A 204421-nucleotide genomic window follows, 5' to 3' on the forward strand; every position below is an offset into this window, starting at 1 on the left:
CGTCTCCCGCGACCTCCGGTTCAAGACGGTGCCCCTCTACTTCTCACGCCCCATCGAGCGCGTCGACTACGTCCTGGCCAAGTACGGAGCGATGGCCTCCGCCCTCTTCGTCCTGACCGCGTCCCCGCTCGTCATCCTCTACGCGGGTTCCCTGCTCGCGAAGATGGACTTCGCCGACCAGACCAAGGGATTCGGACAGGGGTTGGTATCGGTGGCACTGCTCTCCCTCCTCTTCGGCGGACTCGGCCTGGTCATGGCCGCGTTCACCCCGCGCCGCGGGTTCGGCGTCGCCGCCGTGATCGCCACCCTGACCATCACGTACGGGGCCGTCAGCGCGGTCCAGGGCATCGCCCACGGGACGGGTTCGGACGACGCGGGCAACTGGTTCGGGCTCTTCTCGCCCATCACGCTCATCGACGGCGTCCAGACCGCCTTCCTGGGAGCCTCCTCCAGCTTCCCCAGCGGAGTGGGCCCCTCCGCCGGCCTCGGCGTGCTCTACCTGCTGGTCGTCCTCGCGCTCATCGGCGGCTCGTACGCCGTCCTCATGCGCCGTTACCGGAAGGTCGGGCTGTGACCACCATCAATATCGAGCACGCCTCCCGCTGGTTCGGGAACGTGGTCGCCGTCAACGACGTGACCATGACGGTGGGCCCGGGCGTGACCGGACTGCTCGGCCCCAACGGCGCCGGGAAGTCCACCCTCATCAACATGATGGGTGGTTTCCTCGCCCCCTCGACGGGAACGGTCACGCTCGACGGGGCGCCGATCTGGCGCAACGAGTCCGTGTACCGGCAGATCGGGATCGTCCCCGAGCGCGAGGCGATGTACGACTTCCTCACCGGCCTGGAGTTCGTCGTCGCCAACGCCGAACTGCACGGCCTGAGCGCCAAGGCCGCCCACGCCGCGCTGGCCACGGTCGAGATGGAGTACGCGCAGGACCGCAAGATCGCGACGTACAGCAAGGGCATGCGCCAGCGCGTGAAGATGGCGTCCGCGCTGGTCCACGAACCGTCGGTGCTGCTGCTCGACGAGCCGTTCAACGGCATGGACCCGCGCCAGCGCATGCAGCTGATGGACCTGCTGCGGCGCATGGGCGACGCGGGCCGCACCGTCCTCTTCTCCTCGCACATCCTCGAAGAGGTCGAGCAACTGGCCTCGCACATCGAGGTGATCGTGGCGGGACGGCACGCGGCGAGCGGCGACTTCCGCAAGATCCGCAGGCTGATGACCGACCGGCCGCACCGCTATCTCGTACGGTCCAGCGACGACCGCGCGCTCGCCGCCGCGCTGATCGCCGACCCGTCGACGGCCGGCATCGAGGTGGACCTCGCCGAGGGCGCGCTCCGGATCCAGGCGGTCGACTTCAGCCGCTTCACCGCCCTGTTGCCGCGGGTCGCCCGTGACCACTCCATCCGACTGCTGACCGTCTCGCCCTCGGACGAGTCCCTCGAATCGGTCTTCTCGTACCTCGTAACGGCCTGAGCGCCCAGAAAGGAGCTGTGACGTCATGTACGACCCCACAGTCGCCCGGCTCACCTACCGGGCCCTGCTCGGCCGGCGCCGGGCCGCGATCCTCTTCGTACTGCCCGCCCTGCTGATCGTCATCGCCATCGCCGTCCGCACCTTCAGCGGCGCGGACGACCAGGTCGCGTCGGACGTTTTGGGAGGCTTCGCCATCGCCACGATCGTGCCGTTGATCGGCGTGATCGCGGGTACGGGCGCGATCGGCCCGGAGATCGACGACGGCTCGATCGTCTACCTGCTCGCCAAGCCCCTCAAGCGGCCCACGATCATCTTCACCAAGCTGATCGTCGCGGTCGCCGTGACCATGGCCTTCTCCGCGATCCCGACCCTCATCGCGGGCTACATCCTGAACGGCAACGGCCAGCAGATCGCCGTCGCCTACACCATCGCCGCGCTCGTCGCCTCCATCGCGTACAGCGCGCTGTTCCTGCTGCTCGGTACGGTCAGCCGGCACGCGGTGGTCATCGGCCTCGTCTACGCGCTGGTCTGGGAGACCCTCTTCGGCAGCCTGGTGCCGGGCGCCCGGACCCTCAGCGTCCAGCAGTGGGCGCTCGCGCTGGCGCAGAAGGTCGGCGGCGACGGCATCATCACCTCGGACGTGAAGCTGCCGACGGCCGTGGCGCTGCTGGCGGCCGTCACCGTGGCCGCGACCTGGTACGCGGGCCAGAAGCTCCGGACGCTGACGATCGCGGGCGACGAGTAGGCGCGCGCCCCCTGGGACCTGAACCGCCGCGTGTGACGCGACCTCGTGTGACGCAACCCCTGCCCGATGGGCGGGGGTTGCGGCGTAACTGTACGCTTATCGGTTCGTTGTCCAGGTTGCGTGGAGGCAACTGGAGTGAGTGACGTCGAGCGTTCGTGAATCTGGGGATTGCCGGTGGCGGCGCAGTGCCGTACCGGTCATTGAGTGAGTAGCACCGTGAGCCGACCTCCGCCCCTGAAGCCCGGGGACAGGGCCGACCATCATCGGTTTCACGAACGGAAGGCATCTCCATGCCATCGGAAGTCGCCTTGCTCGAATCGCGCACCATGCGCGCCGAGCACCTGGGGCGGGTCGACGCACTCGACAAGGTCAAGGCCCTTGTCATGCTCCCGGACGGAATTCACATTCGCACAGAGGATGCGTCCCGGTACTTCGAAGTATCCACAGACGTCATCAGGCAGTTGACGGCGCGGCATCGGGCGGAGCTCGCGGAGAACGGGATGAGGGTCCTGAGGGGCTCTGACCTGCGCAGCTATCATAGTGACATGTTGTCACTATGGGGCGAGGGCAAGGGGGAAAGTTATCCACAGGCGGTCACTCAACTGACCCTCCACACCCGCCGTTCCGTCCTCAACATCGCGATGCTCCTTCGCGACAGCGACATCGCCCGGTGCGTCCGTACGTACCTCCTCGACGCCGAGGAGGGCTGGCGCGAGGGGTACGCCTCCCTGGACCGGCGCCTGACCGATGTCGAGGTCTGCCTCGGCGGAGTCGGCGCCGCCCTCCAGGAACTGGGTCCGGTCCTCAACCGGATGTCCATCCGGCTCGACAACCTGGACCGGCGCCTGGACGCCACCAACAAGGTGGTGGCGGCCATCAGCCATCGGCTGTGCGACCTGTCCGACGACATCAAGCGCATCGACGGCAGGGTGGACGACGTCGTGCACGAGTTGAGGGATCTGCGCCGCAGCCGTAGGCGCCGCTGATCCGGTAGGAGGCCCGTGCCCGTCCGTCCGTCCCACGCGGACAGCCGCCCGCGGGGCGGCGGGCACGGGTCGTACGGGTAGGGGTACGGGTACGCGCCGGGCGCCCGCGCCCAATAATTCGGTGGCGCCCAACCGGCCCGACGGGCAGAGTAGTCGATGTGGGGAAACCACCACAGAACCGGGAGAGGAGCGCGACGATGACGGGGATTGACAGTCCGTCGAGTTCCCACCAGGGCAGCACCGCGCAGGCTCCGGAGTAGCCATCACTCACTCCGTGAGGCCGCCGGCGCGCTGCCCGGGGCGGCCGCTTCGAGCGCGCATGCGCGCGGGCCGCCCTTCCCGGAGGATTGGCCGAGTGGTAAGGCAGCGGCTTGCTAAGCCGTCGTCGGGGTACACACCCCCCGCGCGCGTTCGATCCGCGCATCCTCCGCACAGAGGCTCAACAGTCCGTACGCCCACGCGGCCCGGTCCCTCGGAGCCTCAGCCCTGAAGCAGCAGCTTCTCCAGCACCACCGCGATGCCGTCGTCCTCGTTCGACGCCGTGACCTCGTCGGCCACGGCCTTCAACTCCTCGTGCGCGTTGGCCATCGCCACGCCGTGCCGCGCCCAGCCGAACATCGGGATGTCGTTCGGCATGTCGCCGAACGCGATCGTGTCCGCCGCCTTCACGCCCAGCCGCCGCGCCGCCAGCGACAGCCCCGTCGCCTTGCTCAGCCCCAGCGGCAGGATCTCGACCACACCGGCGCCCGCCATCACCACCGCGACCATGTCGCCGACCGCCGCCCGCGCGACCCGCGTCAACTCGTCGTCGTCCAGCTCGGGATGCTGGATGTACACCTTGTTCAGCGGAGCCGCGAACATCTTCACGGGATCGTCCTCGGGCACCGAGGCGAGCGGACCCTCGTGCACCCGGTAACCGGGGCCGAACAGCACCTCACCGTCGAGACCGTCCTGGCTCACGGCCAGCGCCAGCGGGCCGACCTCCGCCTCGATCTTGGCCAGCGCCGCCCCGGCCAGCTGCCGGTCCAGCGTCACCGACGTCAACAGCCTGTGCTCGCCCGCGTGGTAGACCTGCGCCCCCTGGCCGCACACCGCCAGACCGTCGTACCCGAGGTCGTCCAGGATGTGCCGTGTCCACGGCACCGCTCGACCCGTGACGATGATGTGAGCGGCGCCCGCCGCGGTCACGGCGGCGAGCGCTTCACGGGTGCGCGGGGAGACCGTGGAGTCCCCCCGCAGCAGCGTGCCGTCCAGGTCGGTCGCCACCAGCTTGTACGGGAACGACGCCTCCGTACCGGCCGAGGCGGCGGTCACTTGGCGATCGGCTCCAGAACCTCGCGCCCGCCCAGGTACGGACGCAGCACCTCGGGCACCCACACCGAACCGTCCGCCTGCTGGTGGTTCTCCAGCAGCGCCACGATCGTGCGCGGTACGGCGCACAGCGTGCCGTTCAGCGTCGACAGCGGCTTCACCTGCTTGCCGTCCCGCATCCGGACGGAGAGCCGACGCGCCTGGAAGCCGTCACAGTTGGACGCCGACGTCAACTCGCGGTACTTGCCCTGCGTCGGGATCCACGCCTCGCAGTCGAACTTGCGCGACGCGGAGGCACCCAGGTCCCCCGACGCCACGTCGATCACCTGGAAGGGCAGCCCGAGAGCGCTCAGCCACTGCTTCTCCCAGTCCAGCAGGCGCTGGTGCTCGGCCTCCGCCTCGGCCGGGTCGACGTACGAGAACATCTCGACCTTGTCGAACTGGTGGACACGGAAGATGCCCCGGGTGTCCTTGCCGTACGTCCCCGCCTCGCGGCGGAAGCACGGCGAGAACCCGGCGTAGCGCAGCGGCAGCTTGCCGGCCTCGATGATCTCGTCCATGTGGTACGCGGCGAGGGGGACCTCCGACGTACCGACCAGGTAGTAGTCGTCCTTCTCCAGGTGGTACACGTTCTCCGCGGCCTGGCCGAGGAAGCCCGTGCCCTCCATGGCGCGCGGGCGGACCAGCGCGGGCGTGAGCATCGGGACGAACCCGGCCTCGGTGGCCTGCGCGATCGACGCGTTCACCAGAGCGAGCTCCAGCAGCGCGCCGACGCCCGTCAGGTAGTAGAAGCGCGAGCCGGACACCTTGGCGCCCCGCTCGACGTCGATGGCGCCCAGCGACTCGCCCAGCTCCAGGTGGTCCTTGGGCTCGAAGCCCTCCGCGGCGAAGTCCCGGATCGTGCCGTGCGTCTCCAGGACGACGAAGTCCTCCTCGCCGCCGACCGGGACGTCGGGGTGCACGACGTTGCCCAGCTGGAGCAGGAGCCGCTTGGCCTCGTCGTCGGCCTCGTGCTGCGTGACATCGGCGGCCTTGACGTCGGACTTGAGCTGCTCGGCCTTCCTGAGCAGGTCCGCCTTCTCCTCGGCCGAGGCCTTGGGGATCAGCTTGCCGAGCGACTTCTGCTCGGAACGCAGCTCGTCGAAGCGGAGGCCGGACGACCTGCGCCGCTCATCGGCGGAGAGCAGGGCGTCGACGAGCGCGACGTCCTCTCCACGGGCGCGCTGGGAGGCGCGAACACGGTCGGGGTCCTCACGGAGCAGGCGAAGGTCAATCACCCCACAAGGCTACCGGTGCGCGCCGACACCACCCCACTCGATATCGATACCCGTGTCTCTTTGTCCCACTTGCCGGAATTGTGCAAATTGGGAGAAGTGTGGGGTGGGGCGCGAAGCGGTGACGCGCGAGGCGCACCGGAACGGTATTCGCCTCACGTCAATGAAAGTGATCCAATTCCCCGGAACGAGGCACTCTGCCGTCGTCGCCTTGACTCACCATCCTTGCGGCGGAGGGGACTTGGGGCGGCGAACTCGTTGAGTTGTCCACAGCGAGCTGTGTGTCACCAATAAAGTTATCCACAGGCTGTGCGGGAGTTCTGTGGATGGCGGAAGTGATCGTTCCGGCGTCTGTGTGCAGGGCGGAGAATTCCCCGCTTAAACGCACTTCACACACTCATTCGGGTGGGAATGGCTCGCTCTAACGAGTTGGTCGCTGGAATTGGGGTGACACGGGCGACCTGGCGCCCTGTGGACGGGAGTGGGGCGAGTGGGGGGATTTGTCGACTGTGTCGGGTTGAGTTATCGACTTGTCCCCAGGTCGAGGCGCAAGCCTGTGGATAACTTTCCCCTGCATCCACAGGCGAAGAAGGATGCGCAGGCCGGAGACGTACAGCCCGAGCCAACCGGGCGGTACACGGGGCGGCGCGGAAGGGCGTGTGCCGACCGGGTCCTCGGCGCTCAGGTCCGGCCGTCCTGGCTGCGGGCCAGCCAGTCCGCCGCCTCGATGAACTCCGCGTCCGAGGTACCGGCCCGCAGCTTCCCCGTGTCGGCCGCCGACACCCCCGCACGCGGGTACGACCCGAGGAACCGAACCTTGGGGCAGATCCGCTTGAGCCCCATCAGCGCCTCCCCCACCCGCCGGTCCGTGATGTGCCCCTCGGCGTCCACGGCGAAGCAGTAGTTGCCGATGCCCGCGCCCGTCGGCCGCGACTGGATCAGCATCAGGTTGACCCCGCGCACCGCGAACTCCTGGAGCAGTTCGAGCAGCGCGCCGGGGTGGTCGTCGCCCAGCCAGATGACCACCGAGGTCTTGTCGGCGCCCGTCGGCGACGCGGGCCGCGCGGGCCGGCCCACCAGCACGAACCGGGTCTCGGCGTTCTCCGCGTCGTGGATGTCGGTGACCAGCGGCTCCAGCCCGTACGTCGCCGCCGCGAACTCACCCGCGAACGCCGCGTCGTACCGCCCCTCCTGCACCAGCCGCGCGCCGTCCGCGTTCGACGCCGCCGACTCCCACAGCGCGTCCGGCAGACGGTTCCGCAACCAGTTGCGCACCTGCGGCTGGGCGACCGGGTGACCGGTCACGGTCTTGACGTCGGCCAGCGCGGTGCCGGGCCGTGCGAGCAATGCGAAGGCGATCGGGAGCAGCACCTCGCGGTAGATCATCAGCGGTTCGCCGGAGGCGAGTTCGTCGAGCGTGGCCGTGACACCGCCTTCGACCGAGTTCTCGATCGGTACGAGCGCGGCGGCGGCATCCCCGTTCCGTACGGCGTCGAGAGCCGCCGGGACGGACACCATCGGGATCAGCTCGCGCGTGGCGGCTTCCGGAAGCGTACGGAGGGCGGCCTCGGTGAAGGTGCCCTCGGGGCCGAGATACGTGTAACGCGTGGCCGACATACGGTCACCCTAGTGGTCCTACAGAGGTGCCGAGGTGCCCGATCCGGGACGCCCGCCTCCGGATCATGTCCCCAGGCGGGACAGGGCACTTGACCGGAGCAGGGACCTTGACCGAGTGGGAGGCGTGGTCAGGCCTCCAGGAGGCGCTGGCCCACGTACTCGCCCTCACGCGCCCCGCCCGGAACCGCGAACAGTCCGCTCGCCTCGTGGCGAATGTACGCCGATAGCGCGTCCCCGCGGTCGAGCTTGCGTTGCACGGGTACGAATCCCTTGAGCGGATCGGCCTGCCAGCAGACGAAGAGCAGCCCCGCGTCCGGCGTCCCGTCCGGGCCGATCCCGTCGTGGAAGGAGAAGGGGCGACGCAGCATCGCGGCCCCGCCGTTCGCCTCCGGGGCGGAGATGCGAGCGTGTGCGTTGCCGGGGATGACCAGTTTGCCGTCCGGTCCGACGGTGTCGAGGCCGAGTGCGGTGCCTTCCGTGCCTCCGGTGAGGGGCGCGCCGTCGGCCTTGCGCCGGCCGATGACCTGTTCCTGATGGTGGAGGGAGAGCTGTTCCCAGCTGTCGAGGAGCATGCGGATGCGTCGTACGACGGCGTAGGAGCCGCCCGCCATCCAGGCGGTGTCCTCGGAAGCCGTGCTGTCGGCCGCGGGGCCGGCCGTGGGGGTGGGCGGTACGAAGAGGCGCCGGTCGAAGTCGGGCTCGGACGGCTTGGGGTTGGCGGTCCCGTCGAGTTGGCCCATGAGGTTGCGGGCCGTCATCGGGTGCGCGGTCGCGCCGGGGGTGCGGTTGAAGCCGTTCATCTGCCACCGGACCCGGGCCGCCGCGCCCGCGTCCTTCTGGAGGGTGCGCAGGGCGTGGAAGGCGACGAGCGCGTCGTTCGCGCCGACCTGGATCCACAGGTCGCCGTCGCTGCGCCGGGCGTCGAGGTGGTCGGAGGAGAACGGGGGGAGCGGGTCGAGCGCGGAGGGCCGGCGGCCGGTGAGGCCCGTCCGGTCGAAGAAGGTGCGGCCGAAGCCGAAGGTGACGGTGAGGGAGGACGGGCCGGCGTCCAGGGCGACGCCGGTGTCGTGACCGGCGGCCGGTTCCCCGGCCATCAGGGCCCGGGCCGACGCGGACCAGCGGCGCAGCAGCGCGCTGGCCTCCTTGCGTCCGGCTCCCGGCGCCAGGTCGAAGGCGACGAGGTGGCCGCGCGCCTGTAGGGGTGTGGTGATGCCCGGCTGGTGCGCGCCGTGGAAGGCGACGGTGTCCGTGCCGACGGTGGTCAGCGCGGTGACGGAGGCGGGTTCGTGCCGGCCGGCCGCGGAGGCGGCGGCTCCGCCCGCCGCGCCGACGGCCAGGCCGGCGGCTCCGACGGCGCTCGCGGTGCCGAGGAGGCGGCGGCGCGAGACGCCGGCGGGCGCGGCTCCGGTGCCGTGGTCGGTGCCGTGGTCGGCCTCGCTGTCCTTGCCGTCTTTCCGGGCGAGGTCGTTCTGCTGGGTGTCGCTCACGGGGTCAGCCGATCTTTACGTTCTTGTCGACGGTGATCTGGTCGATGTCGGAGGTCCGTACGGTCACCTGGAGCTTCCAGACTCCCGGCATCGGGAGCTGTACCCCGTCCGCGCTCCAGTGTCCGGCGGCGAACCGCTCCGGGACGATCGGCAGGGGGCCGATCTTCTGCGAGGTCAGGGTGAAGGCCACCTTCACCTCGGGTACGTCGAGGGGCTGGCCGTCCGGCCCGTCTATGTACAGGTGCATGAGGTTGGCGCCGGACGTGCCGGGGTCGAGGGTGACCTGCACCGTGCCCTTGCCCTTCACGCCGCCGGTGTCGAAGGGCAGGGTGACGTCGAGGGGCCCGGCGGTCGCGGGCGCGCTGGCGGAGGCGCCGGTCCGGTTCGCCTCCTCCTCGGCGGTACGGCCGGGCTCGGTCGACGTCAACACTGTCGTGACGGCGAGGAGTACGACGGCGACGCCTGCCTCCGCGAGGACGGAACGGCGGAGTCCGGAACGTTCGGTGTCGGCGTCGCGCAGTCGCTTTTGGCGAGCTGTCGCCATCGCGGCTTGCTGGCGGGCGAGCTGGGCAATCCTATGAGTATCGCCCACCGCGGGGGTGCTCGCGGTGACGGTCTCGGACCGGGTCCCCTGTCCGGTCGTGGTCTCCGACCCCGACTCGCTCTCCGCTCCGGTTCTGCCCGCCGCTTCGGCGCCGGCCAGGACCGCGGCCCCAGACCCGTTCCCAGCCGCGGCCTTCGCATCCACCTCGACATCCGCCCGCGCGTCGGTCTCCGCTCCGGTCCCTGCACCGGGCTTTGCCCCGACCTCCGCCCCGACCCCTGTTCCGGCGTCAGCTCCGGACTCCGTTCCGGCCTCCGCAGGGACCTCGGCCGGCTCTCCCAGGCGCGCTGTCCACCTGCGGGAGAAGAAGGCGATGGCGACCATGACGGCGACCAGCCCGACCTTGACCAGAAGGAGTTGCCCGTATGACGTACCCCCGAGCGCCGACCACGACCCGACCTGCCGCCAGGACTGGTAGAGCCCGGTCGAGGCGAGGACGACGACGCTGACGAAGGCGGTGCGGGAGAAGCGCCGTACGGCGGCGCCCGCGATGGAGGGCCCTCGGTACAGCGCGACGAGCAGCGCCGTCAGGCCGCCCAGCCAGATCGCCACCGCCAGCAGGTGCAGGACGTCCACCGGCATGGCGAGACCGGTCTGGATCCCGGTCGACGCGTGCTCGGAGAGCGCCCAGGTGGCGGCGATGCCGGCCGCGACCACCACGCCGCCGACGGCGAGTCCGAAGGTGAGGTCCTTCTTCTCCTTCGCCTCTTCCTCGGTCGCGGGTGTTCCCCGCCGGGCGTACGCACCGAAGAGGACGGCCACGAAGAGCGCGGCGGCGCCGAGGAGGAGCAGCCGGGAGACGAGGGCGGTGCCGGCCTTGGTGGTGAGGACGTCCCGGAGTCCGCCCAGGTCGAAGGCGTCGGCCAGTTTGCCGGAGCCGGTATAGGGGGTGCGGAGCAGGAGGAGGACAAGCGTGGCGGCGGTGAGGGCGATCCAGCCCTGGACGACGAGCCGTTGCAGCGGCCGGACGGACGCGCCGCGCGGCCAGCTGCCGAGGACGAAGGCCGAACCACCGACGAGGAGGATGAAACCGGCGTACGAGACGTAGCGCGCGACGTCGTAGAGGAAGCCGACCAGTCCGCCGCCGACCTTCTCGGTGGGCAGGGTGGCCTCGGTCTTCGACGGGGCGCCGATGGAGAAGGTGAAGGCGCCCGAGACGGGGTGGCTGTCGGCCGAGACGGCCTGCCAGGCGACGGTGTAGGTGCCGTCGGGCAGACCGGCGTGCAGGTCCACGGCGTAGGTGACGGTGCTGCCGCGGCTCAGGTTCCGGATCTTCTGGGTGTCGACCCGTTTGTTGCTCGGGTCCAGGACGCGGATCGAGTTGTCGCTCAGGGCGACCTGCTCGGAGAAGGTGAGGGCGACGTCCTTGGGGGCGGTGGCGACCACCGCCCCGTCCTCGGGGGTGCTGCCGGTGAGCGCGGCGTGTGCCGACGCCGTGCCGGACAGCACGGTGAAGACGGTGCCGAGCAGCACGGTGGCGACGAGCAGCAGTCGCACGAGTGGTGCGGCCGGTGCGGCTCCGAAGCGCGGGGCGGTGGTCGTCATGGTGTTCAGTCCCTCAGTTCTGCGCCGGGTTGTACGTGGTCTCCTTCACGGGAAGCTCGACCTTGATCGGGTCGGCCTTCTCGAAGTGCAGCTCGATGCCGATCTGCTGGCCTTGCTTCGGCTGCTGCTTGAGCTTGGCGAACATGATGTGGCTCCCGCCGCGGGCGAGATCCAGGGTGCCGCCCGCCGGGATGGCGAAGGACGTCACCTCCACCATCTTCTGGTCCTCGGTCTTGTGGATGGTGATGTCGTTGGAGAGAGAGCTGGTGACGGAGGTGAGTTTGTCGGCGGCGCCGCCGCTGTTGGTGACGACCAGGAAGGCGGCCGCGAGGTCACTGACCGGGCGGGGCATGTAGGCCCCGCTGACCTTCAGTTCGGGCGACTTCGAGGAGGTGGACGATCCGGACGAGCAGCCGACGAGTATCAGCGCGAGTGCCAGGGCGGAGGTGAGGCCGCCGGCGATCACGAGGCGCGGCGACGTCCGCTGGGCCGGCGCCGGTGCCGCTGCCGAAGCCCCTGCCGACGCGGGCGCCGGTGCCGGGTCGGCGTCCCCCGTCACGGGTTCTCTCCCTTGATGATCTTCGGGAGGTCCTTCGCGTAGTCGTCCGAGGACGCGTCGTCGCCGTACAGGAGGTACCCGTCGTTGGTCTTCGGCGAGAACGCGATGACCTGTGCGCCGTGCATGGAGACGACGGTGCCGTCCTTGTTCGTCGTCGCCGGGTCGATGCCGATGCCGATGCTGCGCGCGCCGGCCTGGATGGTCTTGAAGTCTCCGGTGAGCCCGACGAAGGACGGATCGCCCGCGGCGGGCAGCCACTTGGCGAGCGACGCGGGGGTGTCCCTGGCCGGGTCGGTGGTGACGAACACGACCTGGAGCTTGTCCTGGTCGGCCTTGGGGAGGGACTTCTTGGCGATGGCGATGTTGCTCATCGTGGTCGGGCAGACGTCCGGGCAGTTGGTGTAGCCGAAGTAGATGAGCGTGGCCTTGCCCTTGGTCCGCTCGCGGAAGTCGTAGGGCTTGCCCTTGGTGTCCGTGAGGACGAAGTCGGGCTTGGCGAAGGGCTGGTCGAGGACGGTCGCGGCCTTGGTCTTCGGCTGCATGGAGATGTCGGCGATCGGTTTGGCGGCGTCGCTGCCGCCGTCGCCGCACGCGGTGAGGGTGAGTGCCGTCAGGACCGCGAGGGCGGCGGCGGTGGACACGGTCTTCTTACGCATGGGAGGTGTTTCCTGGTCGAGGGGTGCGGGAGGCCGGCACCGGGCACGCGGGTCCGTGAGGGCCTGGGGCGGTGGATCGCCGGGACGCGGCGTGTGTCCGTACGCGGAGACGTCGCCGTCTCGCGGCGGCGTGACGGCGCGATGTGGCCGTCGCGCCGTCACGCCACCACGGCGTCACAGCCCCGCGTGCCGAGGGTCGGTGGCGGGCGGGTCAGGTGGTGGTGCGGCGGCGGCCGGCGAGGACGCCGAAGGCGACACCCGCGATGCCGACGACGATGCCGACGACCCCGAGGACACGGGCGGTGGAGTCGCTGGTGTCGCCGGAGGCCGTCTCGGTCTTCGCGGTGGTGTGGGCCTCACTGCCCCCGGCGGCGGACTTGGCGGTGGCGTTCGTGGCCGGCGCGCCGTGCTCGTCCTCGGTGGCGGCGGTCAGCTTGAGGACGGGCGCCGGGTTCTCGGGCTCGGCCGCGCCTTCCTTCTGCTCCTCGATCCACCGGACGACCTCCTTGTTGGAGTACGTCTGGATGGCCTTGAACACCAACTGGTCGGTGTCCTCGGGCAGCTGGCTGAGGGAGACGGGGAAGAGCTGGAACTGGCCGGCCGGGGTCCCGCCGCCGGGGTTCGCCGTCCAGGTGACCTTGGAGACCGCCTCGGTGATCTGGCTGCCGTGCAGCTCCAGCGGCTTGGCCAGCTTGGCCTTGGTGACGACGATCTTCCAGCCCGGGATGGGCTCCGGCATCACGGAGGCCAGCGGGTGGTCGGCGGGGATGTTCACCTCCAGCTGGGTGGTGTTGGCGTCGTCACGCTCGTTGGGGACCTTGAAGTTGACGATGGCCGAACCGCCCTTGGCGGCCACGCCTAGCGGCTGCACGCTCACGTGCGCGGACGCAGGCCCCGCCAGCAGCAGGACGGCCGAGGCGGCGACGCCGCCGGCGACGGTGACACGGACGAGGTTCGAACCGGAGAACTTCTTGGCTGGGAACACGGAACACTCCACGGTGTGATGAGAAGCCAGTGATCATGAGAGCGAGCGGATGCGGTCGCGTGGGGAGGACACGCGACGGCATGGCGACCACACCCCCGTGCCGAGCGGAGTGCGTCGCGTCAGGCGGCGAGAGCGAGGCCGGCCGGCGGCCCGCGCCTGATCACTGTGTGCTGGAGTGTCTCCCCGGCCGGTACCGGCGGGGGGCCGTACGAGGCACGCGGCGGACGCGGCCCCCGGGCGGGCGCGCTTGGCAGTCCGGCGCGCAGGGCCCGTACGAGAGAGAGCGCGGCGCGCAGGGAGCGCAGTTGGGCGTTCTCCCTGACCTCGCCAATGCCCTGCGCCGAGAGCCGGACGAGCCGGAGCAGGGCGAGGTCGCCGTGGCGCAGGAGCCAGCCGGTCGCGAGCGCGGCCAGCAGGTGTCCGACCACCATCGGGAGGGAGGGCAGCAGCCCGTCCGCGGAGGCCATGGGGCCGACGCCCATCACCATGACGTGGGCGCCGTGCCCGGCGGCCATGCCGGTCCCGGTGCCGTGGCCGGTGAGGCTGATCCCGGCGTCGGAGACGATCCGTTGCGCGTCCACCGGACTCAGCGAGGCGGGGCCCGCGCCGCAGACCAGCTTCGCGGCCATCCTGATGAGCGCGTCGTTGGTGCCCGAGCCCATGGGCATCGTCATGGTCTGTTGCCCGAAGCCGAAGAGGGTGTGCAGCGCGAGCTGTCCACCCGTCAGGGCCGCGACGATGGTGGGGGTCGAGCGCGCGCGTCCGGCGAGCGGCGCGATGACCGCGAAGACTCCCAGGAAGCCGAGGACCAGGGTCCACCAGGGGACCGGGGCGCAGGCGGCCAGGACGTGACCCGTCGCGGACAGCACGACGCAGACCGCGGTGAACACCGCGGTCCTCAGCAGCCGCGGGGCGGCTACGGCGCGAGCGACGTGATCGGACGACATGGCCGGGTCATCATCGCACTGCGCCCCCGCGCGCCGCAGGGCAGGTCCGGAAGGTCGCTCTCTGTCCGGGTTCCCCGTCAGGGTTCGCCGTCCCGGCTCCGCGCGCCGCATACACCGCCGCATACACCGCCGCATACACCGCCGTCCCCCGTCCACGCGTCCGCCGAACGGGGGGCATTGGGGCCCATCGGGGCCATCCGATCGTCCAGGTGCTTACGGCACGGCGCGAAGGGCAATACGTATCGGTATGTCGAGCCGTGGCCTGGAGGCTGGAGCATGAGCATCTGGTGGTCTCTGCACCTGCGGCGCGAAGCCGCGAGCGTTCCGCTGGCCCGGCGCCTGCTCCTCGGCACCATGGAGACCGCGGGCGTCGACCCGGACGTCTCGTTCGACCTGTCCGTCGCGCTCACCGAGGCCTGCGCCAACGCCGTCGAGCACGGCGGCGACGGACGGCCCGGGGAGGCGCCGGGGGCGTACCAGGTGACGGCCTATCTGGACGGCGAGAAGTGCCGTATCGAGGTGGCGGATTCCGGGCCGGGCTTTCCCGCGCGGCGCATGACGCGGCGTACCACGCAGGTCGGCGCGGCCACGCCGTCCCCGGCCCCCGTCGCCGCGCCGGTCGCGGCCGGTACGACGGTGACCGCGCCCGTGACCCCGGCACCCGCGCCGACCGCCGAGAGCGGCCGGGGGCTGTGCCTGATCGAGCAGCTCGCCGACCACGTGTACTTCCGCAACCGGCCGGGCCGCGGGGCCGTGGTCAGCTTCGACAAGATCCTCAAGTGGCGGGAGGGCGCCCTGCTCCGCGCCATGTGAGCGCGGGGCGGGACGCCCTCCGCGTACCTCTCCGGGTACCTACTTCTTCAGATCCGCCATCCACGCCTCGACCTCGTCGGCCCGGCGCGGCAGTGCGGCGGACAGGTTCCGGTTCCCGTCCTCGGTCACGACGAGGTCGTCCTCGATCCGGACCCCGATGCCGCGGTACTCCTCCGGGACCGTCGTGTCGTCCGCCTGGAAGTACAGCCCCGGCTCGACGGTGAGGCACATCCCGGGCTCCAGCGTCCCGTCGGCGTACGCCTCCCGGCGCGCGGCGGCGCAGTCGTGGACGTCCAGGCCGAGCATGTGGCCGGTGCCGTGCAGGGTCCAGCGCCGCTGGAGTCCCAGCTCCAGGACCTGCTCCACCGGCCCCTCCAGCAGGCCCCACTCGACGAGCTTCTCGGCGAGCACGCGCTGCGAGGCGAGGTGGAAGTCGTGGTACTTGGCGCCGGGTCTGACCGCCGCGATCCCGGCCTCCTGCGCCTCGTACACCGCGTCGTAGACCTTCCGCTGGATCGCGCTGTAGCGGCCGCCGATCGGGAGGGTACGGGTGACGTCGGCGGTGTAGAGGGTGTGCGTCTCCACGCCGGCGTCGAGGAGGAGCAGGTCGCCGGAGCGCACGTCGCCGTCGTTGCGTACCCAGTGCAGGGTCGTGGCGTGCGGTCCGGCGGCGCAGATCGAGCCGTAGCCGATGTCGTTGCCCTCGACGCGGGCCCGCAGGAAGAACGTTCCCTCGATGTAGCGCTCGCTGGTGGCCTCGGCCTTGTCGAGGACCTTCACGACGTCCTCGAAGCCCCGCACGGTCGAGTCGACGGCCTTCTGGAGCTCGCCGATCTCGAACTCGTCCTTCACCGCGCGCGCCTCGGACAGGTAGACCCGCAACTCCTCGTCGCGCTCGGCCGTGACCTTGTCGGTCAGCGCGGCCTCCACCGACGCGTCGTGCCCGCGCACGACCCGCACGGGCCCGGTGGCCTCGGCGAGGGTCGCGGCCACCTCGCGTACGTCCTTGGCGGGAAGGCCCAACAGCTGCTCGGCCTCCGTCAGGGAGTGCCGGCGGCCGACCCACAACTCGCCGTGGCCGTCGAGCCAGAACTCGCCGTTCTCCCGGTTCGACCGCGGGAGCAGGTAGAGAGCCGCGTCGTGGCCGTCGTCGAGGGCGCCGTTCTTCCGCGGTTCGAGGACGAGGACGCCGTCGTGGGTCTGGTCACCGGTGAGGTACGTGTACTCGGTGCCGGCCCGGAAGGGGTACTCGGTGTCGTTCGACCGGGTCCTGAGGTTGCCCGCGGGGACCACCAGGCGCTCGCCGGGGAAGCGCGCGGACAGCGCGGCGCGGCGCGCGGCCGTGTGGGAGGCCTGCGCGATCGGCTCCAGGCCGTGCAGTTCGGTGTCGGCCCAGCCGGACTTCATGTTGTTCGCGAGCTCGTCGGACACGCCGGAGTACAGACCGTTCTTCCGCTGTTTGATCGGCTTCTCTTCCGCTTCCGGGGTCTCCGGGGGGAGCTCCTCAGCCACGTCTTCTCCTCGACTCGATACGACTCTGGACCATCGTTCCATCGTATGTGCGAAGGAAAGAGGGTCCAGGTCGATGTGACGGGCTTGTGAGCAATCAGTCGAAACGGACGGCGAGCATGACCACGTCGTCGGCCGAGCCGCCCCGGCCGGTCACCCCCGCCGGTGCCTCGCCCTCCGCCGGCAGCACGGCCCGCAGCACGTGGTCCACGACCGCGCCCGGGTCGTCCCGTACCGCCTCCGGCACACTCGCGGCCGCCGCGTGCAGGCGGGCGAAGGCCAGGTCCATGGGCTCGCCGGTCCGCCGCAGCAGCCCGTCGGTGTACAGCAGCACCGTTTCTCCTGGCTCAGGAGAAAGCTCCACGCTCGGCGCCTCCCAGCACGACAGCATCCCCAGCGGCGCCGAGAGCGACGTCTCGACGAACTCGGTGCGCCCGGCCCCCACGATCAGCGGCGGGGCGTGCCCGGCCCCGGCCAGCACGACCGAGCCCCGCGCGGGTTCGGCGTACGCGAAGAGCGCGGTCGCCGTGCGGGCCGGCTCGGTGAGCCGCAACAGCAGTTCCAGATCGGACAGTACGGCGACGGGGTCCTCGCCCTCCATCACCGCGTACGCCCGCAGCGAGGCCCGCAGCCGCCCCATCGCGGCGACCGCGCTCGGCCCGGAGCCGCTCACCGACCCGACGGACAGCCCCACCGCGCCCTCGGGCAGCGGCAGCGCGTCGTACCAGTCACCTCCGCCGTGCGGCCCCGTGCGGTGGCGCGCCGCGAGCCGGACGCCGTGGACACGGGGGAGCCGGCCGGGGAGCAGCTCGTCGGTGAGGGTGGCGGTACGGGCGCGGGTGCGTTCCAGCTCCAGGAGGAGGGCGAGGTGCTCGCTCGCGTAGCGCGCGTAGAGGGCGACGAGGTGGCGTTGCCGTTCTGCCGGTTCGGCGGGCTCGTCGTAGAACCAGACGGCGGCGCCGAGCCGCGTCCCGCAGGCAGTCCCGGCCGTCGCCTTGGCCGCCGTCCCGCCCGCCGTCCCCAGCGGTACGGCGTAACTCGCCGCGTACCCCAGCCGCGCCGCCACCTCGCGCTGCCGGGGATCCAGCTCCGTGTCGCCGAGCAGGTCGGGGGCGGCGACGGGTTCGGCGGGGCCCGCGCCACGGTCGAGGAGCCGGCCGTACGACGTGGCGCAGCGCGGCACCGTCTCCAGGTGCCCCAGTTCGGCGTGCGCCAGCCCCAGGCCGCGCGTGCTCGCCGGGCCGAGGCCGTCGGCCGGTTCGAACACGGCCAGGCCGCGGCGGGCGCCGACGAGGGCGGCGCCCGCGCGCAGGATCTCGCTCAGCGCGTCGTCCAGCGATCCGGTGCCCGCCAAGCGCTCGATCAGCTCGTGCAGGGTGGTGAGATCGGACACCCAGCCGGCCAGCCGGTCCTGGAGCAGCAGCCCCGGCGGCGGCGTGAGGTCGTCGAGCGGTGCGGCAGTCTGCGCGGGGGCGGAAGTCGATGGATCGATTCCGGCCACTTTCGGCAGGTTCGGAGCGCTCATGGCAACCGGCTTACCCGCCGGTACGCGTCGCGCGTTCCGTGCAATAGCATCGCAAACCCCCATGTCATTCTGCGCAGCTATCCATGCGTCCACATCTACACGCAGAACTGCGGCAATGTCCAGCATTGCCCTGGTGGGGCGGCCGCTAACTCGCCCGCGTCGAACTTGGCGAAAAAATGACCCCCCTGATCAGGTTTTGCGATCGACTGGGCGAGTTCAACCTGGGGGATCTGCCGGGGCTGAGTTCACCTACGGTCCAGGTGGAGCGTCATTCCGAACGTGATGGGTACGTAAACGGTGACGGGCAGGGGCAGTTGGGACCGCCCCGGAACCTGCCAGCGGGCCCCGGCGTCTTGTCCGCCGTAGGCCGCGCACCCCATCCCCTCGGAGTGGCGAGGAAAGTACGGAGTACAGCGGGAGAGCAAGCGCGATGCGCACGCCACCCCTCGCCACACGTTCAATGAGGACAGTCCGACAGCCCGACGGCCCGACAGGTCGTGCCCGGCCCGGAGACGCAGTCACGCGCCGCAGGCCAGGAACGTCCGTCCGTGCCCCCGGGTACGGCGCGGCACAGCGCGGCGAAGCGTCGAACGCACAGCGACAGCTACAGCGAATGCACGCACAGCGGATACGCACAGCGAAGTGATGCACACACATGGTGTCAGTGTCATGTGGACCTCGGCGTTCAACGGAAAGGAACGAGCGCTCATGCGCGAGATCCTCGGAAGGCGACGCAGGCTCCGGTTCCGGCGCAAGGGGAGGCCTGCCCAGCTCGACGCGGCCCTCACCTACGCCTCCGCGTGGAGATGGCCCGTCCTGCCGGGCGCCGGGCTGACGGCGGCCGGCGCGAGCGGGACACGCGGTTACGGCTGCGCCTGCCCCGACCCGGACTGCGCCGTACCAGGCGCACACCCCTTCGACCCAGGACTCCTGGCGGCCACCACCGACGCGCGCATGGTGCGCTGGTGGTGGGGCAACCGCCCGACGGCCCCGATCGTGCTGGCCACCGGCGACAGCGCCCCGTGCGCGGTGAGCCTGCCGGCCGTGGCGGGCGCGCGCGCCCTGGTGGAGCTCGACCGGATGGGCATGCGGCTCGGCCCGGTCGTGGCGACGCCCACGCGGTGGTCGCTGCTGGTGTCCCCGTACACCCTCGAACAGCTCGGGGAGCTGCTCTACGCGAAGGACTGGGTGCCCAGTTCGCTGCGGTTCCACGGCTCGGGCGGCTATCTCGTGCTGCCCCCGTCCGAGGCGGCCGGCGGGCAGGTCCGCTGGGAGCGGGCACCCCTGCCCGGCTCGGCGGCGCCATGGCTGCCGGACGTGGAGGCGGTCGTGGACGCGCTGGTCGAGGCGAGCACGAGCGCACCGGACGGCGGGAGCCGGCTCGCGTACTGAACGGCGAGCGGTGTACGGCGAGCGGTTCAGCGGGTGACCGGTCGACCGGTTGATGAGCGGTACGGCGGTGGCGCGCCCCTCACATGGGGGCGCGCCACCGCCGTTTCCCGTACGTCCGCACTCCACTCCTTGTCGCTTGTCACTCGTACGGGTGTGAGGCGGCCCGAGAAGTGGGGAATTGGGCGCGCGGTGCCGCCGAGTGGCCCATTTCGCCGATATCTTTCGGCGGTCCGTCAGGAATTTCCCCACATCGGCAGGTGGCCCCCATGAATCTGCGTGTCATCGGGCTCACGGCCGTTGTGGTGTGTACGGCGCTGCTGCCGTTCGCCGCCTCCGCGGGGCCCGGTTCGGGTCCTTCCGGCTCCTCCGACCCGGGGCCGCTCGGGCTTCCCGTACCCCTCCCGCTCCCGCCCCCGGGCCGTGCCCCGGCTCAGGCTCCGGCCCCGCTTTCCGCCCCGGAGGCGTCACATCTGACCGGAATCGATGGGTCGGCGGCGGTCGACGAGCGGCCGGCCGCGGCGGGCGGCGCCCCGGTGCGTACGGCCGAGCGGTGCGGCCCCGAAGTCGCCTCCCCGGAGGGGATCGAGGCCCAGTCGTGCGTCCTCACCGGGGGGCGCGACACGTGGGCGCGCACCTACTACCGCAACGCGACGGGGCGCGAACTGAGCGCCGTACTGAGCCTGATGGGCCCCCGCGGGCGGACCGTACAGACGCACTGCGCGGTGGCGGCGGAGGACGAGCCGGCCACCTGTGAAACCCCTCGTGAACCGTCCGCGGGAGGGGCCTCGCGGTACCTGGCGATGGCGGAGTTCGCGGCTGCCGCCGAGGACGGCGCGGAGGGTGCGAAGAGCGCGGGCGGGGCGGCGCTGTTGTTGCGGTCGGGGAGCAACTCCCCCAGCCCCGGGGGCCGTTGAGCGACAGGCCCGGTCCGGTCACGCGAACGCCCGGCCGCTGGCGACGGGGGATGCACCAGCGACCGGGCTTCTAGAACCGTAACAAGAGATCGGCGGTTAGCAAATTCGATCCGGTGTATTCGGACAATGAAATACCTGCCGGTAGGGGCGATGTGACAGGAGTCACCGCCTCCGCCCAAAACACCGCGTCAGTACGTCGTCAGTGGTACGGGGAGATCGCGTCAGCGGTACGGAGAGGGTGCGGAGAGGGCGCCCGTCGGCGGCCCGCCCCGCCCCGTCCGTCAGCTCAGCGTCACCTGGCGGTTGGTGAGCCCGCCGCGCGCCCGGCGCTCGTCCCCGGTCAGCGGCGCGTCGACGGCGAGCGCCGCGGTCAGCCGCTCGGCGAACGCGGTGGCGGGCTTCTCGCACGCCTCCGCGCCCATCTCGCTCGGCAGGTCCCAGACCGGCACGGTCAGCCCGTGCGCCCGGAACGAACCGACCAGCCGGGTGCCCTCACCGAGGTCCGACGTCCCGGCCGCGTGCAGCCGGGCGAGCGCGTCGAGGAGCTTCTCCTCGGGGTACGGCATGACCCAGCGCAGGTGGTTCTTGGTGGGCGTCTCGCACCAGTACGCGGCGTCCGAGTGCGCGAGCAGGACGGTCGGGATCGCGGCCTCGTTGGCGCGCTCCAAGGAGGCGGTCACCTCGGCGGTGGCGTTCTCCGCGTCCGGCACCCAGAACTCGAAGCCGGAGTGCACCACCGGGTTGAAGTCCGCCGCGGGGTCCAGGAGGTCTTGGAGCCGCGGGCCGTCGGCGGGCGCCCGCTCGGAGGCGACGGGCGAACCGGGCTCGGCGGTCAGCGCACGCCGGAGCGTGTCGGCGAGGTCGCGGCTGAGGTCGCCGGACGAGGTGTCGTTCTGGAGCGCGAGCAGGACGGAGCCGTCGTCGCGGCGCAGGGCCGGCCAGGCCATCGGCAGGACGGTGGTGAGCGTCACGGACGGTACGCCGTCGGGCAGGCCGTCCCTCAGGGTCAGTTCGACGGTCGCGGCGGGCACCAGCTCGCGCAGCGCGACCCAGTCGCACTCACCGGCGAGGCCCTCGAAGGGGCGCTGCACCAGCTCGGTCACGGCGTGGGCGGCGGAGCGGCCGTGGCAGGCCTTGTAGCGGCGGCCGGACGCGCACGGGCAGGGCTCGCGGGGCCCCACCACCGGAACCGGTCCGTCCTTGAGCTGCGCCGTGCTGGCCTTGGTCTGGGGGCGCTTCTTGGCCATGGTGTGGCTTTCTCCCGGTAGCGGCGGTGCGGTGTCGGCGCGAGCCTAGTCGTACGGGCCGGGGGCGTGGGGCCGCCGTACAGGTGTACGTACGGTTCCGGCGCCCGCCGAGAGGTCTCCGCGCCCCTGGGACTCAGCCTCCCCCCCCGGGCGCTCAGCCCAGTTCGTCGAACGCGTCCACGAAGCCGTCCGCGAAGCCCAGGTCCCCGACGTCGAGCGCCGGCCCGGTGACGCGCGTAGCGAAATCGTCGCGGCGGTGGCCTTCGGTGACGAGCACCCACACCGTCACCTCGCCGGACGCGCTGTCCCGTACCCCCCAGTCCTGGGCCAGCGCGCTGATGATGTTGAGCCCGCGCCCCCCGCGTGCCGTCACCGACGGCGTGGACGGAACGGGCCGCGTTGGACCGCCGCCGTCCGTCACCTCGACCGTCAGCCGGCCCGCCTTGTCGACGCGCCAGGCCGCGCGGACGTCCCCGTCGCCTATGTCCGAGCGCCCCAGCGGCCTGCCGTGCCGGCAGGCGTTGCTGAGCAGCTCCGAAAGAATGAGGATCGCGTCGTCCACGACGGTGTCCGACAGCCCGTTGTGCCTCAACTGCTCGCGCATCCGGCGCCGTGCCGCCCCCACGCCCGCAGGACCGTGGGGTACGGCCATGCTCGACGACGTGGGCGCCTGTTGTGCCACCAAAACCGTCACCCCCGAGACCTCCTTAGCCCCACGCCACGATGTGAATGCCCCATTGGCCTGGACCGGAAACCGGCCACAGGAGAGCCTTTGACGCACTCATGACGCTCGAGCACAGTTCGAGCGCGCCGGTGCACTCCCCGTGAGGTTCCCGAGCCCTCTCGCTCCGTGGGCGCACCCTCGGTGAGGGAGGTGCCGGGAGATCCCGGAAGATCTCAGACAGGGCGGCCCAACTGGGACAGGACCTGTTTGGGCCGGTTGGTGATGATGGCCTCGACTCCGAGGCGTACGCACAGGTCGACGTCTTCCGGCTCATTCACCGTCCATACGTGGACACGGTGGCCCGCCCTGTGCAGGCGGGCGATGTAGCCGGGGTGGTTGCGGACGATACGGATGCCGGGCCCCGCGATCCGCGAGCCGGCCGGCAGCCGTCCGTCGCGGAGCAGGGGGGAGACGAACTGCATCAGGTAGACGGTCGGCAGTTGGGGGGCGGCGGAGGCGATGCGGTGGAGCGAGCGGGCGGAGAAGCTCATGATCCGTACGGCGGACTCGTGGAGCTCCACCCCGCCCCGCACCACCCCGCCAGGCCCGACCCTGCCCGCGCCCGGTGCCCCTGCGCCTACTCCCGACCCCCCTGCGCCCGCCCCCGGCCCCGGGGTCGGACGGTCCAGGCCGAAGCGCCGCAGCAGTTCGAGCAGGCGCTCCTCCACCTGACCGGCCCAGCGGGTGGGGTGCTTCGTCTCGATGGCCAGCTGGATGGGACGCCCGGCGTCCGCGACCAGTTCGAGCAGCCGCTCCAGCGTCAGTACGGAGGTGAGGTCGCGGTCCCGCCAGTCCGGGCTCTCCTCGCTGTCCCGCCACGAGCCGAAGTCGAGCGTGGCGAGGTCGGCGAGCTCCAGGGCGGAGACGGCGCCGCGTCCGTTGGACGTACGGTTCACGCGGCGGTCGTGGACACAGACCAGATGGCCGTCGGCCGTGAGCCGTACGTCGCACTCCAGGGCGTCGGCGCCGTCCTCGATGGCCTTGGTGTACGCGGCGAGGGTGTGCTCGGGGGCGTCCTCCGAGGCTCCGCGGTGTGCGACGACCTGAATACTGTGTTGGCGAGCTTGAGTCACCGCGTCATGGTGCCATCGCCCCGGGGTAGGCGGGTGAACGGCGGGGGCACCCCGGCCGGTCGGCCAGAGGTGCAGGCGTTTTGTCCGTAATAAAGAATGCTGGTACGACGCACAGCTCCTGCTTACAGTGGCCTGACGTGCCGTGGGAAAAGCTGTGCGCAGAAACTTGTGTGCGAACCGTACGGAACTCATGCCGACGACTGACGTGGAACCGAGGAGAAAGAGCTGTGAGCACCGAGAACGAGGGCACTGGGGCCTCAGGCGCCCCGTCCGTACCTCCCGTGCCGGATGCCGCTCCTGAGGGCACACCCGCGTCCACACCCCCGGCCCCCGAACCCCAGCAGCCCGCGCACCAGCCGTCGGCCGGCGACTACCCGCCGCCGGGCCAGGCTCCCGCCCCGGGCGGTTACCCGGCCCCGGGCCAGACTCCCCCGGGGGCTGTCCCGCCCGGCCCGTCGGGCCCGTCCGGCCATCCGGCGGACGCCCCGACCTCGGCGCAGCCCGTGGTGGGCGCTTCCTGGCCGCCGCCCCCGCCGGTGCTGCCCTCCTACGGAAGCGAAGGTTCTTACGGAGGCGACGCTTCGTACGGAAGCGGTGGCTCGTACGGAAGCGGCGGCGGCCCCGAGTGGGGCAGCCCGGAGCCGGCGCGGTCCAGGCCCGGCGGCAAGCGCCTGGGTCTGTTCGTCGCGGCGATGGCCGTGGTCGCCCTGGTCGCGGGCGGGCTCGGTGGCGGCCTCGGCTACCAGATCGCGAAGGGCGACGACGACGGCGGCAGCTCGACGACGGTCTCGGCGGCGGAGGCCCCGAAGGACTTCGCCCGCGCGGCCGACACGGTCGCGGCGGTGGCCGGCAAGTCGCTGCCGAGCGTGGTGACCATCGAGGCCAAGGGCGGCGACGGCGAGGGCGGTACGGGCACCGGCTTCGTCTACGACAAGCAGGGCCACATCCTCACCAACAACCACGTGGTGGCGTCCGCGGCCGAGGGCGGCGACCTCACGGCGACGTTCTCGAACGGCAAGAAGTACACGGCCGAGGTCGTCGGCCGCGCCGAGGGCTACGACGTGGCCGTGGTGAAGCTGAAGAACGCGCCCTCGGGTCTCAACCCGCTGCCGCTCGCCGACTCGGACGCGGTCGCCGTCGGCGACTCGACGATCGCGATCGGCGCCCCCTTCGGCCTCTCGAACACCGTCACCACCGGCATCATCAGCGCCAAGAACCGCCCGGTCGCGTCCGGCGACGGCACGGGCAGCAGCAACTCGTACATGAGCGCCCTCCAGACCGACGCGTCCATCAACCCCGGCAACTCCGGCGGCCCCCTGCTGGACGCCGGCGGCGCGGTCATCGGCATGAACTCCGCCATCCAGCCCTCGGGCAGCGGCGGTACGGGCCAGGGCCAGGCGGGCTCCATCGGCCTCGGCTTCGCCATCCCGATCAACCAGGCGAAGAACGTGGCCGAGCAGCTCATCAAGACCGGCACCCCGGTCTACCCGGTCATCGGCGCCACGGTCACGATGACGGAGGGCGGCACCGGCGCCACCATCTCGGCGGACGGCGAGGGCGGCACCCCGGCGGTCACCCCGGACGGCCCGGCGGCGAAGGCCGGCCTGAAGGCGGGCGACGTCATCACCAAGTTCAACGACACGGCGATCGACAGCGGCCCGACCCTGATCAGCGAGATCTGGACCCACAAGCCGGGCGACAAGGTCACGCTGACGTACAAGCGCGCCGGCAAGGAGTCCACGGTCCAGGTGACCCTGGGCGAACGCAAGGGCGAAAGCTGACCCCCCTCCCCACCCCACTCGGTCCCCCCACCGGACCCCCCGCCCGGTAAGCTGTCCCCGCTCCCGAGCAACGATCCCGGAGCAAAGGTGGGTTGCCCGAGCGGCCTAAGGGAACGGTCTTGAAAACCGTCGTGGCAGCGATGTCACCGTGGGTTCAAATCCCACACCCACCGCGCAGGTCAGCGCAGACGCTGGTCAGTAGGGGTGCCTCTCGTCGAGGGGCACCCCTACTGCGTTCAACGCGTCTCACCCCGCCTCGCCGGTTTCCCACTCTTGACAGGTTTCGGGGAGCGCGGTCTACCCCGAGAACATGAGGTAGTCACAGGCAAGTTAGCCAAACCGGCACTCCAACCCCACCTATTGCGAGACTATCGTGGGATGAATCGCTATGACCTGACCCGGATGGGCCCCCACGAGTTTCAGCGTCTCGCACAAGCACTGCTCCTCGCAGAGTTCGGCTCTCAGATCCAGATCCATGGGATGGGCCCTGATGGAGGCCGGGATGCAAGCACAAGAAGCGACTTGCACGTCTCGCCGACCAACCCGCCCTGGTCTGGCTTTACAGTATTTCAAGTAAAGCACAAGGAAGAGCTTACCAGGCGTACGGCTGATGCTCAGTGGCTACTTAAAGAGCTAAAGGCGGAAGTTGCCTCCTGGTTAAAGCGGACAGAAAAGCCCAGACAGCTTCTCGTGATAACGAATGTAGTACTTACGCCCGCCCAAGGGGGTGGCGAGGAATTGATCACCCAGTATATCGAATCGATCGCCCCATCCTTGAATCTTCATGATTCGGACATATGGCACGCGGAAAAGATCTGTCGACTACTGGATTTGCACACCTCGGTTAGGCAAAGGTTTCTGGGATCAGTAATGGGTGACCTGCTGACCACCCTAACCGAATCTATTTCGGAAACCGAGACAGAAATTAGCGACGCCGTATCTGGCCACCTAGCAAAAGTGTTTAAGGCAGAAAGATACGCGGAGCTAGACCAGGGTGGTGGAGTAGATGACCGAAAGGTACCCCTGGCACGTGTCTTTGTGGATGTTCCCTATGTAGGGAACAGTGAAGAGGACCTTCTCCTGTTTGATGAGAGAACGGGAGAAAAGTCGGCCAGCGCGGCGACGATCATCCAACTACTTGATCAGCATGCTACTCCGATTGACAGATCTCAGCAGCCTTCGCGTGGTCGCATTCTGGTTATCGGTGGGCCGGGACAGGGGAAAAGCACTTTGGGTCGCTTCATCTGTCAGATCTATCGCTCCGAACTATTGGATAGGCACAAGTACCTCAGTGTGCAGCCCGAAATAGCTTCAGAGGTGAGTCGCACCCGCGCGATTTGCGCGGAGGAGGAAATCACCCTACCCACCTCCTTGCGATTCCCAGTGTTTGTATCGTTGCCCAAATTTGCGAACTATCTAGCTGCTCACCCGACTGCATCTTTGATGTCTTTCATTGCTGAAAGAGTGGGCGATGGGGCAACGGTTGCAACGATGAGGCGTTGGTTGCGAAAATACCCCTGGCTACTAGTTCTTGACGGCCTCGACGAAGTACCAAGTACGGCAAATCGTGAACCAGTTATGGACGCCGTAAGTTCGTTTAATGATTCAGCAGATGCTTGCGGGGCGGATCTGGCGATACTTGCAACTAGCAGACCGCAGGGTTACAAGGGGGAGTTCGCATCCTTCGCCACGATGTTCCTATCTCAATTGCATAATGAGCAGGTGCTTCGTTATTCACGTAGACTGACTTCCATCCGCCACGGCGAAGGCAGCGATAAGGCTATAGAGATTATGCAGCGCGTGGAAAGAGCCGCCCGACTGTCGGAAACGGCACGTTTGATGACAACGCCGCTGCAAGTGACAATCTTGGTTCTGCTTTTGTCGCGATCTAGTGTTGCCCCAAGCCAGAGATATGTATTGTTTTCCAATTACTACCAAGTCATATACGCACGCGAGCTGGAAAAGGATACACCGCATGTAGCCACACTGGACCGGTACAGAGGATTCATCGATCTACTGCACTGGCGTATCGGATTTCGCCTGCAGTGCGAGGCGGCGATAGCTTCTCACACAGAGTCCTCGCTTACACGAGAGGATATGCAGCTAGAGCTGGAGGACATCCTCGACGGAGAAGGGTACGAGGATAGTGAAAGAACCCTTCTTGTTTCGCAGATAATGAATGCAGCAACGGAACGCCTAGTATTTCTCGTCGCCAGCACCTCGGAGCGGATGGGCTTCGAATTGCGTAGCCTCCAAGAATTTTGCGCCGCAAACGGCGCACTCGAAGGCAATGACGAGATGGTCTACGAAAGGCTCACGTCGATCGTCTGCAGTGATCATTGGCGAAACACACTTCTACTCGCGAGTGGTGCGATTTTCTCTACGAATGGCGCCCGCCGTGACATGGTAACGGCCATATGCAATGAGCTTAACGCTGGGGATGTTCCAGAATTCGCTGGTTCCGACGGCACGCTGATGGGTTCACGCCTGGCTATCGACATTCTGGCGGATAGGGTTGCCGACACGGCGCCACGCCATCAAAGGATGCTAACTGAAACCGCCATTGCCTTCATCGGGGCGGCTGGAGCCGATTCTTTGTCGAAGCTCTCGGCAGTAGATTTCACTGATGCAGCCGCGAGAAAAAAATTCACAGAAGCGGTTAATCGCGCATCCACGTCCGGGAACTTTTTCGATCGGCTAGGAGCTATTCTCTCAATCTCGGCTGAAGGCCATGCAAATAGCAGAGATGCGTACCGACGAGTGCGCGAAATACTGGATAGAGATGAGGGGGATGCCCGAGTTCGGTTGATGCAATTGGGACTCGGTATCGATCCTGGGCGCAGTGCCATGACTCGAATCTTTCTAGAGGATCTGCCATCTTTGACTCCTGCTACGGCAAAGCCTCTGCTCATTCGGGCGCACCATCCATCTTTTATGGTAACTGAGGAATGGCACGAGAGCGCTCCCCCAGTCACACGTTTGGCCATGAGCCTCACGAACTATGTGCGAAATCTTCCGGTTAGGAAGAGCACAGGAAATAAGTGCAGGCTGGCTGTATTTTATATCAGGACACCTAATATACCGTCTGACTGGCTGGCAGAAACGGCTGAAATTGCCGCGAGCCTTGACGATGCCGGCAAGTGGGATTTTCTTCGCCTAGCAGTTTTGTTCGCCCATGAGCCTAGCCATGAAAGCTGGAGCCGTGCTATCGCCGCACTGGCATCCGCAAATACAGAAGATGTCAGTGCTTGGTGGCAGGCGCTTCCCTGGCCCCTCGCTCTTTGGTGGGAGCAAGGCCGGCCACCTCTGTCGATTACTGGCAAAACCATCGAGGAGTGGCAAGATGCACAAGAGAGATGGGGTGATGGCGTCGATACCAACGAACTTCTATGCGTCCATCCTGGACTGACTCCGGGAGTCGTAGGCGTACCTACGACTCGCCTGTACTCAATGCCTGAAGAATTCCACTTCAACCAGATGAGGGACATATTCTCGGCTCTGCTGACTCTCCCTGAGGGGCGCTTTAAGGAAGCCCGAATATCCTGGTTCTGGTCAATCCTTGATGATAGCACTCATGGCTACGCACTCCTGAGTTCCCTCCCTGCGTCAGTTGTCGAAAAGATTGCCGCATCCAAAGTTCCTGTGCGTCTCGCCATCAAATTGGCTCTGACTGGAGATGACGAGTACATCGAGCTGGCAAACATTATCGGTAAACGTGCCAAGGTTTTGACCGTGAAGGCGGCAGCTGCTACTACTCCACGCTTCGTAAACCGTATCTACGATGCATGGCTCAGCCAGCCCCAACGTTGGGGCCTCGCAAGACTCCTGCTTCGACTTCCCTCTTTCGGATTCGGCGAGTCGTGGAGCGAGGTCGGGAGCCTTGATTCGAGTACAGTAAACGACTATAGAAAGCGGCTCGCCATCTGGGGCGGAAACTGGGAAGAAAGTGACTTGCGTTCAGTCGCCGACTGTCTAGTCAACTTGGCGACAGGGCACGATACCGCACCGATTGGGTTCTTTAAAAACTTCGTCCAGAGTCGCGGAGGAGCGACTTTGGCAGAGATATTTAAGCGTCGCGAAGACGTGAGATATTTGTCTGTCGTGAACCAACTCCACCATTACTACTCAACGAAGATCGTTCCCATGCAAGGCGCCAATGGGTCCGTGTACGGGTCACAAGAGAAAGATACCCGCGCGCCGGGGACATGATTGTCAGCGACAACTTTCGCCAAAGCGATGGGTGGCCTTCCGATTCGATTGGCAGACAAGGGGCGTGTTCCCATCACGGGAGTGTGGTCGCGGAATCGCCGTGGGCCACCTTGCGCTTCGACTGAATCAAGAGGCAGCGCGGTTCAGTAGTTGTGATGCGGCAGTGGACCAGATGCGGACCGCCGGACGCGGCCACGGGCTCGGAGGGCGTAGAACGAGCACCGCAGGCCAACCATGTCCGGCGGGTGGTGTGGCCTTGGTCGGCCTTCGTTGGCGGGTGGGGGTGTCATTGGAAGAGGTGCGGTTCGGGGGCAGGTTTTCCAGTCGGCGTTCGGTCGGTCTGCCCACCTCCACCAGAGGTGGCCGGCGCCGCACCTCCATAGTGATCGGCAGGAACGGTCGTCGTCGTCCCGGCGGACGAAGACCGACCCGCCCGACTTCAGGGGCTGAGTGCACCGTGGACAGGACAGGGCGTCGCTCACGTGGCGTACTCCGCGTCGGGACTAGCGGTTGATGGGGATCTCATCATCGCGCAGTGCGCGGGCCGGGTCTGGGCGGGTGGGGGTGGTGGTTCAGGAGGTGGTGGTGGGTTTGAGGGTGTTCAGGGGGACGTCGAAGACGAAGCGGGTGTCTTCGGGGCCGCCTGACAGCCACCAGGTGCTCACCGTGGCTACGTCGTCGGTGATTTCTTCGATCGTGCACTCGGTGCTGGTCGGGCACGGGTAGGTCGAGGTCGGCTGTAGGTTTCCGCCGAAGTAGGCCGTCTTGCCGACCAGTTGGTGGGGGCGGTCGTAGATGTCGGCGAACTCGACCAGGATCAGGCCCGGTTGGGGGTCGTCGGTGAGCCAGCAGACCGCGGTGGCGGGGAGTTCGCAGCCGTCGCCCTCGTTCAGAGGTGTTCCCATGGCGGGATTCTAGGCAGCGGGGGTCAGGACTTCTGGGCCTTGTCGTAGACCTTCTTGGCTGTGGCGCCGAAGATCTCGCCGTACATCTTCGTCGGGGTCAGGGAGTCCAGGGACGCGTTGACCGAGATCAGGGTGCCCTTGCCGGTGGTGGTGTTGAAGTTGGCCAGCCAGGGGCCGCCGCTGGAGCCGCCGGTCATGTCGCAGGGGATGGCCTGGGTGCCGTCGGCCTTCTTGGCGACGCCGACGCACTGGAGGAGTTCCTCACCGCGTTGGGGGCGGGTGGCGGAGTAGCCGAGGGCGGAGATGGTGCCGCCGACGGGGCGGTTGAAGGCGATGTCCTGGCCGCCCACGACGTCGGTGAGCTTGCGGCCGTTCTTGTCGGGGTCGACGGCCAGGGTGGACAGGTCGTCCGTGGAGTCGTACACCCAGGTGCGTGGGGTCGCGGCGCTGCGGACCGCGAACGTGCCGTACGGCTTCTTGCCCTTGTGGTAGCCGGGGACGAAGACCATCGCGGTGTTGGTGTTGCCGGGTGAGGACCCCCGGCGTACGCAGTGGGCGGCGGTCATCACGGCCGAGCGGTTGGCGCTCTTCACGGCCGTGGCCGTGCACCAGGTGTCGGCGCCGTTCGCGTTGACGAAGAAGAGCCGGCCGACCGTTTTCAGCGCGACGCCCTTGTAGGGCTTGGCCTTCGGGCCCGTCGGGCCCAGGTCCACCGACTTCCCGACCGCCTTGATGCGGGCCGCCGTCCAGTAGGCGAGGGCCGCCTTGCGTTCCTTGGCGGTGTACGTCAGTACGGACACCGGGTCCGGTGCCGCGGCGGTGGCGGCCGTCGCGGACGCGGGGGCGGGGGCGGACGCGGACGCCGGGGTGGTGAGGGCGGTGACGGTGGTGAGGGTGGCGAGGGCGAGAGCCGTACCCGCTGTGGCGAGACCCCTGGAACGGTCACGAAGATGCCTGGCCAGGGACGTTGTCGTCTGGGGCATGGTGGGGTCTCCTCGGTGATCGGCAGGTTTGAGTGTGGTCCGTAGGAGGGGTGACGCTCTTTGTTCGGTTGCGCTGTTGGTGTGCTGTGACACAAGTGGTGCGGCCTCAGCCCCGGTTCAGTGCCGCGCCGCCCGCGAAGCGGGCCGCGTGACCCAACTCCTCCTCGATGCGGATCAGTTGGTTGTACTTTGCCGTGCGGTCGGAGCGGGAGAGTGAGCCGGTCTTGATCTGGCCGCAGCCCGTCGCCACCGCCAGGTCCGCGATGGTCGTGTCCTCCGTCTCGCCCGAGCGGTGCGACATGACGGCCGTCCAGCCCGCCTCATGGGCCGTGGTCACCGCGGTCAGTGCTTCGGTCAGGGTGCCGATCTGGTTGACCTTGACCAGGACGGAGTTGCCGACGCCGGTACGGATCCCCTCGCGCAGCAGGGTCTCGTTCGTGCAGAACACGTCGTCGCCGGTGAGCTGGCAGCGGTCGCCGACGCGCGCGGTCAGCTCGCGCCAGCCTTCGAGGTCGTTCTCCGCCATGGGGTCCTCGATGGAGATGATCGGGTAGGCGTCGACGAGGGCGGTGAGGTACTCGGCGTGTTCGGCGGGGGTACGGCGGACTCCCTCGCCCGCGTAGTCGTACACCCCGTCCCGGAAGAACTCCGACGACGCCGGGTCCATGAGCAGGCCGATGTCGGTGCCGGGGCGGTATCCGGTGCGTTCGACGGCCGTCATCACGAAGTCGAGCGCCTCTTCGGCGGTACGGAGGGCGGGCGCGAAGCCTCCCTCGTCGCCGACGCCCGTGGAGTGGCCGGCGGCCAGCAGGTCGCGGCGCAGGGTGTGGAAGACCTCGCTGCCCATGCGGACCGCTTCGGCGAAGGAGTCCGCGCCCACCGGCGCGATCATGAACTCCTGGAAGTCCAGCGGATTGTCGGCGTGGGCGCCGCCGTTGACGATGTTCATCATCGGCAGCGGCAGGAGGTGGGCGCCGGGGCCGCCCAGGTAGCGGTACAGCGGCAGGCGGTGGGCCGCCGCGGCGGCCTTGGCGGTGGCGAGCGAGACGCCGAGGATCGCGTTCGCGCCGAGCCGGGACTTCGTGGCGGTGCCGTCGAGGGCGATCAGCGTGGCGTCGAGGCCGGCTTGGTCCGTCGCGTCCCGGCCGCGCACGGCGGCCGCGATCCCCCCGTTGACGTGGGCGACCGCGCGGTCGACGCCCTTGCCGTGCCAGCGCGCGGGGTCGCCGTCGCGCAGTTCGACGGCCTCCCGGGCGCCGGTGGAGGCGCCGGACGGGACAGCCGCCCGCCCCAGGGACCCGTCCGCCAGGACGACGTCGACCTCGACCGTGGGGTTGCCCCGGCTGTCGATGATCCGGCGGGCGGTGACGGTCTGGATGAGGGTGGGGATGGGGGTGTGGGCGGGGGTGGCTGCGTTGGTGGACATGCGAGGTCCTTCGCGTTGTCGTGTGTCGTGGCCCCGGCTGCGACAACGCTGGCGCTGGGCCCGACCAACGCAAACCCTACAGCAATGCTGCACAGCTGTGCTGTTTAGCTCTGCTGTGCAGTTGTGCTGTGTAGTTTCCCGTGCAGGTCAGCACGTGCGCGGGGCCGGGGTCCCGCTGGGTAAAGTGCCCTATGCCCACCCCGGATGCCGCCGCCATCGCCGCCGAACTGCGTACCGCGATGGGCAAGCTCACCCGACGCGTCAAGCACGAGGACCACATCCCGCTGGGGCAGGTCGCGGTGCTGGGCGCGCTCGACCGCAGCGGTGCGATGACCACCAGCGATCTCGCCGCCGACCAGCGCGTGCGCCCGCAGTCGATGGCCCGGGCGGTGGGGCTGCTCATGGAGCAGAACCTGATCACCCGCCGCGCCCACCCCACGGACGGCCGCAAGTCGCTGGTCGAGCTGTCGGACGCGGGCCGCGCCGCCCTCGAAGCGGAGCGCGGCCGCAGGGCCGGCTGGCTCGCGCAGGCCATCGAGGCCGAACTCAGCCCCGAGGAGAGGGAGTTGCTCGCGCGGAGCGCCACCCTCCTGGAGCGGCTCGCCACCCGCTAGCCGGGGCTAACCCCCACACCTCGCCATCGCTGGCCTATTCATTAGGTGGCTAGTAAGCTGAATGTGGTCGGGCGGGGTCACCGCCTGCTCGGACACGGCGACAGGCAGGGGCGCATCGGATGAACGCCGACGAACTGGCACACGGGCTCTTCCGCGTCCTGGAGACCGGGGACCGGTCCCTGGCCGCCTCCGTCGTCGCGGACGACAACCACAACCGCGAGGCCGCCGTCTCGCCCTCCGCCTGCGCGATCCCCGGCCCCGCAGGCGTCCTGGCGTCCGGCGCCTGGATGCGCTTCGCCTTCGACGAGCTGCGCTTCCCGGTCCTCGGGGTCGCCGAGAGCGAGGGGCAGGTGTGGGTCAGGCTGCGGATGCAGGGGCGTCACACGGGCGCGTTCGTACGGTTCCGGGACGGCGCGCTCGACCAGGCCATCCCTCCCACCGGGCAGCGAATCGACTTCGAGCAGGTGCACGTCCTCGGCGTTCGCGACGGCAAGGTCGTCAGCCACGAGGCGGTACGGGACGACGTCACCATGCTCGGCCAGCTCGGGGTGTTCCCCCCGAGCCCGGCCGTGGGGCTGCGCATGGTCGCCTGGCGCCTGTCCGGCCGCGCGGCCCGCGCCGCCGCCGAGGTCTCCGGACAGGCGGACCGGGCGGCGGAGGCCTACCGTTCAGGGGTCGTGGCGAATCAGGCGTGAGTCGTTCGCCCGGCTTCCGTGAGTCATTGGCCCGGCTTCCGTGAGTCGTTCGCCCGGCTTCCGTGATGCGGGCGGCCCCGGACTCGTGAAGTGACCGAGCGGCCCTCGTCGAACGCCCGCGCGCCACACCCTTGAAGGATGCGGCGCCGGTTCGTGTGGCTCGGCCTTCCAGTGGCTCGGCCTTCCGGTGGTCCGGCCGGCGGGCGGTGCCCGGTGCGGTCAGCCTCGCGTCCGGCTGTCGCCGTACGGCGCCCCCGCGGCGGCCCGGTCCGGTCGGGCGTCCGGCAGGCCCGCCCCTACCGACCGGTTCACCTGGACCTCGTCCGACCGGCTCGCCCGTACCGACCGGTCCGCCCCCCGCTCGCGGCTTGTCGCCAGCAGTACCGTCGCGACGACTATCTGTACGCCCAGGACGCCCGCCTGCGTCACCGGTGACTCCACCGTCAGTACGGCCATCGTGGCGTTGAACCCGAGGTGGACCGCGACGGACGCCACGACCCCGGCGCGTTCGTAGGCGTACCCGGTGAGCAGCGCCACCGGGACGACACTCAGCGAGAACATCAGGCCGCTCCAGCTGAACAGCCCCAACTCGGCCTGGACGGTCCCCTCGATGAAGAACAGCGGCAGGTGCCACACCGCCCAGACCGCGCCCAGCAGCCCGCCCGCCCCGACGCGGCCCATGGACGCCCGCAGGCGGGGGTACGCCGTGCCGCGCCAGCCCGGCTCCTCGGCCAGCGGGCCCGCGATCAGCATGCTCACGAAGAACGGCACCGCCCCGCCCATCGTCGCGATCAGCTCCCTGCCCTCCGTGAGGTTCACCCCGGGACCGCCCAGCAGGTTCGCGAGCAGCGCGCCGCCCACGACGGTCGCCGACGCCAGGACCAGCAGGGGCAGGGCCAGGAACGTCCGTACGCCCTGCCGGAACGGCACCGCGCGGGCCGGTACGGGCCCACGCCGGCGGGCACGGCGCGCTCGGACCGCGAGCGCGCCGAACACCGGGCCGAAGCCGCCGAGCAGGTACGGAACGGCCGTGGGCGAGCTGGTCGCTGACCCGCCGAGGGCGATCGCGGTCAGCCAGAAGGCCCAGGTGGTGGCGAAGGTGACCGTGAAGAAGAGCCGAAGCCCGCTCCCGCTCTTTTGCTCGAACATGTCCGTCGCCCCTTCTCCTGCGGCGCTCCCTGCGCCATGTCCATGACGCTACGGAAGGTGACAGCGGCGCACACGGGGCGTACGGCCCGGCCGTGGGGTGGTGCTGGATGTACCCCGGCCGGGCGGGTCGGACCCTGAAGTAGGGCCGGTGGACCGGGCGGTGGACGGGGAGTTGGTGGTCGCCGGGGGAATGGCGCGGCGCGTGACGGCGTGCGCCGAATTCCCGCGTTCTCCGCGCGAGTTCCCGTGCCAGTTCCCGTGCCAGTTCCCGAGCGAGTTCGCGTGCGAGTTCCCGTGACGAGTTGCCGGGGCGTTCCGGTGGCGTGAGCATGGTGGGTGGGGGTGTGTGCCGTGGGGAGAGCGGTGCTTGATCTTTTTCGGCTTGGCCTTGAGGGAAACTCGATGGATTTGATGGATTCGATGGATTCGGCGACAGATTACGTGCGCATCGCGCAGTCCATAACGATCGACGCCTCGCGGGAACGCGTCTTCGACTTCGTGAGCGACTTCCGGAACGACCGGCAGTGGCGCCCCGAGATCAGGCGGGTGGAGCTGCGGGGACCGTTGGTGATCGGTACCCAACTGGTCCAGGACGCCAAGGTGTTCGGCTTCTTTTCGCTCTCGGTGTCGAGCGAGGTGGTCGAATTTGAACCGGGCCGGCGACTGGTCACCCGTACCCCCGCCGATTATGGCGCGCACATCTTCAACGTGCGTGCCGTGGAGGAGCTTTCGGTCGACGTCGTCAGGTTCGTGTACGAGCTCAGCTTCGACAAGGCCGCGGTGAAGAAGGCGCTCAGGGTCGCCTTGCCGGCGGGAGTGGTCTCGACGTTCTACGGTGCGGCTGTTCGGCGATATCTCGGGACCGTCAAGCGCCTGGTCGAGGAAGCCTGAGAGCACCTGAGAGCAGGGGGGACGCGCGTCAGCGGTTGGTGGTGAGGCGGGCGGCCGAGGCGATCGTGGCCCGTGCTTCGTGTGCGGTGAGGCCGGTACGTACCGCCGCCTCGACCAGCGTCTCCGCCAGCGCCTCGCCGAAGCCGTGCTCGTACGCCCGGCACGCCGCCCAGAACAGCCGGGTGTTGCGCTGGCCCTCGTGCGCCGCCAGGACGAACTGCACCAGGCCGTGGCCCTGTGCCGGTCGATTCGTGGCAGGGGACGTGGAGGCGGAGGTGGCGGCGGAGCTGGCGTCGGGGGCGCCCCTGAGCCGCGGGTCAGGGGCGCCCCCGTGGCGCCCCTCCCCCCGGTGCGGGCGGCCCGGCGGCGTCAGCAGTCGCAGCAGCGCGCGCGGGCACGGCGCGGGGGCGAGGCCGGCCGAGCCCGGCGCCAGCCGGTACGCGCCCCGCGCGCTGACCGAGCCGGGACCCATGAGGTAGCCGCCCGCTCCCCGCACGTCGATGCCCGGTGCGAGGCGCCCGGCGGAGTTGGGGACGGTGACGTCCGGCGGGCCCGTCAGCCAGATGTGGCGGCCGCCGCTGGGGGTCAGCACCGTGACGGTCTCCGGGAGCGTGAACAGGTGCTGGAAGGCGATCTGCTGGAGCGCGGTCACCGAGGCCGGGGTGGCTCCGGGGTACGGGTGGTCCGCCCCGCCCGCCGCCCCGCCCCTCGCCCCGCCCGTCGGCGTGACGTCCAGGTCGATGCCGATCAGGTGGTGCGGGGCCCGCCCGCACGCGATGCCGTACCCCGTGGCCCAGGGGGCCGCCGCGAACAGGGCCCTTACGGCCGCGGGGTCGGTCGTCGCGTCGTACACGCCGTGGCCCGGGCGTCCGCACTCGCCGCGGCAGGGGTTCGGCTCCGGCTCGCCCCGGTGCGGTGAGGGCAGGGCCGGGAGCTTGGTGGGGGACAGGGGGATGACGGGGAGCCCGCGCTCGGCGGCGGACAGCGCGTGCGCGAGAGCGGGTGAGGCGGCGTGCCGGGGGGTCGGCCGGGTGGGGCGGTGGGTGGGGCGGGCGGTGGTGGCCATGGGTCTATGTTCGTACAGTTGTTCGAAGAAGGGAAGAGGGAGCCTCGCCGGCCGTGTCGGCGGTGTGAAGGTTCGGGTGCCTGCCGGAACGCTTCGCCTCATGGGGCGCCTGGACTCAGGGGTCGGGTGTCAGGTGATCTGCGGCTTTGGGGGCGCAAAGAGGGTTTATCGACATGTCCTCACGCTTGCGAGGGAATAAGGCGCTCCGGGCTGGTTCGCAGGGGATTCGGTGGGCAATCCTGATCTCGCGACGTCGTCACCACGACCCGGGCGGTCGGCCAACCGACCTGGGACAAGCCGCACTTATCGTTCCTGGAGGAACTGACATGGCAAGCTTCCGTACCGCTCGCGTCTTCGCCGCTGTTGCCGCTCTGCCCCTCGCCGCCGCGCTCTTCACCGGGGTGGCCGAGGCCGACAACGGTGGATTCGCGAACGACGGATCCAACGCGACCGTGGCCACGATCAGCGGCAGTGGCGTGGGTGGCAACAACTACGGCAATTCGACCACCACCCAGCAGGTGGCGACCGGCGCCGGCGCGTCCAACCAGAACAACACGGCCAGCGTGGTCGGCTCCGCCTTCACGGCGATCGACCAGTCCAACGAGAACATCTCGGTGTCCTTCACGAACCTCTGGTGACATGCGGCCCGACGGGGGGTGTGTGACCAAGGGGTGAAACGAAGTCCTGCGCGGCGGAGGTCCGGTGTTCCGGCCCCGTCGCGCAGGACTTTGCGCCGCCGACCCTGACGGGGCACGTCACCTGTCCTCCACCTTCAGGAGGTGGAGGCACCACCACCCCTACACCCTGAGGCGGACACAGCTCCGGGACCTGGGGCCGATCCCCTGGCGGGGCCCCGCTCCTAGCGTGGAGCCATGACCACGCCTGTCTGCACCAGCGCCTCCACGGCCGTAAGGACGACCGCTTCCGCGACCGTGAGGACGACCGCCTCCACGGCCTTCCAGGCCCGCCCGCCGCGCCCCGCGCACCTGCCCCGGCCGGCCCACGCCCCCTACGCCTCGTTCTCGTCGTACGTACGGGCCCGGGGCCCCGTCCTGCTCCGTACCGCCCGCTCGCTCACCGCCAACCCGAGCGACGCGGAGGACCTGCTCCAGACGGCGCTCACCAAGACGTACGTCGCCTGGGACCGGATCGAGGACCACCGCGCCCTCGACGGATACGTCCGCCGCGCCCTCCTCAACACCCGTACGTCGCAGTGGCGCAAGCGCAAGGTCGACGAGTTCGCGTGCGACGAGCTGCCCGAGCCGGCGGGGCTGCCCGCGCCCGACCCGGCCGAACAGCAGGTGCTGCACGACGCGATGTGGCGGGCCGTGATGAAACTGCCCGACCGCCAGCGGGCGATGGTGGTGCTGCGGTACTACGAGGACCTCAGCGAGGTGCAGACCGCCGAGGTGCTGGGCGTCTCGGTCGGCACGGTCAAGAGCGCGGTCTCGCGGGCGTTGGGCAAGCTCCGGGAGGATCCTGAGCTGTCACCGGTACGTTGACGGGGCAGTCACCGGTGCGTTGACGGCGTTCGCTCGCCCCCGGGTAGTGACATACCGCGCGGTATGTGCGCAGAATCCTCGCAGCATCAGCGCCACGCCGCAGAGTCAGCGCCGACCGGGAGGACGCCCGTGCTCAGCACCATGCAGGACGTACCGCTTACTGTGACCCGCATCCTGCGCCACGGGATGACCATCCATGGAAAGTCGCAGGTCACGACCTGGACAGGGGAGGACGAGCCGCAGCGCCGCAGCTTCGCCGAGATCGGCGTACGGGCGACCCAGCTCGCCAACGCCCTGCGCGACGGCCTCGGAGTCACCGACGACGAGCGCATCGCGACGCTGATGTGGAACAACGCCGAGCACGTCGAGGCGTACCTCGCCGTCCCGTCGATGGGCGCGATACTCCACACCCTCAACCTCCGCCTTCCTCCTGAGCAGTTGGTGTGGATCGTCAACCACGCCGCCGACCGCGTCGTCATCGCCAACGGCTCCCTGCTGCCGCTCCTGGCCCCGCTCCTCCCGCACCTGCCGACCGTCGAGCACGTCATCGTCTCCGGTCCCGGCGACCGCGCCCTCCTCGCCGGCGTCACGGCCCGCGTCCACGAGTACGAGGAGCTGATCGCCGGCCGTCCCGCCACCTATGACTGGCCCGAGCTGGACGAACGCAGCGCCGCCGCCATGTGCTACACCTCCGGCACCACCGGCGAGCCCAAGGGCGTCGTCTACTCCCACCGCTCCATCTACCTGCACTCGATGCAGGTCAACATGACCGAGTCGATGGGCCTGACGGACCGGGACACGACCCTGGTGGTCGTCCCGCAATTCCACGTGACGGCTTGGGGGTTGCCGCACGCCACGTTCATGGCGGGCGTCAGCATGCTGATGCCGGACCGCTTCCTCCAGCCCGCGCCCCTCGCCGACATGATCGAGCGTGAGCGGCCCACCCACGCGGCCGCCGTCCCGACCATCTGGCAGGGCCTTCTCGCCGAGGTCACCGCCCGGCCGCGCGACCTGACCTCCATGGCCCGCGTCACCATCGGCGGCGCGGCCTGCCCGCCGTCGCTGATGGAGGCGTACGACAAGCTGGGGGTACGGCTCTGTCACGCGTGGGGCATGACCGAGACCTCGCCGCTCGGCACGACGTCCGACCCGCCCGCCGGCCTGACCGCCGAGCAGGAGTGGCCGTACCGCATCACGCAGGGCCGCTTCCCGGCCGGCGTCGAGGCGCGCCTCGCGGGTCCGGGCGGCGACATCCTGCCGTGGGACGGGGAGTCGGCCGGTGAGCTGGAGGTACGGGGCCCGTGGATCGCGGCCGCGTACTACGGCGGCGCGGGCGCCGAACCGATCAGGCCCGAGGACAAGTTCAGCGAGGACGGCTGGCTGCGGACCGGTGACGTCGGGGTCATCAGCCCCGACGGGTATCTCACGCTCACCGACCGCGCGAAGGACGTCATCAAGTCCGGGGGCGAGTGGATCTCCAGCGTCGAGTTGGAGAACGCGCTGATGGGCCACCCGGACGTGGCGGAGGCCGCGGTGGTGGCCGTACCGGACGAGAGGTGGGGCGAACGCCCGCTCGCGACCGTCGTCCTCAAGGAGGGCGCGGGCGCCGACTACGCGGCGCTCAAGGAGTTCCTCGCCGGGCGGATCGCCAAGTGGCAACTGCCCGAGCGGTGGGCGCTGGTGGAGTCGGTGCCGAAGACGAGCGTGGGGAAGTTCGACAAGAAGGTGATCAGGGCGCGGTACGCGGCGGGGGAGTTGGACGTCACGACGCTGTAGGGCGCGGGAGGGCCGGGGCGCGCGCGGGCCGGGGACGCGGGAGCGCCCGGGCCGCCGCGCCGGAGATCGGGACGGGCCCTCAGTTCGTCCCGATCTTCGCGAGCAGTTCCACGATCCGGGCCTGCACCTCGTCGCTCGTGGACCGTTCCGCCAGGAACAGCACGGTCTCGCCCGACGACAGCCGCGGCAGCTCCGCCGGGTCGATGCCGGTGGAGGTGTAGACGACCAGCGGCGTACGGTTCAACTGCCCGTTCGCCCGCAGCCAGTCGATGATCCCGGCGCGCTGGCGCCGTACCCGCATCAGGTCCATGACCACCAGGTTCGGCCGCATCTGCCCGGCCAGGGCCACCGCCTGGTCATCGGTGGCGGCCCGCGCGACCTGCATGCCGCGCCGCTCCAGCGTGTCCGTCAGCGCGAGGGCGATCTCGTCGTGCTCCTCGACCAACAGGACGCGCGGCGGGTGCTGTTCGCTGTCGCGCGGGGCCAGGGCCTTGAGGAGTACGGCGGGGTCCGCGCCGTACGCCGCCTCCCGCGTCGCCTGTCCCAGACCGGCCGTGACCAGCACGGGGACCTCGGCGGCGACGGCGGCCTGGCGGAGGGACTGGAGCGCGGTACGGGTGATGGGGCCGGTCAGCGGGTCCACGAAGAGCGCGGCGGGGAACGCGGCGATCTGCGCGTCGACCTCCTCGCGCGAGTGCACGACCACCGGGCGGTAGCCGCGGTCGCTCAGCGCCTGCGAGGTGGAGACGTCCGGGGCGGGCCAGACGAGCAGCCGGCGCGGGTTGTCGAGGGGCTCCGGGGGGAGTTCGTCGTCGACGGGCCGCGGCTGGGGGCGGTTGGCCACCTCGACCGCGCCGCCGGGACCGTCCAGCGGCTGGGGTCCCTCGGCGCCCTCGTCGGGTGCGCCTATCGCGTACGAACGTCCCTCGGGGTGCGCGGTGGCGAGGCGGGACGAACCCTGCGGGTGGGACCGCTGGTTCGCCTCGGAGTGGTCGCTGTCGGGCGGGGTGCCGAGCTTGCGGCGGCGGCCGGAACCGAGGGTGCCGCCGGTCTGGCCTCCCTGGCCGCCTTGGGTGTCTCCGGGGGCTTGGCCCTGGTGTTGGCCCTGGCCCTGGCCCTGCGTGTGGGCCTGGGGCTGCGGTTGTGCCTGCGGCTGAGCGAGGCCCGGGGCCTGCCCCTGCCCCTGCCCCTGCTGCGGTCCCGGGGTCTGCCCTTGCTGCTGTCGGTGTGCCTGGGCGAGGCCTTGACCCTGTCCCTGGCTCTGGCTCTGGAGGGCCTGGCCCTGCCCCTGGCTCTGGTGCTGGGCGTGCGCCTGGGCCTGAGCGTGCGCCTGGGCCTGGGCTGCGGAGGGAGCCGGCGGCCGGGCCACCTGCCCCTGCCGGCCGACCGGGCCCGGTACGAGACTCTGCCCGCGGCCCTGCGTGGCCGGGCCGGGCGGCTGCGGTTGTTGTTGCTGCTGCGGCGAGAACGGCACGCCCTGGCCGAGCGTCCGCACGCTGAACGCCCGCCCCTGGGTGGAGTCCGGCGACGGCGACTCTTCGGGCAGCGGCTGGGCGGGCGGGAGCGGCTGATGCGCGCCGCGCCGCGCGGGCGGCGCGGCGGCCGACTCGGTGGCGGTGGGGTGGTCGGCCGCGGGATCGGTGGCGGGCGGCCCGGCCGGTACGCCGCCGGTGTCGGCGTCCGTACCGTTCGGGTCCGTACCGTGCGCGGCCATGAGGCCTTGGCCCCCCGCCGTGTCCTGAACGGGTCGCGGGTCGTCCGGCCAGCCGGGCGGGCCGACCATCGGGCCGAAGCCGGAAGGCGTCGCGGGGCTGTCCTGCCCGTGGGGGACCGGCCCGTTCCCGAGCCCCTGGCCCAGGCCGCCTTGTCCCGCTCCCGCTCCCGCTGCCGTTCCGGTGCCCGGGCTGTGGTCGGCTTCCGGCGGCGCCCCCCACTGGTTGCCGTTCGGGTCGAAGGACATCGCGCCGGTGTCCAGCTGGACGGGCATCTCCATCGAGTCGTCCGCGCCGCTCCCGACCTCCCTGCGCGCCCGCCGCCGCCCGGACGGTCCGGCGGTCTGCTGTACGGCGTCCTGCTGTACGGCGTCCTGCTGTACGGCGCCGGGGTGGCGGCCGGGCAGCGAGTCGTCCGGCGCGGCCGCGGCCGGCAGGCCGCGCGCGGGAGCCGGGGGCCCGGCCGGGGCCGGGGCGCGGTCGGCGTCGGCCGGCGGCAGCGCGAACTGGCTGCGCCCGCCCTCCGGCTCCGGCGGTACGGGCGTGTGCCGCTCCTGCGCCGGGGCGAGCGCCCGGCGCGCACGGCGCCCGGCGTTCGGCGCGGCGGCCGCCGGCGCGGCGGGCGGTGCCTGGTGCGGTACGGGCAGGGGCGCCGGCATCCCGCCGGGAACCGCCGCGTGAGGTACGGGACCGGTCGGCCCGGCAGCGGAAGGCGCGGAGGGCGCGGGAGGCGCCAGCGGTGCCGAAGGCCCACTCGGTGCGGGTCCGTTCGGCGTGGGGCCGGTCGGCGTCGGACCGGCGGGGAGCGCCGGCATCGCGTTCTGCCCGCCGTGCCGCGCCCGGCGACCCGTTCCCGCCGCCGAGGCGGCGTCCACGGGCACACCCTGCGGCGGTACGGCCTGGCCGAGCGCCGCCCGCCCGGTCGGGTGCGACCCCTCGGCGGACGTGACGACGGCTCCCTCGGAGGGCACACCGGAAGGCGTACCCGCCGGGCCGCCCTGGCCGCCCGAACCGCCCGAGAGGGCGATCGCCGCCCCAGGAGCCACCTCGGATCCGGCGGAGGCCGGCGGAGAGGCCCCAGCGGGACCCCCGGGAACACCAGCCGGACCAGCGGGCCCAGCCGTACCCCCCGTAACCACTCCCGGTCCGCCCACGACCCCGGCGTCCTCGCCGGGACTCGGCCGCCCGCGCCGACGCCCCGTACCGCCGTTCCCGCTTCCGCCTACCGGCCCGTTCCCGCCCCCGGTCCCGTCCTCGGCGCCCGGCGCACCGTCTCCCGCATGCCCCCCATGAACTCCATGCCCCCCGTGCGCGGCGGAATCCTGCGCCTGCGCCGGGATGCGCTCCTGCTGTGCGTCGTTACGCGCCCGGCGCCGCCCTGTCGGCTCCCCGGCATCCGGCACCTCCGGCACCGCGGCCTCCAGGAACGCGTCCGTGGACGCCCGCCGTGCCCGCCGCCTGCCGCCGCCCGCGGTCCCGGACCCCTGCTGAGCCGGCACCGCGGCCTGCCCCGGAGGCAGCCCGACCGAACCCGCCGAACCCGCCTGATCCGCCGACCCGCCCGGTCCCACCGGGTCCGTCGACCCCGGAGCCCCGTGCACGGACAGCTCCGCCGACATCGCCGGCACCGCGGCCGGCGCGGGCACGGTCGGGATGGTCCCGGCGCCCTCGCCCAGCGGCAGTTCCAGCACGTACGCGCTGCCGCCCATGCCCGGCATCTCGTGCGTCTGGAGCACCCCGCCGTGCGCCCGCACGATCCCGCGCACGAGCGGCTCGTGCACCGGATCGCCCCCGGCGAACGGGCCGCGCACCTCGATCCGTACGACGTCACCGCGCTGCGCGGCGGCCACCACGATCGTCGAGTCGACGTACCCGCCGCCCCCGGCCACCAGCCGGGCCCGCCCCGTGGAGTCGACCCCGGCGACGTCGGCGATCAGGTGCGCGAGGGCCTGCGCCAGCCGGCCCGGGTCCACCTCGGCCTCGATCGGCGGGGCGTGCACGGCGAACTGCGCCCGGCCGGGGCCGATCAGCTCGACCGCGCCCTCGACGCCGGCCGCCACGACCCCGTCGAGCAGGACGTTCGCCTTGGCGAGCCCTTCCGTACCGTCGTCCAGCCGCTGGTAGCCGAGCACGTTGTCGACCAGCGTCGTCATCCGCGCGTACCCGGCGGCCAGGTGGTGCAGGATCTGGTTGGCCTCGGGCCAGAGCTGTCCCGCCGGGTCGGCCGCGAGCGTGGCGAGTTCGCCGCGCAGCTCCTCCAGCGGGCCGCGCAGGGCCTCGCCGAGGACGGCGGTGAGCTGGGCGTGCCGGGCCGCGACCTCGCCGTACCGCTCCGTCAGCTCCTCGATCTCGGCCGCGTAGCGGTCGCTGCGGTCCGCCAGCTCGGCCGTGTGGCGCTCGGTCGCCTCGTTCAGCTCGGTGGTGAGGCGCTCGGTCGTCTCGGCCAGTTCGCCCGTGAGCCGCTTCTTCACCTTCGCCAGCTCGGCGGTGAGCCGCTCCGTGGCCTCCGCGAGCTCGGCCTCGTGCTTCTTCTTCGCCTCGGCCAGCTCGGCGTCGTGCTGGTCGACGAGCTCCTCGTGCGCGCGGCGGTCGGTGAAGGTCATCACGGCGCCGACGAGCTGGTCGCCGTCCCGTACCGGCGCGGTCGTCAGGTCGACCGGCACCTGCTTGCCGTTCTTCGCCCACAGCACCTGCCCGCGCACCCGGTGCTTGCGGCCGGACCTGAGGGTGTCGGCGAGCGGGGAGTCCGCGTACGGGAACGGCTCGCCGTCCGCCCGTGAGTGCAGGATCAGGGTGTGCAGCTCGCGCCCGCCGAGGTCGGTGGCGCGGAAGCCGAGGATCTGGGCGGCGGCGGGGTTGACGAGGACGACCCGGCCGTCCGTGTCCGTACCGACCACGCCTTCCGACGCGGCCCGCAGGATCATCTCGGTCTGGCGCTGGGAACGGGCCAGTTCGGCCTCGGTGTCGACCGTGCCGGACAGGTCGCGTACGACCAGCATGAGCAGCTCGTCGCCGGTGTAGCTGTGGGAGTCGGTGTACGCGTCCCGGCCGTCCTCCAGGCTCGCGCTGGTCACCTCGGCGGGGAACTCGCCGCCGTCGGTGCGCCGCGCAACCATCCTGGTCGGTTTGGTACGGCCCCGGGAGTCGGCGGAGTCGGGCCGGCGCATGGAGCCGGGGATGAGCTTGGAGTCGAACTCGGGGAGGAGGTCGAGGAGGCCGCGCCCGACGAGGGCGGTGCCGGGGGTCTCGAACATCTCCAGGGCGATGGTGTTGGCGTTGACCACGGTGCCGTTGGCGTTGACGAGCACCAAGCCGTCGGGGAGTGCGTCGAGTATCGCCGCGAGACGAGCAGCGCCCCGGGATGGCCTGCTACTCACGACGACGCTTCCTCCCTGACCTGCTGCACCTTGCGGACGGCCGAGCCCATCTTGCCTCTCGGGTCTCGGCCTGTCACGGGAGGGAGTCTAAAGGCTGGGGAGGGGGCCGTGGCGGCGGATGAGGGGGAGCGCACCCGAAGTGGGCGCGCGGGTGGAGCGCGCACCGACCCCCACCCCGCGCCCCCGCGCCCGCCGATGTCGGCATATGGCGGTGCGCGGGGAGGACTTGGGGGTGAGGGTGGGGGCCGGGAGGGGGCCGCGATCGCGCGGCAAAGCGTCTCCGACTCGGGACTCCGGACTCGGAACTCGGGACTCCGGATTCCCGGTCTCGGATGTCCGACTGCTACGAACCGGCGGGGGCGGGCAGGATCGGCTCCATCATCTTCCAGCGGGCGATCTCGCAGCCGTTCTTGCGGTTGAACGTCGCGTCCACGTTCCTGCCCTGCCAGATGCCGGTGACGCGGGCGGTGGCGTCACCGCCGTACTGCATGGTGCACATCTGGTCCTTGGCCACCGGCGCGAACGGGTCCTGGTCGCTGTCGGCCAGCTCGGTCAGCCGGTCGCACGCGGCCTTCGCCCGGGGGTGGGTGCCGCCGACCGGGCCGCACTCCAGTTTGAACGAACCATCCGCGCGGGTGACGCCCGAACCGGCGACGGTGACCGTGAACGAGTCGGGCGACTCCTCCAGGAGCGGCAGCGGGAGCGGCGCGAGCCGGGTGAGCGGCGAGGCGACGGAACCGGCGGCGACCGGCCCGGCGATCGGCCCGGCGGGCGCGCCGGCGGCGCCTGAGGCGGCGGGCGCGAGGGCGGTGAGCGCGGCGACGGACGCGGCGGCGGTGAGGACGAGGCGGCGCAGCATGAAAGCTCCTGACGGGTTACGGATCCGGGGGCGGCCCCCGACACGTCTAACGCTCGTCGGGCCCCGGCGTTGCGCAACCGGACACGCGTGGCAAGGATGCGCCACCTGCCGCACCCGTCCCACCGGAGATGCTTTGCCCTCCGGCCCGGACGCCTAGTACCGTGAGCGGCGATTGGTGAGAGCCCACCCGGCTGTGTCATCATCTGCACGCACCGTCCGCGCCCGCGCGGTGGTGTGCTGGAGGCGTCGCCTAGTCCGGTCTATGGCGCCGCACTGCTAATGCGGTTTGGGCCTTAAAGCCCATCGAGGGTTCAAATCCCTCCGCCTCCGCGCAAGATCACCGAAGCCCCGGCCACCAGGCCGGGGCTTCGCCCGTTCCGGCCCTCCGGGACACCTGGCTTCTCGGACATCTCCGCAGGTCAGCCCCGGTGTGACTAATGGATTTCACCTGGCGCCACAGGTCATGTAATGTTGTTCTCGCAACGCCGCCCGGGGAGAAAAGCCCGGAACGCCAAGCACTCGTAGCTTAACGGATAGAGCATCTGACTACGGATCAGAAGGTTGCAGGTTCGAATCCTGCCGAGTGCACAGCAGCTCAGAGGCCCCCAGGAGAAATCCTGGGGGCCTCTTGCTTTGCCCCGGCTGTACCGCCGACATCGCCCGAAACGAGGCCGCTCCGCCGCCGGGCCCACGCTTCTTCCATGCGTCACGGACTCACTCACGGCAGGATCAGCTCAGGGCTTCACGCACCTCGCGGATGGTCGGCCGATCTTCGGGAGCTCGGCTGAGCATCGCTTCGATCAGGTCGCCCAGCTCACCGGGCACCCTCACGGGGCGGCGCCGGCCGTTCGCCACAGCCTCTCTCTGCACCGGGCGCGGAGCGTCGTCCGGGTACTCGACCGCCCGCCAGCCGGTCGCGGAAATGAGCAGAGACACGCCGAGCGCGTAGATATCGGCTTCTTGTGTCGGCTCGGCTTCGCCGGTGGCAAGTACGCTGCGTGCGATCTCCGGCGCCTCGTAGTGCACCAGGCAACCGCGGAACGGGAAGTCGTAGCTCTCGGGCACCAGCCCCCCGCGCGCCAGAGCCAGGTCGATGAGGTGCGTTCGCTCCGGCCCGACGATGAAGTGGGCAGGCTGCACATCACCGTGGGCCCAGCCCTTCGCATGGAGTTCCGCCAGCGCCTCGACACAACCGAGCGCCACGCTGGTGTGCGGTGCGCTGGAGGAGCCGGGCTCGCGGCAGGGTTTCCAGAGCCCGTACAGGTCCGGTCCTTCGTGCCACGGCTGGAAGTTCCACGTCCCGCGCTCCCACTCGCCGTAGGCGAAGTCGTCGAAGCCGAGACGATCCAGCACAGCACCCTCGCGCCCGGGTGCGAGCGCGGTCCAAGGCTGCGCGGGCCAGGCGGCTGTGGCCTCGATCGGACAGCCGACCTTCACGGCGTAACGGCCTCGATGGCTTTCGACCTCCCAGACCGTGGAGCCACGGCGGTTCACGACCAGGCGGTGAGCCCTGGGCACCAGCGCGTCGAGCACCGCGATCGGCAGTTCGGAGGGTGGCCCGGACAACGTCTCTTCTCCCATCGGACGAGCGCGGCCAACCTCGGGTCGGGGCCGGCCGCGCGGTGGTTGCCGTCTGTCAGGCCTGACCGTACGGCCGGCCGCAGTCGGAGTCGCACTGTGCGAGGTTCGTGCCGTTCACGGTCCACAGGTCATCGAAGACCATGAACCCGGCCGCCTTCATGGCGAGCGCGGAGGCGGCCACCCTCTCCGGGTCGCGGGCGCCTCCTCCCGGCGCAGGGTTGTGGTGCAGGAAGCGTCCCGCGTGCCGCACGCACAGCTCGGCGTACTCCTTGGTGTGCAGGATGAGCGCATGCAGGCCGAGATCCACTTCGTCCGACGGGACCATGGGCACCGTGGCGGTGGACGCGGTGACGACGAAGGCGACGGCCTGGTCGGCGATCCGCTCGGCACGTTCCGGCGTCCGGCCGTTGTGCGCGACCACGAAGTGGGTGAGGCTTTCGAACAACTCCTCACCAGCCGCCGTGCGACCGGTCTTCTGATCGTTTGCCGTTGCGGTCATGCGAAAGCTCCTCGCGAGTGGGGTACTGGGACTTGGTGCCTGCACCGGCTGTGGAGCCGGGACCTGTAGCACTCAGCAGGTCGACCGGGATGCCGACCCGAACGGGGACGGGCCGACGGCGTGCGCGTCACAGCCGGTTCCAGCTTCAGTCGTTCCTGGATCGCCGGACGCGCGCTGAGTTCCTCCCGCGCACTCGGCACCACGGCCAGTTCGCCGAGGCCTGGTCGGGTCTGCTGGTTGCTCACCATACGGATGAGCATCCTGCCGGGCAGCGGGACGTTGGGATGCCGAACGAGAGGCTAGGTGCTGCCATGGCGGCCGGTGGCTGGACGTACAACGGCCTTGCGGACAAGGTCGAGGTCGACCCCAAGTCCGTTGAACGATGGGTCAATCTGGGGCGTACGCCGCGCCGTGCCACGGCCACGCTGGCAGCGGAAACGCTAGGAGAAGACGTGCACGCCCTATGGCCGGCGCTGCGGCAGGCCCGCCCCGCCCGCGCTGTCAGTCCGGAACTGGTGGCTCTGTACGGCCAGCGGGCCGACGTCCCCGTGTCCGCCTTCGCGGACATGCTGGCCCAGGCCAATGAGCACATTGACGTGCTGGTGTACGCCGCCGTCTTCTTGCACGAGTCGTACCCGCGGCTCAACGACGTGTTGCGAGAACGAGCTGCCGCGGGGTGCGCGGTCCGTATCGCGGTTGGGGATCCGGACAGTACGAATGTGCAACAGCGTGGCGCGGAGGAGAGGTTCGGCCATGGGATCGAGTCCCGTTGCCGACTCGCCCTGATGCACTTCCGTCCCCTTGCCGAGGTATCCGGCATCGAGGTGCGCACCCATGCCACCACCCTCTACAACTCGATCTACCGGGCGGACGACCAGGTGATGATCAATGCCCACGTCTGGGGCGTGAACGCCTACGGCGCCCCCGTGTGGCACCTTCGGCGCAGTGGAGAAGGCGGCATGTTCGACACGTACACCCGCAGCTTCGACGCTGTGTGGGAGATCGCTACGCCGGTAAGTGAAGGGTGACCGTGGCGCGGACCGAGTACTACGACGATCCCTCGGCACCCGAGCCGAACAGCTTGGTGGTGGCCGCGTCCGCCGTCGTCACCGACGACGACGGGCGCGTCCTCCTTCAGCGCCGGCGGGACAACGACCTCTGGGCGCTGCCCGGCGGCGGCATGGAGCTGGGCGACTCGCTCCCAGGGACGGCTGTTCGCGAGGTGAAGGAGGAAACGGGCCTGGACGTGGAGATCACCGGGCTCGTGGGCACGTACACCGATCCGCGGCACATCATCGCCTACTCGGACGGCGAGGTCCGCCGGCAGTTCAACGTCTGCTTCACCGCCCGCGTCCTCGGCGGCCAACTCGCGATCTCGGGCGAATCCACCGAGCTGCGGTTCGTCCGGCCGGAGGAGATCGATCAGCTGCCGATGCACCACACGCAGCGTCTCCGGATCCGTCACTTCCTGGAACACCGTGGGCGGCCATACCTCGGTTGACCCCTCAGGCGCGATGACAGCGACATCATGGCAACCGGCGGCACGCAGCGGTCGTGGATCTTGAGGCCGCTAGTGGCCCATGGCACGCTCGGTCCGCATGATCGATGAATTCGCGAAGAGCAGCCTGCACGGGAGGCTGCGGCGGGACCGTGAGGCGCTGCTCTGGAAACTCGACGGGCTGTCCGAGTACGACGTCCGTCGGCCTTTGACCGTGACCGGGACCAACCTTCTCGGGCTGGTCAAGCACGTGGCCGGCGTCGAGGCCAGGTACTTCGGGGAGGTCTTCGGCCGGCCGTCCCCGGAGCCGCTGCCGCGGTGGCAGGACCATGACGGGAGCGATCTGTGGGTGGCCGAGGGCGAGGCGCGCCAGCAGATCGTCGAGTCCTACCGGCGCACCTGGGAGCACTCCGACGCGACGATCGACGAGCTTGGCCTCGATACCCCCGGCCACGTGCCGTGGTGGCCGGAGGCTGGTGCCCGCACCAACCTGTTCGCCGTCCTGGTCCACGTCCTCGGCGAGACCAACCGGCACGCCGGGCACGCCGACATCCTGCGCGAGGGCGTCGACGGGCGGACCGGGATGCGCCCCGGACACGAGACGCAGATCGACGAGGAGGCCCGTACCGCTTACCGCGCCAAGATCGAGCGGGCCGCCAGAGCGGCCTCATCGGCAGAGGCGTAGAAGCTGTCCCGTGGATACGGGGTGGGGGACAGTGGTGGGGTGAGTTCTGGGTGGTGGTGTGGCGGGGTGGGGTGGGGGACGGGGGTGCCTGTGCTTCGGTGGGGGCGGGGTGGGGGTGGCCCCTTGGGTGTGCGGGAGAGTGGGCTTTTGGGTGGGGGGTTTGTGGGGTTTCGGGTGGTGGGGGAGCGGGTCTGTGGTGGGGCCCGGGGGAATCCTTGTCCGGTTCGGGCGGTGCTCGGGGGGCGGGGGACCGGGGGGTTGTGCGGGGAGTGCGCCCGGCTGGACCGGATGCATTCCGTGGCCGCCGACGCGCTCGCCGATGATCCGCGGGTCTATCGCGTGTACCTGGCCTGGTTCGGACCCGGGATGGTGAAGGTGGGGATCACCCGGGAGGAGCGGGGCGCCGCGCGGTTGTTGGAGCAGGGGGCCGTGGTCTTCAGCTGGTTGGGGCGGGGGCCGCTGATGGCCGCGCGGCGGGCCGAGGAGTCGGTGCGGGTCGCGCTCGGGGTGCCGGACCGGATTCCGTACGCCGAGAAGCGGCGCGTACGGGCCGGGCTGCCCGGGGTGGTGGAGCGCGGCGACGAGGTGCGGCGCATGCATGCCCGGGTGGTGGCGTTGGACGGGTGGCCGGAGTCCTTGGAGCGCCTGGAGTTCGCGGCGGTCGACCACGGGGGTGTCTTCGGGTTGGACGGGCTTCCGCCTGCGGGCGCCGTGGTGCGGGAGCTGGTGGAGGGCGGGTGCGTCGCGGGGCGGATCCTCGCCGTCGCCGGGCCCGATCTGCATCTCGCCACGGGGCGGGGAGAGGGGCCGGGTGGCGTGGTCGTTCTGGATACCCGGTTGATGGTGGGGTGGGAGTTGGTGGGGGTTCGCCGGGAGGGCGAGAGGGAGGGGGATGAGGAGGGGGAGGGTGTGGAGGGGAGTGGTGGGGGGATTAGCGTTCCTTTGGTGGATGTGCGGGGCGGGGGCGTTCAAGGTGGTCTCTTCTAGGAGACCGGGGAGTGGTTGTCGTGGGTGATGTCGGTGACGTGGCTCGCTTTCGGGAGCGGGTCGGGGTGCCCTCGTTGGTCGATGTCCACACCCACTTCATGCCCGACCGCGTGCTCCGGAAGGTGTGGGCCTACTTCGACTCCGCCGGGCCCCTGGTCGGCCGGGAGTGGCCCATCACGTACCGGCACGAGGAAGCCGAACGTCTCGCCCTGCTGAGGGCGTTCGGGGTACGGGCCTTCACCTCGATGCTCTACCCGCACAAGCCCGGCATGGCCGAGTGGCTGAACGGATGGGCCGAGGACTTCGCCGCTCGTACCCCTGACTGCCTGCGCACCGCCACGCTCTTCCCCGAGGAGGGCGTCGAGGCGTACGTGCGCGCGGCCGTCGAGGGCGGGGCGCGGGTCTTCAAGTCCCATCTCCAGGTGGGGGCCTACGACCCGAACGACCCGCTGCTCGACGCCGCCTGGGGGCTGCTCGCCGAGGCCGGGGTGCCCGTCGTGATGCATTGCGGGTCGGGTCCCGCCCCCGGCAAGTTCACCGGGCCCGAGCCCGTGGGCCGGCTGCTCGCGCGGCACCCCCGGCTGCGGCTGGTGGTCGCGCACATGGGGATGCCGGAGTACGCGGACTTCCTGGACCTGGCCGGGCGGTACGGGGAGGTGCGGCTCGACACGACGATGGCGTTCACGGACTTCAGCGAGGTCACCGCCCCGTTCCCGCGCGAGGCCAGGGGGCGGCTGGCGGATCTGGGGGACCGGATCCTGCTGGGGAGCGACTTCCCCAACATTCCGTATCCGTACGTCCACCAGCTGGAGGCCCTGGAGGGGCTCGGGTTGGGGGAGGAATGGCTGCGGGCCGTGTGCCACGGGAACGGGGCGCGGCTCTTCGGGCTCGCCTAGCGGTTTCTCAGGAATTTCACAGAGAGCGGCAAGAACACTCTCACAGGCCGTCCTCAGGGTGATGACCATGACCGTGATCTCGCCCAGGGGGCGCGCCGAAATGCTCAGGTCGGACGGGAACCCCGTCCGCGTCCTCGTCGTCGACGACGAGGCCTCGCTCACCGAGCTGCTGTCCATGGCCCTGCGGTACGAGGGGTGGGAGGTGCGCAGCGCCGGCGACGGGGCGGGCGCGGTGCGGTCGGCGCGGGAGTTCCGGCCCGACGCGGTGGTGCTGGACGTCATGCTCCCCGACATGGACGGGCTCGCGGTGCTCGGCCGGCTGCGGCGTGAGCTGCCCCAGGTGCCGGTGCTCTTCGTCACGGCGAAGGACGCCGCCGAGGAGCGGATCGCGGGGCTGACGGCGGGCGGCGACGACTACGTCACCAAGCCGTTCAGCCTGGAGGAGGTCGTGGCGCGGCTGCGCGGGTTGATCCGGCGGTCGGGGGCGGCCGCCACCCGGAGCGAGTCGCAGTTGACCGTCGGGGACCTCACCCTGGACGAGGACAGCCACGACGTCGTACGGGCGGGCCGGTCCATCCACCTGACGGCGACCGAGTTCGAGCTGCTGCGCTACCTCATGCGCAACCCGCGCCGCGTGCTGAGCAAGGCGCAGATACTCGACCGGGTGTGGTCGTACGACTTCGGCGGCCAGGCCAACGTGGTCGAGCTCTACATCTCGTACCTCCGCAGGAAGATCGACGCGGGGCACTCGCCGATGATCCACACCCGGCGCGGCGCCGGGTACCTGATCAAGCCGGCGGATCCGGCCGCCGCCCCGCGCTGACCCCACTCCTCCTGGATCCTCCCTCCCCCCTCCTCCCTCCTCCCTCCTCCCTCCTCCCTCCTCCCTCCTCCATCCGATGCGGTGACGGCAGGCCGTGAACTATGCCTCCGGCACGGGCCGGTGTCCGGTACGCAGGGCAGACTCTTCGCCCACGGCGGCATAGCATCGCCCTCGGCGGACATTCCGGGTGCCGGTGGGCGGTATCCGGCAGTCGGCACCGGCAAGCGGGCCGCGCGGGCGCCCGCCCGGACGGAACCGAGGAGGCTCAGCCATGGCGTCGGAAGCCGACAGCCCGAAGCGTCCCCCCAGGACCAGCGTCTGGCTGGAAGGGAAACCGGCGACCAGGCCCCGCAGGACGGACCGCGGCGAACGCGGGGAGCGCGGCGGCCTCGCGGACCCGACCCCGACCCCGACCTCGGCCTCGACCCCAGCCCCGGCCCTCACCACCGGTGAAGCGGCCAAGGGCGCCACCCCCAAGGCCGGCGCCGAGCAGCCCCCGCTCCTCGACCGCGACCGCATCACCACCGTCTCCGTACGCCTGCTCGACGCCGAGGGCTCCGCGAAGTTCTCCATGCGGCGCCTGGCGGCGGAGTTGGGCGTCACCGCGATGTCCCTCTACTGGTACGTGGACACCAAGGACGACCTCCTCGAACTCGCCCTGGACGCCGTCTTCGGCGAGGTCCGGGTCCCCGAACTGACGGACGAGACCGCAGACTGGCGCGACCAGCTGCGCGAACTGGCCGTCAGCTACCGCTCCTTGCTCGTACGCCACCCCTGGGTCTCGCCGCTCATCGGCAAGTACCTGAACATCGGCCCGAGTTCGCGGGCCTTCTCGTCGGCGGTCCTCGCGGTCATGGGCCGTACGGGCCTGGCCCCGCACGGCCGGATGGGCGCCGTCTCCGCGGTCTTCCAGTTCGTGTACGGATTCGGCACGATCGAGGGCCACTTCGTCCAGCGGTGCGTCGAGGCGGGGCTGACGCAGGACGAGTACCACCGGCACGCCATGGGGAGCATCCACGAACAGCCCGACGTGAAGCGGGCGTTCGAGAACGCCGAGGAGCTGATGGAGGCCCGCGGCGGCGAGACGGTGGAGGAGATGCGCGAGCGCGACTTCACCTTCGCCCTCGACCTCATGATCGCCGGCATCGAGGCGATGCGGGAGCGTGGTTGACCGGGGACGACGGGTGGCGCGCGCCCGCTACGACATCAGCCTCGCCGGGAAGCCGCCCGTGGCGATGGGGCTCCACCGGTTTGGGGTGACGCGGATGATCGACTTGCCCTGCTTCACCATCGCCGCGCGGTACTCGTCCCAGTCCGGGTGCTCCCCCGCGATGTTCCGGTAGTACTCCACCAGCGGCTCCACGGACTCCGGGGAGTCGATCACCTCGGCCGTGCCGTCCACCTGCACCCAGGGGCCGCTCCAGTCGTCGGACAGGACGAGCACGCTCACCCGCTCGTCCCGCTTCGCGTTCCGGGTCTTCGCGCGCTCCGGGTACGTGGACACCACGATCCGGCCCGAGTCGTCGACGCCGCACGCGAGCGGCGAGCCCTGCGGGCGTCCGTCCGCGCGGGTGGTGAGGAGGATCGCGCGGTGCCTGGGCCGTACGAACTCCAGTAGTCCGGCCAGGTCCACGGTCGTGTTCGTTGCGATGTTCGGTGCCATGGGTCCGAGCCTACGACTCCGCGCCGGGCACGCTCTCGCCCCGTACCGCCTGGACGTCCAGCTCGACCCGCAGCGTGGTCCCGATCATCGAGATGCCCGCCCGCACGACCTGGTTGTAGTTCATCGCGAAGTCCTCGCGCCGCAGCTCCGCCGTCGCCCGGAAGGCCGCCCGCTCGCCGCCCCACGGGTCGGGGCCCGTGCCGAGGTAGCTCAGGTCGAGGCCGACCTCCCGTACGACCCCGTGCAGCGACAGTTCGCCGTGCACGGTCCACCGGTCCGGGCCCGCCGGGGTCAGGGACGTACCGCGGTACGTGATCTCCGGGAAGCGCTCCACGTCCAGGAAGTCCGGCGACCTGAGGTGCTTGTCCCGCAGGGTGTTGCCGGTGTCGATGCTCGCCGCGGCGATGACCGCGTCGACCCGGGAGCCCGCGTACGAGCCGCCGGCCTCGACGATCTCGATCCGGCCGCCGAACTCCTTGAACCGCCCGTGCACGCTGGAGATCCCGAGGTGCTGGGCCACCGCGCCCACCGAGGTGTGCGCCGGGTCGAGGCTCCAGACGCCCGGTGCGGGCAGCTCCGTGCCGTTCTGCCGCGCCAGGACCACCGTGCCGACCTCCGCCCGGCCGCTCGCCGTCACGAGCGCCGTGGCGGCGACGGGGGCGTACCCGAGGGCCGTCACGATCACGGTGTACGGACCGGGCGCGAGCGGGACCTCGGTCCGTACCGATCCCTCCTCGTCCCCCGCCACCCGCGCCACCTGGGCGCCGGTCGAGTCGGTCAGGGTCACGACCGCGTGGGGGAGCGCCCAGCCGTCCCGGGTCCGTACCTGTCCGCGAAGTCCCATAGCGCCTCTCGCCTTTCCGCTTTCCCCGCGCCCGGGTGGGCCGGTTCACGCGCCCGGGTGGGCCAGTTCGATGTCGTGTCCCTCGACGCCGCGGCCCGTCACCGTCAACGAGCCCGCCACCGGGGCGTATCCGGTCGCGATGACCGTGTACTCGCCCGCGTCCAGGTCGCCGAAGGCGTACGCGCCGTCGTCGCCGGTCGTCGCGGTGGCGACCACGTTCCCCGCCGCGTCGACGAGCGTCACGCGCGCGTCGGGCAGCGGGCGGCGGGCGTTGCCCGCCCGTACCGTGCCGCGCACGAGGGCGCCGGACCGGAGGACTGCCTCGATACGGGTGGTCCCGTGGCCGCCGATCTCCACGGGCAGGGCCAGCGGCCGGAAGCCGGGGGCGTTCACGGCGACGGTCACCGGGCCCGGGACCAGCTCGGCGAAGGCGAACTCGCCCCGCTCGGTGGACCTCCCGGTGGTCAGCACGTCCCCGCGCACGTCGGCGACGATCACCATCGCGCCCTCGACGGGCAGCCCGCCGTCCGCCGCGGTCACGATCCCGGTCAGGCCGCTCGTACCGGACAGGAGGATGTCGTACCCGACCGGCTCGTCACCGACGACGACCGTGGAGGCCTGCGGCTGGAAGCCGTCGGCGGAGGCGATCAGGACGTACGAGCCGGCGCCGGGCGCGTGCACGGCGTACGCGCCGTCGGGGCCGGCGACCGCGCGGGCCAACTGGGTGCCGCCCAGGGAGATCAGGGTGACGGCGGAGGCGGGGACGGAGGCGCCGTCCGCGCCCCGGACCACACCGCGGACGGCGACGCCGACGGCGGGCACCGCGCCCGCGAGCGCGGGCTCACCCTGCGCGGGTATGCGCCCGGGGGCGTGGGCGGGGGCCGACGCGGGGGCCAACGCCGGCTCCTGCGCCCGGTCCTGACCGGGAACCCGCCCGGCGTTCTCCTCCGAAGCCGCCGCGACCGCCCCGACCGCCCCCGCGACCGCCCCCGGCGAGCCCTCCCCGCCCGACCGAGTCCTCAGCGCGACCTCCTTGATGAACAGCGTCGCCAGGAACGCCAGCAGCGCCGCCGGTGCCGCGTACAGGAAGACGTCGCCCACGCCGTGGCCGTACGCGCTCTCCATGACGTTCCGCAGCGGCGCGGGCAGCGCGGACAGGTCCGGGATCTCCCCGCCCCCCGTACCGGCGTGGCCCAGCGCCGCGCCCTGCGGCCCGAGGTCGGCCAGCCCGTCCTTCACGTAGTGCGTGATGCGCGTACCGAGCACCGCGCCCAGCGCCGAGACGCCGACCGCACCGCCGAGGGAGCGGAAGAAGGTGACGGTGGAGCTGGCGGCGCCGAGGTCCTTGGTGGAGACCTGGTTCTGCGTCGAGAGGACCAGGTTCTGCATCATCATGCCGATGCCGAGGCCCATCAGCGCCATGTAGATCGCGATGTGCCAGTACGGGGTGTCCACCCGGATCGTGCCGAGCAGTCCGAGCCCCGCAGTCAGGAGCGCCCCGCCGCTGACGAGCCACGCCTTCCAGCGCCCGGTACGGGTGATGACCTGGCCGGACACGGTGGACGAGAGGGCGAGTCCGCCGATCATCGGGATCGTCATGAGGCCCGACATCGTGGGGGACTTGTCGCGGGCGAGCTGGAAGTACTGGCTGAAGAAGACCGTGCCCGTGAACATCCCGATGCCGACGAAGAGCGACGCGAACGAGGCCAGCGCGATGGTGCGGTTGCGGAACAGGCGCAGCGGGATGATCGGCTCGCTCGCCCGGGACTCGACGAGGACGAAGAGCGCGCCGAGCACGACCGAACCGCCGACCATGGCGTACGACTGCCAGGAGACCCAGTCGAACTTGCTGCCCGCGAAGGTGACCCAGATCAGCAGCAGCGAGACGGCCGCCGTGATGAAGAAGGCACCGGACCAGTCGACCTTCACCTTGCGCTTGACGACCGGCAGCTTGAGCGTCTTCTGGAGCACGACCAGCGCGACGACGGCGAACGGGACGCCGACGTAGAAGCACCAGCGCCAGCCCAGCCAGCTGGTGTCGGTGATGACGCCGCCGAGCAGCGGTCCTCCGACGGTCGCGACGGCGAAGGTGGCGCCGATGTAGCCGCTGTAACGGCCGCGCTGGCGCGGGGCGATCATCGCGGCCATGACGATCTGGGAGAGGGCGGAGAGCCCGCCGACGCCGATGCCCTGGAAGACGCGGCAGACGATCAGCATCTCGGCGCTCTGCGAGAGGCCGGCGACCATCGAGCCCGTCACGTAGATGACCAGGGCTATCTGGACCAGCAGCTTCTTGCTGAAGAGGTCGGAGAGCTTGCCCCACAGCGGGGTGGTGGCCGTCATCGCCAGCAGCGAGGCGGTGACCACCCAGCTGTACGCGCTCTGGCCGCCGCCGAGGTCGGAGACGATCTCGGGGAGCGCGTTGGTGACGATCGTCGAGGAGAGGATCGCGACGAAGAGACCCAGGAGGAGCCCGGAGAGCGCCTCCATGATCTGGCGGTGTGTCATGGGAGCGCCGGTCACGGGGGCGGGGTCGCCGCCACGCTTGGCGTGGCCGCCCCGCACACCGGTCGGTGTGGTCGTAGCCATGGGATTCCTTGTCCTGTGTCGTCTTCCGCTCCTGCCGGAGCCTCTGCTTTCCGCGGGAGCCCCTACGGGCGCTCCCGCGCCGCCCCGGCCCGTTCGCGGCGGTCGCCGAAGCTCTCGCGCAGCCGGTCGAGCAGGGCGTTGAGCCGGCCGACGTCGTCGTCGGTCCAGTCGGCGAGGGTCCGCGCGAACATCGCGCTCGTCCGCCCCGTCAGCTCGTCCAGCAGAGCGGCCCCGGCCGGGGTCAGCCGCAGGATCCGCGAACGCCGGTCCGCGGGGTCGGGGGACCGGGCGAGCCAGCCCCGCCGGGTGGCGTGGGTCACGTGTCTGCTGGTCACCGACACGTCGACGGCCAGCAGTTCGGCGAGGCGGCCCAGCCGCATCTCGCCGTACCGCTCGACCATGGCCAGTACGGCGGCGCAGCCGGCCGGGCAGTCGGCGGGCAGCGCCCGCGCCAGGCCTCGTTTGACGGTCCCGAGGGCACCGAGCTGCCGGGCCAGTTCCGCGTACCGACTCCGTGCGGCCATCGACCCCGCCCTCCCCGCCTGCCGAAGAGCTGCCCCGCATCTTGTTGCTTGGGGCAACCATGGAACTGTAGAAGCAGATGGTTGCTACAGGCAAATGAAAGCGGGCCGAGAGGGGGTAAAGGAATCGAAAAGGAGGGCTGCGGGGCCGTCGCGGCGCCATCGCCGGGGCGTGGTCACGGCGATCGGCGGAGGGCCCGGGGTTGGGCGGGGTGCGCGCGTTCGCTAGGGTCCTGCCCCATGGCACACAACCCCCATGCCCCGCAGGGACCCGAGGGAAATCCCGACCCCGCGGGCAGCACTCAGATGTTCCGCGCGTTCGTCGACGACGGTGAGCCGCAGCGCCGGCAGGCACCCCAGCAGCAGAGCGGGCCGAAGGTCGGACTGATCGTCGGCGTCGTCGCGGTGGTCGTCGTCCTGGCCGTGGTGGCCTGGCTGGCCTTCGCCTGACCCCATCCGGCCGCCCCATGAGGGCGGCGACGCCTCGTCATCACGGAACCCCGCCCGGACGTTCGGACATGAGGGCGGGGTCCGTCGGCGTCAGTCCGAGATCAGTCCTTCGCGCAGCTGCGCGAGCGTGCGGGTCAGCAGGCGCGAGACGTGCATCTGCGAGATGCCCACCTCCTCGCCGATCTGCGACTGGGTCATGTTCGCGAAGAACCGCAGCATGATGATCTGCCGCTCGCGGGGCGGGAGTTTGGCGAGGAGCGGCTTGAGCGACTCGCGGTACTCCACCCCCTCCAGCGCCATGTCCTCGTAGCCGAGACGGTCCGCGAGCGAGCCCTCTCCGCCGTCGTCCTCCGGGGAGGGCGAGTCCAGCGAGGACGCGGTGTACGCGTTGCCGACCGCGAGGCCGTCGACGACGTCCTCCTCCGACACCCCGAGCACCACGGCCAGTTCGGGCACGGTCGGGGAGCGGTCCAGCTTCTGCGCGAGCTCGTCGCTGGCCTTCGTCAGCGCGAGGCGCAGCTCCTGGAGCCGGCGCGGGACGCGCACCGACCACGAGGTGTCGCGGAAGAAGCGCTTGATCTCGCCCACGACCGTCGGCATCGCGAACGTCGGGAATTCCACGCCCCGTTCGCAGTCGAACCGGTCGATCGCCTTGATCAGGCCGATCGTGCCGACCTGGACGATGTCCTCCATCGGCTCGTTGCGGCTGCGGAACCTCGCCGCGGCGTAGCGCACCAGCGGCAGGTTGAGCTCGATGAGGGTGTCGCGTACGTAGGTGCGCTCCGGGCTGTCCTGGTCGAGCACGGCGAGCCGCAGGAAGAGGGAGCGGGACAGAGTGCGGGTGTCGATGGCTTCCGGCTGGGACACCCGCGGCTGGATCACGGCCACGCTGTCGAGCACGGTGTCGAGAGCCTCGGGCGCGGGAGCGCTCTTTGCGAGCGTGAGCACCTTCGAGCTGCCCTGTTCTACGGACATGCCACCCCCTTGAGGTCGCGGACGGTCGCGGCGGCCGCTCCCGTCGGAGGAACGCAGCCTCCACCTGAATACCGGCGGTGGGGCTGCGGCAAACGCGGTTCCAGCAGAATGTCACATGTCGGCAACACGCTGTAGTGACATGTCGACAAGTAGGGGTGACGTCTGCGCAGGAAAGAGGGGGTGTGGGGCTTTTCGGGGAGGGGCGCGGAACAAAAGGGGAGGGAGCGCGAAAGTACCCCTGGGAGCTACGCCTCGATCCGATTTGCGGATCTGAGCCGGGCAAAGCTTCGTGCGAGAAGCCTTGACACGTGCATCTGGGAGACTCCCAATTCCTGACTGATCTGCGACTGCGTCAGATTGTTGTAATAGCGCAGCATCAGGATCCGCTGTTCGCGTTCGGGCAGTTGTACGAGGAGGTGGCGTACGAGGTCGCGGTGCTCGACGCCCGCGAGCGCCGGGTCCTCGTACCCGAGCCGGTCCAGCAGGCCGGGCAGTCCGTCGCCCTCCTGGGCGGCCTCCAGCGAGGTCGCGTGGTACGAGCGGCCCGCCTCGATGCAGGCGAGCACCTCGTCCTCGGAGATCTTGAGCCGCTCCGCGATCTCGGCGGTGGTGGGGGTGCGGCCGTGAGCCGTCGTCAGGTCCTCGGTGGCGCCGGTGACCTGGACCCACAGCTCGTGGAGCCGGCGCGGTACGTGGACGGTCCGTACGTTGTCGCGGAAGTAGCGTTTGATCTCGCCGACGACGGTCGGCATCGCGAAGGTCGGGAACTGCACCCCGCGCTCGGGGTCGAACCGGTCGATGGCGTTGATCAGGCCGATCGTGCCGACCTGGACGACGTCCTCCATCGGCTCGTTACGGCTCCGGAAGCGGGCGGCCGCGTACCGCACCAGCGGCAGGTTGGCCTCGATGAGCGCTCCGCGGACGCGGCTGTGCTCCCGGGTGCCCGGTTCGAGGTCCTTGAGCTGGGCGAAGAGGAGCTGCGTCAGGGCCCTGGTGTCGGCGCCGCGGCTCTGGGCGGTGGTGGGGCGCGCGTCGGGGTCGACGCGCGGTTCCAGGCGGGGTTCGGACACCTGTTCCGGTCGGGGCTCGCTCCCGACCCGTGGTCCGGTCTCGTTCTGGGGCGGCACTTGAGGCGTAGTACTGGCCGGCACGGTCACGCCACCCCTTTGCGGTCGACTAGGTCAACTCATCCGTCAAAAGCGGTCATAGCATCACAAGACATGTGCACTGTGTGCAAGCACCCGATAACACCGTGTTGACGGCAAGTTGGGGTAATAAACCCAAAAGCCCCACACCGGAGAGGTGTGGGGCAGGGGGAGCGGAGGCTCAGAACTCGTAGTCGGCGATCACCCAGGTGGCGAATTCGCGCCACTGCGCGACGACCGCCTGGTGGGCCGGGTGCTCGGCGTACCGCTGGAGCGCATCCCGGTCCGCCACGGCCGAGTTGATGGCGAAGTCGTAGGCGATGGGGCGGTCGCTGAAGTTCCAGGCGCACTCCCAGAACGTCACGTCGGAGACCAGCCCGCCGAGCTCCTCGAAGGCCTTCGCCCCGGCGGCGACGCGGGGCTCGTCACGCGAGACACCCTCGTTGAGCTTGAAGAGGACCAGGTGGCGGATCAAGGGGCACTCCTAGGGGCTATTCGGCGGCGTTACTGGACGAGCTCCGTCATGAAGGTGCCGACGCTCTGCGCGGCGCTCGAAATGCCCTCGAACCCTACCTGGACGAGATCAGCGGCCCGTTCGGGGGATTTGACGATGGTGAAGAGCACGAAGACGGTGACCGCGTAGAACACGAACTTCCTCGTTTGCGCCATCCCCACTGCCTCCCCAGCCGTCCACGACCCGCCCCCTGAGCGGTCGCGAGAGTCTAACCGTACGAACGCCGATGTTCGGAGGCCCGTTCGACTCTTACCCCCCACCGCCCCGCGGCGGTGACGGCGCCGGGTCCGGGGCGGCCGGGGAAACGCAGAACTGCCCCCGACCCGGGTCCCGGGTCGGGGGCAGTTCGCAAGAGCGGTAGCGGAGGGATTTGAACCCTCGGTGAGTTTCCCCACACTCGCTTTCGAGGCGAGCTCCTTCGGCCGCTCGGACACGCTACCGGGAGAAAGCTTAGCCCACGGAGGGCCGTGCTCCGAAATCGGTATCCGTGAGGGGGCGTCAGCGGTCCCTGAAGAAGGCGGTGAGCTGGGCGGAGCAGGCGTCGGCGAGCACGCCGTGGATGACTTCGGGGCGGTGGTTGAGGCGCCGGTCCCGTACGACGTCCCAGAGCGAACCCGCCGCCCCGGCCTTCTCGTCGAGCGCGCCGAACACCACGCGGTCCACGCGGGACTGGACGACGGCGCCCGCGCACATGGTGCACGGTTCCAGGGTCACGACCAGCGTGCAGCCCGTCAGGCGCCACGCGCCGAGTGCCCCGGCCGCCCTGCGGATCGCCACGATCTCCGCATGGGCCGTCGGGTCACCCGTCGCCTCGCGTTCGTTGTGGCCGACCGCCAGCACCGCCCCGGTCGGTGACAGCACGACGGCACCGACCGGCACGTCGCCGTGCGCGGCCGCCGACGCCGCCTCGTCCAGGGCGCGCCGCATGGCCGTACGCCACGGGTCGCGCACCGGATCCGGTCCGGAGTCCGGTACGGGGTCGGGCGGCACAGGGTCGTGCCGGGGCACTAGCGGACGGTCTCCAGGACCTCGGCGGCTCCCAGAGCCTCCGCGATCTCGGCCATGGCGTCGGTCTCCAGGGCCAGCAGATCCCCTTCGGACAGACCGAGATCAACGAGGATCTCCTGGTCGCCGGCGGGTCCCGCGGGCACGATCTCCCCGCTCGCCACCGGGCTCTCTTCGTCCTCCTCGTCGTTCTCGTCCGGTTCGCCGTCCTCCGTACCGTCGAGGTCCAGCGTGTCCAGGTCGTCGGCGGGGTCGTCGTCGTCCCCGCCGATCAGCTCATCGATGAGAATCTCCCCGTACGAGGAGCGTGCGGCCGCGGCCGCGTCCGAGACGTAGATACGAGGGTCTTCCTCGCCCTCCACCCGGACGATGCCGAACCAGGCGTCTTCCTGCTCGATGAAGACGAGGACCGTGTCCTCGTCCACCGAGACTTCGCGGGCCAGGTCGGTCAGATCCGACAGGGTCTCCACGTCGTCGAGCTCTGTGTCGCTCGCTTGCCACCCGTCTTCGGTGCGCGCGAGCAGTGCGGCGAAGTACACCGTGACTCTCCCACTGGTCAGAGGTGACGATCCGGCGGTGCGCTGCTCTGCCCCGCCCACTCGGAATCGTGGCAGAAACGAACGCGTCGCGAGAGGTCTTCCACCGTTGCGTCGTAAGGCCATTTTATTAGCCTCGCCTCCGGCCCGGGGCGCGGGATACCCCTCGGGCGGGGTGGAAGTGTCCCAGGAGGGCGCGGGAGCGCCCGAGATGTGCGCCCGCAGGGCGTCCGGCGGCCGGGCGTGGCTCGGCGCGGCTACCGGCGGCTACCAGCGGAACGTGCGCATCCGCATCTGCTGGCGCATGCGCGCCGCGCGGGCCCGGCGCGGCTTCACGCGCTCGCGCAGGGCCTTCGCCTCGTTGAGCTCCCGCAGGAACTGCGCGCGGCGGCGGCTGCGGGCGGCGTCGGAAGGAACGCCGGGGTCGGGAGCCGGGTCGCCGTCGGGCTGTATGCCCAGGTCCGCGGCCTGCTCGTGGTCCGCTTGTCGCTGGTCCCTGTTCGGCACGGTCGCCTCACCATCCCACCGATGGATGTGTCTGCCGACACTTCATGACCTCCATCCACCTTCCCTCCACACCCCGGGTTGATGCCACCTCCCCGGCGGCGGAGGACCGGCGGCCGGGGAGGGGCGCCGGGGACGGGGGTCGGGGACGGGCGCCGGTGGCAGGCCGTAGTGCCTTGGCCTCCGGTTACTGTGGTCGCCATGCGGATTCATGTTGTCGACCACCCCTTGGTGGCGCACAAACTCACCACGTTGCGCGACCTGCGCACCGACTCCCCGACCTTTCGGCGTCTCGCCGACGAGCTGGTCACCCTGCTCGCGTACGAGGCCACCCGGGATGTGCGCACCGAACAGGTCGACATCGAGACCCCGGTGACCGCCACGACGGGCGTGCGGCTGTCCCACCCCCGCCCGCTGGTCGTCCCGATCCTGCGGGCCGGTCTGGGCATGCTCGACGGCATGGTGCGGCTGCTGCCCACCGCCGAGGTGGGCTTCCTCGGGATGATCCGCAACGAGGAGACGCTCCAGGCGTCGACGTACGCGAGCCGGATGCCCGAGGACCTCTCGGGCCGCCAGGTGTACGTACTGGACCCGATGCTGGCCACCGGCGGCACGCTCGTCGCGGCGATCCGTGAGCTGATCAAGCGGGGCGCGGACGACGTGACGGCCGTCGTGCTCCTCGCGGCGCCCGAGGGCGTCGAGGTCATGGAACGCGAGCTGGCGGGCGCGCCGGTCACCGTCGTCACCGCGGCCGTCGACGAGCGCCTCAACGAGAGCGGCTACATCGTCCCCGGCCTCGGCGACGCGGGCGACCGGATGTACGGGCTGGCCGGCTAGGGCCGACAGCGGGCGTTCCGGTGGCCGGGCGGGCCCGAGGGCCTGCCCGGCCACCGGGGCGGAGAACCGGTGGAGCGTTGGTACGGCGGTACGGCGGGGGTCAGCCCTTGCGCGGTGCGCCCAGCTCGCCGCAGCCGGGCTTGGGCACGGGCTTGGCCAGGGTGGCCAGCGCCAGGTCCGCCTCGCGCTGGACGTTCAGGGTCTTGAAGGCCGTACCGAGGATCAGATCGACGTCCCCGGTCCTGCGGGTGTCGGTCTTCGGCGTGGCCCCCCTCAGCTGGGTGCCGAGGACGGTGAGGGGCCCGTCCATGGCGGTGGGGGCGCCCAGCAGTATCCCGGCGCCCCGGACCTTCTTGTCGTAGGAAGCGGGCGCGTTGCCCACCTTGCCGATGACGAAGCCCCGTTTCTTGAGCTCGTCGGCGGTGGTCTTGGCGAGACCGCCCCGCGGGGTCGCGTTGTAGACGTTGACCTTGATCTGGCCGGGCTTGGGCAGCACCTTGGCGGGTGCCGCGGAGGGCTTGCAGGCGGGCGTCTTCGCGGCGGCGGTGGTCTTCTTGCCGTCGCCCGTGAAGACGTCGATGAGCTGCAAGGTCCCCCAGCCGGCCAGGCCGAGGGCAACAACGGATGCGACGGCCGCGAGCACGATCCTGTGGCGGCGCCGAGGGCGGTGCATGCGCGGGTACTTGTTACCCGTGATGCGGTACTTTCCGCCCATGCCGGGGGGAGTGAGCATGCTCATGGGCGCAGCGTAGTAGGAGCCGGTGGTGATTCCTACTAAATGATCAACGGGTTGGGCGGTCAGGGTGAGGAATGGCCCCGAAAGGCTCAGTCCGTCACTCTCCTGCGCTCGCCTCAGCCCAGATCGAGCTCCAGGACGCGGGCGTGCAGCACCTGTCGTTGCTGGAGCGCGGCGCGGACGGCGCGGTGCAGTCCGTCCTCCAGGTAGAGATCGCCCTGCCACTTCACGACATGCGCGAACAGGTCCCCGTAGAAGGTGGAGTCCTCGGCGAGCAACGTCTCCAGGTCCAGCTGACCCTTCGTGGTCACGAGCTGATCGAGGCGGACCGGGCGCGGCGCGACATCCGCCCACTGCCGGGTGCTTTCCCGGCCGTGGTCGGGATACGGCCGCCCGTTACCGATGCGCTTGAAGATCACACGGAAAGCCTACCGGTCAAGAGGCTCCGGGCGCAGCCATGGCGGCCGAGTTCAAAAGTGGCATTAGATGGCAAAGCGGGAGCGAAGCGTGAGCGGAGGCGTCGCCTCCGGTGGTCCCGGTGCCGGGATCGCCCCGCCGGGAGGTCGTGGACGGGCGGCGGACGGAGCGCGAACGGGCCGCGGACGGACCACGAACGGCCCCCATACGAACCGGCGGACGGGCTGGCGGACGGGCCGTGGACGGGGGAGTTCACCGCCGTCCACGGCCCGCCGCCGTCGCCGTTACGAGGTGGCGGTGTGCCCGTCGGCGGTGCGGGCGGTGTCGGTGCCGGCGAGGCGCGCGGCCCCGGCGGCGGCCGGCCGCTGCGGGATCGAGCGCAGGTCGTGGGCGTACGTGCCCACGGCGTCGGCGATGATGTCGACGTTGACGTCGAGGGCCTTCTTGTTGATGTTGGAGAGGTCGTCGCAGGCGGAGTGGTAGCAGGCGTCGTACGCGACGCCGGCCTGGCCGCCGTACTTCTGGGCCTGGGCCGCGGTCTTGATGCCCTCGGCGCCGGTGAAGGTGCCGCCGGACGGGATGCCCGCGTCGATGAAGGGCCCGTAGTCGGAGCGGCCGTCGAAGTCGGTGCCCTCGTGCGGGAGGCCCCGGCGGTCGAGGAAGCCGGTGATGCCCTTCTCCAGCTGCGCGGAGCCGTCGGGGCCCGGGCCCGCGCCGGTGGCGTCCGAGTCGTCCCCGTCGTAGACGAACTGGGCGAAGTTCTTCGAGCCGATCATGTCGAAGTTCAGGTAGAGGGCGACGTCGGCCTTCTGCTCGGGGGTGAGCGCGGCGACGTACGCCTCGGCGCCGAGCAGGCCCAGCTCCTCCGCGGACCACCAGGCGAAGCGGACCTTGTTGGCGGGCTTGTCGTGCGTCTTGGCGAGGTCGAGGGCGACGTCGAGCAGGCCGGCAGAGCCGGAACCGTTGTCGTTGATGCCCGGGCCCGCGTTGACCGAGTCGAGGTGGGCACCGAGCATGACCGTACGGTCGGCCTTGCCCGCCTTGGTCTCCGCGATCACGTTGCGGGTGTTCCGCTGCTCCTGGAGCTGGCGTATCTCGGCCGTGACCGTCACGGGACCCTGGGCCACCTCGGCGGCGAGGGCCTGGCCGTCGGCCTGGGTGATGCCCCCGGTGGGGATCACGCCCGCGTTCGGGTCGCCGAGCGTGCCGCTGATGACGCCCGTCGTGTTGTTGTAGATGATCGCCGCGACCGCGCCCGCGGCGGCCGCCTCCTGCTGCTTGACGGCGAAGGTGCAGCCGCCGCGCTGGATCAGCGCGATCTTGCCGGTGAAGGCTCCCGCCGCGTAGTCCCCCGCCTCGCAGCCCGTGGTCGCGTCGACCGGGACGGCGGCCAGCGCGGCCGTGACGCCGCCGACCGGGGTGGACTTCGTGTACGAGAGGGCGGAGATGTCGACGTCGCGCGGGGTGGGCGAGGTGACCCGCAGCGTCTCGGCGAGCGTCTCGATGTAGGCGATCTGGAAGGTCTGGTACGAGACCTTGTAGCCGGCCTTCTTCAGCTCGTTGTACACATACGCGGCCGACGCGTCGTGGCCCGGCGTGCCGGCGGCTCTGTTGCCGTCGTTGGCGTCCGCGAGGGACTGGAACTTCTTGAGGTGCCGGAGCACGTCCTGCGCGGAGGCTTCCCTGACGAGCTTCCGGGACAGCTTCGCCGCGTCCTGGGCCGTGTGGGAGCCGTGCCGGTGCGACGGCGCCTTGCCGGCCGGGGCGGCCGCCATCAGCAGCGGCGCGGCGAGGGCCGTGGCCGTCGCGATGGCCAGAACTCGGCGGGAGACACGGGGAGTTGCGTTCACAAGGGATCCTTCCGGTGCGAACAAATGTCAGGGAAACCTAGCGACCGGCGGGGCTTCTGGGAACCGCGCCTGTGCCGTTCGGTCCTTTTCCTCCGCCTTCTACCTTTTTTCCTCCGCCTTCTGCTTCGCGGCCCGCTTCGCCTCCTGTTTGAAGGCCCTGACCTTGGCCAGGCTCTCGGGCCCCGTGATGTCGGCGGCGGAGCGGAACGAGCCCTCGTCCCCGTAGGCCCCCGCGGCCTCGCGCCAGCCCTGCGGGCGGACGCCGAACTGTTTGCCCAGCAGGGCCAGGAAGATCTGGGACTTCTGCCGGCCGAAGCCCGGCAGCGCGTTCAGCCGCGTCAGCACCTCGGCGCCCGTGTCGACATCGCGCCACAGGGCGCCCGGATCCCCGTCGTAGTGCTCCACCAGGAACTGGCAGAGCTGCCGCACCCGCGTGGCCATGGATCCGGGATACCGGTGCACGGCGGGCTTCTCGGAGAGGAGGGCGGCGAAGGCCTCGGGGTCGTACGCGGCGATCTCGCGGGCGTCGAGGTCGTCGCGTCCCATGCGGACGGCGATCGTGTACGGGCCCGAGAAGGCCCATTCCATCGGGATCTGCTGGTCGAGCAGCATGCCGACCAGGGCGGCCAGGGGGCTGCGGCCGAGCAGGTCGTCGGCTTCCGGCTGCTGTGCCAGTTGGATCTTGGTGCTCATTTCCTCATGATCGCGCGGTATCCCGCGGCCCGCACGCAGGCTGTCCACAGACCGCCCGATCAGTACGTTCATATGACTACTTTGTGGTGCGGATGGGGGTACCGGGCGAGGGGTAGGGCTGAGCCGACCGGGTGACAGGGAACGCTCCCGGAACCGTCGGGAAAGGCCACGCGTCAGTGACACAACCCTTTGAACTGCCGGATTTCTACATGTCCTATCCGGCCCGGCTCAATCCGCACCTGGAGGAGGCGAGAGCGCACACCAAGCAATGGGCCAGGGACATGGGGATGCTGGAGGGGTCCGGCGTCTGGGACGAGCACGACCTCGATTCCCACGACTACGCCCTGCTCTGCTCGTACACCCACCCGGACTGCACGGCCCCGCAGCTGTCGCTGGTCACCGACTGGTACGTGTGGGTCTTCTTCTTCGACGACCACTTCCTGGAGGTCTTCAAGAAGCCCCAGGACCGCGAGGGCGGCAAGGCGTACCTGGAGCGGCTGGCGGCCTTCATGCCGATGGACCTCTCCGAGGGCTTCCCCGAGCCGACCAATCCCGTCGAGGCGGGCCTGGCCGACCTCTGGGCCCGTACGGTCCCCAGCATGTCGATGTCCTGGCGGGAGCGGTTCGCCGAGAGCACCGAGAACCTCCTCAACGAGTCGGACTGGGAGCTCTCGAACATCAACGCGGACCGGATCTCGAACCCGGTCGAGTACATCGAGATGCGCCGCAAGGTCGGCGGCGCGCCCTGGTCGGCGGGCCTCATCGAGTACGTGAGCGCCGAGATCCCGGCGGAGGTCGCCGCGTCCCGGCCGCTGCGGGTCCTCAAGGAGACGTTCTCGGACGCGGTCCACCTGCGCAACGACCTGTTCTCGTACCAGCGGGAGATCGAGGAGGAGGGCGAGCTCAGCAACGGCGTCCTCGTCCTGGAGACGTTCCTCGGCTGTACGACGCAGGAGGCGGCCGACGCGGTCAACGACCTGCTGACCTCCCGCCTCCAGCAGTTCGAGAACACCACGCTGACCGAGCTGGGCCCCCTCTTCGCCGAGAAGGGCCTCGACCCGGCGGCCTGTGCCGACGTCCTCGCGTACGTGAAGGGCCTCCAGGACTGGCAGTCGGGCGGCCACGAGTGGCACATGCGCTCCAGCCGGTACATGAACGGCGCCGAGGAGGGCGCCGCCGGCGCGGTCGGCGTGGGAGCGGGCGGCATCGGTACGGGCGCGGGGCCCGGGCTCGGGCCCGGCTTCTCCATGACCCCGGTCGGGCTGGGCACCGCCGCGTCGGCGTACCTCAAGACGCTCACCGCCGGGTCCACCGCGCGGGTCCGCAGCTTCAGCCACGTCCCGTTCCAGCGGGTGGGGCCCTCGGTCCTGCCGGACTTCCAGATCCCGTTCGAGCCGAAGCTCAGCCCGCACCTCGACCACTCCCGCGAACACGTGGTCGAGTGGTGCCACCGCATGGGCATCCTGGAGGCGCAGCCGGGCAGGCCGGGCTCCGACGTCTGGGACGAGAAGCGCCTGCGCCGCATCGACCTCCCGCTGTGCGCGGCCGGCATCCACCCGGACGCCACGCCGGAGGGCCTGGACCTGTCGTCGGACTGGCTGGCCTGGGGGACGTACGGCGACGACCTGTACCCGGTCGTCTACGGCAGCGTCCGCGACCTGGCGGGCGCGAAGGCGTGCAACGAGCGGCTGGTGCAGTTCATGCCGGTCGAGACCGACGAGACGCCGGAGCCGTACACCGGCCTGGAGCGGGGCCTCGCCGACCTGTGGGTCCGTACGGCGGGACCGATGGACCTGGACGGCCGCCGCGCCTTCCGCAAGGCGGTCGAGGACATGATCGACAGCTGGGTGTGGGAGATGAACAACCAGCTCCTGAACCGCATCCCCGACCCGGTCGACTACATCGAGATGCGGCGGCACACGTTCGGCTCGGACCTGACGATGAGCCTGTGCCGGATCGGCCTGGGCGACGCCGTGCCGCCCGAGATCTACCGGACCGGTCCCATGCAGTCCCTCCAGAACGCCGCCCAGGACTACGCGATGCTCCTGAACGACGTGTTCTCGTACCAGAAGGAGATCGAGTTCGAGGGCGAGATCCACAACGGCATCCTGGTGGTGCAGAACTTCTTCGACTGCGACTACGCGACCGGCCTCGCGATCATCGACGACCTGATGAACTCCCGCATGCGCCAGTTCCAGCATGTCGTCGCGCACGAACTCCCGGCCCTGTACGACGACTTCGACCTGGACGACACCGCGCGCAAGGCACTCGACGGCTATGTGGAGGAGCTGGAGAACTGGCTCTCGGGCATCCTCGTCTGGCACCGCGACTGCTTCCGCTACAAGGAGGCGGACCTGATCGAGGACCGCGCGGGCATCACCCGCCACGTCCCCCCGCCCGCCTCGGGCCTCGCCTCGGGCCTGGGCACCGCGGCGACCCGCGTCACGTTCCCACGCGCCGGAGCCGTCCCCGGAGCCGTTCCCGGCGCGGCGACCTGACGGGGCCGCTAAGGTTCCACTCCTTCACACCGTGAATGTGCGGTGCGTCACACAACATGACGTGGCGGGCCACCCCTGGGGAGGTGGTGGCCCGCCACCTGGGGGTGGGTGGAATGTACGAGATCGTCAAGGGCGCCAATGTCGGACTGGCGGCCCTGAGCGAGGACGCGGGCTCGGTGCGCGTGGGCCTGAGCTGGAGCAGCGAGGAGGGGGACGGGGACGCGGACGTCTCCGTGCTGCTGCTGGGGGACGGCGGGAAGGTCCGCGGCGACGCCGACTTCTTCTTCTACAACAACCCGGCGGCCGCCGACGGGAGCGTGCACCTGCTGGGCAAGACCCCGACGGACAGCGGCAGCGAGGACCGCATCAGCCTCGGCCTCACGGAGATGGAGGCGAGCGTCGAGCGGATCGTCGTGGCGGCGAGCCGCTACGAGGGCGCGCGGTTCGGGGACCTCAACGGCTTACGGCTGACGGTCTGCGACCGTACGGGGGAGGAGATGCTCGGGTTCTCCATCGACGACGCGGGCGCCGAGAGCGCCTTCGTGTTCGGGGAGTTCTACCGGCGCGGGGGCGAGTGGAAGTTCCGTGCCATCGGGCAGGGGTACGAAACGGGCCTGGCCGGCCTCGCCACGGACTTCGGGATCGACGTGGACGACGCGGCGGAGGACCCGGCGGACGACCCGGGGGAGGACGGGGCGGAGGATCTGGGCGAGGACGTGGCCGGGGGCGTGGCGTCCGATGCCGTGGCCTCTGTTGCCGTGGGGGACGTGACGCCGGGTGGGGTGCCGGACCTCGGTCCAAGTGCTGGTGCGGAGGTGCGGGCGGCCGGTGACGTCGGCGGGCCCGCCGTGGTCATTCCCGCTCAGGTGGCCGTCGAGCGGGCTCCGGCGGCGCCGCGCCGGCCCCGTACCGTCCGGAAGAAGGTGACGCTGCCCAAGGTCGCCAAGAAGTCCCTGGCCGACAACGACACCTGGCGGTCGGCGAGGCTCTTCCCCGTACCGTCGCTCAAGAGCGACCGGGAGCGCGAGACGCGGGCGACGTCCGTCCTGCTCTCCGTGATGGCGCAGGTGCCCGAGTTCGGCCGGCGGCTCACCGCCGGATTCGGGGCGCCCGCCGGGCGGACGGAGACCTTCACCGAGGTCTCCCTGCCGCACGGGGACAGCCCCAAGCGCCCCGACGGCGTGATCCGCGTGGAGCGGGCGGGCAAGCTGTGGACCGCGCTGGTGGAGACCAAGACCAACGGGAATCCGCTCAAGGAGCAGCAGGTCCAGGACTACATGGACATCGCGGCCCGGCGCGGCTACGACGCGGTGATCACCTTGTGCAACGACGTGGCGCTGGAGGGGAGTCCGCTGGTCGACGTGAAGATCGACGGGCGCCGCAAGCACAAGGTCGTCCTGTGGCACCTGTCCTGGGCGGAGGTCGCCCACCAGGCGCAGATGCTGATCCGCCACGAGGGCGTCGGGAACGCGGCGCACGCCTGGCTCCTCCAGGAGTTGCTGCACTACCTCCAGCACGAGAACTCGGGCTGCCAGGGCTTCCAGAACATGGGCCCGGCCTGGGTGCCGGTGCGCAAGGGCATCGACGACGAGACGCTCTGCCAGGGGGACCCGCGGGCCGTCGACGTCGTGGAGAGCTGGGAGCGCCTGGTGCGGCAGGTCTGTCTGCGGCTCGGCGGCGAGCTGGGGCAGAAGGTGCTGCCCGTCCAGCGGGTGCGGCGCGCCACCGACGCGAAGGCGCGCCGGGGCGCGCAGGCCGATCTGCTCTGCCAGGAAGGGCGCCTGGAGGCGGAGTTGCGGATCGAGGGTACGCAGGGCCTCCTCGCGCTCACCGCGGATCTGCGGACCGGCAAGCTCCGTACGTCGGTCGACCTCCCCGCGCCCGATCAGGGCTACCCGCTGACCTGGGCGAAGCGCCTGGTCCGGCAGCTCGCCGACGCGCCCGCGGACCTCCATGTCCGGACGCTGGTGGCGGGCGGCGGCGAGGGACCGCGCGGCACGCTGGAGCGGCTGCGCCCCGAGCCGGGCGACCTGCTGCCCAAGGGGGACGTGGAGATCACCGGATTCCGGCTGTCGCTGTTCAAGGGGATGGGTAACACGCGGGGCACCGCGGAGACCGGCTTCATCCGGAGCGTCGACGACGCGGTGGACCGGTTCTGCGCCGCGGTGGTCATGCCGCTGGAGCGGCGTACGGTACGGCGTCCGCAGCGCGCGGAGGCCGCCGAGGCGGGGTGAGGATCCGCGGGTCGAGTCGGGTCGGCCTCAGGTCGGCTCGGGGCCCGCTACGGCTCGTTCCGACCGGGTGCGGTGGTCTGCTGGTAGGTGGCGGCGCTCTTCACGAAGATCTCGTGGAGGGCGCGGGCCGCCCTGGGGGTGGGTCCCGACAGGGGGCGCTGGATGACCAGGAGGACGGCGGTGTCCGGGACGGCCAGCGGGCGGTACGTGATCAGCCCGGAGCGCTCCAGGGGATCGCCGGTCACGCTGAAGTCCGGCAGGATCGTCGTGCCCAGGCCCTCGGCGACCATCAGCTTGCCCATCTCCGCGCCGTCCGTGGAGTACGAGAACGTCGGGCTGCGGCCCTCCAGCAGGCGGTGTACGTACCGGTGCATCACGTACCCCGAGCGCATCACGATCAGCGGCTGGGCCAGCAGGTCGGCGACCGAGACCGTGCGCCGGGCGGCCAGGGGGCTGTCGGCGCGGACGCAGGCCACCGGGCGGCCGCGGAGGAGTTCGGTGCTGTGGAGGCCCGGGGGCTTGTCGTCGCCCTGGAGGTAGTTGACGAGGCCCAGGTCGAGCCCGCCCTCCAGCAGCTCGCGGTGGATGTCGGCCTGCTGGGCGCCGATGACCTCGATCTGGGTCTCCGGGTGGGCGGCGCGGAACTCGCGGATGGTGGGGACGAGCAGCGGGACCGTGGCCGCGTTCACCGTGCCGAGGCGCAGCATCCGGCTGGTGCGGTGCTGGTCGTCGGCCGCGCGGCGGAGCCGGTCGACGGCGTCGAGGACGCCGACGATGTGCGGCAGCAGTTCGCGGCCCTCGGCGCTGATCCTGGCACCGGAGCGGCGGCGGTCCAGGAGGTCGACGCCCAGTTCCCGTTCGAGATTGCGGACGGTCTCGCTCAGGGCCGGCTGGGAGATGTGCAGGGCTTCCGCGGCGCGGCGCAGGGAACCCAGCCGGGTCACCGCCTCGATGTATTCGAGCTGCTCTATTCGCATCGGCGGTTTCGCCTTTCAGGCCCCACTGGAAGGTAAACCCTATCACCACGTCGTGGATACCGAATCGACCCGTACGGACCCCGCGAGTAGGCTCTTGGCCCATGGGTCTGTCGAATGTGCTGCGAGGCGGTGACGTGCTGATGAGGGATCTGCGAGAGCTGACCCGGCGCCGTCACGTCGATCTCGTACGCGTCTCCAGCGCCCTCTGTCTGCGCACGGGCTGAACGCCGGGAATTTCCCTCCCCCCGTACCGTTCCGATCGGTACGGCTCCGCGATCATTGACGCCGTGTCCGTCGACGGCTTTCTTTTGCGGGCGCCCGCGGGGCGGGAATTGTCCTCCTTCTTTTGTCGCCCGCCCATGGTCGGCCCTTTTGTTTAACGAGATATTCATGAATCTCGTCCTCGCACCCCCTTCCCGAGGTGAATCCCGTGGCCACGATCCTCTCCGTGTCCGGCAGTCCGTCCCCCACGTCCCGTACCGCCCGGCTGCTCCGGCACCTGGACGGCCGTCTCACCGGCCAGGGGCACGACGTCGTGCCGCTCGACGTCCGGACGCTGCCCGCCGAGGCCCTGCTCGGGGCCGACTTCGGGCATCCGGCGATCGTCGGGGCCCGGCGGTTGTTCGAGGAGGCCGACGGGGTGGTGATAGGCACGCCCGTCTACAAGGCCGCGTACTCGGGGCTGCTGAAGACCCTGCTGGACCTGCTGCCGCAGTACGCGCTGGCCGGCAAGACCGTCCTGCCGCTGGCGACCGGCGGCACCACCGCGCACGTGCTCGCCATCGACTACGCGCTGCGGCCGGTGCTGTCCTCGATGGGGGCCGCGCACATCGTCCAGGGCTGGTTCGTCCTCGACCGGCACATCACCGTGCTGGACGAGGGGGGAGTGGTGGTGGACCCGGCGTCGCGGGAGGCGCTGGACCAGGTCGTGGACCAGTTCTCGCTGGCGCTGCGGGCGGGCCGGCGGCCGGTGGACGCGGAAGCGGAAGCGGAGGCGGAGGTGGAAGCCGCGCCGGCCGAGGCCGTCGCCGCCTGATGCCTCCCCGTTCTCCCCGTCCCGGCAGCCGCCGCTCGTACCGTTCCCGCCGCCGTACCGATTCCTGTTCCGATTCCCGTTCCGTCCGCTGACCCGTTTCTCCCCCGGAGGCCGTACCGTGACCGCACCCCAACCCCCCTCGCCGGCGCATGTGATCACCGGTGAGGCCGAGGCCCTCGCCGTGGCCGCCGAGCTGGCCGACGCCTTCCGGGCCGGTGCCGGGCGGCGGGACGCGGAGCGGGAGCTGCCGTACGCCGAGCTCGACCGGCTCTCGGCCTCCGGGCTCCTCGGCATCACCGTCCCCCGCTCCCACGGCGGCGCGGACGTCTCCGCCCGTACGCTCGCCGAGGTCTTCCGGCTGCTCGCCACCGGCGACGCGAGCCTCTCCCAGATCCCGCAGAACCACTTCGTGTACGTGAACGTGCTGCGCAGGCAGGGCAGTCCGGAGCAGCGGAAGTTCTTCTTCGGCGAGGTACTGGCGGGGCGGCGGTTCGGCAACGCGCAGTCCGAGCGCGGGACGAAGCACGTCCAGGACATCCGTACGCGACTGGTCCCCGAGGCCGACGGCTCGTACCGGCTGACGGGCGAGAAGCACTACTCCACCGGCGCGCTGTTCGCCGACTGGATCCCCGTCCTGGCCCGCGCCGAGGAGGACGCGCTGCACGTCGCGTACGTACCGAGGGACGCGCCCGGCGTGACCGTCGTCGACGACTGGGACGGGATGGGGCAGCGCACGACCGCGAGCGGGACGGTCCGGCTGGACGGCGTGGTCGTGCCGGCCGACCGGGTCGTACCGCACCACCTCACCTTCCAGGGGCCCCAACTGCACGGCGCGGTCGCGCAGTTGCTGCACGCGGCCATCGACGCGGGGATCGCGTCCGCCGCGCTCACGGAGTCGGCCGACTTCGTCCGTACGAAGAGCAGGCCGTGGTTCGAGAGCGGCTTCGAGAGCGCGGCGGAGGACCCCCTGCTGATCCAGCGGTTCGGCGAACTGTCGCTCCAGGTACGGGCCGCGGACGCCCTGCTCGTGGCGGCGGCCGGCGCGGTGGACACGGCCGCCGCCGACCTCACCGACGACACCGCCGCCGAGGCCTCCATCGCGGTGGCCGCGGCGAAGGTGCAGGCGGCGACGGCGGCGGTGGAGACGAGCAGCGCGCTGTTCGAGGTGGCGGGGACGCGGGCGGCGCTGGACAGCCTGAACCTGCACCGGTTCTGGCGCGACGCGCGCACGCACACGCTGCACGACCCGGTCCGCTGGAAGGTGCAGCACCTCGGCCGTTACGTCCTGAGCGGGACGCGGCCACCGCGCCACGGTCTGCTCTGAGGCCCGCCGGGCCCGGCCGAGGCCGCCGAGCGCGCCTCTCCCCCCTCCCCCTCCCCCCCCGTACTGCCCCTCCCGCTTGGGTACTTCGTCTTCTGGAGAGTTCCGTGAGTCTGACCTTCCACTGGTTCCTGCCCACCTACGGCGACAGCCGCCACGTCGTCGGCGGAGGCCACGGCCTGCCCGCGGGCGCGGCGGGCGGCCAGCGTCCCGCCGACCTCGGCTACCTCACCCAGATCGGCCGCGCGGCCGAGCAGTTGGGCTTCGTCGGGGCGCTCACCCCCACCGGCGCGTGGTGCGAGGACGCCTGGCTCACCACGGCGATGCTGGCGCGCGAGACGGAGCGGCTGAAGTTCCTGGTGGCCTTCCGGCCGGGGTTCGTGTCACCGACGCTGGCCGCGCAGATGGCCGCGACCTTCCAACGCCACGCGCCCGGGCGGCTGTTGCTCAACATCGTCACCGGCGGGGAGAGCCACGAGCAGCGCGCGTACGGGGACTTCCTCGACAAGGACGCCCGCTACGCGCGTACGGGCGAGTTCCTGTCGATCGTCCGCGACCTGTGGCGCGGCGAGACGGTGACGCTCAAGGGCGAGCATCTCCAGGTGGAGGAGGCGAAGTTGGCGCGCGTGCCGGACCCGGTGCCGCCGGTGTACTTCGGCGGCTCCTCCCCGGCCGCCGGGGTGGTCGCCGCGCGCCACAGCGACGTCTACCTGACCTGGGGCGAGCCGCCCGCGCAGGTGGCCGAGAAGATCGAGTGGATCCGGGGGCTGGCCGCGAAGGAGGGCCGTACCGTGCGGTTCGGCATCCGGCTGCACGTGATCACACGCGACACGGCGGACCAGGCGTGGGCCGAGGCGCGGCGGCTGCTGGAGGGGTTCTCGCCGGACGCGATCAAGGCCGTACAGGCGGGGCTGGCGCGCAGCGAGTCGGAGGGGCAGCGGCGGATGCTGGCCCTGCACGGCGGCAGCACGGACGGGCTGGAGATCTCGCCGAACCTGTGGGCGGGGATCGGTCTGGTACGGGGCGGGGCGGGGACGGCGCTGGTCGGCAGCCACACCGAGGTGGCCGAACGCATCGAGGAGTACAGCCGGTTGGGCATCGAGGAGTTCATCATGTCCGGCCATCCGCACGTGGAGGAGGCGTACTGGTTCGGCGAGGGCGTGCTGCCCCGGCTGGCCGAGGCGGGGCTGTGGACCCACCCGTCGGCGGCGGGCACGAGCGGCGCGGCGTCGGTGCCGTTCGCGGCGGAGGTGGGTCGCTGAGAGCGGGAAGCCCGGGCCGTGCCGGCCGCGGCCACGGGCGCCACCGTGGCCGCGGGCCGGCCCGTCGCGGATCACACCCAGCCACGCTCGCGGGCGCGCAGTGCGACCTGAAAGCGGTTGGAGGCGTCGAGTCGCCGCATGAGCGTCGCCACGTGCTTGCGATAGGTGCGTACGGAGATGCCGAGGTCGCGCGCGCCGATCTCGTCCTTGTCCGCCGAGTAGAGGGACTGGAGGACCTTGCGTTCGAGGGAGTTGACCAGATCGGTGCCCTCGTACGACGTCTCCTCGGACGAGGGCAGTTCCTGGGCGGCGTCCCACATGCGTTCGAAGAGGGAGACCAGGGCGACGACCAGGCCCTGGTTGCGGATGAGGATGGCCCCCTTGGCCGTGTGGCTGGGGTCGGTGGGCGCGAGCGCGGCGGACCGGTCGCAGATGAGTAACCGCTCGATGGGATTGCGGGAGACGCGGATCTGCGCTCCCTTGTCGATCAGTTCACGCGCGTAGCCGAGGGTCGTGTCGTCCTTGAGCGCGGCTTCGCCCAACAGCGTGCGCATGTGGACGCCGCGTCGCAGCACCCGTTCGTCGAGCGGCCGCGCCTGGGCTATGTGCGCCTCGCTCAGCACACCGCGTGGAACCGTTGCCAGCCTTTCGGTCCAGGTGAAGAAGGAGAGCTCGTCGATGGCGCTGCGTACGGCCTCCGTTCCTTCCAGGTGCTGGATCAGGTCACCCTGCTTGGAGGGTGTGCCGACCGGAGTGTCGCGTTCGGCCAGGAGGGAGTCGATGACCCCGCTCTCCGCCACGGTCTCCTCCAAGGTCTTGCGTCGCCGGTCCAACTCCGACATGACCAGGCTCTCCACGGCCTTGACGGGGGAGACCGGGTGCAGGGCGCCTCCCGTACCCGCCCTGACCAGGCCCAGTTCCGTCAGGTGATCGCAGACGGACGCCACACTCTCGGCGTCACGGTCCAGGAGGCAGGCCAAGCTCTCCTGCCGGTCGGCGCCTCGGCGCAGGAGGACTCGGTAGAGTCCCTCCTCCTCGGGGTCGACCCCCAGAAACCTCATGCTCGGCTCGTGCATCAGAGGATGCGGGTCGCGCGTCGGTGACAGCGGGCGGCATCGGGAACCTTCACAGTGCTCCATTCGTCATTATCGAACGTGAGTTCGAGTCCTGCGGGCGTGCAGTGCCTGCACCCCCCGGTAGCCGGAGGGTGCCGTTCCGTGATCTATCCAAGGCGATCGGAGGGCCGGCCGTCAAATGATCTGTGGTTTCGCCCTGGGGTGATCCAACGATCTGTGGTGGTGGTTAGGATGGGCCTCTCACCATCGGCCGAGAGGGACCATCCCCAAGTGACCGCAGACTCCCCGGACCAGTCCCCACCCTCGGTCCCATCGTTCAGCGACGTCCTCAACCTCCTGTTGAGGGCCCAGGCCAGGGCGCACCCCAACAGGCCCGGCGAGTTCATCGAACCCACGAACACCGAGATCGCCGACGCCATCAACGCGAAGCACGGCACCGGCACCATCACGAACGAGCACATCCGCAGGCTCCGCAACGGCCAGGTCAAGAGCCCGAGCGTCCAGATGGCGTCCGTACTCGCCGGCTTCTTCCAGCTCCCCCTCGACGTCTTCAACGCCACCGGCAGCGAGACGTCCAGGAAGGTGATGGAGGAGGTCCAGCGTTTCGTGGACGCCAGGCGGCAGAGCGAGAGCTCGGAGCCGCCGACCGTCGCCGTCCTGGCACGGACGACCCGCAGACTGTCTCCCCGCGGACAGGCCCGCGTCGTCCAGTACGCGGAACGGCTCCGTGAGCTGGAGGCGATGGAGAACGAGACCGGCCCCGCATAGCCCCCACACAAGGTATTCAGCTCCGTGATTCAATCCGCCCGGGACCGCAAGATCCGACAAGCGCTGGCCGGACTGTCCGTGCCGAACCCACTGACGGTCGATACCTTGTTCGCGGTGATGCGGGAGCGCTACCCGCGCCCGCTGGAGCTGTGGCGGGGTACGTCGCCCTTCCCCAGCCTTCACGCGAATGCCCTCTGGCTCACGCGCCCTGACCACGAGAGTGACGTTGTCTGGCTCGACCCGGCGCTCACCGGCGCCGCCGCCACCCACAGCCTGAGCCACGAGTTCGGGCATCAACTCATGGGCCACAAGCCCCTCGTGCTCCACCCGCCCGCGGGGACCGACGAGCCGGAGGCGTACCAGTTCCTCAGCTCCGACTTCCTCAGCGGCTGCCTCTTCGGCCGGGCCCGCTCGCACAGCGGGCCCCAGGACCCGGAGTACGTACGGATCGAGGACGAAGCCGAGGGCTTCGCCTACCTGTTGCGCCGCACCGCCGCGGAACGTGCCAGCGACACCCGGCATCACGATCCCCTGGTGGACCGGCTTCACCACAGCCTCTGACCTCCCCCCTCCCCCCCCCACTCCTGCCACGGGAAGCACGTGTCCACCAACGACTTGATCGACCTGTGCACCACCATCCCCCTGTGGTTGGTGGTCGCCGTCCGCTCCTACCAAGAATGGCGCGACCGCAAGAAGTCCCTCGATCCGGCCAAGACCAGTGGCAAGCGCGCGATCCTCGCGACCTTCGCGGCCCTGACGGTCGCCGCGACCCTGCGCCTGGCCTCCATCGAGGACGCCCTGATCAACGCGACGGGCATCAAAGACGCCGCGGTCCTGCCGAAGCACCTCGCCGTGATGGTCGCCTGCATCCTTCTGGTGGGCTGGGTCGAATCCGTCGTCCCGCCGCGCGAGAAGGAACCGGTCTGGCGCCGGTGGGTCGCCCTCAAGCCCCGCCTGGTCATCCTCATCACGGCCTGCGTCTGCGCGTCCGTGGTCTTCCCCTACGCGTCCCCCTCCGTCATCTCCCCCGACGGATCACGCGACTTCGCCTCCGCCCAGTACGGAGACGTCGCGGGCACGGTGCACCTGGCCCTCTACCTGCTGACCATGGGCGCCGCTCTCGCCCCCTCGGCCATCCTGTGTCTCACCGTCGCCCGCCGCACCGACGACCGGCTCCTGCGCCTCTGCATGCGGCTCATGGCCGCGGGTGCCGGAATCGGAGCCTTCTACCCCGTCTATCGCCTGTCGTTCCTCCTCTGCGGGTTCACCGGCTGGGAGTTCCCCCTCGACGAGGCGGAGTTCCAACGCGGTGGCGCCCTCATCCAGTTGGTGACGATCCTCCTGGTCATCGTCGGCAGCTCCGTGCGGGGGGCCGAACTCCTGCTGCGCGCGGTGCGCCAGCGCCGCGGGCTGATCGCCCTGCGCCCCCTGTGGGTGGAACTCGTCTCCGTACTCCCGCCGGACGTCATCCTCCGCCACCTCAAGAGGGGCACCTCCGACCGTGACGACCGATACCGGTTCCGCGACCTGTACGGCAGGCTCGACGAGCGGGTCGTCGACATCTCGGACGCCTGGTTCACGCTCCTGCCGTGGATCAGCGAGGACACCCGCGACCGGGCGCTCGAAATCGCCCATGACAGGGGCCTTCAGGGCGACGACGCGGACGCGGCCCGCGAAGCCATCACCCTGCGGGTCGCCCGGATGAAGTGCGTCGAGGGCGAGGACTACACCACCCAACCGGCCGGATTCCAGATGCCCATGTACAACGACCTGCTCGCCAACGCCTCATGGCTGGCCCGGGTCGCCCACCACTACACCTCGCCCCACCTGGTCGAAGCAGCCAACGCGCTCACCGACCCGCGGATCCCCAGGGAAGTCAGCGCATGAACGGCACCACCGAAGCCCCCGCCGGCTCGGAGAACCGAGCGGCACGCCTCGTCACCGAAGGCATGGAGCCACGCAACGTCATCATCCTGGTGAGCCTCGGCGTCGGGCTGGCCCAGCACGACGCGCTCGCCGGGGTCCTCTGGGCCGTCGAGGCCATCGTGTTCGCGGCCGTCATCCCCATGGCGTACATCAAGTACGGGATGCGCACGGGCAAGTGGGCCGACCGCCACGTCGGGCAGGTCCAGCGCCGGAAGCTGCTGATCCCCGTCATCATGGCGTCGGTCGCCACCGGCATCGCCGGCATGCTGGTCTTCCACGCCCCGCGCGCCATGGTCGCCCTGGTCTTCGCGATGCTCGCCACCCTCGCCGTCCTCCAGGTCCCCACCGCGGTCTGGACGTGGAAGATCAGCGTGCACACCGCCGTCGCCGGCGGCGCCCTCGCGATACTCGCGCTCACCTGGAACCCGTACGTCTGGTTCGCCTCCCCGCTCGTCGCCGTCATCGCCTGGTCCCGGATCTCCCTCCGTGACCACACCCTCGCCCAGACCCTCGCGGGAGCGGCCGCGGGCATCATCAGCGCCGGACTGGTCTTCGCCGCGCTCACCAGGTGACCGCGGACGACCCGCTTCCCGCCCCAGCGCGCCCGGTGACCTGAGGGGAACCGGGCGCTTCGCTGTTCTCCCATCCCCGGGTGCAGCTTTCTGCAGTCCCGCCTGCATCATGTTGCACCGATAATCCTTGTGCCCCCGACGATCTCTCTGGAAATATTGAAGACGTCAAGAAGCCGCGGACCGGGGGGAAAAGTGGAGTACTCAATACTGGTGCCATTCCTGCCGCGCCGGACGGAACAAGTACTTCCTTTTGCGGCGCTGGTCGAATGGACGGGGGCGGCCAGGCTCTGGCAGGGACAAAGCCTGCTGATGGAACCCTTCCAGACCTTTTCCGCGGTGGCGGGAGCGGGCTTTCGGGTTCCGACGGGGCTCGGGGTGACCCTGATGCCGCTGCGGCATCCGTTCGAGGCGGCCCACAAGGTCAAGACCCTGGCGATGGCGACCGGCAAGGACGTGGTGGCCGGCTTCGGACCGGGCGCGAAGACCTTCCAGCAGAGCCTGCTCGGCGCCCCGTACCGCAGCCAGCTCACGGCGGTCCGTGAGTACATGACGGTGGTACGGGGGCTGCTCGGCGGCGACCCGGTCGACTTCGACGGGACGTACTACTCCTGCCACGCGGGGATGGGGCCGGTCATGTCGCCTCCCGTGCGCCTCGGGCTCGGAGTGCTGCGCCCCGGCATGGCCCGCCTGGCGGGCGAGGTCGCCGACGTGGCGGTCACCTGGCTCACGCCGGCGGCCTACCTCGACGGCGTCGTCCGCCCCGCGATGCGGGAGGGGGCGGAGAGCGCCGGCCGGTCCGTGCCCCGGATCACCGCGATGGTGCCCGTGGCTCTCGAACGCGCCGACCGGGACGTCTCCGATTTCGTACTGGCCAGCAATTCCGCGCATATGCAGGCGCCGCACTACCTCGACATGCTCGGAAAGGCAGGCGTTGACCTGTCCGAGCTCGATCAGCGGGCGGCCGCACGGCGCATGGCGGAATCCGGCGCATTCCTTTTCGGGAACATCGACCAGATCGTCAAGGGCCTCGACGAATACCGAGATGCCGGGGTCGACGAAATCGTGCTGAATCTTACGGGCGTGTGCCGGCTCCACGGCGCGAATGCCGCAATGGACGACTTGAAGAAGATTCTCGCCGCGGTCGGCGCGGATCGGAGGGACTCCGGTGAATGAGGAACTGATCGCCCGCGTGGGGATCCATCTGCGCTCCTGGGTCACCGGCCGCCCGCTCGCCGGTGACACGCCGGGACCGGGGACCGCCACGGTGGTGCTGGAGGACGCGGCCTGCCTGGACGCGGTGCTCGGGTCCGACGTCGTGGGGCCGCGGACGCTCGTCCTCGCCCCGGGGGTACGGGACGGCATGGACGAGAGGTCCGGTGCCACCCTCGTGGGGTACGAGGGATCGCTGAGCGGTGCGGAGGGCGACGCGTCGATCGGTGACGTCCTGTTCCTCCAGATCCAGGATTACGGCGTCAGCCCGTACATGTCGCTGCTCGGCACGACGCTCGTGCGGATCGTGGGCGACACGGACTTCGAGACGTTCCTCGCGGACGCCGACGCCGCCCGGGAGGAGGGCAGGTTCGCCTCCTTCGCGGTCAGCCCCGCCGTACAGATCGCCGATCTTTCCGCACTCGGAGCCCATGTTCCCGGCGACGGACCGGGCACCAGGCTCTACATGGACCGGGACGGAGGAGTCTTCGTCTCGCCACAGGGGCTGCGGCTGGGTACCACGGGGGATCCAGCCGCAGCTCTCCGGTCGGCATGGCAACGCCTGGGCGCGGCAAGCGAGGTGAGCGGCGCGGTGCCGCTCGGCGCGGCGGTGTCGGAGGAGGTGCGCGGCCCCGCCGTGCGCCGAAGGCCCTGGCTCGCCCGCTACCTGGCCGCGCTGGACCTGCTGCGCGACCTCCAGACGCGCGGGATCACCGAGCCCAGGGTCTCCGGTTTCGGCCGTCGGCTCGTACCGGGGCTCGACGCGGTCGACAGCGTGCCGGAGGCCGACGACCCGGAGGCTCCGTTCCTCTGCTGGACGCCGGACAAGGCGTACGTCAGGGTCGCGGGTGTCGACCGGACCTTCCAACTCGGCCGGCGCGCGGCGGAGATCACGGAGATGCTGCTCGTGCTCGGCAGCGCCGAAGCCGTGGGTGACTACCTGGAGCGGAACGCCGCGCACGGGGAGAGCGGTCCGGTGGACCGCGCCGCGGTCGAGCGGGTCCTCGCGTTCTTCGCCGACAAGGGAGTCCTCCTGGTCGCGGACGCCCCCGTACTGGAGGCGACCGCATGACGACGACGACCACACGGACCGCGACCGTTCCGGGCCTGGCCGGCCAAGTCCTGGCCGGGTACGGAGACCGCGTCACGCTGCACGATCTGTACGACGAGGCGGGCGCCTCCGTCTATCACGACCTGGCGGCCGTCGACACGACCGAGATCAGGGAACTGCTGCGGTCCGCCCGCGCCGTACCCGGCCCGGTGCTGGAACTCGCCGCCGGCTCCGGCCGGCTGACGCTGCCCCTGCTCGCGCTGGGCCGGGAGGTCACCGCCCTGGAGCTCAAGGAGAGCATGGTGGCGCTGCTCCGGGAGCGGCTCACCGAGGCCCCGGCGGGCATCGGGAGACGCTGCACGGTGGTACGGGGAGACATGTCCGCGTTCGACCTCGGCGGCACCTACGCCGTGGTGGTGCTCGGCACCACGTCCGTCTCCCTGCTCGACGCCGGGGGCCGCGCCGGACTCTACGCGTCCGTACGGTCCCACCTCATGCCCGGCGGACGGTTCCTGCTCTCCACCGTCGACCTGACCGGCGGCGGCCCGGACGACCTGGACGTGGAGGCCATGGGGGCGAGCGGGCGGCGCTACCGGATGATCGAGAACTGGCCGGCCGGCCACGAGGTCCGCAAGGTCACCATCCTGCCGCCCGAACGCGAAGTGCCCGAGGACGGACCGGTCCTGGCACTCACCACGTCCATCCGGGTCCTTCCTCCCGACGACCTCACACGCGAACTGGCCGCTGCCGGACTGCGCGTCGTGGCCCGTCACGCGCTGCCCGCCGCCTCTCCCCGCCATACCGGTGTGCTGCTCGAAGCGGAGGCCGTCTGATGCCCACCGAACTCTGGCCCTCCCTGCTCGAACCGGCCCTGCACGGAGCCGACGACCTGTGCGCCGTGTCGGCGGACGGTGTCAGGATCCGCTTCCTGGACGGCCGTGAACTGCTCTGCGGTGTCAGCGGCCTGTGGAACGCGAATCTCGGCTACGGCAACGAGGCGATCGCCCAGGCCTGCGCGGACGCCCTGCGTGACGCCTCCTACCTGTCGGTCTTCCGCTACGAGAACGTCTACGCCCGGCGTGCCGCCAGGGCGCTGATCGAGGCGGCGGGCGCGGAGCACTACGGCAAGGTGGTCTTCTCGACCTCCGGCGGCGCCGCCAACGACCTGGTGATGAAGCTGGCCAGGCACTACCACGCACTGCGCGGCGACACCACGCGCAAGCTCGTGGTGGGCCTGCGCGACAGCTATCACGGCCTGACCTTCGGCGGGTTCGCGCTCACCGGCGAGCAGCTCGGCCAGTCCGTCTACGGCGTCGACCAGCGGCTCGTCCGCCATGTGACCCCCAACGTGGGCGAGGAGATCGACCGCCTGGCCGCCCAGCAGGGCGACCGGATCGCCGCGATGGTCGTGGAGCCCGTGCTCGGCAGCGGCGCGGTGCCCCTCACCCCCGACTACGTACGGACGCTGCTGGAACTCCGGGACCGGCACGGCTTCCTCCTCGTCGCCGACGAGGTCGCCACCGGCTTCGGCCGTACCGGTGACTTCTTCGCCTCGCAGCGGTGGCCGGCGCCACCGGATCTGCTGATCACATCGAAGGGGCTGACCAACGGCACCCAGGCCGCGGCGGCCGTGCTGATGCCCCAGGCGCTCGCCGAACCCTTCGAGACGGCCGGTGACGTGTTCGTCCACGGGGAGACCCAGGCCGGAACGCCCGTCACCTGCGCGGCGATCATCGCCACGCTGGAGGAGATGCGGCGGCTCGACGCGGTCGCCTCGGCACGACGCCTGTCGGCCCTGCTGGACACGGCACTGGAGCACCTGGTCGCCACCGAACCGCTGGTCTCGGCGACCACGGGTCTCGGCTGCTTCCGGTCGATCCGGCTGCGCACGCCGGAGGGGGACCCCCTGCCGCAGCACGAGGTGCCGCGGGTCGTCGCCGCGATCCGCGGGGCCGGCGCGGTGGTCCACCCCAGCGTCAACGGGGTGCAGATCCTCCCGGCGCTGACCTACACCGACGACGAACTCACCGAGCTTCTGGACCGCATACGCCGCGGGGTGCGGGCGCACGCCCAGGGCAGGACCGCCGCCGACCGTGAGACCGAGGCCGTCTGAATGGACGCCGTCTGGAATCTCAGCAACCGGCGCCTCACCCAGGTCGCCTACGGGATCGGCGGGCTGGCCCAGTGGCTGCCCCGCCACGAGGGACGGACCCTGACCCTGCTCGCGGACCCGGCCGTCGCCGACTCGGAGGCCGTGGACCAGGTGTCCGCGTGCGCGGCATGGGCGGGACGGTCGGTGGAGCGGCTGGTCCTGGACGGGCCCGGCACGCTGGAGAGCGTGACGGCACTGGGCGAACGGCTCAGGGGCGGCGACGTCGTCCTGGCGGTCGGCGGGGGAACGCTGCTCGACCAGGCCAAGCTGGCCGTCCTGATGAGCGCGGCCCCGGTGGTGCGCGAGCGGCTGGCCGTGCGGCAACGCGGTGGTCTGGTGCTGCTCCCGAGCGAGGCCGAGCCCCGCATCCCCTTGATCACCGTGCCGACCACGGTGGGGACCGGCAGTGAGCTGAGCGGCGGCGTCTGCCTCGCGGGACCGCACGGCAAACGCCTGGTGCTCGGCAACGGACTCCAGCCGGACCTGGCGGTGCTCGACCCCGTCTCCACCCGGACCCTGCCCGTGGAACTCCTCGCGGAGGGCGTCCTCGAAGTGTTCTTCCGGGTCGCCGGCATGTACGTGGGGGATCCGCAGGACCTCCCCTCGGAGGACGCCTTCGCCCTGACGCTCGTCGAGCGGCTGGTCGTCCTGGGAGCCGAACTGGCCTCCGTCCGGGGGGCCGGCGAAGCCCCGGGGGACCCGCTGCGCCTGGAGATCGCCAAGCTCAGCGGGGTGAGCCACAGCCAGTGGTTCAACCTCGGCCGCGATCCCTGCGCCTGCAAGGGCTGGTACCTGGCCAACGAGCTGTCCACCGGCCTCGGCCTGCGCAAGATGACGGCGGCCGCCGCGGTGCTGCCGCCCCTGTGGCGGCGGATCGCCGAGGGCGACACCCACTGGGGCAGCGCCCGACGGCTGCGACGCCTCTGGCGGTCCGTCACCTCGGTCCACCCGGCCCTGGCCGAGGACCCGGTCGAGGGGGTCACGCAACTGCTGGACGCCTGGCGGATCGGGCGCCGCGTCAGCGCGACCGAGGAGCGTACGGACCACATCGCCCGCGCCACGACGCGCGCGTGGGGTGACGGACTGCCCACCCTGGGCGCTCTCACCCTCGCCGACATCCGGCGGGTGCTGGCCGAGTCGGTCGAGCCGGCCGATTTGACCGAGCAAGCACGCCACACACCACAGACTTCCGCCGACATCCGTCGGCGGGTGGCCCACAACATCACAGAAGGGGGGGAACACCATGCAGACCACGACCAACAGCGCCGTGTCCGCACCGCTTGAGCTGGCTCTCCAGGAGCTGGACCAGCAGCTGGACATGCAGGAGCTGGAGGCGCTCGACGCCCCGGACTTCAGCTGGAGCGCGGCGCTCAGCGCCATCGGCGGCCTGAGCGCGGGAGGAGTCATCTCCTACGTCTCCATCGTCACCCTGGCGACCTGATCCACCCCCGGTAGCCACTACCGCGGACCCTCGGAGGAGGTGAAAAGAATGAAGGACAACACCAACCCCGCTCTGGAGCTGGCCATGCAGGAACTGGCCATGGAGGAGCTCGAGGGCATGGAGGCGCCCGACTGGTGGGACAGCTTCCTCGCCAGCGCCGCCATCTCGGCCGGCGTCAGCGCCGCCTACAGCACCATCGCCGTCACCTCTGTCATCGCGACCTGACCGGTCGGACGACTGACGGCAAACGCCCTGTCCCGGATGCTCGCCAATAGCATCCGGGGCAGGGCCGCACCGACGAATATACGTGCGGCCCCGAGGCCGCGGAGGAGAGATACCCGATGCCTCAAGCACCTTCTCGCGGCCTTGTCTGGTTCCTCTTGACATTCGGTCTCGTCGTCGCCGTGGCCGCCCCCGGCGTGGTCTACGCCCTCACGCAGGGCCCGGCACGCACCAGAGGGCTGCTCATCTGCCTCGGGGTGGAGTTGGCGCTCGTCGTAGGTGCCGGCCTGTACTTCCGTGCTCGGGGGCGGGCGTGACCGACGTCGTCGAGATCGAGGGACTCACGAAGCGGTACGGCGAACTGACGGCGGTCGAGGACGTGTTCTTCACGGTCCGGGCGGGCCGGGTGGTGGGACTCCTCGGACGCAACGGGGCCGGGAAGACGACAACCCTGCGGATGCTGCTGGGTCTCGCGCGCCCCACCTCGGGCCGCGCCACGCTCTTCGGCCACCCGTACGCGCAACTGCCGCGCGCGGCGCACCGGGTCGGGGTCAGCATCGACGGAATCGGTCCCTCCGGCGCGGGCTCCGGACGGACCGACCTGCGGATCTGGGCCAAGATCCTCGGCCTTTCCCGGGCGAGGGTGGACGACATCCTCGAACAGGTCGGGCTCGCCGGGGACGCCCACCGCAAACTCAAGGACTACTCGCAGGGCATGCGGCAGCGGCACGCCCTGGCGACCGCACTGCTCGCCGACCCCGAACTCCTCATCCTGGACGAACCCGCCAACGGACTCGACCCGGACGGCATCCGCTGGCTCCGGGAACTCCTGCGGTCCCTCGCGGACGAAGGACGCACCGTGCTGGTCTCCAGTCACATCCTGGCCGAGATCGAGCAGTTGGCCGACGACATCGTCATCCTCCAGAAGACGCTGCGCTACAGCGGCACGGCCGCCGAGCTGACGAACCACGGCACCGTCAGCCTGGAGAGCCGCTTCTTCGACCTCGCGGGAACCGCGGCCAAGGGGAGCACCCATGCGTGACCTGGTCCGAGCCGAGTGGCACAAGATCTGGACCGGGCGTGCCTGGTGGGGGGTGACCGCCGCCGCCGTACTGCTCTGCGTGACGGCGGAGGCCGGCCTCCTTCAGCAGGAGCTCGCCAAGACCCCCGGAGGCGGCGACGCCCGCGCGCTCACGTCCACCCTGGTACAGGGCTGGTTCATGGTCGAACTCGCCGCCGCCGTGGTCGCCATGCTCGCGGTGACCAGGGAGTTCACCAACGGCGCCATCAGCCGGTCGGTCCTGTTGAGCGGGGGGAGGGGCCGGCTGCTGGCGGCCAAGCTGATCGCCGTCACCTGCTGCGGCGCCGTGTTCGCCCTGGGGGCGGGCGTGTTGGCCGCCGTCAGCCCGTGGGTGTTCCTGGCCGGGCGCACGCAGCGGCCCGAGTGGACGGCGACCGCCACCTGGACGCTGCTCGGCGTGATGCTGGTCATCGTGGTCGGCGCGCTGTGGGGCGCGCTGCTCGGACTGCTCATCCGCCAGCAGGTCGCCGCCATCCTCGTCCTGCTGATCAGCACCTGGCTGGTCGGGGAGGGCCTGCTCCGACTGGTCCCGGCGATCGGCAAGTTCACCATCGACGAGGCCATGGCGTCCGTCTACCGGGGCGGCAACGACCATCTGCTGCCGATCCCGTGGGCCCTGGTCGTACTCGCGGTGTGGATCGCCGTGAGCACGGTCGCCGCCCGGGCACTGTTCCTGCGCAGGGACCTGCCGTGAGACTGACCCTGAACCGGCTGCCGGCCGAAGCGGCTCCGGCCCCCCTGCCCGAGTGCCCGCGTCTGGCGCCGGACGTGCGGGTCCACGAGCCGATCGAGGACGGCGCCCCCTGGCTCGTCCAGTCCGGCGTCCAGCGCTACCTGCGGGTGTCCGCCGGCATGGCGCGGCTGCTCAGCCTCGCCGACGGCACGCGCAACTCGGCGGACATGGCGAAGGAACTCGGCGATCCCTGGACCGCCGAGCTGGTGGGCGAGGGCCTGTTGCGCGCCCAGCGCACCCAGCTCCTCGAGGACCCGGACCAGAAGCCGCGTGGGGACCGGCGGCTCACCTTCGTCCCGCCGCTCACGGTCCAGCTCACGCTGGTGCGCCCGGAACGGATGCTGAACAGGTTCCGTCCGCTCACCGCCCGGGTCGCGAACCGTGGCTGGGCGGTCTTCGCCGCGGCCCTCGCGGTCTCCGGAGTGCTGTGCCTCGTCGGCCAGGCAGACGCGACCTGGTCCGTCCTGTCCGAGCCGATCTCCGCCCCGATGCTGATCGCGCTGCTGGTCGTCACGTACTGCGGCACCATGCTGCACGAGCTCGCGCACGGGCTGGTGCTGAGCCACTACGGTGGCCGGCCCAGCCGCATGGGCTTCATGCTGTTCTACCTGACGCCCGCGTTCTTCTGCGACGTGACCGACGGGTGGCGGCTGCCGAAGAACCGCCAGCGCGTACGGGTCGCGCTGGCCGGCATCGCCACGCAGACCCTCATCGCGGGCCTCGCCGGGGTCGGTTCCGTCGTGGTGGCGGCTTCGGGCGGCAGCCACGCGCTGCGCGACTTCCTGCTGCTCCTCACCGTGACCAACTACGTCTCCGGGCTCTTCAACGCGATCCCGTTCATCAAGCTGGACGGCTACCTGGCGCTCATGAGCCACCTGGACACCTCCCACCTGCGGGACCGGTCCATGACGGACGCGCGCCGGCTCGTCGCGAAGGTGCTGTTCGGCGGGCGCTACGAGCGTGCGCTGCCCGGGGTCGACTGGGCACCCCTGTTCGGTCTCGCGTGCATCCTGTTCCCGCTGTACGTCGTGAGCATGGCCTTCACGCTCTGGGGCTCGGTCCTGGAGAACACGGGCCTGGTGGGCGCCGTCGCCGTCTCCGTCGCCGTCGGGTACCTGATGCTGCGCGTCTACGCCGGCGCCCGCAGGCTGGGCGCGGAGGCCCGTACCGCCGGAGCACCCCGCTGGCGTCGCGTCACCGTCTCCGTGCTGGTGACCGCGGGCCTGGCGGCGGTCCTGTGGGGGGTCACCGTTCCGTACACCGTCACCGGCGGCTTCGTCGCCGAGCGGGGGCGGACGGTGTTCGTGGCGACCGGGACCACCGACCGGAGCGCCCTCGAACCCGGCGCCGAGGTACGTCTGCTGAGCGGCGGCGTCGTGCTCCAGAAGCAGCTGGGCACCGCCACGGTCACCTCCCCCGACTTCGCCGACCTCTCGGCGCCGCTCTCCGCGCTCGTCCCCGTCAAGGGACTCGACTCGGTGCGCGTGCCGGCCTCCGGGATCACCCTCGACGGCGCACGACCGGCCCCGGGAACCACCGGCCAGGCCGTGGTGGACGCGGGCGACCGGCGCCTGGGCGACTGGCTCTACCTCAAGTACCTGGCGCCCTTCTGGCGCTGATGCCACCCGCCACCCCTGAACTCCCCGTACCCCGAAGGCGGTTGAACCTGTCATGGATGCTTACCGGCGTGTGATGTTCCTGGCGCCCGGCACGCCCTTCTTCGACCGGATCGAGGCCGGCGAGACCGACGACGACTTCGGTTCCGTGACGGCCGGGACGCCCGACGACTGGTCGTGCCACACGGGGCCCGAATGGACCATGCTGACCCCGCACGGGTTCCGGCTGCCACCGCAGGGCTGGAAGATCCATGTGTCGGCCACCGGGGAGAACGCGCGCAGTGTCCTCGCCCGGTCGTGGGAGTGGCTGGTGGCCCACCGCATGGCGTTCAAGTTCATCCGCAGCGGGCAGGTGTTGCAGCGCCGCAACGGCAAGTACGGCGACCGCGGGGCCAGCGGCAAGTTCATCACCGTCTATCCCGAGGACGACACCCGCCTGGCCCTCGTGCTGCACGAGCTGGGGGCCATCCTCGACGGGGAGCAGGGCCCCTACATCCTCAGTGACCTCAGATGGCGTTCCGGTCCCCTCTACGTGCGGTACGGCGGGTTCGTCGCCCGCATGATGACGTCGGAGCGGGGGGAGAAGGTCCCCTGCATCGAGGACCCCGACGGCAACCTCGTACCGGACCGGCGCGGCCCGTCCTTCCGGCCCCCGGAGTGGGTGACCCTCCCCGACTGCCTGACGGAGGCGGTGGAGGCGCGCAACGCGGGCACCCTGCGCGACTTCCCGTACCGCGCCGAACAGGCCCTGCACTTCTCCAACGGCGGGGGCGTCTACCGCGGGACCGACACCCGTACGGGCACGCCGGTCCTGCTCCGCGAGGCGAGGCCGTACGCGGGGATCGACACCCACGGCGAGGACGCGGTCGCCCGGCTCCTGCGGGAGCGCGACTGCCTGCGCAAGCTCGCCGGACTCCCGTGGGTGCCGGAGCTCATCGAGGCCCGCGTCGGGCACGAACACCACTTCCTGGTCCGGGAGTACGTCGAGGGCGAGACGCTCGCCGTGCGGACCACCCGGGACAACCCGTCCTCCCCGAAAGCCGATCCCGACCGGACCGCCACGTACACCCGCTGGGCCGTCGAGGTGCTCGACCGGATCGAGGCGGGAGTACGGGCCATGCACGAGCGGGGCGTCGTCTTCGGCGACCTGCACCCGGGCAACGTCATGGTCCGCCCGGACGACTCCATCGCGTTCATCGACCTGGAGACGGCGTCGACCGACCTCACCGCCCGCCAGATCCACGCCGCGCCCGGCTTCGCCGCACCCCCCACCCACCGGGGCAAGGACATCGACACGTACGCCCTGGGCTGCCTGCGCCTCGCCCTGTTCACCCCGCTGACCAACCTCCTGTCGTGGGACCCCGACAAGCTGGACCGGCTCATCGCGCTCGTGGAGGCCCGGTACCCGGTCCCGGCGGACTACGGTGCCAAGGTCCGCGCCGACCTCGCGCCCCCCGGCACCGGCGGCATCGAGGAGGCCGGGTCCGGCGACCAGGACGCCGGGTCCGCCGACCAGGACGCCGCGTCCGGCGACCGGCAGACCGCGTCCGCCGACCGGGCCGCCGCCGTGGCGCGGGGCATCCTCGCGACGGCCACCCCCGCACGCGAGGACCGCCTCTTCCCCGGCGACACCGCCCAGTTCATCCTGCCCGAGGGCGGATCCTGCCTCGCCTACGGAGCCGCGGGCGTCCTGTGGGCCCTCGGCGAAGCCGGTACGGAGATCCCCGCCGCCCACATCGACTGGCTGGAGGAGTCCGCGCGCCGGTCCACCGCCCCGTCCCCCGGGCTCTACACCGGCATGTCGGGCGTCGCGTGCGCGCTCCAGCGCCTCGGCCGTACCGACGCCGCCGAGGCCCTGCTGACGGCCGCGTCCGGGGTGGAACTCGCGAACGACAGCCTCATGGACGGCCGGGCCGGGCTCGGACTCGCCCATCTGTACCGGGCACGCGCCACCGGCGACGACGCCGCCCTGAAGCACGCCACGGTCCTGGCCGAGCAGGTGATCGAGAACGCGGCGGCACGGCCGCCCCGCCGGGGCGAGAGCGGCCTGCTGCGCGGCAGGTCCGGCGGCGCGCTGCTCCTGCTGCGCCTGCACGCCCACACGCCGGACACCGGCCTGCTCGACGGGGCCCGTGAGCTGCTCGACGCCGATCTGCGCGCCCTCGGGTGGGCGGTGGACGGGGCCGAAGGCTGGACGGAGGGAGCCTTCGGCGCGCGTCCCACGTTCGCCGCCGGCAGCGGCGGCACCGCCCTGGTGCTGCGGGAGTACCTCGACCTGCGCGACGAGCAGCGCTACGCCCTGGCCTGCGAAACCGTCCTGCGGACCGCCCTGGACTGCGTCCCCCACACGGCGGGCCTCTTCCACGGCTTCGCCGGCGTGCTGCTGGCGGCCACCCGCCTGGCCGGCCCGGCGGACGTCGCCGAGGTCGAGCGCTGCGCCGCGACGGTCGGCCTGTACCAGGTCGCCCACGAGGGCAGGCCGGCGTTCCTGGGGCTGGAGAACGTGCGCCTCACGACGGACGTGGCGACCGGAGCCGCGGGCGTGCTGCTCGCCCGTACCGCCGCGAACACCGCCCCGGGGACCCTGGCGTTCCTGTGAACCGTCCGACGGCGCCCGGAAGGGGTGAAGAGCGATGAACGGCGGTGGCGGCACCGTGGCGGTGTCCGTGATCTGTCCGACGTACAACAGGTCATCGAAGATCACGGAGACCATCGAGTCCGTCCGCGCGCAGACCTTCCAGGACTGGGAACTGCTCGTGGTCTCGGACGGCTGCGACGACGACACCGAGGACTGGGTACGCCGCGCGGCGCGGCAGGACCCCCGCGTCGCACTCCACCGCATCGAGCGCAGCGGCCACCCCAGCGGGCCGCGCAACGCGGGACTGGCGCTCGCCCGCGGCGAGTTCGTCGCCTACCTGGACCACGACGACGTCTGGCGGCCCGACCACCTGCGCGTCCTGCTCTCCCTGCTGCGGGCGGGCGCGGACCTCGCGGTGACGGGCTGCACGTACCACGACGCCGACGGGGCGGAGGCCGTCGAGTTCGCGCCGTTGTCGGCCTTCTGGCACCCCGAACTCCAGGTGCTCGGGCCCATGTTCGAGCCGTCGAGAGTGGGGCACCGCCGCGGTGTCGTGGAGGGGGTCGGGGGCTGGCGCGGCGGCGCCGGCCTGGAGGACTGGGATCTGTGGCTGCGGCTGGCCGACGCGGGCCGCACGGTGCGCACGGTCGTGGAGCCGACCGCGGCCCTGCTGATGGACGGCGGCACCCGCAGGAACCGGATGCCGCGCCCCCACCGGCTGCCCCTGGTCGTCCTCGACGACGCGAGAACGGCCCACGCGCTGCTGGGCGAACTGAGGTCCGGCGTGCACGACGAGGCGTTCCGCGCCGCCGTCCTGGCCGACATGAGGGACTGGTACCGGCGGATGGACAACTCCGGCGCGCTGGTACGGCCCCTCGACTGGGACGGGGACCTCGACGAGGAGATCGAACGGGTGGTCTCGGGCGAGGTCAAGCTCTTCGAGGAGCTCGTCCTCGTGCCGGAGCAGGGGCGGTACGCCCTCGCGCGCAACCTGCTCTGCTCCCGCGTCGAGCACGCCCGCCGCGCATCCCGGCTGGTGCCCTCGGTCCAGCCGCGTGTGCTGCGGCTGGTGAGGGACCTGGCCGGGGCGGGGGCCGGATGAGGCCCAACTCCCCAGCCTGGAAGGCTGTGGGAGGACCGAGAGATCGCGTGGGCGGGGAACCTCAGATTCCGCCGGCGCGTCTCCTTCTCGAAAGGGGGATCCCATGACCGAGGATCTGACGATCGGCGAGCGGATTGTGCTGCTCGCACTGGACGAGGAGACCGGCGTGCTGCGCGAGGCCCCGCTGCGGGTGTCGCTGGCGGTCTCGGCGGCGGCGTTGCTGGAGTTGAGCGTCTCCGGTCACCTGACGGAGCGGGACGGCGCGCTGGTGGTCGCCGGAGAGCCGACGCCGCCGGACGCGGACCTGGGTCCCGCGGCCGCGGCGATGGCCGGGCACGTACGGAGTCATCCCGACGAGACGCCGCGCGAATGGCTGCTGGCCGTACGGGAGCCGGCGATGGACGCCGCGTACCAGGGACTGCTGGAGAAGGAACTGGTACGGGCGCAGGGCCGGCGGGTCCTGGGGGCCTTCGGATCGGTGAAGCACCCGGTCACGGGCCTGACGGAGCTCGCGGCGCTGCGAGGACGGCTGTCGGCGGTCCTCGCGGAGGGCCGGGCTCCCGACGAGGCCACGGCGGTACTGATCACCCTGCTGCACCACGCGGGCCTCCAGGCCGTCCTGCCGAACGGGTCCGGCGCGGAGTCGCACGACGACGTTCTGGCCGCGATCGCCGAGGGGCAGGGTCAGGCCGCGGGACTCGGGGACACGATCCGCACCACGTTCGCCGCTCTTACGGCGGTCATCGCCTCGTCCGCCCTGTAGGGACGCCCGTCGGGCCGGACCTGCCGATCGATCCGGCCCGACGGTGTACGGCGCCCCGCCCCGTTCGCGGTCAGCGCCGCGCCGCCGCCAGGGTCGCGGTCACCTCGGCGGCCTGCGCGGGGGCGGCCTTGCGCTCGAAGAAGTTCGCGGCGCGGTCCTCCCCGTACAACTTGCCGTACGCCTCCGTGCCCGGCTGGTAGCGCCACCCCTCCGCGAGCGGCCCCGCGTCCACGGCGTCGAAGCCCAGGAGGCCGAGCAGCTCCACCGCCCGCGCCTTCCCCTCGGCGTCGTCCCCGGCGATCGGCAGCGCGCTGCGGTCGGGCGCGCCGGCCGGCCGGGGCAGGACGGCGAGGTGCTCGAAGTAGATGTTGTTGAAGGCCTTCACGACGTGCGCGCCCGTCAGGTGCGCCTGGAGCAGCTCGCTGCTCGTCGTGCCGCCCGCCAGCTCGGGCAGCTCCCCGTCGCGGTCCGCGTAGTAGTTGTTCGTGTCGACGACGGTCTTCCCGGCCAGCGGCTCGACCGGAACCTGCCGGTACGCCTTGAGCGGGATCGTCACCACGACCCAGTCCCCGGCGGCGGCCGCCTCCGCCGGGGTGCCGGCGCTGGCGCGCGGGCCCAGCTCCGCGACCAGGCCGGCGAGGGTTTCGGGCCCGCGCGAGTTGCTGAGCACGACGTCGAGCCCGTTCGCGACCGCGATCCGCGCGAGGGTGCTGCCGATGTGTCCGCTGCCGATGAGTCCAAGAGTTGCCATGACTACGGCAACGGGGCGCTCAGCCTTTCTGTTCCTGCCGCGTGGGGGCGTGTTCCCGGCGTTGGCGGGGGATGGCGGCGGCGTCCTCCGCGAGGGCGGCGGTGTCCTCCGCGAGGGCCGCCGTGTCCTCCGCCCGGCGTATGACGACGGTGCGTCCCGGTACGGGGATCTCGATGCCGTCGGCGCGGTAGCGCCCGTACAGGGCCTTGATGAACTCGTGCTTGATCAGGTACTGGTCGCCGAACTCCAGCGCCCGCAGGATCACGGTGAAGCCGATCCCGGCCTCCGTGAACGTGTGGAAGCGGACGAGCGGCTCGTGGTCGGGGACCCCGCCGGCCACCTCGGACATGATCTTCCCGGCGACCTCCTTGGTCACCCGCTCGACCTGGTCGAGATCGCTGCCGTACCCGACCGCCACCTGGATGAGCAGGGACATCTGCTGCTCGGGGCGGTGGTAGTTGGTCATGATCGTGCTGGCGAGCTTGGAGTTGGGGATGATCACGAGGTTGTCCGACAGCTGCCGTACGACCGTGTTGCGCCAGTTGATGTCGACGACGTAGCCGTCCTCGCCGCTGCTGAGCCGTATGTAGTCGCCGGGCTGCACGGTCTTCGAGACCAGGATGTGCACCCCCGCGAACAGGTTGGCCAGCGTGTCCTGCATCGCCAGGGCGACGGCCAGGCCGCCCACGCCGAGGGCGGTGAGCAGGGGCGCTATCGAGATGCCCAGGGTCTGGAGCAGGACCAGGACGCCGATCGCCAGCACCGTGACCCGGGTGATGTTGACGAAGATGGTCGCCGAGCCGGCCACCGCGGACCGGGACAGGGTCACGGACTGGACGAGGTCGGCTATGACGCGGGCCGCGGCGAACGTGGCCGCGAGGATGAGCAGCGCCACCAGCGTCTGGTTGACGTTGTGGCCGACGGTCGGGGTGAGCGGGAGGGCGGCGGCCCCGGCGGAGGCGGCGAGGGCGAACGCGCCCCACGGGGCGATCAGGCGCAGGGCGCCCACGATGATGTCGTCGCCGCCCCAGCGGGTCCTGGTCGCGCGTTCGCCGAGCCAGCGCAGGGCGAGGCGCAGGAGCAGGCCGGCGCCGAGCCCCACCACGACGGCGGCGCCGGCGATCAGCAGGTCGTGCCAGGTGAGCGCGCGATTCACCGGTGGTCTCCTCGCGCCGGGCGGTGCTGGGGGCGGGGGGACGGGGGCATGCCGAAGTCGGGCATGACTGCATCACCTGTTCGTTGGGTGGGGGTGAGGGGTGGGGGCGGGCGTGAGGAGTGAAGGGGGAACGCGGAGGGTGACGGGCGCGGGGGAGGGCAGGAGGGAGTGGGCACGTCGGCGGGTGGAGCGCGGCGCTTCGGCGTGCGCTGCCATCCTGCCGTATGCGCCGCGCACGCCGGGACGGAGTCCGGGGCGGGGACCGCGACGCGCACCGCGACGACGGACAGGCCCCGGCTCACGGGGCCCTACCTACCGCCGAGGCGGCTCTCCAGGCCGTCCAGGACACACGCCAGCCCGCGGTCGAAGTTCGTGTCGCGCGTGCCGCCCGTGTCCTGGTCCCGCTGCGCGGCGTACAGCCTGCGCAGCCGCGGGTGGTCCTGTACGGCGCGTTCGGCGGCCGGCAACAGCCGTTCCGCCCACTCCTGTTCGCTCTGACCGCTGCGGGCGAGCGTCGTGAGCCAGGCGGCCTCGGTCGTGGCCACCCCGACGACGTACGCGGTCAGGGTGTTCACGGCCAGGTCGGCCCCCTCCAGCGAGAAGCCCGCCTCCTCGAAGACGGTGAGCAGGCCCTCGGAGAGCCGCATCATGTTCGGCCCGAGGTGGGCCACCCCGACCTCGCCGAGCACGGAGACGATCCAGGGGTGGCGGAGGAACGCCGAGCGCAGGCTGTGCGCGCAACCGCCCGCCGCCGCCCGCCAGTCGGCCGCGTGGCCGGCGGGCACCTCGATCTCGCCGTAGACCTCGTCCACGACCAGTTCGACCAGCTCGTCCTTGTTGGCGACGTGCGAGTACATCGACGTCGCCCCGGCGCTCAGGCGCGTACCGAGCTTGCGCATGCTCAGCGCGTCGATCCCGTCGGCGTCGAGCAACTCCATGGCCGCCGCGACGATCTGACCCCGGCTCAGGGCGGGCTGCTCGCGCCGTGCGCGCGGCGGACGTGTCCAGACCGAGGGGAATTCCTGTTTCTCCGGTGGCATCCGGGGCCTCCTTCTTCGGTACGGATCCCGCGCGAGCGTTCCGCCGGATCCGTACGTACGGGGATCGGTGCGTACGGGCGGTGTCCGCGCGCACAGCGTACGACGTGGCGCACGGTGTGCGGCGCCGAGGTGGCCGCGCCGCCGCCGTACCGTGGGGTTACCGGCCGGAGGAAGGTGCGCGCGATGGCCTCGCAACGCAACAGCAAGCTGCCCGTGGTGACGGAGGCGGAGCACGCCGTCCGCTCCGCGGGCGGGCAGCGAGCCATGTTCAACCAGCGGCACGTCCGGCGGGGGAACTGGTTCGCCGACTGGGCCGGCAGGCTCGGCGGCTCCGACGTGTACATCGGCATCACGGGCAAGGAGCCGACCGCGCGGAAGGTGCGGCTGCTCCTCGACGACTGGATCTTCGAGGACGTGTCCACCAAGGATCTCGGCGGGGTGCTCACGGAGATCTTCTCGAGACGTGGATCGTCGTCCCGTGACTCGTCGACCAGTGGATCGTCGCCTTCGGGCGCGACGATCCGTACCAAGCGCCTCTACCTGCTCTTCCCCGCACAGGTCCTGAAGGTCCCGGTCGGCCGTTCCCGCTACTCCGCCACCAGGAAGCCGCCCCCGGACGCGGAGCTGTCCCCCTGGGAGCGGGCCCTGTTGGTGCAGGGCGACGGCCCGGCGGGCGGGTCGGCGGACGAGGGCGCCTGACGGCCCCGGGCCCGCTCCCCGCGCGGGCGGCGCGTGGACTGACTACCGTAAAAGAACCGGCAAATTTCTCCTCTCCCACTCCATGAGGGGGTAAAGATCATGACCGAGTTCCCGGAAGGGGCGCCGTGCTGGGTGGACGCGATGTTCACCGATCTCGAAGGCGCCAAACAGTTCTACGGTGACGTGCTGGGCTGGACCTTCGGCGAGAGCGCGTCCGAGTACGGCAACTACACGCAGGCCTACTCGGACGGGAAGGCCGTCGCGGCCGTCGTCCCGCCGATGCCGGGCTCCGACGAGCAGTCGGCCTGGTGCCTCTACCTGGCCTCGCCCGACGCCGCGGCGACGGCGGAGAAGGTACGGGCGGCGGGCGGCGAGATCCTGGTGGAGCCGATGCGGGTCGGCGACTTCGGGTCGATGGCGCTGGCGAAGGAGCCGACCGGCGCGGTCTTCGGCGCCTGGGAGTCGGGCGAGCACAAGGGCTTCGACAAGCAGGGCGAGCCGGGCGCGTACGCGTGGGCGGAGTTCTTCACGCGGGACCCGGCCGGGACGGACGCGTTCCTGCCGAAGGTCTTCCCGTACGAGACGCAGACCATGGTCGACGACCAGATCGACTTCAAGGTCTACAGCATCGGCGACAAGAAGCGGCCGGTCCTCGGCCGGATGAAGATGGGCGAGGACTTCCCGCCGGACATGACGTCGTACGTGAACGTGTACTTCGCGGTCACCGACTGCGACGGCGCGGTCAAGAAGGCGGTGGACCACGGGGGGAAGCTCCAGTTCGGCCCGATGGACACCCCCTTCGGCCGCTTCGCTGCGCTCACGGACCCGCAGGGCGCGAACTTCTCGGTGATCGACATGGCGAGGACGGAAGGAGAGATGCCCAAGCTGACCGACGGCTGACGGCCGATGGCCGGCGCGTGTCCGACGTACGCTCGACCGGGAACAGAGCCAGGTGGCCTGGATCAAGGCCGGGATCGGGATCGGACGGTGTGCGGTGCGTCGGACGTACGTGCTGTGGGCGACGGCGGCCGCCGGGCTCGCGGTGGACCAGAGCACGAAGGCGATCGCGGCGGTCCTGGTCGAGGGCCACGAACCGACCCACACCCTCGGCGGCAAGGTGACCTTCACGGCGTTCCGCAACTCGGGCGCGGCCGGCTCCTTCGCCCCCGACGCGACGATCGTCTTCACGCTCCTGGCGATCGCGACGGTCGTCTTCATAGCCCGCGTGGCACCCTCCGTACGCTCGACCGGCTGGGCGGTGGGCCTGGGCCTGGTCCTCGCGGGCGCCGGCGGCAATCTCACGGACCGCCTCTTCCGCACCCCCGGCTTCGGCCGCGGCGCGGTCCTGGACTTCATCCAGATCGGCGACTCGGGCATCTTCAACCTGGCCGACCAGTGCGTGACGGCGGGCGCGGCCCTGATCCTGATCCAGACGTTCAGAGGAATCCCGATGCGCGCGGCAAAACCGGCACACAGCGTCCCCGAGGGATGACCTGGGCCGATGACCTGGACCCTGGAAGGCCGGCACCCGTCGACTCGCCACCCCCCCCGGGCCTCGGGGCGGGGGCGAGTGCCTACACGTACTCCAGGACGGTAGTTCCTGTCTCCTCGCCGATGTCGCCGGCGGGCGCCTCCTCGGACTTCCAGGTTTCGAGCGTCTTCAGCATGCTCTCCGAAGGCGGCGCCCAATCGAATGCGGCGGAGAGGACGTGCATGGCCAGGCGTGGGGGGACGGCGTTCCCGATCTGTTGGCCCACGTCGCGTCCCGACCACGGGTAGTCGGTCGGAAAGGTCTGCAGGCGTCCGGCTTCCGAGAAGGAGAATCGCTCCAACTCGGCACCGTCGGGAGAGACCACACGGTTGCGCGAGATCTTCCCCGTGACGGTGGCCGAGGGCTCGGAGGAGTGCCGCCGGCCGCGAGCCTTGGGGTCTCCGCCCGTTCCGTAGTTCGAGATCACAAGAAAAGGGGACTTCCGGTCGAGCACGTCGTCCATCGCCCGCCAAGGCAGCAAATCGGTGTCGCCCGAATCGCGGGAGACCCCCTTGCGGTACGTGCGATGCGTGGGCGAGGGAAGTTTCACCGACTCGCGATCCTTCTCCTTGCGAGCGATGAGAACGGCCCTCTTGCGTGTTTGCGGAACTCCGTACGCTTCTGTGTGCAGGAGTCCGTAGTCGACCGCATATCCTTCGGGCCGCAGAGCCTCGGCGTACGCCTCCCACACCGGTAGTACTGCCGGAACCTGCTCGAGGACGATCGCGTTGTAAGGCCTGTCGTGATCGTCGATCGCTTCCAACACCCAACGAAGGGGCTCCAGTACCAGTCCGGTGCGCATGTCCTCCATCTTGGAGAGGTCTCTCGCGATGGCCTCGCGATCCTCCCGGGCGACCATGCGCTCGACGAAAGTCAATACGTCGTCCAGTGCCCTGCGTCCCGCGCCGTTGCCCGCCACGGTGAAGGTCTGACACGGAGGGCCACCGGCAAGTACGTCCGCGTCCGGGAAGTCGGCCGGTCCGAAGCGACGTACATCGCCTTCGTACGTGGTCAGGCCCGCGGCACGCCGTGTGGTGCAGGCGGACGGATCCCATTCCACGCCCGACGTGGCCACGCCGAGTTTCTCGGCGGCCACGTCGAGCCCGCCAGGGCCGGCGAACAGGTCCACGATCTGGACGGGATGCACTTGATCTCCAGAGGTGTTGTCGCGCGGGACCGTTGGCGGCGCGATCGGCCGGGCCGCGTCTGCCGGTCCCGACAGCGCCCCAGACTATCGCGGGCCACCGAGCAGGGCTGCCGCGCGTGGAAGGGAAGTGGGTCGACGGTCGATCAGTCGGAGGAGGTGATCACGGGAGCCTCGATGTGGGCGTCCCCTTCTCTCCAGAGGGTGTAGCTGATGCCGTTGACGACGGTCGACCTGCGGCTGTCGTCGTCGGTCGCAAGGGCGAGCTTGGCCGACACCCAGGAGCCGTTTCTCGGTATCGGCAGTCCGAGGTCCTCCGCGATCCGCGGTCCGGGCTGCTGATGCCCCAGAACGACGAACCCCGCCGGGCGAAGATCGTTTCGCGCGTCGCGAATCCGTTTCGGGCCGTCGTGCTGAGTGGCCACGGTCATGGCCGCGTTTCGATCGATCAGCTTCCCCGGAACCTGCCGGAAAAGCTCGTTGACACGAAGCTGGCCGCCGGTCCCGGGTCCACGGTGCTTGTCGGAGGCGTGGAATATCGCGTGAATCTTTTCCGGATGCTTCTTCTTCAGCTCCAGCAGGAAGTTGCGCGGCATTTCTCCGTTCTTCACGATCCAGCGGATCCTAAGTCGACCCGCTGCCGAGACCGTACGCTTACCGTCGCGGTTGGTCCCGGCGTTGAGAACGTCGTCGGACATGCGTAGCAGTCCTACCTGGAAGAGGCTCTCCCGGTCGTCGGCGTGCAACAGCAGGCAGATGTGCCCCACCGCTTCCTCGGGGATGGTCCACGCGTTGTTCATGGTGAACTTGGCGTCGACATCGACGCCTTGGATCGAATAGTCCATGGGATGCCCGTATCCCAGGCCGAATTCGGCTCGCGTGACGATTTCCACCTTGGTGCCGAGGTAGGTCTTCTCCGTTTTTTCGACACGACCTTCGCCCTTCTTGACGTACAGGTCGTACCGCTGCGTACGCTGCCCGTCCAGGACCTCGTCGATCGACTTGCGGAACACCTGGGCGAACCGGGCGGCGTAGTTCTTCTGGTCGAGGAACCACGAGCGGACGGATTCCAACTCCGGATCGCTCGATGGTCCGGGAAGACCGGACTGCAGTGATTCCACAGTGAACAGTGAAGTGTTCTGGCTCACTTGCGCACCTCCCGGAATGCGTGCGTGCCTGTGCCGCCGGCGACTCGAACAGGCACGACCTGTGCTCTTCCTTCGGCCACCTTGCAAAAGAAGATCATCTGTGGATCGAAGCGTAGCCGCACCCACTGACAGTCAGGGCTCGGGCAGGCTCGTGCCGGCCGCCAGGTCATGAAATCGGACTGGCGTCCTACGGATGAATGTGCCGGGATCACGTCGCGGGCCGGGACAGGTACCGGCAGTCTGCTGCATGGCCGACCAGCCGATCCGGGTGCCGATTCGAGCGTGGTCCGATTCGCGGGCGGACGGGACCGTCGTTCGCCCTTCGTCGCCCGCTCGGACGACAAGCACCGGCGGACCCGACGGGTGAGGGCGGCGCACAGTGGCGACAGGCGGGGGAGCGCGTGTGACGGGTGAGAGACCCGGTCGTGTCGGGGAGTCCCCACCGGGCGACACCTCGCGGGCCCTGCGAGAGCCTGTGCCGAGGCCCAGGTCGGCGCCCGCACCAAGACCCGTTCCCCGGCACGTTGCCTGTGTGATGGACGGGAACGGGCGGTGGGCCGAGCGGCGGTCCCTGCCGCGTACGTCCGGGCATCGGGCCGCCGAGTCGACGGTGATCGACGTCATCGAGGCCGCGCGGTCGGCGGGGGTCGAGTGGCTGAGCCTGTACGCGTTCTCCACCGAGAACTGGCGGCGCCCGCACAGCGAGATCGACTACCTCATGCGCCTGGTACGCCGGGTGGTACGGAAACACGCCCCGCTCCTGCACGCGCGCGGCATCCGCTGCCGCTTCCTCGGCGTGGCCGATCCGAGGATCCCCGCCCCCCTCGCCCGGGACTTCGCCGACCTGATGACGCTGACGGACGCGAACCGGGGCATGACGCTGACCGTGGCGTTCGACCACGGCGGGCGCCGGGACATCGTGGAGGCGGCGCGGTCGCTCATCCGCAGCGGGGTGGCCGCCGACGCGGTGGACGAGCGGTACTTCGCCACCCATCTGCCCTTTCCCGACACACCGGACGTCGACCTGGTCATCCGGACCTCCGGCGAACAGCGCATCTCCAACTTCATGCTCTGGCAGGTCGCCTACGCCGAGTGGATCTTCCCGCCGGCGCTCTGGCCCGACTTCCACGCGCCGCACTTCCTGGAGTGCCTGCGCTCCTACCAGCAACGCGAGCGCCGTTTCGGCGGCGTGACACCGTACGCGAACGGAGACCCCACCCCGTGACGGACACAGGCAACAGCGGCCCGCAGAGCCCCGGTTCGGACCGCTACGACGACCAGGACAACGTGCCGCCCCCCGGATTGCTCTTCGGCCCCGGCTCCCAGTTCCACCGCTTCTTCAACGACCCCCGCTGGGCCCTCGCCATGGTCAGGGCCACCGTCCTGGAGGCCGCGCACCCGCAGATCGGGGCCGCCCTCATCGACAACTCGACCTTCGTGGCGCACCCGTGGCGGCGGCTGCGCAACACCCTGGTCAGCCTCCAGCGCATGTTCGGCGCCGACGAGGACGTACGGCAGAGGGAGGCGGCGCGGCTCAACCGCCTGCACGGCCGGCTGAGCGGTACGGACCACCAGAACCGGCCGTACGACGCGATGGACCCGGAGGTCCGCGCCTGGGTGGTCGCCACGCTGTTCGAGAGCTCCGTCACCATGTGCCGACTGAGCGGGCAGCCGCTCGACCAGGCCACGATGGAGCAGCTCTACGCCGAGTTCAAGGCGTTCCTCGCGGCCTTCGGGGACCGGGCGGGCCAACTGCCCGCCACCTTGCCGGAGTTCTGGCAGTACTACGACCGGATGGTCGAGGAGGAGCTGGAGAACACCGACGCGCTGCGCATCATCCTCTACAAGCTCTTCGACCACATGCCGGCGCCGCCGCTGCTGGACGGTCTGCCCACGGTGTGGGCGGCGGGCCGCGCGCTGGCCGGTCCTGTCATCGGCACGATCACCGTGGCGTCCCTGCCGGAACCCTTCCGCAGGCGGGCGGGACTGCCCGAAGTCCCGGGCGCCCAGGCGTTGATGCAGAGCGCGTACCTGGCGGCCGGCCTCGCGCGCTTCCTGCCGGAGAACTGGCTGCGGACCGAGCAGCTCACCAACCTGCTCTACCTGTCGCCGGACAGCGACGACCCCGAGGCCGCCTCGCTCACCGCGTTGCGGGGGCGGATGAAGCGGGCGGGGGCGCTGTTCCGCCTGGTCACGCCCTTCCCCGTACAACATGGGCCGGTTGACGTGACGGGAGCGCGGAGCAAGGCCGGGGAGTTCTTCTCCGAGGTGCTGGACCAGACGGGCGACGGCTACCTGGACTGGCCCGATCTCGCCGCGATGGCAAGGGAGTTGTCGACCCGCCTGGATCTGGACGAGCCGGAGGAGACCCGGCTCTACAACGCGTACGCCGCGTGGTGGAAGGAGCTCCAGGCGGCCCTCGACACCGACGGTGACGGCCGGGTGAGCGGGGAGGAGTACGCGGCCGCCGTCCCGTCCCTCGCGGGCCCCGCGCTGATCCGGGTCGCCGAGGTGCTCTTCCAGGTCACGGACGCCGACGGCAACGGCTCGATCGACGCGGCGGAGTACCGGGCGCTGTTCCGGACGGGCTTCCACCGCACGGTGACGGGCACGGCCGCGACGTACTCCCGCAGCGCCTTCGTGAAGGACTTCCTCTCCTTCATGTCAGGCCGCCAACGCTCCACGGCCTTCGACCCCCTGCTGGCGGGGGCGTGAGGGCCGGCCGGCGGGGATTTACATTCCGCCGTTGAAGAAGCCCAGGAGTGCCGGTGCCGGGTTGGTCGCGGTGCCGGTGTTCGCCGCCGCGACGACGATCACGGCGAGTGCGGTCAGCGTCGAGAGAGCGGCGAAGGCCGCCCACACGCGCCTGGTGCGGGGGGCGGACGACGGCGTTCCCGCGAACCTTCGCCAGAGGAGCGTGCTGAAGCCCACGAGGGCCGCCGCGACGACTCCGGAGATCACGGCCATGACCGCGTGGTAGCGGGCGAAGTCGCTGATCATCAGGTCGAGGACGGGTGAGGTACGGCTGCCCGCTCCCGTACCCGTGGCCGTACCCGGGCCGTGGGACAGCCCGGCCCTGACCTGGTCGAGCGTGGTGGCGAGTTCCCCGTGGGTCTCGCCGACCGGCAGCAGCGACAGCAGCGAGGAGAAGGGCGCGATCGCCCCCTGGATGTTGGCCATCACCACCGCGAGCGAGAACAGCGCGAGCAGCGACACACCGCCCCCCGCCGACGCGAGGGCGGCCCTCCGCCACGCCCCGGGGCCGTCGGCCCGCAGGAACGCCTTCCAGAGGGCGGCGCCGAGCGCGGCGCACACGACCAGCAGGAGCGCGGCGATCGCGGCCTTCGCCACGTGGTAGCGGACCCAGTAGTCGACCAGGCCCTCCATCCGCGGGGAGAGGTCCGGGTCGCCGGCCCCCCAGTACGCCACGAACGCGCTCCGGAAGTCCCTGACCAGCGCGCCCTGACCGGCGAAACCGCTGCCCGGCCCGAGGCCCGCCAGCACCCGCGGCGCGACGACGAAGGCGACGCCGAGCGCGGCGACGAGGGTCGTGGCGAACGCCGCGCGTGAGGCGAGCGCGCGGCCGGACAGTCCTGCGGGGCGCGGCAGAAGTACGGGGCTGTGCACGGAGGTTCCTTCGGTTCGGCGGGGCGGGCTCGGGCGCCCCGCCTACCCTTCCGGACCTGTGGTGGCGGGTCACTGGGGTACGCCCCAGACGAGAGGGTGGGGCGTACCCCAGGACACGGGCCTGCGACCGGCCGGCTACGCGAACTGCCCCGCCCGGTAGCCCCCGGCCGGCTGCTGGATCATGACGTTCGCCCGGTTGAAGGCGTTGATCAGGGCGATCCCGCTGACCAGCGCGGCCAGCTCTTCGTCGTCGTAGTACTTGGCGGCGTTCGCCCAGACCTCGTCCGACACCCCGCCGGCCGCGTCGGCGATACGGGTGCCCTCCTCGGCCAGCTCCAGCGCGGCCCGTTCCGCGTCGGTGAAGACCGTCGCCTCCCGCCACACCGCGACCAGGTTGAGCCGTACCGCCGTCTCACCGGCGGCGGCCGCGTCCTTGGCGTGCATGTCGGTGCAGAACCCGCACCCGTTGATCTGACTGGCGCGCAGCCGCACCAGCTCCTGCGTGGCGGCGGGCAGCGTGGAGTCCGCGAGGACCTTCCCCGCCGCGATGATGTGCTGGAAGACCTTGCCGAAGGTGGGACTGCCGAAAGCGTCGAGACGGGCACTCATGGTGATCTCCTGAACCGTGGGCGGCTGCGACAGCCGGTGCGGGCGCGTACACCCGTACGACGGATCGACCCGAAGAGATGTGACACGGCCGCCCGGGGGATCACCGATGACTTTTGCCGGTGCGGGTGGTCTTCTTGGTGTTGTTGTCCCATTTCAGGAGGAACGTGTGCCGCAGTTGCTGAGGGTTCAGAACTTCAATGTGTCGAGCGACGGGATCGGGGCCGGTGAGGACCAGACCCTGGAGCGGCCGTTCGGTCACGTCGATCCCGGGAAGCTGTTCGGCTGGGCCGGGGCCACGGCGAGTTGGCCGATGCGTACCGCCCCCGGGGGCAGCCGTGGGCTGGACGACTACCTGACGCGGGACTACGCGCGCAACATCGGGGCCGAGATCATGGGCCGCAACAAGTTCGGCCCCCAGCGCGGGCCCTGGGAGGACCACGAGTGGCAGGGCTGGTGGGGGGACGAACCTCCGTTCCGTACCCCGGTGTTCGTCCTGACCCACCACGAGCGCCCGTCGCTCACCCTCTCCGACACCACCTTCCACTTCGTCGACGGCGACCCCGCCAGGGTCCTCGCGCGGGCGCGGGAGGCGGCGGGGGGCAAGGACGTGCGGCTCGGTGGCGGGGTGCGCACCATCCGGGAGTTCCTGGACGCCGACCTCGTCGACACCCTGCACGTGGCGGTCTCGCCGGTGGAGCTCGGCTCCGGGCTGCGGCTCTGGGAGTCGCCGGACGAACTGCGGGACCGGTTCCACCTCGACGTCGTCCCCAGCCCGAGCGGCCGGGTGGTGCATCACCTGTTCTGGCGGAAGTGAGCACGGGGGCAGGGGCCCCGCCCGGCCCCGGTCTCACCAGGCGACCGGCAATGACCGCAGGCCGCTGAAGAACTCCTTCGTCCGCCACCGCAACTCCCCCTCCGGCACGGCCAGTCGCAGCCCCGGCAGCCGGGTCGTGACGCGCTCCAGCGTCGTCTGGAGTTCGAGGCGGGCCAGGTGGGCGCCCAGGCAGTAGTGGATGCCGTGGCCGAAGCTGATGTGCGGGGTCCCGGGGCGGTCGAGCACGAGGCGCCCGGGGGACGGGAAGGCGGCCGGGTCGTGGTTGGCGGCGGCCTGGGAGACCACGACCGGCTCACCGGCCCGGACCAGGACGCCGCCCAGCTCCACGTCCTCGGAGGCGTACCGGGGCAGGGTGAGGCCGTTGAGCAGCGGGACGAACCGCAGCAGCTCCTCGACGGCGCGGGGGATCAGGCCGGGCCGGTCGCGGACGGCAGCGAGGACGTCCGCGCCGCCGGCGCCGGCCTCCCCGGGCAGCAGCAGGACCGCGAAGAAGTTGGCGATCTGGTTGGTGGTGGTGACGAACCCGCCGATGAGGAGCTCGTTCAGCAGCCCGTACAGGTCCTCCGCCGTCAGCACCCCGTCGTCGCAGGCCCGGACCAGGACGGTGATCAGGTCGTCCGCGGGGGTACGGCGGCGGGCCTCGACCCACTCGTCCATGCGGGCGAAGAAGTCCTTGGCGTGCCGCTGCACGACATCGGGGGTCACGCTGCCGGAACAGACCGTGTCCGCCCAGGTCCGTACCCCCGGCCGGTCCTCCTCGGGGACCCCCGTCAGTTCGCAGATGAGGGTCAGGGGGAGGGGGAAGGCGAGGTCCTCGACCAGGTCGGCGGGCGGCCCCGCGGCCACCATCCGGTCGAGCAGCCCGTCCACGACCTCGCGCATGCGGTCGCGCAGCGGCTCGACGCGGCGGGCGGTGAACTCCTTGGCCAGCAGGGCGCGCAGCCGGGTGTGGCGGGGCGCGTCGAGGGCGATGAGGCCGCCGCCGGTCCGGGGCATGGGGCCGATCCGGGGCTGGTCCCGGTGGACGGCCTCCGCGAGGCTGAACCGGGGGTCCGACAGCACGGCGCGCACGTCGTCGTAACTGCTGGCGAGCCAGGCGTCGTCCCCGTACGGCAGCCGGACGCGGACGGGGGGCCGGTCCCGTAACTGCCCGTAATCGTCGGCGAGTCCGAGGCCCCCGGTGGTCCAGAAGGGGTACGCGAGGGGCTCGGGGGAGGTGTCCCGGACGGGGCAGGCGTCGGGGGGAGCGGTCATGGAGGTGCCTTTCTCGACAAGGTTGACGCATGAGGAGGAGGGGGGTTGGTGGGGGCGAGGGGACCCGGCTCTCAGCGCCGCGGACCCACCCGTACGTCGACATGTGTCGGCGGCGGCGCGCTGGTGTCCACGGACGCCGTGAAGTCGACCCCGTCGTCCCGGCAGATGAACTGCATGACCTGGCGCCCCGCCGCGGCCGCGCGGATCAGGCCGCCGGTCGTGGCCCACACACCGGACAGGTAGAAGTTCTCCAACCCCGGCAGGACGGGCCCGTTCTTCTTGACCAGCTCCTCCATCAACTCGCCGCTCTCCACGAAGGGTTGCCAGCCCAGGAAGGTGCCTTCGAAGCTGTTGGTGTAGCGGATCTGGGTGAGGGGCGTGCAGGTGTCCCGTACCACCACCGAGTCCTTGAGCCCCGGGTACAGCCCGTCGAGGAAGTCGACGACCGCGTCTCTCGTCCGCCGCTTCGCGAGGGCGTACGGCTTGCCCCGCCGTACCGGGAGCGTGTGCAGCTCCGCGCCCCTGCGGGGACGGCTGAGCCGCTCCGGGCCCTCGGCGAGGTCCCGCCAGGGGGCGGTGTCGGAGAAGTAGGTGGCGTAGACGACCGCGGTGTCCTCGGGCGACAGCTCGGGGTAGAACCGGCTGCGGAACTGGACGTTGAGGCTCGGGTGCCGGATCCCGGTCAGCCGCGAGGCCGTCGCCTCGTCCAGCAGGTGGGTGGTGGTGGGGTCGGCGTCCGGGAACGGGCGGCGCAGGCCGAGGAAGACGCTGGCGTACCCGGGGAAGACCATGCCGGGCCGGTGCAGGGTCTCCCGGTAGAGGGTGGCGTACTCGCCCTCCAGGTACCGTCCGCCCAGCAGGTCGAGCAGCGTCTTCGGCCCGTCGCACGCCGACACGATGATGTCGGCGTAGTGCTCCTGGCCGTCGGAGAGCCGCACCCCGACCGCCCGGTCGTCCCTGACCAGGATCTCCTCGACCATGGCGTTGTACGTGATCTCCCCGCCGAGGTCCAGGTAGCGCCGCTCGATCGAGCGCGCCAGCCCCAGCGAGCCGCCTTCGGGCACCCCGGCCGAGCGGTGGGCCTGGGCGGCCATCTGGAAGTAGAACGGCAGGACGGGGAAGCCCGGATGCCGCTCGTACAGGATGTAGTTGAAGGCGTCCCGCAGGAGCGGGTCCTTGAAGCGGGTCGAGTACTCCGACATCAGCACGGACATCGAGGTGCGGAAGAGGTTGAAGTACGGGAGGAAGCCGGCCAGCATCCGCCAGCGCTCCCGGCGGGTCATCAGCCCCACCGGTTTGAGGAAGGGGTACGACGGCAGGCAGGCGATGAACTTGCGCAGCCCCGCGCAGAACGACCGGATGGCGCGGGCGTCGGGCGGCGAGAGGGACAGCAGGTGGCTCTCCAGCCGGTCGGGGTCGCAGTAGAAGTAGACCGTGCGGCCGTCCCTGCCCCGCACGGTGTTGAACACGTCGAAGTGGCGCATCTCCTTGCCCTGGAGGGCCCCGAGTTCGAGCCAGATCTGGTGCATCTCGTTGCCGGGGCCGTTGCCGAGCAGCCAGCTGATGCACGCGTCGAAGGTGAACTCGCCGCGGCCCCAGCCGGTGCAGCAGCCGCCGGGGATCTCGTGCATCTCGAAGACCTGGGTGCGGTAGCCGTTCATCCGGCCGTACGCGCCCGTCGAGAGGCCGCCGAGGCCCCCGCCGATGATGATCATGCTCTTCCTGCGGGCGGACGCGCCGCCGGCCGGGGGTGTCGCGGTCGCGGTGGACGTCTCGGTCGTCGGGGTCGTTTGGGTCGTGGTGGTCGTCTGCGTCGTCGTGGTCGTGGTGGTCACCTGGCGGTCACCGCACCCTTCGGGTCTCTAGCTGGGGCAGGTGTCCGAGCCGGTCCGGATGCCAGGGGACCGCGCCGCCGCTGTCCCAGGCGCGGAAGTCGAGCCCCAGCTCCTCGCACAGGTACTGCGTGACGAACCGCCCCCCGGCGGCGGCCCGGATCAGGCTGCCGCCCGCGAACCACTGGCCCGCCATGGAGAACCCGGCCAGGCCCGGCAGCCGCATCCGGTCCTTGTTGATCAGGCCCGTGATCACGTCGTCGGCCGGCGTGAAGGACTTCCAGCCGAGGATGCTGCCGCCCCGCACCCCGGTGTAACGCTCGGTGGTCGTCGGGGACGCCACGTCCACGACCTCGATGGCGCGGCCGATGCCGGGGTGGTGCCGCTCCAGGAAACCCCTGACGAAGTCGGCCACCTGCTGCTTGCGCGCCCAGTACGCCTTCCGGTCGGTGGTCCGCAGCCGCTTCCAGGACGCGTAGTCGCTGAAGTACGTGCAGTGGACGACGGACTTGCCCGGCGGGGCGAACCCGTCGGAGTAGCGCGAACGCATCTGGACGACCAGGCTCTTCTGCATGACCCCCGGCAGCGCCGCGCAGTCCTTGTCGGAGAGCAGGTAGGTGGTGCTGTGCCGGGCGGCCGGGTCCAGTTCGCCGTCGACCCCGACGAAGGCCGAGACCATCCCCGGGTAGAGCAGGTCGGGACGCGCGGTCATCTCGGTGAAGAGCTTCTCGACCCGCGGGCTCGTGTAGCGGCCGCCCAACAGCCCCTGGATGGTGGTCACCCCGTCGCAGGCCGACACCACATGGTCGGCGAAGTGCCGTTCCCCGTTGCGGAGTTCCACCCCGACCGCCCGGTCGTCCTCCACCAGCACCCGCGCCACCCGGGCCCGGTAGTCGACCCGCCCGCCGAGCTTCGTGTACCGCTCCTCCACCGAACGGGCCAGCCCCAGCGAACCACCCTGGGGGAAACCGGCGTTGAGGTGGTACGCGCTGGCCATGTTGAACAGGTACGGCAGCAGCGGGAAGACCTCGTGGTCCTGGAAGAAGATGAACGGGAACGCCCGCCGCAGCAGCGGGTCCTCGAACCGGTCGCAGAAGCTCTCCATCCGGGTCACGGCGGTGCGCCAGAGCAGGACGAAGGACGGCAGGACGGTCCGCAGGGTGGCCAGCCGCTCCCTCGGGGACTGGAGCGGCGGCGGGGTCAGGAACGGATAGAGGTTGATGCGGGTGAAGCGCCGCAGGTCACGGCAGAACGCGCGGATCGGGCGCGCGTCGGCCGGCGAGATCTCCAGGAGGTGGGCCTCCAGCCGGTCGGGGTCGTTGTAGAAGGTGACCGAGCGGCCGTTCTCGTCGGTGACGGTGTTGAACATCTCGAAGTTCGCGATCGACTTGCCGTCCAGCGCGCCGAGTTCACGCCAGACCCGGGCGGCGTCGTTGCCGCGCCCCGTACCGGTGAGCCACTCGATGCAGTAGTCGAAGACGTAGTCCTGGCGCGCCCACGCCGTGCAGCAGCCGCCGGGCAGGACGTGGCGCTCGAAGATCCGCGTCTCGGCGCCGCTCATCTGCGCGTAACAGCCGGTGGACAGGCCCCCGATGCCCGCGCCGATGATGATGACCCGGGGCGCGGTGCCGGGGGGACGGTCCGTTCTCGTACGGCGGCCGGCGGCCGCGGGCCGGGGGCGCCGGTCCTCCCACACCGGCCTGGTGTCACGCGTCGTCGGGTTGTCACGCACCATGGCGTTCCCTGTCTGTGGTGACGGCCGCCGGGGAAGCGGAACGCCCCCGGGGTACGGTGGCGAGGGTGTCGCCGAGGGCCGACAGCACCAGGGCCGCGTTCCGCTCGGCGGGCTTCTCGTCGAGCATCTCCGCGTGCAGGCCGGCGCCGCGCACCAGCCGGCTCACGGTGGTGGACGTGGCGTGCCAACTGCCGCGTTGCCCCGCCGCGTAGAACGGCACCTTCGCCTCGTCGGAGATCACGGTGACGGTCGCGGCGACCGATCCGTGGTTCGGGGTGCGCCCGCAGTACTCCAGGTAGTCCCTGGCCTGTTCGAGGGTCTGGGCGGTGACGGTCTCGGCGTGGGTGTGGCGCCGCAGGTGGTCCCGCAGCTCGCGCTCGAACGCCTCGGTGTGCTCGGCGGAGACGCCGTACTCCTCGTCGATCCGGTACGAGTCCATGATCACGACATGGGCCACCTCGCGCCCCCGCCGTTCGAGCTCCTTGGCGACCTCGAAGGCGAGGTTGCCGCCCAGCGAGTAGCCGAGGAGCAGGCAGGGCCCCTCGGGGTGCAGCGCTTCCACGAGGTCGGCGTAGCGCGTGCCCTTGTCGCCGTCGACGTGGTTGAAGGCGATCAGCTCGTACGGACGCAGGTGCGCGGCGAAGTGGCGGTAGACGAGCCCGTGCCCGCCGGCCGGCGGGAAGCAGAAGAGGAGCGGTCCGCCGCCCGTGTTGAAGGACAGGTGGGAGAGGTTGCCGGAGACCCGGCCGGTGACGATGTCCTCGACCGTACGGGCCATGCCGTGCAGCGTGGTCACCTTGAAGAGCAGGCCGACGGGGATCGCGATGCCGAACTCCTTCTGGAGGCGGTGGATCAGCTCGATGAGCGAGACGGAGCTGCCGCCGGAGGCGAAGAAGTCGCTGTGCAGGCCGACGAGTTCGAGGCCGATCACGGCCTTCCAGTGCGCCGCCACGCGCTCCTCGTAGAGGGTGACGGGCGGTTCGTGGATCTCCTGCGGGGAGTCGGCGGCGGGCGCGGGCAGGGCGTCCGGGTCCACCTTTCCGTTCGCGTTGAGGGGGAGCGCGTCGAGCGTGTGCAGACGGGCCGGGATGAGGTACGTGGGCAGGTGGGCGGCGAGGTGGCGGCGCAGGGCCCGGGGGTCGGGAGAGGTGCCGGGGGCGCGGACCACGTAGGCGCAGAGGGCCGGTTCGCCGCCGTCGTCGGTTCTGACCATGGCGTACGCGTCGGTGACCTCGGGGAGGGTGGTCAGCAGGGACTCGATCTCCCCCGGCTCGATGCGGTGGCCGCGCAGCTTGATCTGGGCGTCGGCGCGGCCGAGGAGGTGGATGCGGCCCTGGGCGTCCCGGCGGGCCAGGTCGCCGGTGCGGTAGAGCCGTTCGGGGACGGCGTCGGGGCCGCGGTCGAGGGTGACGGTGACGAAGCGCAGGTCGGTCTGCTCCTGGTCCCCGGCGTATCCCTGGGCGAGGCCGCCTCCGCCGGCCCACAACTCGCCGGTGACGCCGGGCGGTACGGGTTGTCGCCGGGCGTCGAGGACGTGCAGGACGCAGTTGGGCAGCGGGGTGCCGAGGGGGACCGTGCTGTTCGGGTCGAGCCCGTCGGTGGGGCCTTCGAAGCAGGCGCTGTCGACGGTGGCCTCCGTTAGGCCGTAGGAGTTGATCACCCGGGTGTACGGGCCGCAGAGCGCGCGCAGCCGCTCGTACTCCGCGACCTTCCAGGTGTCGGAGCCGACGATCAGCAGCCGCATGAAGTCGAGCCGGTGACCGCCCTCCTCGCAGTGGGTCATCAGGGCGCGGACGACGGCGGGGACGAACTCGGCGCAGTCGACGCCCTCGGCGGTCATGGCCTCGTACAGACGCGCCGTGTTGAGGAGCAACTCGCGGTCGGCGAGGACCAGTCGGCCCCCGGTGCAGAGGGCGCGGACGAGGTCGCCGGTGAACACGTCGAAGGAGACGCCGGCCATCTGGAGGTGGACGCGGGGGGTGGGGTCGGGGACGTGGGCGGATCCGGGAGCGGGCTCGCCCGCCGCTTCGCCCAACCCGTACTCCTCGCGCCACGCGGCGCCGAGGGCCGCGAGGGCGCCGTGGGACACCCGTACGGCCTTGGGGCGGCCCGTCGACCCGGAGGTGTGGATGACGTACGCGGTGGTGTCCGGACCGACGGGCGCATCGTCGGTGGCGAGGTCTTCGAAGGCGGCCCCCGCCATGACGTCGGTGAGGAACTCCGCCCCCGGTACGTCGAGCCGCTCCGCGCCCGCCGGGTCGGTGAGGACCAGCCGCGCCCCCGCGTTGCCCGCCATGAAGGCGAGCCGTTCCGCCGGGTGGCCGGGGTCGAGGGGCAGGTAGGCGGCTCCCGCGCGCAGGACGGCCAGGAGCGCGACGATCAGCTCGGGGGACTTCGGCAGGCACACCGCGACGACCCCGCCGCCCGCTCCCCGGGCCCGCAGCCGCCCCGCCAGCACGGCGGAGGCCCGCTCCAGCTCCGCGTAGGTCAGGTGGCGGGCCTCCCCGCCGGGCCCCGCGGCCGGGACCGTGACCGCGACCGCCTCCGGGGTGCGGGCCGCCGCCCGTACGAACAACTCGTGCACCGGAGGCTCCGGCGCCAACTCCCGCCCCCGGGCAGCCGGTCCGTGCAGGATCTCGTGGCGTTCGTCCTCGCCGAGCATGTCGAGCCCCGCCACCGCCCGGTCGCGGGGGGCACGGGTCAGCGCCTCCAGGAGGTTGCGGTAGTGCCCGGCCAGCCGCCGCACGGTCCCGGGCAGGAACAGGTCGGTGTTGTACTTCAGGACGCAGTGGAACCGGTGCTCGGCCTCGTCCTCGTACGCCGACAGCGTCAGGTCGAACTGCCCCTCCTCCTCGGGGAGTTCGATGTAGTCGAGGTGATAGCCGTACTGCCGCGACGACACCTTGTGGGCCAGCAGGATGAACATCGCCTGGAAGACCGCCGAGCGGCTGGGGTCGTGCTGGAGGCCCAGCTTCTCGACCAGCAGGACGAACGGGTACTCCTGGTGGTCGATCCCGCCCAGCACCGTCCCGCGGACCTGGGCGAGGAGGTCGGCGACGGTCGGGTCGCCGCCCAGATGCGCGTACAGGGGAAGGGGGTTGACGAAGTAGCCGTACACGGACGACAGGTCCTCGTCCGTGCGCCCGGTCACCGGGCTGCCGACGACGACGTCGTCCTGGCCCGAATGGCGGTGCAGCAGCAGGTAGTAGGCGCACAGCAGCACCACGAAGACCGTCACGTCGTGCTCGCGGGCCAGGGCGTGCACCCGGGCGCTGAGGTCGTCGTCCAGGACGAAGAACTCCGAGGCCCCGTTGTGGGTCTGCACGGGCGGCCGGGGCGCGTCGGTGTGGAGGGCGAGCGGCGGCACCTCGGCGGGCAGCGCGCCGCGCCAGTACTCCAGCATCCGGTCGGCGTCGGGGGACGCCAGGAACTGGTTCTGCCGGTTGAGGAAGTCGACGTACCGGCCCTGGACAGGCGGCAGTTCGACGGCGTGGCCCGAGCGCATGCCTTCGTAGAGGGCGAGCAGCTCCTCGATGAAGGTGAAGGTGGAGATCGCGTCGGAGACGATGTGGTGGACCGCCTTCATCAGCACCCAGCGGTCCGGGCCCCGCCGGAACAGCCGGAAGCGCATCAGGCGGTCCCGCGCGAGGTCGTACGGCCTGCGGTACTCCTGGACGATCAGCTCGCGGATCCCCTCCCACTCCATGCCCTCGACGTCGAAGACCGCGATGTCCGGCTCGACGGTGTCCGAGACGGTCTGGAGCGGCCGGCCGTCCTCCCTCACGAAGTTCGCCCGCAGCATGGGGTGCCGGGCCACCAGGGCACGGACGGCGGAGGTCATCAGCTCGGGGTCGATGGCCGTACGGACCTCGACGGCGCCGCCGATGTTGTACGCGAAGCCGTCCGGGTGGAGCTGCTTCAGGAACCAGAGGGCTTTCTGATTCTGCGTCAGGGGATGCCGGGAGGGATCCTCGTGGACCTCCACGGCCGCCGCTCCCGGCTCCCGCGTGGCCCTGGAGGCCAGTCCGGCGGTGGCGGTGAGGAGTTGGGCGGTCAGGTCGCGCAGCGGGGCGCCGCTGAGCAGAGCGACGACCGGCAGGGCGACCCCGGTCGCGGCCTGGATCCGGGCGCGCAGCTCCATCGCGAGGAGCGAGTCGATGCCGTACGCGCCCAGCCCCGCGTCCAGGTCGAGTTGGCCCGCGCTCATCCGCAGCACGGACGACGCGCAGTCGAGGAAGCGGTCCGTGACGAGCCGGGCGCGTGGGCCGTCGCCGGCGGCGGTCCGGAAGCGGTGCAGGTAGTCGCTCTGTTCGTCCCGCGCCCCACCGCCCGCTGCGGACCCGCCGGGGGCCGCGGCCTCGGCCGCCTCGGCGGCCAGGTGCCTGACCAGCGGGGGCGGCGACGGGTACCAGGCGAGGAAGGTCTTCCAGTCGACGACGGTCGCGACGAGGAGCTGGGCGCGGTCCTGGCCGAGGACCCGCTCCAGGACGGCCATGCCCGCGGACGGGGAGAGCGAACTCATGCCGCGCACGGCCCGGTAGTGCTCGACCAGGCTCAACTCCTCGATCATGCCGGTCGCCCAGGGCCCCCAGTCCAGGCTGAGCGCGGGCAGCCCGCGCGCCCTGCGGTGGTGGGCCAGGGCGTCCAGGAAGGCGTTGCCCGCCGCGTAGTTGGCCTGGCCGGCGGTGGTGAGCAGGGACGCGACGGAGGCGAAGAGCACGAAGTGGTCGAGCGGCTCGTCGCGCAGGTGGTGGTGGAGCAGCCAGGCCCCCGCGGCCTTCGGGTCGAAGGCGGAGTCGAACGCGGCGCGGTCCAGGGCCTGGACCGGCGTGTCCCGTACGTGCCCCGCGAGGTGGAAGACGCCGCGCACCGGGGGCGCGTCCCGGTCCCGGTAGGCGGCGAGCCACCGCGTCAGGGCCGGCTCGTCGGCGACGTCGAGGGCGGCGTGCACGGGGTGGGCGCCGAGCGCCTCCAGCTCCTTGACGAAGCGGACCGCCGAGGCGGCCGGGGAGTCCGGAGAGAGGGTGCGCCAGGTGGCGCGGTCGGGGAGCGCCGTACGGCCGACGAGGACGAGGTGCCGGGCGCCCCGGCGGACGAGGTAGCGGCAGAGCAGCCGGCCCAGCGCGCCGAACGCGCCGGTGACGAGGTAGGCGCCGTCGGGGCGCAGCCGGGGCGGGAAGGGCCGGGTGAGGCCCTCGGGACGCGAGAGCCCACTGACGAGCCGCCGCCCGCCGCGCAGGGCGACTTCGTCGTGGGGGTGGTGGGGGGCGGGAGGGGCGAGGATCTCGTGGAGGAGGGCCTGGGCTTCGGCGGTGGTTCGGGATCGGGCGTCGACGCCGGCTCGTGCGCCGGTGTCGGCCTGCGCGCCGGTGTCGGCCCGCGCCCCGGCGCCGGCTCGCGCCTCGGCGTCGCCGCGCGCTGGTTCCTGCGGGCGCTGCGGGTGTTGCGGGCGGGAGCCTCGCGGGGGGTCCGCCGACGGGAGCGGCAGGTCGATCAACTTCCCCCGGTGCGTGGTCAGTTCCTGGTGGCGCAGGACCCGGCCGATGCCCCAGACGGACGCGCCCAGCGGCTCCACCGGCTCTCCGGGGACGGCCGCCTGGGCCCCCCGGGTGACCAGGTGCAGGGCGGCCGGCGCGGCCGACTGCTCGGGGGCGTCCTGGAGCGCCTGGGCCAGGGCGACCACGGAGTAGGCGCCCAGCGTGCTGTGGGCGTCGAGGTGGCCGCGCGCGGTGTCGTCCAGGGCGGGCAGATCCAGGTTCCACAGGTGGACGACGGTGTCGAGGGCGGCCGGACGGCCCTCGTCCGCGGCTTCGGCCGCCAGGTCGGCGAGCAGCCTGCGGAGATCGCCCGCGCTGCCCGGGACCACCCGGGAATCCCGTCCGTCCGGGTCGAAGGCGTACGCCTCACCGGGCCGTACGAGGTGGCAGCGCGCCCCACTCGTGACCGCGAGGCGGGCGAGGTGGTCGGCCACCCCACCGGGCCGGTCCGCGAACAGCAGCCAGGTGCCGGGGGCGACCGGCCTCCGGTTCGGAACAGGGGCGAGGCCCGCCCCCGTACCGGTACCCGATTCCGTACCCGTACCCGTACCCGATTCCGTATCCCAAACCGCACCCGTACCCGCGTCGTCCTCCGCCTCCCCGCCTTGTCGTCTTTGCCCGGCGTCCAACGGCGCCTCGGTCCAGATGAGTTCGGCGAGCCACCCGTCGATGGTGGAGACGCCCACCGCGGCCGACGCCTGTTCCACGTCGGCGGCGCGGAAGCCGCGTACATACCCGAGCGGTACGCCGTCCTCGGTGTAGAGGGCGATGTCACCGACGAGTTCGTCCTCCCCCCGCCGGGTGACGGTGGCGTGCGCCCACAGGGGCCGGTCGCCGACCGGAGCCGTACGCACCGCGTCGATGCCGAGCGGCAGAAGCATCCCGCGCTCAGGCTCCCCGCCCCCGGCCCCCTCGTCCCCGTCCCCGTTGACGTCCTCGTCCGGGAGCCCGGCCACCAGGAGCGTCTGGAAGCACGCGTCCAGCAGAACCGGGTGCACATGGTGTCCGCCGGCCCCGCCGAGGCACGCGGGCGGCCGGATCAGCGCCAGCGCCTCACCGCGCGTACGCCAGACCTCCGCGATGCCCTGGAACGCGGGCCCGTAGTCGTACCCGAGCGCGCCCAGCGTCTCGTAGCACGCGGCGGAGTCCAGACGGCGGTCGGCGCGCGCCCGGATCGCCGTCCCGTCGAGCGGAGCCGTACGGGAGGCCGGGACGCCGCCCCGTACGACCCCACAGGCGTGCACGGCCGGGGTGTCGCCCCCGGTGGCCACGGTGAAGGCGGAGGTCTGCGCGGACAGCGACAACTGGACCGCGCGGGGCGCGTCTTCGGGCAGGAACAGCGCCTTGCGCAGCTCGATGTCCCCCAACTCCGCCTCCGTACCGCCGGTCTGGGCGTGGAGAGCCTGGTACGCCATCTCGACGTACCCGGCCGCCGGGAACAACGCCCGTCCCTGGATGCGGTGATCGGCGAGGTACGGCGTGGTCTCGACGTCGAGCGCCACCTCCCACGCGGGCTCCGCGGTGGCGAGGCGCCGGCCCAGCAGCGGATGGTCGACCTGCCCCAGCCGGACCTGCGCGACGGACGCGGGCTCGGTCCAGTACCGGTCGCGCTTCCACGGGTAGCGGGGCGGCGGCACCCAACGGCCGCGCGGATGCAGCGCGTTCCAGTCGAGTGCGCAGCCGACGGTGTACAGCGCGGCCAGGGAGGTGGCGAAGCGCAGGGCCTCGCCCTCGGCGCGACGGATCGACGGCATCACGGTCACGCCCTGCTGCGGGCCCGGCCCGGCGTCCTCCCGCGCGGCGAAGCACTCCTTGATCGCGTGCCCGAGGACCGGATGGGGGCCGATCTCCAGGAACGTGCGGTGTCCGTCGTCGAGCAGCGCGTCGACGGCGTCGCGGAACCGTACGGTGTCCCGCACGTTGTCCCACCAGTACCCCGCGTCGAGTTCCGGCCCCTTGGCCCGTCCGGTCCGGCCGGTGAGGTGAAGGGGCACCCGGGCGGGACGGGGCTCGATCCCGGCCAGCTCCGTCAGCAACTCGGCCCTGATCTCGTCCATCGCGGCGCTGTGGTACGGGACTTGCACGTCGAGGAACTTGACGAACACCCCGTCGGTACGCAGCTTCTCCGCGTACACGGCGAGCGCTTCCCGGTCCCCGGCCAGCGTCAGCGCCCCGGGGCTGTTCACGGCGGCGACGGACAGGCGGTCGCCGAGGGGCGTCGTATGCCGTAACGCCTCGGCCTCGTCCTCGGGCAGGCCGACGGCCAGCATCGTGCCCGTACCGGCGAGCCGGTGCTGCAAGCGGCTGCGGTGCAGGACGACCCGTACCGCGTCCCGCAGGCTGTAGACCCCGGCTTCGTAGAAGGCGGCGACCTCGCCCGTACTGTGCCCGACGATCGCGGCGGGACGGACCCCTTGGGCGCGCCAGAGGGCGGCGAGGCCGACCTGAACGGCGAAGTTGGCGGGCTGGGCGAGCCAGGTCTGCGCCATCCGGGACTCGTCCTCGGCGGCGTTCAGCTCGGCGGTCAGCGACCAGCCGGCCTGTGCGGCGATCTCCCGGTCGACGGCCTCGACCGCCTCCCGGTAGACGGGCGAGGTCCCGTACAACTCCCGCCCCATGGCCCACCACTGGGGGCCCATGCCGGTGAACACCCAGACGGGCGAAGCCTGTTGCCCGTCGCGGCGCCTGCCGCGCAGGACGCGGGGGTGCTCCTCACCGCGGGCGTAGGCGGCCAGGGCGCGGTCCAGGTCGTCTCGCGTCTCGTAGACCACGGAGAGGCGGGCGTCGTGGTGCTGCCGGCGGCAGGCGAGGGAGTGGGCGAGGTCGGCGAGGGCGGGCGGGGCCCCGGGCGCGGGACTCGTGGCGTACGGCCCCTGAGCTGCGGTTTCCTCCAGCTCCGCGCGGACGGCTTCAGCCAGCCGGGGAAGTACGGCGGCGTCGTGGGCGCTCAGCGGCAACACCCGGAACGGGAGCCCATCGGCACGGGATCGCCGCTCGGGAACAGCCCCCGGGGACTCCTCCACCCCGACCCCGGAGGGCGCCTCCTCCAACAACACGTGCGCGTTGGTGCCCCCGAAGCCGAAGGAGTTGACGCCCGCGCGGGCCGGTCCGTCGTGGGCGGGCCAGGGGGTGACCCGATCCGGGATCTCGTAGGGCGCGGCGGCGAGGTCGATCGCCGGGTTGAGGCGTTCCAGGTTGATGTGCGGGGGAATCAGTCGGTGTTCGAGGCTGAGCGCGGTCTTGATGAGCCCCGCGATCCCGGCCGCGGACTCCGTATGCCCGATGTTCGTCTTGACGGAACCGACGTAGCACGCTGCGCCTGGTTGGCGCCCGACGGCGAGGGCGCGCGCCAGCGCGTTCGCCTCGATCGGGTCGCCGACCGGGGTGGAGGTGCCGTGGGCCTCCACGTACTGGAGACTGCCCGGCGTGATCCCGGCCCGCGCGCAGACCTGCTCGACGAGCGCGGACTGGGCCTCGGCGCTGGGGACGGTGATGCCGTTCGTACGGCCGTCCTGGTTGACCCCGGTCTCCGTGATGACGGCGTGGATGGGGTCGCCGTCGCGGAGCGCGTCCACGAGGAGCTTGAGGGCCACGATCCCGACGCCCTCGGCCCGGACGTAACCGTTGGCAGCCGCGTCGAAGGTCCGGGAACGGCCTTCGGGGGAGAGGAATCCGCCCTTGGTCTCGGCAATCGTGTACTGCGGGGCCAGGTGCAGCAGCGTGCCGCCCGCCAGCGCCAGCGAACTCTCCCGGCGGCGCAGGCTCTCGGCGGCGAGGTGCACCGCCACGAGGGACGAACTGCACGCGGAGTCGACGGACAGGCTCGGGCCCCGGAAGTCGAAGCAGTGCGAGAGACGGTTCGAGACCATCGTCATCATGGTCCCGGTCGCCGTGTGGGCTTCGAGGGTGCCGAATCCGAGGTCGGAGAACTGGAGGATCTTGTAGTCGAGGGTGAACGCCCCGACGAACACCCCCACGTCCTGCCCGGCCAGCTCGCCGGGTCTCTGCCCGCCGTCCTCCAGGGCCTCCCAGGCGACCTCCAGGAGCTTGCGCTGCTGCGGGTCCATGGCGTGCGCCTCGCGGGGGCTGATGCCGAAGAACGCCGGGTCGAACTCGTCGAATCCGTCGATGTACCCCCCGCGCCCGCCGACGAGCCGGCCCGGTTTCGCCTTGTCCTTGCTGCCGAGGCCGGCCGCGTCGTACCGGTTGGGGGGCGTCGGGGTGATGCAGTCCTTGCCCTCGACCAGGTTGCGCCAGAAGGTCTGGTGGTCGTTGGCTCCGCCGGGGAAGCGGCAGCCGATGCCGATGACGGCGATCTTCTCGGGGGACGTACCAGCGTGTGCAGACATGATCGTTCCTTGGGTCGCCAAACAGGCGCACGCGTAGCGAGCGGGGCGCCGTACGAATGTGAACGGACAAGAAACAGGGGAGCGTTGAAAGAAACCGCAGCGAGCGGGTCTCCTCACCGGTCCTCGCCAGACCAGCCCTCACCCGGCGGAGCGGCGCCAGGGGTGGACGAGTGTGGTGAGGATGCTGCCGGTGGCGGGGAAGGTACGCGGATCGGCCAGCCCGACCGCCGCCGGCTCACGGCCGGGGCGCCAGGTGAACGTACCGAAGAGGCGGTCCCACAGGGACAGGTCGGAGCCGTAGTGGCCGGCCTCGGCCAGGTCGGTGCTGTGGTGCAGCCGGTGCTGCTCGGGTCCGGCGAGGACGTGGTTCAAGGGCCCCAGCCGCACCCGGATGTTGGCGTGGACGAAGTACCCCTGCGCCACGACGAAGAGCCCGACCGCGAAGACCGCGCGCTCGGAGAACCCCACCAGGGCGAGGGCCAGTTGGACGAAGCCCTGCGAAATCACCACGTCGGCCACGTGGTTGACGCTGTTGTTGCCGACGTTCACCTTGTCCGGTACGTGGTGCACCCCGTGCAGCCGCCACAACCACGCGTAGGTGTGGCCGGCCCGGTGCACCCCGTAGCTCGCGAGGGAACCGAGCAGGAGCGCGAGCGGGATCTCCCCCCACAACGGCAGCACCGGATCCGGATCGGCGAGGGCGCCGACCCCCAGGAGCACCAGATTCTGCCCGAGCGCGCCCCCGACGGCGGTGAGGACGTAGTACACGGCGTAGTACCCCCACTCCCGCCGGTCCGGCCGCCACGAGGGGTTGTACGGGATCACGAACTCCAGCACCAGGAGAATCCCGAGCACCGCGAACTGGAAGAGGAAGGTGGCCATCCCCGGTTCCCATCCGAGCCACACGGTGGGCACGAACACGGCGACGGCGGCGAGCAGGAGCAGGGGTTGGGCGGTGACGGTCAGTACATCTCGCACTCTCTGCCGGGGCATGGCACTCCTCTGCGAGGTGACGGAGGGACACGTACGAGAGCGCTCTCGACCTGGGGAAAGCCGAAGAGGCGATTACAGTATGTAGTTTGATGAACACGCATAGCAATCCCCCCACCCCCGGCGCGCGACGCCCACCCCACCATTCCCGCACCCCCCGAGCCCCCGGGGCGCACCCCCAAAACCCGTCTCACCCACACATGTTCAACAGCACCCCACCCCGCACCGCGAACGCGCCGGGCGGAAGCGGAATCTCAGGGCCGGCCCTCTCGATCAAGTCCGGCCCAAGTGAGGCCGGTGCTGATCCGGGTGGCCCAGCCGCCGGCCCGCAGCGTTCCGCGTCCGACTGGTTCCAGCGCACGGCCGCGGACGCGGCCGTCGAGGAGGTTGGCTCCCGTGCCGCCGTGCGCTCCGGCCCTGCCTCGGTCGACTCAGCTGTCTACCTCGCTGACCTTGGCGGCCGACGCCTGGCCTTCGCCGCCCGCGAGCACGCGGAGCAAGTGATTGCCCAGTGGAGCGAGGACCGGCCAGGCCAGGCGGCACAGGTCGAGGAGATGGGGCGGGAACACTGGGAGGCCGAGGCGGGAGGTGGAGCCCAGCTCATCCGCCATGAGGTTCCCGACCGCCGAATGGTGCACCACGCTCATGCCGTGTTCCTGACGGGAGGTGAACGGCTCAACGTCGGGCGTCCTGCCCGATGGTCAACATGGGCCTGGGACTTCGAGCCCGATCTGTACACGGACCTGCCAGTCCGCTGGCACACTTCTCGTCGGCCAGGCCAGGAGATCGAGGCCCACGTGCGGGGCACGGACGAGAACGCGGTCTCGTCGGCCTACGGGGAGGCGTGCGCACAGGCTGTGGACCGGGCGCGTAATCCCGCCACGTACGGCGATGGGCAGAGTTAGGGGCCCGCAGCGCGGAAGAACGCGCTGCGAAGGAGAGCGATGGAGGCCCCACGGCATGAAGTACAAGAACGAAGCCGAGATCATGCGCGCGCTCGGGATCGACACCTGGAGGCATCTCTCCAAGGAGAAAGCGGTCAAGTTCGCGGCCATGATGCCTGACATGGACACCGAAGTGGCCATGAAGATCGTCGAACAGTTCCCCGAGTTCAGGAAGTTCGCCACGGATGCCTTCGGAGCCATCGAGAAGGCCCACGAGGCCACTCTCGCGGACGGCAGGCATAGCTTGGATCAGGTCTACCAGGCCCTCCGGGAGAAACGGGTGATCTTCGAGCGAGAACTCCACAGAGGCGACCTGACCTGGGAACAGAGGAAGCACCTCCTCGAACTCATCCAGGAAACGGCAAGACTTGCTTCTCAGAAGGACTCTGAGCACAAGCGCCACGTGGACGGTCTACTGAGGAAGGTCATGGTCGGTGTCGGTTCCGGGCTGGCTCTGGCTGTGGTCTTCGTCGGAGGCCGGATCCTGACCCAGGGCAAGGAAGAACCCGATGACTCTGGGGAGTCGTGAGACCTGGCGGCGCCGGTCCTTGACCTTGGTGACAGTCTTATCGACCGGGCCGCGCTGGGCTGTGACTCCCGCTCAGAACGGGGGCGTTGTCAGTGGCGTGCGTCAGACTCGGAGCACGGTACACACCCGTGCCGGCTGTCTGTCCACGCACCGCCCCCCGCCCGCAAGGAACGGTCATGGCACATCTGCACAATCAGTTCGACGACCTGCTCACTCTGATCAACGTAGATCCCGACGTCCTCGCGGCGACGCGCGAACGTCTGGTGCTGGCGCGCAGGTTGGCCGAGCGGCACCCCGAGGGCCGTACGTCGTACAGCTCGGGTTCGATCCCCGTTCGCACCCACATTCAGCCGCACGCGGGAGCCGTCAGCGATGGGAACGGCGGGATCATCCTGGACCGTGTCCAGCACCCGGAGCTTGGTCCTGACGGAGAAGGGGAGGCTCCACACACCATCACCGACGAACTTGTCGCGTTCATCGGCCCGAAGCTCCGCGACCCGGAGCGCACCCCGTTCTACCCCAAGGCGCGGGTGTGCACGTCCCGGCGGGGCCTCAAGATTCACTTCGGCGCCCCGGTCAACGGCACGGATGTCACGGTCGATCTCATCGTGGCGCTGCGCCGCCGTGATGGGCGCGGGCTGTGGATCCCCGACCTGGAGCAGGCCCCGGGCTCCGCAAAGTCATGGAGTGCGAGCGACCCTCAGGGCCACGTAGAGCTGCTGACGTCCGGCGCCGACGCCCTGCGGCGCACCCGGCGCCGCGCCATCCGCGTCCTCAAGGCGTGGAATGCTCAGGCCGCGAAGCCGGGCTTCTCCTCGCACCAACTCTCCGTCTGGGCTTACGAGTTCGTCGAGCCAAGGATGGGCCTCGTCAGCGCCGTCCACACGGTGCTGCTGAAGGCCGCCCTGCGCCTTCTGCGCGGCGAGTCGACCAAGGATCCGCGCTCCGTCTCGCCCGACCTCAAGCCGCTGATCCCCGACGCGGATGCCGAGCGACGGCTACGGGTCGCGGCCGACAGGCTCGCGAAGGCCATAGCCGACCCCGACGATGTAGACACGGTGGCGGAGGTCCTGGAGTACCTCTTCCCCAAGACGATGCGTGAACGTGAGCGCGCCTTCTCCGCCGCGTCCTCTCCCCTGAGCACCACTGCCAGCCTCGGTCTCGCGGGTGCGAGCCTGCTCATCCCGAAGACGCGCTCGTGGCGGGAGGACGCGGCCGTTGAGGGGTGACGGGCGTCCTGCGCGGCGTCCTTGGTTCGCACGTCCGATGGCCCGCGCCGAGCTGCTGACCGGGATGCGCTCAACGGGGCTCGACGCGCGCGAGGTGGACAAACCTGCCGACTTCGCGTCCGGTTTCACTGTTCAGGTCTACCCGCACGTTCGGATCCTGCCCTCACACAGTCTCCAGATCGCCTTCGCCGCCGGGGATCCGGCATTCCCTCGCGTCCACGCACGCGGACCCGACTGCCCCGCCCACCGCAACCCCGACGGTTCCCTTTGCCTCTGGTACCCGAAGGACGCGCCCTCGCGCCGCTGGTCGCCCGGTGACGGCGGGCGGGTCCTCGTCGCGATCATCGTCCGCCATCTGCGATGGGAATCTGCCTATCGCGCCACCAACATCTGGCCGGGCTTCGAAGCACCCCACGGCCACGGTTCGCCGGGCCTCGACGAACAGGACCACATCATTGGCTGACGCGATCAAAGTCTTCGGCCCCTACGCCGCTGTTTTCGCCGCACTCGTGACCGGCCTCGTCCTCGGCCTCCAGGCGCGGATTGGCCGTCGCGCCCAGCTGCAGGAGCGGAAGCAGGAATTGTTCGCGAGCGCGTACGAGGCGAGCATCCAGTACGCGGAGATGGCTTACGCCGTGCGGCGCCGCCGCGCGGACGCTGCCGTCGAGGAGCGGGTCCGCCTGTCGGAGCAGCTGCGAGAGATCCAGTCCAGACTGACCTGGCACGAGGCGTGGGTCCGCTTCGAGGCTCCGGAGGTGGGCGCCGCGTATGACGAACTCGTCGCCCGTACGCGGACGGTGGCCGGGCAGAGCATGAAGGATGCGTGGCTCTCGCCCCCAGGGGCGGACGACACGGCGATGGTGATCCCGACGTCGGTGATCGACCTGCGGGCGCTGGCGGATGTCCGCGAGCGCTACATGGCCGCGGTGGAAGCGCACCTTCGCCCCCGGGGCCGTGCCCGCCGCCTTTTCCCGCGCCCGCGCCGCGCCATGCCACCCCCACCCGTGCCTGCTCCCCCGGCCGGTGGGACGACCCCCGGCGGCCCCGTCGGCGGCTCGCCGTGAGGCGAAATACACGCACACCCCCGCCTCCGGCCGGCACTGGCCCTGGACCCACGTGATCATCGACGCCCTCGAACGGCTCGCTCTCCTACCGAACTCCGGGTGACCAGAAGGTCTCCCCGTTCCCACGCGAGCCCTCCACCCGGAGCAGCGAAACCCCGCGCCACCCCGAGACGACATTTGGGCCCCCGACCTGCCCCTCTACCCACCACACGAAACGGCCGACCGACTCCGCGGCGGACCGTCAAGCAAGATCGAGGTAGGGACCTCGCCCCTGCGAAGGCATCCGAATGCGGGGCCTCGACCAGATCGGTCGGGGCCCGCTCGTCCTTTTTCCTAGCCGGGGATCCCGAGCTCCTTCAAATACGTGAGGCGGGCGCTTATGGCAGCCGAGAAGTGCCGCCAGTCAAGGCTGTTCACCAGTTCGACGGGCTTGGGGTCCTCGGCTGAGGACGTGACATAGCAAGCGGCGTCGTACAGCTGCTCGGCCACAAGGCGCTCGCAGAAGATCCCGAACCGGTCCTGATACGAGGTGCCGTGCCAGATTGAATCGGCAGGCAGCGCGCCCTCCGCGATGCTGACCGGCCTCCGAGAGCCGCTGCCGTCCTCCATGATGAAGAAGTAGCCGAGCCAGGGCTTCTCCTTCGGATACAGCTCGGCCAAGGCGGCCCGTCGCAGATCCACCGCGCTGCCGAGCGCTTCCTCAACCCGGTTGTTGTAGTTGTTTCCGAACGACGGCCCTCCGAGGGCCTTCAGTTCGAAAGCCGCAACCAGCACTCCCTCGTGGACCACCACGAGGTCCCACTGCTTCTGGGGGCGGTAGTAACCGGGGAGTTCCAGACCTTGTTTCTTGGTGACCCGGATGCTCTCGGGCGGGTAGCCGGCTTCGAGGAAGAACTTCGACAGGAGGATCGCGATCGCGTCGAAGTGCTTACCACCGCGCACGGATCCGGCGGTGCCGGCGCCGACCGCGGCCTTGATCGCGGACTGCTCCCGCTGCAGCTGCTTGGCGCCCCAATAGGTCGCTATCGCGTCCTCGAAGTCCTGGCGGGTGACCGTCAAGATCCGCTCTCCTAGTCAGGAAGCTCGGCAAGTCCGTAGACGCGCAGGGCGGCCTCCGTGGCGGCCCTCACGTCTCGCTTGTCGAAAGCTGCCGCCAGGGCTTCTCGGTCGCGCTCGCTGATCGCTTCCGGGTCTGGGACCCGGATCTTGCGGAGGTACTGGGCCTGGAAGCGGAGGGTCCCCCCTCGCATCTTGACCGCGTACGCCTCCACGAATGCTTCCGCGACCTTGGAGAGTAGGAGACCACCCAGCACGCGCATGTCCCAGACGTCCGAGACGATGAAGTACAGGTTGTGGTGAGGGTACAGTCCGCCCTCGTCGAGTACCGGATGGATCGTCAGCTTCATGTCCGGGAGCAGCAGCTTGGGCCGCCGAGTCAGCGCGTGATCGACCTTGTCGATGGTCTTGTACCAGCGGTGTGGCTGCTTGACCGCCACGTAGCGCTTGCGCAACGCGGCTCCGTGTTCGTCGAGATACCTGGCAAGCCGGGGATACGCGGCGAGGTCGACCAGATCGCCGTTGGCCGTCCAGGGGTTGACCAGGTAGGTGCCGTTCCAGTTGAGCGTGCCGCTCGTGGTGTCGCGAACCATGGCCATCGGCAGGAGGCGGTCGTCTTCGATCAACGTGCCGTCGTCGGTGAGGAAGACCTTGTCCGCTCCGGTGGCGATGCCGATGCCGACTCGGGTACCGGACTTCTTGCTCTCAAGCAGGTGGAAGCGCTCTGTCAGTTCCTCGAGGACTGCCAGTCGTGCAGGTGAAGCACTCGGCCAGGAGTCCTCGTCCGGGAACCAGTGCGGCATGCGAGCGGCCTGGAACGCTGGTGTCGTGACCGACTCTGTCTGGTCAGTCGCGTACCAGCGTGCGAAGGCGGTGGCCTCAGGAGCACCGAAGGCTCGTGTGGTGTCCGCTGCCACAGCGGTCCCCTGAGGCCGCTTGCTGATCAGCGTGATGGCGGGGTACGCGGAGACCTGGTCGTGGAAGGCGTCCACATCGTGCATGACCAGAGCCAGATCCATGCTGAAGTTCTTGGTCACCAGCTGGCGCAACTGCCGGCCGTACTGATTGCGCATCCAACGGTCCGCGCAGATGAAGCCCAGCTGTCCGGCTGCCCCGAGGCTTCGAAGGGCGACTTCGAAGAAGCCGACGTAGATGTCTGCGCGGCCGCCCATGGTGGGGCACGCGTGACGATAGACAGCCATCCTGTCCGCCGGGACGTCCTCCAAGCGGATGTAGGGCGGGTTGCCGACCACATAGTCCGCGTGCTGGGTCCCTTCGGGCTGGAGTAGGTAGTCACCCTGCTCGACCCAGGCCGCCGCCACCTGCTGGGCATCTGTGGGGTTCCAGCCGTCGTCGACCAAGTGCTGCTCGACGACTTCGCGGCTCCTGCGGACGTTGCGCTCCAGCAGATCGAGCGCACGCACGGCATGGCTTGCGTCACTGATGGGACGGTTTTGCTCGCGGCAGGATGCGCTGATCCGCGAAGCCACGGCTCCTAGAAAGGCTCCTGATCCGCAGGCCGGCTCCACGAGCTTCAGGTCGCAGAGGGCTTTGTCAGAGGTGTAGCCCACGAGGTCGAGGATCAGATCGACGACCCAACGCTGTGTGAACACCTCGCCGTGCTCCACGGCCTCCTCGGGGACTGAGGGGAGGGTGTGGAGCGCGGTGTCGAAGAACAGGGGAGTGGCCACGTCTTGACACTACTAGGGAGGATTTCGGCCACGAGAGTTATCCACAGGCGTCACTCGCGCTCAACGGAGTGATCTGTTCCATCTGCGGAGCATCGGTCCCGTGGGATCGACATCCACTCGTCCCCATGACCAACGAGAGCGCGCTCTGGCTTGTCGGCCTTGAGGGGTGCGCGGCGGAGGAGCGGACCAGCAACCGAGCCGACGCGTCACCTCGGAGCAACTGAGACCAAAACTGAGACCACCAACGTCGAAGGCCCCCGCTGCGAGCAGCGGGGGCCTTCGACGTATTGCCCGGTGAGAGCAATGGCGGAGGATACGAGATTCGAACTCGTGAGGGGTTGCCCCCAACACGCTTTCCAAGCGTGCGCCCTAGGCCACTAGGCGAATCCTCCGCGACGAACCATACAAGATCCTGGGCCGTGCTCGCGAACTCGTATCCGGGGGTGGGGATCGGGTACTGTGAGCGGAGCCCCTCACGTGGCGCTATCTGACTGAACTCCCCCAGGGCCGGAAGGCAGCAAGGGTAGGTTGGCTCTGGCGGGTGCGTGGGGGGCGTTCGCGTGTGCGGGGTCGTTGCGGGGCCGTGTGGGGAGCGCTGGGCGGGTGCGTTGTCCTAGGGGGCCGATATCGTCGTAGGTGTGTCGTCCCTTGCGTTGTATCGCCGCTATCGCCCCGAGTCCTTCGCCGAGGTCATCGGGCAGGAGCATGTCACTGACCCGTTGCAGCAGGCCCTGCGCAACAACCGGGTCAATCACGCGTACCTGTTCAGCGGCCCGCGCGGCTGTGGGAAGACGACCAGCGCGCGGATCCTCGCCCGCTGCCTGAACTGCGAGCAGGGGCCCACGCCGACACCGTGCGGTACGTGCCAGTCCTGCCGCGACCTGGCCAGGAACGGGCCGGGGTCGATCGACGTCATCGAGATCGACGCCGCGTCGCACGGAGGCGTGGACGACGCCCGTGACCTGCGCGAAAAGGCGTTCTTCGGGCCGGCCAGCAGTCGATACAAGATCTACATCATCGACGAGGCCCACATGGTCAGCCCGGCGGGTTTCAACGCCCTGTTGAAGGTCGTCGAGGAGCCCCCGGAGCATCTCAAGTTCATCTTCGCGACGACCGAGCCCGAGAAGGTCATCGGGACGATCCGTTCGCGTACGCACCACTACCCGTTCCGCCTGGTGCCGCCCGGGACGCTGCGCAACTACCTGGGCGAGGTGTGCGCCAAGGAGCAGATCCCGGTCGCCGAGGGTGTGCTGCCGCTCGTCGTGCGCGCCGGCGGCGGTTCCGTACGTGACTCGATGTCCGTCATGGATCAGCTGCTCGCGGGCGCGGCCGAGGACGGTGTGACGTACGCCATGGCGACCGGCCTGCTCGGTTATACGGACGGGTCGCTGCTCGACGCGGTCGTGGACGCGTTCGCCTCCGGGGACGGGGCGGCCGCCTTCGAGGTGGTGGAGCAGGTCATCGAGGGCGGCAACGATCCGCGCCGCTTCGTCGCCGACCTGCTGGAGCGGCTGCGCGACCTGGTGATCCTCGCCGCGGTGCCGGACGCCGCCGAGAAGGGGCTGATCGAGGCGCCCGCCGACGTGGTCGAGCGGATGCAGGCCCAGGCGTCGGTCCTCGGGGCGTCCGAGCTGAGCCGGGCCGCCGATCTGGTCAACACCGGGTTGACGGAGATGCGTGGCGCGACCTCGCCACGGTTGCAGTTGGAGCTGATCTGCGCGCGTGTGCTGCTGCCCGCCGCGTTCGACGACGAGCGGTCGGTGCAGGCGCGCCTCGACCGGTTGGAGCGGGGCGCGGCGAACGCCGTGTTCTCGACCGGGCCGGGAGTTTCTGGTTCGGGGGGGGCCGGCTCGGGAGGGTCCAGGGTCGGTGGGGCCGGCTCGGGAGGGTCCGGGGGCGGTGGGGCCGGCTCGGGAGGGTCCGGGGGCGGTGGGGCCGGCTCGGGTGTCGGGTCCGGGGGGCTTTCTGTCGGGTACGTTCCCGGGCCCGAAGGGCATGCGCCTGTCGCGCCCCAGGCGCCGGCCGCTCCTCCCGTACCCCCCGCTGCCGCTCCCGCCGCCGAGCCTCAGAGGCCGGGTGCCTGGCCAGGTGCCGCCGCGCCGCCGCCCGTGGCGCCCGCCGCGTCCGAGGCCGCGCGCCGGCCCGGGGGCTGGCCGACGGCCTCCACCCCCGGGCAGGGGCCGGCGTCCGCGCCCGTAGCGGGTCCGCCCGCCGCCTCGTCTGGCCCGGGCGGCCAGCCGTCGGGGCCCGCGGCCGCCGCGCCCGGACCCGCGCCCGCCATGGGGCAGGGCGCCGGGCAGGTGCGGAACATGTGGCCGGACATCCTGGAGGCCGTGAAGAACCGCCGCCGCTTCACCTGGATCCTGCTCAGCCAGAACGCGCAGGTGGCGGGCTTCGACGGTACGACGCTCCAGATCGGCTTCATCAACGCCGGTGCCCGCGACAACTTCACCAGCAGCGGCAGCGAGGACGTCCTCAAGCAGGCGCTCTCCGAGCAGTTCAACGTCCAGTGGAAGATCGAGGCCATCGTCGACCCGTCGGGTGGCACGGCCGGGCCGCCCCTCTCGGGCGGTGGCGGTGGCGGCGGTGGATACGGAGGCGGCGGCAACGGCGGTCCGAACCCCGGCGGTACGAACCTCGGCGGCGCCGGCGGGTACGGCGGGGGGGCCGCGAACGGCGGCGGGTACGGCACCGGCGGCGGCGCGGTCATGGGCGCCGGGTCGGCCGCGGGGGGCGCCGCGGGTGCCGGCGCGAGTGGCTTCTCCGGTGGCGGGGGCTCCGGGGGCGGTACGGGGGGTACGGGGGGCGGCGGTTACGGCTCCCGCCCCACCGGCTCCGCCCAGGCCTCCGCGCCCGGTTCCCCCGCCCCCGGTCCGTCGGGGGCTTCGGCGTCCCAGGGCGGGTACGGGGCGCAGGGATCCGCACAGGGTCACGGACAGGGACCTGCGCAGGGGCAGGCGGGGCACGGCCCCGGGTCGTCCGCGTCCGGCGGGCCCGGCGGCGGCCAGGGTTTCTCCGCCCCCAACCCCGTTGCCCCCGAGGACGACACCCCCGAGGAGGACGACCCCGACCTGGTCGACTCGGCGCTCTCCGGCCACGACCTGATCGTGCGCGAACTGGGCGCGACCATCGTCGAGGAGTACTCGAACGAGTAGGCGGGGGTTACGGCCTGGGGCCTGGTGGCTGGGGACGGGCGCGGGCGCGGCCGACAGAGAATGATCCGCAGCCGGGCACCCCATCCCCACCCGGAACCCGGACGACGAACTGACCACCCGGCTCCCACCACCAACCCGGACCGCGTCCACCGCAATCCTGGCCCGGCCCCGGACTCGGTCCCGTACCGCGTCCGCTCGGGTCGCGGACCGTGCGTTCCCCTCCACCTCCCTATCGCGTCCGCTCCGGACGCGGTCCTGGACCCGGACCGCGTCCCCCCCCCGCCACCCGCGTCCGCGTCGGCCCCTGACCCGTACCGCGTTCCCCTCCGCCCCCGCCTCGTCGCCTTCGCCCCGTACCGCTTCCGCCCAGACCTGGACCGGTCCCGTACGGCACCCGCGCCGGTCCCGTACCGCGCCCTTCTTGACCCGGACCGTGTCCACCTCCACCGGTCCCTGAGCCGGCCCCGGACCCTTAACGCGTCCCTCGCCGTGCCGGTCTTGTACCGCGCCCGCGTCCGTGCCCGGCCCCGGCCCGGCCCCCTACCCGCCGGCCCGTATCCGCCAGCCCGGTCCTGGACGTGCCGGGCCCAGGACCCGCCCGCTCGGCCCCGTACCGCGCCCGCTCTGGCCCCGGACCCGCCCGCCTAGCCCCGTGCCGCGCCCGCCTCGCCCCTGATCCGTACCGCGCCCGCTCCGAACCCGGACCGCGGGTTCCCCTCCACCCCCGTACCCGCGTCCGCTGTGGACCCCGTCCCGGTCCCGGACCGCACGTCCCTCCGCCGTCCCCGTACCGCGTCCGCTTCTGACCCGTACCGCGTCCCCCACCGTCCCCGTACCCCCATCCCCGCCGCCCCGTTACCCCCGCCGGGTCAGTGGACCCGCCCCCCGCCCGGGGACCACCCCTCATCCCCGCTCGCGGCCCCCGCCCCCGCCGGATCCGCCGCCCTCGCCCCCTCGCCCCCGCCGGGTCCCCGTACCCCCGCCGGATCCGCAGACCCGCGCCCGCCTGCACCCCCGCCCGCTGTCCCGCCCCCGCCGGGTCCCCGCGCCCGCACCCGCGCCCGAGCCCCCGCCGGGTCCCCGGGCCGGCACTCGCGCCCCCACCCCCGCCAGCGGCCCCCCGCCCCCGCCGGGTCCCCACCCCCACCCACCCCCCCGCCCACAGACCCACCCCCCGCCCCCGCCCCGCTAGGCTGCCCCCGTGAAGGTCCTTGTCATCGGCGGCGGTGCCCGCGAACACGCCCTGTGCCGCTCTCTCTCCCTCGACCCCCAGGTCACCTCGCTCCACTGCGCGCCCGGCAACGCCGGCATCGCCGATGTGGCCGAGCTGCACCCGGTCGACGCCATGGACGGCGCGGCCGTGGCGCGCCTCGCCACCGAACTGGAAGCCGGGCTCGTGGTCGTCGGACCCGAGGCGCCCCTGGTCGCCGGGGTGGCCGACGCCGTGCGGGACGCGGGCATCCCCTGCTTCGGCCCGTCCAAGGAGGCGGCCGAGCTGGAGGGTTCGAAGGCGTTCGCGAAGGACGTGATGGCCGCCGCGAACGTCCCGACCTCCCGCAGCTACGTCTGCACCACCGCCGAGCAGATCGACGAGGCGCTCGACGCGTTCGGGGCCCCGTACGTCGTCAAGGACGACGGTCTCGCCGCCGGCAAGGGCGTCGTCGTGACCGACGACCTCGCCGTGGCCCGCGCGCACGCGCTCGCCTGCGAACGCGTCGTCATCGAGGAGTTCCTCGACGGCCCCGAGGTCTCCCTCTTCGCCGTCACCGACGGCGTCACCGTCCTCCCGCTCCAGCCCGCGCAGGACTTCAAGCGCGCCCTGGACGGCGACAAGGGCCCCAACACCGGTGGCATGGGCGCGTATTCACCGCTCCCGTGGGCCGACCCCAAGCTGGTCGACGAAGTGCTCCAGACGGTCCTCCAGCCGACCGTGGACGAACTGCGCCGCCGCGGCACGCCGTTCTCCGGGCTGCTGTACGCGGGTCTCGCGATCACCGGTCGCGGGGTACGGGTCATCGAGTTCAACGCCCGCTTCGGCGACCCCGAGACGCAGGTGGTCCTGGCCCGGCTCAGGACCCCGCTGGCAGCGGTCCTGCTCGGGGCGGCCGAGGGCACGCTCGCCGACCTGCCGTCGCTGACCTGGCGCGACGACGCGGCCGTGACCGTCGTGGTCGCGTCGCACAACTACCCGGACACACCCCGCACCGGCGACCCCATCGGCGGCCTCGACGAGATCGCGGCGCAGGACGCCCCCGAGGCGTACGTCCTGCACGCCGGCACCCGGCTGGACGACGCCGGCACGGTGGTGACGGCCGGTGGCCGCGTGCTGTCGGTGACGGCGACGGGCAAGGACCTGACACAGGCGCGGGAACGGGCGTACGAGGCCCTGGGCCGCATCCGCCTCGACGGCGCGCAGCACCGCACGGACATCGCGCGGGCGGCGGCCGAGGCGTAGCGCTGGGCTTCATACAGACGGTAAGTGGTACGTACGGTAAGCGCGGTACGTACGGGGCGGGCGGTCCGGTGGGTTCACGGGCCGCCCGTCGGCGTTCCCCCCTCCTCCCTCCACTTCCCGCGCTCCCCTCGAAGCGGGGGCGCCCGGCCATGTCAGCAGCTCTGACCAAAGCCATTCCATCGGGTGACGAGTAGGCCATCCGGATGACGGTCGGCGAAGGGCCAACTAGGGTGCGGCGCATGCGGTCCGGCACTTGGCCCACCGGCATTGCGATGTCAGTGGCGGGTGCCACAGTGGGGGAGTGAGCGATACCACCGCGGGGCAGAGGGGGTGAGGTCCGGCCATGTCAGGTTCGGTTGTCGGTGAGGAGATCGGTGTGCGGGGAGCCCGTTCCCGGGCCCTCGCCGTGCTGCGCGTCCGCGGCAGAGCGCTGGGGGTCGCGGTGCTGCCGGCGGCCGTCGCCGTCGTGCTGCTCGCCGGTGGCGCGTCGGGGCATCTGGTCGGCGGGGGATGGGACACGGCTCGCTGGGCCGTGACGGCCGTCGCGGTCGTCGTGCTGGTGCTCGCGGGAGCCGTCGGCGTCGTGATCGCCCACGCCAGGCCCGCCCTCAGCCCCACCGTCGCGGTCACGGAGCGTGCCGCGCCCGATCTCTACCGGCTGGTCAGGGACCTCGCCGACCGCCTCGACGTCCCCATGCCGTCCGCCATAGCGCTCACCCCGGACTGCGACAGCTGGCTGGAGGACCGTACGCATCCGGCCCACGCCCGCCTCCTCACCGGCGGCGCCCGGCGGCGCCGGGTCCCGGCCGCGCCCGTCCTGGTCATCGGATCGCCGTTCCTGTGGTGGATGCGCGTCGCCGAGCTGCGGGCGGTGCTGGCGCCGGTGGTCGCGGGTACGGGGCCGTCGGCGCATCCGGACATAGCCGCCGCGCGCCGGTTCGTCCGGGGGCTGGACGCGGCGGTGGCCGTGGCGGCCCGTCCCGGTCAGGGTGCGGTACGGCGCGTGGCGCTCGTCCCTGTCGGCCTGGTGGCCCGGCTGCTGCTGCGCGCGTGCGGCGAGCACGCCGCGTTGATGGAGCGGGGGGTCGCGTCGGCGGCGTCCGAGCGGGCGCAGGGGGTCGACTACGGGCTGCGGATCCAGGCCCAGGAACAGGTCGGCCTCGCCTACGCGGGCTGGGACCGGCTGCTGACCCGGGTCGCGTTGCCCGCGTGGCGCATGGGGCGGTGGCCGTCGCGGCTGGACGCGGGGGTGGTCTCGGCCCTCACGGAGCTGTCCCGGCGCGACCGGCTGGCCGAGGGCTTCACGTCCCGGCTGGGCGAGCGCCCGGCCTGTGACCTGCTCGAAGAGCCCGGTCTGGTGGACGAGGCCACGTCACTGCTGGCCGCCCGTCTCTTCCACGGCGGGCCGGCCGAGGCGGGCCCCGACTGGTCGCCGGTGGACTGGCAGCAGTATCCGGAGGAGGTCGTGGACCGTAAGTGGCGCGCGGAGGCGGCGCGGCTGCACCGGGTGCTGGACGCGATGGGCGTACGGCGGCCGGCGGGTCGCCCGGGGCCCACGCTGGAGCGGGTGATGGATCACCTGTCGGAGGCGCGGGAGCCGTCGGACGCGCCGGGCTCGGGAGCGAGTGCGGGCCAGGGTGCGGGTGCGGAGGGTGTGAGTGGTTCGCGTACGGGGCTCACGCCCGGCGCCGGGGGTTCGCAGACGCGCCCGGGGTCGGACAGCCTGCCCGCGGGCGCCCCTTCGGCGGACGCCGACAGCGGTGACGTCGACCTGAACGACCTCGACGACCTCGACCCCGAGCCCCGTCGTTCCGCCCGGGGGGACGCCCTCGCCGCCGGGATCAGCGCGGAGGTGGCCCGGGAGGAGGCCGCGACGCCGCCGGTGCCCGCCGAGGCGGTGGGGGAGGTGCTGGTGCCGTGGGGGACGGACCCGTTGCCGCTGTTCCCGCTCCAGCCGCCCCGTACCGGACGGGAACTGCTCGCCGACCACGTCACGGCGATGGTCTGCTGTTCCGCCGTCGACACGGCGGGCGCCGCTCCCGGTCTGGACTGGCTCGACGGCCCGACCCTCCTGATCGACGGCGAACGCCGGGTGGATCTGGCGGGCCCGGTGCTCAGCCTGGTCGAGGACGGCGACGCGGAGCCGCTCCGTACGTGGCTGACGGCGGTAGGGGTACGGGCGGAGAAGCCGGTCCGCCTGGTCTAGGCGCAGGTTTTCGCGCGGCAGAGGTCGCCCGCCGTCCGCCGCAGCCCTGGAGACGCCTCGTGCGGGCCGACACCGCCGCCGGGTCGGTGCCGGCCCGCGCCGCTCGCTACCGGTCTTCGAAGCGGACGGAGCGGACGAGGAGGCGATCACTGGCGGGGCGGCCGTGCGGACGCAGGGTCCACTCGTTGCCTTCGCAGTCGGTGCCCTCGTAGACGGTCGCGCGGGCGTCGGTCTGGTTGTGCGGCGCGTAGCCCGGGGGGAGGTCGTCGGAGTCGACGCCGTAGAGGTTGATGCAGCGGCCGCTGCGCGGGTCGGGCAGGGTGACGCCGAGTTCCTGGCCGGAGTCGTCGCGGAACTTGTAGTGGAACTGCCCGGTGGCGGCGAGCGCGGAGGTGGACATCGACAGGGTCAGGGCGAGGGCGCCGAGGGTGACGGCAAGGCTGCTGCGGAGCTTCATGGCCGGGAGGGTCCCTTCCGAAGGTGATCACGGGCCCGAAGGCGATCACGGGCGCTGTCGTGCCGACCCTAGGAGCACCCCGTCCAGGCGAATCGGTTCACCATGTGCCTCGGCCGCGGCGTGTCCGGGCAGCACCACCCGTTCGCGTACGAGCACCGCAGCAGCCAACCACCGACCGCGGGGCGCTGGCCGGACTCCGGCCGGGATCCGCCCGACGCCCGCGCCCCGACGCCCGCGCCCCCAACCCCCGCCCAACGCCCCCACCCCCGGCGCGCACCCGCCCCCAACCCCCGCCCACCCCAACCCCCGCCCAAGGCCACACTCCCCGGCGCACCCGCCCCCGACAACCACCCCCGCGCGCTCCCAGCGCCCCCGTACCCGACCCCCCGCCCCCTCCCGCTCCCACACGCCCCCCGCCCCCGCCACCCCGCGCCTCCACCGCGCCGCCACCCCGACATGCGCCGCCCCCGTGCCCCGGGCAGCCCGCACGACGGCCGCCGCCCCGTGCCCCCCGGCAGCCCGCACCACAGGCGCTGCCCCGCCCCCCGGCAGCCCGTGCCTCCCCCAGCAGCCCGCACCACGTGCGCCGCCCCCGCGCCCCCAGCAGCCCGCACGACGCCCGCCGCCCCCGTGCCCCGCCAGCACCCCACCCCCCGCATCCGCCGCACCCAACTCGTTCCGCCAACTCCCCCCGCCCCCACCCACATCCGGACTAACATCCTCCACTCTCGCCAATTCACGACGAACGGTGACGGAGTGAGTGCGTTATGTGATGTGCTGGGGACCGGCGCTGACAGTCGACCGCAGAACCGGCCGGGCACCGGCCGCCTTCATCTGAGCCCTGGCGGTCGAAACAGCGGTCCCATCACCAGTTGTCTCGGGGGCTCGGAGGCTCGAAAGAGGGGCGCACCATGGTGGCGGAGCAGATCCGGCGATGGGAATCGGGTGCTCTCGCCCATGCGGTCAGCGACCCCTTCGGGCAGGGCCCGTTGCCCTGGCTGCGCGGCAGTGAGAACTACTTCGACGACACCGGCCAGGTCGTCCCCTGGTACGCCGCCCCCACCCTCGGCCGCGACCCCAGCACCGGCCCCCGTACCGCCGACGACGTCCGCCGCCAGATCAAGGGCTTCGCCTCCACCGGCGCCGCCGCCCCCGGCGAGTCCATCGACTTCCACGTCACGGTCGACCCGCCCCAGCAGTTCTCCGTCGACATCTACCGGATCGGGCACTACAGCGGCGACGGCGCCTCCAAGATAACCACCAGCCCCCGCATCTCGGGGATCGTCCAGCCCCCACCCCTGGCCGCCGACCGCACGGTCTCCTGCCACCACTGGTGGCTCTCCTGGCGGCTCCAGATCCCCTCGTACTGGTCGCTCGGCGCCTACGTCGCCGTCCTCACCACCCTCGACGGCTACCGCTCGCACATCCCCTTCACCATCCGCGACAACCGCCCCGCCGACCTCCTCCTGCTCCTCCCGGACATCACGTGGCAGGCCTACAACCTGTACCCCGAGGACGGCCGTACGGGCGCCAGCCTCTACCACGCCTGGGACGACCAGGGCCGCCTGCTCGGCGAGGAGGACGCCGCCACGACCGTCTCCTTCGACCGCCCGTACGCCGGCGCGGGCCTGCCCCTGCACGTCGGGCACGCGTACGACTTCATCCGCTGGGCGGAGCGGTACGGGTACGACCTCGCGTACGCCGACGCCCGGGACCTGCACGCCGGCCGCGTCGACCCCACGCGCTACCGGGGCCTGGTCTTCCCCGGGCACGACGAGTACTGGTCCGTGCCCATGCGCCGTACGGTCGAGCAGGCGCGCGAGCACGGCACCTCGCTCGTCTTCCTCTCCGCCAACACCATGTACTGGCAGGTGGAGTTGAGCCCCTCCGCGTCCGGCGTCCCCGACCGCCTCCTCACCTGCCTCAAGCGGCGTGGCCCCGGCCGCTCCGCCCTCTGGCGCGACGTGGACCGGCCGGAGCAGAAACTGCTCGGCATCCAGTACGCGGGCCGCGTCCCGGAGCCCCACCCCCTGGTCGTACGGAACGCCGGGCACTGGCTCTGGGAGGCCACCGGCGCCGCCGAGGGCGACGAGATCGAGGGGCTGGTGGCGGGGGAGGCCGACCGGTACTACCCGCGCACGGCCCTCCCCGAGCACGAGGACCGCATCCTGCTCGCGCACTCCCCGTACCGCGACAGCGAGAACGCCCGCCGCCACCAGGAGACCTCGCTCTACCGCGCCCCCTCCGGCGCCCTCGTCTTCGCCTCGGGCACCTTCGCCTGGTCGCCGAAGCTGGACCGCCCCGGCCACGTCGACCCCCGCGTCCAGCGCGCCACCGCCAACCTCCTGGACCGCATCTGCAAACGGGACTGAGCACGCCTCCCGCCCACCCATAACGCCCGCGCAAGGCCCCCGCAGGGTGTGCGCACGGGGTGCGCGGGGCTGCCGCGGGCCCCCGTGGGTGCCACGACTTCCGGCATACGGGAGAATCGAGGCGATCTTGAGCGCCGAGCGGATCCAGCCGATCCCGACGGATCCCGACCCGGCGTCACGCTCCATGCCTCACGCTCCATGCCCCACGTCCCACGTCCCATGCCCCACGCACCACCCCTCGGAGGAACCGTGTCCGGATTCGTCGAAAAGCCCGAGCCCCTGGCGGTCCCGGGTCTCGTGCATCTGCACACCGGCAAAGTGCGCGACCTGTACCGGAACGAGGCCGGCGACCTCGTGATGGTCGCCAGCGACCGCATCTCCGCGTACGACTGGGTCCTGCCCACCGAGATCCCCGACAAGGGCCGGGTCCTCACGCAGCTCTCGCTCTGGTGGTTCGACAAGCTCGCGGACCTCGTACCGAACCACGTGATCTCCACCGACCTCCCCGCGGGCGCCCCCGACGAGTGGGCCGGCCGCACCCTCGTCTGCCGGTCCCTGCGCATGGTCCCGGTGGAGGCGGTCGCGCGCGGCTACCTGACCGGTTCCGGGCTCGTCGAGTACAACCAGCACCGCACGGTCTGCGGGCTCGCCCTCCCCGACGGACTCGAGGACGGCTCCGAGCTGCCCGCGCCGATCTTCACCCCCGCCACGAAGGCCGCCGTCGGCGAGCACGACGAGAACGTGTCGTACGAGGAAGTCGCCCGCCAGGTCGGCGCGGAGACCGCCGCGCTGCTGCGCAGGACCACGCTCGACGTGTACGGCAGGGCCCGCGACATCGCCCGCGAGCGCGGGATCATCCTCGCCGACACCAAGTTCGAGTTCGGCTTCGACGGCGACGAACTGATCATCGCGGACGAGGTGTTGACCCCGGACTCCTCCCGCTTCTGGCCGGCCGAGACCTGGGAGCCGGGCCACGCCCAGCCGTCGTACGACAAGCAGTACGTCCGCGACTGGCTGACCTCGGCCGCCTCGGGCTGGGACCGCGCGAGCGAGCAGCCGCCCCCGCCGCTTCCCCAGGAGATCGTCGACGCGACGCGCGCGAAGTACCTGGAGGCGTACGAACGCCTCACCGGCCTCAGCTGGTCGTAACGGGCGGGAGCCACGGGGGCCCAGGACGGGCACGAAGAAACCCCCGGTCGGATGACCGGGGGTTTCCCCTTCTTGAGCGGACGACCAGGTTCGAACTGGCGACCTCAACCTTGGCAAGGTTGCGCTCTACCAACTGAGCTACGTCCGCAAGCGCCTCGGCGCGAGAACTACTATACCCAACCTCGGCGCCGTGCGAGACGCACTGCCGTATGCCGGTTCTCGGCGCCCAGTTTGGAGGCCGCCGAGGACAAGTAGTTCCGTACCGTTCCCTGGGACAGCGAGGCGCGCTGCGCGATCTCCGCGATCGGTGCCCCGTCGGCCGCCAGCTCCAGCACCTCCGCCTCCCGCGCGGTCAGCGGCGAGTCCCCGGCGGAGATCGCGTCGGCCGCCAAGTCGGGGTCCACGTAGCGGTTTCCGGCGTGCACGGTACGGATGATCTCGGCGAGCCCGCGGGCGCTGACCGTCTTGGGGACGAAGGCCCGCACCCCCGCCGCGAGCGCCCGTTTCAGGTGGCCGGGGCGGCCGTGGCTGGTCACGATCATCGTCCGGCAACCGGGCAGTTCGGTACGGAGAGATGTGGCGACCTTCACACCGTCGGCGCCCGGCATCTGGAGATCCAGCACAGCCACGTCCGGGCGGTGCGCCTTCGCCATGGCCAGGGCCTCGGGGCCCGAGGCGGCCTCGGCGACGACGACCAGGTCGTCCTCCAGGGCGAGCAGCGCGGCGAACGCGCCCCGGATCAGATGCTCGTCGTCGGCGAGCAGCACCCGCACGCGCCGGTCCTCGTCCCCGCTCACGCCGCCACCTCCCCACGACCCACCACAACTCCCGTCCCGACAGCGGATTCGTCACCCGCCCCGGCTTCCGGCCCGGCGCCCCGCCCCGAGTCCGGTCCACCCGCCGGCAGCGGTACCCGCGCGGTCAGGCGGAAGAGGTCGCCGTCCACCCGGCCCGCGTCCAGCGTCCCGTTGACCACCGCCAGCCGTTCCCGCAGGCCGTCCAGGCCGGAGCCCTTCCGCACCTCACGCTGCCGGCCGACCACCGGGCCGCCCGCTCCCGGCGCCGCATCGCCCGCCGCGTCCACCGGGACAGCCACGGCAGCCGCCTCGCCCGCCCCGTCGTTCTCCACCACCAGCACCACTTCCCGCTCCTCCCCGTACCCGGAACCGGACCCGTACCTGGGGCCGGACCCGGACCCGTACTCCGGCCCGTACTCCGAACCGGACCCCACCGCCTCCGTCAGCCGTACGGTGCACCGCCGCGCGTCCCCGTGCCGCAGGACGTTCGTCGTCGCCTCCCGCACCACCCACGCCAGCGCCGACTGCACCCCCGCCGACAGCCCGCCCCCGTCGCCCCCCTCGATCCGGCAGTCGATGCCCGCCGCCTCCAACACCCCGCGCGCCCCTTCCAGTTCGGTGTGCAGGTCCGCCTCGCGGTACCCGCGCACCACGTCCCGTACCTCGCGCTGCGACTCCCGCGCGATCCGCTGCACCTCGGTCATCTGCGCCACCGCCTCCGGCCGCCCGCGCTCGGCGAGCTGGACCGCCAGCTCGCTCTTCAGCGCGATCACCGCGAGGTTGCGGCCCATCACGTCGTGCAGGTCGCGGCCGAAGCGCAACCGCTCCTCCGCGACCGCGAGGCGCGCCTGGAGCTCGCGGGCCGCGTCGAGCTCCCGGACGGTGCTGAGCAGCCAAGCAGAGAGCACGTACGTGAAGACGATGCCCGCGCTCGCGCACGCGACGGCCAGGACCATGCCGAAGGCCTGGGGCCCGGGCAGGCGCATCGCCACCGTGAGAACCCCGGTGGTCGCGGTCGTGCCCAGCACCGCGTACGCCATGTGCCGGGTCGTGCGCAGCACCAGCGACATCGCGCCGAGGCCGTAGCTGGCGAACGCGACCAGCACCACGGCGGCCGAATCGTCGTTGCTGAGGACACCGCTGCTAGCCAGCGCGATCACCACGGCCGCGCACATCGCCGTCAGCGCGGCCGTCGCCAGACCCAGCCTTACGGGCCGCTCGCGCCGGCCCAGCCGCCAGTCCAGCGCCCTGGCCTGGAGGAGGGTGCTCATGCCGGCGTGCAGGCAGGCCAGCAGGAGCAGCCAGCCCCCGAGCGGATCCATGATCCAGACCAGGCTGACCTCGATCAGCGCGAAGCTGTGGAAGGTCCACCGGGTGTAGCTCTCGACCTTGCCCGGCTTGCTCTTCCGGTGCCATCGGTCCGTCAGTCCGGACATCGCATCCTTTCCGTCCCGCCCTCGGTTGGTCCCGCGCCCGCTCGATCCCGAGCCCGCCCAGTCCCGCCCCCGTGCCCGCCCATCCTCGTGCGCACGCCTCACCCCCGTGCCCGCCCACCCTCGTGCGCCCGCCCCACCCCCACACCTACCTCGGCGCCGGGCCTCCCACCCCTACCTCGGCGCCGCGGGCCGGCCGGGCCCCACCTCAGCGCCGCGGCTCCCACCGGAACCACTTCCGCACGGCGTACAGCGCCAGCACCGTCCAGGCCACCGCGCCGATCCCCGCCCCGAGCAGCCCCGCCCCGTCGACCCCGCCGATCAGGCCCGCGCGTACCAGCGTCATCACCCCGGTCATCGGCAGCAGCTCGCACACGGACGCCACCCGGTCGGGCAGGGAGTCCAGCGGGACGAACAGGCCGGAGCCGACCAGCGAGACCAGGAACAGCGGCATCGTCGTGATCTGCGCGCTCTCCACGGTACGGGTGATGACGGAGGTCGTCGCCGCCAGCGCCGTGAGCAGCACGATCGCCACCAGCAGGCCCGCGACGAGCAGGTCGGGCCGGTGGATCCCGCCCACGTCGAGGAACACGCCGGCCGCCGCCACCAGGACCACGGACTGCGCCAGCGCCAGCGCGGCGGCGGGCAGCGCGGTCCCGGCGAGGATCTCGTGGTCGGCGGTCTCGCCCGTGCGGAGCCGCTTGAGCACCAGCTCCTCGCGCCGGGAGGTGTACGCGGCGACGAGGTTCGAGTAGACGACCATCAGCAGGACCGTGCCGACGCCACCGGCGAGGGCCGCCTCCGCGGCGGTCACCCCGGCGTCGCCCAGGTCGGCCCCATCGAGCGTGATCTTGATCGAGCCCATCATCGCGAGGGGCACGAACAGCGCGGTGAACAGCGCCGTCCTGTTCCGTGCGAGCAGCGTCAGCTCGGCCCGCCCGAGAGCGCCCAGCCGCCCGGCGGCCGTGGTCAGCGCACCCGTACCGTCGCCGTCACCCCGCACGGCACCCACCCCACCCCTCGTGTCCGTGTCCGCGTTCGCGTTCGCCTTCGTGTTCATGCCCTTGCTCGTGTTCGTGTTCGTGTTCATCGTGTGTCCGCCGTTTCCGCGCCGCGCGCCGCGATGTCGAGGAAAGCGTCTTCGAGCGAGGCGGACCGGGCGTCCAGCTCCGCCAGCTGTACGTCCGACTCCCGCGCCCACCGCAGGAGTTCGTGCAGGTCCTCCTGGAGCCGCCGGGTCCGGATCTCGACCCGCCGCCCCTCCGCGCCGGCCCGCAGCGACAGCGGCAGCCGTTCGGGCAGCACCCCGTGGGGCAGGACGAACCGGATCGTGGCCGGCCGGGCCTCGGTCACCTCGGCCGGTGTGCCCGAGGTCACGATGCGCCCCTGGTGCATGATCGCCAGCCGGTCGGCCAGCGCCTCGGCCTCCTCCAGGTAGTGCGTGGTCAGCAGTACGGAGGTGCCCTCGTCCCGCAGGGCCCGTACCAACTCCCACGTGTCGCGCCGCCCTTCGGCGTCCAGACCGGTGGTCGGCTCGTCGAGGAAGAGCACCTCGGGCCGGCCCAGCAGCGCCAGCGCCAGGTCCAGGCGCCGCCGCTCGCCGCCCGAGAGCTGCTTGACCCGGACCCGCGCCCGCCCGGTGAGCCCGACCAGGCCCAGCGCCTCGTCCGTCGGCCGCGCGCCGCTCGTGCAGCCGGCGCACATCCGTACCGTCTCCGCGACGGTCAGGTCGGAGGGGAAGCCGCCCTCCTGGAGCATCACCCCGATCCGGGGGCGGACGGCGGCGCGCTCGGTGTACGGGTTGTGGCCGAGGACCCGTACGCCTCCGCCGTCCGGGCGGGCGAGGCCCTCCAGCACCTCCACGGTGGAGGTCTTGCCGGCGCCGTTCGTGCCGAGCAGGGCGAACAGCTCGCCCCGTCCGACGGAGAAGGAGACGCCGTCCACGGCGGTGAAGCCGCCGCTGTAGGTGCGGCGCAGCTCGTCGGTCTCGATGACGGGGTCGTCGGGATGCGAAGTCGGTGTCATGTCTTCCAGGCTTCCGCCGGACCGGACGACCCGGCAGTGCGCCCTGTCACCGCCGCCGATGACATTTGTCATCGGGCGCACACGCTCACACGCTCATGCGCTCACCCGCATACGAAGAAACCCCCGGTCGGATGACCGGGGGTTTCCCCTTCTTGAGCGGACGACCAGGTTCGAACTGGCGACCTCAACCTTGGCAAGGTTGCGCTCTACCAACTGAGCTACGTCCGCATCGCATCGAGATCGAGCAATCGATGCCTGCCTCGCATCACTCTACCTGATCCACCGGAGTGGACCGAAGATCGAGCGATGCAGAGCGGGTGACAGGAATTGCACACTGCGCCTCCCCCTTGGAAAGGGGGCGTTCTACTACTGAACTACACCCGCACGCTGCTTGGGGTTCGGCCCTTCGGCCTTGCCCTTCGGCGTGCTCCAGACTCTAGCCGATCAGCGAGGGTGGTTCCAACTCGGTTCGCCGCCGCGCCTCTCGGCCGTCTCCCGGCCGCCGCCCGGCCGTCTCCGGCCCGCCGCCCGGTCGTTGTGCGGGCGGCGGGCCGGCCGCCGTCCGGCGCCGCCCGCCGGTGCCGGCGACCGTCCCCGGCGCGGCACCCGGGCGGCGCCCCGGGCTCAACTCGCTTCCCTGAAAGCCTCGTAGACGCGCTTCGGGATCCGGCCCCGCGCCGGCACGTCCATCTTGTGGGAGAGCGCCCACGCCCGGACGGCCGCCGGATCGGGGGCCAGGGCGGTGTGCCGGTAGGTGGTGCGGTTCTTGCCGTTCCTCGCGGCGTTCGTCTGCCTGCGGCCCGCGGCCAGGTAGGGGGCCAGGGCCTTGCGCAGTTTCTTCGCGTTGGCGGGATTGAGGTCGATCACGTACGACTTCCCGTCCAGACCGAACGCGATCGTTTCCGCCGCTTCTCCACCGTCGAGATCGTCGGAGAGTGTGACCACTACGCGCTGCGCCACGGATATCGGTCCTTTCTTGCGGTACCGCCTTGCCCCACGCCGTGCGGAAACACGGCTGACGTGCGGCGATACCGGCCTTCCGGCTGTTAAGGGACAATGCGGCTTTCCGTTGTATTCCTTTGTACAGCGGTCGGCCCGGCATTGTGAAGCCCAGCCAATTGCATCCGCGTGTCTCACGGCAATGGGCGAGCCGACTTTTTCCCGGGATTTTTCCCTGGCGGCCCCCCGGCGGAAATCATGGTGTGATCCGCGGCGTGATCTGCCGCGGGGCTTCTGGGGCAGCGTATCCCTGTTCATATCTACTCGCGTAGATTTTCCGGCCGGGTACGCTGAGGGGACCTCGGGGGGTCGAGGGGGATTCCCCTGGAGAACACAGCCGCACCACACCACCGGGAGTGCCAGTGGCACGCGTCGTAGTCGACGTCATGCTCAAGCCGGAGATCCTCGACCCGCAGGGCCAGGCGGTGCAGCGCGCGCTGCCCCGGCTGGGCTTCGAGGGGATCGCCGACGTCCGCCAGGGAAAGCGTTTCGAGTTGGAGGTGGACGGGCCGGTCGACGAGGCCGCTCTCGCCCGTATCCACGAGATCGCCGAGACCTTCCTCGCGAACACCGTCATCGAGGACTTCGTCGTGAAGGTCGAGGAGCCGAAGTGACCGCTCGTATCGGAGTCGTCACCTTCCCCGGCACGCTCGACGACCGCGACAGCCTGCGGGCCGTCCGGATCGCCGGCGCGGAGCCCGTCTCCCTGTGGCACCGCGACAAGGACCTCCACCAGGTCGACGCGGTCGTCCTGGCCGGCGGTTTCAGTTACGGGGACTATCTGCGGGCCGGGGCCATCTCCCGGTTCTCGCCCGTCATGGCCACGGTGATCGAGCAGGCGAAGGCCGGTATGCCGGTCCTCGGAATCTGCAACGGCTTCCAGATCCTCACCGAGTCGCATCTGCTGCCGGGCGCCATGCTGCGCAACAACCACCTGCACTTCATCTGCCGCGATCAGAAACTGCGGGTGGAGAGCGCGGACACCGCCTGGACCTCCGACTATTCCGCGGGCCAGGAAATCTCCGTCCCCCTCAAGAACATCGACGGCCGGTACGTCGCCGACGAGCGCACGCTCGACGAGCTGGAGGCCGAGGGCCGGGTCGCGTTCCGCTACCTGGACGGCAACCCGAACGGTTCGCTGCGCGACATCGCCGGCATCTCGAACGCGGCGGGCAACGTCGTCGGCCTGATGCCGCACCCCGAGCACGCCGTGGAGCCGCTGATCGGTACGGGCCGTACCGACGGCCTGGGATTCTTCACCTCGATCCTGAAGAAGCTGGTAAGCGCCTGATGACCCTGGACACCGTCAAGCACGCGAGCGCGACGCCCGACGTCGAACTGCCCTGGAAGGAGCTCGGCCTCAAGGAGGACGAGTACGCCAAGGTCCGCGAGATCCTCGGCCGCCGGCCGACCGGCGCCGAGCTGGCCATGTACTCCGTCATGTGGTCGGAGCACTGCTCGTACAAGAGCAGCAAGGTCCACCTCAAGCAGTTCGGCGACAAGGTCCCCGCCAACGACGCCATGCTCGTCGGCATCGGCGAGAACGCGGGCGTCGTGGACGTCGGCCAGGGGTACGCGGTCACCTTCAAGGTCGAGTCCCACAACCACCCGTCGTACGTCGAGCCCTACCAGGGCGCGGCCACCGGCGTCGGCGGCATCGTGCGCGACATCATCGCGATGGGCGCCCGCCCGGTCGCGGTCGTGGACCCGCTGCGGATGGGCGCGGCCGACCACCCCGACACCCGGCGGGTCCTGCCCGGCGTGGTGGCGGGCATCGGCGGGTACGGCAACTCGCTCGGCCTGCCGAACATCGGCGGCGAGCTCGTCTTCGACGCCTGCTACCAGGGCAACCCGCTGGTCAACGCCGGCGCCATCGGCGTCATGCGGCACGAGGACATCCACCTCGCCAAGGCCTCGGGCCCCGGCAACAAGGTGATCCTGTACGGCGCCCGCACCGGCGGCGACGGCATCGGCGGCGCCTCGATCCTGGCCTCCGAGACGTTCGACGACACCAAGCCGTCGAAGCGTCCCGCCGTCCAGGTCGGCGACCCGTTCCAGGAGAAGCTCCTCATCGAGTGCACGCTGGAGGCCTTCGCCGAGAAGCTCGTCGTCGGCATCCAGGACCTCGGCGCGGCCGGCCTGTCCTGCGCGACGAGCGAGCTGGCGTCGAACGGCTCCGGCGGCATGCGCGTCGAGCTGGACGACGTACCGCTGCGCGACTCCACGCTCTCGCCCGAGGAGATCCTCATGAGCGAGTCGCAGGAACGCATGTGCGCGGTCGTCGAGCCCGACAAGGTCGAGCGGTTCCTCGCGATCTGCGAGAAGTGGGACGTCATCGCCACCGTCGTCGGCGAGGTCACCGACGGCGACCGGCTGGAGATCTTCTGGCACGGCGAGAAGATCGTGGACGTCGACCCGCGCACGGTCGCGCACGACGGCCCCGTCTACAACCGCCCGTTCGCCCGCCCGTCCTGGCAGGACGCCCTCCAGGCCGACGACGCGAACAAGCTGCCGCGGCCCACCACCCCGGAGCAGCTGCGCGAACAGGTCCTGGCGCTGCTGTCGTCGCCGAACCAGGCGTCCAAGGCGTGGGTCACCGACCAGTACGACCGCTTCGTGCAGGGCAACACCGTGCTCGCGCAGCCCGAGGACGCGGGCATGATCCGCGTCAACGAGGAGACCGGCCTCGGCGTCGCCATCGCCACGGACGGCAACGGCCGCTTCACCAAGCTCGACCCGTACACCGGCGCGCAGCTCGCGCTGGCGGAGTCGTACCGCAATGTCGCCGCCTCCGGCGCGAAGCCCCTCGCGATCTCGGACTGCCTGAACTTCGGCTCCCCCGAGGACCCGGACGTCATGTGGCAGTTCGCCGAGGCGATCCGCGGGCTCGCGGACGGCTGCCTCCAGCTCGGTACGCCGGTCACCGGCGGCAACGTCTCGCTCTACAACCAGACGGGCGACGCGGCGATCCACCCGACGCCGGTCGTCGCCGTCCTCGGCGTGATCGACGACGTGGCCCGCCGTACGCCGATCGCCTTCAAGGAAGAGGGCCAGCTCCTCTACCTGCTGGGCGACACCCACGAGGAGTTCGGCGGGTCGGCCTGGTCGCAGGTCGTCCACGACCACCTCGGCGGGCTGCCGCCGAAGGTCGACCTGGAGCGCGAGCGGCTCCTCGGCGAGATCCTGATCTCGGCGTCCCGCGACGGCATGATCGACGCGGCGCACGACCTGAGCGACGGCGGTCTGGTCCAGGCGGTCACCGAGTCCTGCCTGCGCGGCGGGAACGGCGCCCGGCTGGTCGTGCCCGACGGCCTCGACGCCTTCACCTTCCTGTTCAGCGAGTCGGCCGGCCGCGCGGTCGTGTCCGTCCCGCGCAGCGAGGAACTCCGCTTCACCGACATGTGCGGGGCGCGCGGCCTGCCCGCGACCCGCGTCGGTGTGGTGGACGGCGAGGAGATCGAGGTCCAGGGCGAGTTCGGCATCCCGCTGAGCGAGGTCGCGGAGGCCCACCGGGGCACCATCCCCGCGCTCTTCGGCTGATTCGAGCCATGGTTGGCTGGACGCGCACGTGTCCGGACGTGCGTACGCGTCCCGCTGTGCGCACAGGACACGCATGACCGAGGGATGGACCGCATGGCGTTCGAGTACAAGGTCGTGACGTTCCGGGAATCGCTCATCGGCGACGCCCTGGACAGCGACAAGCTGGAGAAGACGCTCAACAAGCACGCCGAGGACGGGTGGGCCCTCAAGGCCATCACCGCGGCGGACGTCAAGGGCCGCATCGGCCCCGGCGCCGTCGAGGGCCTGCTGCTCACCCTGGAGCGTCCGCGCCAGGCGTGAGGTCCGACGGTGTACGGCCCCGAGCCCCCGACCGGTTCTCCGGTCGGGGGCTCGGGGCGTTCCGGCACTCCGTTAGCCTCGCGGTCATGCCCCCGGCCAAGAAGCGATCGCGCAAGTACGACCCCGACAAGACCCGAGCCGCCGTGTCGGCGCAGTTCGCGGCGGTACGGGAAGCCGTCGCCGGCCTCACCGACACCCAACTCGCCGGGCCCGCCACCGGACTCGACGGCTGGACGGTACGGGACCTGGCCGCGCACCTGGCGATGGTCGTCGAGTCGGTCGCCGTCGCCGCCGAGGGACCCGAGGTCGCGCCGGGCGGCCCGGTGGTGGGGCTGGGCGAGTGGCCGTTCGCGACGGCCGCGTACGCGGACGACATCAGCGAGGACGTCCGGACCCTCGCCGCGTCCGCGCCGGTCGCCGAGACGCTCGCGCGGGCCGCGGACCGTTTCGGGGCGGCGCTCCCCGGCGTCCCGGACGACAAGCTGGTGCCGGTACGGGTCGGGACGATGCGGCTGGCGGACTTCCTGGTCACGCGGACGGTCGAGCTGGTCGTCCACACCGACGACCTGAACCGCGCGACCGGCCTGGCCGTCCCGTACGACCGTCAGGCCCTCGCCGCCTGCACGCGGCTGCTCGCGGACGGCCTCGCGGCGAAGGCGCCCGGCGCGTCGACCGAGGTACGGATCCCCCCGTACGCGGTCGTCCAGTGCGTGGAAGGCCCCCGCCACACGCGCGGCACCCCACCCAACGTGGTGGAGACGGACCCCCTCACCTGGATCCGCCTGGCCACGGGCCGCACGACGTGGGCGTCAGCCCTGGACTCGGCGACCGTGACCGCAAGCGGCGAACGCGCGGACCTGTCCGGTCTGCTTCCGTTGATGAGCTGACCGGCTGATCCGGCAGGGCTTTAGAGCAGTTCCGTCTCGGCCGCGAGGGCGACCAGGGCGGTCCACGCGCCGGGGGTCAGCATGAGAACCGGGCCCGTCGGCATCTTGCTGTCCCGTACGGGGACCAGTCCGGTCGCAGTGAGGGCGGCGGGGGCGAACTCGACGCAGTTGCCGCCGTCGGTGTTGCTGTAGCTCGACTTGATCCACTCCACGCGGGACGTTTCCTGCGAAATGCTCATGTGGGAAGTGCCTCCATGGCGGATGCGATGAGGGCGCCGGTCTCACGGGGAGACAGCGCGTTGGCCCTCATCACATCGTAGGCCCGGCGGTGTCGGGCCACATTGGCCGCGTCTTCCAGCAACTGGCCCGTGGTGATGCTCTCTTCGTAAGCGACGCTTGTTCCGTTGTCCAGCGTCAGAAGCGTCAGCGAGCCGCCCAGCAGCGCATGAGCCCCATGCTTGAACGGCAGAACCTGGATGATTCCGACCGGACTGTCCACGAGGGGCAACAGCGCTTCCAACTGGGCCCGCATCACCTCCGGCGCACCGATGGTCCGCCGCAGGACTCCCTCGTCCAGGATCACCGAGAGGTAGGGCCGGGCGGGCCCTTGCAGCAGGCTTCGCCGACCCATGCGCGCCGCGACCTTCTCGTCGATCTCGGCGGCGGTGGATTCGGGGTTGCCCTGCCTGAGGAGTTCGCGCGCGTACGCCTCGGTCTGGGCGAGGCCCGGGACGGTGTGCCCGGAGTACTCCTCGATCGTCACGGCCCGCGCCTCCAGCTCCATGCGCCGCCGGTACTTGTCGGGATGGACCTCGTTGCGAGCCAGCGCGTACAGCTTCGCGAACAGCCCGTCCGTCCCGAACGCCGCGTCCAGCTTGTCCGCCAGGTCCGGCGCGATCATCGCTTGCGCCGTCTCGTACCGGTGCAGCGCACTCCGCGAGTACCGGATGACGGCGGCCAGGTCCTCCAGAGACATCCCAGCCTGTTCCCGCAACCTGCGCATCTCCGCTCCGAACAGGTGCCGGACCGACCGGTCGGGGGTCAGTTCGCGAGGGCGTGGGGTCATGGGGGCGACCTCGATTCTCTGTGGGGGCCCTTCCAGACGTCCGAGACGTCGGCCACTCGGGATCGTATGCAGGAGCGCCGCCCCCTTTCATACGGATGGTGATTCTCCGGTCACGGAGAGGATTCCCGCCCGCCGGGCTCCCGCACGCCTGGGCGCCCGCCCGCATGGAACCGTCCGCCCGTGTGATCCGTCCCACCCGCATGCAGAAGCAGCAGAGCATCACGGTTACCGCGGTCACCGCACTCGCGCTGTTCGGCCTTGCGGCGTGCGGTAGCGAGACCACCTCGACGACGGGGGCGGGGGGTGATGACGCGTCCGTGCGGGAGTCGGCGCTCGCCGGTGTCCGGTGGCACCTGGAGAGCGTGACGGTCGACGGGAGAAGGACCGCCGGGGTGGCGGGGACCTCGCTGGAGTTCGGCGACTCGACGCGGGCGACGCTGGCCACCGGGTGTGACGAGTACGCGGTGGACGTGTCCGTCGCCGGTGACACCGTGACCGTCGGTGGGAAGCGGGCGACGGCGACCGCCTCGTGCACGATGAACCTCGACGCCCTGGACAAGGCGCTGGACGAGGCCTTCACCGGGAAGCTGACAGCGAAGGTGGCCGGCGACCGCCTCACCCTGACCTCCTCCGACGGCGACGTCCTGGCCCTGACCAGCGGATCTCCCGCGCCCCTCACCGGTACGAAGTGGACCGTGAACGCGCTGGCCTCCGACGGGAGCGCGGCGCGGCTGCCCGCCGGGACGGACGGCTCGGCGACCTTCACGCTGGGCGCGGACGGTTCCGTACGGGGCAATCTGGGCTGCAACGGGTTCAGCGCCCGGGCGAAGGTCGCCGGGGACACGATCACGTTCAGCAGGGTGATCTCGACGAAGATGGCTTGTTCCGGCCCCCGGTCGGCGGTCGAGAGGCACCTGGCCAAGGTCCTGCGCGGCACGGTCACGTATGACCTCAACCACGGTGGCCTGTGGCTCACGGGGGAGGACGGCGGACTCGCCGCGCTGCCCGCCCCGAAGGGGTGACGACCGGGTCCCACAGCCTCCGCACCGGCCCGGCACAGGCCCCGCACCGGCCAGGACCGGCCCGTACCCCCGATCCGCGCGCTCCCGGCGAGCCCAGATTCCGCGTACAGGACGAAGCGGCGCGGTTACGGAACGTACGGGCCGGGAGGTCGGAATCCGGCCAGGTCCGATCCCCAATTCGGACCAGTGGTCGATCTCGCCTACACTCGGTGGCGTGCCTCGTGGTGATGGACGACTCAACCACGACCTGCTCCCCGGTGAGAAAGGCCCCCAGGACGCGTGTGGCGTCTTCGGAGTCTGGGCCCCGGGCGAAGAGGTCGCCAAGCTCACCTATTTCGGACTGTATGCCCTGCAGCACCGTGGACAGGAGTCCGCGGGCATCGCAGTGAGCAACGGGTCCCAGATCCTGGTCTTCAAGGACATGGGCCTGGTCTCACAGGTCTTCGACGAAACGTCCCTCGGCTCCCTCCTGGGCCATATCGCGGTGGGCCATGCCCGCTACTCCACCACCGGAGCCTCGGTGTGGGAGAACGCGCAGCCGACCTTCCGGGCCACGGCCCACGGCTCGATCGCGCTCGGTCACAACGGGAACCTGGTCAACACCGCCCAGCTCGCGGAGATGGTCGCCGACCTCCCCAAGGAGAACGGCCGGCCCACGCGCGTGGCCGCCACCAACGACACCGACCTGGTCACGGCGCTCCTCGCCGGCCAGACGGACGACGACGGCAAGCCCCTCACGGTCGAGGAAGCCGCCGCCAAGATCCTGCCCGACGTCCAGGGAGCCTTCTCGCTCGTCTTCATGGACGAGCACACCCTCTACGCCGCCCGTGACCCGCAGGGCATCCGCCCGCTCGTCCTCGGCCGGCTGGAGCGCGGCTGGGTCGTCGCCTCCGAGGGCGCGGCCCTCGACATCTGCGGCGCCTCCTTCGTCCGCGAGATCGAGCCCGGCGAGCTCATCGCCATCGACGAGAACGGTCTGCGCACCCAGCGATTCGCGGAAGCGAAGCCCAAGGGCTGTGTCTTCGAGTACGTCTACCTGGCGCGTCCCGACACGGACATCGCCGGTCGGAACGTGTATCTGTCCCGGGTGGAAATGGGCCGGAAACTCGCGAAAGAAGCACCCGTCGAGGCCGATCTGGTCATAGCGACCCCGGAGTCCGGCACCCCCGCCGCCATCGGCTACGCCGAGGCGAGCGGTATCCCGTACGGCTCGGGCCTGGTCAAGAACGCGTACGTCGGCCGGACCTTCATCCAGCCGTCCCAGACCATCCGCCAGCTGGGCATCCGGCTGAAGCTCAACCCGCTCAAGGAAGTCATCCGGGGCAAGCGCCTGGTGGTCGTGGACGACTCGATCGTCCGCGGCAACACACAGCGCGCGCTCGTCAAGATGCTCCGCGAGGCGGGCGCCGCCGAGGTCCACATCCGGATCTCGTCCCCGCCGGTCAAGTGGCCCTGCTTCTTCGGCATCGACTTCGCGACCCGCGCCGAGCTGATCGCCAACGGCATGACGATCGACGAGATCGGTGTCTCGCTGGGCGCCGACTCCCTCTCGTACATCTCCCTCGACGGGATGATCGAGGCGACCACCATCGCCAAGCCGAACCTCTGCCGTGCCTGCTTCGACGGCGAGTACCCGATGGATCTCCCCGACCCCGAGCTGCTCGGCAAGCAGCTGCTGGAGACCGAGCTCGCGGCAGGACCGGCCAACGCGGCCGCCGAGGCGCTCCGCCGCCCGTAGTTCCGCATCCCCAGGACGACCGGTTCCGCATCCGTTTGCCGACCGCATGACGACAGGAAAGTACTCAGCCATGTCCGATACGACCACTGGTGCCAGCTACGCGGCCGCGGGCGTCGACATCGAAGCCGGTGACCGCGCGGTCGAGCTGATGAAGGAGTGGGTGAAGAAGACGAAGCGCCCCGAGGTCCTCGGCGGCCTCGGCGGTTTCGCCGGCCTCTTCGACGCCTCCGCCCTCAAGCGCTACGAGCGGCCGCTCCTCGCCTCCGCCACCGACGGTGTCGGTACGAAGGTCGACCTGGCCCGCAAGATGGGCGTGTACGACACCATCGGCCACGACCTCGTCGGAATGGTCGTCGACGACCTGGTCGTCTGCGGCGCCGAGCCGCTCTTCATGACCGACTACATCTGCGTCGGCAAGGTCCACCCCGAGCGGGTCGCCGCCATCGTCAAGGGCATCGCGGAAGGCTGCGTCCTCGCGGGCTGCGCCCTGGTCGGCGGCGAGACCGCCGAACACCCCGGGCTGCTCGGCGAGGACGACTTCGACGTCGCCGGCGCGGGGACCGGCGTGGTCGAGGCGGACCAGCTGCTCGGCCCGGATCGTATCCGTACGGGTGACGCGGTGATCGCCATGGCGTCCTCCGGTCTTCACTCCAACGGGTACTCGCTGGTCCGGCACGTGGTCTTCGACCGGGCCGGCTGGTCGCTGGACCGCGAGGTCCCCGAGTTCGGCCGCACCCTCGGCGAGGAACTGCTGGAGCCCACGAAGATCTACTCGCTCGACTGCCTGGCGCTCACCAGGACCACCGAGGTGCACGCGTTCAGCCACGTCACCGGCGGCGGCCTCGCGGCGAACCTCGCCCGGGTCGTCCCGGACGCGCTGCACGCCCGGGTGGACCGCTCGACCTGGACGCCCGGCGCGGTCTTCGACCTCGTCGGCCGCGCGGGGAACGTGGAGCGGCTCGAACTGGAGAAGACGCTGAACATGGGCGTCGGCATGATCGCGGTCGTCCCGGCGGACTCCGCCGACGCGGCCCTGACCACCCTCGCCGACCGGGGCGTCCACGCCTGGGTCGCGGGCGAGATCACCGAGCGCGGCGGCCACGCGACGGGCGCGGCGCTGTCCGGCGACTACGCGGGCTGATTGCGGGAGCCGCCCACGCTGACCGGGTCCTGGGCAGCACAGAACCCGGTCCGGGACCGAAGTCCTGGACCGGGTCGGTGAGACCGCCGGAGAGATCCGGAGCTATGCGGACGTCAGATCGTACGGACTCGATCGACGTCGGACGGTACGGACGTCAAGCGCCGCGGCGCTGCGCCGAGGGTCCGGACTCGTCGTCCTCGTCCTCGTCGTCGTTGTACCGATCCGCATACTGTGCGTACGGGTCATCTTCCTCTTCGTCATCCTCGAACGGCTCCGCGTTCGGCGGTTGACTCGTAGGTGATGCGCCCAGCTCATTGGCCAGACGCGACAGATCTGTCCCGCCGCTGTTGTACTTCAGCTGGCGGGCGACCTTCGTCTGCTTGGCCTTGGCCCGGCCGCGCCCCATGGCTCGACCCCCTCGGTGACGGGGCTCGACGGCCCCAGAGTCTTGACACGCGTTCATAATTCAGAACGAGCTCTCCGCGGAGAGACCCGTCCGTAGGCTTCAACGGTACCTGCTTCCGCGGCCATACGGTACGCCGCCCGCAGGACGCGCCTCGGCTCCGGACCTGCGAAGCGCGCCGTCCTCGCTGGTCAGCTGCGATTTTAACCTCTTATTGAGGGGCGACCCGCCGACCGGGGGTGAGTCTCGTCTCCCCGTGCGGGTACGGCCGCCCCTCCACGCTCACCGGGGGCGGGCCTCGGCCATCCGGTGCTCGGCGATCCTGTCGGCCGCCGCGGCCGGCGGAATCCCGTCCTCCTTCGCACGTGCGAAGATGGAAAGAGTGGTGTCGAAGATCTTCGCGGCCTTCGCGCGGCACCGCTCGAAGTCGAACCCGTTCAGCTCGTCGGCGACCTGGATGACCCCGCCGGCGTTGACCACGTAGTCGGGCGCGTAGAGGATCCCGCGGTCGGCGAGGTCCTTCTCGACGCCCGGGTGGGCGAGCTGGTTGTTGGCCGCCCCGCACACCACCGTCGCGGTGAGGGCGGGCACGGTGACGTCGTCCAGCACGCCGCCGAGCGCGCAGGGCGCGTAGATGTCCAGGCCCTCGGTACGGATCAGGGTGTCGGTGTCGGCGACGACGGTGACCTCGGGATACAGGTCCGTGAGGCGCCGTACGGACTCGTCCCGCACGTCCGTGACGACCACGCGCGCCCCGTCCTGGAGCAGGTGCCCGACCAGGTGGTGCCCGACCTTGCCGACGCCCGCGACGCCCACGGTCCTGCCCCGCAGCGACGGGTCGCCCCACTGGTGCTCGGCGCTGGCGCGCATGCCCTGGAAGACCCCGAAGGCCGTCAGCACGGACGAGTCGCCGGCGCCGCCGTTCTCGGGGGAGCGGCCGGTGGTCCAGCGGCACTCGCGGGCCACCACGTCCATGTCCGCCACGTACGTGCCGACGTCGCAGGCCGTGACGTACCGGCCGCCGAGCGAGGCGACGAACCGCCCGTGCGCGAGGAGCAGCTCCTCCGACTTGATCTGCTCCGGGTCGCCGATGATCACGGCCTTGCCGCCGCCGTGGTCGAGCCCGGCCAGGGCGTTCTTGTACGACATGCCCCGGGAGAGGTTCAGCGCGTCGGCGACGGCCGCCTCCTCGGAGGCGTACGGGTAGAAGCGGGTGCCGCCCAGGCCGGGGCCCAGGGCGGTCGAGTGGAGGGCGATGACGGCCTTGAGGCCGCTGCGGCGGTCCTGGCAGAGCACGACCTGCTCGTGGCCACCCTGCTCCGATCGGAACAGGGTGTGCAGGACGCCGTCGGTCACATCGGTCACGGTGGTGACTCCCAAGGTACGAAGCGGCGGAAAGCCCCTCCGGCGGGTGGGGAGGGACCAGTTGGGCACGAGAGTAGATCCCCCGGGCGGTGCGCTCGGGCCGCAGTGCCGAGGATCACCCTCCCGGGGAGTGCGGGCATGAAACGATCCCGTCATGCCGGCGGTGTCTTCTGTACTTGTCCCTTACGCGTCCTACCTGCGGGTGTACGAGCCGCTGGCCGCCTTTCCCGAGCCCGAACGGAGCCACTGGGCGCGTTATGCCCAGCGGGACCGTACGCCGACCGCACAGGACGAACTACGGCGTTCCCTGGCCGACTTGCTGCCCACGCCGCCCGTCCCCGTACCGGTCCACGAGAGCGGTGACGCCTTCGTGACGGAGGTTGACGGCGTGGTGTGCGTCTGCCCGTGGCGGACCCGGCTGCGCGGCTGGCTGGCGCTGGAGGAGCTGGGCGACGTCCTGCCGCTGCCGCTGCTGGACGCGGTGCTGCCGCCGGTGGTGCGCGGGCAGGCGGCGGCGGACTACGAGCGCTGGCGGGACCTGAACCCGGACGCGCGGCCGTGGATCAGGACGGCGGTCTGGCAGGTGCCGGTGCGCTGGTTCACGCTCTTCTCGGACGCCGAGCGGCTGTACGAGGCGGCGGGCGACGGCGCGGCCGTGATGCGCTACCGGACCGAGATGGTGCAGGCGCGGCGGCGGCTGGCCCGCGCGCTGAGGACGCTGCGGGAGACGGTCGACGACGGGCCGCTGATCGACGGCCTCGTGGACATCGGGCGGTGGCTGGAGGAGTTCCACCCGCGCTCGCTGGTCGAGCTGGACTACGGCGGCCTCGTGCACGTCCTGTCGGGGGCGCGCCTGGCGGGTGACCGCTCGGCCGCCGACGTGGCGGCGGGGATCGCGGCGCTGCGGGAGGGCGACGGCGCCGGCGCCGGGGAGGCGTACGGGCGGCTCACGGAGCGCTGGAAGGCGATCAGGGACATGCAGTTCGCGAACTGACGCGGACGGACGCGGACGGACGAGGGCCGGCGCGGACGCTGACGTGCCGGGCGGAACGGGGCGCGCCCCTCGGTTCGGGGGCCGCCCGGGTCCCGGCTCGGCTGTCCGGACAGGACTGGACATGTTCGTACCTGTCCAGGCCGGAAGTCCTGATACGGGGCTTATACCTCTCAAGCGTGACGGACCGCACTAACGGGGCTCTTGCGCCCATCACCCCTCCTCGTGTCAAAATAGGACAAGGAGTCCGGGGAGGGCTCCTTCCGCCCAACTAGGGGCGGAATGCTCAGCATTGCACGCTATGCGGGGGGCCCTGATGACTCCCGATGCCTCTGTGACTGATCGTCACTGGGGCATAACTGTCCGCTATGGCATGGTCCATCGGCTTCCGCCGCTGATGAACACCTCAGAGGGCAATTCCATCGGTTTGGCCGACGTGGCTGGACGGATGGTGTAGTTGTAGTGCCGAGGACAAGCCGTTCGTCCTATAACCGACTCGGCCCGCGTCTGCCATTTCGGGCAACGCGGGTCAAGGTGCAGAATTTAGAGGAAAGAACCGAGATGGTTCGGTTCTCCCGAGGAGGCCGCTCATGACCGCTCGCACCCCTGACGCCGAGCCGCTGCTGACCCCGGCTGAGGTTGCCACGATGTTCCGTGTGGACCCGAAGACGGTCACACGCTGGGCAAAGGCCGGCAAGCTCACGTCCATCCGCACGCTCGGTGGGCATCGCCGGTATCGCGAGGCAGAGGTTCGCGCACTGCTCGCGGGCATTCCGCAGCAGCGCAGCGAGGCCTGACCAACCGATCAGGGCTCAACCGCCTGACCTCACCGTCAGGTGATCCACAACCAGGGAACAGCCGGGCCCCCAACTCGGTCTCCCGCCCCCAAGGCTCCACGCGACGGGTGCCTGCCCCAACAGGTCCCATGCCCTCACCATTTGGGTAAGTCGTCGGCCGCGCTGGACTCCGCCGAGTCCAGCGCGGTCTTTTTTGTGCCCGCGTCCGGCCCCGGGAGGGGGCTGTCCGGCGCCTGTCAGGACGCTGTGTGGAGGGTGGGGCGGATGCTTCTGGAGGGGTTCGGAGGAGGGTGCCATTGCACATATTAAATTGCCGGATTGTAGGGCGGGCGTAAGTGACCCTCTGGTAGAAAATGGTTCGGTGACTCCCGTCACACTTCGCGGGCCTTGCCAAGGACGGTTCGGCGCCTGCCCTGATCACCGTGATTCAGTCCTGGGCTCACTCTTCCGTGTCTGTTTCGGTGGGCGACGGGGTGTCGGACCGGTCGTCGGGCCGGGTGCCGGGGTAGGCGTCCGGATAGCCGTCCGGCCCCGACACCGGTTCCATGGCGAGCCGTTGGAGGCGATGGCAGACCCCGCAGCGACGTGTCAGGTGCCCCTGACCCGCCGCGGCCGCCAGATGGGCACGCAGCAGTGCCCGAGTCTCGTGTCTCGTCGCTGAAGCCGCCACGCCCACCACCCCCGGTGCGGGTCCCCGGCCACGGGAAAGGGGACCCTCATCTGTAGGTACCCCCGCCGGAAGACGTCGTCAAGGCGCCCCGGAGCCCCCGCTGCGGATTTGGGCCTTCCGTGACTGCGGCGTGGAAGGGCCTTTCCCCGTACGAGAGGACCACTTGCCCACCCGGTAAGGAGCCGCTCCGGGACCGCCGGCCCGGGGGCCGCCCCTGAGGCCGCCCCGGGCAGCCGCCCGACGGCCGGCCGCGCGCGGGCATGAAGAAGGCCCCGCGTCCACGACGCGGGGCCTTCTCGATACTGCGGTCCTGACGGGATTTGAACCCGCGGCCTCCACCTTGACAGGGTGGCGAGCACTCCAAACTGCTCCACAGGACCAGATTCGCGGCCGCTTTCACCCGGCTGCGAAACGAGACTCTACAGCAGCTCGGAGGGTGCGGTCGAACTGACCGGCGGCGGCCCCCCGGTCACGGGGCGGCCGCGTCGATCGCCTTCACGATCCGCTTGTCCGAGACGGGCTGCGACGTCCCCAGCGCGTGCGCGAAGTAGCTCACCCGCAGCTCCTCGATCATCCAGCGGATGTCCAGGACCTCCCGCGGCACCGGCCGGCCGCGCGGCAGCTGTTCGAGCAGCCACGCGTACTCGTCCCGCATCTCGTGGACCTTCTCCATGCGTGTCGTGTCGCGCTGGACGTTGGTCGGCATCTGCTGCAACCGCCGGTCCACCGCGACCAGGTAGCGCATCAGGTCCGGCAGCCGCCGCAGCCCCGTACGCGTCACGAAGCCGGCCGGTACGAGGGCCGCCAGCTGGTCCTTGACGTCCTGCACGTTGTTCAGCAGCACCAGGCTGTTCGTGGCCTTCAGACGGCGCTCACAGGCCTGCCAGGCCGCCAGGATCTGCTGCACCTGGCCGACCGTCCGTACCGTCGCGTCCACGAGGTCGGCGCGGACCTTGTCGTACAGCTTCCGGAACGATTCCTCGTCCCAGGCCGGACCCCCGTGGTCGGCGATCAGCTTGTCCGCCGCCGCCGTGGCGCAGTCCTCGAACAGCGCCTGCACCGAGCCGTGCGGATTGCGGGACAGCGCGAGCTTGTGCTGGTTGGTCAGCTTGTCCGAGGCGAACTTCGCCGGGTTCACCGGGATGTTGAGCAGGATCAGCCGCCGGGTCCCCGCCCACATCGCCTGCTGCTGCTCGGCCTCCGTGTCGAAGAGCCGTACGGACACGGTCGCGCCCTGGTCGACCAGCGCGGGGTACGCCTTGACCGGCTGCCCGGCCCGCCGTGTCTCGAAGATCCGGACCAGCGACCCGATCGTCCAGTCCGTCAGCCCCGACCGCTCGATGGCCTCCCCGCCGTCCCGCTCCGCGGTCGCCGCGGCGGCCTTGGAGAGGGCCTGGCGGGCCTTGGGCCGCAGCTGGAGCTTGAGCGCGTCCAGATCCTTGTCCTCGGCGAGCCGCTTGCGCCGCTCGTCCACGATCCGGAACGTGATCCTGAGGTGGTCCGGGATCCGCGAGAGATCGAAGTCGTCGCCCGTCACGGGCACCCCGACCATCCGCTGGAGCTCCCGGGCCAGCGTGACCGGCAGCGGCTCCTGGAGGGGCACCGCGCGCTCCAGGAAGGCCTTCGCGTAGTTCGGTGCCGGTACGTAGTGCCGGCGGATCGGCTTGGGCAGCGAGCGGATCAGCTCCACCACGACCTCCTCGCGCAGGCCGGGGATCTGCCAGTCGAAGCCCTCCGAGGTGACCTGGTTCAGGACCTGGAGCGGTACGTGGACCGTCACGCCGTCCGCGTCCGCGCCCGGCTCGAACTGGTACGTCACCCGGAACTTGAGAGCGCCCTGTTTCCAGGAGTCCGGATAGTCGTCCTTGGTGACCGCCCCGGCCGCCTTCTCCCGGATGAGCATCGACCGCTCGAAGTCGAGCAGCTCCGGCTCGTCCCGCCGCTTCGCCTTCCACCACGCGTCGAAGTGCGCCCCCGAGACGACGTCCTCGGGCACCCGCTCGTCGTAGAAGTCGTACAGCGTCTCGTCGTCCACGAGGATGTCGCGGCGCCGGGCGCGGTGCTCCAACTCCTCGACCTCGCCCAGCAGTTTGCGATTGTCATGGAAGAACTGGTGGTGCGTGCGCCAGTCGCCCTCCACGAGCGCGTTGCGGATGAACAGCTCGCGCGAGGCCTCCGGGTCGATCCGGCCGAAGTTCACCTTCCGCTGGGCGACGATCGGCACGCCGTACAGCGTGACCTTCTCGTACGCCATCACGGCCGCCATGTCCTTCTCCCAGTGCGGCTCGCTGTACGTCCGCTTGAGGAGGTGGCCGGCCAGCGGCTCGATCCACTCGGGCTCGACCTTGGCGTTGACCCGCGCCCACAGGCGCGAGGTCTCCACCAGCTCGGCCGACATGATGAACCGCGGCGGCTTCTTGAAGAGCGCCGAGCCCGGGAAGATCGCGAACTTCGCGCTGCGGGCGCCCAGATACTCGTTCTTCGTCGCGGCGCCCTTGCCCGTCTCGCGGCCGGCGTCCTTCACGTCCTTCATGCCGATGTGCGACAACAGGCCCGCCAGCAGCGACACATGGACGGACTGGTCGGGCGCGTTCGACTCGTCGTCGCCGAGCTGGAGGCCCATCTGCTTGGCGACCGTGCGCAGTTGGGAGTAGATGTCCTGCCACTCCCTGATCCGCAGGAAGTTCAGGAACTCCGACTTGCACATCCGCCGGAACGCGGAGGACGACAGGGCCTTCTGCTGCTCGCGTACGTACCGCCACAGGTTGAGGAACGCCAGGAAGTCGGACGTCTCGTCACGGAAGCGGGCGTGGTGCTGGTCGGCCTGCGTCTGCTTCTCGGCCGGGCGCTCGCGCGGGTCCTGGATGGACAGCGCGGCCGCGATCACCATGACCTCGCGCACGCAGCCGTTGCGGTCGGCCTCGATCACCATCCGCGCCAGGCGCGGGTCTACGGGGAGCTGCGACAGCTTGCGCCCCAATGGCGTCAGCTTCTTTTTGGCGTCCTTCTGCTCTGGGTCCAGCGCCCCCAGCTCCTGCAACAGCTGCACGCCGTCCCGGATGTTGCGGTGGTCGGGCGGGTCCAGGAAGGGGAACTTCTCGATCTCGCCGAGGCCGGCCGCGGTCATCTGGAGGATGACGGAGGCCAGGTTCGTACGGAGGATCTCGGCGTCCGTGAACTCGGGGCGCGACTCGAAGTCGTCCTCCGAGTACAGCCGGATACAGATGCCGTCCGACGTACGGCCGCAGCGGCCCTTGCGCTGGTTGGCGCTGGCCTGCGAGATCCGCTCGATGGGCAGCCGCTGGACCTTGGTGCGGTGGCTGTAGCGGGAGATGCGGGCGTTGCCCGGGTCGATCACGTACTTGATGCCGGGGACGGTCAGCGAGGTCTCGGCGACGTTCGTCGCCAGCACGATCCTGCGGCCGCTGTGGCGCTGGAAGACGCGGTGCTGCTCGGCGTGCGAGAGCCGGGCGTAGAGGGGGAGCACTTCCGTACCGCGCAGCTTGCGCTTCTCCAGGGCGTCCGCGGTATCGCGGATCTCCCGCTCGCCGGACAGGAAGACGAGGATGTCGCCAGGACCCGCCGCCTGGAGCTCGTCGACGGCCTCGGAGATCGCGGTGATCTGGTCGCGGTCGCCGTCCTCGCCCTCCTCCTCCAGCAGCGGGCGGTAGCGGACCTCCACCGGATACGTACGGCCCGAGACCTCCACGATCGGCGCGTCGCCGAAGTGCCGCGAGAACCGCTCGGGGTCGATCGTCGCCGACGTGATCACGAGCTTGAGATCGGGGCGCCGGGGCAGCAACTGGGCCAGATACCCCAGCAGGAAGTCGATGTTGAGGCTCCGCTCGTGGGCCTCGTCGATGATGATCGTGTCGTACGCCAGCAGGTCGCGGTCCGTCTGGATCTCCGCGAGCAGGATGCCGTCCGTCATCAGCTTCACGAACGTCGCGTCCTGGTTCACCTGGTCGGTGAACCGCACCTTCCAGCCGACGGCCTCGCCCAGCGGGGTGTCCAGCTCCTCGGCCACCCGCTCGGCGACCGTACGGGCCGCGATCCGGCGGGGCTGGGTGTGGCCGATCATCCCCCGCACGCCACGGCCCAGTTCCAGACAGATCTTGGGGATCTGCGTGGTCTTCCCCGACCCGGTCTCGCCCGCGACGATCACGACCTGGTGGTCGCGTATCGCCTCCAGGATCGTGTCCTTCTTCTGGCTGACGGGCAGCTGCTCGGGATACGAGACCGCGGGCACACGCGCCCCACGTGCCCGCGTCCGCCCGGCGGCCTTCTCGGCCTCACGGGCGATCTCGTCGAGCACGGCTTGCCGCGCCTCGGGCTTACGGATGCGCCGGGAGCCCTCGAGCCGGCGGCCGAGCCGCTGCGCGTCACGCAGCGAGACCTCGTCCAGCAGGGTCGACAGGTCGGCGAAGGAAGTAGACATACCGAGCCCAGGATCTCACCCCGTACCGGAAGTCGGCGAATGTGTTTCGCCCACGCGAAAAGCCCCGATCGGTGATCGGGGCTTCCGGGTGGTGGCTGGGGCCGGGATCGAACCGGCGACCTATCGCTTTTCAGGCGATCGCTCGTACCAACTGAGCTACCCAGCCACGCGGCCTCACGGCCGCAGCGGTCCTGACGGGATTTGAACCCGCGGCCTCCACCTTGACAGGGTGGCGAGCACTCCAAACTGCTCCACAGGACCAAGCAATGTGCGAGAGCGAGTCTCGCACACGGTGACGCGTACCCCCAACGGGATTCGAACCCGTGCTACCGCCGTGAAAGGGCGGCGTCCTGGGCCACTAGACGATGGGGGCTAATGGGCCCGCCTGGGCGCTTCGCCAGCGCGTCGGGGACGTGAGAAGCATATGGGATGGCGGAGATATCGCCAAAACGTATTAGGGGGAGGGGGTGGTGGGGCCTGAGCGGCCGGCGGGTGCGCCGGACGGCGCGGTCGGTGACGGGCTCGGGCCGGTGCCCGGGGTGCCGGCCTCCTTCGGGAGGTGGCGGCTCACCTCCGCCGTCGTCAGGCCGAGCCCGCCGAGCGTGATCTCGTCCCAGGCCTGGAGCCGCTTCGTCGTCCGGTCCAGGTAGAGGATCGAGGCCCGTACCTTCTCCGGCTTGTCGTTCTGCACGGCGCGCAGCCCGCCCCCGCCCGTCGACCCCTCGATCTTGAGGCGCGTGCCCAGCGGCATGATCTCCGTCTCGCGGTGGTGGACGTGGCCCGCCAGGACCAGCGGGACCAGCCCGTCCGTCTCCCGCGCGGCCACCGGCTCGTGGGCGACCGCGATGTCCACGGGGGTGCCGGCCTGCCGCTGGTCGCGCAGGGCGGAGGCGAAGCGGAGGCCCGCCATGCGTTCGGCCGGGTCGCCCTGCGCCTTCACCGAGCGGTCGGGGGTGAACTGCGGGTCGCCGATGCCCGCGATCCGGACCCCGCCGACGGTCACGGCCCGGCCCTCGTCCAGCACCCGGACGTTCCGCATCCGCTGGAGGTAGCGCTGGGTTGTCTGCGAGTCGTGGTTCCCGCGGACCCAGACATAGGGGACACCGAGGTCGGCGATCGGGTCGAGGAAACCGTTCTCGGCGGCCGACCCGTGGTCCATCGTGTCGCCGGAGTCGACGACGACGTCGATCCCGTACTGCTCCACGAGCGAGCCGATGATGTGCCAGGCGGCCGGGTTGAGGTGGATGTCGGAGACGTGCAGGACCCGCAGGGTGGTGGGGTCCGGCTGGTACGCGGGGAGCGTCGCGGTCGCGTCGTACAGCTTGGTCACGTTGGTGACCAGGCGCGCCAGCTCCTTCTGGTAGACGTCGAAGTCGGAGACGATCGAGCGGGCGCTGCCGACGACCTGGGGGGCCGAGGAGAGCAGGCCCGAGAACCTGGGCTCCAGCACCGACTTCGGGTTCCAGGTCGCGTACGCGCCGGCGGCGGAGGCGGCCAGCAGCGTGAGGGCGAGGCCGCCGGCGGCCAGGGCGCGGCGGGGGCGGCGGTAGACGACGAGGGCGAGGGCGGTGGCGCCGGAGACGACGGCGACGCAGGACCGTACCGCCAGCTCCGTGGCACCGGCCCCGACGTCGTGCGCGACCTCCTCCTGGAGGCCCGAGAGGCGCTCGGGGTGGTCGACGAGGGCCTGGGAGCGCACCGGGTCGAGGCGGTCGACGTCGACGTCGAGGCGCAGGGGCGCGGTGTGCGAGGCGAGTTCGAGGGAGCCGAGTGGCGAGACGTTGATCCGGGTGCCGCCGGTGAGGGACGGCCGCAGGGCCATCTTGGTGTCCATCGGGCCGACGGGCGTCCGGACGCCGCCCACGGCCAGCAGCCCGAGCCAGGCGCCGAGGAGGACGACGGCGAGGAGGGCGACGGAGCGGGTGAAGGGGTGCGGGGCGGGGTGGAGGGTGCGCGTGCGCGTGCGGGGGAGGCGGCGGAGGGTGCGGGTGGTGGCGGGGCGGTGACCCGGCCGGTGGCCCCGGGGGCGGAGGCGTGCGAGGCGGTTCGGGAGGGCGCTCCGGAGGCGGCCCCGGATTCCGGTGGGCGTGGCGCGGACGGGGGAGCGGTCTGCGTCACGGGGCATTGGGCGCGTATGCCCAAGCCCCGGGCGCGCCATGCGCGGCCCGCGGGCTGATCCGCGAAGAGCCGCCGGACAGGCGCTACCCCCAGCCCAGCTCGTGGAGGCGCTCGTCGTCGATGCCGAAATGGTGGGCGATCTCGTGGACCACGGTCACGGCCACCTCGTGCACCACGTCCTCCCGCGTCTCGCAGTAGCGGAGGGTCGGGCCCATGTAGATGGAGATGCGGTCCGGCAGTACGCCCGCGTACCACTCGCCGCGGTCGGTCAGGGGCGTGCCCTCGTAGAGGCCGAGGAGTTCGGGGTCGTCGGCGGCGGGTTCGTCCTCCACGAACACGGCCACGTTGTCCATGACCCGGGTCAGCTCCGGCGGGATCCGGTCCAGGGCCTCGCCGACCAGTTCTTCGAACGCGTCACGCGTCATCTCCAGCACCCGGCCATTGTCCGCGAAAACCCTGTGCCGTGGTGGGCCGGGACGAGTTCGGAGAGGCGAGCACAATGAGCGTCATGGCTGATCGTCCTCCTGCCCCGCCCGCCCCCCGCGCCGAGACCGCCGGGGAGCGGCAGTGGCCGGTGCTCGCCGTGATCTCGGCGGGCGGCGCCGCGGGCGCCTCCGCGCGGTACGGCGCCGACCTCGTGTGGCCCGTCGCCCCCGGCGCCTTCCCCTGGACGACCTTCGGGATCAACGTGCTCGGCTGCGCGCTGATCGGCGTCCTGATGGCCCTGGTCGCCGAGGACGGGCGGTCGGCGCACCGGCTCGTACGGCCGTTCCTCGGGGTGGGAGTGCTGGGCGGCTTCACGACCTTCTCGACGTACGCGCTGGACTTCCACGGCCTGCTGGGCCGTCACGCGTACGCCACGGCCTTCGCGTACGCGGCCGGGACGCTCGCCGCGGCGCTGGCGGCGGTCTCGGCGGCGGCGCTGGTGACCCGGCGGGTGGTCCGGTGAACTGGCTGCTGGTGATCGCGGGCGCGGTGGTGGGCGCGCCCCTGCGCTACCTGACGGACCGTGCGGTGCAGGCGCGGTGGGCCGGCCGCGCGAACTACCCCTGGGGCACGTTCACCGTGAACGTGGGCGGGAGCCTGGTCCTCGGGTTCGTGTCCGGCGCGGCGGTGTCGTCCGGGACGTTCGCGCTGATCGGTACAGGCTTCTGCGGCGCGCTCACGACGTACTCGACGTTCTCGTACGAGACGCTGCGGCTCGCCGAACGCGGGCGGGGGCTCCTCGCGGCGGCGAACGTGGCGCTGTCGGTCCTGGCCGGGCTCGGCGCGGTGACCCTCGGGATCGAGCTGGCGCGGAGCTGGGTGGGGTAGGTGGGCGGCTCGGGTGCGCGGCCGGGCGGCCGGGCGGTCCGGGTGCGGGGGTGGGGGCGGGCGGTCCGGGTGCGGCCCCGGCCGGATCCCTTCCGGCCAGGGTCCGTCGCGGCCCGTGTCCCTCGCGGTGGAAAGGGAGTTGGACGGGAAAGCAGTGAAACCTTCCCCCTCCGCCGTCGGCGGGGGCTCCGTCCCGTGTCCCGGAGGTGCCTCTCGTGCGCCAGTTGTCCGCCCCAGGCCGTCTTGTCCTCGGCCTCGTCACCTCCGTGGCGGTCGCGTCCTCCACGGGCTGCATGAGCGTCGGCGACGACGCGGGGAAGCCGGCCCCCTCGCGCTCGGCGGGGCGGCACGGCGCCGCGGTGGCCCCGGACGGCGGTACGGGCGAGGCGCCCGGCGGCTCCGGCGGCGGACCGGGGCGTACGGAACACGGCGACGGCGGCGACCGGGTCCACGCGGATCGGGACGACAAGGCCAAGGAGGTCTCGCCGAGCCCCAGTTCCTCGGGGCGCCCGGCGTCCCCCGCGCCGTCGAAGGGCGTGCCGCCGCAGCCGGGGAAGCCGACCCCGCCGCCCTGGAACGAGCCGCTGCCGACGAAGGAGCCCACCCGCCCGGCCCCGCCGCCGTCCGACCCGCCCCCGCCGCCGCCGAGCCCCGACCCCCAGCCGGAGGAGCCCGGCCCGGAGCCGACGGTGCTGCCGTCCGCGTCACCGGCGGCCAACGTGCGGGCCGCCGTGATCCCGCCGGGCGACGGGAACGGGATGCGGAAGGTGCCGACGGCCTCCCCGCAGATGGGGCCCGTGTGACGGACGGGTCCGGGCGGCCGCGGGGCGCGGACCAGCGGGTTTGCCGAAGAGGGGGGAGGGTGCGTATGGTAGTAGATCGTTTGACCATTGCCTGGCGCCGACACAGAAGAGCGCCGCGTGGCGCGTACTCTCCCTTGCCGTGGCTGACCGCATTGAGGCGGTCGATTTGCGAATCACGGAGTTTGGGCGCGTGCCGAGACTCCGGAAGGTTTCGCATTTCGCATGTCCATTTCCAGTACTGACCACACCGTCATGCCCGAGAACGAGTCCGACGAGATCACCGCGATCGTGGAGCTCGTCGAGGACCCGGAGACGGCGGTGGCCGAAGAGGCAGCCGACACCACCGAGGCCGCCGACACCACGGACTCCACGGACTCCGCCTCCGCGGACGACCTCACCGAGGTCTCCGACACCACCCCCGAGCTCTCGGAGCACTCGGAGCTCTCGGACGCCTCCGAGCTTCCCGAGACCCCCGCGGGCCCGCCCGGCGTCACCTTCGCCGACCTCGGCCTCCCCGAGGGCATCGTCCGCAAGCTCGGACAGAACGGCGTCACCGCGCCCTTCCCGATCCAGGAAGCGACCATCCCGGACGCCCTGGCCGGCAAGGACATCCTGGGCCGCGGCCGTACCGGCTCCGGCAAGACCCTCTCCTTCGGTCTGCCGCTGCTGGCCACGCTCGCCGGCGGCCACACCGAGAAGCGCAAGCCGCGCGGCATCATCCTCACCCCGACCCGTGAGCTCGCGATGCAGGTCGCGGACGCGCTCCAGCCGTACGGCGACGTGCTCGGCCTGAAGATGAAGGTCGTCTGCGGCGGCACGTCCATGCAGAACCAGATCTACGCGCTGGAGCGCGGTGTCGACGTCCTCGTCGCCACCCCGGGCCGGCTGCGCGACATCATCAACCGCGGCGCGTGCTCGCTGGACCAGGTCCAGATCGCGATCCTCGACGAGGCCGACCAGATGTCGGACCTGGGCTTCCTGCCCGAGGTCACCGAGCTGCTCGACCTGGTGCCGAGCGGCGGTCAGCGGATGCTCTTCTCCGCCACCATGGAGAACGAGATCAGCACGCTGGTCAAGCGCTACCTGACCAACCCGGTCCACCACGAGGTCGACAGCGCCCAGGGCAACGTCACGACCATGACCCACCACGTGCTCGTGGTGAAGCCGAAGGACAAGGCGCCGGTCACGGCCGCGATCGCCGCCCGCAAGGGCCGCACGATCATCTTCGTACGGACGCAGCTCGGCGCCGACCGTATCGCCGAGCAGCTCAGCGAGTCCGGCGTGAAGGCCGACGCGCTGCACGGCGGGATGACGCAGGGCGCCCGTACCCGCGTGCTCGAGGACTTCAAGAAGGGGTACGTCAACGCGCTCGTCGCGACCGACGTCGCCGCCCGCGGCATCCACGTGGACGGCATCGACCTGGTGCTGAACGTGGACCCGGCCGGGGACCACAAGGACTACCTCCACCGCTCGGGCCGTACGGCGCGCGCCGGCAAGTCCGGTGTGGTCGTGTCGCTGGCGCTGCCGCACCAGCGCCGCCAGATCTTCCGGATGATGGAGGACGCGGGCGTCGACGCCTCGCGCCACATCGTCGCGGGGGCCAGCGTGTTCGAGCCGGAGGTCGCCGAGATCACCGGCGCGCGTTCGCTCACCGAGGTCCAGGCGGACTCCGCGAACAACGCGGCCAAGCAGGCCGAGCGCGAGGCCGTCGACCTGACCAAGCAGCTGGAGCGCGTCCAGCGCCGTGCCGTCGAACTCCGCGAGGAGGCCGACCGCCTGGTCGCCCGCGCGGCGCGCGAGCGGGGCGACGACCCGGAGGCGGCGGTGGCCGAGGTGGCCGCCGAGGCCGAGCGCGCGGTGGCGGAAGCCGCGGCGGCGGCCGCGGCCGTGCCGGCGCAGCGCGAGGAGCGCCGGGAGAACCGCGACGACCGCGGGAACTTCGGCCGTCGTGACGACCGTGGCGGCGACCGCAGGGACGACCGCGGCGAGCGCAGCGGCCGGGGCGGCGCGCGGGGCTACACCCCGCGTGACGGTGGCGGCAAGGAAGGCGGCTTCAACCGCGACCGTACGGGCGACCGCCCGACCGGCGGCGGTTTCCAGCGCCGTGACGACCGTCCGGCGGGCGGCTCGACCGGTTTCCAGCGTCGTGACGACCGTCGTGACGACCGCGGTGGCTTCAACCGCGACCGTACGAACGACCGCCCGACCGGCGGCGGCTTCCAGCGCCGCGACGACCGCCCGACGGGCGGCTCGACCGGTGGCTTCCGTCGCGACGACCGTCGTGACGACCGGGGCGGCTTCAACCGTGACCGTACGAACGACCGCCCGACCGGCGACCGTCCGGGCAACGACCGCCGCGACGACCGCGGTGGCCGCCCCTTCGAGCGCCGCGAGCACCGCCCCACCGGCGACCGCCCGGTCAACCGCGACCGCCGCGACGACCGCCCGACGACCGGCTTCCGCGCCGCCGCGTCCCACGACCGCCCCACGGGCCGCCGTGACGACCACCGCGGTGGCACGACGGGCACCGGCACCGGCTCCTTCGGCCGCCGCGACGACAAGCCCCGCTGGAAGCGCGGCAGCTGAACCGCCGCACCCCGCTGAGTGAGCAGGGCCGGCCGGACACCCCCAGGGGCACCCGGCCGGCCCTGTCCCACATCCGCACAAGGACGCGACCTCCCCACACCCGATACCCGATCGGCTCCCGCCGCCGGGCGGGCTATGCTCGTGGGTGTCGCGCCGAGGGCCGTTAGCTCAATTGGCAGAGCAGCGGACTTTTAATCCGTTGGTTGTGGGTTCAAGTCCCACACGGCCTACCGAAGAAGGCGGAGCAGGGCCCAGCCCCTTGAACCGCGACGAAGTGCTCCGACCGGTCCTGACCGGTCGGGGCACCCTGTTGTTGGGCATGGCGGCCTCCAGCATGGTCACTTGCGGCTCTGGCCGCGCAACACGTCGAGTACGTCCCCAGGGGATAGCCGGTCACGGTACAGAAGCACCCAGGCCACGGCGCCGACCACGGCAACGATCTGGGTGGACCCGGCGGCCGACAGCTCGGACATGCCCGCTGCGATGGCTGCGCCGGTCATGGCCACGCCAAGGATGACCAGTCGCACCCATTCCCTGTCAACCGCGGGTTCTACGCCGTCCACATCCTTGGGATCGAGCAAGGCGAGTGTGTTGCCGCTCGCGTACCGCTCGGCAATCGTCACCAGCACGCGCGCCATTTCCTCGAAGACCTGGCCTGTGTTGTCGGCGATGTTCTGCCGCGCCTCCAGCCGCCGGATCGCCCCCACTACCTCGGCCGCGTGTTTCCGGTAGTCCCGCCGAAGCGGTCCGCGCACCGGACCGTGTCGAACCTTCCATGCCGACCACACGACCCGCTCGGCATCGGAAAGGTCCACGCGAGGGACATGGAGAGCGCTACGAGTTTGCGTAACGTTCTGGTAGTAGCGCCGCGCCGAGCCAACGCGGGCCAGGCAGTCGACCAAGACGGCTACCGGCCGGGTACGACTGGCCACCCCCGAACGGAGGCTCAACAGCGACCGCAACCACCACCAACGAGGAAAGGGCTCAACGAAGCCCGGGTTACGCCTGTGGTCGTTCCGCGACGGACCAGGAAGCCGACCGAGAACTCCCCTTACGGCCCTCAACGCAAGGAATAGCACGAGGAGGAGAACAAGCCCGAACATCGCGGCAGCCGCCTCGGAAGGCTGGCTTTCCGGGGCGGTGAGAGCTGGAAGGTACTGAGAGGCTTTCCCCCACATCGCCTCACCGGATGCCCGGAAGATCGCCACTATCGTCACGGCGATGCCCGGCGCCTCGCCGGTCTCGGTGACCCGCCGGGCCGGCCCCCACAGGCCGCCGCTCGGCGCCCACCACGGAACGGGGGCGTGCTCACCCGCGGCCCACGTACGGGACGACCATCTGGCGACGGTACCGACGAGGCTCCCGAGGTTGAGCAACACCAGCAGCAGGAAGTAGGCCTTGAGAATGTACCCGGCCGCGGCCAGAGGGGCGGCCTGATGCCATGAACGCAGCGCGGTACGGACTTGTGGGCTGACAGGGAACAACCTGCCTGCGTCCCGGCCGAAATTCCGCCGTGCCCAGACCAGATGCTGGGCAGCACCGCGCCTGCTCCGGCGGAGGTAGGCGCCGCCGAGGGTTTGCCGGTACACCCACAGGCTCGTACCGAGCGTGAAACGTCCGATCCCTTCGGCATGAGCGGCTGTCCGCTCCAGGAACCGCCGGACCCGCAGGACATCGCGGGGGTCGACCTGTGTCGATACCCACCAGATGAACACGTTCAGCATCAAGAGCCAGAAGACGAACTTCAACACAATCAAGCCCGTGTTGATGCCCCCAGTCAGGGCCGACCATAAGAATTCGAGCATCCTGGCAGTCTCGCTGACGCGTCGGGCGGGCGTCGCGAACTCCCCTCCGTGGGTGCCGCGTCCCGGGCAAGGCCGACTGGCTGTTCACGCTTCTCCGCCCCGCGTCTGTGGTTGTGAACAGTTCGGCGCCATGCTCATAGCTCTTCGTCGTGCAGATGCAATTCGGCATCGCCGAGCCGGACAAGCCAACTGTGCGTCGACGTGCGGTCCACCGTGACTCCTTCGATACCAGCCGCAGGGTGAGTGAGAGCCGCGATGAGGTCGGTAGGGAAGGGGTAGCCCCGCCATTCGAGGTCCCACCGCTCCTCGTGTCCCCACAACCTGCTCGAAGGCGCCCGGCGGGCTCGCTCGACGGTGCGGCGGAGAGGATCGGTGCACCAGCCCCCCAAGTCGAAGGAACCGTCCGGATCTCGCAAAGACATGCGCACCCAGATGCCGGCCAGGAGTCGCTTCATGGAGGGGCTGATCCGGGGTACGGCGGCGAGCCTGTCCTGCTCATCGGCAGTGAGGGGCTCCTCCACGCTGAGACGGCGGCGCAGATTCGGGAGGCGCTGAGCGCGGCGCTGACTTGAGGAAAAGGCGTTTCGCTCGGAGACGTACATCTGAGCACCACTCGGCAGGTGCCGCAGGCGCCACAGGTGGTGACCCAGGCGCTCCTCGACCCGCATCCCGGCGATGTGCGGGTCGGTAGAGCTGCCGACGAGACGGAGGGCGACGTTGTCGCAGGCGTCGACGATCAGTACAAGGTGATCGAATCGTGGGGAGACGACAGGGTCGTACGCACCGATCTGCCCTACCCGCCAGCGGAGTCGGGGCGCGGTCAGCGTTCCGTGGTTGAAGCAGGCCAGAGCCAACAGAGCGCGTAGCTCGGTCTGTTCCGGGGTGCATTGGTCCAGCCCCAGCCCACCGGATCGATCGATTCCCGGTAGGGCAGTGGCAGGAACCTCTCCCGTGAAGCCGGCGCGTACGAGGGAAGCGGTCTTGGCCGTTGTGTGTGGCATGGCGCGATGTCCTTCGCTGCCGCCGGGTCAGCAGGGGGTCGCGTCCGTGTTCGCACATCGGGAAGTAAGTGCAGATGAGCCGCGGAGCGGGCGCGCCGCACCCTGGACGAGCCAGGAAACCCGGGCGACCCGCTACGTCCTCCGGGCCTCCGCGGACCGGTTGCAGCCCACGTTATAGGCAGGACCGGTGGATTGGCCGGACTCCACACGCTGGATTCATCCGATGGGGTGTCTCACGGAATCGGTCGGAGGCGTGCCGGTACGCGCTTGTGGCGCTCGATCAGCTCGTATGTACCTGGTACGCCCTGGGCATGGACCGGATCACCGACGTTCGCCGGTCGCTCGAGCGGCCGCACGAGCACGAGCCGTGTGTATGCGAGCTGGACGACCGGCTGCATGGGTGGACAACAGCAGTCAGCGTCCTGACTCGTTGAAGTCGGCGATCGCAGAGGAAAGTTCGGTGAGGCTCCCCACCCGGAAGGTGGGGAGCTTCTCCGCTTCCTCGCTGTTCCACTGGATGGTGGCCCAGGGGCCGCGCCGGATGAGAGCAGTCGGCATGCCGGCCGCCACGGCCGGGCGTAGGTCGTTGTCGACGCGGTCGCCCACGTACAGGATCTCACTCGGCTCGTACGGTACGACTTCGGCGACGCGGTCGAAGAATGCGCGGTCGGGCTTCGACGCACCCCAGTCGTCCGAGGTGCCGATCAGGTCCACGTCGTCGGTGAACAGCCCCCGGAGGATGCCGCCAGCCCGTACGGTCTGGTTCCCGGCGATCCCCAGCCATAGTCCGGCCTGGCGCAGGGCAGCGAGCGCGGGGCGGACGTCCGGGTAGAGGTCCTCCTCGCCGAAGTATTCGGGGCGACCGGCGGCGGCCCGGGCTTCGCGCTGCTCGTAGAGGTCGAATCCGGGCTGGAACTCCTGGAACGTATCGCGGTAATCGCGGCCCTGCGCGATTACGGCGCCGAACATCGCGGCGAAGGTATGGCGCGGGACGCCGAGCCAGTCGGCCCAGGTCCCGTACTCACGGGTCTCGTCCACCAGGCACTCGCCGACATCGAAGACGACTGCTCGAATCATGCAGCGATCGTAGGCCCGCCATCCGAATCCGGACGCTTGACCCCGCATGGAGCAAGGCGCCCCCTCTCTGGCCTGCGCGCCGGGAAGGGGGCGCTGGACCATGCGTCTCTGCGAGGACGTACGGCGAGGCCTCGCTCATCCAGGTCCGCGGCGTCCGAGGTTGCGATGCGCGGCCACCTACTCCCCGAGTGCTCGTACGGACTGGTGACGGAGGCTATTCGGTTTCGATCCCGCGCAGGAGTTTCATCCCGCCGGCCTGGTCGGCGAACGCGGGCCTGGGCGGGCGACCGTTCCAGTCGTTCGTACTCATCGATCCTGCTGGTGATGCGGCGTACACCACGCGCAGGTCAGCCTTCTGCCGCGCGGAGGGCGAGGGTGGCGAGGGCTTCGGGGGCGCCTGGTTGGTTTCTTATGCCGGGGAAGGCGTTGATGTCGACGATCAGGGGGGTGCCCGTGGGGGTGGTGATCACGTCGACGCCGTAGACGTCCAGGGCGAAGACCTTGCCGACCGTTCTGACCAGGGTGAGCCAGGACGGGGGGAGGTCGGTGGGGGTGAGTGGGGGTGGGGGTGGGGTGGTGGGGGTGTCGGAGAGTTCCGAGCGGCGGTTGGCCGCGAAGACCTGGTCGGCTATCACCCAGAGTTTGTGGTCCCAGCCGCTGTTGGGGGTGAACTGCTGGATCACCACTGGTTCGTCGGGCCAGTCGGCCGCCAGGGCGCGGAGTTGGGCGGGGGTGTCGGCCCGGGCCACGAGGTCGTCGCGGCGGCTGTGGCGGCTCTTCACCACCAGGGGGTGGGGGAAGGGGAGGGCCGGGAGGGACGTCAGGTGGGTGAGGGTGCCCGGGGTGTGGGTCCGGGCGAAGGGGAGGCCTGCCTGTAGGGCGAGGGCCGCCATCGCCGTGCGGTCCTGGCACAACTCCGTCGCCGCGGCGGAGTTGAGGACGCGCGCGCCGCGTTCCTCGTACGCGCGGGCCAGGGCGAGCGCCTCGGGTGTGCGGGACTTCAGGAGGTAGACGTCCGCCAAGGGGGAGGAGGGGGAGAGGGTTGGGGGGGAGAGGGTTGGGGGTGGGGGTTGGTGGGTTACCTCGTGTGTGGGTGCCAGGAGCTTTTCCGTGGCTGCCAGCAGGGGGTGGTCCGGGCGTGCGGTGAGGAAGCAGATCTTCATGGGCGCGCGTTCACCTGCCGTCGCCGGCCGCCGCCGGGATCGGGGAGGGGTGGGGGAGCGGGGGCCGGGGGAGGGTGCTTCCCGTACGCGCCAGGTTCAGGATCGCTCTGCCCACCCGCGCCGCCGCGTCCGGTACCTGGCGGAAGCTCGGGAAGTCGTTCACGTCGACCACCACCGGGCCGTCCGGGCCGAGGAGGACGTCCACGCCGTACAGGTCCAGTCCGTAGACCGCCCCGACCTCGGCGACGATTCCGGCCACCTCCGCCGACAGCGGCACGCGCCGCTCCTTGGTCGTGCGGTCCGGGTGGAGCGGGGAGTTGCGCTCGGTGGCGTACAACTCGCCCCCGACGCAGTACACCTTGAGGTCCGTGCCCGAGTTCGGTATGTACGGCTGCGCTATCAGCATGCCGTCCCCGGCCAGTTCCGCCCGTATCTCGATCATGCGCTCCGGTGACGGTACGAGCCGTACCGCCCGGCCCGAGCTTCCGTCGGCCGGCTTGACCACCAACGGGTAGGCGGAGGACGGGATATCGGCGAGCGCGTCCGGGTGCGCCGCCCCGTACGTCACCGGCAGGGGGAGCCCCCGGCTGCGGCCGACCGCCGCCGCCACCGCCTTGTCCCGGACACCCCGGATCGCCCGCGCGTCGTTGACCGTTGTCAGTCCGACCCCGGCGGCGGCCTCCAGGAGCGACAGGCCCGGGCCGCCCGAGACCGTCTTCAGCACCCAGGCGTCGTGGCTGCCCGCCCGTACCACGTCGGACAGCGACAGCAGCGAACTGCCGGGGCGCAGGACGTCCACCCGGTGCCCCCATGAGACGAGTTGGGAGATCACCTCGACGGGCATGCCGTCGTAGCGGTACTGCTCCTCCACCAGAAAGCAGAGCCTCATCGAGCTTCCTCGTAACCCCGGACGACCGAGCATCGTGGCCGAAAATGCTGTGACACTACAGAGGTCATGATCCGCCTCGTGGTTCCCCGGCCACGCACCAGCCCCGCCGCTGGCTATGCTCGGGTGGTCCGGGGATGCCCCGGGCGGTTCGGGGAGGTCGCGCCGGGTCTTCGGCCCGTGGGGCCGTTAGCTCAATTGGCAGAGCATCGGACTTTTAATCCGTTGGTTGTGGGTTCGAGTCCCACACGGCCCACCGCCCTCCCCACCGTCGTGGTCGCCCGCAGGTCCGCGCCCGCAGGACGCCGTGCGCCGGCCCGGTGGGTGGTCGGGGTGGGTTTGTCCGGGGGCGGGGTCCGGGGCGGGCAAAGAAGTGACCGTCCGATGCTGCGATCCGGGCGAGATCGTCGCACTCTTGGCCGTATGAATGACGCACCGATCGTCGTACACCGGGCGTCCGGGACAGGCGGCCGGCGGGTCACCGTCCGCGGGCGCATCATGGGGCTCGCGCACTCGGACGACCATCTGGTCGAGTTCCTGCGCCTGGCCGGCCTGCCCGACGCGTGGGATCTCCTCGACGATCCCGCCTGGGTGGAGTGGCAGGGCGGTCAGGCACACGAGTACGCGGCGGGGTGAGCGGCCCCCTGGCGCCCCGGCCTCACCCCGTCGCGCGCGCCGTCCGCACGATCGGGACGAGCTGCGTCAGGTTGTCGACCCGCCAGTCCGCCGCCGCGACCACGTCCGGGTCGTCCGCCCACCGGTAGCCCCACGGGCCGCGCCGCAGATGGGCCGTGCGCAGGCCCGCCGCGCGGGCCGGGAACAGGTCGTACGCGGGATGGTCGCCCACGTACAGCGTCCGCTCGGCCGGGGCCTCGGCCACCTCCACGACACGCGCGAAGAACTCCTCGGTCGGCTTGGCCGCGTCCCAGTCGCCCGAGCCGGTGACGAGGTCGGTCGGGAGGTCCAGGCGGCGCAGCAGTTCCAGGGCGCGGGCGGTCTGGTTCCCGGCGAGGACGACCCGGACGCCGAGCGCCCGCAGGCCGGCGAGGGCGGGCCGTACGTCCGGGTAGAGGTCCGACTCGTCGAGGTGTTCGCCGCGGCCCGCGGTCTCCCTGGCGCGGTACGCCTCGCCGATGTCCATGCCGGGTTTGATCAGCCGCAGGGCGTCTTCGGCGTCGCTGTTCTGCGCGGTCATGACACCCACCAGGGCGGAGATCGTGTGTCGGGGGACGCCCAGCCAGTCGGCCCAGGAGGCCCACTGCCGGTCGTCGCGTACGAGGGTCTCGCCGACGTCGAACACGATGGTTTCAATCACCGGTAGGAGACTAGAGGGTGTCGGAAGGCGCTCGGGGGGACACGCTCTGCCGATTGTCAGTGGCCCCCCGTAGCCTTACCTCCATGTCGGCTTCATCGTTCGCCTCGTCCGCATCCTCCGATGCCAGCACTCCCGTGCGTTCCGCCGCTGTGGTCAACGTCGAGATCCGCGCCCTCTGGACGCGGGCCGGTGGCGCGTTGTCGGCCGCCGAGCAGGAGCGCTACCAGCGGCTTCTCGTGGAGTGGGCCGCCGCGGTGCGGGCCGATGTGGTCGAGGCGGCGTAGGGCCGGAGGGGCCCGTGCGGGCGGTTCGTGGGACGCGGTGCGGTGGGCGGGGAGCCGTAAATGGGAATGATCTTGGTCCGGATGGCGTAGAGTCAGGTTTACCGACGCGGGGTGGAGCAGCTCGGTAGCTCGCTGGGCTCATAACCCAGAGGTCGTAGGTTCAAATCCTGCCCCCGCTACTCAGAAGGATGGAAGGCCCGGATCCCCAGTGGATCCGGGCCTTCGTCGTACCCGCACCTCCGCGTACCGTGAAGGGGCAGTGGTGGAGCGATCGGTTCCGTAGCCCACTCGGTCGATGGCGACTCGCCGCCCGGCGCGGTGGCGACCAGCCTGGGGTGAGCGCGGTACCGACCGCAGCCGAAGCTGGACCGGGCAGGAGACCACAAGGTGGGGAAGCTGAGGAAGCCGGGGCCGAGAAGGCCGGGGAAGGGCAGCGACGGCGCGGCCCCGGGGCCCGGCCCCGCCCGCGCGGGCGGAGCCGGCTCCGGTACGCCCCGGCCCCCCGGCCCCGCCACCGGCTTCGGCACCCGCTTCGAAGGCGGGTTCGACCCCTCGGGCGGGACCGGCAGCACTCCGGTCGCGGCCGCCGGCGGCCGGATCCCGGACGGCGGCTTCGTCGACCGGGGCGTGACCGCCGAGCCCGGCCGTATCGGACGCAGGATCGTCCGCTACCTGCCCGCGTTCGTGATCGTCGTCGGCGTGATCTTCGACTCCACGACCCCCACCCGCTTCACCGCCTCCCCCTTCTTCTGCTCCGCGGCCCTGGTCGCCGCGCCGTTCTTCACGCCGCTGGGCACCCTGCTCACCGGCGTCGCCGCGCTCTGCACCGATCTGGTGCTGCGCCTCGTCGACGGCACGGTCGGGACCGCCGACGCCATCACCGAGCTGCTGACCGTGCTCACCGTCTCCGTCCTCGCGCTCGGCATCAACCGGGTCGTGCGCCTGAGCGGCGAGCGCCTCGCGTCCGCCCGCATCATCGCCGAGACGGCCCAGCGCGCCGTGCTGCCCAGACCCGCCGACCGGATCGGCGGGCTGCACATCGCCGCGCGGTACGAGGCGGCGCAGGAGGGCGCGTTCATCGGCGGGGACCTGTTCGCCGTGCAGGACACGCCGCACGGGGTGCGCCTGGTGGTCGGGGACGTACGGGGGAAGGGCCTGGAGGCCGTCGAGACGGTGGCGGTGGTCATCGGGGCGTTCCGGGAGGCCGCCGAGCAGGAAGGCACGCTGGAGGGCGTCGCGCAGCGCTTGGAGCGCGCGCTGACGCGGGAGGGGACGCGCCGGGACGGCGTCGACGTCTTCGAGGGCTTCACCACCGCCGTACTGGCCGAGATCCCGAACGGTGAGGCGGTGGTACGGCTGGTCAACCGCGGCCACCCCGAGCCGCTGCTGACCCACGGGGACGGCGCGGTGGCGATGCTGGCGCCCGGTGACCACGCCCTGCCGCTGGGGATGAGCGAGCTGGGGGCGTGGCCGGACCGCGCGGACGAGGAGCCGTTCCCGCCGGGGGCGACGCTGCTCTTCTACACGGACGGGCTGTCCGAGGCGCGCAACGCGAAGGGCGTCTTCTACGACGCGCGTGAGCGGCTGTCCGGCCGGATCTTCCCGGGGCCCGACGAGATGCTCGACGCGCTCATCGGGGACGTACGCGTGCACACGGGTGGCGGGAACACGGACGACATGGCGCTGCTGGCGGTCAGCCGGCCCGCCCAGGGGCAGCCGGAACGGCGCAGGACGATGCCGGTCGTGCCCTGACGGGGCCGGCGGGGTCCGGAAAGGGGTTGCGGAAGGGGGTCGCGGGGGCCGGGGCCACCGGTGGGGGCGCCGCCGTTCCGTACCGCCCACCCCGCGTCCCGCACGCTCCGTGATCGGGGCATACCGCTCCGCACAACGCCTGACAACCCATCAGAAACCTCTGGCCACCCGAGTACCCTCCCGGGACGATCAACTCGCCCGCTTGCGCCTCGATCTGTCCCGGTACGTCCGTTGCGGATTCGTTAACGATCATCCGGAACAGCTTGGAATAAAGCCCATGTCTCTATTAACGTTCGATAACGCAGCGCGGTCGTCCCAGCCGTCGTCAGGACGGCGCCGTGCCGCACGCGCCGAATCCCGCAAGGGAACCGGGGAACCACCAATTGGGGTGAATCGGGAGCTTCTTGCTGCCTTGTGCCGCGAGAGCACCCGTAGGAGACCTTCCTGCTCCGAACCCGTCAGCTAACCCGGTAGGCGAGAAGGAAGGAAAGGAGCGCGCCCCAGTGGCGTCCAACAAGCCTGCCCTCGATGCCCCCTTCGAAACGGAAACCTTCGAACCGCCGACCTTCGGCGGCGAAGCGGACCGCACCTGGGGGGAGTGGAACCCCACCGAGGAGTCCGTCCTTCCTCCCGTACGAGGCAGGCACCGCGTCGCCAAGCAGCGCGGACTGGCCCGCAGTTCCACGGTCCTCGGCGTCGGCGTCCTCGCCGCCGTCGGCGCGGGTGGCATCGCCACCGCCCAGGACAAGCCCGCCGTCTCCATATCCCTGCCCGATGCCATCACGGACAACCTTCCGGCCGCCAAGTCGCTGCCGGGCGTCGGATCCCTGGGTACGGAAGAGGCCAAGCCGAGCGCGCTCGCCACGGACCCGCTGACCACCGCGGGCATGACCACCGCCGACTTCCAGCAGGGCGCCACCGACGCCGGCGAGGCGCTGCGGGCCCGGATCCTCCAGCAGGCCGAGGCGCAGCAGGCCGAGGCCGACGCCACGACGAAGCTCGCCGCGCAGACGGCGGCGGCCGAGAAGGCCGCCGCTGACGCGAAGAAGCAGCAGTCCGAGGCCGAGAAGAAGATCCAGGAAGCGAAGGAGAAGGCGGAGGCCGAGGCCAAGGCCAAGGCGGCCGCCAAGGCCGAGAAGGAGCGCCTGGCCAAGCTGGCCCAGAGCTACACCCTTCCCGTCGTCTCGTACACGATCACCTCCACCTTCGGCCAGGCCGGCTCCATGTGGTCCTCCGGCTACCACACCGGGCTCGACTTCGCGGCCCCCACCGGTACGCCGATCAAGGCCGTCCACAGCGGCACGGTCAAGTCGGCCGGCTGGTCCGGCTCGTACGGCTACCGCACGGTGCTGGAGCTGGACGACGGTACGGAGCTGTGGTTCTGCCACCAGTCCTCGATGACGGTCACCGCCGGCCAGAAGGTCGCCACCGGCGAGGTCATCGGCCGCGTCGGCGCGACCGGCAACGTGACGGGACCGCACCTGCACCTGGAGGTCCACACCCCGGGCGGCACGGGCATCGACCCGATGGCCTGGCTCCAGGGCAAGGGCCTCAACCCGTAACCGACCGCTGTGTGCCGGGGGCGGCGGAATAGTCCCCGGCCACCGCGTCGTTGGGGGAGTTCATGACAGATCTCCGTGCCCTGGGCTCCTCCGACCTCCGGGTCTTCCCCCTCTCCCTCGGCGGCAACGTCTTCGGCTGGACCTCCGACGAGGCCCAGTCCTTCGCCGTCCTCGACGCGTACGCCGCCGTGGGCGGCAACTTCGTGGACACCGCCGACACGTACTCCTCCTGGGCACCCGGCCACCAGGGCGGCGAGTCGGAGACCGTCCTCGGCGACTGGATCGCCGCGCGCGGCAACCGCTCCGAGGTCGTCGTGGCGACCAAGGTCGGCTCGCACCCGCGGTTCAAGGGCCTGCGGGCGGCCACCATCAAGGGCGCGGCCGAGGAATCGCTGCGCCGGCTGCGTACGGACTACATCGACCTCTACTACACGCACTTCGACGACCCCGAGGTGCCGGTCGAGGAGATCATCACCGCGCTGGACCAGTTGGTGAGGGACGGCAAGGTACGGGCGATAGCCGCCTCCAACCTCAGCGTCGAGCGGCTCACCGCGTCGCTGGACTTCTCCGAGCGTGAGGGCCTGGCCCGGTACGAGGTCCTCCAGCCGCGCTACAACCTGGTCTCCCGCGACACCTACGAGGGCCCGCTCCAGGACCTCGTGGCCGGGCGCGGGCTGTCCACCGTGCCGTACTCCTCGCTCGCGGCGGGCTTCCTCACCGGCAAGTACCGTCCCGGGACCACGGTCGACAGCCCCCGGGCGGCCGGGGCGGGCAAGCACCTGGAGACCGAGCGCGGCCGCGCCGTGCTCGCGTCGCTGGACCGGGTCGCCGGGGCGCGTGGTGTCGAGGCCGGCACCGTGGCGCTGGCGTGGCTCGCGGCCCAGCCCACCGTGGTGGCGCCGCTGGCGTCCGCGCGGACCGTCGAGCAGCTGCCGGTGCTGCTTGCGGCGACCGGACTGGAGCTGACGGCGGAGGAGCTGGCCGACCTGGCGGCGGCTTCCGCCTGAGGGCGGTCGGGCGGGTTTCCGCTGAGCCCCGCGTCCCCGTACCCCCGCTGATGCCGGTCGGGCGGGTCTCCGTCCCCCCGCCGAGCCCTTCCGGCGCGTTTCCGTCCCCCCGCCGAGCCCTTCGGGCGCGTCCCCGTACCCCCGCGGGTCCCGAAGGGGTACGGGGACGGTCAGTCGCGGTACGGGTTGTAGCCCTCGTAGTCGGCGTACGGCGGCGGCACCCGTACCCGGCCCGTGGCCCGCGCCGCGTACGTGAGCGCGGGCCCCGCGATCGTCCTGCGCTGCCACAGGTGGTGCAGCAGCTCCCGCTCCCGCTCGGCGAAGTCCGGCGCGCCCGGCTCCCGTTGCGCCCGGTGGCGGAGGAAGGCGAGGGACGTCGCGAACGCCTCGTACTCCCCGACGGTCCTCGCCGCCCGCGCCCCGTACGTACGGCCCGCGAAGTCCCGTGCCATCGTGCGCGCCCGCATCGAGGAGAGCGCGTGCGGCGCGGCGGGGACGAGCCAGCCGGCGGCGGAGTACGCGGGCAACTCGGCGGAGATCGTGCGCAGTTCGCGCTGCCTGCTCCAGATCGCCAGCCAGGTGACGAGCCCGAGCACGGGGACCATGAACGCGCCGTAGACCAGGTAGAAGCCGTACGGGCCGAAGAGGGACGCGGAGCCGTTCCACAGTGCGTGCATGCCCATCGCCAGGACCAGGCCCAGCAGCGGCAACACCGCTCTGCGCAGCCTGCGGTGGCGGGCCGTGGCCGCCGCCAGCCCGAAGCCGATGCCCGTCAGCACGGTGAAGAGCGGGTGCGCGAACGGCGACAGCACGATCCGTACGACGAAGGTGGCGACGGTCATGGAGGTCAGGCCGGAGTCGCCGGTGTACTGGTCCTCGCCGAAGGCGTTGCCGAGGTAGAGGATGTTCTCGGTGAACGCGAAGCCGGTCGCGGAGAAGCCCGCGACGACCACCCCGTCCACCAGCCCGGTGAACTCCCGCCTGCGGAACAGGAAGATGAGCAGGATCGCGCAGGCCTTCGCGCTCTCCTCGACGACCGGCGCTATCACCGTGGCGCCCAGCGACTCCGCGCCCCGGGGGTCGGCGGTCGCGGCGGCGATCCAGTGGATGGCCAGGGAGTTGGCGAGGATCGCCACCAGGGCGGCGGCGCAGGCGCCCCAGGCGAACGCGAACAACAGGTTGCGCCACGGGCCCGGTTCGACCCGGTCCAGCCAGCGGAAGACCGTCATGAGCAGCGGTACGGGCAGGACGGCGAGGCCGAGGCCGACGAGGAAGCCCTCGGTGCCGGTCTGGTCCCGGACGAGCAGGAGGATCACCAGGCCGCACAGGGCGAGCGCGGTGATCACGGCGGTCGCCCGGACGGCCCGGTGGGCCCAGAACGTACGGCGGCGCCAGAACACGCGGCGCGGCAGGGCGGGGTGGGGGTCGGGGTCGGAGCCGGGCGCGGGGTACGGCGGGGGCGGTGCGGACACCCGTCGACCCTAACCAGCGGCACGGGCGCCCGGCGACGGCGCCTGACCGGCCACCGCGGGTCAGGCGGCCGGGGTCAGGCGGCTGGCGTCGGGGTGCTCGCCGGGAGGTGGGCCGCCCGGCGGAACAGCACGTCGTGCACCGTGTGGCCCTTGTCGAGCCCCTGGCCCTCGAACCGGGTCAGCGGCCGCTGGGCGGGGCGGGGCGCGTACCCGCCGTCCTCCTGGGTGTTCTCGTAGGCCGGGTGGGCCGTGAGGAGCTCCAGCATCTGTTCCGCGTACGGCTCCCAGTCGGTCGCGCAGTGCAGTACGGCCCCGGGCCGCAGCCGCCGCGCGGCGAGGTCGAGGAACTCCGGCTGGATCAGGCGCCGCTTGTGGTGCCGGGTCTTGGGCCAGGGGTCGGGGAAGTAGACGCGCAGCCCGTCGAGGGACGCGGCCGGCAGCATCTCCCTGAGCAGGATGATCGCGTCGCCGTTGGCCACCCGGATGTTGGACAGCCCGTTCCGCTCCGCGAGACGGATCAGGTTGCCCTGCCCGGGGGTGTGCACGTCGACGGCGAGGATCCCGGTGCCGGGGTCGGCGGCGGCCATCTGCGCGGTGGCCTCGCCCATCCCGAAGCCGATCTCCAGGACGACGGGCAGCCCGCCGAACAGCGCGGCCGGGTCGACGGATCGCTGCCCGTCGACGTCCAGCCCCCAGGCGGCCCACTTGCGGCGCAGCGCGTCGGCCTGGCCGGCCGTGACCCGGCTGCGGCGCGGCTGGAAGCTGCGGATACGCCGCTCGAAGTGCGACCCGGCGGGGTCGGCGGCGGGGCCGGTGCCGTTGGGGAACATCCGGCTCATGACCGTGCCGTGATGCGCGGCCAGCCGCTTGGCGCTGTTGTCCTGGGACCGGGCGACTGGGGCGCCACCGCTCTCGGGCCCGCCGCTCCCGGCGCTGACGCCCCGGGCCGCCTCGGCGGGGGTCCCGGTACCCCGCTCGGCGGGCGTCCCGCCGGGGGTCCTGGCACGCGTCTCGGCGGGGACCTCGGCATGGGTGTCGGCGGGCGTCCCGGCACGGTGCTCGGCGGAGATCTCGGTACGGGGCGCCGCGGACGTCCGGGCGGGGGCCTCGGCACCGGTCTTGGCGGACGCCTCGGCAGGGATCTCGGCGGGGGTCTCGGCGATCTGGGTCATCTCGGTCTTCTCGGGCTCGGCCACAATGCCCCCGATTCTACGGAGTCCCCGCGCGCCCCCGCCCGGCCCCGGCGACCGCGGCCCCGCCCGGGCGCGCCCCCGCCTGGCTCGGCTCAGTGACCGCGCCCCCGGCCTGGCCCCGCGACTGCGAGCCCGCTGGCCCGCCCCCGCCTCCCGGCCCCGTGACCGTGCCTTCCGACCCCGCCCGGCCGACCCCCGCTCCCGCTCCCGCGCCCCGCTCCCGCTCCCGCGCCCCGCTCCCGCTCCCGCCCGGCCCCGCCTGGCCGGCCCCGCCTCCCGGCCCGCCTCCCGGCCCCGCGACGGCGCCCCCCGGCCTGGCCCCGTCGACCGCGAGCCCGCCTCCCGCCCCGCGCCCGCGCCATCCGGCCCGGCCGACAGCCGCCGCCCGGCCCGCCCCGCGACCGAGGCCCCGGCCCCCCGGACCCGCGCCCGCGACCGAGGCCCGCTCCCGCGACCGCCCGCCCCCGCGCCGCGCGGCCGTGGCCCTCACCCCTCCGCCAGCACCCCCAGCACCCGTGCCGCCACCTCGCGGCCGATCGGTAGTGACGCCGTTGCCGCCGGGGACGGGGCGTTCAGTACGTGGACCGTGCGGGCGCCGCGGCGGATCAGGAAGTCGTCGGCGAGCGTGCCGTCCCGCAGCACCGCCTGCGCCCGCACCCCGGCCGCCGCCGGGCGCAGGTCCGCGTCCGTCACCGCGGGGAGCAGCCGCCGTACCGCCGTCGCGAACGCGCGCTTCGACAGCGAGCGGTGCAGCTCGCCCGCCCCGTACCGCCAGTGCCTGCGGGCGATCCGCCAGGACCCGGGCCAGCCGAGCGTGCCGGCCACCTCCCCGGGCCGTACGTCCGACCACCGGTACCCCTCGCGGGCCAGCGCCGGCACCGCGTTCGGCCCCACGTGCACCCCGCCGTCGACCGACCGCGTCAGGTGCACCCCCAGGAACGGGAACGCCGGGTCCGGCACCGGATAGACCAGCCCCCGCACCAGCTCGGGCCGCGCCAGCTCGAAGTACTCACCCCGGAACGGCACGATCCGCATCCCCGGGTCGTCGCCCGCCAGCCGCGCCACCCGGTCGCACTGGAGCCCCGCGCAGTTCACCAGCGCCCGCGCCCGCACGACCTCCCCCGCGCCCGTACGGACCGCGACCCCCCACGCGCGGCGGTCGACGACCGTCACCTCCGCGCCGTACCGCACCTCCGCGCCCGCCGCCCGCACCGACTCCGCGAGCTGCCCCGCGACCGCCGTGAAGTCGCACACCCCCGTCGTACCGACATGGATCGCGGCCAGGCCCCGCACCTGCGGCTCGTACTCCATGATCTGCGCCGGGCCCAGCTCCCGCACCGGGATCCCGTTCTCCCGGCCCCGCTGCACCAGCGCGTGCAGCCGCGGCAGCTCGTCGCGCCGCGTCGCCACGATCAGCTTGCCGGTGACCTCGTGCGCGATGCCGTACTCCGCGCAGAACTTGACCATCTCGGCCGCGCCGCGCACCGCGTACCGCGCCTTGAGGGACCCCGGGCGGTAGTAGACCCCGCTGTGGATCACCCCGCTGTTGTGGCCCGTCTGGTGTCGCGCGGGCCCCGCCTCCTTCTCCAGCACCACCACGCGCGTGCCCGGAGCGGCGCGCGTGATCGCGTACGCCGTCGACAGGCCGACGATCCCGCCGCCGATCACCAGCACGTCGCAGTCGAAACCCGCACGTCCGTCCATCGTGTGCCACCTCCCACCCCGATAGTGCACTGGCCCGCTGACAACGCCGCCAAACCACGTGCGGACGGTGTTGTCGGCGGGCCGGCCGGGATCGTCGGCGGCGGACACGGGGAACGTGCGGCGGGGACGTGCGGCCGGGGCGTACGGGAGGCGCTACGCCGGGGCGACCAGCAGCGGCCTCGCACGCTCCCTCAGCTCGACGACGCGCGGCTCGTCCCCGTACGGCTCCAGGCGGTGCAGCAGATCGCGTACGTACTCCGTGGTCCGCGCCGACGAGATGCGCCCCGCCACCTCCACCGCCCGGGTGCCCGCCGCGCACGCCGCGTCGAGGTTGCCCGACTCCAGCTCCGCGACCGCGCTCACCACCAGGCGTAAGCCGTGAGAGCGTACGAACTCCTCCGTCGGCCGCGACAGCGCCTGCTCCGTGAAACGCCGCACCTGGCGCGGCGCCTTGAGGTCGCGGTAGCACTCGGCGGCGTCGGCCGCGAACCGGTCGTACGAGTAGAAGCCCAGCCACGCCGGGTCCGCGTCGCCGTCCCGCGACCGCTCCAGCCACCCCTCCGCCGCCTTCAGCGCCGCCCCGGCCGCGACCGCGTCGCCCGCCTTCGCGTGCGCCCGCGCCTCCACCAGCCGGAAGAAGCTCATCGTCCGGGCCGTGGCCAGCCCCCGGTTGCGCTCCAGCGCCGCCTGCGCCAGGTCCACGCCCTCGTCGGCGAAGCCCCGGTAGGTCGCCTGGAGCGACATCGACGCCAGTACGTACCCGCCCAGCGGCACGTCGGCCGCCGCGCGCGCCAGCCGCAGCGCCTGGATGTAGTACCGCTGCGCCGCTTCCTGTTGGCCCGTGTCGAAGGCCATCCAGCCGGCCAGCCTGGTCAGTTCGGCCGTCGCGCCGAAGAGCCCGCGGCCCACCTCGTCGCTGTACGCGCCGAGGAGCAGCGGCGCCGCGTCCACCCGCAGGCACTCGGGCACCATGGAGGAACGCCAGTCACCTCCGCCGTACTTGGAGTCCCAGCGCCGGGCGTCGGACGCCGCCTCCCGGAGCTTCGCCACGTCGCTGTGGCCCACCCGCAGGGGGGAGACCTCCCCGGCGGACTCGCCACCGGACCCGCCCTGGCCGGCCGACAGCCCGTGACCGGGCGACAGCGAGTGCGCGGCCGACATCCCGTGACCGGCCGCCGACGCACCCTGCCCGGCCGACACGCCGTGCGCGCCGGACCCGCCGTGCGCTCCCCGCGCCGTCCGTGCGACCGTCGGATCCCGGGCCACGGACGAGTCCGCGGGTGTTATCAGCCACCGGGACGCGGGGGTCGCGTAAGCGCTCACTGCGAAGGATCCGGCCAGCGACTGCCAGATACCCCCGCTGCCCCCCCGGCGGCCCGCCAGGTCCAGCCGGTACAACTCCGTGGCGGAGCGCACCGCCTCGCCCACGTCGCGCGGGAACGCCAGGCCGACCTCGGGGGCCGGATCGGCGTCCGCCAGGCCGATCTCGTGGAGTGGGACAGGCCGTCCCAGCTTCGCGCCGATGGCCGCGGCGATGAGATGGGGCGCGGCACCCTGCGGCACCATCCCCTTCGACACCCACCGCGCCACGGAGGTCTTGTCGTAGCGAAGGGTCAGCCCGCGCTGCGCCCCCAGGTCGTTGACCCGCCGGGCGAGGCCGGCGTTGCTGATTCCCGCGAGGGCGAGAACGGTTCCGAGCTTTTCGTTCGGCCCGCGTAGCTCCCTGGACATGCGCCACCCCTCGACACACAGACGGCCGCCGCGTCGCGGCATAGGCGCGCGGCATTCGTAAACCCAGCGTAGTTCGCCACATCCCGACCGTTAAGGGGCGGACTTCCCTATGGCGGGATTGTTGTCCGTACACGAGTCCGCGCGTAAGTCCCCGTCGTGATGTTCGTGCTCCGGGTGTGTGGCCGTGCGCCCGGCCGTGCGCTCTTGGCCCCGGAGGAGCGGGAGCGCTTCCATGAGTCCTGCGTGGGTCGGCCCACTGCGTACTGGAACCAGTGGGCTGGGGGACACCGCCGCCCCAATCCCCGCGGGCGGTGGATCGGTCCGGGAGACGGGAAACGCCTCCCGGACCGAACGCGTGAGGGCGTTCCGGCGCCCCGCCGTGCCCGGAGATTGGCTGAATGCCGCCGGTCCGCCGAGGGCTGTTTCTCCGCCATCCGGCCCATGCCAATGGCGCATTCGCATGTTCGCGCCTGTCGCGCGTCCGCCGCCCGGGGGCTACCGGCGGCCCCTCCTGTGTGCTGTTGTCGTGGCAGCATGTCCTCGAACGGCCCGGATCGAGCTACTGTCCACGCCTCGGACCGAGCTCCCGTACGGGCCTCGATGCGACTTGTCCACAGGCTGTGGAGGCGGCGATGCGCTGGTTGGTGGGGTGGAGCAGTATCGCCGCGCGTTTCGGAACGGCGGGCACCGCGGGGAACGTAGGCGGGTCCGTCGCCGGGGCGGTCGGCGGGTACGCGGGCGGCAACGGCGGCGCGGGCGGCGGTAACGGCGCGGCGGGCGGCAACGGCAGTGCGGGAGCCGTCGGGTTCGCCGACGGCGACAGCTCCGGGGGCGGTACGGTCCACCCGGTCGGCTCCCAACTCCTGTGGGGCGACCCGGATCCGCTCTGGGCCGTCGGCGACTGGCGCCCCGACGAAGTGCGCGTCGTCAGCATCGACGCCGTCAACCGCCTCGCGATCCTGGGCTGTTGCGGCGCCACCGACGAGCAACTGCGCGTCGGGCTCTTCGCGGCGCGCGGCGGGGCCCTGCGGCATCTCACGGCCTGGCCCGGGAGTTACACCGCCGTCGCGCAGATCGGCCGCCGCATCACCGTCGTCGGCGACCTGGCCGGCGCCCGCCCCGTCTTCTACACCCCCTGGGCCGCCGGCACCGCCTACGCCACCGCCGCCCTGCCCCTCGCCGACCTCATCGAGGCACAGCTCGACATCGGCTACCTGGCGGCGCTCCTCGCCTGCCCCGAGAGCCCCGAGGCCCTGCGCGACGCCACCCCGTACGACGGCGTCAAACGCATCCCGCCCGGGCACGCGCTGATCCTGCGCGAGGGGTCCCGCGAGATCACCGGGTACGAACAGGTCGCCTCGCTCGCCGTCGCCGCGCCCCAACTCGACCCCGACCGGGCCGTCGAAGGCGTCCGCGACGCCCTCGTGGAAGCCGTACGGGCCCGCCTGACGGCCCCGCGCCACGCCCCCGAGACCCTGCCGCCCGACCCCGGTCCCGTCCCCGGCATGGGCCCCGCCGAACGCCGCGCCGCCCGCGGGGCGCCCGTCCCCGGCATCGGCGCCGACCTGTCCGGCGGCAGCGCCTCCGGGACCCTCGCGCTGCTCGCCGCCGGGCTGCCGGGCGCGCCCGGCACGATCCTCGGGCACGGCACCGGCGCGGGGGAGCGGCTGCTCGCCGTCACCTTCAACGACCTGGCCACCGGCGGGCGCGACGAGGCCGAGCTGGAGCGGGCCCGGTCCATCGCGGCGAACCCCCGGCTCCACCACGTCGTCGTCGCGGCGGGCGAGGAGGCCCTGCCGTACGCCGAGTTGGAGGGCCCGCTCACCGACGAGCCGGGCCCCTCCCTCGTCCTGGCCGAACGCAACCGGCGCCGACTCGCGGCGGGCAGCGCCGACCACTTCACCGGCGCCGGGGCGCGCGAGGTCCTCGACGCGCACCCCGCCCGCCTCGCCGACCTCCTGCTCGACCGGCGCAGACGCCACCTCCTGCACCCCGTCGCGGCCCTCGCCAAGGCCGAAGGCGCCTCGCCCGCCTCGGTGTTCGTCCCGTTCACCGTCTACCGGGCGGCCCGCCGCCTGGCCCGTACGCCATACCGCACCGGCCTCGAAGCCGCCGCCGCCCGCCTCCCCGAGGCCAACCGCTCACCGCTCGCACCCGCCGCGAACGGGCCGCTCGGCGCGTCGCTCGCCGCGCTCACCTGGTCCCGGCCCGGGCCCGCCGCGCGCTGGCTCACGGGCGAGGCGCTGGCCGAAGTATCGGTTCGCCTGTCGACCGCCGCGACCCGCCCCACGTCCGTCCCCCGCCCCGGCGATGCCCGCGCCCGCGCGGCGCTCGCCCGGTACGCGGCGGACCACCGCGTACTCGAACAGGCCGCCGAGATCCGCAGCCAGCGCCTCCACGCCCCCTTCCTCGACAACCAGGTCGTCCGCGCGTCCCGCCTGCTGCCGGAGGCCCTGCGCGTCCAGCCCGGCGCCCGCGCCGACGTCCTGCGCACGGTCCTCGCGGGCGCCGGCATCCACGACCTGCCACCCGGCTGGGGCGCGACGTCCCGGGGCGGGACGGCGGCGGCGACCCGGGCGGGCCTGCGCCTGGCCATCGGCGACCTGATGGCCCTCTTCGACGCGCCGCTCCTGGCGGACGCCGGCCTGATCGAGGCCCGCGTCGTCCGCAAGGCGCTGCGCGCGGCGGCGGAGGGGGTGCCGGTGCCGTTGGACGGCCTGGCGGACCTGGTCTCGACGGAGCTGTGGCTACGCCGCCTCCTCGCGCGCCGCGGCACCTGCTGGACCGGCACAGCCGCCCCCCGCCGCCGCGCGGTAGCAGGCGGAGTAACCCCCCGCCCAACCCTGCACTCCTGACCCCCCGCACCCCGACGTCCTCAATCGCCGGACGGGCTTGGTTGTGCGTCGGCCGGTTGCGCGGGCGCGGCTCACCGATGTCCTCAATCGCCGGACGGGCTGGAGGGGTTGCGCGGGTCGTGACCGTGCGGGTCAAAGACGTCCTCAAACGCCGGACGGGCTGAAAGCAAGCCCCCGGAAGGGGCGGGTGGTTTGGGCGTGCGCCTGGAAGGGGGGCGGGCAGGGGTCGTGTCCGGAACGTAGAGCGTGTTTTGTGTCGCGTGATGGGCGTTACCGCAAACAACTGGTCGCGCGCGACGTAAAACATGCAGTGCAGGACGCGGCCCCTGCCCGACCCCCGGCGACAACCCGCAGTCGAAAGACGGCCCGCAGCGGGCAAATCAAGCCCGTCCGGCGCTTGAGGACAAAGCAGTAACCCGCACCCGCGCACCGGCCAGACGGACCCCAACGCGCACCCCCCGCGAGCTTCACCGACAGGAGATCCGCGACCGCGCCCAATCCGCCAACGCCACCGCGTCAAACGCCCCCTCAGGCTCCACGACCAACCGAATCGACCGCTGCCCCAAAATCCCCACAGACACCGGAACTGCCCCCTCACCCCCCCTGAGCACCGGCGACCGCCACAACCGCCCCCCGTCCCCGTACACGGAGAACCGCACAGCCCCGATCCCCAGCGTCATGTCGTCCACCCCCACCATCGCCTCGTACGACGTACAGCTCCGGTTGAGGTCGATCGTCACCGACGACCTCGCGTGCATCGTCACCCCGTACGCGTACCGGGTACCGCCGATCGACACGCCCGACCGCTGCCAGAGCCACCCGCTCCCGCGGAGCCGTACCTCGGGCGCGGTGCCGTCCCCGAGGACGCCGTACTTCAACTGGTTCACCTGGTACACCGCGGGCGCCGGCACGGGCGCCGGCTTCGGCGGCTTGAACGTGGGCGCGGGCCTGACGACCGGCGGAGCCGAGGGCCGCGGCGACGGCCGCCGCTTCGCGGGCGCGGCCGACGGCGTCCGGGACGGCGCCGCACGAGGCGTACGTACGGACGCGGACGGACGCGCCGAAGGAGCCACGGGCGACACCCGCGGCGCACGCGGCCTCGCCGGCGACGGCGAAGGCTCCGGAACCGGCTCCGGAACACCAGGCACGATCGGCTGAGCCGCCGGCGGCTTCGCGTCCGGCCTCGCCGGGTCCTCCGGACTGTTGCCCGCCAGCGCCCACACCAGACCGGCCGTCGCGACGACGACCAGCCCCGCGATCCCGACCTTCACCGGCGCCCCGAGCCCCTCGGAAGCCGCGGCCCCGGCCGCCCCCGCACCCCCAGAAGCAACCCCGGCCCCCGCGCCCGCAGCAGCCCCGCCAGCAGCGGCACCCCCAGCAGCCGCACCCGCACCCGCACCCCCCGCAGCAGCCCCCCCGGACGCACCCCCCACAGCCGCAGCCCCCGCCACCCCGGCAGCCCCCGCGCCGCCCGCGATGATCCCGGCCGCCTTGAGGGAGTAACCCACCGCGAACCACCCGATGACCGCGATCGGCACCAGCGCCGGAATCCCGGAGTTGACGTACGCCAGCTCACCCGCCGCCACCCGGCACTTCGCGCACTCCTCCAGGTGCTTGCGCAACCCCCGCTCGGCCCGCATCCGCAACCCGCCGCGCGCGTACGCCCCGAGCCGGTCCGCGTACCGCGCGCAGTCCCCGCCCGAGGTGAGCGCGGTGCTCACATGGGCCTGGAGGTACGCCTGCTTCAGCCCCTCGCGCGCCCGCCCGGCCAGCACGGCCGTCGCGTTGGCGCTCAGCCCGAACAGCGGCGCCACCTCGCTGGGCGACTCGTCCTCGACCGTCGTGTGCCAGAGCACCGCCTGCCAGCGCTCGGGAAGACTGCGGAACGCCTGCATGGCGAGCGACTGTTCGGCCTCGTGCATGGCCTGTACGTCGGCGCCCACGTCGAGCGTGTCCACGTCCGAGACCTCCGCGACGCGCGCGGCCTGCGCCGCGAACACCGCGAAGTCGTCGACCAACTGCTCGCGCTTCGCGGACTTCGTCCAGGACGCGGCGACGCGCCGCACGGTCGTCAACAGGTAGGCGCGGACCGCCTGCTCGGGCCCGGCCCCGCCGCGCACGGCCTGGAGCGTACGGGCGAACACCTCGGCCGTCAGGTCGTCGGCGGTGTGCGCGTCCCTGCAACAGGTACGGGCGTAGCGCCGCACCGCGTCCGAGTGCCGCCGGAACAACTCTTCGTACGCGCTGTCGTCACCGTCCCGCATCCGCTGCACCAGATCCGCGTCCGACCGGGGCAGCGTGGCGGCGGGCAGTTCCAGCGTCGGTACGTCGGCGTCCTCACCGAACCGGGGATCGTCCTCGGTCCCCCGCTCCCGCTGCGACGGCACACTCCCGTCCCCACCAGGCAGCGGCAGAAGCCCCCCCTGCCCCAGGACACCCCCCCCAGGCTCAACAGCAGGCCCAGGCACCCACCCACCCCACCCAGAAACGCCGCCGTCCCCCACCTGCCCAGCCCCACCCTGCTCGGCACCACCCGGGCCGGCCCACTCCTGCCCAGTCACGCCACCCCAACCGCGCCCAGGCAACCCGAGCCCACCCCCCTGACCGGGCACACCACCCCCACCCCCGCCACCGGCCCCACGCGGGCCAGGCCCATCCACGCCGGACCCGCCCTGAACGGGTACGTCGCCCTCATTCGCCTGCCCGGGCCCACCCTGCTCGGGACCACCTGGGCCAGATCCCCCCTGGACGGGTACACCCGCCTCTCCGGGCCCGCCCGGCCCCGGACTACCTAGGCCAGCCCTGCCCTGGCCGGGCACGCCGGCCTCGCCCACCTGCCCGGGCCCACCCTGTTCCGGCACGCCGTGCCCGCCCACCGGGCCGGCACCACCTTGCCCGGGAACAGTCGGCGGCCCGCCCGGAGCACCTGACGCCCCGAAACCACCCTGACTACTGGGACCACCAAGACCTCCCGGAACACCCGGTCCGCCGGTCCGCCCCGCTCCCGGCGGGAACGGCTCACTTGGCCCGCCCTGGCTCGGCACCTGCCAGGACGCCGAATCTCCGGACTCCGCCGCACCCCCGTGGGCTCCGGTGCCGGATCGCCCGCTACCGCCATGAGCCTCGCCACCAGGCAGCCCCGTACCGCTGCGCGCACCGTCTCCGGGTCGCTCCGCAGCCCCGTGGGCACTGTTCCCGGTTCGCTCAGTACTCCCGTGGGCACCGTCCCCGGTTTGCCGCTCCGCACTTCCGTCGGGAGCGCCCGCAGGTCGCCCGGTGCCGCCCTCGGCGCTGCCGCCAGGTTGCTCCGCACCCCCGTGGGCACCGTCCCCGGGCCGCTGCGTACCGCCGTCGGCACCGCCACCGAGTGGCTCGTCCTGTCCATCACCGCTCATCGCGGAAGCCCCCGCACGCACCGTCCGACCCACACACTCGGTCAGCGTGCCACAGCGCATCGTGGCCAAGCCGCCTCAAGCTCGGCAACCACCTCGTCCAGGGCCGTTTCGCGCGTCCCGGCCCCACACTTCACCCGTTCGGGGAACCCCAACGCCGCCTGGAAGTACGCCAGTTCGAGAGCGCCCGCACAACGCCCGGCGTCGGGCGAGGCCCGATGTCCGCCCCCTGCCCGTGCTTTTACGCGGAGCTGCCCGGTGCGCGGTTGTCCGTGCGCGGCCACCCGCCCGATGTCCCGCCCGTGCACGTGTGCCTGCCCAGCCGGAGTTGCCCGCCGCGCGGACGTCCGCGCGCGGCCACCGCCCGGCACGCGCACCATGCCGGGCCCGACAAGCCACGCCCCAGCCCAGCACAGCGCCTTCGGCCCGACGCGCCCCCGCAACGCCCGCCGCGCTCAACGCCCGGCCCGGCGCACTCCGCAACGCCCGTCGCGGCCCAACGCACCCCATGCCGGCGCACGCACGCCACGCCCCCGCCCAGCAAAGCGCCCGCCAGGCCGGCCGCCCAGCGCCGCCAGCTCGGCTCGCCCCGCAGCGCTCCCGCGCCCCGCAGCGCTCCCGCGCCCAGCACCCGACCCGACCCCGGCCCGCCTCCAACGCTCCCGCGTCCAGCACCCGGCCCGGCACGCCCCGCAACGCCCGCCGCGCCCAGAACGGACCCCGGCCCACGCCCAATGCCCGCCCCCAGCACCGCCCCTCAACGCCCAGGCCGCCCCACGCCCAAAGCCAACGCCCCCGGCGCACGCGCAGCCGCAGGCGCAGACCACCCGCGCAGCCGCGACACCCCCGCCGCCCCCAACGCCCCTCAAACCGGCCGGGACCGCAACCCCTCCAGCAGGATGTCCAGCAGCCGTGCCGAAGCCGCCGCCTGTTGTGCCGCGTCCGGCAACGACGGGGCCGCCGTCGCGATCACCAGCAGGACGTCCGCCACCGTCACGTCGACGCGCAGCTCACCCGCCTCACGCGCCCGCTCCACCAGCTGCCCCACGACCTCCAGCAGCTCCACGGCCCCCGGGTCGTCCAGGTCGTCCACCGTCAGGCGCTGTCCGACCACCCGCAGATCGGGCTGACCCGCCTGCCGCTGCTGAGGCACCCGCGCCTCGGCCGCCTGTCCGTGCGCGCCGGCCGCGGCCTCGTGACCGCCGCGTATCCCCGCCGAGCCCTCGTGTCCACGCGAGCCCGCAGCGGCCTCGTGCCCGCCGCGAACCCCCGCCTCAGCCGCCTGCCCACGCGAGCCCGCGTCAGAAGCCTGCCCAAGCCCCCCGGCCTCGTGCCCAAGCCCCCCGACCCCGGCCTCGTGCCCAAACCCCCCAGCCCCGGCCTCGCGCCCGCGAGCCCCCGCCTCGGAGGCCTGCCCAAGCGCCCCCGCCTCACCCTCGAACCCAAGCCCCCCAGCCCCAGGCGCAACCCCGGAAGCCACCCCGGACCCAGCCACAGAAGCCACCCCAGACCCAGACCCAGACCCAACCCCAGGCGCAACCCCACGCCCCCCCACCGGATCGTCCGCGTCCACGCCCACCCGTAACACCTGCGGCGGCAACAAGCGCCCCGCGCCCGACGCCACCGACGTGCGCAGGAAGCGGGAGAGGGCCGACCACGGCTCCTCCTCCTGCCCCAGCGCCGTACGCGCCTGGTCGGTCAGCCGGGAGGTCTCCTCCTCGGCTATCCGGCGCACCAGCACGTCCTTGCTGGGGAACCGCCGGTAGACCGTGCCGACACCCACCCGGGCCCGGCGCGCCACGTCCTCCATCGGCGCCCCGTACCCCAACTCGCCGAACACCTCGCGAGCCGCCCGCAGGACATGCTCCAGATTGCGCTGCGCGTCCACGCGGAGCGGAGCCGATCGCCCGCCCGCGCCCAAGCGGCCTTCCCCGTCCGAGACGACGGCAGCCTGCCAATGCGAATCCTGAATGTGCATAAGCGTTCCCCCGGTAATGATGTCTCCCCCCGGAGACTCCCCGCTTGACATGTCGACGATGTGAGCCTGTCCCGTCACAGGCCGTACACCCCGACGAGGTACGAACATAGTTGAGCCCGCGTCAATTCAGAAGGGGGTAGTTCCGCACGGAGCGTGCCCCGATCGGAGCAAGGACCGGAAGATGGGTGATTCAACCATCTCCCCCACCCCTCCCCACCCGCTCTGACCTGGCTTCCTCCGCCATTACCGGCGCATTTGCGCACCCCGCCCCACCGACCGCCTCCGGTCACACAATTTGTCGGGGCTGTGGACAAAGTCTTGAGCGCGTTGCGTCATGGGGGAGTGATGGCTGAGATCTCCCCGGGGTCGACCCCCGCACCCCCGTCCGCGACGCCTCCCCCGGCGCCTCCCGCGCGCATTCTGGTCGTCGGCGGCGGCTACGTCGGCATGTACACCGCGCTACGGCTCCAGCACAAGCTCAGGAGCGGCGAGGCCGAGGTCACCGTCGTCACCCCCGAGCCCTATATGACGTATCAGCCATTCCTCCCCGAGGCCGCGGCCGGGAACATCTCCCCCCGCCACGTCGTCGTCCCCCTCCGGCGCGTCCTGTCCGGGTGCCGCATCGTCCTCGGCGAGGCCGTCTCCATCGACCACGCCAAACGCACCGCCACCCTCCGGACCCTCGGCGCCGACGAGGAGGGCACCGGCACCGTCGACGTCACCTACGACGAACTCGTCCTCGCCCCCGGCTCGGTCTCCCGCACCCTCCCCGTCCCCGGCCTCGCCGAACACGGCATCGGCTTCAAGACCGTCGAGGAGGCCATCGGACTGCGCAACCACGTCATCGAACAGATGGACATCGCCTCCTCCACCCGCGACCCCGCCCTCCGCGACGCCGCCCTCACCTTCGTCTTCGTCGGCGGCGGATACGCGGGCGTCGAAGCCCTCGCCGAACTGGAGGACATGGCCCGCTACGCCACCCGCTACTACCACAACCTCAAGGCCGAGGACCTGAAATGGATCCTCGTCGAGGCGACCGGCCGCATCCTCCCCGAGGTCGGCGAGGAGATGGGCCTGTACGCCGTCCGCGAGCTGCGCGCCCGCAACATCGACGTACGGCTCGACACCCGCCTCGACTCCTGCGAGGACCGCGTCGCCGTCCTCAGCGACGGCACCCGCTTCCCCACCCGCACCCTCGTCTGGACGGCCGGCGTCAAACCCCACCCCGTCCTCGCCGCCACCGACCTCCCCCTCACCGCGCGCGGCCGCCTCAAGTGCACCGCCCGCCTCGGCGTCGACGGCGCCGAGCACGCCTGGGCCGCCGGTGACGCCGCCGCCGTCCCCGACGTCACCGCCGCCGAACCGGGCACCGAATGCGCGCCCAACGCCCAGCACGCCGTCCGCCAGGCCAAGGTCCTCGCAGGCAACATCCTCGCCTCCCTGCGCGGCGAACCCCTCCAGGACTACCGTCACAAGTACGCGGGCTCCGTCGCGTCCCTCGGCCTCCACAAAGGCGTGGCACACGTCTACGGCCGCAAGCTCAAGGGCTACCCGGCCTGGCTCATGCACCGCGTGTACCACCTCAGCCGCGTCCCCACCTTCAACCGCAAGGCCCGCGTCCTCGCGGAATGGACCCTCTCAGGACTCTTCAAACGGGAGATCGTCTCCCTCGGCTCGCTGGAACACCCCCGCGCCGAGTTCGAACTCGCCGCGGGAGGCAAGAAGACCGACTCCCCAGGAGGCCCGACGACCTGGGACACGCCCAGGCACAGGCCCAAGGACACGCCCAAGGACACGCCGGGCGAGCCGTCCGACGACCGCTGACGCCGCCCTCCCAGAACCGGTCACATCGACCGCCCGACAACAGGTCACGTCAACGACCGGAACTCGGCCGGTGCCCGCCGGCCGTCCGGTCGGCGACACTGGAGCCGTGACCGACGTGTGACCATAGGTGGGCTCACCTCTGCACAGAGTGATCCGGTGCACGACCGGTCCGGCACGCTCGGCTCCGCTCGGCCAACACGAACAACACGACCCCATGAGGCCTGAACAGACGTGAATTTCACGCGTTGGAGCGCCCGGCTCCCCGGTACGCAGCGCCGCGCCGCCGCGCGGACCGACCGCGGCTCCGTACCCGCGGCCCGTGGTGAGTACGAGCGGCAGCCCGACCCCGTACCGGACGACGTCCCCTCCCTGGAGGACCTCTCCGTACGGGAGATCCTGGGCGAACTACCCGCCCTGGTGGCCCTGGTGTACGGCCCCGAGCACCGCCTCGCGTACGTCAACGACGCGTACGCCGCCGCCTTCGGCCCCCGTACCGCCGGCACCCTCGCCGCGGACAGCTGCCCCGAACTCGCCGAGCTGGGCCTCCTGCCGCTCCTCGACCAGGTGCTGCGCAGTGGCAAGCCCCGTACGGTCAAGTCCCGCAAGGTCCACGTCCGCGGCCGCTCCGACCGGACCCAGGACGGCGCCGGCACACCCGAGAGCGGGGAAGGCTCCTACACCGTCACCTGCACCCCCGTCGGCTGCAAGGACTCCGGCGGTGTCCTCGTCTTCGCCGCCGACGTCACCGACCACGCCGAGGCCGCCGAACGGCTCCGTACCAGCGAGCGCCGGCACCGGCAGACCGCCGTCACCCTCCAGCGCTCCCTCCTCCCGCAGGAGTTGGAGCAACCCGACGACCTCCGCGTGGCCGCCACGTACCAGCCGGGCGGCAAGGACGCCGCGGTCGGCGGCGACTGGTACGACGTCATCACGCTCGGCGCCGGCCGTACGGCCCTGGTCATCGGCGACGTCATGGGCCGGGGCGTGCGCGCCGCCGCCGTGATGGGCCAACTCCGCACCGCCGTCCGGGCCTACGCCCGCCTCGACCTGCCCCCGCACGAGGTCCTGCAACTCCTCGACGGACTCGCCGCCGAGATCGACGCCAGCCAGATCGCCACCTGCGTCTACGCCGTCCACGACCCCGACGAGGGCCGCCTCGTCTACGCCTCCGCCGGCCACCTGCCGATCCTGGTACGCGCCGAGGACGGCTCCGTCGAACGCGCCGCGGACCCCACCGGGCCCCCGCTCGGCACCGGCGGCTGGCAGCACACCTCGGGCAGCATCGCGCTCCCGCCCGGCTCCACGGCCGTGCTCTACACGGACGGCCTCGTCGAGCGGCGCGGCGAGGACATCGACGAGGGCATCGAGTCCCTCGAACGCGCCCTCTCCGGCGCCAAGGGCTCGCCCCAGGTCGTCTGCGACCGGCTGATCCGCTCCCTCGGCGTGACGGCCGACCACGACGACGACGTCGCGGTCCTCGTCCTCCAATACCCGGCGCGTACGGGGCCGGACGCCGAGCTCTTCCACAACGCGGCGCTCGACCTGCTCGGCGGCATCGAGGCCGCCCCGCGCGCCCGCGCCTTCGCCACGGGGGTCCTGTCCTCCTGGCGGTTCCCGGTCGAACTGCGCGACCTGGGCGTGCTCGCCACCAGCGAACTCGTCGCCAACTCCCTCCAGCACGGCACCCCGCCCATGCGCCTCAGACTCCGCCGCACCGACCGCCGCCTGATCATCGAGGTGACCGACGGCGACGACCACCTGCCGCGCCGCCGCCGCGCCGAACCGGCCGACGAGGCGGGCCGCGGGATCTCCATCATCGCGACGATCGCCTCGTCCTGGGGCTCGCGCCGCACGCCCGGCGGCGGCAAGGCCGTCTGGTGCGAGTTCGCCCTGCCCCGCTGACGCACGACCGCCGGAAGCGGCCCGCCGACGCGCTCCTGCCAGGAGCGGTCAGCCCACCCGCTCCGGTACGGGTCCGACCTGCTCCGGTACGGATCCCACCCGCTCCGGTACGGGCTCCGCCTGCCCTGGTACGGGCTTCGCCTCCTCGGCCCCCGCCCCCGCCGCCGGCACCCGCCGCGCGACCACCCGCGAGGCCGACGCGAGCGCAGGCCGGTCCTGCACGGGAGTGAGCCGCCGGCCGAGCCGCAGCGCCAGCACGGTGATGCCCAGCGAGAACAGCACGAACGTCACGATGTACGGCCCGTGCAGCGACGCCCCCATCGGACCGCCCACCGCCGGGCCGACCGCCAGCGCGAGCTGCTTCACCAGCGCGAAGGCCGAGTTGTACTGCCCGACCATCGACGTCGGCGCCAGATCGGCCACCAGCGGCGCGACGGTCGGCGCGAGCATCGCCTCACCGAGCCCGAACAGCGCGTACGTGGAGATGAACGCGGCCGTCGCCATCGTCGTACTCCCGTGCCCGAGCCCCGCGTACCCCGCGACGATCCACGCCGCGGTCCAGATCAGCCCGACCGCCGCGATCACCCGCGTCCGGCTCCGCCGCTCGACCAGCCGCAGCACCACGAACTGCGCGACCACGATCACCGCGGTGTTCGCGGCCAGCGCGACCCCGAGCGTCGACGGGTCGATCCCCGCGGCCTCGGTCCCGTACGCCGCGAGCCCCGACTCGAACTGCCCGTAACAGGCGAAGAACACCACGAAGCCCAGCCCGAGCAACCGCACCATCGCCCGGTGCCGGAGCAGCGCCCGCACCCCGCCCCCGGCGCGCCTGGCGGCGTCGGTCTCCTTGGACAGCGCGCTCACGGCGAAGGCGGCCGGGCGGGGCAGCCGGACCGAGGCGGCCATGCCCGCCAGCACGAGGAACATCGCGGCCTCGACGGCGAACAGCAGCGTGAAGCTGCCCGGCCGGTCCTGGTCGACGATCTGCCCGCCGACCAGCCCGCCGACGCCGAGCCCGAGGTTCGCCAGGAAGAACTGCGTCGCGAAGGCCCGCGTCCTGGTCGCCGCCGACGAGCACCACACGATCATCGTGGCCAGCGCCGGCTGCATGACGGCCGTCCCGGCACCGAGCACCGCCGCCGACATCACCGCCGCCGGCACGCTCCCCGAGAACCCCATGGCGAGCGCCCCCACCGAGGCCAGCACCGCCCCGCTCACCAGGACGGGCAGCGGACCGCGCCGGTCGATGATCCGACCGGTGAAGGGGAGGACGACAAGAGCGGCCATGGCGAAGACCGCCAGCACCACACCGGCGGTACCGGCGCCCAGATCCCG

166 protein-coding genes, 16 tRNA genes, 1 other RNA gene, 2 pseudogenes and 1 riboswitch (2 of these 186 cut by a window edge) are annotated in these 204421 nt (G+C 71.4%); of the genes and pseudogenes, 93 read left to right on the plus strand and 92 right to left on the minus strand.

Annotation, left to right across the window (positions count from 1 at the left end):
* From HA039_RS17420 to HA039_RS17440, 5 genes are all read left to right on the plus strand, one after another.
* Positions 1-574: the 3' portion of an ABC transporter permease gene (locus HA039_RS17420; protein WP_167030543.1), read on the plus strand. The gene continues 356 nt to the left of window position 1, outside the view; 574 of the gene's 930 nt are visible here — the last part of the coding sequence; its start codon lies off the left edge, out of view; it ends in the stop codon at positions 572-574.
* The gene (locus HA039_RS17425; RefSeq protein WP_167030546.1) at positions 571-1482 is read left to right on the plus strand and encodes an ABC transporter ATP-binding protein; all 912 of its coding nucleotides are present in this window, start codon (positions 571-573) and stop codon (positions 1480-1482) included. The genes HA039_RS17420 and HA039_RS17425 overlap by 4 nt, the downstream gene beginning before the upstream one ends.
* Before the next feature lie 25 nt (positions 1483-1507).
* Complete coding sequence (locus HA039_RS17430; RefSeq protein WP_167030549.1) at positions 1508-2227, plus strand: ABC transporter permease; 720 nt, start codon at positions 1508-1510, stop codon at positions 2225-2227.
* Positions 2228-2517: 290 nt separating this feature from the next.
* A complete protein-coding gene (locus HA039_RS17435) occupies positions 2518-3213 on the plus strand; it encodes a hypothetical protein (protein WP_167030552.1) in 696 nt (231 codons plus the stop codon).
* 341 nt (positions 3214-3554) lie between these two features.
* A tRNA-Ser gene (locus tag HA039_RS17440) sits at positions 3555-3643 on the plus strand.
* Between the two features lie 50 nt (positions 3644-3693).
* On the opposite strand, the gene HA039_RS17445 is transcribed toward HA039_RS17440, so the two are convergent.
* The 9 genes from HA039_RS17445 to HA039_RS17485 all read right to left on the minus strand — a co-directional run bounded on the left by HA039_RS17445 (position 3694) and on the right by HA039_RS17485 (position 14198).
* The gene (locus HA039_RS17445; protein WP_167030555.1) at positions 3694-4527 is read right to left on the minus strand and encodes an HAD family hydrolase; all 834 of its coding nucleotides are present in this window, start codon (positions 4525-4527) and stop codon (positions 3694-3696) included.
* Positions 4524-5801, minus strand: coding sequence for a serine--tRNA ligase (gene serS / locus HA039_RS17450; protein WP_167030558.1), 1278 nt, complete (start codon positions 5799-5801; stop codon positions 4524-4526). The genes HA039_RS17445 and serS overlap by 4 nt, the downstream gene beginning before the upstream one ends.
* A 678-nt stretch (positions 5802-6479) precedes the next feature.
* Complete coding sequence (pheA, locus tag HA039_RS17455) at positions 6480-7415, minus strand: prephenate dehydratase (RefSeq protein WP_167030561.1); 936 nt, start codon at positions 7413-7415, stop codon at positions 6480-6482.
* A 128-nt stretch (positions 7416-7543) separates the two neighbouring features.
* Complete coding sequence (gene efeB / locus HA039_RS17460; protein ID WP_167030564.1) at positions 7544-8902, minus strand: iron uptake transporter deferrochelatase/peroxidase subunit; 1359 nt, start codon at positions 8900-8902, stop codon at positions 7544-7546.
* A 4-nt stretch (positions 8903-8906) separates the two neighbouring features.
* Entirely contained in the window at positions 8907-11051 is a 2145-nt protein-coding gene (locus HA039_RS17465; protein WP_167030567.1) for a copper resistance CopC/CopD family protein, read from the minus strand.
* Between the two features lie 13 nt (positions 11052-11064).
* Complete coding sequence (locus tag HA039_RS17470) at positions 11065-11517, minus strand: copper chaperone PCu(A)C (protein WP_425086416.1); 453 nt, start codon at positions 11515-11517, stop codon at positions 11065-11067.
* 89 nt (positions 11518-11606) lie between these two features.
* Positions 11607-12266 (minus strand): SCO family protein, encoded by a 660-nt coding sequence (locus HA039_RS17475; RefSeq protein WP_167030570.1) that lies wholly within the window; start codon positions 12264-12266, stop codon positions 11607-11609.
* 211 nt (positions 12267-12477) lie between these two features.
* Positions 12478-13251 carry a YcnI family copper-binding membrane protein gene (locus HA039_RS17480; protein WP_167030573.1) on the minus strand — a complete coding sequence of 258 codons (774 nt, stop codon included), beginning with the start codon at positions 13249-13251 and terminating at the stop codon, positions 12478-12480.
* 119 nt (positions 13252-13370) lie between these two features.
* Positions 13371-14198, minus strand: a complete 828-nt coding sequence (locus tag HA039_RS17485; RefSeq protein WP_167030576.1) for a hypothetical protein — start codon at positions 14196-14198, stop codon at positions 13371-13373.
* Positions 14199-14474: 276 nt separating this feature from the next.
* On the opposite strand from HA039_RS17485, the gene HA039_RS17490 reads away from it, so the two are divergent.
* Complete coding sequence (locus HA039_RS17490; RefSeq protein ID WP_167030579.1) at positions 14475-15011, plus strand: ATP-binding protein; 537 nt, start codon at positions 14475-14477, stop codon at positions 15009-15011.
* A 39-nt stretch (positions 15012-15050) separates the two neighbouring features.
* On the opposite strand, the gene HA039_RS17495 is transcribed toward HA039_RS17490, so the two are convergent.
* Together HA039_RS17495 and HA039_RS17500 are read right to left on the minus strand one after the other, a co-directional pair.
* Positions 15051-16523, minus strand: a complete 1473-nt coding sequence (locus tag HA039_RS17495; protein WP_243869522.1) for an aminopeptidase P family protein — start codon at positions 16521-16523, stop codon at positions 15051-15053.
* Positions 16524-16617: 94 nt separating this feature from the next.
* Entirely contained in the window at positions 16618-18171 is a 1554-nt protein-coding gene (locus tag HA039_RS17500; RefSeq protein ID WP_167030585.1) for a PP2C family protein-serine/threonine phosphatase, read from the minus strand.
* Positions 18172-18753: 582 nt separating this feature from the next.
* Here HA039_RS17500 and HA039_RS17505 point away from each other — a divergent pair.
* Together HA039_RS17505 and HA039_RS17510 are read left to right on the plus strand one after the other, a co-directional pair.
* On the plus strand, positions 18754-19437 hold the full coding sequence (locus HA039_RS17505; RefSeq protein WP_167030588.1) for a bifunctional DNA primase/polymerase: 684 nt from the start codon (positions 18754-18756) through the stop codon (positions 19435-19437).
* A gap of 266 nt (positions 19438-19703) precedes the next feature.
* Positions 19704-20351: a hypothetical protein gene (locus HA039_RS17510; RefSeq protein WP_167030591.1), complete on the plus strand. Its 648-nt coding sequence runs from the start codon at positions 19704-19706 to the stop codon at positions 20349-20351.
* 281 nt (positions 20352-20632) lie between these two features.
* Here the strand turns inward: HA039_RS17510 and HA039_RS17515 are convergent, their stop codons facing one another.
* The 3 genes from HA039_RS17515 to HA039_RS17525 form a co-directional block, all read right to left on the minus strand.
* A complete protein-coding gene (locus HA039_RS17515; protein ID WP_167030594.1) occupies positions 20633-21598 on the minus strand; it encodes a DUF5926 family protein in 966 nt (321 codons plus the stop codon).
* 154 nt (positions 21599-21752) lie between these two features.
* Positions 21753-22379 (minus strand): ATP-binding protein, encoded by a 627-nt coding sequence (locus HA039_RS17520; RefSeq protein WP_167030597.1) that lies wholly within the window; start codon positions 22377-22379, stop codon positions 21753-21755.
* A 116-nt stretch (positions 22380-22495) separates the two neighbouring features.
* Positions 22496-23395, minus strand: coding sequence for a glycerophosphodiester phosphodiesterase family protein (locus tag HA039_RS17525; RefSeq protein ID WP_167030600.1), 900 nt, complete (start codon positions 23393-23395; stop codon positions 22496-22498).
* 227 nt (positions 23396-23622) lie between these two features.
* Between HA039_RS17525 and HA039_RS17530 the strand changes: the two genes are divergently transcribed.
* The 3 genes from HA039_RS17530 to HA039_RS17540 all read left to right on the plus strand — a co-directional run bounded on the left by HA039_RS17530 (position 23623) and on the right by HA039_RS17540 (position 29385).
* The gene (locus HA039_RS17530) at positions 23623-25176 is read left to right on the plus strand and encodes a S1C family serine protease (protein ID WP_167030603.1); all 1554 of its coding nucleotides are present in this window, start codon (positions 23623-23625) and stop codon (positions 25174-25176) included.
* Between the two features lie 86 nt (positions 25177-25262).
* Positions 25263-25349: transfer RNA gene (locus tag HA039_RS17535), tRNA-Ser, on the plus strand.
* Between the two features lie 205 nt (positions 25350-25554).
* Positions 25555-29385 carry an NACHT domain-containing protein gene (locus HA039_RS17540; RefSeq protein ID WP_167030606.1) on the plus strand — a complete coding sequence of 1277 codons (3831 nt, stop codon included), beginning with the start codon at positions 25555-25557 and terminating at the stop codon, positions 29383-29385.
* A 572-nt stretch (positions 29386-29957) separates the two neighbouring features.
* Here HA039_RS17540 and HA039_RS17545 read toward each other — a convergent pair.
* The 3 genes from HA039_RS17545 to eno form a co-directional block, all read right to left on the minus strand.
* The gene (locus HA039_RS17545) at positions 29958-30290 is read right to left on the minus strand and encodes a hypothetical protein (protein ID WP_167030609.1); all 333 of its coding nucleotides are present in this window, start codon (positions 30288-30290) and stop codon (positions 29958-29960) included.
* Positions 30291-30313: 23 nt separating this feature from the next.
* Positions 30314-31273: a trypsin-like serine peptidase gene (locus tag HA039_RS17550; protein WP_208298638.1), complete on the minus strand. Its 960-nt coding sequence runs from the start codon at positions 31271-31273 to the stop codon at positions 30314-30316.
* Positions 31274-31379: 106 nt separating this feature from the next.
* The gene (gene eno, locus HA039_RS17555; protein ID WP_167030615.1) at positions 31380-32699 is read right to left on the minus strand and encodes a phosphopyruvate hydratase; all 1320 of its coding nucleotides are present in this window, start codon (positions 32697-32699) and stop codon (positions 31380-31382) included.
* 191 nt (positions 32700-32890) lie between these two features.
* Between eno and HA039_RS17560 the strand changes: the two genes are divergently transcribed.
* Positions 32891-33313, plus strand: coding sequence for a MarR family winged helix-turn-helix transcriptional regulator (locus HA039_RS17560; RefSeq protein WP_167030618.1), 423 nt, complete (start codon positions 32891-32893; stop codon positions 33311-33313).
* A 119-nt stretch (positions 33314-33432) separates the two neighbouring features.
* Entirely contained in the window at positions 33433-34008 is a 576-nt protein-coding gene (locus HA039_RS17565; RefSeq protein ID WP_167030621.1) for an ester cyclase, read from the plus strand.
* 219 nt (positions 34009-34227) lie between these two features.
* Here the strand turns inward: HA039_RS17565 and HA039_RS17570 are convergent, their stop codons facing one another.
* Positions 34228-35157 (minus strand): type II CAAX endopeptidase family protein, encoded by a 930-nt coding sequence (locus tag HA039_RS17570; protein ID WP_167030624.1) that lies wholly within the window; start codon positions 35155-35157, stop codon positions 34228-34230.
* A gap of 402 nt (positions 35158-35559) precedes the next feature.
* Between HA039_RS17570 and HA039_RS17575 the strand changes: the two genes are divergently transcribed.
* Entirely contained in the window at positions 35560-36048 is a 489-nt protein-coding gene (locus HA039_RS17575; RefSeq protein WP_167030627.1) for an SRPBCC family protein, read from the plus strand.
* A gap of 28 nt (positions 36049-36076) precedes the next feature.
* On the opposite strand, the gene HA039_RS17580 is transcribed toward HA039_RS17575, so the two are convergent.
* Complete coding sequence (locus HA039_RS17580) at positions 36077-37114, minus strand: bifunctional DNA primase/polymerase (protein ID WP_167030630.1); 1038 nt, start codon at positions 37112-37114, stop codon at positions 36077-36079.
* A gap of 326 nt (positions 37115-37440) precedes the next feature.
* Between HA039_RS17580 and HA039_RS17585 the strand changes: the two genes are divergently transcribed.
* The 3 genes from HA039_RS17585 (at position 37441) to HA039_RS17595 (ending at position 40392) form a co-directional block, all read left to right on the plus strand.
* Positions 37441-37752, plus strand: a complete 312-nt coding sequence (locus HA039_RS17585; RefSeq protein WP_167030634.1) for a hypothetical protein — start codon at positions 37441-37443, stop codon at positions 37750-37752.
* A 234-nt stretch (positions 37753-37986) separates the two neighbouring features.
* Positions 37987-38616, plus strand: coding sequence for a SigE family RNA polymerase sigma factor (locus HA039_RS17590; protein WP_167030636.1), 630 nt, complete (start codon positions 37987-37989; stop codon positions 38614-38616).
* 129 nt (positions 38617-38745) lie between these two features.
* On the plus strand, positions 38746-40392 hold the full coding sequence (locus HA039_RS17595) for a long-chain fatty acid--CoA ligase (RefSeq protein WP_167030639.1): 1647 nt from the start codon (positions 38746-38748) through the stop codon (positions 40390-40392).
* Positions 40393-40471: 79 nt separating this feature from the next.
* On the opposite strand, the gene HA039_RS17600 is transcribed toward HA039_RS17595, so the two are convergent.
* Both HA039_RS17600 and HA039_RS17605 read right to left on the minus strand, forming a co-directional pair.
* Positions 40472-45481, minus strand: a complete 5010-nt coding sequence (locus HA039_RS17600) for a response regulator (RefSeq protein WP_167030642.1) — start codon at positions 45479-45481, stop codon at positions 40472-40474.
* 343 nt (positions 45482-45824) lie between these two features.
* On the minus strand, positions 45825-46340 hold the full coding sequence (locus tag HA039_RS17605; RefSeq protein WP_167030645.1) for an SSI family serine proteinase inhibitor: 516 nt from the start codon (positions 46338-46340) through the stop codon (positions 45825-45827).
* 239 nt (positions 46341-46579) lie between these two features.
* On the opposite strand from HA039_RS17605, the gene HA039_RS17610 reads away from it, so the two are divergent.
* Positions 46580-46670: transfer RNA gene (locus tag HA039_RS17610), tRNA-Ser, on the plus strand.
* Positions 46671-46855: 185 nt separating this feature from the next.
* Positions 46856-46928, plus strand: a tRNA-Arg gene (locus tag HA039_RS17615).
* A gap of 141 nt (positions 46929-47069) precedes the next feature.
* On the opposite strand, the gene HA039_RS17620 is transcribed toward HA039_RS17615, so the two are convergent.
* Together HA039_RS17620 and HA039_RS17625 are read right to left on the minus strand one after the other, a co-directional pair.
* Complete coding sequence (locus HA039_RS17620) at positions 47070-47906, minus strand: protein kinase domain-containing protein (protein WP_167037003.1); 837 nt, start codon at positions 47904-47906, stop codon at positions 47070-47072.
* Between the two features lie 70 nt (positions 47907-47976).
* On the minus strand, positions 47977-48420 hold the full coding sequence (locus HA039_RS17625; RefSeq protein WP_167030648.1) for a glycine-rich domain-containing protein: 444 nt from the start codon (positions 48418-48420) through the stop codon (positions 47977-47979).
* 284 nt (positions 48421-48704) lie between these two features.
* On the opposite strand from HA039_RS17625, the gene HA039_RS17630 reads away from it, so the two are divergent.
* The 7 genes from HA039_RS17630 (at position 48705) to HA039_RS17660 (ending at position 54480) form a co-directional block, all read left to right on the plus strand.
* Complete coding sequence (locus HA039_RS17630) at positions 48705-49448, plus strand: helix-turn-helix domain-containing protein (protein ID WP_167030651.1); 744 nt, start codon at positions 48705-48707, stop codon at positions 49446-49448.
* A gap of 2 nt (positions 49449-49450) precedes the next feature.
* A complete protein-coding gene (locus tag HA039_RS17635) occupies positions 49451-49921 on the plus strand; it encodes an NUDIX domain-containing protein (protein ID WP_167030653.1) in 471 nt (156 codons plus the stop codon).
* A 97-nt stretch (positions 49922-50018) separates the two neighbouring features.
* Complete coding sequence (locus tag HA039_RS17640; RefSeq protein ID WP_167030656.1) at positions 50019-50603, plus strand: DinB family protein; 585 nt, start codon at positions 50019-50021, stop codon at positions 50601-50603.
* Between the two features lie 39 nt (positions 50604-50642).
* Complete coding sequence (locus HA039_RS17645) at positions 50643-51590, plus strand: DUF2797 domain-containing protein (RefSeq protein WP_167030658.1); 948 nt, start codon at positions 50643-50645, stop codon at positions 51588-51590.
* An 11-nt stretch (positions 51591-51601) separates the two neighbouring features.
* On the plus strand, positions 51602-52486 hold the full coding sequence (locus HA039_RS17650) for an amidohydrolase family protein (protein ID WP_425086355.1): 885 nt from the start codon (positions 51602-51604) through the stop codon (positions 52484-52486).
* 67 nt (positions 52487-52553) lie between these two features.
* Positions 52554-53309, plus strand: a complete 756-nt coding sequence (locus HA039_RS17655) for a response regulator transcription factor (protein WP_279592843.1) — start codon at positions 52554-52556, stop codon at positions 53307-53309.
* Positions 53310-53580: 271 nt separating this feature from the next.
* Positions 53581-54480: a TetR/AcrR family transcriptional regulator gene (locus HA039_RS17660; protein WP_167030664.1), complete on the plus strand. Its 900-nt coding sequence runs from the start codon at positions 53581-53583 to the stop codon at positions 54478-54480.
* A 27-nt stretch (positions 54481-54507) separates the two neighbouring features.
* On the opposite strand, the gene HA039_RS17665 is transcribed toward HA039_RS17660, so the two are convergent.
* The 4 genes from HA039_RS17665 to HA039_RS17680 all read right to left on the minus strand — a co-directional run bounded on the left by HA039_RS17665 (position 54508) and on the right by HA039_RS17680 (position 58929).
* Positions 54508-54972 carry a PPOX class F420-dependent oxidoreductase gene (locus HA039_RS17665; RefSeq protein WP_167030667.1) on the minus strand — a complete coding sequence of 155 codons (465 nt, stop codon included), beginning with the start codon at positions 54970-54972 and terminating at the stop codon, positions 54508-54510.
* A gap of 10 nt (positions 54973-54982) precedes the next feature.
* Positions 54983-55816, minus strand: coding sequence for a YceI family protein (locus HA039_RS17670; protein ID WP_167030670.1), 834 nt, complete (start codon positions 55814-55816; stop codon positions 54983-54985).
* Between the two features lie 45 nt (positions 55817-55861).
* Complete coding sequence (locus HA039_RS17675) at positions 55862-58324, minus strand: MFS transporter (protein ID WP_481906686.1); 2463 nt, start codon at positions 58322-58324, stop codon at positions 55862-55864.
* A gap of 143 nt (positions 58325-58467) precedes the next feature.
* Positions 58468-58929: a MarR family winged helix-turn-helix transcriptional regulator gene (locus tag HA039_RS17680; RefSeq protein WP_167030676.1), complete on the minus strand. Its 462-nt coding sequence runs from the start codon at positions 58927-58929 to the stop codon at positions 58468-58470.
* A 237-nt stretch (positions 58930-59166) separates the two neighbouring features.
* Here HA039_RS17680 and HA039_RS17685 point away from each other — a divergent pair, with 237 nt between their 5' ends.
* Entirely contained in the window at positions 59167-59376 is a 210-nt protein-coding gene (locus HA039_RS17685) for a hypothetical protein (protein ID WP_167030679.1), read from the plus strand.
* Positions 59377-59466: 90 nt separating this feature from the next.
* Here HA039_RS17685 and HA039_RS17690 read toward each other — a convergent pair whose 3' ends face one another.
* From HA039_RS17690 to HA039_RS17725, 8 genes are all read right to left on the minus strand, one after another.
* Positions 59467-60351 (minus strand): RNA polymerase sigma factor SigF, encoded by an 885-nt coding sequence (locus tag HA039_RS17690; protein WP_167030681.1) that lies wholly within the window; start codon positions 60349-60351, stop codon positions 59467-59469.
* A 245-nt stretch (positions 60352-60596) separates the two neighbouring features.
* Positions 60597-61421 carry an RNA polymerase sigma factor SigF gene (locus tag HA039_RS17695; protein ID WP_243869525.1) on the minus strand — a complete coding sequence of 275 codons (825 nt, stop codon included), beginning with the start codon at positions 61419-61421 and terminating at the stop codon, positions 60597-60599.
* 256 nt (positions 61422-61677) lie between these two features.
* Positions 61678-61971, minus strand: a complete 294-nt coding sequence (locus HA039_RS17700) for a Dabb family protein (RefSeq protein ID WP_167030687.1) — start codon at positions 61969-61971, stop codon at positions 61678-61680.
* A gap of 29 nt (positions 61972-62000) precedes the next feature.
* Complete coding sequence (locus HA039_RS17705) at positions 62001-62165, minus strand: hypothetical protein (RefSeq protein WP_167030690.1); 165 nt, start codon at positions 62163-62165, stop codon at positions 62001-62003.
* Between the two features lie 200 nt (positions 62166-62365).
* A tRNA-Ser gene (locus tag HA039_RS17710) sits at positions 62366-62450 on the minus strand.
* A gap of 58 nt (positions 62451-62508) precedes the next feature.
* Positions 62509-62937 (minus strand): tRNA adenosine(34) deaminase TadA, encoded by a 429-nt coding sequence (gene tadA, locus HA039_RS17715; protein ID WP_167037009.1) that lies wholly within the window; start codon positions 62935-62937, stop codon positions 62509-62511.
* 80 nt (positions 62938-63017) lie between these two features.
* Positions 63018-63554 (minus strand): tRNA adenosine deaminase-associated protein, encoded by a 537-nt coding sequence (locus HA039_RS17720; protein WP_167030693.1) that lies wholly within the window; start codon positions 63552-63554, stop codon positions 63018-63020.
* A 264-nt stretch (positions 63555-63818) separates the two neighbouring features.
* On the minus strand, positions 63819-64010 hold the full coding sequence (locus HA039_RS17725; RefSeq protein ID WP_243870148.1) for a hypothetical protein: 192 nt from the start codon (positions 64008-64010) through the stop codon (positions 63819-63821).
* 246 nt (positions 64011-64256) lie between these two features.
* Here HA039_RS17725 and upp point away from each other — a divergent pair, with 246 nt between their 5' ends.
* On the plus strand, positions 64257-64892 hold the full coding sequence (gene upp, locus HA039_RS17730) for a uracil phosphoribosyltransferase (RefSeq protein ID WP_167030697.1): 636 nt from the start codon (positions 64257-64259) through the stop codon (positions 64890-64892).
* Positions 64893-64992: 100 nt separating this feature from the next.
* On the opposite strand, the gene HA039_RS17735 is transcribed toward upp, so the two are convergent.
* The 4 genes from HA039_RS17735 to HA039_RS17750 all read right to left on the minus strand — a co-directional run bounded on the left by HA039_RS17735 (position 64993) and on the right by HA039_RS17750 (position 68588).
* Positions 64993-65631 (minus strand): LytR C-terminal domain-containing protein, encoded by a 639-nt coding sequence (locus HA039_RS17735; RefSeq protein WP_167030700.1) that lies wholly within the window; start codon positions 65629-65631, stop codon positions 64993-64995.
* Positions 65632-65744: 113 nt separating this feature from the next.
* On the minus strand, positions 65745-66047 hold the full coding sequence (locus tag HA039_RS17740; protein ID WP_023540426.1) for a type II toxin-antitoxin system VapB family antitoxin: 303 nt from the start codon (positions 66045-66047) through the stop codon (positions 65745-65747).
* A gap of 282 nt (positions 66048-66329) precedes the next feature.
* Entirely contained in the window at positions 66330-67820 is a 1491-nt protein-coding gene (locus HA039_RS17745; RefSeq protein WP_208298814.1) for a M28 family metallopeptidase, read from the minus strand.
* 174 nt (positions 67821-67994) lie between these two features.
* Positions 67995-68588, minus strand: coding sequence for an HhH-GPD-type base excision DNA repair protein (locus HA039_RS17750; protein ID WP_167030703.1), 594 nt, complete (start codon positions 68586-68588; stop codon positions 67995-67997).
* Positions 68589-68764: 176 nt separating this feature from the next.
* Between HA039_RS17750 and HA039_RS17755 the strand changes: the two genes are divergently transcribed.
* Positions 68765-71086 (plus strand): terpene synthase family protein, encoded by a 2322-nt coding sequence (locus tag HA039_RS17755; protein WP_167030706.1) that lies wholly within the window; start codon positions 68765-68767, stop codon positions 71084-71086.
* A 113-nt stretch (positions 71087-71199) separates the two neighbouring features.
* Positions 71200-73320 carry a TerD family protein gene (locus HA039_RS17760; protein WP_167030709.1) on the plus strand — a complete coding sequence of 707 codons (2121 nt, stop codon included), beginning with the start codon at positions 71200-71202 and terminating at the stop codon, positions 73318-73320.
* A gap of 47 nt (positions 73321-73367) precedes the next feature.
* Here HA039_RS17760 and HA039_RS17765 read toward each other — a convergent pair whose 3' ends face one another.
* On the minus strand, positions 73368-74297 hold the full coding sequence (locus HA039_RS17765) for a LysR family transcriptional regulator (protein WP_208298639.1): 930 nt from the start codon (positions 74295-74297) through the stop codon (positions 73368-73370).
* 101 nt (positions 74298-74398) lie between these two features.
* Here HA039_RS17765 and HA039_RS34400 point away from each other — a divergent pair, with 101 nt between their 5' ends.
* The 4 genes from HA039_RS34400 (at position 74399) to HA039_RS17785 (ending at position 77916) form a co-directional block, all read left to right on the plus strand.
* Positions 74399-74521 (plus strand): putative leader peptide, encoded by a 123-nt coding sequence (locus HA039_RS34400; RefSeq protein ID WP_279592844.1) that lies wholly within the window; start codon positions 74399-74401, stop codon positions 74519-74521.
* Positions 74522-74727: 206 nt separating this feature from the next.
* Positions 74728-75333, plus strand: coding sequence for an NADPH-dependent FMN reductase (gene ssuE / locus HA039_RS17775; protein WP_167030715.1), 606 nt, complete (start codon positions 74728-74730; stop codon positions 75331-75333).
* Positions 75334-75451: 118 nt separating this feature from the next.
* Entirely contained in the window at positions 75452-76657 is a 1206-nt protein-coding gene (locus HA039_RS17780) for an SfnB family sulfur acquisition oxidoreductase (RefSeq protein ID WP_167030718.1), read from the plus strand.
* Positions 76658-76761: 104 nt separating this feature from the next.
* Complete coding sequence (locus HA039_RS17785; RefSeq protein WP_167030721.1) at positions 76762-77916, plus strand: LLM class flavin-dependent oxidoreductase; 1155 nt, start codon at positions 76762-76764, stop codon at positions 77914-77916.
* 71 nt (positions 77917-77987) lie between these two features.
* On the opposite strand, the gene HA039_RS17790 is transcribed toward HA039_RS17785, so the two are convergent.
* Entirely contained in the window at positions 77988-78977 is a 990-nt protein-coding gene (locus HA039_RS17790) for a response regulator transcription factor (RefSeq protein WP_167030724.1), read from the minus strand.
* A 285-nt stretch (positions 78978-79262) separates the two neighbouring features.
* Here HA039_RS17790 and HA039_RS17795 point away from each other — a divergent pair, with 285 nt between their 5' ends.
* From HA039_RS17795 to HA039_RS17880, 18 genes are all read left to right on the plus strand, one after another.
* Positions 79263-79760, plus strand: coding sequence for a hypothetical protein (locus HA039_RS17795; RefSeq protein WP_167030728.1), 498 nt, complete (start codon positions 79263-79265; stop codon positions 79758-79760).
* A gap of 24 nt (positions 79761-79784) precedes the next feature.
* Complete coding sequence (locus HA039_RS17800; RefSeq protein WP_167030731.1) at positions 79785-80321, plus strand: hypothetical protein; 537 nt, start codon at positions 79785-79787, stop codon at positions 80319-80321.
* 39 nt (positions 80322-80360) lie between these two features.
* Positions 80361-81647 carry an MAB_1171c family putative transporter gene (locus HA039_RS17805; protein ID WP_167030734.1) on the plus strand — a complete coding sequence of 429 codons (1287 nt, stop codon included), beginning with the start codon at positions 80361-80363 and terminating at the stop codon, positions 81645-81647.
* Complete coding sequence (locus HA039_RS17810) at positions 81644-82258, plus strand: hypothetical protein (RefSeq protein ID WP_243869531.1); 615 nt, start codon at positions 81644-81646, stop codon at positions 82256-82258. The genes HA039_RS17805 and HA039_RS17810 overlap by 4 nt, the downstream gene beginning before the upstream one ends.
* 204 nt (positions 82259-82462) lie before the next feature.
* Complete coding sequence (locus HA039_RS17815) at positions 82463-83431, plus strand: LLM class flavin-dependent oxidoreductase (RefSeq protein ID WP_167037021.1); 969 nt, start codon at positions 82463-82465, stop codon at positions 83429-83431.
* Complete coding sequence (mpaB, locus tag HA039_RS17820) at positions 83424-84539, plus strand: daptide biosynthesis RiPP recognition protein (protein WP_167030737.1); 1116 nt, start codon at positions 83424-83426, stop codon at positions 84537-84539. The genes HA039_RS17815 and mpaB overlap by 8 nt, the downstream gene beginning before the upstream one ends.
* On the plus strand, positions 84536-85351 hold the full coding sequence (gene mpaM, locus HA039_RS17825; RefSeq protein WP_167030740.1) for a daptide-type RiPP biosynthesis methyltransferase: 816 nt from the start codon (positions 84536-84538) through the stop codon (positions 85349-85351). Before mpaB ends, mpaM begins: the two co-directional genes overlap by 4 nt.
* A complete protein-coding gene (mpaD, locus tag HA039_RS17830; RefSeq protein ID WP_167030743.1) occupies positions 85351-86631 on the plus strand; it encodes a daptide-type RiPP biosynthesis aminotransferase in 1281 nt (426 codons plus the stop codon). Before mpaM ends, mpaD begins: the two co-directional genes overlap by 1 nt.
* Entirely contained in the window at positions 86632-87954 is a 1323-nt protein-coding gene (gene mpaC / locus HA039_RS17835; protein ID WP_167030746.1) for a daptide-type RiPP biosynthesis dehydogenase, read from the plus strand.
* The gene (locus HA039_RS17840; RefSeq protein ID WP_167030749.1) at positions 87938-88111 is read left to right on the plus strand and encodes a daptide-type RiPP; all 174 of its coding nucleotides are present in this window, start codon (positions 87938-87940) and stop codon (positions 88109-88111) included. Before mpaC ends, HA039_RS17840 begins: the two co-directional genes overlap by 17 nt.
* 39 nt (positions 88112-88150) lie before the next feature.
* The gene (locus HA039_RS17845; RefSeq protein WP_167030752.1) at positions 88151-88336 is read left to right on the plus strand and encodes a hypothetical protein; all 186 of its coding nucleotides are present in this window, start codon (positions 88151-88153) and stop codon (positions 88334-88336) included.
* Positions 88337-88491: 155 nt separating this feature from the next.
* Entirely contained in the window at positions 88492-88650 is a 159-nt protein-coding gene (locus HA039_RS17850) for a hypothetical protein (protein ID WP_167030755.1), read from the plus strand.
* The gene (locus tag HA039_RS17855; protein WP_167030758.1) at positions 88647-89375 is read left to right on the plus strand and encodes an ABC transporter ATP-binding protein; all 729 of its coding nucleotides are present in this window, start codon (positions 88647-88649) and stop codon (positions 89373-89375) included. The genes HA039_RS17850 and HA039_RS17855 overlap by 4 nt, the downstream gene beginning before the upstream one ends.
* Positions 89368-90108 carry an ABC transporter permease gene (locus tag HA039_RS17860; protein ID WP_167030761.1) on the plus strand — a complete coding sequence of 247 codons (741 nt, stop codon included), beginning with the start codon at positions 89368-89370 and terminating at the stop codon, positions 90106-90108. The genes HA039_RS17855 and HA039_RS17860 overlap by 8 nt, the downstream gene beginning before the upstream one ends.
* Entirely contained in the window at positions 90105-91766 is a 1662-nt protein-coding gene (mpaP, locus tag HA039_RS17865; RefSeq protein WP_167030764.1) for a daptide biosynthesis intramembrane metalloprotease, read from the plus strand. Before HA039_RS17860 ends, mpaP begins: the two co-directional genes overlap by 4 nt.
* 52 nt (positions 91767-91818) lie before the next feature.
* Positions 91819-94362, plus strand: a complete 2544-nt coding sequence (lanKC, locus tag HA039_RS17870; protein WP_167030767.1) for a class III lanthionine synthetase LanKC — start codon at positions 91819-91821, stop codon at positions 94360-94362.
* 34 nt (positions 94363-94396) lie between these two features.
* Positions 94397-95443, plus strand: coding sequence for a glycosyltransferase family 2 protein (locus HA039_RS17875; protein ID WP_167030770.1), 1047 nt, complete (start codon positions 94397-94399; stop codon positions 95441-95443).
* 103 nt (positions 95444-95546) lie between these two features.
* Entirely contained in the window at positions 95547-96206 is a 660-nt protein-coding gene (locus HA039_RS17880) for a GOLPH3/VPS74 family protein (RefSeq protein ID WP_167030773.1), read from the plus strand.
* Positions 96207-96276: 70 nt separating this feature from the next.
* Here the strand turns inward: HA039_RS17880 and HA039_RS17885 are convergent, their stop codons facing one another.
* The 3 genes from HA039_RS17885 to HA039_RS17895 form a co-directional block, all read right to left on the minus strand.
* Positions 96277-96957 (minus strand): NADPH-dependent F420 reductase, encoded by a 681-nt coding sequence (locus HA039_RS17885; protein WP_167030776.1) that lies wholly within the window; start codon positions 96955-96957, stop codon positions 96277-96279.
* 19 nt (positions 96958-96976) lie between these two features.
* Complete coding sequence (locus HA039_RS17890; protein WP_167030779.1) at positions 96977-98113, minus strand: mechanosensitive ion channel family protein; 1137 nt, start codon at positions 98111-98113, stop codon at positions 96977-96979.
* A gap of 308 nt (positions 98114-98421) precedes the next feature.
* Positions 98422-99153, minus strand: coding sequence for a TetR/AcrR family transcriptional regulator (locus HA039_RS17895; protein ID WP_167030782.1), 732 nt, complete (start codon positions 99151-99153; stop codon positions 98422-98424).
* A gap of 183 nt (positions 99154-99336) precedes the next feature.
* Here HA039_RS17895 and HA039_RS17900 point away from each other — a divergent pair, with 183 nt between their 5' ends.
* From HA039_RS17900 to HA039_RS17910, 3 genes are all read left to right on the plus strand, one after another.
* Positions 99337-99852 (plus strand): hypothetical protein, encoded by a 516-nt coding sequence (locus HA039_RS17900; protein ID WP_167030785.1) that lies wholly within the window; start codon positions 99337-99339, stop codon positions 99850-99852.
* 99 nt (positions 99853-99951) lie between these two features.
* Positions 99952-100752, plus strand: coding sequence for a VOC family protein (locus HA039_RS17905; protein ID WP_167030787.1), 801 nt, complete (start codon positions 99952-99954; stop codon positions 100750-100752).
* A gap of 52 nt (positions 100753-100804) precedes the next feature.
* Entirely contained in the window at positions 100805-101344 is a 540-nt protein-coding gene (locus tag HA039_RS17910; RefSeq protein WP_167030790.1) for a signal peptidase II, read from the plus strand.
* An 82-nt stretch (positions 101345-101426) separates the two neighbouring features.
* Here HA039_RS17910 and HA039_RS17915 read toward each other — a convergent pair whose 3' ends face one another.
* Positions 101427-102512 carry a DNA cytosine methyltransferase gene (locus HA039_RS17915; RefSeq protein WP_243869532.1) on the minus strand — a complete coding sequence of 362 codons (1086 nt, stop codon included), beginning with the start codon at positions 102510-102512 and terminating at the stop codon, positions 101427-101429.
* A 161-nt stretch (positions 102513-102673) separates the two neighbouring features.
* On the minus strand, positions 102674-103675 hold the full coding sequence (locus HA039_RS17920) for a NaeI family type II restriction endonuclease (RefSeq protein ID WP_167030796.1): 1002 nt from the start codon (positions 103673-103675) through the stop codon (positions 102674-102676).
* Between the two features lie 475 nt (positions 103676-104150).
* Between HA039_RS17920 and uppS the strand changes: the two genes are divergently transcribed.
* Entirely contained in the window at positions 104151-104900 is a 750-nt protein-coding gene (gene uppS / locus HA039_RS17925; protein ID WP_279592845.1) for a polyprenyl diphosphate synthase, read from the plus strand.
* A gap of 62 nt (positions 104901-104962) precedes the next feature.
* Positions 104963-106390: an oxygenase MpaB family protein gene (locus tag HA039_RS17930; protein ID WP_243870152.1), complete on the plus strand. Its 1428-nt coding sequence runs from the start codon at positions 104963-104965 to the stop codon at positions 106388-106390.
* A gap of 18 nt (positions 106391-106408) precedes the next feature.
* On the opposite strand, the gene HA039_RS17935 is transcribed toward HA039_RS17930, so the two are convergent.
* Together HA039_RS17935 and HA039_RS17940 are read right to left on the minus strand one after the other, a co-directional pair.
* Entirely contained in the window at positions 106409-107302 is an 894-nt protein-coding gene (locus HA039_RS17935) for a hypothetical protein (RefSeq protein ID WP_243869534.1), read from the minus strand.
* A 135-nt stretch (positions 107303-107437) separates the two neighbouring features.
* Positions 107438-107911, minus strand: coding sequence for a carboxymuconolactone decarboxylase family protein (locus HA039_RS17940; RefSeq protein ID WP_167030812.1), 474 nt, complete (start codon positions 107909-107911; stop codon positions 107438-107440).
* A gap of 166 nt (positions 107912-108077) precedes the next feature.
* Here HA039_RS17940 and HA039_RS17945 point away from each other — a divergent pair, with 166 nt between their 5' ends.
* Positions 108078-108725: a dihydrofolate reductase family protein gene (locus tag HA039_RS17945; RefSeq protein ID WP_167030814.1), complete on the plus strand. Its 648-nt coding sequence runs from the start codon at positions 108078-108080 to the stop codon at positions 108723-108725.
* 33 nt (positions 108726-108758) lie between these two features.
* Here HA039_RS17945 and HA039_RS17950 read toward each other — a convergent pair whose 3' ends face one another.
* The 6 genes from HA039_RS17950 to HA039_RS17975 all read right to left on the minus strand — a co-directional run bounded on the left by HA039_RS17950 (position 108759) and on the right by HA039_RS17975 (position 125090).
* A complete protein-coding gene (locus HA039_RS17950) occupies positions 108759-110000 on the minus strand; it encodes a cytochrome P450 (RefSeq protein ID WP_167030816.1) in 1242 nt (413 codons plus the stop codon).
* A 71-nt stretch (positions 110001-110071) separates the two neighbouring features.
* A complete protein-coding gene (locus tag HA039_RS17955; protein ID WP_167037027.1) occupies positions 110072-111715 on the minus strand; it encodes a phytoene desaturase family protein in 1644 nt (547 codons plus the stop codon).
* Between the two features lie 127 nt (positions 111716-111842).
* Complete coding sequence (locus HA039_RS17960) at positions 111843-113567, minus strand: phytoene desaturase family protein (RefSeq protein WP_167030818.1); 1725 nt, start codon at positions 113565-113567, stop codon at positions 111843-111845.
* Positions 113557-123453, minus strand: a complete 9897-nt coding sequence (locus HA039_RS17965) for a non-ribosomal peptide synthetase/type I polyketide synthase (protein ID WP_167030820.1) — start codon at positions 123451-123453, stop codon at positions 113557-113559. The genes HA039_RS17960 and HA039_RS17965 overlap by 11 nt, the downstream gene beginning before the upstream one ends.
* A 138-nt stretch (positions 123454-123591) precedes the next feature.
* On the minus strand, positions 123592-124446 hold the full coding sequence (locus tag HA039_RS17970; RefSeq protein ID WP_167030822.1) for a sterol desaturase family protein: 855 nt from the start codon (positions 124444-124446) through the stop codon (positions 123592-123594).
* Positions 124447-124874: 428 nt separating this feature from the next.
* On the minus strand, positions 124875-125090 hold the full coding sequence (locus HA039_RS17975) for a hypothetical protein (RefSeq protein ID WP_167030824.1): 216 nt from the start codon (positions 125088-125090) through the stop codon (positions 124875-124877).
* Between the two features lie 313 nt (positions 125091-125403).
* On the opposite strand from HA039_RS17975, the gene HA039_RS17980 reads away from it, so the two are divergent.
* From HA039_RS17980 to HA039_RS17995, 4 genes are all read left to right on the plus strand, one after another.
* On the plus strand, positions 125404-125916 hold the full coding sequence (locus HA039_RS17980) for a hypothetical protein (protein ID WP_167030826.1): 513 nt from the start codon (positions 125404-125406) through the stop codon (positions 125914-125916).
* Between the two features lie 176 nt (positions 125917-126092).
* A complete protein-coding gene (locus tag HA039_RS17985) occupies positions 126093-127145 on the plus strand; it encodes a hypothetical protein (protein WP_167030829.1) in 1053 nt (350 codons plus the stop codon).
* Between the two features lie 37 nt (positions 127146-127182).
* On the plus strand, positions 127183-127608 hold the full coding sequence (locus HA039_RS17990) for a hypothetical protein (RefSeq protein ID WP_167030832.1): 426 nt from the start codon (positions 127183-127185) through the stop codon (positions 127606-127608).
* Positions 127601-128209: a hypothetical protein gene (locus tag HA039_RS17995; RefSeq protein WP_167030835.1), complete on the plus strand. Its 609-nt coding sequence runs from the start codon at positions 127601-127603 to the stop codon at positions 128207-128209. Before HA039_RS17990 ends, HA039_RS17995 begins: the two co-directional genes overlap by 8 nt.
* Positions 128210-128542: 333 nt before the next feature.
* On the opposite strand, the gene HA039_RS18000 is transcribed toward HA039_RS17995, so the two are convergent.
* From HA039_RS18000 to HA039_RS18010, 3 genes are all read right to left on the minus strand, one after another.
* A complete protein-coding gene (locus tag HA039_RS18000; protein WP_030594928.1) occupies positions 128543-129268 on the minus strand; it encodes a PaeR7I family type II restriction endonuclease in 726 nt (241 codons plus the stop codon).
* Between the two features lie 11 nt (positions 129269-129279).
* The gene (locus tag HA039_RS18005) at positions 129280-130956 is read right to left on the minus strand and encodes an Eco57I restriction-modification methylase domain-containing protein (protein WP_208298641.1); all 1677 of its coding nucleotides are present in this window, start codon (positions 130954-130956) and stop codon (positions 129280-129282) included.
* 304 nt (positions 130957-131260) lie between these two features.
* Positions 131261-131348: transfer RNA gene (locus HA039_RS18010), tRNA-Ser, on the minus strand.
* A gap of 73 nt (positions 131349-131421) precedes the next feature.
* Here HA039_RS18010 and ffs point away from each other — a divergent pair.
* The 4 genes from ffs to HA039_RS18030 all read left to right on the plus strand — a co-directional run bounded on the left by ffs (position 131422) and on the right by HA039_RS18030 (position 138772).
* An RNA gene (gene ffs / locus HA039_RS18015) (signal recognition particle sRNA small type) lies at positions 131422-131516 on the plus strand.
* Between the two features lie 78 nt (positions 131517-131594).
* On the plus strand, positions 131595-134111 hold the full coding sequence (locus HA039_RS18020) for a DNA polymerase III subunit gamma and tau (RefSeq protein WP_167030837.1): 2517 nt from the start codon (positions 131595-131597) through the stop codon (positions 134109-134111).
* Positions 134112-135312: 1201 nt separating this feature from the next.
* The gene (purD, locus tag HA039_RS18025) at positions 135313-136566 is read left to right on the plus strand and encodes a phosphoribosylamine--glycine ligase (RefSeq protein WP_167030840.1); all 1254 of its coding nucleotides are present in this window, start codon (positions 135313-135315) and stop codon (positions 136564-136566) included.
* Between the two features lie 343 nt (positions 136567-136909).
* Complete coding sequence (locus HA039_RS18030) at positions 136910-138772, plus strand: M48 family metalloprotease (protein ID WP_167030843.1); 1863 nt, start codon at positions 136910-136912, stop codon at positions 138770-138772.
* 106 nt (positions 138773-138878) lie between these two features.
* On the opposite strand, the gene HA039_RS18035 is transcribed toward HA039_RS18030, so the two are convergent.
* Complete coding sequence (locus tag HA039_RS18035) at positions 138879-139229, minus strand: hypothetical protein (RefSeq protein ID WP_167030846.1); 351 nt, start codon at positions 139227-139229, stop codon at positions 138879-138881.
* Between the two features lie 911 nt (positions 139230-140140).
* Here HA039_RS18035 and HA039_RS18040 point away from each other — a divergent pair.
* Together HA039_RS18040 and HA039_RS18045 are read left to right on the plus strand one after the other, a co-directional pair.
* Positions 140141-141601 carry a N,N-dimethylformamidase beta subunit family domain-containing protein gene (locus tag HA039_RS18040; protein WP_167030849.1) on the plus strand — a complete coding sequence of 487 codons (1461 nt, stop codon included), beginning with the start codon at positions 140141-140143 and terminating at the stop codon, positions 141599-141601.
* Positions 141602-141850: 249 nt separating this feature from the next.
* The gene (locus tag HA039_RS18045; RefSeq protein WP_167030852.1) at positions 141851-142750 is read left to right on the plus strand and encodes a phosphoribosylaminoimidazolesuccinocarboxamide synthase; all 900 of its coding nucleotides are present in this window, start codon (positions 141851-141853) and stop codon (positions 142748-142750) included.
* 75 nt (positions 142751-142825) lie between these two features.
* On the opposite strand, the gene HA039_RS18050 is transcribed toward HA039_RS18045, so the two are convergent.
* From HA039_RS18050 to HA039_RS18085, 8 genes are all read right to left on the minus strand, one after another.
* Positions 142826-142898, minus strand: a tRNA-Gly gene (locus HA039_RS18050).
* 22 nt (positions 142899-142920) lie between these two features.
* Complete coding sequence (locus tag HA039_RS18055) at positions 142921-143547, minus strand: response regulator transcription factor (RefSeq protein ID WP_243869536.1); 627 nt, start codon at positions 143545-143547, stop codon at positions 142921-142923.
* Positions 143544-144983, minus strand: a complete 1440-nt coding sequence (locus HA039_RS18060) for a sensor histidine kinase (RefSeq protein ID WP_167030854.1) — start codon at positions 144981-144983, stop codon at positions 143544-143546. Before HA039_RS18060 ends, HA039_RS18055 begins: the two co-directional genes overlap by 4 nt.
* A gap of 205 nt (positions 144984-145188) precedes the next feature.
* On the minus strand, positions 145189-146070 hold the full coding sequence (locus tag HA039_RS18065) for an ABC transporter permease (protein WP_167030857.1): 882 nt from the start codon (positions 146068-146070) through the stop codon (positions 145189-145191).
* The gene (locus HA039_RS18070) at positions 146067-147005 is read right to left on the minus strand and encodes an ABC transporter ATP-binding protein (protein ID WP_167030860.1); all 939 of its coding nucleotides are present in this window, start codon (positions 147003-147005) and stop codon (positions 146067-146069) included. The genes HA039_RS18065 and HA039_RS18070 overlap by 4 nt, the downstream gene beginning before the upstream one ends.
* Positions 147006-147160: 155 nt before the next feature.
* A tRNA-Gly gene (locus HA039_RS18075) sits at positions 147161-147233 on the minus strand.
* Between the two features lie 84 nt (positions 147234-147317).
* Positions 147318-147389: transfer RNA gene (locus HA039_RS18080), tRNA-Gly, on the minus strand.
* 240 nt (positions 147390-147629) lie between these two features.
* Positions 147630-147965: a histone-like nucleoid-structuring protein Lsr2 gene (locus HA039_RS18085; protein ID WP_208298643.1), complete on the minus strand. Its 336-nt coding sequence runs from the start codon at positions 147963-147965 to the stop codon at positions 147630-147632.
* Between the two features lie 401 nt (positions 147966-148366).
* On the opposite strand from HA039_RS18085, the gene purS reads away from it, so the two are divergent.
* The 5 genes from purS (at position 148367) to HA039_RS18110 (ending at position 152731) form a co-directional block, all read left to right on the plus strand.
* A complete protein-coding gene (gene purS / locus HA039_RS18090) occupies positions 148367-148618 on the plus strand; it encodes a phosphoribosylformylglycinamidine synthase subunit PurS (protein WP_167030863.1) in 252 nt (83 codons plus the stop codon).
* Positions 148615-149295, plus strand: coding sequence for a phosphoribosylformylglycinamidine synthase subunit PurQ (purQ, locus tag HA039_RS18095; protein ID WP_167030866.1), 681 nt, complete (start codon positions 148615-148617; stop codon positions 149293-149295). The genes purS and purQ overlap by 4 nt, the downstream gene beginning before the upstream one ends.
* Complete coding sequence (gene purL, locus HA039_RS18100; RefSeq protein WP_167030869.1) at positions 149295-151544, plus strand: phosphoribosylformylglycinamidine synthase subunit PurL; 2250 nt, start codon at positions 149295-149297, stop codon at positions 151542-151544. The genes purQ and purL overlap by 1 nt, the downstream gene beginning before the upstream one ends.
* A gap of 93 nt (positions 151545-151637) precedes the next feature.
* Positions 151638-151844 carry a DUF4177 domain-containing protein gene (locus HA039_RS18105; protein ID WP_161310496.1) on the plus strand — a complete coding sequence of 69 codons (207 nt, stop codon included), beginning with the start codon at positions 151638-151640 and terminating at the stop codon, positions 151842-151844.
* An 86-nt stretch (positions 151845-151930) separates the two neighbouring features.
* Positions 151931-152731 (plus strand): maleylpyruvate isomerase family mycothiol-dependent enzyme, encoded by an 801-nt coding sequence (locus HA039_RS18110; RefSeq protein WP_167030872.1) that lies wholly within the window; start codon positions 151931-151933, stop codon positions 152729-152731.
* A 20-nt stretch (positions 152732-152751) separates the two neighbouring features.
* Here HA039_RS18110 and HA039_RS18115 read toward each other — a convergent pair whose 3' ends face one another.
* Both HA039_RS18115 and HA039_RS18120 read right to left on the minus strand, forming a co-directional pair.
* Positions 152752-152970, minus strand: coding sequence for a DUF397 domain-containing protein (locus HA039_RS18115; protein WP_167030875.1), 219 nt, complete (start codon positions 152968-152970; stop codon positions 152752-152754).
* Positions 152967-153797 carry a helix-turn-helix domain-containing protein gene (locus HA039_RS18120; protein ID WP_167030877.1) on the minus strand — a complete coding sequence of 277 codons (831 nt, stop codon included), beginning with the start codon at positions 153795-153797 and terminating at the stop codon, positions 152967-152969. The genes HA039_RS18115 and HA039_RS18120 overlap by 4 nt, the downstream gene beginning before the upstream one ends.
* A gap of 182 nt (positions 153798-153979) precedes the next feature.
* On the opposite strand from HA039_RS18120, the gene HA039_RS18125 reads away from it, so the two are divergent.
* The 3 genes from HA039_RS18125 to purM all read left to right on the plus strand — a co-directional run bounded on the left by HA039_RS18125 (position 153980) and on the right by purM (position 157698).
* On the plus strand, positions 153980-154819 hold the full coding sequence (locus HA039_RS18125; RefSeq protein WP_167030879.1) for an META domain-containing protein: 840 nt from the start codon (positions 153980-153982) through the stop codon (positions 154817-154819).
* A gap of 214 nt (positions 154820-155033) precedes the next feature.
* Positions 155034-156557, plus strand: a complete 1524-nt coding sequence (gene purF, locus HA039_RS18130; protein WP_161310484.1) for an amidophosphoribosyltransferase — start codon at positions 155034-155036, stop codon at positions 156555-156557.
* Between the two features lie 70 nt (positions 156558-156627).
* Positions 156628-157698 (plus strand): phosphoribosylformylglycinamidine cyclo-ligase, encoded by a 1071-nt coding sequence (purM, locus tag HA039_RS18135; protein WP_167030881.1) that lies wholly within the window; start codon positions 156628-156630, stop codon positions 157696-157698.
* A 154-nt stretch (positions 157699-157852) separates the two neighbouring features.
* Here purM and HA039_RS18140 read toward each other — a convergent pair whose 3' ends face one another.
* Both HA039_RS18140 and HA039_RS18145 read right to left on the minus strand, forming a co-directional pair.
* The gene (locus HA039_RS18140; protein WP_167030883.1) at positions 157853-158104 is read right to left on the minus strand and encodes a DUF3073 domain-containing protein; all 252 of its coding nucleotides are present in this window, start codon (positions 158102-158104) and stop codon (positions 157853-157855) included.
* 279 nt (positions 158105-158383) lie between these two features.
* Positions 158384-159466, minus strand: coding sequence for a Leu/Phe/Val dehydrogenase (locus tag HA039_RS18145; RefSeq protein ID WP_167030885.1), 1083 nt, complete (start codon positions 159464-159466; stop codon positions 158384-158386).
* 154 nt (positions 159467-159620) lie between these two features.
* Between HA039_RS18145 and HA039_RS18150 the strand changes: the two genes are divergently transcribed.
* Positions 159621-160460: a DUF8083 family protein gene (locus HA039_RS18150; RefSeq protein ID WP_167030887.1), complete on the plus strand. Its 840-nt coding sequence runs from the start codon at positions 159621-159623 to the stop codon at positions 160458-160460.
* Positions 160461-161047: 587 nt separating this feature from the next.
* Positions 161048-161254 (plus strand): developmental transcriptional regulator BldC, encoded by a 207-nt coding sequence (gene bldC / locus HA039_RS18155; protein WP_003949541.1) that lies wholly within the window; start codon positions 161048-161050, stop codon positions 161252-161254.
* 439 nt (positions 161255-161693) lie between these two features.
* Here bldC and HA039_RS34405 read toward each other — a convergent pair whose 3' ends face one another.
* From HA039_RS34405 to HA039_RS18190, 8 genes are all read right to left on the minus strand, one after another.
* Positions 161694-161933 carry a DUF6274 family protein gene (locus HA039_RS34405; protein ID WP_425086358.1) on the minus strand — a complete coding sequence of 80 codons (240 nt, stop codon included), beginning with the start codon at positions 161931-161933 and terminating at the stop codon, positions 161694-161696.
* Positions 161934-162229: 296 nt separating this feature from the next.
* Positions 162230-162304 (minus strand) — tRNA-Asp (locus HA039_RS18160).
* An 89-nt stretch (positions 162305-162393) separates the two neighbouring features.
* Positions 162394-166362, minus strand: a complete 3969-nt coding sequence (gene hrpA, locus HA039_RS18165; protein ID WP_167030889.1) for an ATP-dependent RNA helicase HrpA — start codon at positions 166360-166362, stop codon at positions 162394-162396.
* A gap of 89 nt (positions 166363-166451) precedes the next feature.
* A tRNA-Phe gene (locus tag HA039_RS18170) sits at positions 166452-166528 on the minus strand.
* Between the two features lie 20 nt (positions 166529-166548).
* Positions 166549-166623 (minus strand) — tRNA-Asp (locus HA039_RS18175).
* A gap of 39 nt (positions 166624-166662) precedes the next feature.
* Positions 166663-166735, minus strand: a tRNA-Glu gene (locus HA039_RS18180).
* Between the two features lie 81 nt (positions 166736-166816).
* Entirely contained in the window at positions 166817-168487 is a 1671-nt protein-coding gene (locus HA039_RS18185; protein ID WP_167030892.1) for a metallophosphoesterase family protein, read from the minus strand.
* Positions 168488-168563: 76 nt separating this feature from the next.
* Positions 168564-168914 carry a metallopeptidase family protein gene (locus tag HA039_RS18190; protein ID WP_167030895.1) on the minus strand — a complete coding sequence of 117 codons (351 nt, stop codon included), beginning with the start codon at positions 168912-168914 and terminating at the stop codon, positions 168564-168566.
* A 74-nt stretch (positions 168915-168988) separates the two neighbouring features.
* Here HA039_RS18190 and HA039_RS18195 point away from each other — a divergent pair, with 74 nt between their 5' ends.
* The 5 genes from HA039_RS18195 to HA039_RS18215 all read left to right on the plus strand — a co-directional run bounded on the left by HA039_RS18195 (position 168989) and on the right by HA039_RS18215 (position 173413).
* Positions 168989-169429 carry a FluC/FEX family fluoride channel gene (locus HA039_RS18195; RefSeq protein WP_243869538.1) on the plus strand — a complete coding sequence of 147 codons (441 nt, stop codon included), beginning with the start codon at positions 168989-168991 and terminating at the stop codon, positions 169427-169429.
* The gene (locus tag HA039_RS18200) at positions 169426-169794 is read left to right on the plus strand and encodes a fluoride efflux transporter FluC (protein ID WP_167030901.1); all 369 of its coding nucleotides are present in this window, start codon (positions 169426-169428) and stop codon (positions 169792-169794) included. Before HA039_RS18195 ends, HA039_RS18200 begins: the two co-directional genes overlap by 4 nt.
* A 215-nt stretch (positions 169795-170009) precedes the next feature.
* The gene (locus tag HA039_RS18205) at positions 170010-170597 is read left to right on the plus strand and encodes a hypothetical protein (protein WP_243869540.1); all 588 of its coding nucleotides are present in this window, start codon (positions 170010-170012) and stop codon (positions 170595-170597) included.
* Between the two features lie 222 nt (positions 170598-170819).
* Positions 170820-173183 carry a DEAD/DEAH box helicase gene (locus HA039_RS18210; RefSeq protein ID WP_167030907.1) on the plus strand — a complete coding sequence of 788 codons (2364 nt, stop codon included), beginning with the start codon at positions 170820-170822 and terminating at the stop codon, positions 173181-173183.
* A 157-nt stretch (positions 173184-173340) separates the two neighbouring features.
* A tRNA-Lys gene (locus HA039_RS18215) sits at positions 173341-173413 on the plus strand.
* 108 nt (positions 173414-173521) lie between these two features.
* Here the strand turns inward: HA039_RS18215 and HA039_RS18220 are convergent.
* The 5 genes from HA039_RS18220 to HA039_RS18240 all read right to left on the minus strand — a co-directional run bounded on the left by HA039_RS18220 (position 173522) and on the right by HA039_RS18240 (position 179118).
* A complete protein-coding gene (locus HA039_RS18220) occupies positions 173522-174988 on the minus strand; it encodes a hypothetical protein (protein WP_167030910.1) in 1467 nt (488 codons plus the stop codon).
* A gap of 134 nt (positions 174989-175122) precedes the next feature.
* Positions 175123-175989: a hypothetical protein gene (locus tag HA039_RS18225; protein ID WP_167030913.1), complete on the minus strand. Its 867-nt coding sequence runs from the start codon at positions 175987-175989 to the stop codon at positions 175123-175125.
* Positions 175990-176403: 414 nt separating this feature from the next.
* Positions 176404-177066: an HAD family hydrolase gene (locus tag HA039_RS18230; RefSeq protein WP_167030915.1), complete on the minus strand. Its 663-nt coding sequence runs from the start codon at positions 177064-177066 to the stop codon at positions 176404-176406.
* Positions 177067-177413: 347 nt separating this feature from the next.
* Positions 177414-178229: an ATP-grasp domain-containing protein gene (locus HA039_RS18235; protein WP_167030918.1), complete on the minus strand. Its 816-nt coding sequence runs from the start codon at positions 178227-178229 to the stop codon at positions 177414-177416.
* A gap of 10 nt (positions 178230-178239) precedes the next feature.
* Positions 178240-179118 (minus strand): ATP-grasp domain-containing protein, encoded by an 879-nt coding sequence (locus HA039_RS18240; protein ID WP_167030921.1) that lies wholly within the window; start codon positions 179116-179118, stop codon positions 178240-178242.
* A 180-nt stretch (positions 179119-179298) separates the two neighbouring features.
* On the opposite strand from HA039_RS18240, the gene HA039_RS18245 reads away from it, so the two are divergent.
* Positions 179299-179371 (plus strand) — tRNA-Lys (locus HA039_RS18245).
* A 167-nt stretch (positions 179372-179538) separates the two neighbouring features.
* Positions 179539-179751: a hypothetical protein gene (locus HA039_RS18250; protein ID WP_167030924.1), complete on the plus strand. Its 213-nt coding sequence runs from the start codon at positions 179539-179541 to the stop codon at positions 179749-179751.
* Between the two features lie 22 nt (positions 179752-179773).
* Here the strand turns inward: HA039_RS18250 and HA039_RS18255 are convergent, their stop codons facing one another.
* On the minus strand, positions 179774-180427 hold the full coding sequence (locus HA039_RS18255) for an HAD family hydrolase (RefSeq protein WP_167037040.1): 654 nt from the start codon (positions 180425-180427) through the stop codon (positions 179774-179776).
* Positions 180428-180513: 86 nt separating this feature from the next.
* Between HA039_RS18255 and HA039_RS18260 the strand changes: the two genes are divergently transcribed.
* The 5 genes from HA039_RS18260 (at position 180514) to HA039_RS18280 (ending at position 185035) form a co-directional block, all read left to right on the plus strand.
* Positions 180514-180714, plus strand: coding sequence for a hypothetical protein (locus HA039_RS18260; protein ID WP_167030926.1), 201 nt, complete (start codon positions 180514-180516; stop codon positions 180712-180714).
* 105 nt (positions 180715-180819) lie between these two features.
* Positions 180820-180893: transfer RNA gene (locus tag HA039_RS18265), tRNA-Met, on the plus strand.
* A gap of 418 nt (positions 180894-181311) precedes the next feature.
* On the plus strand, positions 181312-182466 hold the full coding sequence (locus HA039_RS18270) for a PP2C family protein-serine/threonine phosphatase (RefSeq protein ID WP_208298815.1): 1155 nt from the start codon (positions 181312-181314) through the stop codon (positions 182464-182466).
* A 338-nt stretch (positions 182467-182804) separates the two neighbouring features.
* A riboswitch (cyclic di-AMP (ydaO/yuaA leader) is annotated at positions 182805-182958 on the plus strand.
* Positions 182959-182969: 11 nt separating this feature from the next.
* Positions 182970-184028, plus strand: a complete 1059-nt coding sequence (locus HA039_RS18275; RefSeq protein ID WP_167030930.1) for a M23 family metallopeptidase — start codon at positions 182970-182972, stop codon at positions 184026-184028.
* A 62-nt stretch (positions 184029-184090) separates the two neighbouring features.
* Positions 184091-185035, plus strand: coding sequence for an aldo/keto reductase (locus HA039_RS18280; RefSeq protein WP_167030933.1), 945 nt, complete (start codon positions 184091-184093; stop codon positions 185033-185035).
* A gap of 170 nt (positions 185036-185205) precedes the next feature.
* On the opposite strand, the gene HA039_RS18285 is transcribed toward HA039_RS18280, so the two are convergent.
* The 4 genes from HA039_RS18285 to HA039_RS18300 form a co-directional block, all read right to left on the minus strand.
* A complete protein-coding gene (locus HA039_RS18285) occupies positions 185206-186507 on the minus strand; it encodes a PrsW family intramembrane metalloprotease (protein WP_167030936.1) in 1302 nt (433 codons plus the stop codon).
* Between the two features lie 74 nt (positions 186508-186581).
* Positions 186582-187346, minus strand: a complete 765-nt coding sequence (gene trmB, locus HA039_RS18290) for a tRNA (guanosine(46)-N7)-methyltransferase TrmB (RefSeq protein WP_167037046.1) — start codon at positions 187344-187346, stop codon at positions 186582-186584.
* An 840-nt stretch (positions 187347-188186) separates the two neighbouring features.
* A complete protein-coding gene (gene lhgO, locus HA039_RS18295) occupies positions 188187-189404 on the minus strand; it encodes an L-2-hydroxyglutarate oxidase (RefSeq protein WP_167030939.1) in 1218 nt (405 codons plus the stop codon).
* Between the two features lie 153 nt (positions 189405-189557).
* Positions 189558-191135, minus strand: a complete 1578-nt coding sequence (locus HA039_RS18300; RefSeq protein WP_167030942.1) for an NsdA family TPR-like regulatory protein — start codon at positions 191133-191135, stop codon at positions 189558-189560.
* Between the two features lie 632 nt (positions 191136-191767).
* Here HA039_RS18300 and HA039_RS18305 point away from each other — a divergent pair.
* Positions 191768-193990, plus strand: a complete 2223-nt coding sequence (locus tag HA039_RS18305; RefSeq protein ID WP_243869542.1) for an asparagine synthase-related protein — start codon at positions 191768-191770, stop codon at positions 193988-193990.
* A gap of 467 nt (positions 193991-194457) precedes the next feature.
* Here the strand turns inward: HA039_RS18305 and HA039_RS33600 are convergent, their stop codons facing one another.
* From HA039_RS33600 to HA039_RS34065, 3 genes and pseudogenes are all read right to left on the minus strand, one after another.
* Entirely contained in the window at positions 194458-196551 is a 2094-nt protein-coding gene (locus HA039_RS33600; protein ID WP_425086359.1) for a sigma-70 family RNA polymerase sigma factor, read from the minus strand.
* Positions 196552-198247: 1696 nt separating this feature from the next.
* Positions 198248-198463, minus strand: a pseudogene (locus tag HA039_RS34060) (SbtR family transcriptional regulator); the annotation flags it as partial.
* Positions 198464-198757: 294 nt separating this feature from the next.
* Positions 198758-199360, minus strand: a pseudogene (locus HA039_RS34065) (TetR/AcrR family transcriptional regulator); the annotation flags it as partial.
* A gap of 345 nt (positions 199361-199705) precedes the next feature.
* Here HA039_RS34065 and HA039_RS18320 point away from each other — a divergent pair.
* Positions 199706-201184: an NAD(P)/FAD-dependent oxidoreductase gene (locus HA039_RS18320; protein WP_167030949.1), complete on the plus strand. Its 1479-nt coding sequence runs from the start codon at positions 199706-199708 to the stop codon at positions 201182-201184.
* Positions 201185-201415: 231 nt separating this feature from the next.
* Positions 201416-203086, plus strand: coding sequence for an ATP-binding SpoIIE family protein phosphatase (locus tag HA039_RS18325; protein WP_167030952.1), 1671 nt, complete (start codon positions 201416-201418; stop codon positions 203084-203086).
* A 48-nt stretch (positions 203087-203134) separates the two neighbouring features.
* Here the strand turns inward: HA039_RS18325 and HA039_RS18330 are convergent, their stop codons facing one another.
* Positions 203135-204421, minus strand: partial view of an MFS transporter gene (locus HA039_RS18330; protein ID WP_167037056.1) — the 3' portion only. 99 nt of this gene lie beyond the right edge of the window; the window shows 1287 of its 1386 coding nt (coding positions 100-1386); its start codon lies beyond the right edge, outside the window; the stop codon is at positions 203135-203137.

Origin of the sequence: Streptomyces liangshanensis (genome assembly GCF_011694815.1) — a bacterium.
Taxonomy (GTDB): domain Bacteria; phylum Actinomycetota; class Actinomycetes; order Streptomycetales; family Streptomycetaceae; genus Streptomyces; species Streptomyces liangshanensis.

Bases quoted from the DNA above. Each gene is read 5' to 3' on its own strand.
- HA039_RS17430 (WP_167030549.1), top strand. From the start codon at position 1,508: ATGTACGACCCCACAGTCGCCCGGCTCACCTACCGGGCCCTGCTCGGC.
- HA039_RS17435 (WP_167030552.1), top strand. From the start codon at position 2,518: ATGCCATCGGAAGTCGCCTTGCTCGAATCGCGCACCATGCGCGCCGAG.
- pheA (WP_167030561.1), bottom strand. From the start codon at position 7,415: ATGTCGGCCACGCGTTACACGTATCTCGGCCCCGAGGGCACCTTCACC.
- HA039_RS17465 (WP_167030567.1), bottom strand. From the start codon at position 11,051: ATGACGACCACCGCCCCGCGCTTCGGAGCCGCACCGGCCGCACCACTC.
- HA039_RS17475 (WP_167030570.1), bottom strand. From the start codon at position 12,266: ATGCGTAAGAAGACCGTGTCCACCGCCGCCGCCCTCGCGGTCCTGACG.
- HA039_RS17485 (WP_167030576.1), bottom strand. From the start codon at position 14,198: ATGTCGTCCGATCACGTCGCTCGCGCCGTAGCCGCCCCGCGGCTGCTG.
- HA039_RS17490 (WP_167030579.1), top strand. From the start codon at position 14,475: ATGAGCATCTGGTGGTCTCTGCACCTGCGGCGCGAAGCCGCGAGCGTT.
- HA039_RS17500 (WP_167030585.1), bottom strand. From the start codon at position 18,171: ATGCTGGACATTGCCGCAGTTCTGCGTGTAGATGTGGACGCATGGATA.
- HA039_RS17505 (WP_167030588.1), top strand. From the start codon at position 18,754: ATGCGCGAGATCCTCGGAAGGCGACGCAGGCTCCGGTTCCGGCGCAAG.
- HA039_RS17510 (WP_167030591.1), top strand. From the start codon at position 19,704: ATGAATCTGCGTGTCATCGGGCTCACGGCCGTTGTGGTGTGTACGGCG.
- HA039_RS17515 (WP_167030594.1), bottom strand. From the start codon at position 21,598: ATGGCCAAGAAGCGCCCCCAGACCAAGGCCAGCACGGCGCAGCTCAAG.
- HA039_RS17540 (WP_167030606.1), top strand. From the start codon at position 25,555: ATGAATCGCTATGACCTGACCCGGATGGGCCCCCACGAGTTTCAGCGT.
- HA039_RS17545 (WP_167030609.1), bottom strand. From the start codon at position 30,290: ATGGGAACACCTCTGAACGAGGGCGACGGCTGCGAACTCCCCGCCACC.
- HA039_RS17550 (WP_208298638.1), bottom strand. From the start codon at position 31,273: ATGCCCCAGACGACAACGTCCCTGGCCAGGCATCTTCGTGACCGTTCC.
- eno (WP_167030615.1), bottom strand. From the start codon at position 32,699: ATGTCCACCAACGCAGCCACCCCCGCCCACACCCCCATCCCCACCCTC.
- HA039_RS17560 (WP_167030618.1), top strand. From the start codon at position 32,891: ATGCCCACCCCGGATGCCGCCGCCATCGCCGCCGAACTGCGTACCGCG.
- HA039_RS17565 (WP_167030621.1), top strand. From the start codon at position 33,433: ATGAACGCCGACGAACTGGCACACGGGCTCTTCCGCGTCCTGGAGACC.
- HA039_RS17570 (WP_167030624.1), bottom strand. From the start codon at position 35,157: ATGTTCGAGCAAAAGAGCGGGAGCGGGCTTCGGCTCTTCTTCACGGTC.
- HA039_RS17575 (WP_167030627.1), top strand. From the start codon at position 35,560: ATGGATTTGATGGATTCGATGGATTCGGCGACAGATTACGTGCGCATC.
- HA039_RS17580 (WP_167030630.1), bottom strand. From the start codon at position 37,114: ATGGCCACCACCGCCCGCCCCACCCACCGCCCCACCCGGCCGACCCCC.
- HA039_RS17585 (WP_167030634.1), top strand. From the start codon at position 37,441: ATGGCAAGCTTCCGTACCGCTCGCGTCTTCGCCGCTGTTGCCGCTCTG.
- HA039_RS17590 (WP_167030636.1), top strand. From the start codon at position 37,987: ATGACCACGCCTGTCTGCACCAGCGCCTCCACGGCCGTAAGGACGACC.
- HA039_RS17605 (WP_167030645.1), bottom strand. From the start codon at position 46,340: ATGCTGCGCCGCCTCGTCCTCACCGCCGCCGCGTCCGTCGCCGCGCTC.
- HA039_RS17625 (WP_167030648.1), bottom strand. From the start codon at position 48,420: ATGACCGCAACGGCAAACGATCAGAAGACCGGTCGCACGGCGGCTGGT.
- HA039_RS17630 (WP_167030651.1), top strand. From the start codon at position 48,705: ATGCCGAACGAGAGGCTAGGTGCTGCCATGGCGGCCGGTGGCTGGACG.
- HA039_RS17640 (WP_167030656.1), top strand. From the start codon at position 50,019: ATGATCGATGAATTCGCGAAGAGCAGCCTGCACGGGAGGCTGCGGCGG.
- HA039_RS17655 (WP_279592843.1), top strand. From the start codon at position 52,554: ATGACCGTGATCTCGCCCAGGGGGCGCGCCGAAATGCTCAGGTCGGAC.
- HA039_RS17660 (WP_167030664.1), top strand. From the start codon at position 53,581: ATGGCGTCGGAAGCCGACAGCCCGAAGCGTCCCCCCAGGACCAGCGTC.
- HA039_RS17665 (WP_167030667.1), bottom strand. From the start codon at position 54,972: ATGGCACCGAACATCGCAACGAACACGACCGTGGACCTGGCCGGACTA.
- HA039_RS17670 (WP_167030670.1), bottom strand. From the start codon at position 55,816: ATGGGACTTCGCGGACAGGTACGGACCCGGGACGGCTGGGCGCTCCCC.
- HA039_RS17675 (WP_481906686.1), bottom strand. From the start codon at position 58,324: ATGACACACCGCCAGATCATGGAGGCGCTCTCCGGGCTCCTCCTGGGT.
- HA039_RS17680 (WP_167030676.1), bottom strand. From the start codon at position 58,929: ATGGCCGCACGGAGTCGGTACGCGGAACTGGCCCGGCAGCTCGGTGCC.
- HA039_RS17685 (WP_167030679.1), top strand. From the start codon at position 59,167: ATGGCACACAACCCCCATGCCCCGCAGGGACCCGAGGGAAATCCCGAC.
- HA039_RS17690 (WP_167030681.1), bottom strand. From the start codon at position 60,351: ATGTCCGTAGAACAGGGCAGCTCGAAGGTGCTCACGCTCGCAAAGAGC.
- HA039_RS17705 (WP_167030690.1), bottom strand. From the start codon at position 62,165: ATGGCGCAAACGAGGAAGTTCGTGTTCTACGCGGTCACCGTCTTCGTG.
- tadA (WP_167037009.1), bottom strand. From the start codon at position 62,937: ATGCGGCGCGCCCTGGACGAGGCGGCGTCGGCGGCCGCGCACGGCGAC.
- upp (WP_167030697.1), top strand. From the start codon at position 64,257: ATGCGGATTCATGTTGTCGACCACCCCTTGGTGGCGCACAAACTCACC.
- HA039_RS17735 (WP_167030700.1), bottom strand. From the start codon at position 65,631: ATGAGCATGCTCACTCCCCCCGGCATGGGCGGAAAGTACCGCATCACG.
- HA039_RS17745 (WP_208298814.1), bottom strand. From the start codon at position 67,820: ATGGCGGCCGCCCCGGCCGGCAAGGCGCCGTCGCACCGGCACGGCTCC.
- HA039_RS17750 (WP_167030703.1), bottom strand. From the start codon at position 68,588: ATGAGCACCAAGATCCAACTGGCACAGCAGCCGGAAGCCGACGACCTG.
- HA039_RS17760 (WP_167030709.1), top strand. From the start codon at position 71,200: ATGTACGAGATCGTCAAGGGCGCCAATGTCGGACTGGCGGCCCTGAGC.
- HA039_RS17765 (WP_208298639.1), bottom strand. From the start codon at position 74,297: ATGCGAATAGAGCAGCTCGAATACATCGAGGCGGTGACCCGGCTGGGT.
- HA039_RS34400 (WP_279592844.1), top strand. From the start codon at position 74,399: ATGGGTCTGTCGAATGTGCTGCGAGGCGGTGACGTGCTGATGAGGGAT.
- HA039_RS17790 (WP_167030724.1), bottom strand. From the start codon at position 78,977: ATGAGGTTTCTGGGGGTCGACCCCGAGGAGGAGGGACTCTACCGAGTC.
- HA039_RS17810 (WP_243869531.1), top strand. From the start codon at position 81,644: ATGAACGGCACCACCGAAGCCCCCGCCGGCTCGGAGAACCGAGCGGCA.
- mpaM (WP_167030740.1), top strand. From the start codon at position 84,536: ATGACGACGACGACCACACGGACCGCGACCGTTCCGGGCCTGGCCGGC.
- mpaD (WP_167030743.1), top strand. From the start codon at position 85,351: ATGCCCACCGAACTCTGGCCCTCCCTGCTCGAACCGGCCCTGCACGGA.
- mpaC (WP_167030746.1), top strand. From the start codon at position 86,632: ATGGACGCCGTCTGGAATCTCAGCAACCGGCGCCTCACCCAGGTCGCC.
- HA039_RS17860 (WP_167030761.1), top strand. From the start codon at position 89,368: ATGCGTGACCTGGTCCGAGCCGAGTGGCACAAGATCTGGACCGGGCGT.
- lanKC (WP_167030767.1), top strand. From the start codon at position 91,819: ATGGATGCTTACCGGCGTGTGATGTTCCTGGCGCCCGGCACGCCCTTC.
- HA039_RS17875 (WP_167030770.1), top strand. From the start codon at position 94,397: ATGAACGGCGGTGGCGGCACCGTGGCGGTGTCCGTGATCTGTCCGACG.
- HA039_RS17880 (WP_167030773.1), top strand. From the start codon at position 95,547: ATGACCGAGGATCTGACGATCGGCGAGCGGATTGTGCTGCTCGCACTG.
- HA039_RS17885 (WP_167030776.1), bottom strand. From the start codon at position 96,957: ATGGCAACTCTTGGACTCATCGGCAGCGGACACATCGGCAGCACCCTC.
- HA039_RS17895 (WP_167030782.1), bottom strand. From the start codon at position 99,153: ATGCCACCGGAGAAACAGGAATTCCCCTCGGTCTGGACACGTCCGCCG.
- HA039_RS17900 (WP_167030785.1), top strand. From the start codon at position 99,337: ATGGCCTCGCAACGCAACAGCAAGCTGCCCGTGGTGACGGAGGCGGAG.
- HA039_RS17905 (WP_167030787.1), top strand. From the start codon at position 99,952: ATGACCGAGTTCCCGGAAGGGGCGCCGTGCTGGGTGGACGCGATGTTC.
- HA039_RS17940 (WP_167030812.1), bottom strand. From the start codon at position 107,911: ATGAGTGCCCGTCTCGACGCTTTCGGCAGTCCCACCTTCGGCAAGGTC.
- HA039_RS17950 (WP_167030816.1), bottom strand. From the start codon at position 110,000: ATGACCGCTCCCCCCGACGCCTGCCCCGTCCGGGACACCTCCCCCGAG.
- HA039_RS17955 (WP_167037027.1), bottom strand. From the start codon at position 111,715: ATGATCATCATCGGCGGGGGCCTCGGCGGCCTCTCGACGGGCGCGTAC.
- HA039_RS17960 (WP_167030818.1), bottom strand. From the start codon at position 113,567: ATGGTGCGTGACAACCCGACGACGCGTGACACCAGGCCGGTGTGGGAG.
- HA039_RS17965 (WP_167030820.1), bottom strand. From the start codon at position 123,453: ATGTCTGCACACGCTGGTACGTCCCCCGAGAAGATCGCCGTCATCGGC.
- HA039_RS17970 (WP_167030822.1), bottom strand. From the start codon at position 124,446: ATGCCCCGGCAGAGAGTGCGAGATGTACTGACCGTCACCGCCCAACCC.
- HA039_RS17975 (WP_167030824.1), bottom strand. From the start codon at position 125,090: ATGAGCGTGGTGCACCATTCGGCGGTCGGGAACCTCATGGCGGATGAG.
- HA039_RS17980 (WP_167030826.1), top strand. From the start codon at position 125,404: ATGAAGTACAAGAACGAAGCCGAGATCATGCGCGCGCTCGGGATCGAC.
- HA039_RS17985 (WP_167030829.1), top strand. From the start codon at position 126,093: ATGGCACATCTGCACAATCAGTTCGACGACCTGCTCACTCTGATCAAC.
- HA039_RS17990 (WP_167030832.1), top strand. From the start codon at position 127,183: ATGGCCCGCGCCGAGCTGCTGACCGGGATGCGCTCAACGGGGCTCGAC.
- HA039_RS18030 (WP_167030843.1), top strand. From the start codon at position 136,910: ATGTCAGGTTCGGTTGTCGGTGAGGAGATCGGTGTGCGGGGAGCCCGT.
- HA039_RS18035 (WP_167030846.1), bottom strand. From the start codon at position 139,229: ATGAAGCTCCGCAGCAGCCTTGCCGTCACCCTCGGCGCCCTCGCCCTG.
- HA039_RS18040 (WP_167030849.1), top strand. From the start codon at position 140,141: ATGGTGGCGGAGCAGATCCGGCGATGGGAATCGGGTGCTCTCGCCCAT.
- HA039_RS18060 (WP_167030854.1), bottom strand. From the start codon at position 144,983: ATGTCCGGACTGACGGACCGATGGCACCGGAAGAGCAAGCCGGGCAAG.
- HA039_RS18065 (WP_167030857.1), bottom strand. From the start codon at position 146,070: ATGAACACGAACACGAACACGAGCAAGGGCATGAACACGAAGGCGAAC.
- HA039_RS18070 (WP_167030860.1), bottom strand. From the start codon at position 147,005: ATGACACCGACTTCGCATCCCGACGACCCCGTCATCGAGACCGACGAG.
- purL (WP_167030869.1), top strand. From the start codon at position 149,295: ATGACCCTGGACACCGTCAAGCACGCGAGCGCGACGCCCGACGTCGAA.
- HA039_RS18105 (WP_161310496.1), top strand. From the start codon at position 151,638: ATGGCGTTCGAGTACAAGGTCGTGACGTTCCGGGAATCGCTCATCGGC.
- HA039_RS18110 (WP_167030872.1), top strand. From the start codon at position 151,931: ATGCCCCCGGCCAAGAAGCGATCGCGCAAGTACGACCCCGACAAGACC.
- HA039_RS18115 (WP_167030875.1), bottom strand. From the start codon at position 152,970: ATGAGCATTTCGCAGGAAACGTCCCGCGTGGAGTGGATCAAGTCGAGC.
- HA039_RS18120 (WP_167030877.1), bottom strand. From the start codon at position 153,797: ATGACCCCACGCCCTCGCGAACTGACCCCCGACCGGTCGGTCCGGCAC.
- purM (WP_167030881.1), top strand. From the start codon at position 156,628: ATGTCCGATACGACCACTGGTGCCAGCTACGCGGCCGCGGGCGTCGAC.
- HA039_RS18140 (WP_167030883.1), bottom strand. From the start codon at position 158,104: ATGGGGCGCGGCCGGGCCAAGGCCAAGCAGACGAAGGTCGCCCGCCAG.
- HA039_RS18150 (WP_167030887.1), top strand. From the start codon at position 159,621: ATGCCGGCGGTGTCTTCTGTACTTGTCCCTTACGCGTCCTACCTGCGG.
- bldC (WP_003949541.1), top strand. From the start codon at position 161,048: ATGACCGCTCGCACCCCTGACGCCGAGCCGCTGCTGACCCCGGCTGAG.
- hrpA (WP_167030889.1), bottom strand. From the start codon at position 166,362: ATGTCTACTTCCTTCGCCGACCTGTCGACCCTGCTGGACGAGGTCTCG.
- HA039_RS18185 (WP_167030892.1), bottom strand. From the start codon at position 168,487: ATGCCCCGTGACGCAGACCGCTCCCCCGTCCGCGCCACGCCCACCGGA.
- HA039_RS18195 (WP_243869538.1), top strand. From the start codon at position 168,989: ATGGCTGATCGTCCTCCTGCCCCGCCCGCCCCCCGCGCCGAGACCGCC.
- HA039_RS18210 (WP_167030907.1), top strand. From the start codon at position 170,820: ATGTCCATTTCCAGTACTGACCACACCGTCATGCCCGAGAACGAGTCC.
- HA039_RS18220 (WP_167030910.1), bottom strand. From the start codon at position 174,988: ATGCTCGAATTCTTATGGTCGGCCCTGACTGGGGGCATCAACACGGGC.
- HA039_RS18225 (WP_167030913.1), bottom strand. From the start codon at position 175,989: ATGCCACACACAACGGCCAAGACCGCTTCCCTCGTACGCGCCGGCTTC.
- HA039_RS18230 (WP_167030915.1), bottom strand. From the start codon at position 177,066: ATGATTCGAGCAGTCGTCTTCGATGTCGGCGAGTGCCTGGTGGACGAG.
- HA039_RS18235 (WP_167030918.1), bottom strand. From the start codon at position 178,229: ATGAAGATCTGCTTCCTCACCGCACGCCCGGACCACCCCCTGCTGGCA.
- HA039_RS18240 (WP_167030921.1), bottom strand. From the start codon at position 179,118: ATGAGGCTCTGCTTTCTGGTGGAGGAGCAGTACCGCTACGACGGCATG.
- HA039_RS18250 (WP_167030924.1), top strand. From the start codon at position 179,539: ATGAATGACGCACCGATCGTCGTACACCGGGCGTCCGGGACAGGCGGC.
- HA039_RS18260 (WP_167030926.1), top strand. From the start codon at position 180,514: ATGTCGGCTTCATCGTTCGCCTCGTCCGCATCCTCCGATGCCAGCACT.
- HA039_RS18280 (WP_167030933.1), top strand. From the start codon at position 184,091: ATGACAGATCTCCGTGCCCTGGGCTCCTCCGACCTCCGGGTCTTCCCC.
- trmB (WP_167037046.1), bottom strand. From the start codon at position 187,346: ATGAGCCGGATGTTCCCCAACGGCACCGGCCCCGCCGCCGACCCCGCC.
- lhgO (WP_167030939.1), bottom strand. From the start codon at position 189,404: ATGGACGGACGTGCGGGTTTCGACTGCGACGTGCTGGTGATCGGCGGC.
- HA039_RS18300 (WP_167030942.1), bottom strand. From the start codon at position 191,135: ATGTCCAGGGAGCTACGCGGGCCGAACGAAAAGCTCGGAACCGTTCTC.
- HA039_RS18305 (WP_243869542.1), top strand. From the start codon at position 191,768: ATGCGCTGGTTGGTGGGGTGGAGCAGTATCGCCGCGCGTTTCGGAACG.
- HA039_RS18320 (WP_167030949.1), top strand. From the start codon at position 199,706: ATGGCTGAGATCTCCCCGGGGTCGACCCCCGCACCCCCGTCCGCGACG.